The 186,448-nt window shown below is 64.4% G+C and carries 178 protein-coding genes, 3 tRNA genes and 1 pseudogene; 71 read left to right on the forward strand and 111 right to left on the reverse strand.

What is annotated here, in order from left to right:
• The coding region (locus BN2503_RS00005) for a transposase (RefSeq protein WP_148639729.1) at positions 1 to 388 on the forward strand (388 nt) is incomplete at its 5' end.
• Positions 389 to 675: 287 nt separating this feature from the next.
• On the opposite strand, the gene BN2503_RS00010 is transcribed toward BN2503_RS00005, so the two are convergent.
• Entirely contained in the window at positions 676 to 1,659 is a 984-nt protein-coding gene (locus tag BN2503_RS00010) for an IS5 family transposase (protein ID WP_054254593.1), read from the reverse strand.
• Between the two features lie 155 nt (positions 1,660 to 1,814).
• On the opposite strand from BN2503_RS00010, the gene BN2503_RS00015 reads away from it, so the two are divergent.
• Positions 1,815 to 3,143 (forward strand): IS4 family transposase, encoded by a 1,329-nt coding sequence (locus BN2503_RS00015; RefSeq protein ID WP_054254594.1) that lies wholly within the window; start codon positions 1,815 to 1,817, stop codon positions 3,141 to 3,143.
• A gap of 377 nt (positions 3,144 to 3,520) precedes the next feature.
• Here BN2503_RS00015 and BN2503_RS00020 read toward each other — a convergent pair whose 3' ends face one another.
• Both BN2503_RS00020 and BN2503_RS00025 read right to left on the reverse strand, forming a co-directional pair.
• The gene (locus BN2503_RS00020; RefSeq protein WP_054254595.1) at positions 3,521 to 4,210 is read right to left on the reverse strand and encodes a YitT family protein; all 690 of its coding nucleotides are present in this window, start codon (positions 4,208 to 4,210) and stop codon (positions 3,521 to 3,523) included.
• Between the two features lie 177 nt (positions 4,211 to 4,387).
• Positions 4,388 to 4,888, reverse strand: coding sequence for a hypothetical protein (locus BN2503_RS00025; RefSeq protein ID WP_054254596.1), 501 nt, complete (start codon positions 4,886 to 4,888; stop codon positions 4,388 to 4,390).
• A 43-nt stretch (positions 4,889 to 4,931) separates the two neighbouring features.
• Between BN2503_RS00025 and BN2503_RS00030 the strand changes: the two genes are divergently transcribed.
• The 3 genes from BN2503_RS00030 to nadB are packed head-to-tail and all read left to right on the forward strand — an operon-like array spanning position 4,932 to position 7,668.
• A complete protein-coding gene (locus BN2503_RS00030) occupies positions 4,932 to 5,150 on the forward strand; it encodes a DUF3460 family protein (RefSeq protein WP_054254597.1) in 219 nt (72 codons plus the stop codon).
• Positions 5,151 to 5,189: 39 nt separating this feature from the next.
• Positions 5,190 to 6,050, forward strand: coding sequence for a segregation and condensation protein A (locus BN2503_RS00035; RefSeq protein ID WP_074930064.1), 861 nt, complete (start codon positions 5,190 to 5,192; stop codon positions 6,048 to 6,050).
• A 25-nt stretch (positions 6,051 to 6,075) separates the two neighbouring features.
• Positions 6,076 to 7,668, forward strand: coding sequence for an L-aspartate oxidase (gene nadB / locus BN2503_RS00040; RefSeq protein ID WP_054254599.1), 1,593 nt, complete (start codon positions 6,076 to 6,078; stop codon positions 7,666 to 7,668).
• A 4-nt stretch (positions 7,669 to 7,672) separates the two neighbouring features.
• Here the strand turns inward: nadB and BN2503_RS00045 are convergent, their stop codons facing one another.
• Both BN2503_RS00045 and BN2503_RS00050 read right to left on the reverse strand, forming a co-directional pair.
• Entirely contained in the window at positions 7,673 to 8,179 is a 507-nt protein-coding gene (locus tag BN2503_RS00045) for a DUF2165 family protein (protein WP_199445231.1), read from the reverse strand.
• A 356-nt stretch (positions 8,180 to 8,535) separates the two neighbouring features.
• Positions 8,536 to 9,564 carry a porin gene (locus BN2503_RS00050; protein WP_054254600.1) on the reverse strand — a complete coding sequence of 343 codons (1,029 nt, stop codon included), beginning with the start codon at positions 9,562 to 9,564 and terminating at the stop codon, positions 8,536 to 8,538.
• A gap of 202 nt (positions 9,565 to 9,766) precedes the next feature.
• Here BN2503_RS00050 and panD point away from each other — a divergent pair, with 202 nt between their 5' ends.
• The 3 genes and pseudogenes from panD to BN2503_RS00065 form a co-directional block, all read left to right on the forward strand.
• Positions 9,767 to 10,147 carry an aspartate 1-decarboxylase gene (gene panD / locus BN2503_RS00055; RefSeq protein ID WP_054254601.1) on the forward strand — a complete coding sequence of 127 codons (381 nt, stop codon included), beginning with the start codon at positions 9,767 to 9,769 and terminating at the stop codon, positions 10,145 to 10,147.
• Positions 10,148 to 10,168: 21 nt separating this feature from the next.
• Positions 10,169 to 10,528 carry a 5-carboxymethyl-2-hydroxymuconate Delta-isomerase gene (locus tag BN2503_RS00060; RefSeq protein ID WP_054254602.1) on the forward strand — a complete coding sequence of 120 codons (360 nt, stop codon included), beginning with the start codon at positions 10,169 to 10,171 and terminating at the stop codon, positions 10,526 to 10,528.
• Between the two features lie 5 nt (positions 10,529 to 10,533).
• A pseudogene (locus tag BN2503_RS00065) lies at positions 10,534 to 11,181 on the forward strand (tRNA-uridine aminocarboxypropyltransferase); the annotation flags it as partial.
• Between the two features lie 8 nt (positions 11,182 to 11,189).
• On the opposite strand, the gene BN2503_RS00070 reads toward BN2503_RS00065, so the two are convergent.
• The gene (locus BN2503_RS00070) at positions 11,190 to 11,717 is read right to left on the reverse strand and encodes a DUF4124 domain-containing protein (protein ID WP_054254604.1); all 528 of its coding nucleotides are present in this window, start codon (positions 11,715 to 11,717) and stop codon (positions 11,190 to 11,192) included.
• 102 nt (positions 11,718 to 11,819) lie between these two features.
• On the reverse strand, positions 11,820 to 12,467 hold the full coding sequence (locus tag BN2503_RS00075; protein ID WP_139235323.1) for a hypothetical protein: 648 nt from the start codon (positions 12,465 to 12,467) through the stop codon (positions 11,820 to 11,822).
• A gap of 161 nt (positions 12,468 to 12,628) precedes the next feature.
• Here BN2503_RS00075 and BN2503_RS00080 point away from each other — a divergent pair, with 161 nt between their 5' ends.
• From BN2503_RS00080 to hrcA, 3 genes are all read left to right on the forward strand, one after another.
• Entirely contained in the window at positions 12,629 to 12,982 is a 354-nt protein-coding gene (locus BN2503_RS00080) for a hypothetical protein (RefSeq protein ID WP_054254606.1), read from the forward strand.
• 22 nt (positions 12,983 to 13,004) lie between these two features.
• Complete coding sequence (locus BN2503_RS00085) at positions 13,005 to 13,577, forward strand: hypothetical protein (RefSeq protein ID WP_139235322.1); 573 nt, start codon at positions 13,005 to 13,007, stop codon at positions 13,575 to 13,577.
• 118 nt (positions 13,578 to 13,695) lie between these two features.
• Positions 13,696 to 14,700: a heat-inducible transcriptional repressor HrcA gene (hrcA, locus tag BN2503_RS00090; protein WP_054254608.1), complete on the forward strand. Its 1,005-nt coding sequence runs from the start codon at positions 13,696 to 13,698 to the stop codon at positions 14,698 to 14,700.
• Between the two features lie 449 nt (positions 14,701 to 15,149).
• Here hrcA and BN2503_RS00095 read toward each other — a convergent pair whose 3' ends face one another.
• Entirely contained in the window at positions 15,150 to 15,629 is a 480-nt protein-coding gene (locus BN2503_RS00095; protein ID WP_054254609.1) for a YqaA family protein, read from the reverse strand.
• Positions 15,630 to 15,707: 78 nt separating this feature from the next.
• Here BN2503_RS00095 and BN2503_RS00100 point away from each other — a divergent pair, with 78 nt between their 5' ends.
• The 7 genes from BN2503_RS00100 (at position 15,708) to rapZ (ending at position 23,103) form a co-directional block, all read left to right on the forward strand.
• Positions 15,708 to 16,448, forward strand: a complete 741-nt coding sequence (locus tag BN2503_RS00100) for a M15 family metallopeptidase (protein WP_199445232.1) — start codon at positions 15,708 to 15,710, stop codon at positions 16,446 to 16,448.
• Positions 16,449 to 16,557: 109 nt separating this feature from the next.
• Positions 16,558 to 17,601, forward strand: a complete 1,044-nt coding sequence (gene dusB / locus BN2503_RS00105) for a tRNA dihydrouridine synthase DusB (RefSeq protein WP_054254753.1) — start codon at positions 16,558 to 16,560, stop codon at positions 17,599 to 17,601.
• Entirely contained in the window at positions 17,598 to 17,837 is a 240-nt protein-coding gene (locus BN2503_RS00110) for a helix-turn-helix domain-containing protein (protein ID WP_054254610.1), read from the forward strand. The genes dusB and BN2503_RS00110 overlap by 4 nt, the downstream gene beginning before the upstream one ends.
• Before the next feature lie 82 nt (positions 17,838 to 17,919).
• Positions 17,920 to 19,518 carry a bifunctional phosphoribosylaminoimidazolecarboxamide formyltransferase/IMP cyclohydrolase gene (purH, locus tag BN2503_RS00115; protein ID WP_054254611.1) on the forward strand — a complete coding sequence of 533 codons (1,599 nt, stop codon included), beginning with the start codon at positions 17,920 to 17,922 and terminating at the stop codon, positions 19,516 to 19,518.
• A gap of 161 nt (positions 19,519 to 19,679) precedes the next feature.
• Complete coding sequence (locus tag BN2503_RS00120) at positions 19,680 to 20,573, forward strand: NAD kinase (protein ID WP_054254612.1); 894 nt, start codon at positions 19,680 to 19,682, stop codon at positions 20,571 to 20,573.
• Positions 20,574 to 20,575: 2 nt separating this feature from the next.
• Positions 20,576 to 22,240 (forward strand): DNA repair protein RecN, encoded by a 1,665-nt coding sequence (gene recN / locus BN2503_RS00125; RefSeq protein ID WP_054254613.1) that lies wholly within the window; start codon positions 20,576 to 20,578, stop codon positions 22,238 to 22,240.
• 5 nt (positions 22,241 to 22,245) lie between these two features.
• Positions 22,246 to 23,103 carry an RNase adapter RapZ gene (rapZ, locus tag BN2503_RS00130; protein ID WP_054254754.1) on the forward strand — a complete coding sequence of 286 codons (858 nt, stop codon included), beginning with the start codon at positions 22,246 to 22,248 and terminating at the stop codon, positions 23,101 to 23,103.
• Positions 23,104 to 23,178: 75 nt separating this feature from the next.
• Here rapZ and mutY read toward each other — a convergent pair whose 3' ends face one another.
• The 3 genes from mutY to mutM all read right to left on the reverse strand — a co-directional run bounded on the left by mutY (position 23,179) and on the right by mutM (position 27,052).
• A complete protein-coding gene (mutY, locus tag BN2503_RS00135; protein WP_054254614.1) occupies positions 23,179 to 24,210 on the reverse strand; it encodes an A/G-specific adenine glycosylase in 1,032 nt (343 codons plus the stop codon).
• Positions 24,210 to 26,156, reverse strand: a complete 1,947-nt coding sequence (locus BN2503_RS00140) for a dynamin family protein (RefSeq protein ID WP_054254615.1) — start codon at positions 26,154 to 26,156, stop codon at positions 24,210 to 24,212. Before BN2503_RS00140 ends, mutY begins: the two co-directional genes overlap by 1 nt.
• Before the next feature lie 80 nt (positions 26,157 to 26,236).
• Positions 26,237 to 27,052, reverse strand: a complete 816-nt coding sequence (gene mutM, locus BN2503_RS00145) for a bifunctional DNA-formamidopyrimidine glycosylase/DNA-(apurinic or apyrimidinic site) lyase (RefSeq protein ID WP_054254616.1) — start codon at positions 27,050 to 27,052, stop codon at positions 26,237 to 26,239.
• 48 nt (positions 27,053 to 27,100) lie between these two features.
• Here mutM and BN2503_RS00150 point away from each other — a divergent pair, with 48 nt between their 5' ends.
• The 7 genes from BN2503_RS00150 to pth all read left to right on the forward strand — a co-directional run bounded on the left by BN2503_RS00150 (position 27,101) and on the right by pth (position 32,767).
• Positions 27,101 to 28,852: a tetratricopeptide repeat protein gene (locus BN2503_RS00150; protein WP_233494966.1), complete on the forward strand. Its 1,752-nt coding sequence runs from the start codon at positions 27,101 to 27,103 to the stop codon at positions 28,850 to 28,852.
• Positions 28,849 to 29,325 carry an outer membrane lipoprotein LolB gene (locus BN2503_RS00155; protein ID WP_054254618.1) on the forward strand — a complete coding sequence of 159 codons (477 nt, stop codon included), beginning with the start codon at positions 28,849 to 28,851 and terminating at the stop codon, positions 29,323 to 29,325. Before BN2503_RS00150 ends, BN2503_RS00155 begins: the two co-directional genes overlap by 4 nt.
• Before the next feature lie 4 nt (positions 29,326 to 29,329).
• Positions 29,330 to 30,187: a 4-(cytidine 5'-diphospho)-2-C-methyl-D-erythritol kinase gene (gene ispE / locus BN2503_RS00160; RefSeq protein ID WP_054254619.1), complete on the forward strand. Its 858-nt coding sequence runs from the start codon at positions 29,330 to 29,332 to the stop codon at positions 30,185 to 30,187.
• Positions 30,188 to 30,226: 39 nt separating this feature from the next.
• Positions 30,227 to 30,303 (forward strand) — tRNA-Gln (locus BN2503_RS00165).
• 48 nt (positions 30,304 to 30,351) lie between these two features.
• On the forward strand, positions 30,352 to 31,311 hold the full coding sequence (locus BN2503_RS00170) for a ribose-phosphate pyrophosphokinase (RefSeq protein WP_054254755.1): 960 nt from the start codon (positions 30,352 to 30,354) through the stop codon (positions 31,309 to 31,311).
• Positions 31,312 to 31,429: 118 nt separating this feature from the next.
• Positions 31,430 to 32,056: a 50S ribosomal protein L25/general stress protein Ctc gene (locus tag BN2503_RS00175; protein WP_054254620.1), complete on the forward strand. Its 627-nt coding sequence runs from the start codon at positions 31,430 to 31,432 to the stop codon at positions 32,054 to 32,056.
• A 99-nt stretch (positions 32,057 to 32,155) separates the two neighbouring features.
• A complete protein-coding gene (gene pth, locus BN2503_RS00180; RefSeq protein ID WP_054254621.1) occupies positions 32,156 to 32,767 on the forward strand; it encodes an aminoacyl-tRNA hydrolase in 612 nt (203 codons plus the stop codon).
• Between the two features lie 63 nt (positions 32,768 to 32,830).
• Here the strand turns inward: pth and BN2503_RS00185 are convergent, their stop codons facing one another.
• The gene (locus BN2503_RS00185; protein WP_054254622.1) at positions 32,831 to 33,085 is read right to left on the reverse strand and encodes a YfhL family 4Fe-4S dicluster ferredoxin; all 255 of its coding nucleotides are present in this window, start codon (positions 33,083 to 33,085) and stop codon (positions 32,831 to 32,833) included.
• 127 nt (positions 33,086 to 33,212) lie between these two features.
• On the opposite strand from BN2503_RS00185, the gene BN2503_RS00190 reads away from it, so the two are divergent.
• The 3 genes from BN2503_RS00190 (at position 33,213) to BN2503_RS00200 (ending at position 36,588) form a co-directional block, all read left to right on the forward strand.
• Positions 33,213 to 34,175: an ABC transporter permease gene (locus BN2503_RS00190; protein WP_054254623.1), complete on the forward strand. Its 963-nt coding sequence runs from the start codon at positions 33,213 to 33,215 to the stop codon at positions 34,173 to 34,175.
• Positions 34,168 to 35,016: an ABC transporter permease gene (locus BN2503_RS00195; protein ID WP_054254624.1), complete on the forward strand. Its 849-nt coding sequence runs from the start codon at positions 34,168 to 34,170 to the stop codon at positions 35,014 to 35,016. The genes BN2503_RS00190 and BN2503_RS00195 overlap by 8 nt, the downstream gene beginning before the upstream one ends.
• A 69-nt stretch (positions 35,017 to 35,085) precedes the next feature.
• On the forward strand, positions 35,086 to 36,588 hold the full coding sequence (locus tag BN2503_RS00200; RefSeq protein ID WP_054254625.1) for an ABC transporter substrate-binding protein: 1,503 nt from the start codon (positions 35,086 to 35,088) through the stop codon (positions 36,586 to 36,588).
• 133 nt (positions 36,589 to 36,721) lie between these two features.
• Here BN2503_RS00200 and BN2503_RS00205 read toward each other — a convergent pair whose 3' ends face one another.
• From BN2503_RS00205 to folE, 9 genes are all read right to left on the reverse strand, one after another.
• Positions 36,722 to 37,360 (reverse strand): LysE family translocator, encoded by a 639-nt coding sequence (locus tag BN2503_RS00205; protein ID WP_054254626.1) that lies wholly within the window; start codon positions 37,358 to 37,360, stop codon positions 36,722 to 36,724.
• Between the two features lie 38 nt (positions 37,361 to 37,398).
• Positions 37,399 to 37,647, reverse strand: a complete 249-nt coding sequence (locus tag BN2503_RS00210; protein ID WP_054254627.1) for a hypothetical protein — start codon at positions 37,645 to 37,647, stop codon at positions 37,399 to 37,401.
• Positions 37,644 to 38,573: an alpha/beta hydrolase fold domain-containing protein gene (locus BN2503_RS00215; RefSeq protein ID WP_082366450.1), complete on the reverse strand. Its 930-nt coding sequence runs from the start codon at positions 38,571 to 38,573 to the stop codon at positions 37,644 to 37,646. Before BN2503_RS00215 ends, BN2503_RS00210 begins: the two co-directional genes overlap by 4 nt.
• A 178-nt stretch (positions 38,574 to 38,751) precedes the next feature.
• Positions 38,752 to 39,606, reverse strand: coding sequence for an ABC transporter permease subunit (locus tag BN2503_RS00220; RefSeq protein WP_054254628.1), 855 nt, complete (start codon positions 39,604 to 39,606; stop codon positions 38,752 to 38,754).
• Positions 39,607 to 39,679: 73 nt separating this feature from the next.
• Entirely contained in the window at positions 39,680 to 40,501 is an 822-nt protein-coding gene (locus BN2503_RS00225; protein ID WP_054254629.1) for a taurine ABC transporter ATP-binding protein, read from the reverse strand.
• Positions 40,485 to 41,525 carry a taurine ABC transporter substrate-binding protein gene (gene tauA / locus BN2503_RS00230; protein ID WP_054254757.1) on the reverse strand — a complete coding sequence of 347 codons (1,041 nt, stop codon included), beginning with the start codon at positions 41,523 to 41,525 and terminating at the stop codon, positions 40,485 to 40,487. Before tauA ends, BN2503_RS00225 begins: the two co-directional genes overlap by 17 nt.
• A gap of 228 nt (positions 41,526 to 41,753) precedes the next feature.
• The gene (locus BN2503_RS00235; protein WP_054254630.1) at positions 41,754 to 42,635 is read right to left on the reverse strand and encodes an EamA family transporter; all 882 of its coding nucleotides are present in this window, start codon (positions 42,633 to 42,635) and stop codon (positions 41,754 to 41,756) included.
• Between the two features lie 77 nt (positions 42,636 to 42,712).
• Positions 42,713 to 43,135 carry a BLUF domain-containing protein gene (locus BN2503_RS00240; RefSeq protein WP_054254631.1) on the reverse strand — a complete coding sequence of 141 codons (423 nt, stop codon included), beginning with the start codon at positions 43,133 to 43,135 and terminating at the stop codon, positions 42,713 to 42,715.
• Positions 43,136 to 43,140: 5 nt separating this feature from the next.
• Positions 43,141 to 43,854, reverse strand: a complete 714-nt coding sequence (folE, locus tag BN2503_RS00245) for a GTP cyclohydrolase I (protein WP_054254632.1) — start codon at positions 43,852 to 43,854, stop codon at positions 43,141 to 43,143.
• A 178-nt stretch (positions 43,855 to 44,032) separates the two neighbouring features.
• Here folE and BN2503_RS00250 point away from each other — a divergent pair, with 178 nt between their 5' ends.
• Positions 44,033 to 46,075: a hypothetical protein gene (locus BN2503_RS00250; protein WP_074930059.1), complete on the forward strand. Its 2,043-nt coding sequence runs from the start codon at positions 44,033 to 44,035 to the stop codon at positions 46,073 to 46,075.
• Positions 46,076 to 46,153: 78 nt separating this feature from the next.
• On the opposite strand, the gene clsB is transcribed toward BN2503_RS00250, so the two are convergent.
• The 17 genes from clsB to serA form a co-directional block, all read right to left on the reverse strand.
• Positions 46,154 to 47,365: a cardiolipin synthase ClsB gene (clsB, locus tag BN2503_RS00255; protein WP_054254634.1), complete on the reverse strand. Its 1,212-nt coding sequence runs from the start codon at positions 47,363 to 47,365 to the stop codon at positions 46,154 to 46,156.
• A 10-nt stretch (positions 47,366 to 47,375) separates the two neighbouring features.
• Positions 47,376 to 48,140, reverse strand: a complete 765-nt coding sequence (locus tag BN2503_RS00260; protein WP_054254635.1) for an endonuclease/exonuclease/phosphatase family protein — start codon at positions 48,138 to 48,140, stop codon at positions 47,376 to 47,378.
• Positions 48,137 to 48,589 (reverse strand): dihydroneopterin triphosphate diphosphatase, encoded by a 453-nt coding sequence (nudB, locus tag BN2503_RS00265; RefSeq protein WP_054254636.1) that lies wholly within the window; start codon positions 48,587 to 48,589, stop codon positions 48,137 to 48,139. Before nudB ends, BN2503_RS00260 begins: the two co-directional genes overlap by 4 nt.
• 19 nt (positions 48,590 to 48,608) lie before the next feature.
• Positions 48,609 to 49,373 (reverse strand): CsgG/HfaB family protein, encoded by a 765-nt coding sequence (locus BN2503_RS00270; RefSeq protein WP_434799876.1) that lies wholly within the window; start codon positions 49,371 to 49,373, stop codon positions 48,609 to 48,611.
• 67 nt (positions 49,374 to 49,440) lie between these two features.
• Positions 49,441 to 50,358, reverse strand: a complete 918-nt coding sequence (locus BN2503_RS00275) for a restriction endonuclease (RefSeq protein ID WP_054254638.1) — start codon at positions 50,356 to 50,358, stop codon at positions 49,441 to 49,443.
• A gap of 67 nt (positions 50,359 to 50,425) precedes the next feature.
• Entirely contained in the window at positions 50,426 to 52,222 is a 1,797-nt protein-coding gene (gene aspS, locus BN2503_RS00280; protein ID WP_054254639.1) for an aspartate--tRNA ligase, read from the reverse strand.
• A gap of 38 nt (positions 52,223 to 52,260) precedes the next feature.
• A complete protein-coding gene (locus BN2503_RS00285) occupies positions 52,261 to 52,884 on the reverse strand; it encodes a DUF502 domain-containing protein (RefSeq protein WP_054254640.1) in 624 nt (207 codons plus the stop codon).
• A gap of 17 nt (positions 52,885 to 52,901) precedes the next feature.
• Positions 52,902 to 53,195, reverse strand: a complete 294-nt coding sequence (locus BN2503_RS00290) for an FmdB family zinc ribbon protein (RefSeq protein ID WP_054254641.1) — start codon at positions 53,193 to 53,195, stop codon at positions 52,902 to 52,904.
• Positions 53,196 to 53,267: 72 nt separating this feature from the next.
• Entirely contained in the window at positions 53,268 to 54,719 is a 1,452-nt protein-coding gene (locus tag BN2503_RS00295) for a high affinity choline transporter 1 (protein WP_054254642.1), read from the reverse strand.
• Positions 54,720 to 54,770: 51 nt separating this feature from the next.
• Positions 54,771 to 56,342 (reverse strand): ubiquinone biosynthesis regulatory protein kinase UbiB, encoded by a 1,572-nt coding sequence (ubiB, locus tag BN2503_RS00300; RefSeq protein ID WP_054254643.1) that lies wholly within the window; start codon positions 56,340 to 56,342, stop codon positions 54,771 to 54,773.
• A complete protein-coding gene (locus BN2503_RS00305; RefSeq protein WP_054254644.1) occupies positions 56,339 to 56,902 on the reverse strand; it encodes a hypothetical protein in 564 nt (187 codons plus the stop codon). Before BN2503_RS00305 ends, ubiB begins: the two co-directional genes overlap by 4 nt.
• A 52-nt stretch (positions 56,903 to 56,954) precedes the next feature.
• Positions 56,955 to 57,968: a Tim44 domain-containing protein gene (locus tag BN2503_RS00310; RefSeq protein ID WP_054254645.1), complete on the reverse strand. Its 1,014-nt coding sequence runs from the start codon at positions 57,966 to 57,968 to the stop codon at positions 56,955 to 56,957.
• A 44-nt stretch (positions 57,969 to 58,012) separates the two neighbouring features.
• Entirely contained in the window at positions 58,013 to 58,744 is a 732-nt protein-coding gene (ubiE, locus tag BN2503_RS00315) for a bifunctional demethylmenaquinone methyltransferase/2-methoxy-6-polyprenyl-1,4-benzoquinol methylase UbiE (RefSeq protein WP_054254646.1), read from the reverse strand.
• A gap of 102 nt (positions 58,745 to 58,846) precedes the next feature.
• The gene (locus tag BN2503_RS00320) at positions 58,847 to 59,260 is read right to left on the reverse strand and encodes a gamma-butyrobetaine hydroxylase family protein (RefSeq protein ID WP_054254647.1); all 414 of its coding nucleotides are present in this window, start codon (positions 59,258 to 59,260) and stop codon (positions 58,847 to 58,849) included.
• Positions 59,261 to 59,323: 63 nt separating this feature from the next.
• Positions 59,324 to 59,746: an HIT family protein gene (locus BN2503_RS00325; protein ID WP_054254648.1), complete on the reverse strand. Its 423-nt coding sequence runs from the start codon at positions 59,744 to 59,746 to the stop codon at positions 59,324 to 59,326.
• On the reverse strand, positions 59,743 to 63,669 hold the full coding sequence (locus tag BN2503_RS00330) for a DUF3683 domain-containing protein (protein WP_054254649.1): 3,927 nt from the start codon (positions 63,667 to 63,669) through the stop codon (positions 59,743 to 59,745). The genes BN2503_RS00325 and BN2503_RS00330 overlap by 4 nt, the downstream gene beginning before the upstream one ends.
• A 99-nt stretch (positions 63,670 to 63,768) precedes the next feature.
• The gene (serA, locus tag BN2503_RS00335; protein WP_082366455.1) at positions 63,769 to 64,998 is read right to left on the reverse strand and encodes a phosphoglycerate dehydrogenase; all 1,230 of its coding nucleotides are present in this window, start codon (positions 64,996 to 64,998) and stop codon (positions 63,769 to 63,771) included.
• A 248-nt stretch (positions 64,999 to 65,246) separates the two neighbouring features.
• On the opposite strand from serA, the gene ugpB reads away from it, so the two are divergent.
• The 5 genes from ugpB (at position 65,247) to ugpQ (ending at position 70,206) form a co-directional block, all read left to right on the forward strand.
• Positions 65,247 to 66,563, forward strand: a complete 1,317-nt coding sequence (gene ugpB / locus BN2503_RS00340; protein WP_054254651.1) for a sn-glycerol-3-phosphate ABC transporter substrate-binding protein UgpB — start codon at positions 65,247 to 65,249, stop codon at positions 66,561 to 66,563.
• 69 nt (positions 66,564 to 66,632) lie between these two features.
• Entirely contained in the window at positions 66,633 to 67,514 is an 882-nt protein-coding gene (gene ugpA, locus BN2503_RS00345; RefSeq protein ID WP_054254652.1) for a sn-glycerol-3-phosphate ABC transporter permease UgpA, read from the forward strand.
• A gap of 2 nt (positions 67,515 to 67,516) precedes the next feature.
• Positions 67,517 to 68,368: a sn-glycerol-3-phosphate ABC transporter permease UgpE gene (gene ugpE / locus BN2503_RS00350; RefSeq protein ID WP_054254653.1), complete on the forward strand. Its 852-nt coding sequence runs from the start codon at positions 67,517 to 67,519 to the stop codon at positions 68,366 to 68,368.
• Positions 68,369 to 68,431: 63 nt separating this feature from the next.
• On the forward strand, positions 68,432 to 69,454 hold the full coding sequence (locus BN2503_RS00355; RefSeq protein WP_054254654.1) for a sn-glycerol-3-phosphate import ATP-binding protein UgpC: 1,023 nt from the start codon (positions 68,432 to 68,434) through the stop codon (positions 69,452 to 69,454).
• On the forward strand, positions 69,451 to 70,206 hold the full coding sequence (gene ugpQ / locus BN2503_RS00360; protein WP_054254655.1) for a glycerophosphodiester phosphodiesterase: 756 nt from the start codon (positions 69,451 to 69,453) through the stop codon (positions 70,204 to 70,206). Before BN2503_RS00355 ends, ugpQ begins: the two co-directional genes overlap by 4 nt.
• A 6-nt stretch (positions 70,207 to 70,212) precedes the next feature.
• On the opposite strand, the gene BN2503_RS00365 is transcribed toward ugpQ, so the two are convergent.
• Positions 70,213 to 70,506, reverse strand: a complete 294-nt coding sequence (locus BN2503_RS00365; RefSeq protein WP_411914285.1) for a hypothetical protein — start codon at positions 70,504 to 70,506, stop codon at positions 70,213 to 70,215.
• Between the two features lie 64 nt (positions 70,507 to 70,570).
• On the opposite strand from BN2503_RS00365, the gene hemA reads away from it, so the two are divergent.
• The 5 genes from hemA to paeA all read left to right on the forward strand — a co-directional run bounded on the left by hemA (position 70,571) and on the right by paeA (position 75,864).
• Positions 70,571 to 71,890 (forward strand): glutamyl-tRNA reductase, encoded by a 1,320-nt coding sequence (hemA, locus tag BN2503_RS00370; RefSeq protein WP_054254656.1) that lies wholly within the window; start codon positions 70,571 to 70,573, stop codon positions 71,888 to 71,890.
• Positions 71,891 to 71,999: 109 nt separating this feature from the next.
• Positions 72,000 to 73,082 (forward strand): peptide chain release factor 1, encoded by a 1,083-nt coding sequence (prfA, locus tag BN2503_RS00375; protein WP_054254657.1) that lies wholly within the window; start codon positions 72,000 to 72,002, stop codon positions 73,080 to 73,082.
• Between the two features lie 55 nt (positions 73,083 to 73,137).
• Entirely contained in the window at positions 73,138 to 73,965 is an 828-nt protein-coding gene (gene prmC, locus BN2503_RS00380; protein ID WP_411914284.1) for a peptide chain release factor N(5)-glutamine methyltransferase, read from the forward strand.
• A gap of 124 nt (positions 73,966 to 74,089) precedes the next feature.
• Positions 74,090 to 74,416 (forward strand): Grx4 family monothiol glutaredoxin, encoded by a 327-nt coding sequence (gene grxD / locus BN2503_RS00385; protein ID WP_054254658.1) that lies wholly within the window; start codon positions 74,090 to 74,092, stop codon positions 74,414 to 74,416.
• Between the two features lie 134 nt (positions 74,417 to 74,550).
• Entirely contained in the window at positions 74,551 to 75,864 is a 1,314-nt protein-coding gene (gene paeA, locus BN2503_RS00390) for a polyamine export protein PaeA (protein WP_054254659.1), read from the forward strand.
• Between the two features lie 106 nt (positions 75,865 to 75,970).
• Here the strand turns inward: paeA and BN2503_RS00395 are convergent, their stop codons facing one another.
• Positions 75,971 to 76,645, reverse strand: coding sequence for a lytic transglycosylase domain-containing protein (locus tag BN2503_RS00395; RefSeq protein WP_054254760.1), 675 nt, complete (start codon positions 76,643 to 76,645; stop codon positions 75,971 to 75,973).
• Positions 76,646 to 76,653: 8 nt separating this feature from the next.
• Complete coding sequence (locus tag BN2503_RS00400; RefSeq protein WP_054254660.1) at positions 76,654 to 78,399, reverse strand: proline--tRNA ligase; 1,746 nt, start codon at positions 78,397 to 78,399, stop codon at positions 76,654 to 76,656.
• Positions 78,400 to 78,489: 90 nt separating this feature from the next.
• On the opposite strand from BN2503_RS00400, the gene BN2503_RS00405 reads away from it, so the two are divergent.
• Positions 78,490 to 79,149 carry an RNA pyrophosphohydrolase gene (locus BN2503_RS00405; RefSeq protein WP_054254661.1) on the forward strand — a complete coding sequence of 220 codons (660 nt, stop codon included), beginning with the start codon at positions 78,490 to 78,492 and terminating at the stop codon, positions 79,147 to 79,149.
• Between the two features lie 35 nt (positions 79,150 to 79,184).
• Here the strand turns inward: BN2503_RS00405 and proB are convergent, their stop codons facing one another.
• The 4 genes from proB to rplU form a co-directional block, all read right to left on the reverse strand.
• Complete coding sequence (gene proB, locus BN2503_RS00410) at positions 79,185 to 80,324, reverse strand: glutamate 5-kinase (RefSeq protein ID WP_054254662.1); 1,140 nt, start codon at positions 80,322 to 80,324, stop codon at positions 79,185 to 79,187.
• Between the two features lie 66 nt (positions 80,325 to 80,390).
• The gene (cgtA, locus tag BN2503_RS00415) at positions 80,391 to 81,461 is read right to left on the reverse strand and encodes an Obg family GTPase CgtA (RefSeq protein ID WP_054254663.1); all 1,071 of its coding nucleotides are present in this window, start codon (positions 81,459 to 81,461) and stop codon (positions 80,391 to 80,393) included.
• 91 nt (positions 81,462 to 81,552) lie between these two features.
• Positions 81,553 to 81,813 carry a 50S ribosomal protein L27 gene (rpmA, locus tag BN2503_RS00420; RefSeq protein WP_054254664.1) on the reverse strand — a complete coding sequence of 87 codons (261 nt, stop codon included), beginning with the start codon at positions 81,811 to 81,813 and terminating at the stop codon, positions 81,553 to 81,555.
• A 14-nt stretch (positions 81,814 to 81,827) separates the two neighbouring features.
• The gene (rplU, locus tag BN2503_RS00425) at positions 81,828 to 82,139 is read right to left on the reverse strand and encodes a 50S ribosomal protein L21 (RefSeq protein WP_054254665.1); all 312 of its coding nucleotides are present in this window, start codon (positions 82,137 to 82,139) and stop codon (positions 81,828 to 81,830) included.
• 216 nt (positions 82,140 to 82,355) lie between these two features.
• On the opposite strand from rplU, the gene BN2503_RS00430 reads away from it, so the two are divergent.
• The 5 genes from BN2503_RS00430 (at position 82,356) to BN2503_RS00445 (ending at position 86,450) form a co-directional block, all read left to right on the forward strand.
• Positions 82,356 to 83,285, forward strand: a complete 930-nt coding sequence (locus BN2503_RS00430) for a polyprenyl synthetase family protein (protein WP_054254761.1) — start codon at positions 82,356 to 82,358, stop codon at positions 83,283 to 83,285.
• A 21-nt stretch (positions 83,286 to 83,306) separates the two neighbouring features.
• A tRNA-Pro gene (locus BN2503_RS00435) sits at positions 83,307 to 83,383 on the forward strand.
• 636 nt (positions 83,384 to 84,019) lie between these two features.
• Positions 84,020 to 84,481: a hypothetical protein gene (locus BN2503_RS20655; protein WP_199445233.1), complete on the forward strand. Its 462-nt coding sequence runs from the start codon at positions 84,020 to 84,022 to the stop codon at positions 84,479 to 84,481.
• Positions 84,478 to 85,404 (forward strand): replication protein RepA, encoded by a 927-nt coding sequence (locus BN2503_RS19205; RefSeq protein WP_074930052.1) that lies wholly within the window; start codon positions 84,478 to 84,480, stop codon positions 85,402 to 85,404. The genes BN2503_RS20655 and BN2503_RS19205 overlap by 4 nt, the downstream gene beginning before the upstream one ends.
• Complete coding sequence (locus BN2503_RS00445) at positions 85,401 to 86,450, forward strand: site-specific integrase (protein ID WP_054254667.1); 1,050 nt, start codon at positions 85,401 to 85,403, stop codon at positions 86,448 to 86,450. The genes BN2503_RS19205 and BN2503_RS00445 overlap by 4 nt, the downstream gene beginning before the upstream one ends.
• A 133-nt stretch (positions 86,451 to 86,583) precedes the next feature.
• Here the strand turns inward: BN2503_RS00445 and mads8 are convergent, their stop codons facing one another.
• The 12 genes from mads8 to BN2503_RS20785 form a co-directional block, all read right to left on the reverse strand.
• The gene (mads8, locus tag BN2503_RS00450) at positions 86,584 to 92,136 is read right to left on the reverse strand and encodes a methylation-associated defense system ATP-binding protein MAD8 (protein ID WP_054254668.1); all 5,553 of its coding nucleotides are present in this window, start codon (positions 92,134 to 92,136) and stop codon (positions 86,584 to 86,586) included.
• The gene (gene mads7, locus BN2503_RS00455) at positions 92,133 to 93,806 is read right to left on the reverse strand and encodes a methylation-associated defense system protein MAD7 (protein WP_054254669.1); all 1,674 of its coding nucleotides are present in this window, start codon (positions 93,804 to 93,806) and stop codon (positions 92,133 to 92,135) included. The genes mads8 and mads7 overlap by 4 nt, the downstream gene beginning before the upstream one ends.
• Entirely contained in the window at positions 93,806 to 97,984 is a 4,179-nt protein-coding gene (gene mads6, locus BN2503_RS00460) for a methylation-associated defense system protein kinase MAD6 (RefSeq protein ID WP_054254670.1), read from the reverse strand. The genes mads7 and mads6 overlap by 1 nt, the downstream gene beginning before the upstream one ends.
• Entirely contained in the window at positions 97,984 to 99,357 is a 1,374-nt protein-coding gene (gene mads5 / locus BN2503_RS00465; RefSeq protein ID WP_054254671.1) for a methylation-associated defense system restriction endonuclease subunit S MAD5, read from the reverse strand. Before mads5 ends, mads6 begins: the two co-directional genes overlap by 1 nt.
• Entirely contained in the window at positions 99,354 to 100,007 is a 654-nt protein-coding gene (gene mads4, locus BN2503_RS00470; RefSeq protein ID WP_139235318.1) for a methylation-associated defense system protein MAD4, read from the reverse strand. Before mads4 ends, mads5 begins: the two co-directional genes overlap by 4 nt.
• Positions 100,007 to 101,341 (reverse strand): methylation-associated defense system AAA family ATPase MAD3, encoded by a 1,335-nt coding sequence (mads3, locus tag BN2503_RS00475; RefSeq protein ID WP_054254673.1) that lies wholly within the window; start codon positions 101,339 to 101,341, stop codon positions 100,007 to 100,009. Before mads3 ends, mads4 begins: the two co-directional genes overlap by 1 nt.
• Entirely contained in the window at positions 101,338 to 103,380 is a 2,043-nt protein-coding gene (gene mads2 / locus BN2503_RS00480; RefSeq protein ID WP_139235317.1) for a methylation-associated defense system DNA methyltransferase MAD2, read from the reverse strand. The genes mads3 and mads2 overlap by 4 nt, the downstream gene beginning before the upstream one ends.
• Positions 103,373 to 103,588, reverse strand: coding sequence for a methylation-associated defense system helix-turn-helix domain-containing protein MAD1 (gene mads1, locus BN2503_RS00485; protein WP_054254674.1), 216 nt, complete (start codon positions 103,586 to 103,588; stop codon positions 103,373 to 103,375). Before mads1 ends, mads2 begins: the two co-directional genes overlap by 8 nt.
• 769 nt (positions 103,589 to 104,357) lie before the next feature.
• Positions 104,358 to 104,840, reverse strand: a complete 483-nt coding sequence (locus BN2503_RS00490; protein WP_353611887.1) for a HipA domain-containing protein — start codon at positions 104,838 to 104,840, stop codon at positions 104,358 to 104,360.
• The gene (locus tag BN2503_RS00495) at positions 104,822 to 105,622 is read right to left on the reverse strand and encodes a HipA N-terminal domain-containing protein (protein WP_054254676.1); all 801 of its coding nucleotides are present in this window, start codon (positions 105,620 to 105,622) and stop codon (positions 104,822 to 104,824) included. Before BN2503_RS00495 ends, BN2503_RS00490 begins: the two co-directional genes overlap by 19 nt.
• A 5-nt stretch (positions 105,623 to 105,627) precedes the next feature.
• The gene (locus tag BN2503_RS00500) at positions 105,628 to 106,338 is read right to left on the reverse strand and encodes a metallophosphoesterase family protein (protein ID WP_054254677.1); all 711 of its coding nucleotides are present in this window, start codon (positions 106,336 to 106,338) and stop codon (positions 105,628 to 105,630) included.
• Positions 106,335 to 107,219 carry a hypothetical protein gene (locus BN2503_RS20785; RefSeq protein ID WP_233494968.1) on the reverse strand — a complete coding sequence of 295 codons (885 nt, stop codon included), beginning with the start codon at positions 107,217 to 107,219 and terminating at the stop codon, positions 106,335 to 106,337. The genes BN2503_RS00500 and BN2503_RS20785 overlap by 4 nt, the downstream gene beginning before the upstream one ends.
• Positions 107,220 to 107,318: 99 nt before the next feature.
• Here BN2503_RS20785 and BN2503_RS00510 point away from each other — a divergent pair, with 99 nt between their 5' ends.
• Genes BN2503_RS00510 through BN2503_RS00525 form a run of 4 tightly spaced genes read left to right on the forward strand, consistent with a single transcriptional unit; the run spans position 107,319 to position 109,654 of the window.
• Complete coding sequence (locus BN2503_RS00510; RefSeq protein WP_139235316.1) at positions 107,319 to 108,308, forward strand: hypothetical protein; 990 nt, start codon at positions 107,319 to 107,321, stop codon at positions 108,306 to 108,308.
• Positions 108,305 to 108,595, forward strand: a complete 291-nt coding sequence (locus tag BN2503_RS00515) for a hypothetical protein (protein WP_054254679.1) — start codon at positions 108,305 to 108,307, stop codon at positions 108,593 to 108,595. The genes BN2503_RS00510 and BN2503_RS00515 overlap by 4 nt, the downstream gene beginning before the upstream one ends.
• A complete protein-coding gene (locus tag BN2503_RS00520; protein WP_054254680.1) occupies positions 108,592 to 109,140 on the forward strand; it encodes a hypothetical protein in 549 nt (182 codons plus the stop codon). Before BN2503_RS00515 ends, BN2503_RS00520 begins: the two co-directional genes overlap by 4 nt.
• Positions 109,141 to 109,180: 40 nt before the next feature.
• Positions 109,181 to 109,654 (forward strand): hypothetical protein, encoded by a 474-nt coding sequence (locus BN2503_RS00525; RefSeq protein ID WP_054254681.1) that lies wholly within the window; start codon positions 109,181 to 109,183, stop codon positions 109,652 to 109,654.
• Between the two features lie 32 nt (positions 109,655 to 109,686).
• On the opposite strand, the gene BN2503_RS00530 is transcribed toward BN2503_RS00525, so the two are convergent.
• The 9 genes from BN2503_RS00530 to BN2503_RS00575 form a co-directional block, all read right to left on the reverse strand.
• A complete protein-coding gene (locus BN2503_RS00530; RefSeq protein WP_054254682.1) occupies positions 109,687 to 111,483 on the reverse strand; it encodes a phospholipase D-like domain-containing protein in 1,797 nt (598 codons plus the stop codon).
• Positions 111,480 to 115,154: an AAA domain-containing protein gene (locus tag BN2503_RS00535; protein ID WP_074930049.1), complete on the reverse strand. Its 3,675-nt coding sequence runs from the start codon at positions 115,152 to 115,154 to the stop codon at positions 111,480 to 111,482. The genes BN2503_RS00530 and BN2503_RS00535 overlap by 4 nt, the downstream gene beginning before the upstream one ends.
• A 139-nt stretch (positions 115,155 to 115,293) precedes the next feature.
• The gene (locus tag BN2503_RS00540) at positions 115,294 to 115,554 is read right to left on the reverse strand and encodes a hypothetical protein (RefSeq protein WP_054254684.1); all 261 of its coding nucleotides are present in this window, start codon (positions 115,552 to 115,554) and stop codon (positions 115,294 to 115,296) included.
• A 101-nt stretch (positions 115,555 to 115,655) separates the two neighbouring features.
• A complete protein-coding gene (locus BN2503_RS00545; protein WP_139235315.1) occupies positions 115,656 to 117,371 on the reverse strand; it encodes a hypothetical protein in 1,716 nt (571 codons plus the stop codon).
• A 417-nt stretch (positions 117,372 to 117,788) separates the two neighbouring features.
• Positions 117,789 to 118,322 (reverse strand): DUF6036 family nucleotidyltransferase, encoded by a 534-nt coding sequence (locus tag BN2503_RS00555; protein ID WP_054254687.1) that lies wholly within the window; start codon positions 118,320 to 118,322, stop codon positions 117,789 to 117,791.
• Positions 118,319 to 119,005, reverse strand: a complete 687-nt coding sequence (locus BN2503_RS00560) for a helix-turn-helix transcriptional regulator (RefSeq protein WP_054254688.1) — start codon at positions 119,003 to 119,005, stop codon at positions 118,319 to 118,321. Before BN2503_RS00560 ends, BN2503_RS00555 begins: the two co-directional genes overlap by 4 nt.
• 151 nt (positions 119,006 to 119,156) lie before the next feature.
• Positions 119,157 to 119,813, reverse strand: a complete 657-nt coding sequence (locus tag BN2503_RS00565; protein ID WP_054254689.1) for a nucleotidyl transferase AbiEii/AbiGii toxin family protein — start codon at positions 119,811 to 119,813, stop codon at positions 119,157 to 119,159.
• The gene (locus BN2503_RS00570; protein WP_054254690.1) at positions 119,810 to 120,301 is read right to left on the reverse strand and encodes a helix-turn-helix domain-containing protein; all 492 of its coding nucleotides are present in this window, start codon (positions 120,299 to 120,301) and stop codon (positions 119,810 to 119,812) included. Before BN2503_RS00570 ends, BN2503_RS00565 begins: the two co-directional genes overlap by 4 nt.
• 320 nt (positions 120,302 to 120,621) lie before the next feature.
• Positions 120,622 to 121,713, reverse strand: a complete 1,092-nt coding sequence (locus tag BN2503_RS00575) for a site-specific integrase (RefSeq protein WP_054254691.1) — start codon at positions 121,711 to 121,713, stop codon at positions 120,622 to 120,624.
• 310 nt (positions 121,714 to 122,023) lie between these two features.
• On the opposite strand from BN2503_RS00575, the gene pilB reads away from it, so the two are divergent.
• From pilB to BN2503_RS00605, 6 genes are read left to right on the forward strand one after another with little or no spacing between them, the layout of a single operon-like run.
• Positions 122,024 to 123,760: a type IV-A pilus assembly ATPase PilB gene (gene pilB / locus BN2503_RS00580; RefSeq protein WP_054254692.1), complete on the forward strand. Its 1,737-nt coding sequence runs from the start codon at positions 122,024 to 122,026 to the stop codon at positions 123,758 to 123,760.
• 38 nt (positions 123,761 to 123,798) lie between these two features.
• Positions 123,799 to 125,016, forward strand: coding sequence for a type II secretion system F family protein (locus BN2503_RS00585; protein WP_054254693.1), 1,218 nt, complete (start codon positions 123,799 to 123,801; stop codon positions 125,014 to 125,016).
• Positions 125,016 to 125,882 carry a prepilin peptidase gene (locus BN2503_RS00590; RefSeq protein WP_054254694.1) on the forward strand — a complete coding sequence of 289 codons (867 nt, stop codon included), beginning with the start codon at positions 125,016 to 125,018 and terminating at the stop codon, positions 125,880 to 125,882. Before BN2503_RS00585 ends, BN2503_RS00590 begins: the two co-directional genes overlap by 1 nt.
• Positions 125,883 to 125,896: 14 nt before the next feature.
• Positions 125,897 to 126,496 carry a dephospho-CoA kinase gene (coaE, locus tag BN2503_RS00595; protein ID WP_082366453.1) on the forward strand — a complete coding sequence of 200 codons (600 nt, stop codon included), beginning with the start codon at positions 125,897 to 125,899 and terminating at the stop codon, positions 126,494 to 126,496.
• Positions 126,497 to 126,530: 34 nt separating this feature from the next.
• Positions 126,531 to 127,286, forward strand: coding sequence for a cell division protein ZapD (zapD, locus tag BN2503_RS00600; protein WP_054254695.1), 756 nt, complete (start codon positions 126,531 to 126,533; stop codon positions 127,284 to 127,286).
• A 31-nt stretch (positions 127,287 to 127,317) separates the two neighbouring features.
• Entirely contained in the window at positions 127,318 to 127,524 is a 207-nt protein-coding gene (locus BN2503_RS00605) for a DNA gyrase inhibitor YacG (protein WP_054254696.1), read from the forward strand.
• Positions 127,525 to 127,574: 50 nt separating this feature from the next.
• Here the strand turns inward: BN2503_RS00605 and BN2503_RS00610 are convergent, their stop codons facing one another.
• The 4 genes from BN2503_RS00610 to secA all read right to left on the reverse strand — a co-directional run bounded on the left by BN2503_RS00610 (position 127,575) and on the right by secA (position 133,007).
• Complete coding sequence (locus BN2503_RS00610) at positions 127,575 to 128,009, reverse strand: NUDIX domain-containing protein (protein WP_054254697.1); 435 nt, start codon at positions 128,007 to 128,009, stop codon at positions 127,575 to 127,577.
• A complete protein-coding gene (locus BN2503_RS00615) occupies positions 128,006 to 128,878 on the reverse strand; it encodes an ATP-binding protein (RefSeq protein WP_054254698.1) in 873 nt (290 codons plus the stop codon). Before BN2503_RS00615 ends, BN2503_RS00610 begins: the two co-directional genes overlap by 4 nt.
• 65 nt (positions 128,879 to 128,943) lie before the next feature.
• Positions 128,944 to 130,173, reverse strand: a complete 1,230-nt coding sequence (argJ, locus tag BN2503_RS00620) for a bifunctional glutamate N-acetyltransferase/amino-acid acetyltransferase ArgJ (RefSeq protein WP_054254699.1) — start codon at positions 130,171 to 130,173, stop codon at positions 128,944 to 128,946.
• Between the two features lie 80 nt (positions 130,174 to 130,253).
• Positions 130,254 to 133,007, reverse strand: coding sequence for a preprotein translocase subunit SecA (secA, locus tag BN2503_RS00625; protein ID WP_054254700.1), 2,754 nt, complete (start codon positions 133,005 to 133,007; stop codon positions 130,254 to 130,256).
• Between the two features lie 222 nt (positions 133,008 to 133,229).
• Here secA and BN2503_RS00630 point away from each other — a divergent pair, with 222 nt between their 5' ends.
• Positions 133,230 to 133,526 carry a hypothetical protein gene (locus BN2503_RS00630; protein ID WP_054254701.1) on the forward strand — a complete coding sequence of 99 codons (297 nt, stop codon included), beginning with the start codon at positions 133,230 to 133,232 and terminating at the stop codon, positions 133,524 to 133,526.
• Positions 133,527 to 133,564: 38 nt separating this feature from the next.
• On the opposite strand, the gene BN2503_RS00635 is transcribed toward BN2503_RS00630, so the two are convergent.
• The 6 genes from BN2503_RS00635 to petA form a co-directional block, all read right to left on the reverse strand.
• Positions 133,565 to 133,640 (reverse strand) — tRNA-Thr (locus BN2503_RS00635).
• A 72-nt stretch (positions 133,641 to 133,712) separates the two neighbouring features.
• Positions 133,713 to 134,216, reverse strand: a complete 504-nt coding sequence (locus BN2503_RS00640) for a ClpXP protease specificity-enhancing factor (RefSeq protein ID WP_054254702.1) — start codon at positions 134,214 to 134,216, stop codon at positions 133,713 to 133,715.
• A 34-nt stretch (positions 134,217 to 134,250) separates the two neighbouring features.
• On the reverse strand, positions 134,251 to 134,862 hold the full coding sequence (locus BN2503_RS00645) for a glutathione S-transferase N-terminal domain-containing protein (protein ID WP_054254703.1): 612 nt from the start codon (positions 134,860 to 134,862) through the stop codon (positions 134,251 to 134,253).
• A gap of 105 nt (positions 134,863 to 134,967) precedes the next feature.
• Entirely contained in the window at positions 134,968 to 135,723 is a 756-nt protein-coding gene (locus BN2503_RS00650; RefSeq protein WP_054254704.1) for a cytochrome c1, read from the reverse strand.
• A gap of 14 nt (positions 135,724 to 135,737) precedes the next feature.
• A complete protein-coding gene (locus BN2503_RS00655) occupies positions 135,738 to 137,159 on the reverse strand; it encodes a cytochrome b (protein ID WP_054254705.1) in 1,422 nt (473 codons plus the stop codon).
• 14 nt (positions 137,160 to 137,173) lie between these two features.
• On the reverse strand, positions 137,174 to 137,773 hold the full coding sequence (petA, locus tag BN2503_RS00660; protein ID WP_054254706.1) for a ubiquinol-cytochrome c reductase iron-sulfur subunit: 600 nt from the start codon (positions 137,771 to 137,773) through the stop codon (positions 137,174 to 137,176).
• 152 nt (positions 137,774 to 137,925) lie between these two features.
• Here petA and mscL point away from each other — a divergent pair, with 152 nt between their 5' ends.
• A complete protein-coding gene (gene mscL / locus BN2503_RS00665; RefSeq protein WP_054254707.1) occupies positions 137,926 to 138,357 on the forward strand; it encodes a large conductance mechanosensitive channel protein MscL in 432 nt (143 codons plus the stop codon).
• A 57-nt stretch (positions 138,358 to 138,414) separates the two neighbouring features.
• Here the strand turns inward: mscL and pdxA are convergent, their stop codons facing one another.
• Positions 138,415 to 139,461 carry a 4-hydroxythreonine-4-phosphate dehydrogenase PdxA gene (pdxA, locus tag BN2503_RS00670; RefSeq protein WP_054254708.1) on the reverse strand — a complete coding sequence of 349 codons (1,047 nt, stop codon included), beginning with the start codon at positions 139,459 to 139,461 and terminating at the stop codon, positions 138,415 to 138,417.
• Between the two features lie 67 nt (positions 139,462 to 139,528).
• On the reverse strand, positions 139,529 to 140,281 hold the full coding sequence (locus BN2503_RS00675; protein WP_054254709.1) for a Nif3-like dinuclear metal center hexameric protein: 753 nt from the start codon (positions 140,279 to 140,281) through the stop codon (positions 139,529 to 139,531).
• 79 nt (positions 140,282 to 140,360) lie between these two features.
• Between BN2503_RS00675 and BN2503_RS00680 the strand changes: the two genes are divergently transcribed.
• Positions 140,361 to 141,503 carry a trypsin-like peptidase domain-containing protein gene (locus BN2503_RS00680; RefSeq protein WP_054254764.1) on the forward strand — a complete coding sequence of 381 codons (1,143 nt, stop codon included), beginning with the start codon at positions 140,361 to 140,363 and terminating at the stop codon, positions 141,501 to 141,503.
• A 74-nt stretch (positions 141,504 to 141,577) separates the two neighbouring features.
• On the opposite strand, the gene tatC is transcribed toward BN2503_RS00680, so the two are convergent.
• The 10 genes from tatC to galE all read right to left on the reverse strand — a co-directional run bounded on the left by tatC (position 141,578) and on the right by galE (position 147,828).
• On the reverse strand, positions 141,578 to 142,360 hold the full coding sequence (gene tatC, locus BN2503_RS00685) for a twin-arginine translocase subunit TatC (protein WP_054254710.1): 783 nt from the start codon (positions 142,358 to 142,360) through the stop codon (positions 141,578 to 141,580).
• Positions 142,361 to 142,429: 69 nt separating this feature from the next.
• The gene (tatB, locus tag BN2503_RS00690) at positions 142,430 to 142,906 is read right to left on the reverse strand and encodes a Sec-independent protein translocase protein TatB (RefSeq protein ID WP_054254711.1); all 477 of its coding nucleotides are present in this window, start codon (positions 142,904 to 142,906) and stop codon (positions 142,430 to 142,432) included.
• 8 nt (positions 142,907 to 142,914) lie between these two features.
• Complete coding sequence (gene tatA, locus BN2503_RS00695) at positions 142,915 to 143,154, reverse strand: Sec-independent protein translocase subunit TatA (protein WP_054254712.1); 240 nt, start codon at positions 143,152 to 143,154, stop codon at positions 142,915 to 142,917.
• 90 nt (positions 143,155 to 143,244) lie between these two features.
• A complete protein-coding gene (locus tag BN2503_RS00700) occupies positions 143,245 to 143,601 on the reverse strand; it encodes a histidine triad nucleotide-binding protein (protein WP_054254713.1) in 357 nt (118 codons plus the stop codon).
• Positions 143,602 to 143,613: 12 nt separating this feature from the next.
• Entirely contained in the window at positions 143,614 to 144,654 is a 1,041-nt protein-coding gene (locus tag BN2503_RS00705) for a patatin-like phospholipase family protein (protein ID WP_054254714.1), read from the reverse strand.
• Positions 144,647 to 145,033 carry a DUF4870 family protein gene (locus BN2503_RS00710; protein WP_054254715.1) on the reverse strand — a complete coding sequence of 129 codons (387 nt, stop codon included), beginning with the start codon at positions 145,031 to 145,033 and terminating at the stop codon, positions 144,647 to 144,649. The genes BN2503_RS00705 and BN2503_RS00710 overlap by 8 nt, the downstream gene beginning before the upstream one ends.
• Positions 145,030 to 145,419: a phosphoribosyl-ATP diphosphatase gene (locus BN2503_RS00715; protein WP_054254716.1), complete on the reverse strand. Its 390-nt coding sequence runs from the start codon at positions 145,417 to 145,419 to the stop codon at positions 145,030 to 145,032. The genes BN2503_RS00710 and BN2503_RS00715 overlap by 4 nt, the downstream gene beginning before the upstream one ends.
• A 5-nt stretch (positions 145,420 to 145,424) precedes the next feature.
• Entirely contained in the window at positions 145,425 to 145,814 is a 390-nt protein-coding gene (hisI, locus tag BN2503_RS00720; RefSeq protein WP_054254717.1) for a phosphoribosyl-AMP cyclohydrolase, read from the reverse strand.
• Positions 145,815 to 145,871: 57 nt separating this feature from the next.
• Positions 145,872 to 146,651, reverse strand: a complete 780-nt coding sequence (gene hisF / locus BN2503_RS00725) for an imidazole glycerol phosphate synthase subunit HisF (protein WP_054254718.1) — start codon at positions 146,649 to 146,651, stop codon at positions 145,872 to 145,874.
• A gap of 157 nt (positions 146,652 to 146,808) precedes the next feature.
• Complete coding sequence (gene galE / locus BN2503_RS00730) at positions 146,809 to 147,828, reverse strand: UDP-glucose 4-epimerase GalE (protein ID WP_054254719.1); 1,020 nt, start codon at positions 147,826 to 147,828, stop codon at positions 146,809 to 146,811.
• A 158-nt stretch (positions 147,829 to 147,986) separates the two neighbouring features.
• Here galE and BN2503_RS00735 point away from each other — a divergent pair, with 158 nt between their 5' ends.
• The 8 genes from BN2503_RS00735 to BN2503_RS00770 all read left to right on the forward strand — a co-directional run bounded on the left by BN2503_RS00735 (position 147,987) and on the right by BN2503_RS00770 (position 162,129).
• Positions 147,987 to 150,821, forward strand: a complete 2,835-nt coding sequence (locus BN2503_RS00735) for a bifunctional glycoside hydrolase/polysaccharide deacetylase family protein (protein ID WP_233494970.1) — start codon at positions 147,987 to 147,989, stop codon at positions 150,819 to 150,821.
• Positions 150,781 to 154,701: a tetratricopeptide repeat protein gene (locus BN2503_RS00740; protein WP_082366456.1), complete on the forward strand. Its 3,921-nt coding sequence runs from the start codon at positions 150,781 to 150,783 to the stop codon at positions 154,699 to 154,701. Before BN2503_RS00735 ends, BN2503_RS00740 begins: the two co-directional genes overlap by 41 nt.
• A gap of 123 nt (positions 154,702 to 154,824) precedes the next feature.
• Positions 154,825 to 155,376 (forward strand): penicillin-binding protein activator LpoB, encoded by a 552-nt coding sequence (locus BN2503_RS00745; RefSeq protein ID WP_054254720.1) that lies wholly within the window; start codon positions 154,825 to 154,827, stop codon positions 155,374 to 155,376.
• A gap of 11 nt (positions 155,377 to 155,387) precedes the next feature.
• Positions 155,388 to 156,800, forward strand: a complete 1,413-nt coding sequence (locus BN2503_RS00750; protein ID WP_054254767.1) for a PelD GGDEF domain-containing protein — start codon at positions 155,388 to 155,390, stop codon at positions 156,798 to 156,800.
• Positions 156,793 to 157,800 (forward strand): hypothetical protein, encoded by a 1,008-nt coding sequence (locus BN2503_RS00755; protein WP_054254721.1) that lies wholly within the window; start codon positions 156,793 to 156,795, stop codon positions 157,798 to 157,800. Before BN2503_RS00750 ends, BN2503_RS00755 begins: the two co-directional genes overlap by 8 nt.
• A gap of 139 nt (positions 157,801 to 157,939) precedes the next feature.
• On the forward strand, positions 157,940 to 159,514 hold the full coding sequence (gene pelF, locus BN2503_RS00760) for a GT4 family glycosyltransferase PelF (RefSeq protein WP_054254722.1): 1,575 nt from the start codon (positions 157,940 to 157,942) through the stop codon (positions 159,512 to 159,514).
• Positions 159,502 to 160,875 (forward strand): exopolysaccharide Pel transporter PelG, encoded by a 1,374-nt coding sequence (gene pelG / locus BN2503_RS00765; protein ID WP_054254723.1) that lies wholly within the window; start codon positions 159,502 to 159,504, stop codon positions 160,873 to 160,875. Before pelF ends, pelG begins: the two co-directional genes overlap by 13 nt.
• A 57-nt stretch (positions 160,876 to 160,932) precedes the next feature.
• The gene (locus BN2503_RS00770; RefSeq protein ID WP_054254724.1) at positions 160,933 to 162,129 is read left to right on the forward strand and encodes a spherulation-specific family 4 protein; all 1,197 of its coding nucleotides are present in this window, start codon (positions 160,933 to 160,935) and stop codon (positions 162,127 to 162,129) included.
• A gap of 94 nt (positions 162,130 to 162,223) precedes the next feature.
• On the opposite strand, the gene hisA is transcribed toward BN2503_RS00770, so the two are convergent.
• From hisA to BN2503_RS00800, 6 genes are all read right to left on the reverse strand, one after another.
• Complete coding sequence (hisA, locus tag BN2503_RS00775) at positions 162,224 to 162,964, reverse strand: 1-(5-phosphoribosyl)-5-[(5-phosphoribosylamino)methylideneamino]imidazole-4-carboxamide isomerase (RefSeq protein WP_054254725.1); 741 nt, start codon at positions 162,962 to 162,964, stop codon at positions 162,224 to 162,226.
• 61 nt (positions 162,965 to 163,025) lie between these two features.
• Positions 163,026 to 163,694 carry an imidazole glycerol phosphate synthase subunit HisH gene (gene hisH, locus BN2503_RS00780; protein ID WP_175537912.1) on the reverse strand — a complete coding sequence of 223 codons (669 nt, stop codon included), beginning with the start codon at positions 163,692 to 163,694 and terminating at the stop codon, positions 163,026 to 163,028.
• A gap of 50 nt (positions 163,695 to 163,744) precedes the next feature.
• On the reverse strand, positions 163,745 to 164,368 hold the full coding sequence (hisB, locus tag BN2503_RS00785) for an imidazoleglycerol-phosphate dehydratase HisB (protein WP_054254727.1): 624 nt from the start codon (positions 164,366 to 164,368) through the stop codon (positions 163,745 to 163,747).
• Positions 164,365 to 165,468: a pyridoxal phosphate-dependent aminotransferase gene (locus BN2503_RS00790; RefSeq protein ID WP_054254728.1), complete on the reverse strand. Its 1,104-nt coding sequence runs from the start codon at positions 165,466 to 165,468 to the stop codon at positions 164,365 to 164,367. Before BN2503_RS00790 ends, hisB begins: the two co-directional genes overlap by 4 nt.
• Positions 165,465 to 165,911, reverse strand: a complete 447-nt coding sequence (locus tag BN2503_RS00795) for a PIN domain-containing protein (protein WP_054254729.1) — start codon at positions 165,909 to 165,911, stop codon at positions 165,465 to 165,467. Before BN2503_RS00795 ends, BN2503_RS00790 begins: the two co-directional genes overlap by 4 nt.
• Positions 165,908 to 166,159 carry a hypothetical protein gene (locus BN2503_RS00800; RefSeq protein WP_054254730.1) on the reverse strand — a complete coding sequence of 84 codons (252 nt, stop codon included), beginning with the start codon at positions 166,157 to 166,159 and terminating at the stop codon, positions 165,908 to 165,910. Before BN2503_RS00800 ends, BN2503_RS00795 begins: the two co-directional genes overlap by 4 nt.
• A 118-nt stretch (positions 166,160 to 166,277) precedes the next feature.
• Between BN2503_RS00800 and BN2503_RS00805 the strand changes: the two genes are divergently transcribed.
• The gene (locus tag BN2503_RS00805; protein ID WP_054254731.1) at positions 166,278 to 167,801 is read left to right on the forward strand and encodes a serine hydrolase; all 1,524 of its coding nucleotides are present in this window, start codon (positions 166,278 to 166,280) and stop codon (positions 167,799 to 167,801) included.
• A gap of 64 nt (positions 167,802 to 167,865) precedes the next feature.
• Here BN2503_RS00805 and BN2503_RS00810 read toward each other — a convergent pair whose 3' ends face one another.
• Positions 167,866 to 169,299, reverse strand: a complete 1,434-nt coding sequence (locus tag BN2503_RS00810) for an aminotransferase-like domain-containing protein (RefSeq protein WP_054254732.1) — start codon at positions 169,297 to 169,299, stop codon at positions 167,866 to 167,868.
• A 215-nt stretch (positions 169,300 to 169,514) separates the two neighbouring features.
• Here BN2503_RS00810 and BN2503_RS00815 point away from each other — a divergent pair, with 215 nt between their 5' ends.
• Positions 169,515 to 169,736, forward strand: coding sequence for a DUF2917 domain-containing protein (locus tag BN2503_RS00815; RefSeq protein WP_054254768.1), 222 nt, complete (start codon positions 169,515 to 169,517; stop codon positions 169,734 to 169,736).
• Here BN2503_RS00815 and hisD read toward each other — a convergent pair.
• The 16 genes from hisD to BN2503_RS00895 form a co-directional block, all read right to left on the reverse strand.
• The gene (hisD, locus tag BN2503_RS00820; protein ID WP_054254733.1) at positions 169,733 to 171,058 is read right to left on the reverse strand and encodes a histidinol dehydrogenase; all 1,326 of its coding nucleotides are present in this window, start codon (positions 171,056 to 171,058) and stop codon (positions 169,733 to 169,735) included. The two genes, BN2503_RS00815 and hisD, sit on opposite strands and share 4 nt — an antisense overlap.
• Before the next feature lie 5 nt (positions 171,059 to 171,063).
• Entirely contained in the window at positions 171,064 to 171,705 is a 642-nt protein-coding gene (gene hisG / locus BN2503_RS00825) for an ATP phosphoribosyltransferase (RefSeq protein ID WP_054254734.1), read from the reverse strand.
• On the reverse strand, positions 171,702 to 172,979 hold the full coding sequence (murA, locus tag BN2503_RS00830; RefSeq protein WP_054254735.1) for a UDP-N-acetylglucosamine 1-carboxyvinyltransferase: 1,278 nt from the start codon (positions 172,977 to 172,979) through the stop codon (positions 171,702 to 171,704). Before murA ends, hisG begins: the two co-directional genes overlap by 4 nt.
• A gap of 70 nt (positions 172,980 to 173,049) precedes the next feature.
• Positions 173,050 to 173,295 (reverse strand): BolA family protein, encoded by a 246-nt coding sequence (locus BN2503_RS00835; protein WP_054254736.1) that lies wholly within the window; start codon positions 173,293 to 173,295, stop codon positions 173,050 to 173,052.
• Between the two features lie 169 nt (positions 173,296 to 173,464).
• The gene (locus BN2503_RS00840; RefSeq protein WP_054254737.1) at positions 173,465 to 174,220 is read right to left on the reverse strand and encodes an ABC transporter permease; all 756 of its coding nucleotides are present in this window, start codon (positions 174,218 to 174,220) and stop codon (positions 173,465 to 173,467) included.
• The gene (locus BN2503_RS00845; protein WP_054254738.1) at positions 174,217 to 175,143 is read right to left on the reverse strand and encodes an ABC transporter ATP-binding protein; all 927 of its coding nucleotides are present in this window, start codon (positions 175,141 to 175,143) and stop codon (positions 174,217 to 174,219) included. The genes BN2503_RS00840 and BN2503_RS00845 overlap by 4 nt, the downstream gene beginning before the upstream one ends.
• 48 nt (positions 175,144 to 175,191) lie before the next feature.
• On the reverse strand, positions 175,192 to 175,464 hold the full coding sequence (locus BN2503_RS00850; protein WP_054254739.1) for an STAS domain-containing protein: 273 nt from the start codon (positions 175,462 to 175,464) through the stop codon (positions 175,192 to 175,194).
• 9 nt (positions 175,465 to 175,473) lie between these two features.
• Positions 175,474 to 176,112 (reverse strand): MlaC/ttg2D family ABC transporter substrate-binding protein, encoded by a 639-nt coding sequence (locus BN2503_RS00855; RefSeq protein WP_054254740.1) that lies wholly within the window; start codon positions 176,110 to 176,112, stop codon positions 175,474 to 175,476.
• A 29-nt stretch (positions 176,113 to 176,141) separates the two neighbouring features.
• Positions 176,142 to 176,897: an MlaA family lipoprotein gene (locus tag BN2503_RS00860; protein WP_054254741.1), complete on the reverse strand. Its 756-nt coding sequence runs from the start codon at positions 176,895 to 176,897 to the stop codon at positions 176,142 to 176,144.
• Positions 176,894 to 177,382 (reverse strand): outer membrane lipid asymmetry maintenance protein MlaD, encoded by a 489-nt coding sequence (gene mlaD / locus BN2503_RS00865; protein ID WP_054254742.1) that lies wholly within the window; start codon positions 177,380 to 177,382, stop codon positions 176,894 to 176,896. Before mlaD ends, BN2503_RS00860 begins: the two co-directional genes overlap by 4 nt.
• A gap of 14 nt (positions 177,383 to 177,396) precedes the next feature.
• Positions 177,397 to 178,179, reverse strand: a complete 783-nt coding sequence (gene mlaE / locus BN2503_RS00870) for a lipid asymmetry maintenance ABC transporter permease subunit MlaE (RefSeq protein WP_054254743.1) — start codon at positions 178,177 to 178,179, stop codon at positions 177,397 to 177,399.
• Positions 178,176 to 179,006, reverse strand: a complete 831-nt coding sequence (locus BN2503_RS00875) for an ABC transporter ATP-binding protein (RefSeq protein ID WP_054254744.1) — start codon at positions 179,004 to 179,006, stop codon at positions 178,176 to 178,178. The genes mlaE and BN2503_RS00875 overlap by 4 nt, the downstream gene beginning before the upstream one ends.
• 103 nt (positions 179,007 to 179,109) lie before the next feature.
• Positions 179,110 to 179,889, reverse strand: a complete 780-nt coding sequence (locus BN2503_RS00880; protein WP_054254745.1) for an amino acid ABC transporter ATP-binding protein — start codon at positions 179,887 to 179,889, stop codon at positions 179,110 to 179,112.
• Complete coding sequence (locus tag BN2503_RS00885; RefSeq protein ID WP_054254746.1) at positions 179,870 to 180,523, reverse strand: amino acid ABC transporter permease; 654 nt, start codon at positions 180,521 to 180,523, stop codon at positions 179,870 to 179,872. Before BN2503_RS00885 ends, BN2503_RS00880 begins: the two co-directional genes overlap by 20 nt.
• Positions 180,524 to 180,607: 84 nt before the next feature.
• Positions 180,608 to 181,408 carry an amino acid ABC transporter substrate-binding protein gene (locus BN2503_RS00890; protein ID WP_054254747.1) on the reverse strand — a complete coding sequence of 267 codons (801 nt, stop codon included), beginning with the start codon at positions 181,406 to 181,408 and terminating at the stop codon, positions 180,608 to 180,610.
• Between the two features lie 100 nt (positions 181,409 to 181,508).
• Positions 181,509 to 182,435, reverse strand: a complete 927-nt coding sequence (locus BN2503_RS00895) for a LysR family transcriptional regulator (RefSeq protein WP_054254748.1) — start codon at positions 182,433 to 182,435, stop codon at positions 181,509 to 181,511.
• Between the two features lie 135 nt (positions 182,436 to 182,570).
• Between BN2503_RS00895 and BN2503_RS00900 the strand changes: the two genes are divergently transcribed.
• The 3 genes from BN2503_RS00900 to BN2503_RS00910 all read left to right on the forward strand — a co-directional run bounded on the left by BN2503_RS00900 (position 182,571) and on the right by BN2503_RS00910 (position 186,447).
• Positions 182,571 to 183,782: an ABC transporter substrate-binding protein gene (locus BN2503_RS00900; RefSeq protein WP_054254749.1), complete on the forward strand. Its 1,212-nt coding sequence runs from the start codon at positions 182,571 to 182,573 to the stop codon at positions 183,780 to 183,782.
• 17 nt (positions 183,783 to 183,799) lie between these two features.
• Complete coding sequence (locus BN2503_RS00905) at positions 183,800 to 185,302, forward strand: CoA-acylating methylmalonate-semialdehyde dehydrogenase (RefSeq protein ID WP_054254750.1); 1,503 nt, start codon at positions 183,800 to 183,802, stop codon at positions 185,300 to 185,302.
• Between the two features lie 182 nt (positions 185,303 to 185,484).
• Entirely contained in the window at positions 185,485 to 186,447 is a 963-nt protein-coding gene (locus BN2503_RS00910) for an IS1595 family transposase (protein ID WP_054254769.1), read from the forward strand.
• The last annotated feature ends 1 nt before the right edge of the window (position 186,448 follow it).

The raw sequence follows: 186,448 nt of genomic DNA on the forward strand, positions 1-186,448 counted from the left end.
GGCCGCCAATGTCAACGACGTGACCCAGGCCGGCCAGCTGTTGCATGGCGAGGAGACCGATGCCTGGGGCGATGCGGGCTACCAGGGCGTGGACAAGCGCGAGGAGTTCAAGGACAGCAAGGTGCGCTGGGAAGTCGCCATGCGGCCGGGTAAGCGCCGCGCCCTTGATCCCGAGCGCGAGTTGCATCAGTTGCTGGAGAAGGCGGAGAAGCTCAAGGCCAGCATCCGTGCCAAGGTCGAGCACCCGTTCCGCCTCGTCAAACAGCAGTTTGGCTACGCCAAGGTCCGGTATCGCGGGCTGGTCAAGAACACCGCGCGACTGACGATGCTGTTCGCGCTGGGCAATTTGTGGATGGCGCGCCGACAGTTGATGGAAGCGCAGGGATAAGTGCGTCCGCAGGGCGTCAAATGGGCGTGCCGCTGGCTCATAACGCCGGAATTTGCCGGCGAATCGAGCTGCCATCGTCGCTTCGATCCGCATCGCGAAACTCAACGTGCCTCAGTCAGCTCGGACACGCAGGCGGACTGGGTTTTGCAGACCTTCCCTAAGGAAGGTCTGCACGAATCACTTGGAAGTGAGCTACGTCCGTGCGTGAGATAAAGCCTGCTTGGGCAAGGCGCCCAAACGCTGTCCAAGCACCTCCTGGGACAAGCAATTGCCCGATTTCGTGGGCATTACGCCCCTGGCGCACGCACCTGCCCCATGGCCAGCAACTTGTGCCTGACCATCCACAGGTTGGACAGGGCAAACAGCGTCACGATCTGCGCCGTGTTTTTCTTCAAACCACGGTAGCGCACCTTCACATAACCAAACTGCTGCTTGAGCACCCTGAACGGGTGTTCCACCTTGGCCCGGATCCTCGCCTTGGTGCGCTCCAGTTGCTCGATTAAGTCGTCAAGGGGCTTGTCCTTGTCCAGAGCCCGGCGCAGGCCTGGGCGCATGGCCACGTGCCAGCGCGTGGTTTGCTTGGCATCTGGCCGCTTGTCCACCCCTTGGTAGCCTGCATCGCCAAAGGCGTCTGTCTCCTGCCCATGCAGCAGGCTATTGGCTTCGACCACATCCGAGACGTTACCAGCCGTGCCTCGCACTGTGTGCACCAGGCCCGAGTCTGCATCCACCCCGATGTGGGCCTTCATCCCGAAGTACCACTGGTTGCCCTTCTTGCTTTGGTGCATCTCGGGGTCTCGCGCCTTGCCTTCGTTCTTGGTGGAGGTGGGCGCCGCAATCAGCGTGGCATCCACCACCGTGCCCGCCTTCAACTGCAAGCCCTTGGCTTGCAGCAGTGCGTTGACAGTGGCCAGGATTTGTTCGGCCAGCTTGTGGCGCTCCAGCAGATGGCGAAAGCGCAAGATGCTCGATTCGCTGGGAATGTGTTCGTCCCAGTGGGACAGGCCTGCGAAGTCACGAAAGGCTGGCACATCATGCAGGGCTTCTTCCATGGCCGGGTCGCTGAGCTTGAACCACTGCTGCATGAAGTGGATGCGCAGCAGTGTCTGCACTGCAAACGGTTGCTGACCTCGCCTGCCGCTGTCGGGCGCGTAGGGCTCTATCAAAGCCACCAACTCAGCCCAGGGAACCACCAATTCCATGGCATCCAGAAATTCGCGCTTGCGCGTGCGCTTGACTGTGTTGCTCAGGCCCAGACTGCTTTGCTTCATGCCTGTATTGTCCGGGCGTCAAACCCTTGCAAGAACATCAGCGTGGATTCGTGCAGAGGATCCCTAAGTTAAGCAAAGGCCCCTCGGGGCCTTTGTTGTTTGTAAAGTAGGGGCCATATGAACTGAGCTGGCCCGTGTCGGCCAGTGGATGGCCGATGCTGCTGCAAGAGTACCTGAGCGATACCCATGAGTTTGCGAGCCCCGAGCAATGGGGCGTCGTTCAAAGCAACATCCCTCAGCAGTGGATCGAGCAGGCCTTGCAGATGACGGGTGTAGCGACACTGCGCAAGCGGCGCTTGCCCATGGAGCAAGCCCTGTGGCTGGTACTGGGCGTGGCCTTGCTCAGGGATCGCTCCATTGTGAATGTGGCTGAGGTACTGGAATTGGCCTTGCCTGGACAGGGCAATGAAGGCATCAGCTCCAGCGCGCTGAGCCAGGCCCGTCAGCGCCTGGGCAGTGAGCCCCTGCAATGGCTGTTTCGACACACCGCTGCCCACTGGGCACACCAGGAGGCCAGGCGCCATCGCTGGCAAGGTTTGTCGCTGTATGCCCTGGATGGCGTCGTCTGGCGCACCCCGGACACGCAAGAGAACCGGCAGCACTTTGGCTGCCAGCGCAACCATGCCAAGCATCAAAGCCCATTCCCGCTGGTACGCATGGCCTGCCTGCTGGATGCCAGAGCGCGTTTGCTGGTGGACGCCAGCATGGATGCCTACGACACCAGCGAATACACCTTGGCTGAGCGCTTGTGGCCACAACTGCCAGCCGACTCGCTGGTGATCGTGGACAAAGGCTTTTACTCAGCGGGCCTGTTGTGGCCGCTGCAGCACCGCCAGGGACGCCAGTGGCTGATCCCCGCGCGCGCAGGGCTCAAAGGTGAAGTGATGCAAACACACGGCCCGGGCGATGTGAGGCTGCGCATGAAGGTCTCGCCCCAGGCGCGCAAGAAAGACCCAGGCCTGCCGCTCACGTGGGAAGTGCGAGCCATCACACGCGAACTCGATGGCAAGCCTAGAACCTTGTTCACATCCCTGATGGATCCCGCACGCTACAAGGCCGATGAGGTGTTCGCGCTGTACCACGAGCGCTGGGAGATCGAACTGGCCTACGGGGAGATGAAGACGGACATGCTGCGCCAGACCATGACACTGCGCAGCCAGCAGCCACAGGGGGTCAAGCAGGAGCTGTGGGCCACCTTGCTGATGTACAACCTGATCCGTCTGGAGATCACGCGCATTGCGGATGAGGCCAAGGTGCAGCCTTGTCGCATCAGCTTCATGACGGCCTTGCGCTACATCGTCGATGAGTGGCTGTGGAGTTCAAGCTCGCGCACCCCAGGGGCCATCCCGGGCAAGCTCAAGGCCATGCGCCAGAACATCCGCCGCTTAGTGCTGCCGCCTCGCAGATCCGAAAGACGGTATCCGCGTGAGGTTCGCATGACAAAGACCCACTACCCCATCAAGAAAAATGCCGCTCAGGCTTAACTGAGCGGCATAGCCGCAGTGCGGGGCCTTTTTTTGCAATCATTTTCAGCCCCCAGAGCCTGTTTACGATCTTTTCATAGTGCCCGTTGCCCCGCAAAAGTGGCAGGTGTAAGGCGCCAAGCGCAGCCGGGCTGGTGGCCCGGCGAGCATTTGCAACGCCGCAGATGCCACTTTTGCGGGGCAACCCTTCGGGCAAGGCAGCAAAAAGCCGCTACTGCGTCGTTGCGCACCTTGCCCAGGCCGCCAGCATGGCCTGCGGCGCGCGCCTAGAGTGCGCCTTTTTGCTGCCTTGCGGGCACTATGAAAAGATCGTAAACAGGCTCTCAGGGCTTATGCAGCCTGCGCGGGCAGCTCTCTTTTTTGTATCCGTTGTGGCATCAGCCAGCTTGGTAGCGCCCGGGGCGGTGGCTCACGGCCAGGAACACGCCCATCACCACTGCCGCCAACACCGACCAGGCCACACGCGGCCAGGGCACTACCCACAGCGCCAGCAGCACGACGCTGCAGTCAATGGCCATCTGCACCTTGCCCGCACGGATGCCGTAGCAGTCCTGCAGGTACAGCGACACGATGGTGGCCCCGCCCAGGCTGGATTTGTGGCGCGCCATGAACAGCACCCCCGTACCCATCAGCAGCCCCCCCGCCACTGCGGCAAACGCCGGGTGCAGGTAGTCAATATGGATCAGGCGCGGCCCCAGTTCGGCGATCAGCGAGAGGACACCCACGCTGACAAAGGTCTTGACCGTGAACGCCCGCCCGATGCGCTGCCAGGCAAACCAGTAAAACGGCAGGTTGAGGGCGAAGAAAATGGCACCGAACGGCCAGCCCGTGGCGTAGTGCAGCACAAAGGCCAGCCCGGCCGTACTGCCGGTGAGCAGCCCTGCCTGGGCAAACATCATCATGGTCAGCCCCACGAACAGCGAGCCGGTGAAGAGCGCCTGCGCGTCTTCAAACAGGCCGTGGCGCGGCGCGGCCAAGGCCCCGGCAGGGGACGCGGCAAGAGACTGGGGCGCGGTGGCGCCGGGCAAAGGGAGGGTCGTTTGCGGTAGGACGGTGCGGCTGGCCATGGTGAGGTTCCTGGGCATCGTAGGGACCGGCACGGGTAGCGCCGGCGCGCGATCATCGCATGCAAAAATTACGCCCGGTTCACACTAGGGTTTACCCTTTATCTTGCACCCGGTGGATGGGCGCAGGGCCGCCCGCCCGCCTCCTGCCCCTCACCAGGGGAACGGGTTGGCGCAGGGTCAGTTACCGTCGCGCAGTTTTTCCACGCTGGCGGCGCGCAGCACGCGCCCGTCGGCGCCGAAGGTCACGGTGAAGACCATTTCGCGGCTCGGCGGGTCGATCCAGTTCCAGTCCCAATCGGTTTCCTGCTTGAGCACAAAGGCCATCTGCTTGGCGGGCTTGCCCAGCAGGCGGCGCACGGCCTCCTTGTCCATGCCCGGCTGCACCTTGGCAAACTGGTGCGGCGCCAGCACCTGGCGCAGCGCCGTCATCTTGCCGCCGGGCCCGATGGTGATCATGTAGTTCTGGTGGCCCATGGGCTGGCGGTTGTACTCCAGCGTGTGGCCGCCGTCGCTCTCCTGCCAAATGCCGTCGGGCTCGCCGAAGCGCTCGCGCACGTCGGCCTCGGTGGAGACGTCTTCCTCCAGTTCACGGATGCGCTGGGCGTCGCAGCCCACCAGGGCGAGCAAGGCCAGGGCGCCGGCGCCCAGCGAGCGGATGATGCGGTTCAGGGGCTTCATGGGTGTGTCGCTAAAATCGAGGGTTCTGAGAGGTTCACCGTCCATGTCTATTTTCCGCCGTCCCGACTACCAATCCGAAGCCACGCAGTTCATCAACCAGATGAAAACGCAAAAGCCCGAGCTGGACGCCCAGCAGCAGGCCGGCCGCGCGCTGCTGTGGGACAAAAACGTGGACCGCACGCTGTGGGAAGACTACCGCGCCGGCCGCGTGGCGCAAAAGTCTTACGTGTACTACGCCTACAGCCCGGCCAATCAGCAGTAAAAACAGCCTCCAGGCCAATACTGGCAAGCGCTGGCAGCTATGCAAGCAGTAGCAGGCGTGGACTCCGGAAGCGACGCCGATACGCCGCTGCCGCCCGCCGCCATGCCCGAAGTGGTGGACCAGGTGGCGCTGGCGCGCCTGTACGGCGAGCCGCTGTTCGCGCTGCCGCAGGACCTGTACATCCCGCCCGATGCGCTGGAGGTGTTCCTCGAAGCCTTCGAGGGCCCGCTGGACCTGCTGCTGTACCTGATTCGCAAGCAGAACTTCAACATCCTCGACATTCCGATGGTCGGCGTCACGCGCCAGTACCTGGCTTACGTCGATGAAATCCGCAGCCGCAACCTGGAGCTGGCGGCAGAGTACCTGCTGATGGCCGCCATGCTCATCGAGATCAAGTCGCGCATGCTGCTGCCGCCCAAGAAGCAGGAGGGCGCCGAGGAGGCCGAGGACCCACGCGCCGAACTGGTGCGCCGCCTGCTCGAATACGAGCAGATGAAGCTCGCCGCCCAGCAGCTGGGCAACCTGCCGCAGTACGGACGCGACTTCCTCAAGGCGCAGGTGACCATCGAGCAGAGCCTGGCGCCACGCTTTCCCGACGTGCAGCTGAGCGACCTGCAGGACGCCTGGCGCGACATCCTGAAACGCGCCAAGCTGGTGCAGCACCACCGCATCACGCGCGAGGAGCTCTCGGTGCGCGAGTACATGGGCATGGTGCTGCGCGCGCTGCAGGGGCGGCGCTTCGTCGAGTTCGAGGACCTGTTCCAGCCCGAGAAAGGCAGCACCGTGATGGTGGTGACCTTCATCGCGCTGCTGGAGCTGGCCAAGGAAACGCTGATCGAAATCACCCAGGCCGAAGCCTTTGCGCCCATCTACGTGCGGCTGGCCTATACCCCGGCTTGAGAGCCGCACCTTTCGCCTTCCCGCCATGACAACCCAAGACTTCGACGTGCTCATCGTCGGCAGTGGCCTCGCCGGGCTCACTGCAGCGCTGCGCCTCGCCCCCACCCACCGCGTGGCCGTACTGACCAAACGCCAGGTGCACGACGGCGCCAGCGGCTGGGCCCAGGGCGGCATTGCGGCCGTGCTGGCCGAGGGCGACAGTTTCGACGCGCACGTGCAAGACACGCTGGTGGCCGGCGCCGGCCTGTGCGACCTGGCAGCCACCCGCTTCGTGGTGGAGAACGCGCCTGACGCCATCCACTGGCTTCAGGGCCTGGGCGTGCCGTTCTCGCAGGAAGAGGGCACGCTGCACCTCACACGCGAGGGCGGCCACAGCGCGCGGCGCATCGTGCACGCCACCGACGCCACGGGCGCCGCCGTGCAGCGCACGCTGATCGATGTGGTGCGCGAAACCCCTGGCATCACCCTGTTCGAGCACCACACGCTGGTGGACCTGATCACCTCGCGCAAGCTGGGGCTGCCGGGCACGCCGCGCTGCCTGGGGCTGTACGCGCTGGACGAGGCCGCCGATGCCGTCGTCACCTTCCGCGCACCACAGACCATCCTGGCCACGGGCGGTGCCGGCAAGGTCTACCTCTACACCACCAACCCGGACACTGCCACGGGCGACGGCATTGCCGCCGCGTGGCGCGCGGGCTGCCGGGTGGCGAACCTGGAATTCATCCAATTCCACCCGACCTGCCTGTACCACCCGCACGTCAAGAGCTTCCTCATCACCGAGGCCGTGCGCGGCGAGGGCGGACTGCTCAAGCTGCCCGCCAGCAAGGGGGGCACGCGCTTCATGCCGCAGCACGATGCACGCGCCGAGCTGGCGCCGCGCGACGTGGTGGCACGCGCCATCGACTTTGAGATGAAGAAGCACGGACTGGATTGCGTGCACCTGGACATCTCGCACCAGAGCCCGCGCTTCCTGCAACTGCACTTTCCCAACATCCTGGCGCGCTGCGCCGAGCTCGGGCTGGACATCACGCGCGAGCCCATTCCCGTGGTGCCGGCCGCCCACTACACCTGCGGCGGCGTGCTCACCGACCTGGCCGGGCGCACCGACCTGCAGGGCCTGTTCGCCATTGGGGAAACTGCCTGTACCGGCCTGCACGGCGCCAACCGCCTGGCCAGCAACTCGCTGGTGGAGTGCATGGTGTACGCGCGTGCAGCGGCACAGGCCATTGCCGAAGTGCCGCGCGCCCCTCTGCCTGCCGTCCCCGCCTGGGACGACAGCCGCGTGACGGACGCCGACGAATGCGTGGTCATCTCGCACAACTGGGACGAACTGCGCCGCTTCATGTGGGATTACGTGGGCATCGTGCGCACCGACAAGCGCCTGGAGCGTGCGGCGCACCGCATCGCGCTGCTCACGGACGAGATTCACGAGTTCTATTCGCATTTCCACGTCAGCCGCGACCTGCTGGAGCTGCGCAACCTGGTGCAGGTGGCCGAGCTGATCGTGCGCAGCGCACAGATGCGCCACGAAAGCCGTGGCCTGCACTACAGCCGCGACTGGCCGGCACTCGCCGCGCCGGCGGCACCCACCATCCTCGTGCCCACGCTGCGGCGCTGACGCGTTATTCCTGTGCGCTGTCGTCCGTGTCTGGCTGGTTGACGAAGATCGCCACCGCCAGCAGGGTGATGCAGAAGCGGAAGGCGCTCTCCTGGCCGTTCCACTGGCTCGACTGCCACATCAGGAACCACTCGGCGCCCACCACCATGAAGCCCAGGAACCAGACGCAAAAACCCGCCAGCACCCCGGCCAGCGCCCACTGCTTGGCCTGGTTGAAAACGCGCGCACTGCGCCGGCGCGCACGCCACAGGGCCCACGCGCCCCGCGCCAGTAGCACGGCCGTCACGCCCTCGCCCAGGATGATGAGTGCATAGGCCAAGTGCCACAGCAACGGCAGGTCGATGGCACGCCAGCGCAAAGGGCTGCCGGGAAACACCGTGTCCATGCGCAGCACATGCTGTACGAAGGCGAAGTTGGCACCGTAGTCCAGCAGGTTGTTGCAGGTCACCAGCGCAGCGAAGAGCGCCAGGCAGGCCACCATGGCGGTTTTGGCGAAGCGGGTCATGGGCATGGGTGGGCCTTGTCAGTCATTCGGCGGGGCTTTGTCAACTTTAGGACGTGTTCTCAGGGGCCGGTCATGCCGGGTGGCACTGGCCCGCACGCCGCGGGCATCCACCCAATCCAGCCCGTGCGGGAGCGTGGCGGACGGCCCGTTTGACTGTATCGCGGGCCCTTGGAACGTGCACGCGAAGTATGGTCGATGGAATGCTGGCGTGAACTCCGTCTGGTTGGCTGAGCGCAGAACCATACCGGACACGCCAGCAAAAAGCCCCGCAAGCATGGCTTGCGGGGCTGACAAGGCTGGACGCCCGCCCGGGCGGCTGGCTTCCCCATCCGAAGGCTGAGGCCCGGCGGCGCCGGCTGGCCTTAGAAGTTGTGGCGCAGACCGATTTCGTAGCCGGTGAGGCTGTTGCCCACGCCAGGCGTCGGGCTCAGGGACGAGCCCAGCTTGCGCGCGGCCTTGTCGTCGTTGCTCAGGCGCGCCACGGCAGCGTAGAGTTCCGTGCGCTTGGACAACTGGTAGCCATAACCGATGGCGAAACGCTTGGAATCGTTGTTGTCCATCTTCTTGTCTTTGTACAAAGAGAAGGCGGCACGCAGCTCGCCAGGGCCCACGGGGGCCTTCACGCCGAAGCTGTACAGGTCCACGCGCTTGTCATTGCCGCGCTCGGAGGCGATCAACACCATGGGGGTGACCACGCCGAAGTCGTACGAGGCGCCCAAGTTGAAGTTCTTGTAGTCCACGGTGCTGGCAGCCGTGCCACCCTTGACGACGCCGTAGGCTGCGGCCACGTTCAGCGGACCATTGGCATAGCCCACGCGCAGGCCGATCGTGCTGGAGAGGCTGGTGCTGCCGGCCTGCTCGCCGAAGCCGTAGGTCACCTGGCCGTACACGCCGCCGAGCTTGGGCAGCAGGTAGCTCACGCCGTTGGAGACGCGCTTGGGATTCGAGCCCTCGGGCGTGCCGGTGGCCGAGCCACTGATCAGGTTGTGGCCGTTGACAGCACCCATGCCGGTGTCGCCGAACGCATGGAAGGTTTCCAGGTTCTGGTATGAGGGCGTCTTGTCACGGCCCAGGCGCACTTCGCCAAAGTTGCCCATTACGCTGACGGTGGAGCGGCGATCGAACTTAAAGCCAGAGCCACCGTCATCGACGTTCAGGCCACCTTCAAGCCAGAAGCCTGCCTTCAGACCGTTCCCCAGGTCTTCCACGCCACGAAAGCCCAGGCGGCTGCTGGAGTTGCCGCCGTTGGCCAGGCCGGAAACGCTCTTGTCGGTGGTGGAGATGTGGGCTACGGAAACGTCGGCCACGCCGAAAAGGGTCACGTTAGAGCTTTGGGCCGAAGCGCCTGCGGCGGTGGCCAGTGCGGCCAGGGCAAGAAGGGTTCGTTTCATGGTGTTCAACTGTGGTTATGTGAATGGGAAAAGCCCGAGGGCTGCGTGCATTACACGAACCACCTGTGAAACCCTCGTGAAAACCCGTAGTACTGCGTCACATTGGCGGAAAAACCACAACCGTGCCGACAGCCCTGTCGGCCACGCGGCCCGGGGGGTTGTATAGACTCACGGGTTTTCATCCGTATTCCCCCTGCGCCCCATGCTCCGCACCCTGCTCAAATCCAAGATCCACCGCGTCAAGACGACGCACTGCGAGCTGCACTACGAGGGCTCGTGCGCCATTGACGAGGATCTGCTCGACGCGGCCAACATCTGCGAGAACGAGCAGGTGCACATCTGGAACGTGGACAACGGCGAGCGCTTTGTCACCTACGCCATCAAAGGCCAGCGCGGCAGCGGCATGATCTCGGTGAACGGCTCTGCCGCCCGCCGCGCCTGCGTGGGCGACCTGCTCATCATCGCAGCCTTCGCCCAGGTGCCTGAGAAGGACGTACTCACCCACCAGCCCCAGTTGGTGTTCGTGGACAGTGCCAACCGCCAGGTGGAACTGCGCCACCACGTGCCCACACAACAGCTCTGACCCCGTTACCGAAAGCCCCCCATGCCCCACCTCACCGTCGAATACACCGACAACCTGGCTGGCCTGCCCGGCCAGCAGCTGCTGGCTGAACTCAATGCCGTGGTCTGCGGCCACACCACAGTGCAGGATGAAGCCGACGTCAAGGCCCGCCTCCTGCCGCTGTCCTGCTTCGAGATTGGCACCGCGCCGGCACAGCGCGGCTTCGTCCACGTGCAGTTGCGCCTGCTCTCGGGCCGCAGCGATGCGGTGAAGAAGGAGTTGTCGGACGCCATGGCCGCGGTGCTGCATCGCCTCACGCCACAGCCACCCGGCATGCTGGTGCAGCTCAGCGTCGAGATCGCCGACATGGACCGGGCCAGCTACTACAAGGGTCGCCTGTAAACCCCGCGACCGTCCCACGCGCGCGCTGCGCGCAATGCCTGCGCCCGGCACGCACATGCCTGTGCGCGTTGGCACGGCCGACGCACAGCCCCGTACAGTTGCTGGTACTACAGCACCCTGCGGAAGTGCTGGAGGCCAAGGGCACGGCGCGCCTGCTGCACTTGTGCCTGCAGGGCAGCCGGCTGGAAGTGGGTGAACGGTTCGACCCCGTACAGTTGAAGGACTGGCTGCACGCGCCATGGCACGCGAACGATGTGCCGCGCCACAGCGTTCTGCTGTACCCGCCGACACCCCACGGTGGCCCTCTGGGCCTGGCAGCCAGCGCGCCTTGGCCGTGCCCTACGCCCGCACCGGGCGCGCTGCGGCTCGTCGTGCTTGATGGCACATGGCGTAAAAGCCGCAAGATGCTGTACGCCAACCCAGCGCTGCAAACGCTGCCGCGCTTGGCGTTGACGCACCTGCCGCCCTCGCGCTATGGCGCTCTGCGCAAGGCCCAGGCCGCACACCAGCGCAGCACCCTGGAAGCGACGGCCTGCGCGCTGGCACAGCTGGCCCCCGCCGATCCGGCTCCGCACGCACTGTGGCAAGCCTTTGAGGGCCTGCTGGCACAGCAGGCCGCACTGCGGCCAAGCTCGGCCCGAGATACCGCCTGATCGGTGCATCAAGGCTTTTGCTGTAACCCGTTCAGCTCTTCTTCCAGCTTGCGCAGTTCGGCCTCCAGCGCCTTAATGCGTGCGTTGCAGGCTTCCTCGGCCTCTTCCATTTCCTGGGCAACCTCCTGCGCCTGCAGCCTGCCCACCACCGTGCGCCGCTGCTCGGCCAGCGTCTGGCGCTCGGCCAAGGCTGCGCGTTCGCGCGCGCACTGGGCGCGCTGCTCCTCCAGGTCGGCCTGCGCGTTGGCCAGGCCGCTGGTTTCGAGCGTGGCGCGGCGCTGCCAGCGTTCACCGAAAACCCCCTCCTTCTTCGCCGCAGGCGCGGGTGCAGGCGCGCGCTTGACGGGGGCGGAGGCAGGCACGGCGGGTCCCGTGGGGAGCTTGACCTCGATCTCCTCCCCCTGGCCCGGACAAGACGCATCTTGGAAAGTGACCTTTCCATCAGGACCCAGGCATTTGTAGATGGCCCACACCGGCGTGGCCGGGAGCAGCATGGCGGTCGCCATAACGGCCATGGCCCATGTCATCTTGCGCATCGACTTCCTTTCCTGAGAGCGTCTTCAAGCTGATTGAAAGCACTCTGACAATGGCGCAGGCGATCCAAAGGCAACACTTTCAGCCAAGCCTTAGGCTGCCCACTATTTCTTGATCGTGTCTGTCACTGACGTCGCGATCGTGATGACCACACCGCGCCCCAACTTGCTGCCAAACGAATCCGGCTGGGCTTGCTCCACGCCATCCAGCGGGCCAATACGATCCTCAAACACCTCTCGGATTTGCTCGCGATCCACATCCAGCAGCGACTGGTTGATTCGCAGAGACTTCTCACGGACGGAACCATCCTGTTGGACTTGGCGGTAAGTCACTTTGAAGTATGCAGACCGGGCATCCGCTTTGTCCGGCGTCAGCTTATCTTTCACCGAAGTAATGTTGGCCCAGGCAATCGGTTTGGTGGGCTTTTTACTCTCAGAGTAGATCACGCCGTGGTCATCTAATACAAGTACGTAGCCCCGGCGCACCAGCCCCAGCAGCAGCGAGACACTGAACCCCAGCAGCGGCAAACTTAGTAGCAGTATCAGCAATACCCCAGGCCACCGGGTGCCCGTCAGCTCATTGACCACGCCACCCAGAATTATCAAGATGAACGGCAACACCGTGACCGACATCAATACAGTCACCAAGACGCTTGCAGTGCGGTAATCGGCATGCAGTCTCTTGCCCGCGCAGTGCTCGGGTCGAAACGGCCGAAGGCAAGGTGAGTCGGTGCCTGCGGTCGTCGGTGACATGGTGGCTCTCTATACTGGGGCTTGAAAGTATGGCACGCGACGCGAACCCTGCGGCATGGGTTGCCGTTGAACTTCCATCGAGCTCTCGCAGATGTGCGAAATACCATCCAACATTGGGCCGTCTTATGGCACGTAAACCATGGTTCTGGCTCCCCCGGCGGATGGCCGAACTCGACATCGTGACGGAGGCCACGGCAAATGTCACTCCACAGCCCCCGATGAGCAGCAAACGGACAGCCGTCTACCTGCTGCTGCATTTCACATGGGCCATTCTCTTTGCCATCGGATCGGTGGCGTATCTGTCGGCCGCACCGTCGAACGCCGACATCAATGTCTGGAGTGTCCGGGTTCTTTCGCTAATGGCATTGGGACTGGCTGGGTCGCTGCTGATTCATCGGTTATGGTGGGGCCGAAAGCAGTGGGCTTCCGCTTGGTTCTGGCTCAGCTGGTGGGGGGTGCTCCTCGTAGGCATCCTGCTTGGCGTGTCCATCGCCCTTAAAGTGGTTCCTATTTGAAACCTCGTTCATCCCCTACGCTATGCCCCCGATCATTTCAAGAATCGTGTTGACGGCTTTTCTAACCGTCAGTTTCGTGACGCAAGCACAAACGCCCCAAGGTGCGCCTGCCCTTTCTCCCACCGCGATGCTGGTTCAGTCTATGGGTTTTGCCGCCGAGTTCAAGGCCCAGGTGCAGCGGATGCAGGCGCTACCCAATCACGCCGAAAAAACCGCCCCCCGCCTGCTGGCGCTTGAGAAAAAAATGATCAACCTGTCCGAGGTTGAGCTAGGTGGTGCCATTGCACGCGCCCTGGATACAAGTTTGTCGGCATCAGACAGCATTCTTATCGCGGAGCATTACAACTCCAGTCTCGGCAAGAAGCTGGCCCGTCTCACCGAGCAGGCGCAGGCCGCTGCGGCCAAGGACAAAACCGCCTCGTTCACCGTCCATCTGGCCAACCTGCTGCAAACGCTGAGCCCTGACGAACGACGGGGGCTGGACACCTTTGCTGCCACGGGAGCAACAGACCGGCTGGTGAAGCTGCTGGACAGCGAGGCTTTTAACCAGGCTCTCCTGCGGGAACTCGAGGCCTTGCCGGTCGCCGCGCGGTAAGAGCGCTTTCAAAACCCTCGATCAGTGCCGAACCTTCCAGAACCAATGCTCTGCGCATCTCGATTTCCTCAATACGGATCAGCGCCACACCATGGAACCACATCACTAAAATCATTGCATGCTGGATGATCGCGCCAAATTGTTGCTCAAAGCGCTTGTGGAACGCTACATCGCCGATGGGCAGCCGGTTGGCTCTCGTACGTTGTCCAAGGCGTCGGGACTGGAACTGTCGCCCGCCACCATCCGCAATGTGATGGCGGACCTGGAGGACTTAGGGCTGATCGTCAGCCCCCATACCTCGGCCGGGCGTGTCCCAACGGCCCGGGGGTACCGGCTTTTCGTGGACACCATGCTGACCGTGCAGCGCAACCAGCTGGTCGCACCCGAACTGGCCCCCGAGCAACCCCAGAAAGTGATCGCCAATGCGGCGCAACTGCTGTCGAATCTCTCGCAGTTCGTGGGCGTGGTCATGGCGCCCCGGCGCACGTCAGTCTTCCGGCACATTGAGTTCCTGCGGCTATCCGAACGACGCCTGCTGGTCATCATCGTCTCCCCCGAGGGTGACGTGCAGAACCGCGTCATCTTCACCGATGTGGACTACGCACCCGACCAACTGGTGGAAGCCGCCAACGTCCTGAACGCGCACTATGCCGGGCTGGCGATGGAGCAGGTGCGCGAGCGCCTCAAGACGGAGGTCGAACGCCTGCGCGGCGAAGTGGCGGCGCTCATGCAGGCCGCTGTCAGCGTGGGCTCCGAGGCCCTGTCGCAAGCGCAGGACGAGGTGGTGATCTCGGGTGAGCGCAACCTGCTGTCGGTGAGCGATTTCGCGGGTGACATGCATAACCTGCGGCGCGCGTTCGACCTGTTCGAGCAAAAGACGCAGTTGCTGCGGCTGCTGGATGTGTCGAGCCAGGCTGAGGGCGTGCGCATTTTCATCGGCGGCGAAAGCCAGGTGGTTCCGTTCGAAGATCTCTCGGTCGTCAGCGCACCCTACGAGGTGGATGGCCAGGTCGTCGGCACGCTGGGCGTCATCGGGCCCACGCGCATGCCGTACGACCGGATGATCGAGATCGTCGACATCACCTCCAAGCTCGTCACCAATGCCCTGAGCCACAGGCGCTAGCACGTACAATCAGCGGTTCTGGTATGAATGGGCCGTTAGCTCAGTTGGTTAGAGCAGAGGACTCATCAAAATGGTGACCATGGGGCGAGAGCCCCATCGGAAAACCGGGTGAACTCAAGGAACCCTACAGCGCAAGCCATGGCAACCTTGAGCCAAGCCCGCCGAAAGGCAGGTCGCAAGACCGGTAGGCGGGAAGGTGCAGAGACTAGGACGTGAGGAGCCCATCCGATAAGCGTCCCACGAGCGCCCGGCGCCCCAACAGTTCGGCTGTGGGCGATGAGATAGTCCGAGGAGCGGGGAAACCCGCACAAACTTGAATCCTTTGGTCGCTGGTTCGAGCCCAGCACGGCCTACCATTCATCCACCATCCGACGGCTGCAGTGGCCGCGCCTTTGTGGTCAAAAAGGGCTCCAGCCCTTGTGGGACAAGCGCTGGCAGCTATCAATTTGCTACGCCGCCGCACCAGGCCACGCATACAGCAGCGCCGTCGTCATTACCAGATAGCGCAGGAACTTCCCCACAGCCATGTAGGCCATGCAGGGCCAGAAGGGCAGCCTGAGCCAGCCGGCGACAGCGCACAGCGGATCGCCCACGATGGGCAGCCAGCTCAGCAGGCAGGCCCTGGGGCCGAAGCGGCGCAGCCAGGCCAGGGCACGCAGCTCCGTGGGATGCCCCGCGGCGCGGTCCACGGCCTTGTGCGTGCCCAGCCCCATCCACCAGCTCACGGCACCGCCCAGCGTGTTGCCCGCGGTGGCCACCAGAATGGCCGGCCAGAACAGCCCGGGGTTGAGCTTGATGAGCCCAAACACGGCGGGCTCGGAACCCAGCGGCAGCAGCGTGGCCGAAATGAACGACACCACGAACACCGTGCTCAGTCCGAATTGCGGCAGGGCCAGCCAGTGCAGCAGTTGGTGCATCCACAGTTCCATGGGGCGCGAGTGTAGAGGTGCGGCGGCGTTTCTTCTTGTATGGTGCGCACTGGCATCTCAACACACAGGAGGCAAACCATGCGCAATCCCCCCTTTGTCACCCGGGCCCTGCCGCGCGCCGCAGCCGCCATGCTGGCGCTGGCCTTGGCGGGCTGCGCGACGCGCGGGGTCGAGGCGCCCGATCTGGTGCCACTCGCCGCCGTAGCGCCGGGAGTACAGCAGGACATGCGCTACCACGGGGCTGACAACTTCATGGGCCGCCCCGTGGCCGGCTACGCGGCGCCCACCTGCTGGCTCTCGCGGCCCGCTGCGCAGGCCTTGCGATCCGCGCAGCAGGAGCTGGAGCCCCTGGGGCTGCGGCTCAAGGTATTCGACTGCTACCGCCCGCAGCAGGCCGTGGACGATTTCGTGCGCTGGGGCAACGATCTGGCCGACCAGCGCACCAAGCCCAGCTACTACCCGTGCGTGCCCAAGGAGGCGCTGTTCCAGCGCGGCTACATCGCCGCGCGGTCGGGGCACAGCCGAGGCAGCACGGTGGACTTGACGCTGGTGGTCACCGACGGTCTGCGCGCGCGCCAGGTGCTGTTCGGCCCCTTGGCCGATGGCGCCGAGGTCGACATGGGTACGCCGTTCGACCTGTTCGACGCGCACTCACACACCGAAGACGCCGACCAGTCCCCCGATGTGCAGCGCAACCGCCGCTGGCTGCGCGCCCTGATGGAGCGCCATGGCTGGCGCAATCTGCCCGAGGAGTGGTGGCACTTCACGCTGCGCAACGAGCCCTACCCCGACCGCTATTTCGATCTGCCCGTGCGGTAAAGCGCCCGCGCGCGCGGCGCTGGCGGCCTGCGGCACGCCGATTTCGGTTGCTGAAATTTTGGGCAGGTACAATCCCGCCTCCCCTGCCTGCCTGCCCCACATGCCCGCCCTGCACATTGGCCATATTCCGTTGGCGAACCGCCTGTTCGTCGCCCCCATGGCGGGCGTCACGGATCGGCCGTTCCGCCAGTTGTGCAAGCAGCTCGGTGCGGGCTACGCGGTCAGCGAGATGGTCACCTCGCGCAAGGACTTGTGGGCCAGCCTCAAGACATCGCGCCGCGCCAACCACGAGGGCGAGAGCGGCCCGATCGCCGTGCAGATCGCCGGCACCGGCGCGGCCATGATGGCCGAGGCCGCGCTCTACAACGTGGACCGCGGCGCCGAGATCATCGACATCAACATGGGCTGCCCGGCCAAGAAGGTCTGCAACAAATGGGCCGGCTCGGCGCTGATGCAGAACGAGGCCCTGGCGGTGCAGATTGCCGAGGCCGTGGTCGCCGCCTGCGCGCCGCGCGACGTGCCCGTCACGCTGAAGATGCGCACCGGCTGGTGCCAGCAGCACAAGAACGCCGTGCCACTGGCACGCCGCTTCGAGGCTGCGGGCATCCAGATGCTCACCGTGCATGGCCGCACGCGCGAGCAAGGCTACAAGGGCGAGGCCGAGTACGACACCATCGCCGCCGTCAAGGCCGCTGTGCGCGTGCCGGTGGTGGCCAACGGCGACATCACCAGCCCGGAAAAGGCCCGCGCGGTGCTGGCCGCCACCGGGGCCGATGCGCTGATGGTCGGCCGCGCCGCGCAGGGGCGGCCCTGGATCTTCCGCGAGATCGGCCACTACCTGGCCACCGGCGAGCACCTGGCGCCGCCGCTGGTGGCCGAGGTGCAGCGCCTGCTGCTCGACCACCTGCAGGACCACTACCAGCTCTACGGCGAGGCCACAGGCGTGCGCAGCGCGCGCAAGCACATTGCCTGGTACGTGCGCGCCCTGCCGGGCGGGGAGGCCCTGCGCCAACACATCAACACCATCGAAGACTGCAGCGCCCAATGGCAGGCCGTCCAGACCTACTTTGCGGCGCTGGGCCAGCGCATGGACCGGCTGCCGGCGACGGTGGCTGCAACGCTTCACGAAGAACAAGAGGGATTCTGCGCATGAGCGCCAACCACAGCAACGTCGAAGAATGCGTGCGCGAGAGCTTGCTGCGCTACTTCCAGGACCTGGACGGCGAGACGCCCGATGGCATGTACGACATGCTGGTGCGCCTGGTCGAGAAACCGCTGCTTGAAGTGGTGATGCGCCAGGCCGACAACAACCAGTCCCGCGCGGCCGAATGGCTGGGCCTGAACCGCAACACGCTGCGCAAGAAGCTGACGCTGCACAACCTGCTTTAAAGCTATATTTTTTATAGCTGCTAGCGCTTACCAGATAAGCGCTAGAGGCCGATTTTATTTGAAACCAGAAGCCACCACCGCCATGAATGCACTGATCTCCGTCTCTGACAAAACCGGCATCGTCGAGTTCGCTCGCGCGCTGCACGCCCTGGGTATCCGCTTGCTGTCCACGGGCGGCACCGCCCAGCTGCTGGCCAAGGAGGGCTTGCCCGTCACGGAGGTGGCCGAGGTCACGCAGTTCCCCGAAATGCTCGATGGCCGCGTGAAAACGCTGCACCCCAAAGTGCATGGCGGCCTGCTGGCGCGCCGTGATGTGCCCGCACACATGGCCGCGCTGGCCGAGCACGGCATCGACACCATCGACCTGCTGGTGGTGAACCTCTACCCGTTCGAGGCCACCGTCGCCAAGGCCGGCTGCACGCTGGCCGACGCCATCGAGAACATCGACATCGGCGGCCCCGCCATGGTGCGCAGCGCCGCCAAGAACTGGAAGGACGTGGGCGTGATCACCTCGGCCGACCAGTACGAAGGCGTGCTGGGCGAGCTCAAGGCGAACGGCAAGCTCTCCGACAAGCTGCGCTTTGCGCTGTCGGTGGCGGCGTTCAACCGCATTGCGCAGTACGACGGCGCCATCAGCGACTACCTGTCGTCCATCCAGTTCGAGGCCGAGAAGCTGTCCGAAACCTACGTGCCCACGCGCAACCTGTTTCCCGAGCAAAGCAACGGCATCTTCACCAAGATCCAGGATCTGCGCTACGGCGAGAACAGCCACCAGCAGGCCGCCCTGTACCGCGACCTCTACCCGGCGCCCGGCTCCATCGTCACTGGCGTGCAGCTGCAGGGTAAGGAACTGAGCTACAACAACATCGCCGACGCCGATGCGGCCTGGGAATGCGTCAAGAGCTTCAAGCTGCCGGCCTGCGTGATCGTCAAACACGCCAACCCCTGTGGTGTGGCTGTGGGCACGAATGCGCTGGAGGCCTACAGCAAGGCGTTCCAGACCGACCCGACCAGCGCCTTCGGCGGCATCATCGCGCTGAACCGCGCGGTGGACGGCCCGGCGGCCCAGCAGATCGCCAAACAGTTCGTCGAGGTGCTGATGGCGCCCGACTTCACGCCCGAGGCACTGGAGGTGTTCAAGGCCAAGGCCAACGTACGCCTCATGAAGATTGCCCTGCCGCCCGGCGGTGACACGCCCTGGCAGCAAGGCCGCAACGCCATGGACGCCAAGCGTGTCGGCTCGGGCCTGCTGCTGCAGACGGCGGACAACTACGAGCTGCAGCTGCCCGACGTGAAGGTGGTCACCGTCAAGCAGCCCACCCAGGAAGAGATGCAGGACCTGATGTTCGCCTGGAAGGTGGCCAAGTACGTCAAGAGCAACGCCATCGTGTTCTGCAAGGGCGGCATGACCATGGGCGTGGGCGCGGGCCAGATGAGCCGCCTCGACTCCGCGCGCATCGCCAGCATCAAGGCCCAGGCCGCGGGCCTGAGCCTGCAGAACACCGTGGTGGCGAGCGACGCCTTCTTCCCGTTCCGCGACGGGCTGGACGTGGTGGTGGACGCAGGCGCCACCTGCGTGGCCCAGCCTGGCGGCTCCATGCGCGACCAGGAAGTCATCGACGCCGCCAACGAGCGTGGCGTGGCCATGGTGTTCACAGGCGTGCGCCACTTCCGCCACTGACCCACGCGCAACCGGCGCAGCCATGGCGGCGGCTGCCGGCTCCGTCAAAAGCGCACCGCGGACACCTTCATGCAAGGGCCGCGCCTGCGCCGTATGCGGGGAAACTCGTGCCTACGGTTCGTGGAGCGGGCTATAGTCTGAAGTCTATGGTTCTACCCTCCATGCCCCGCTTCCACCATGTTGCCCTGATTGGGAAATACCAGACCACCGTATCTGGCACCACAGCCAGCAGCTCGCGCGAGGTGATGGAGGAAATCGCCCATTTCCTGGAACGCCAGGGCTGCGAGGTTTCGTTGGAAGCGGAGACCGCCGCCAACACCGGCATGACCCACTACAACGTGCTGGATGCAGACGCGATTGGCGCCCGCTGCGATCTGGGCCTGGTCGTCGGCGGAGACGGCACCATGCTGGGCATCGGCCGCCGCCTGGCACGGCATGGCACACCGCTGATCGGGATCAACCAGGGCCGCCTGGGCTTCGTCACCGACATCCCGCTGGGCGACTACCAGGCCACCCTCACCCCCATGCTGCAGGGCCAGTACGAGGAAGATTCGCGCCCGCTGATGCAAGCGCGCGTGATGCGCGACGGCGAGTGCGTGTTCGAGGCCCTGGCCATGAACGACGTAGTGGTGGCCCGTGGCGCAACGGCCTCCATGGTGGAGCTGCGCGTCGAGGTCGATGGCCATTTCGTCGCCAACCAGCGCGCCGACGGCCTGATCGTGGCCTCGCCGACCGGCTCGACGGCCTACTCCCTCTCGGCAGGCGGGCCCATGCTGCACCCCTCCGTGGGCGGCTGGGTGCTGGTGCCAATCGCGCCGCACACGCTGTCGAACCGCCCCATCGTGCTGCCCGACAGCACGGAGATCGCCATCGAGCTGGTGGGGGGCCGCGACATCAGCGCCAACTTCGACATGCAGTCGCTGACCTCGCTGCTGCACGGCGACCGCATCCTCGTGCGGCGCTCGGCGCACTGCGTGCGCTTCCTCCATCCGCGGGGATGGAATTACTTCGCAACCCTGCGCAAGAAGCTGCGCTGGAACGAAGGGGGATCCTGACCATGGCCCTGCGGCGGATTGCGTTGCGCGACTTCGTGATCGTGCAGGCGCTGGACATCGACCTGCACCTAGGTTTCACGGTGCTGACCGGCGAAACGGGCGCGGGCAAGTCGATCTTGATCGACGCGCTGCAACTGGCTCTGGGGGCCCGTGCCGATACGGGCGTAGTGCGCGAGGGCGCGCGCCAGGCCGACATCTGCGCTGAATTCGACACCCCCGGCCACCTGACGGCATGGCTCGAAGAAGGCGGCTACGAACAGGGCGACACACTCCTGCTGCGCCGCGTGATCGACACCCAGGGCAAGAGCCGCGCGTGGATCAATGGCAGCCCGGCCACCGCCACGCAGTTGCGCGCCCTGGGCGAACACCTGCTCGACATCCATGGGCAGCACGCCTGGCAAAGCCTGACACGCCCTGAATCCGTGCGCGCGCTGCTGGACGCCTACGCGGGTGCCGGCACCCAGAAGATTCGCCAATGCTGGTCTGCCTGGCGCACGGCGCAGCAGGCCCTGGCGCAGGCACGCGCCCAACAAGGCACGCTGCAGCGCGAACGCGAGCGCCTGCAGTGGCAGATCGGCGAAGTCGAGAAACTGGCCCCAGGCCTCCATGAATGGGAGGAGCTCAACACCCGGCACACGCGACTGTCGCACGCGCGCGCGCTGGCCGACGCCGCGCAGGAGACCCTGACCGTGCTGGAGAACGACCACATCGGCGTGCTCGGCAACCTGGGCCGGGCACACCACCTGATGGCGCAGCATGCGCACATCGATCCGCAATTCCAGGGCATCGCCGAAACGCTCGCCTCCAGCCTGGCCCAGGTCGAGGACGCGCGCCATTCCCTGCACGGCTACACGCGCCGCACCGAACTGGACCCGCGGCAGCTGGAAGAATTGGACACCCGACTCGCCCAGTGGCTGGGGCTGGCGCGACGCTATAAGCGGCCCCCACAGGAGCTGCCCCTGCTGCTGCAGGGCTGGAAGCAGGAGCTGCAGCAACTGGACACGGCGGCCGACCTGGAGCAGCTCGAAGCGGCGGAGCAAGCCCACGCGCAGGCCTACGACGCCGAAGCCCGGCGCCTCTCCCAATGCCGCGCCAAGGCCGCGCCCTTGCTCTCGCGCGCCATCACGCAGGCCATGCAGGGCCTGGGCATGGCTGGCGGCGTCTTCGCAGTGCAGGTGGAGCGCGCGGCGGAGCCCGCGCCCCACGGCCATGACCAGGTGGGCTTCCTCGTTGCCGGGCACCCCGGCATGACGCCCCGCCCCATCGGCAAGGTCGCCTCGGGCGGTGAACTGTCGCGTATTTCGCTGGCAATTGCTGTCACCACCAGCCAGTTGGGCGAAGCGCCGACGTTGATCTTCGACGAAGTGGACTCCGGCGTGGGCGGGGCCGTGGCCGAAACCGTGGGCCGGCTCATGCAGCAGCTCGGCAAGGACCGGCAGGTGTTGGCGGTAACGCATTTGCCGCAGGTGGCTGCCTGTGCGGACCACCACCTGGTCGTCGCCAAACAGCGCAGCGCGGCAGGCAGCGCCAGTACCGTCACCCCGGTGGAACAGGAAAACCGTATCCGCGAGGTGGCGCGCATGCTGGGCGGCGAGCGGCTGTCGGACACCACCCTGGCACATGCGCGCGAAATGCTCCTGTCTTCCAACACCAACCCGTCGAGGTGATTGCCATGGCGCTTGAAATCGTCCTTCTCACCGGCATGTCGGGCTCGGGCAAATCGGTGGCGCTGCACGCCCTTGAAGATGCCGGCTACTACTGCGTGGACAACCTGCCGCCGGAGCTGCTCTCGCCCTTCGTCGCACTTGAACACCAGCACCATGGCAACCGCGTTGCCATCGCCATCGACGCGCGCAGCGCCACGGGCCTGCCGCAGCTGCCGCAGCAGATTGCCCAATTGCGCAGCCAGGGCGTGGTCATCACGCCCCTGTTTCTCGATGCCTCCACCGGCACCCTGGTGCGGCGCTTTTCGGAAACCCGGCGGCGCCACCCCCTGACGCGGGACCACGCGCAGTCGGAACGCAAGGCCCTGGTGCAGACCATCGAACTCGAGCGTGAACTGCTGGCCGGCCTGCGCGAGCAAGCGCACGTCATCGACACCAGCACGCTGCGCGCCTCGCAGCTTCAGAGCACCATCAAGCACCTGGTGGCAACGCAGGCCGGGCAGCTCACCCTGGTGTTCCAGTCCTTCGCGTTCAAGCGCGGGACTCCCATGGATGCAGACTATGTGTTCGACGTGCGGATGCTGCCGAACCCGCACTACGAAGCAGCCTTGCGCGCGCTGACAGGGCGGGACGCGCCCGTGGCCGACTTCCTGCGGCAGCAGCCCGAGGTGTTGCGCATGCAGGAAGACATTGCGCTGTTCCTTGACCGCTGGCTCGACGCGCTGGCGCAGAACCACCGCAGCTACGTCACGGTGGCCATCGGCTGCACGGGCGGCCAGCACCGCTCGGTGTACTTGGTCGAACAGCTGGCGCAGCGCTTCGGGCCGCAATGGACGACACTGCGCAGGCACCGCGAACTGGACTGAGTCGAATAGGAAGCAAATGAGGCTCCAGCGCTTATTCAGCGAGCGCTAGCAGCTATCAAAAAAGAAGCTAAAACCTCACAACCCTTCGAGCAGCTTGCGCACCGGTGCGGGCAAGCCCAGCGCCGGCCAGTCTGAAGGACCGTACCACCTGCCTTGCGCAGGCAGCATGTCCGCGTCACCGGGCACCAGCACGGGGTGCAGGTGCAGGTCCATGTGCGTCAACACGTGCTGAAATGCGGGCAGATGGCGCACCCCCGATACACCCTCGGCCCACGCCAGCGCTGCGGCGCTGTCGAACACCGGCGGGCAGTACAGGCCCGCCCAAATGCCGTTCATGGGGCGGCGCTCCAGCCAGACGGCGCCTGCGGCGTTGCGGCGCAGCAGCAGCCACCACGACTGCGCACTGCGCCGCAGCTTGCGCGTGCGTACGGGATACTTCTCCGGGTCACCAGCGCGCCGCGCCGCGCACACCTCGCCCAAGGGGCAAAGATCGCAGCGCGGCTTGCGCGGCAGGCACCAGCCCGCGCCCAGGTCCATCAGCCCCTGCGTGTAGCGCGGCATGGCGTCGTCCAGATCGTCCACCGGCAGCAGATCGTGCGCATGCGCCCACAGCTGGCGCTCGTTGCGTACCGCCGCGAGGTCTTCGCCAAAAGCCAGCACGCGCGTGAGTACCCGGCGCACGTTGGCATCCAGGATCGGCACACGCTGCGAGAAACAGAACGCCGCGATGGCACCCGCCGTCGAACGCCCGATGCCCGGCAGCGTCGCCAGCACCTCGGCCGTCGCCGGAAACACCCCGCCATGCACCGCCACGACCTGCTGCGCACAGCGGTGCAGGTTGCGCGCGCGGCTGTAGTAGCCCAGCCCGCTCCACAGTGCCAGAACGTCGTCCAGGGGCGCGGCAGCCAGGGCCGCCACATCGGGAAAGCGCTGCAGGAAGCGCGGGTAGTAATCCAGCACCGTGCTCACCTGCGTCTGCTGCAGCATGATCTCGGACAACCACACCCGGTAGGGATCGCGCGTTTGCTGCCAGGGCAGGTGGTGGCGCCCATGGGCCGCCTGCCACCGCACCACGCGCGTGGCGATGTCCATGGCGGCGCCCGCCATCAGACGGCAGGCTCTTGCGCGCTCACCGCAGGCACCGCCAACAGGCGCTGGGTGAATTCCGCCAGACGCTGCTCTAGCAGGAGCAATTCTTCTTCGGACGCTTCGATCTCACCCAGGCGCTCGTCCAGGCCGCTGGCGGCATGCTGGATACGGTCCACGGCCTCAATGCGCCGCGCGAAGCTGCGCTTGCGCTCGCGCAGTTGGGCGTCCAGCTGCGCCGTAGCCGACTTGCTCCACAGCTCCAAGTCGTTGGCAACGGACTCGAACACCGTGCGCAGGCGCATGGACAGGGCACGCACCAGGCGCTGGGAGAACTCTGGCTGCGCCAGCTTCAGCGCGTTGCTCATGCCCAGGTACTGCAAATGGCCCTGTTCGATCTTGGCGATGTCCTTCAAGAAACCGTCCAGCGCTGGCACGTCTGCCACCTGCAAGGAAAAGCCGAACTCGGCATTGAGCTGGCGGAACGTGCCATCAAGCATGGCATGAATCTCCGCGCCCGACGCCTGCGCCGTGTCGATGATCGCGCGCAGGCGTGCGAAGGTTTCCTCGTACACCTTGCGCACGCCCAGCTTGATGCCGCGCTGCTGCAGCGCCTGCGCCAGATCGGCCAACTCGGCCTTCAACGCGCGGGCACCCAGTTGGTGAAACAGGTCGCGCAGCAGCTTGAGGTGCACCGCGCGCACCGCCTGAATCTTGGCCGCGCTGGCGTCGAATTCATGCTGTTCCTGCTCGATGCGGCCACGCATAGCCTCGATCACCGAGGCGTTCTTGCCGCGCAGGCTGCGCAGCTCCAGCATCTGCTCGTCCAGGTCGCGCCGGCGCACGTTGATCACGCGCTCCGTCTCCGCACGCAGCCCGGCCACCCCAGTGGCCACGGCTGAACGCAGGATCGCCTGCCGCTGGCCCATGATGCCCTGGGCCAGCGCCTCTTCCAGCACGGGCAATCCGCTGGATTCGAGCAGCAGATCGTTGCAGGTCACCTTGGCCACCAGGCCCTTTTGCGCCGAAATGGGCACCACCCGCTCGCGCGGCATGGCCAACATTTCCGCCACCGTGGCGCACTGGCGCTCAAGCTGGACCTGCACCTGCTCGGCAGAGTTCAGCGCGTCCCACAGGGTATCGATCTTGTTGAGCACAACCCAGCGGCCTTCGGCCTGCCCTTCCGGCGCGGCCAGGTGCTCGCGCCATATCGACAGGTCGGAACGGGTCACGCCGGTGTCGGCCGCCAGGATGAACACCACGGCATGCGCCTGCGGAATCAGGCTCACCGTCAGTTCCGGCTCGGCCCCGACCGCGTTGAGCCCCGGCGTATCGAGGATAACCAGCCCCTGCTTGAGCAAGGGGTGGGGCATGTTGATCAGCGCATGGCGCCACATCGGCACCTCGACCATGCCCTGCGCATCGGCCATGGGGTTTTCCTCTGGCAGCTCGTCGTGCCAGAACCCGAGGGCGCGGGCCTCCTCCTGGCTCACCCGGCGTACTTCAGAGACCTTCTCAAGCGCCTTGCTCACCTGGTCGGCGTCGTTCACGTCGAGCGCCAGTTGCACCCAGTGCTCGGGGCGCAGACGCCATTCCGCCAAACCCTGCGGCTGCAGGCGCGTTTCGATCGGCAGCAGGCGCAGGCAGGGGGCGATCTCGGGGTCGTAGCCCAGCTCCGTCGGGCACATGGTGGTGCGCCCTGCACTGGCCGGCATGATGCGCCTGCCGTAGTCGGCGAAGAAGATGGCGTTGATCAATTCGGACTTGCCGCGCGAGAACTCCGCAACGAAGGCCACCATCACCTTGTCGCTGCGCACCTGGGCTTCCAGGCGCTGCAGCCGCTCCTCCACGGCGGCATCCATCAGGCCGTTGGCATGCATCCATTCAGACAGCTGCTTGAGCTGCTGCGCAAATGCACGCCGCCACGCGCCGTGCTGATCGAATTGCTCGTTGAATGAGGGTCCCACTGTATTCCTGGAGTTAGACGTCCAGGCCAAGGCTGGAGCCACCAAAATATAGCATCGCCCATAGGCTGCTGGCGAGGCGACTATGGACGTTGGCAGCGAGGACAAAAAAAGCTACTGCGCTGCCCCTGCTTCAGGCATTGGATGGTGCTGCCGCAAGCCAGGCACGGCGCTCCGGCCCGCCCGTACACCCGCGCTGCCAGCTGAAAATGCCCCGGATTGCCAGCAGCGCTCGAAAAATTCCGCAGCGTCGAGCCGCCCCGCTCCACCGCCAATGCCAGCACATCACTGATCGCCTGGTGGAGCCGACGCATACGCACATCGCCAATCGCTGCCGCAGCCACCGTCGGCCGTATGCCCGCGAGGAACAGCACCTCCGACGCATAGATGTTGCCCACGCCGACAACCACCTTGCCGCCCAGCAGCACCTGCTTGATGGGCGCGCGGCTGGCGCGCAGCCCGGCGCGCAGGGCCTCGAAAGTGAATGCGTCGGACAGCGGCTCCAACCCCAGACCACCGAGCAGCTTTTGCGCCACGGCAGCGTCCTGCGACTCGGCAAACACCACGGCGCCAAAGCGGCGCGGGTCATTCAAGCGCAGGACACCCTGGCTGGTGACCAGATCGAAATGGTCATGCATGCCCGCGGGCGGCAGACTGGGCGCGAACCGCAGGCTTCCCGACATGCCCAGGTGCACCAGCAGCAGCCCCGCACTCAGGTCGACCAGCAAGTACTTGCCACGGCGGCGCACGCCCTGCACTCGCTGCCCCACGAGACGCGCTGGACTGCAACCCAAAGGCCAGCGCAGCGGCTTTCCCGGCACGGCCGCGAGGATTTGCGCACCGGTGATTTCCGAGGCGAAACTGCGGCGCGTCACTTCGACTTCAGGCAACTCGGGCATGGCGATGGCTTAGGGAAAATGCGACGGGGCTTGGATTATTATGGGTTGATGCTGCATTTTCTTCGCATCCGGCATCTGTCCTGGGCTCTGGCCCTCCTTCCGCTGGCCAGCTGGGCACAGCCCGCCAGCCGCCCGCCAGCCAGGGCGGCGGCGCTCCCGCAGGCGATCACTGAGGCCCTGAACGCTGAACTGTTCTACGAAGTGCTGCTGAGCGAACTTTCGACGAGTGCCGGCGACCCCGGCACCGGGTACGCGCTCATGCTCGACGCTGCCCGCCGCAGCGACGACAGCGCCCTGTACCGCCGCGCAGTGGAAATCGCGCTGCAGGCACGCTCTGGAGACTCGGCCCTGGCAGCAGTACGCACCTGGAAAAACGCCCAGCCCCAGTCGCGCGACGCCAATCGCTTCCTGCTGCAGATCCTGGTAGCCCTCAACCGCACCGGCGACACGGCAGAGCCGCTGCGCCAGGAATTGGCGTACACGGCTGCACCGAACAAAGCGGCCGCACTGCAGGCGATACCGCAGCTCTACGCCAGAACCAGCGACAAGGCGCTGGCGGCCTCGGTCGTGGAACAAGCCCTGCAAGACGCGCTGAACGATCCGGCGCTGAGCGCCATCGCCTGGAGTACCGTCGGCCGCATGCGCCTGGCTGCCAACGACCCCATGGGAGCACTTGCCGCTGCGCAGACCGCGCAAACGCTGTCCCCCTCGGCCGACAATCTGGCCCTGCTGGCGCTGGAGCTGGTGGCTGAAGGCGTTAGCGCCGCGGAACCCATCGTGACCCGCTACTTCGAGGGCCACACTACGCCAGACATGCGCCTGGCCTATGCACGATCCTTGGTGGGCCAGCAACGCTACGCAGAGGCCGCTGTGCAACTGGACATCCTGACCAAGGAGAAACCGGATCTACCCGACCCCTGGCTACTGCAAGCCACCCTGCAGGTACAAGACAACCGTCTGGACGCGGCGCAAGCCTCCTTGCAGCGTTTCACCGCCCTGGCCGAACAGCTGCCGCAGGAAGAGGCGCGCAAGGCCGGCCTCACCCAGGCCTACCTGCTGCACGCCCAGATCGCTGAGAAGCGCCAGCGCTTCGACGAAGCCGAGGCCTGGCTGGCACGCATCGACAACAGCGACGAACTCTTCGGCGCCCAAGTGCGGCGCGCCTCGCTGCTGGCTCGGCAAGGGCGCCTGTCCCATGCTCGGGCGCTGATCCAGAGCCTGCCGGCCGCGACACCCGAGGACGAGCGCATGAAGCTCTCGGCCGAGGTGCAGTTGCTGCGCAACGCCCAGCAGTACCAGGACGCCTACGAGCTGCAAGGTCGTCTGGTCGCCCTGGCACCGCAGGACAACGATCTGCTCTATGACCAAGCCATGCTGGCCGAAAAGGCCGGCCACCAGGAAGTGATGGAACAGCTGCTGCGAAAGATCATCGCCCGCCAGCCTGACTACCACCACGCCTACAACGCGCTGGGCTACGTCCTGGCAGATCGCGGCGTGCAACTGGAGGAAGCCCGGCAGCTGATCGAGAAAGCCCTGGAATACGCCCCTGGCGACCCCTACATCACCGACAGCCTCGGATGGGTGCAATTCCGCCTGGGCAACCTGTCTCGGGCCCTGGAACTTCTGGAGAGCGCCTACAAGAAGCGGCCAGACGCGGAAATCGCCGCCCATCTGGGTGAAGTGCTGTGGACCCTGCAACAGCAGGACGCTGCGCGCAACATCTGGCGTGAAGGACTGCGCCAGAGCCCCGACAACGAGGTGCTGCAAGGCACGCTCCGGCGCCTCGGGGTCCAGCCTTGAAATGGCTCGCATGCTGGGCCGTGGCGCTGCTGTTGCTGGCTGGCTGTGCCCAGCCGCCCCGGCCGGCTGCCAGCACCCCAGAAGCATGGAGTGGCCGCCTCGCGCTGCAGGTGGACGATCCGTCCGCGCAGTCCTTTAGCGCCGGCTTCGACCTGCGCGGCAGCCCCGAAGCCGGCGAACTCTCTCTCTACAGCCCTTTCGGGTCGGTACTCGCACGCCTGGCGTGGACGCGCGACATGGCCCGACTGGAGCAGGACGGCGCAGTGCGCCAATCCCCCTCGCTGGAGGACTTGCTGCAGGAAATCACCGGCAGCCATCTGCCCGTAGCGGCATTGTTTGACTGGCTGCACGGGCGTTCCGCTGCCGCCGAAGGCTGGCAGGCCGACCTCGGCGCAGCGCGCCAGGGGCGGATCGTGGCCCAACGGTTGCAGCCCCTGCCGCGGGCCACGCTGCGCATCCTTCTCGACCGTTGACCCTATGCAAGCGCTCTACGACCTGCCAGCCCCGGCAAAGCTCAACCTGTTCCTGCACATTACGGGGCGGCGCGCCGACGGCTACCACCTGATGCAATCGGTCTTCATGCTCATTGACTGGTGCGACACGCTGCACGTTGAGCACCGTGCCGATGGCCGCATCACCCGCGAAGACCTGGGCGAAGGCCCTGCCCTGCCGGCGGAGGATTTGATCGTACGCGCAGCACGCGCCTTACAGGCCGCCACGGGGTGCCAAGCGGGCGCCCACATCGGCGTGGTCAAGCGCATCCCAGCGCAGGCCGGCATGGGCGGCGGCTCGTCCGATGCAGCCACCACCTTGCTGGCCCTGAACAAACTCTGGAACCTGCGGCTCAGCACCGCCGAGCTGCAGGCCATCGGCGTCCAGCTCGGCGCCGATGTGCCGTTCTTCTTGTGCGGCACCAACGCCTGGGTCGAGGGAATCGGTGACATAATCTCGCCGCTCGAAACGCCGTATGGGCTGCCGTCCACGACGTTTCTTGTGGTCAAGCCCCAGGCGGGCCTGGATACGAAAACCATTTTTTCGCATCCGGATCTGAAACGCAATTCAGATAGTGCTACAATAACGAGCTTTGCTGCAGACCACTTTGGCTTTGGCCAAAATAACTTGCAGACCGTAGCACAAGCCCTGTGCCCAGAAGTCAACCACGCTATCGCATGGCTTTCTTCGAAAGGATTGCAGGGCAAAATGACCGGATCTGGAAGCGCAGTGTTTGCACAAATGCCGCATGCGGTAAATTTGTCAGGAGCAGATAGCAAATGGCAAATAAAAGTATGCAATAATCTGCAGCTTCATCCTTTGGCAGGATGGGCGTCAGGTTGATAGTTTTCGGTGGGTCGTCGCCAGACGATCAACCAGTGTAGGGGAGTCGCCAAGTTGGTTAAGGCACCGGATTTTGATTCCGGCATGCGAGGGTTCGAGTCCTTCCTCCCCTGCCAAATACCTTTGCGGTCACGCAACATCTCAACGGCGCAGACGAGACGCTCATGCAAGCCACCAATCCCGATTTTCTGGTTTTTACCGGCAACGCAAATCCTGGCTTGGCGGCCGACATCGCTGCCTATCTTGGTTCCTCGTTGGGTGCTGCGGACGTAGGCCGCTTCTCCGACGGCGAAGTCACCGTCGAAATCAAGCAGAACGTGCGCACGCGCGACGTCTTCGTCGTCCAGTCCACCTGCGCGCCGACCAACGACAACCTGATGGAACTGCTGATCATGGTCGATGCGCTCAAGCGCGCCTCGGCCGAACGCATCAGCGCCGTGATTCCCTATTTCGGTTATGCCCGCCAAGACCGTCGCCCGCGTTCCACGCGCGTGCCGATTTCGGCCAAGGTGGTGGCCAACATGCTGCAGGCCGTCGGCGTGAACCGCGTGCTGACCATGGATCTGCACGCAGACCAAATCCAGGGCTTCTTCGACATTCCCGTCGACAACATCTACGCCTCGCCCGTGCTGCTGCGCGACCTGGCGCAGAAAAACTACGAAGACCTGATCGTCGTCAGCCCTGACGTTGGCGGTGTGGTGCGTGCACGCGCGCTGGCCAAGCAGCTCGGTTGCGACCTGGCCATCATCGACAAGCGCCGCCCCAAGGCCAACGTGTCCGAGGTCATGCACGTCATCGGTGACATCGAGGGCCGTAACTGCGTCATCATGGACGACATGATCGACACCGCAGGCACGCTGGTGAAGGCCGCTGAAGTGCTCAAGCAGCGCGGCGCCAAGAAGGTCTACGCCTACTGCACGCACCCCATCTTCTCGGGCCCGGCCATTGAGCGCATCGCGCAGGGCTCTGCACTCGACGAGGTTGTCGTCACCAACACGATTCCGCTGTCCGAGACAGCCAAGGGCTGCGGCAAGATCCGCCAACTGTCCGTGGCTCCGCTCATCGGTGAGACGATCCAGCGCATCGCCTCGGGCGAATCGGTCATGAGTTTGTTCTCGGAATAAGCGTCCCTCCAGACGCTGTTGCGGGTTCACCGCCCGGGCTTGCTGCTGTGAAGGCGGCAGGCCCTTTTTGTCAAACGGGGATCGGCTGGTCGCGGCCGCCCCAACCAGGAGTTACACCATGAAATTCGTCGCTTTTGAGCGCACCAAGCAGGGTACGGGTGCGAGCCGCCGTCTGCGCAACGCCGGCAAGACCACCGGTATCGTCTACGGCGGCACCGCCGAGCCCCAAGCCATCGAGCTGGACCACAACGCCCTGTGGCACGCCCTGAAGAAGGAAGCCTTCCACTCCAGCATCCTGGAAATGGAACTGGCCGGCCAAACCAGCAAGGTCGTGCTGCGCGACGTGCAGTACCACCCCTTCAAGCAGCTGGTGCTGCACGTTGACTTCCAGCGCGTGGACGACAAGACCAAGATCCACCTGAAGGTGCCACTGCACTTCGAAGGCGCTGAAAACTCGCAGGCCGTCAAGGTCGAAGGCTGCACGGTCACGCCGCTGCTGCACGAACTGGACGTGGTGTGCATGCCCTCGCAACTGCCCGAGTTCATCAAGGTGGACCTGAGCCAGCTGAACTCCAAGTCCACCCTGGGTGTGCAGTCGATCAAGCTGCCCAGCGGCGTGAAGGCCGTGCTGCGTGGTTCCAACAAGAACCCCGCACTGATCTCGATCAAGCTGCCCGAGGTGGTGGTCGACGCCGCTGCGGCTGCGGCTCCTGCTGCAGCACCCGCCAAGAAGGGCAAGAAGTAATCTCTTCCCCCCGCGGCTGCCAGCCAGCACGGCCTGGCAGCCCGCACCCGCCAGCGGCCCACCTTGTGTGGGCCGTTTGCTTTGGGACAATGCCACACCATGATCAAACTGTTTGTCGGACTGGGCAATCCGGGCCCCGAGTACGAGGCCACGCGCCACAACGCAGGCTTCTGGTGGATCGACGCGCTGGCGCGCGAGCTGGGCGCCACTCTGGTGCCCGAGCGCAGCTACTGGGGCCTGGTGGCACGCACCAACGTGCAGGGCGAAAGCCGCTGGCTGCTACAGCCGCAGACGTTCATGAACCTCTCGGGCAAATCGGTGGCGGCCCTGGCGCGCTTCTTCAAGATCCAGCCACACGAGATCCTGGTGGCGCATGACGAACTGGACTTCGCCCCCGGCCAGGTCAAGCTCAAGCGTGGCGGCAGCCACGGCGGGCACAACGGCCTGCGCGACATCCATGCCCAGCTCGGCTCGCCCGACTACTGGCGCCTGCGCATCGGCATCGGCCACCCGGGCGCGAAGGCCGAAGTGGTGCACTGGGTGCTGAAGAAGCCGGCCCCCGACCAGCGCGTGCTGATCGAAGACAGCATTGCCCACGCCCTGCAGGCCAAAGATGCGCTGCTGGCGGGTGACATGGAAAAGGCCACGCTGCAAATCCACACCACCAAGCCACCGCGGCCTAAGCCGCCGCGCCCCACCGGGCCGGATTGAACTATTCTTTTAATAGCTGCTAGCGCTTACCCTGTAAGGGCTAGAGGCCAAAAAGGCGCCCAATCACCCCGCCACACGCTGCAGCCGATGGAACTTCTGCCACAGCGTCTCACGGCTTTCCGTGTGCTGCGGATCGACGGGAATGCAGGCCACGGGGCAAATCTGCACGCACTGCGGCTCGTCGAAATGGCCGACGCATTCGGTGCATTTGTGCGGGTCGATGTCGTAGTGCAGCTCGCCCAGGGAGATGGCGTCGTTCGGGCACTCCGGCTCGCACACATCGCAGTTGATGCATTCGTCGGTAATCATCAGCGCCATGGCGTCTCCTGGCACGGGCTCTCAGGCTTCATAGGGGCGTCATTATCCCGCCGCGCAGCCGCCACCGGCCCGCGAATGGTTTTGCCGCTATCCTCGGGCCGCGCCACCCGCCCGCCCTGCCCGCCCTATGTCCCAGTTCTTCCTGCAACGCCTCGCCACCCTCATCGCCACGCTGGCCGTTGCCTCGCTGGTGGTCTTCGGGGTGCTGGAAGTGCTGCCCGGCAATGCCGCGCAAACGCTGCTCGGCCCCGATGCCGACCCCGAGGCCGTGGCAGCGCTGGCCGCCCAGCTGGGGCTTGACCAGCCGGCCTGGCAGCGCTACCTGCAGTGGGTGCACGGCCTGCTCACCGGCGCGCTGGGCGACAGCCACGCTTACGGCAGCCCGGTGGCGGAGCTGATTCTGGAGCGCCTGCAGCTCACCATACCGCTGGCGGTGCTGGCCATGCTGCTGGCGGCCGCGCTGGCGCTGGGCGCGGGCGTATACGCTGCGGCGCACCACCAGCGCCCCGGCGACTGGGGGCTGATGGGCCTGGCGCAGATCGGCATCGCCCTGCCCAACTTCTGGTTCGCCATCCTGCTCATCCTGCTGTTCGCGGTGCAGCTGCAGTGGTTCCCGGCGGGCGGCTTTCCCGGCTGGCGCGCCGAGGATGGCGGTGGCCTGTGGCCGGGGCTACACGCACTGGTGCTGCCCGCGCTCTCCCTGGCCGTGGTGCAGGGCGCGATCCTGGCGCGTGTCACACGCTCGGCCGTGCTCGACGTACTGCGCGAGGACTTCGTACGCACGGCACGCGCCAAAGGCCTGTCGCCGCGCGCCACCCTGTGGCGCCATGTGCTACGCAACGCGCTGGTGCCCGTGGTCACCGTCATGGGGCTGCAGTTCGCCAACCTGCTGGCGGGCACCATCGTGGTGGAGAACGTGTTCTACCTGCCCGGCCTGGGCCGTCTGGTCTTCCAGTCCATCGCCAACCGCGACCTGGCGGTGGTGCGCAACTGCGTCATGCTGTTGGCCGCGCTGGTGGTGGCGGTCAATTTCATCGTCGATGTGCTGACCGCGCTCATCGACCCGCGCATCGCTGAACGACATGACTGAGCGCCCCCTCCCCGCCCGCTGGCTGCGGCGCCTGCGTGGCCAGCCTTCGCTGCTGCTCGGCGGCCTGCTCACCCTGGTGCTGCTGGCCACGGCCACCGTGTCGCTGCTGTGGACGCCACCCGGCGCCTACGCCATCGCCATGGACGCGGCGCTCCAGCCCCCCTCGGCGGCCCACTGGCTGGGCACCGACGCCTATGGGCGCGACGTGGCGGCGCTGCTGCTGGCCGGCGCACGCAGCACGCTCACCGTCGGGGTGGTGGCCGTGGGCATCGGCCTGGGGGCAGGCATGGTGCTGGGGCTGCTGGCCGCCGCCCTGCGCGGCTGGGTGGACGAGCTGGTGATGCGGCTCGCCGACTTCACCTTCGCCTTTCCCGCCATCCTCTCGGCCATCATGCTGACGGCGGTGGCCGGGCCGGGCATGGTGAACGCCATCATCGCCATTGGCATCTTCAACATCCCGACCTTCGCGCGCGTCACACGCGCTGCGGCGCAGGGCGTGTGGGCACGCGACTACGTGCGCGCCGCACGCGCCTGCGGCAAGGGCCGCTGGCGCATCACCTGGGACCATGTGCTGCCCAACATCGCCCCGCTGCTGATCGTGCAGGCCACCATCCAGTTCGCCCTCGCCATCCTGGCCGAGGCAGCGCTGTCGTACCTGGGCCTGGGCACGCAGCCGCCAGAGCCCTCATGGGGCCGCATGCTGAGCGAGGCGCAGACGCTGATGTACCAGGCACCGCTGCTGGCCGTGTGGCCCGGCGCGGCCATTGCCCTGGCCGTGCTCGGACTGAACCTGCTGGGCGACGGCCTGCGCGACCTGCTCGATCCGCGCCTGGAGCGCTGACGCATGGTGTAAAAAGGCGGCCCGGCGCCGCGCACGGCGCCCTCCGAGCCCCCGCAGAAAGAACAACGCATGAAGTGGAACCGCCGATGCCTCCTGGCTGGCAGCACCCTGGCCGCCGCCGCTGCTACCACGGGCCTTGCGCCACTGGGCGCCTGGGCCCAGGGCAAGAAAGACACGCTGACGCTGGCCCTGGTGCTGGAGCCGCCCGGGCTGGACCCGACGGCGAGCGCGGCCTCGTCCATCGGCGAGGTGGTGCTCTACAACGTGTTCGAGACGCTCACCAAGATCAACCCCGACGGCAGCGTCTCGCCCCTGCTGGCCGAGAGCTGGGAGGTCTCGCCCGACCTCAAGACCTACACCTTCCGGCTGCGCCGCGGCGTGGCCTTCCACAACGGTGCGCCGTGCAACGCCGCCGCCGTGAAGTTCTCCTTAGAGCGCGCCGGCGGCGACAAGAGCACCAACAAAGACAAGCGCACCTTCGCCAACCTGCGCGTGCAGGTGGTCGATGAACACACCGTGGTGCTCATCAACCAGGACATCGAGCCCGACCTGCTGTTCCTGCTCGGCCAGGCCACCGCCATCATCGTCGAGCCCAAGAGCGCCGCCACCAACGCCACCAAGCCCGTGGGCACCGGCCCCTACCGGCTCGACCACTGGGCCAAGGGCGCCGCGCTCACGCTGGCACGCTGGGACGGCCACCGCAACGCGGGCAGCGCGCGCATTCGCCGTGCCACCTTCCGTTTCATTCCCGACCCGGCGGCGCAGGTCGCCGCGCTGCTGGCGGGCGACGTGGACGCCTTCCCGCGCGTGACGCCGCGCGGCGTCGAGCAGTTCAAGGCCAACCCGCGCTTCCAGGTCATCGTCAGCGGCTCGCGCGCCAAGACCATCCTGGCCATGAACAACGCGCGCAAGCCCCTGCAGGACGTGCGCGTGCGCCGCGCCATCGCCGCCGCCATCGACCGCAAGACCGTCATCCAGGCAGCGGCCGACGGCCTGGGCGTGCCCATCGGCAGCCACTACGTGCCGGGCGCCTTCGGCTACGTGGACACCACCGGCATCAACCCCTACGACCTGGACAAAGCGAAAAAGCTGATCGCCGAGGCCGGCGTCAAAACCCCGCTGCACCTCACCATGACGCTGCCGCCCGCGCCCTACGCACGCCAGGGCGGCGAGGTCATCGCCGCCGAGCTGGCCAAAATCGGCGTCACCGTGAAGCTGCAGAACGTGGAATGGGCACAGTGGCTCAGCGGCACCTACGGCGCGAAGAACTACGACCTGACGCTGATCTCGCACGTCGAGCCGTTCGACCTGGGCAACTTCGCCAAGCCGGGCTACTACTGGGGCTACCAGTCGGAGCGCTTCAACGCGCTGTTCGAGAAGATCCAGAACACCGCGCGCCCGGCTGACCGCGCCCGCCTGCTGGGCGACGCCCAGCGCCTGCTGGCCGAGGACTGCGTGCACGCCTTCCTGTACCAGCCGCAATGGGTCACCGTCGCGGCCAAGAACCTGCGCGGGCTGTGGAAAGACATGCCGGTGTTCGTGAACGACCTGTCGGCGCTGTCATGGGGGTGAGGCGCAGCGCTGGTCTGCTCTCTTTTCAATAGCTTCCAGCGCTTGTCACGCCTTGGTTTACGAGTAAAAATTTTCGCAACCCAAGGTATGCAAAGCGCCAGCAGCTATCAACCCTATAGCACCGCTAGCACCATTAGCGCTGCACTGTCGCCAGCCGCACCGCCAACCCCAGGAACACCAGCCCGGCCAGTCGGTTGAGCACCCACTGCGCGCGCGCCGAGCGCTGCAGCAGTGTGCCGAAGACGCCCGAAAAGCAGGCGATGGCGCCAAACACCAGCAGCGTGGCGAGCATGAACACGCAGCCCAGCACCATGATCTGCGCGGCCACGCCACCGCGCGCCGGGTCGGCGAACTGCGGCAGGAAGGCCAGGAAGAACACCAGCACCTTGGGGTTCGTCAGGTTCATCACCACGCCGCGCCCCACCATGCGCCAGGCGCTGTAGCCCGTCCCGCCCGCAGCCGGGGCGGCCGCGCCACCGCTGCCCACCGGAGCGCGCAGCGCACCCCAGGCCAGCCAGGCCAGGTAGGCCGCACCCACGAACTTGAGCAGCGTGAACGCCAGCGCCGACGCGGCGAACACCGCCGCCAGCCCCAGCGCCACCGCCGTGGTGTGCACCACCAGGCCACCGCACAGGCCCAGCACCACGCACATGCCGGCGCGCCAGCCACGCTGTGCGGACTGCATGAGCACGAAGAGGTTGTCCGGCCCAGGCGAGAGGCCCAGCAGGACAGAGACACCGAAAAACGCAACCAGGGTTTCGATCGAAGGCATGGGGAGCGGCAAACAGGCAACAGGGCAAAGCGGCATTGTCACCGCATGGGAATCACGTACACCCGCTTGCGTGGCTGGCACCCGGGGCCGTCGAAGGGGCCGCTGTCGCGCTCCCAGCCCTCGCCCGGCGAGACCTGGGCGCAGGTGCGCGCGCCGTCAATCTTGCTGCGCCACCAGTACCAGGGCGCGGGCGCGGCCTGCGCCGTGCCCCAGGCCATGAGGGCCAGCAGCGCCAGCGCGCGGGCCCGGGCAAAGCAGCGGCGCGAGGAAGCGGGAACAGGCGTCATGGCAGCATCTTCGCATCGACCGAGCGCAGGAAGGCCTCCACCGCCTCGGTGTAGGGGCCCTCACGCCCCAGGCTGGCGTTGATCTCACCGTGCGTGAGATCCTGCCCCAGCACCTGCACACGCATGCCCAGGCTGCGGGCCTGCGCCACAAAGCCCTCGGCCTGGGCGCACGCCGCGCGGCGCCGCGTGGAGCACACGGCCAGCAGCGGCGCGCCTGCCTGGCGCAGCTGCTGCACGGGCGACACGGGCGCCCACTGCGCCGGGTCGCTGCCAAAGGCGGCGTCGTACAGGCGCAGGTGGGGCCGGCGCATGGTCTCGGCCACGTCGTACACGGCGCTGTCCAGCGCCACCGTGGCGCGCACGGGCACGGCACCCTGGGCCTGCCACAGCGCGGGCGCGGCGGCGAGCAGCGCCACCAGGTGTGCCCCGGCCGAATGCCCCATGGCCACGAAGCGCCCGGGCACCGCACCCCATTGCGGCGCCAGGCGCTGCGCCTGGGCCAGGGCACGCGCCACATCGCGCGCCTGCTCCAGCGGCGCGGCCTCGGGCAGCAGGCGGTAGTTGACCGACACCAGCACCACGCCCTGCGGCACCCAGCGGGCCACCTTGTTGTGCACCACGTTGGCGTGGGCCTTGTCGCCCATACGCCAGGCCCCTCCGTGCACCATGAACAGCACGGGCGCATCGTGCGCATGCGGCGGCAGGTACACGTCCATGCGCTGGCGCGGATGCGGGCCGTAGGGCTGGTCGCGCAGCACGCGCACCGACGCGGGCAGGGGCGCGGACGCCACGGCCGCGTCCATGCCATCGTCGTCGTCCAGGGCCGCGCGCAGCGGCCCCGCGTGCGCCGCCAGGCCTGCGCCGCAGGCCGCCACAAGCAGGGCCCGAGCGGCCGCCCTGCGGATCAGAAATGAAATGAATGCCATACCCGTGCAGTGGATTCAGAAGACCCACGCATTGTGCGACGCGCCGATGGCCCCCGTGCGCCCGGGCAACGCTCTCAAAAAAGGAGCTGCCAGCGCTTTACCGGCATTGCTTTATCAGCAATTTATTCACCAATGCCATACCAGAAAAGCGCTGGCAGCTCTCATTTTGAAAGCACACTCAGCGCCCATGCCATGGCAGCAGCCAGCGCTCCAGGCGGCGCAGCAGGGCGTCGAGCAGCAGCGCAATGGTGCCGATGACGAAGATGCCCATGACCACGATGTCGGTGCGCAGAAAGTTGGAGGCGTTGAGCACCATCTGCCCCAGACCCTGCGTGGCGGCCACCATCTCGGCAGCGACCAGCGTGGTCCAGGCAAAGCCCATGGCAATGCGCAGGCCCACCAGGATGTCGGGCAGCGCCGCCGGCACGATGGCGTGGCGCAGCAGCTGCCAGCGCGTGGCGCCGAGCGAGCGCAGCGCGTTCACCTGCTCGGCGCTGGCGTTGCGCGTGCCGGCGCGCGCTGCCAGCGCCATGGGGGCGAAGCAGGCCAGGTAGATGAGCAGCCACTTCGCCGCCTCGTCGATACCCAGCCAGATCACCACCAGCGGCAGGTAGGCCAGCGGCGGCAGCGGGCGGTAGAACTCCAGCAGCGGGTCGAACACGGCCTGCGCCCAGCGGTTCACGCCCATGGCAATGCCCACCGGCACCGCCGTGAGTACCGCCAGCGCGAACGCGCCGAACACACGCAGGCAGCTCCACTGCGCATGCACCCACAGCGCGTCGCCGCCCTGGATGTCGCCGCGCCAGGCCTGAGCCAAGGCGTTCAGCGCCGCCTCGGGCGCGGGCAGAAACAGCGGTGGCACCCACTGCAGCGCGGTGGCCAGCCACCACAGCGCCAGCCAGCCGGCCACGCACAGCAGGCTCCACAGGCGCGGCGTGCGCGGGCGGTGTGCGCGGAAAGGCGCCACGACCGGCAGCGCCGCGGGGGGTGGCGCAGCCTCCGGCGGGCACGCGTCGGGAAGGGCCACATCCATGGCAAACAATGGCTCTCTGGCCCTGAGGGGATAAGTGCTGGCAGCTCTCATTGCGATCGTCGGTGATGCTGGCTCACGCGGGAACCAGCGAGGCTTCGGAGATGGCGGCCATGAGCTGCTCGCGCATGGCGATGAAGTCGGGCAGCGACTTGACGGCGCGCGCCGGCGCGCCGGCCAGGTAGCGGCGCCCGAAATCGACCACCAGGCTTTCGGTGATGCGCCCGGGGCGTGGGCTCATGACGATGATGCGCGAGGCCAGGAACAGCGCTTCCTCCACGTCGTGGGTGATGAAAAACACCGTGCGCTGCACGGCGCGCGGCGCGGCCCACAGTCGCAGCACCAGTTCCTGCAGCGCCTCGCGCGTGAACACGTCGAGCGCGCCCATGGGCTCGTCCATCAGCAGCAGGTCGGCATCGCCCGCCAGTGCACGCGCAATGCCCACGCGCTGCTGCATGCCGCCCGAGAGCTGCCACGGGTAGGCCTGGGCCCGCTCGGCCAGGCCCACGCGGGCGAGCTGCTCCAGCGCAATGCGCTGGCGCTCGGCGCGCCCCAGGCCGCGCAGGCGCAGGCCCAGGGCCACGTTGTCCAGCACGTTGAGCCAGGGCATGAGGGCGTGCTTTTGGAACACCACGCCGCGCTCGGCGCCCGCATCACGCACGGGCGCGCCGTTCCAGGCGATCTGCCCGGCCGACGGTGCGGTGAAGCCGGCGATGGTGTTCAGCAGCGTGGTCTTGCCGCAGCCCGAGGCGCCCACGGCGACGACGAACTCGCCCGGGGCGATGTCCAGATCCACGCCATGCAGCGCCAGGGCGCGGGGGTCGGCCGGCGCGCCTTCGTAGCGCACCGACAGGCCGCGCACCACCAGCCCCTGCGCACCCTCATTGGCCAGCGGCATGGCGCACCCAGGTGTCGTTCACGCCCACCGCGTAGTCGGGCAGCACCTGCTGCACCGCGCCCTGCGCCTGCAGGAACTGCGCCGTGGCCGCGAGCGACTGTGCTACCACCGACTGCTTGCCGCCGCCCAGCCAGCGCACGCTGGCCTGCTCGGCCGGGGGAATGAAGGCGTAGAGCTTGAGGCTGTCGGGTACGCTGGCGGCCTCGGCGCCCGACCACTTGGCGATGGCCTTGACTTCGGCGGAGTCGGCAGTCCAGGCAGCGGGGTTGCGCGTGTAGCGCTGGTCGGCCTCGGCCAGCACCTTGACGAAGCGTGTGAGGAACTCGCCGTGCGCCTGCGCGAAATCGGTGCGCACGGCCAGCGCGTCAAACGTGGCCTTGCCGGTCTGCGCGGCGATCTCGCCCGAGGTGGTCAGCACCTGGCCGCTTTGCTTGATCTTGGCCAGCACCGGGTCCCAGACAAAGGCGGCGTCGATGTCGCCACGCTCCCAGGCGGCCAGGATTTCTGGCGGGCGCAGGTTGAGAATCTTCACGTCCTTGGCCTGCACGCCTGCAGCCTGCAGTGCCACCAGGGCATGGAAGTGGCTGGTAGAGACGTAGGGGATGCCGATTTTCTTGCCCTTCAGGTCGGCCAGTTGCCGCGCCCCGCTGCCGTTGCGCGCCACCAGCGCCTCGGCGTGGTGGATGTTGTCGGCCACCCAGAACACCTGGATCGGCACGCCCTGCGACAGCGCTGCGGCAAACGGCGCCGAGCCCGCCTCGCCGATCTGGATGGCACCACTGGCCAGCGCGCGCGTCACCTCGGCGCCACTGCCGAGCTTGCGGTAGCTCACCTTGTAGCCGGTGGCTTTTTCCACCGCCTGGGTCTCTTGCGCATAGCGCCAGGGCAGCACCATGTCCTGGTAGCCGATGACCACTTCCTTGGGCGCACCTTGCGCCTGGGCCAGCGGCAAGCCGGCGCCCCACACGGTGGCAGCGGCAGCCAGTGCCAGGGTGAAGCGGCGGGAGCGGCGGGAGCGGGAAATGCGGCGAAGGGTTTGCATGGTTCTTCTGAAAGCAAGGGAAAGAGGCTTTCAGTCTAGAAACAAGCGCGCGCTTTGCATGCGCCCGATTCGCATGAGCACATGCGCAAAACGCGCAACGCGGAAGCACGCGCGGCGATGCGGCAGCTGGAATCACCTGAAAAATAAGCCAAAAAGGCGTTTTACCCTGACCCAGAAAGCGCTAACAGCTATCAATTCAGAAGCAAACGCCTACCCCAGTGCCAGCGCCACCACCCCTGCGGCGATGAGCACCGCCCCCGCCAGCCGCGCCAGGCGGTCACCCTCGTTCAGCAAATGCCCGCCAAGCAACGCCGCGAACAGCATCGACACCTCGCGCGCAGGCGCCACATGCGACATGGGCGCCTCGCGCATGGCGAACAGCACCAGGACGTAGGCCACGGGGCTCACCACCGCCACCAGCAAGGCAAAGCGCCACTGCACCACCCACAGGCTGCGCGCCGTGGGCAGGTCGCGCAGCACGGTGGGCGCCAGCACCGCCACGCGCACGAAGTTGCCCATGTAGTCCACCAGGATGGGTGACATCAACAGCACCTTGACGGCGTAGCCGTCCACCACGGTGTAGGCAGCGATGAAGGCGCCGGTGAGCAGGCCGTAGCCCATGCCAGCGTGCACCCGGGCACGCGCGGCCGGATCGTGCGTGGCGCGCAGCAGCGCTGGCCCGCCCGCGATCAGAAACACGCCCCCCACCACGCCGGCAATGCCCAGCGCGCCGAGCCAGGACAGCTGCTCGCCCAGCAGCGTGATGGCGACGAACGACGACAGCAGCGGCCCCGAGCCGCGCGCCAGCGGGTAGACCACGGTGAGGTCGGCGCGGCGGTAGCCGCGCAGCAGGATCACGTAGTACAGCACGTGCAGCAGGCCGCTGGCGACGATGAAGGCCCACTCGCGCGCGCCCCACAGCGGCACGGCATCGCGCCCCAACCACCAACCCAGGGGCGCCCACACCACCATCATCAGCACCGCGGTGAAGAAGGCAAAGCGCGCATCGCCCCCCGCCTTCTTGGCGGCAATGTTCCAGCCAGCATGGATGAGGCCGGCCAGGATGATGAGGGCGAAGGCGTCAAGGGCCATGGCAAAAAGCAAAGGCCGCAGCGGCGCGGGGCCGGCTGCGGCTGCAGGGCGTGTTCAGCGAAGGGGACGCAGGGAAATCAGGCCCGGCCGATGACGCTGGCGGTGGCCATGAGCTCCTCGAGCAGCGCAAACGACACCTTGCCGGAGGCGGCGTAGGGGTCGAATTCGGGGCGCTCGGAGTACTTGAGCACGATGGAGTGGTTGAGCTTGGCCAGGTTGACCTGGCCCATGGTCCAGCCGCCGAAGCGGCGCTCGCAGATTTCCTCGAAGGCGAGCAGTTCCACGTCCTTGTGGCGCGCGTCGCGCTGGATGTGGCCGTACAGCGCGCTCACGGCCGATCGGCCGCCTTCGATGGCCTGCAGGAAGATGCCGCCGCCGTAGCACAGCACGCCAGTGATGCCACTGGCCGGGTTGTGCAGGCGCGACTGGGTGAGGATGGCTTCGATGGCGGCAGGCGACGTATCGACGGCGCGGCTGACGTAAAGCAGGCGAACCAGCATGGCTTTCAGGTCCTTCCGGGAATGAGCGACAGGAACTCGCGGCGCAGTGTCGGGTTGGTGAGAAACACGCCACGCATCACGGAATTGATCATCTTGCTGTCCATCTCGCGCACGCCGCGCCAGGACATGCAGAAGTGGCTGGCCTCCATGACCACGGCCAGGCCGTCGGGCTGGGTTTTCTCCATGATGAGGTCGGCCAGCTGCACCACCGCTTCCTCCTGGATCTGCGGACGGCCCATGACCCAATCCACCAGGCGCGCGTACTTGGACAGGCCAATGACGTTGGTGTGCTCGTTGGGCATCACACCGATCCAGATCTTGCCGATGACGGGGCAGAAATGGTGGCTGCAGGCGCTGCGCACGGTGATCGGGCCGACGATCATCAGCTCGTTGAGGTGCTCGGCGTTGGGGAACTCGGTGATCGTCGGGGCGTTGACGTAGCGGCCCTTGAACACCTCGCCCAGGTACATCTTGGCCACGCGCCGTGCCGTGCTCTGCGTGTTGTGGTCGCCCTCGGTATCGATGACCAGGCTGTCGAGCACGCCTTGCATCTTGGCCTCGACCTCGTCGAGCAACGCCTCCAGCTCACCGGGGTTGATGAACTCGGCAATGTTGTCGTTGGCGTGAAAGCGCTTGCGCGCCGCCTGCAGGCGCTCGCGGATCTTGACGGAGACGGGAACGCCTTCGTCCGGCGCCGGGGAGGGAGGATCAAAAGACATGGCGGCATGGTACCAGCGAATGCCAGACTTGGCTTTTTAGGCGTTTTAGGGCACTAACGCCCATGGAGCAAGCGCTACAAGCTACAAAATAAGGAGCAAAACAGACCCATCCGACGCCTGCGCAGCGCCCCTGTGTATGCTGTGCCTCCCCAACAATAACCACGAAAGAGGGCGGGCCATGCGCAACCCAGAGGGAGAGACCGCCACCAATGCACCCAACCACCGTTTCTGGCAATCGCTAGGGGCAGGCTTGCTGCTGCTGGCCTGTCTCTGCGTGGGCCTCGCCCTGTGGAGCAGCCAGCGCCAGGCGGCCATCCAAGGCCCGTGGGGCTTGGCCGTATTGCCGGGAAACCACGTCTGGCTGAGTGTGAACGACGCGCTTTGGCGGCTTGACGCACAAGGGCAGCGCCAGCAGGTCGTTCCTGCGGCACAGGCAGGGCTTGCGGGCAGCGCAGGCATTCTGGCGGCGCACCCCGAGGGGCACCTGGTGGCCTGGTCACGGCACAGTCCTGTGCTGCATGTGCTGTCCGCCACCGATGCGCGCCCCCTGCACACCCTCACGCCCGCCTGGCCCGCAGCGCTGCAGCGCCATGGGGACAACGCCATCCGCTTCGCATTCGCGCCCGATGGCCGCGTGGCCATTGCCACCGGTGGCGGCCATGCCGTGGCCTTGTTCGGCCCGCAAGGCCAGCACCTGGGCACCACGCCCGAGGACACGTACCGCTTCACCAACGGGCTGTGGTGGGAGGACGGCCACTGGTGGACCACGGATACCAACCGTCCCGCCCTGGTGCGCCTGGACGACGCGCACCTGGCGCCCGTGCAGCGCATAGAGCTGTTGCAGCAACAAGGGCGCTGGCGTTTCGTGGAAGATGCCATTGCGCCCTACCGCCCGCCAGGCGCCACCGCGACACCCGCCGGCACCCTGGTGCGGCTCGATGGCGGCATGCAAGCGGGCCATGTCGTCGATGTCTGGCCTGACGGCCGGCAAACCCCCTACCCCCTGCCACCCGGGTCATCGGCCCTGGAGCCGCGCGCGTTGGCACGCCTGAACGCCGACTTGCTGGTCGTTGATGGCGCCAGCTTCCGCATCTTGCGGTACGGACCCGATCGCCAATGGCTGGGCGAATGGGGCGATGACGGCGTGCGCGCCACGCTGCAGGCACAGCAGGCGGCCATTGGCTGGTGGCGGGCCGGGTACTACGCCAGCCTGGCAGGCGCCGTGCTGTGGTTTGTGCTCGGACTGGCCTGTGCGCTGCGCGCCCAGAAGATCCAGGCCCAGGCCCAACTGCGCGCGCACCGGCCTGATCTGGCACAGCGCCCCTGCGACACCCTGGGCATTGCGGGCCAGGCGCTCCCCACCCCTTGGCAGCAGGCACGCCTGCTGCTGCGGCTGAATCTGCCCTTCCTGCCCTGGATATTGCTTGCCTTGCTCCTGCCACGCGCCTTGCGCGACCTGCTCCCCCTGCTGCTGGCGAGCCAACCGGGGCGTATCGCACTGGCCGTGCTACTGCCGGTGCTGATGCTCCCGATCCTGGTGTGGCTGCTGCGTGACGCTTCACGGCGCAGCCAGACAGACCCTGCGTTCGAGCCCCTGGTCAACCTGCGCGCCCTGCGTCTGCTGGCCCGGCCCGGGCTTTTCTGGCCCCATAGCCAGGCTGGCGAGATGCCACGCGAGACGTTGGTCCTGGGGCTGCGCTGGGTGGTGCTGACGAACCAGCGCCTGCTGGTTTTCAAGGCCAATGCACGCGATGCGCGGCTGAACCTGGCCTGCCCGCGCGGCACCATCCGCAAGGCCCGCGCTGTCGCGCTGCGGCACGGGCCACGCTGGTACCACCGGGTCCAGGGATGGCTTGTGCCTGGCGCGGTGTACCTGCGGCTGGTACTCGCCGATGGCCGCACGGTCGAGGGAACGGCATCCTGCGCCCAGACAGCACACCGCATCGTCGCCCTGGTGCGCAATGTGCCCGCACCCGCAGCCCCATCCGGCACGCAGCCCACCACGCCAGCAGACCGGCGGCGTGCACTCCGGGACGCCCTGGTGTCCTTCGTTGTGCCAGGCGTGGGGCAATACCTCCAGCGCCGGCGCGGCACAGCGCTGGTGGTTTTCACCATCTGGGGGGCACTGCTGCTGCCTGGCGCCTATGTGGCATGGGCGGCCTGGTGGCCTGCGAAGGACGTGTCTTTGCCTTGCGCCTGCAGCTGGCGCTCACGCTGCTGACCATCCACCTGCTGGCGGCGTGGGATGCGTGGCGGCTGGCGCCTGCGCCGAAAAGCGGCCCATAGCAGTCAATAGCAGTCAATAGCGGTTGCCCGTCACCCACAGCGCCGCCCGCATGAGCGCATGGGCCACCTGGTCGAGCACGCGCTCGCGCCAGGGGCGCTGCTCGAACTGCTGCGCCCCTACCCGCCGCCCCGCCGTGTGCATGGCATGGCGCAGGCGCTGGCGCAACTCGCTGGCGAAGTCCTTGTCGCGCACCACCACGTTGGCCTCGCGGGCCAGCAGCAGCGACAGCGGGTCCAGGTTGCTGGACCCTACCGTGGCCCAGGGGCGGCGCCCGTGGGCGTCAATCACGGCCACCTTGGCGTGCAGGAAGCTGGGCTCGTACTCGTGGATCTCAACCCCTGCGCGCAGCAGCGCGCCGTACACAGGGCGCGCCGCGTGGTACTGCATGAAGTATTCATAGCGCCCTTGCAGCAGCAGCTGCACGCGTACACCGCGCCGCGCCGCCAGCACCAACGCGCGGCGCAGCTTGCCACCGGGCAGGAAGTAGGCGTTGGCGATGATGATCTCGTGCTGCGCGCTGGCGATGGCGCGGCGGTAGGCCTGCTCGATGCGGCTGCGGTTGCGCAGGTTGTCACGCAGCAGCAGCGCGGCGCGCATGCCCAGGCCACGCTGCCGCGGGGGGGAACCAACGCCTGCCTCGCGCAGCGCGTGCACGGCTTCGGGCAGGTGGTACTGGCGCACATCACGCACCGCCTGGATGCGCCACCACAGCTGCTCCATGGTGGCCTGCGCCTGCGCCACCAGGGCGCCTTCGGCGCGCACGGCAAAGTCAAAGCGTGGGGCTTGCAGCGTGCCGAAGTTCGGGTCGTGGTAGTCGTCCAGCACGTTGATGCCGCCGCAGAACAGCACCTGTCCGTCGACCACGCACAGCTTGCGGTGCAGGCGCCGCCAGCGCATGGGCAGCAGCAGCCCCAGCGGCCCCAGCGGCGAGTACACGCGCACGTGCACGCCAGCCGTGCGCAAGCGCTCGTACCACGGCGCAGGCAAACGCCCCGTCCCCACGCCATCGACCACCAGCTGTGTGCGCACACCGCGCTGCGCAGCGCGCATCAGGGCTTCGGCCACCTCCGCGCCAGCGCCGGTGGTGTCGAAGATGTAGGTCTCGAACAGCACTGTGTGGCGGGCGCCGTCCATGGCCTGGGCCAGCGCCGGGAACAGCTCCGCCGCGCCTTGCAGCAACTGGACGCGGTGGCCGGCTCGGAACTGGGGGGTGGTGCGCTTCACACAGGAAAGCTTACCAACGGAATTCGGCAATCAGCGGCAGGTGATCGGACATGCGCCACCAGATGCGCCCGCGTGGCGCGTACAGGCCCAGCGGCGTCAGGCCGCGCACGTAAACGTGGTCGAGCTGGGTGATGGGCAGCCGCGCGGGGTAGGTGAACGCACGGTGCTCTTCATACTCGTGCAGGCCGAAGCCGCGCAGCATGCGCTGGATGCGCGAGCCCCAGTCGTTGAAGTCGCCCGCCACCACCAGCGGTGCGCGCACTGGCACTTCGCGCTCGATGAAGCGCTGCAGCTGGTGGATCTGGCGCACGCGGCTGCCAGGCACCAGCCCCAGGTGGACCACGATGACGTGCACCGGGCGGCCCTGGAACATCACTTCAACGTGCAGCAGGCCACGCTGTTCGAAGCGGTGGTCTGAGATGTCCTCGTGCTGGTGCCCGAGCACGGGCCAGCGCGTGAGCAGCGCGTTGCCATGCTCACCGTGGCGCGTGTAGGCGTTGGTGCGGTACACCGCCTCGTAGCCCTCGGGGGCCAGGTACTCGGCTTGGGGTACGGCGGGCCAGCGGTCGAAGTAATGCTGCTCCTTGCGGTTGAGGCGGCGCACTTCCTGCAGGCAGACGATATCGGCATCGAGTTGTTCCACCGCCAGCCCCAGGTTGTGGATCTCCAGCCGCCGCGCCGGCCCCAGTCCCTGCACCCCCTTGTGGATGTTGTAGGTGGCCACGCGCAGGATGTCGGAGGATTCGGGGCGCTGGAGCGTGAGTGCAGGGGTCATGGGGTGATCATTCGTGGCAACAACAAAATCGCCTCGGCGTTGGAGGGCGAGGTGCAGCAGTCAGCCGCCTCGCGCCAACCCATCCAAGCATATGCCGTGTGTTCGCGGGGATTCAAGGCCACGGCCTGCGGTGCGGGCACTTGCAGGCCGAACACCCGCTCGGTGTTGTGCCACACCCCGGGGGCGTAACGGTGCTGCCAATGGGGGTAGATGGTGTAGACGTTCTCCAGCCCCCAATCGCGCAGCACGCAGCCCGGGGCGTGCGGGTCAAGGCCGGTTTCTTCGCGCACCTCACGCACCGCCGTGACGGCATAGGGCTCGTGCAGTGCATCCTTGCTGCCGGTGACCGACTGCCAGAACGGCTCGACCGAATCGGCACGGCGGATCAGCAGCACGTCGAGCCCGGGGGTATGCACCACCACCAGCACCGATTCCGGGATCTTGTACATGGCGGGATGTCCGGGTGCGTCAACGGCTGGCAGCGTGGGCAGGCACGGGCGGCGGCAGCGCCTTGGCCTGCAGCGCGCGCGCCTGCACCACCAGCTGGTTGTGCGCGTCCAGGAAGGCGGCGGCGATCACCTTGCCCTCGTTGGTGTTGCTCCACCCCGCTCCGGCACCTCCCCCCAGGCGCCCCAGCACCAGCCCGCCTACGCCCAGGTCGGTGGTGCGCGCGGCGCCCGTGGCAGCGGCCACCTGCTCGGTGGTTTCGTTGTCGGACAGCAGCAGTGCGGTCTGCGCTTCCTTGAACTTGACTTGCTCAACCAGGCCCGCCAGTCCGGCGATGTCGCGCAGCACGGGAACCATGGCGATCACACCGGCCAGGCCGCGCCCGGCATCCTGCTCGCTGAAAGTAAGACTGGGCGTGAGGGTGTACTGTGCCTCGTAACCCTTGCCCTTGGCCACGGTGGACTGCGGACGCAGGACGCCCGCATCCTTCAGGTCCTGCTCCTGCACGGTGCCGCGCAGGCCCGCGCCCCGGTCCACCACGCGAAAGCAGCCGCTTTGCTGCGCCAGCAGCTTGATCAGCGGCACCGGCGAAGCGGGCAAATGGTAACTACCGCCCATGGTGTAGCCGTTCGGGTTCTCCGCCAGCGCCACCGTGGCCACGGGGGCATCGCAGCGCTGCAGTTCACGGGCCGCATTCCGGGCCCCCTCGGGCCCCGCCGAGCCGGTAACAACAGAACCGCCCTGGCCCAGCTCGGTTTTCTTTTCGCCGCAAGCGGGTAGCAGCACAGCGATGATCAGACAGACACTCACCAAGCCAAGGGGGACGGGTAGACGGTTTAGAGTCTTCAATCATTCACTCCTCGGCGAAGAAGTCGGAATCGATGCGTTTGAGCTGGTAGGTCGCGGCCACGGAGACGCCCAGATCGTGTTCGATCATCAGGTCTGCCAGGCGCTCCCCATCGATAAGCACGACTTTGTAGTTGCTGTTGCTGGCGGCGTAATCACGTGCTTCCTGACTGAAGCGCGAAGTGGTGATGAACACGCCTTTGCTGGCTCGTTGGCCAGCCAAGGCGCCAACAAACTGCTGGATTTCCGGGCGACCGACCACGTTGATCCAGCGCTTGGCCTGCAGGTAGATGGCATCTAAGCCCAATCGGTCTTCGTTGATGACGCCATCGATGCCGCCGTCACCGCTGCGCCCGACGGCCCGACCAGCCTCCTCACGGCTGCCACCGTAGCCCATTTTGATCATGAGTTGAACAATCAACAGTTCGAAAAACGTGGGGCTGCACTTGAGAAGTGACGCGCGCAGCTCGGTCGACAATTCGTGGCGCAGCGCCTGGTGCGCTCGCTCCATCGCCTCTTCAGGAGGAATGCCCGCTTGCACCTCGACAGAATCTGCAGGTGTGGCCTCGGACTCCGAGGCACTGCCCCTTCGCGCCTGTTGGTACTGCGGTATTTGCTGCAGCAGCTTGAGATCGATCCGATCGGGGCACCGCGCCAAGAGCTGCTGCCCCTGGGGAGTGATGCGAAACACGCCGCGACGAGGTGCGTCGACCAGCCCAGCCATTATCAGATGCTGCTTGGCCCAAGCCAGGCGGTTGTAAAACAGGGGCGCCCGCCCACTAGGCAGAAGCTGTTGGCGATCCTCCGGTGTCAATCGAAAGCTAGCTGCCAGCACTTCGACCGCATCGCGAAATGCATGTTCATTCCCATCACCTGCATGAGTCAGCAAAGGGAGCATCAAGGTCTGAAAATCAGGAATGGCCATGGGCTACACCGTAAAAAAGGGCACCCATAGGCGCCCTCGATTCAACCTTGCAAGCCAAGGGCCAGCATCAGCCCACCGCCACCGGATTGCGCAGGCGGATATGCAGTTCGCGCAACTGCTTCTCGTCCACGGGCGAAGGGGCTTGCGTGAGCAAGTCTTGCGCGCGCTGCGTCTTGGGGAAGGCGATCACGTCGCGAATCGACTCGGCGCCGGTCATCAGCGTGATGAGGCGATCCAGGCCAAAGGCCAGACCGCCGTGCGGGGGCGCGCCGTACTGCAGCGCATCGAGCAGGTAGCCGAACTTAGCGCGCTGGTCTTCCGGGCCGATGTTCAGGGCTGCAAAAACCTTGGCCTGCACGTCGGCGCGGTGGATACGCACCGAGCCACCGCCCAGTTCCCAGCCATTGAGCACCATGTCGTAGGCCTTGGCGATGCACTTGCCCGGATCGGTGTCCATGAGGTCTTCGTGGCCGTCCTTGGGCGACGTGAAGGGGTGGTGCACAGCCACCCAGCGGTCTTCTTCCTCGTCATGTTCGAACATGGGGAAGTCGACCACCCACAGCGGCGCCCAGCGGTTCTCGAACAGGCCGTTCTTCTTGCCGAATTCGCTGTGGCCGATCTTCAGGCGCAGCGCGCCGATGGAGTCGTTGACGATCTTTTCCTTGTCAGCGCCGAAGAAGAGCAGGTCGCCGTCCTGCGCGCCGGTGCGCTTCAGGATCTCGGCAATGGCCGCGTCATGCAGGTTCTTGACGATGGGCGACTGCAGGCCGTCACGGCCCTTGGCGGCTTCGTTGACCTTGATCCATGCCAGTCCCTTGGCGCCGTAGATCTTGACGAACTCGGTGTACTGGTCGATCTCGCCACGGCTGATGGCGCCACCGCCCGGCACGCGCAGGGCCACCACACGGCCGCCCTTGGTAGTGGCCGGAGCGGAAAAGACCTTGAAGTCCACGTCCTTCATCACCTCGGTCAGCTCGGTGAATTCGAGCTTCACGCGCAGGTCGGGCTTGTCGGAGCCGAAGCGGAACGCCGCCTCTTGGTAGGTCATGATGGGGAATTCGCCCAGATCCACGTCCAGCTGCTGCTTGAACACTTCGGTGATCATGCGCTGGAAGATGGCGCGGATTTCCTCTTCGTTCAGGAACGAGGTCTCGCAGTCGATCTGCGTGAACTCGGGCTGGCGGTCGGCGCGCAGGTCTTCATCGCGGAAGCACTTGGTGATCTGGTAGTAGCGGTCATAGCCGGCCACCATCAGCATCTGCTTGTAGAGCTGGGGCGACTGGGGCAGCGCAAAGAACTGGCCGTCGTGCACGCGGCTGGGCACGAGGTAGTCGCGCGCGCCTTCGGGCGTGCTCTTGCCCAGCATGGGCGTTTCGATGTCGATGAAACCTTCCTTGTCGAGGAAATTGCGCACCTGGATCGCTGTCTTGTAGCGCAGCATCATGTTGCGCTGCATGTGCGGGCGACGCAAATCCATCACGCGGTGCGTGAGGCGCGTGGTTTCCGACAGGTTTTCATCATCCATCTGGAACGGTGGGGTGACCGAGGCGTTGAGCACGACCAGTTCGTGGCACAGCACTTCGATCTGGCCGCTCTTGAGCTTGTCGTTGGTGGTGCCGGCAGGACGGGCGCGCACCAGGCCCTTGACCTGCACACAAAACTCGTTGCGCACTTCTTCAGCCACCTTGAACATTTCAGGGCGGTCCGGGTCGCACACGACCTGCACGTAGCCCTCGCGGTCACGCAGGTCGATGAAGATGACGCCACCGTGGTCGCGGCGGCGGTTCACCCAGCCGCACAGGGTAACGGTTTGGCCCATCAGGGCTTCGGTCACGAGACCGCAATATTGGGAGCGCATGGCCATGGGGAGTCTTCCTGCGCCCCGGAAGGGCGCGACGTTTGTTATCTGGAGTGGGCGAGTGCAGCAGGCTCTGGCGGAGCCACCACACCCATGGAGACTATGTATTTGAGCGCGGCATCGATGCTCATGTCGAGCTCGATGCAATCGCTCTTGCGCAGGATCACAAAATAGCCACCGGTGGGGTTGGGCGTAGTGGGTACGTACACGCTCACGTACTCGTCGCGCAGGTAAGCCGCGACTTCACCCGAGGGCGAGCCGGTGATGAAGGCGACGGTCCACACGCCCTCACGCGGCCACTGCACCAGCACCGCCGTACGGAAAGCGTTACCGCTCTCCGAGAACAGCGTGTCGGACACCTGCTTGACGCTGGAGTAGATCGAGCGCACCACAGGGATGCGGCTTACCAGCCCATCGCCCCACGCCACCAGCTTGCGCCCGGCGAAATTGCTGGCCAGCGCGCCCACCGAAAGCAGGATGAGCAGCGTCAGCAGCACGCCGAAGCCAGGTATGTGGAAGCCCAGCAGCTTATCTGGATGCCAGGCCTCCGGCAGGATGGCTAGCGTCTGGTCAAGCGTGCCGACAATCCAGTTCAGCACCCAGGCGGTAATAACGCCGGGCACGATGACCAGCAAACCGGTGAACAACCACTTGCGCAGGGCAGCCATGCCTATCCTTCAGGGGGTCAGTCTGCCTTCGAGGCAGCAGGGCAAGATGCGCAGGCTGCCGGGGCAGCCGCGGGCGCAGCCGCCTCTTCGCTCTTGGTACCCGTCGCCGGGGCGCTGCTACCGCTGCCGCCGCCACGGAAGTCCGTGACATACCAGCCCGAGCCCTTGAGCTGGAAGCCGGCAGCCGTGATCTGCTTGGAAAACGCCTCGGCGCCACAGGCAGGGCACTGTGTCAGCGGGGCATCGGAGATTTTTTGCAGCACATCCTTGGCATGGCCACAGGCGCCGCATTTGTAGGCATAGATAGGCATACGGGAGGAAACGGTGCTTGGGAAAAACCCTCGATTATAGGATGCGCCTCGTTTTCTGCAGGGGGCGCGCCATCACTCCACGCCTGCGATGGCATGGTGGCTGGCAGGCCGGTGGTGCACCCATTGCGGCACCAGCGATCCTGCCACCATGCCCACCACCGCGGCAAGAACGCCCGCCAGTTGCTGCGGAAAGGCTTCATGCAGTGCGGGCGTAGCCATGAACAGCACCCACACGCCAATGCCGAGCACCGTGGCACAAAGCGCGCCCTGCGTGGTGGCGCGCTTCCAGTACAGGCCGAAGACCAAGGGCACGAACGCCCCGACCAGCGGCACCTGGTAAGCGCCGGAAACGAGCTCAAAAATAGGGGTACCTTCCATCTTGATGGAGTAAACCAGTACCGCGATGGCGAACACCAGCACGCTGATGCGCATGATGCGCAGGTTTTCCAGGTCGCTGATGTACTCAGGGCGGAACTGGCGCCAGATGTTCTCGGTGAACGTGACGCTGGGCGCCAGCAGCGTGGCCGACGCGCATGACTTGATGGCAGACAGCAGCGCACCGAAGAACAGCACCTGCATGACCACGGGCATCTTGTCCATCACCAGCGTCGGGAGGACTTTCTGGGGATCATCCTCCAGCAGCGCAGCGGTCTGCTCCGGCATGATGAGCAATGCGCTAGCCACCAGGAACATGGGAACAAAAGCAAACAGGATATAGGCCGTGCCGCCGATCACTGTGCCATGCGTGGCTGCCTTTTCCGTATTCGCCGACATCACGCGTTGAAACACGTCCTGCTGCGGAATGGAGCCCAGCATCATGGTGATGGCGGCGCCAAAGAAGAAAATCATTTCGTGCCAGGTGGGTTCGGGCCAGAAGCGGAACATGTCGCGGCTCACCGCCAGGTCGATCACCTTGCCAGCGCCGCCCGCCATGTCGGCGGCGAAGACGGCCAGCACCACCAGCCCGACCACCAGGATGATCATCTGGATGAAATCGGTCACCGCCACCGACCACATACCGCCCCAAAGCGTGTAAACCAAGATCGAGAGCACGCCGATCGTCATGCCCCAGGGAATGCTGATCACCCCGCCCGACAGCAGGTTGAACACCAGCCCCAGCGCGGTGACCTGGGCCGAGACCCAACCCAGGTAGCTGAGCATGATGATGAGCGAGCAGATCACCTCGACCGCGCGGCCATAGCGTTCGCGGTAGTAGTCGCTGATGGTCAGCAGCGTCATCCGGTAGAGCTTGGCGGCAAAAAATACGCCCACCAGCACCAGACACATGCCTGCACCGAACGGATCCTCGACCACCGCGTTCAGCCCCCCCTTGATGAACTTCGCCGGCACCCCGAGCACGATCTCCGAGCCGAACCACGTGGCGAACGTGGTGGTGATGATCATGTACATCGGCAGATGGCGGCCGGCGATGGCAAAGTCGGCCGAGTTCTGTACCCTTCTGGCGGCCCACAGGCCAATGCCGATGGTGACAAACAGGTAGGCAATCACCATGATGAGCAGCACGCTGGTACTCCTTGCGAGGTCAGGATGGAGGTTGTGAAATAGAGGCCGCGCTCAGAACACGTAGAAGCGCAGGTAGAGCTGCAGCCCCAGCAGCCCGAGCACAAAGCCCACGCCGCCATACATCAGGGCCTGGAGCAGGCGGTTGGTGCGCTGCTGCGCCTGCAGCAGCTCGCGCAGCAATTGCGGCTGCGTCTGCGTCTGGGGCTCCTGGCGCAAGTAGCTGTGCAGCAAGCGCGGCAGCTCGGGCAGCAGCTTGGCGTAATGCGGTGCCTGGTCACGCAGCTCACGCAGCAGGCGCTGAGGGCCAAGCTGGTCGAGCATCCACTTTTCCAGGAACGGCTTGGCCGTGCTCCACAAATCCAGGTCTGGATCGAGCTGGCGGCCCAGGCCCTCGATGTTGAGCAGGGTCTTCTGCAACAGCACCAACTGCGGCTGGATCTCCACGTTGAAGCGGCGCGACGTCTGGAACAGGCGCATCAGCACCATACCGAGAGAAATCTCCTTGAGCGGTCGGTCGAAATACGGCTCGCACACCGTACGCACCGCTGCTTCCAGCTCGTTGACGCGCGTCTCGGGCGGCACCCAGCCACTCTCGATGTGCAGCTCAGCCACGCGCTTGTAGTCGCGGCGGAAGAAGGCCGTGAAGTTCTGCGCCAGGTATTCCTTGTCGACCTCGGTCAGCGTGCCGACGATGCCGAAGTCGAGCGAGATGTAGCGGCCGAACGTCATGGCGTCGAGGCTGACCTGGATGTTGCCCGGGTGCATGTCGGCATGGAAGAAACCATCACGAAAGACCTGGGTGAAGAAAATGGTGACGCCATCGCGCGCCAGCTTGGGAATGTCCACGCCAGCCTCGCGCAAGCGCTCGACCTGGCTGATCGGCACGCCGCGCATGCGCTCCATCACCATGACCTCGGTGTGGCAGAAGTCCCAGAACACCTCGGGCACCAGCACCAGATCCAGCCCTTCCATGTTGCGGCGCAGTTGCGCGGCATTGGCAGCTTCGCGCATCAGGTCAAGTTCGTCGTGCAGGTAGGTGTCGAACTCGGCAACGACCTCGCGCGGCTTCAGGCGCTTGCCGTCGGCCGAGAGACTCTCGAGCCAGCCCGCCATCATGCGCATCAGCGCCAGGTCTTTTTCGATCACCGGCAGCATGCCGGGGCGCAGCACCTTCACGGCGACATCGCGCTGCACGCCGTCGCGGTCGCGGATGACGGCGAAATGCACCTGCGCAATCGACGCACTGGCCACAGGCTCACGCTCGAACGAGATGAACACCTCGCCCAACGGCTTGCGAAAGGCACGCTCAATCGTCGCTACGGAAATTTGCGAATCAAACGGCGGCACGCGGTCCTGCAACAGCGCCAGCTCGTCGGCGATGTCCGGCGGCATCAGGTCGCGCCGGGTGGACAGCACCTGGCCGAATTTGACAAAGATAGGGCCCAGCCGCTCCAAAGCCTCGCGCAGGCGCTGGCCACGTGGTGCCTCCAGGTTGCGACCAATCGACACCAAACGCGCCAGCAAGCGCAGCCAGGGATGCTCGAAGCTGGACAGCACCAGCTCATCCAGTCCATAACGCAGCACCACCCAAACAATGGTGGCGCCACGGAAAACACGGCTCATGACGGCGCCCGGTCAGGAGGCTGCGAACCTGCACGCCCGCCCGCGAATCGGGCAACGAAGGCGCCCAGCGCCTGGGTCACTCGGCGTGCGCCTTGGGCGATGGCGTGGGCAGGCGCATCCCCCACGATCCGCGCCAGGTCTTCCTCCAGATCCCAGCGCACATGGTCTACGAGCCAGTTGATCTCGCCCGCCAGTTGCACGTCGCCCTGGATGCTGATGGTGGGCTTGTCGCCGCGCAACGCCGTTTGCGCCAGGGCCAGGGGAGAGGTTTCGGTCACAACGATCTGCAGATCGGGCTGCGCGCCCGGCGCCGCCACGTTGAACAGCCCGGCGGGCGTGACCTGCAGGGCCATCGAAAACTGGCGCCATTGCACACGCGCGACACGGCCAGACTGGCCAAGAAGCCGGCCCATGGCCTCGCGCTCCTGCATCAAGACATGATTCAACAGCAACACGACGCGCTGCTGCACCTCATGCACCATCCACTGCGGCGGCTGCGGCCCCGCCACGATGCGTTGGGCGAGGTTTTCCAGAAATGAAAAAGGGGACTGTGTTGCCATAGCCCCCGATTATTCCCCAGGACGGTACCGCCTGGTTTTTGTGGCACCCGTGTTACTGCAGTGCCTGCAGGCCCGCCACCAGCCAGCCGCTGTTGCCGCTCTTGGGCTTGGTCATGTTCCAGACTTCACGGAAGGGGCTCAGGCCAGCGCCCTGCTCTTCACGGATCATGCCGGAAAACTCAACGCTGGCCATGTAGTCGCTGCCGAGATCCTCAATGCCCAGGAGCTGTGCATCGATCACGTCGACATCCGTACGGTTCGGCGCATCGCCACGGTGCTGATCGCGCTCGGCGAGCTGGGCGCGCACTTCGCTCAGCAGCTCGTCCGTCATCATGGAGCGCAAGGTGGACAGGTCGCCACGGTCCCAGGCGCTTTGCAGCGTGACGAAATTGCGCTTGGCCGCGGCGAGAAAGCCCTCGGTATCGAAGCCCTCCGGAATACCCCAGTTCTGCGAACCGGTGAGCGCAGAGCCGATAACGACACCACCCGCCACAGCACCGCCTGCCATCTGCGGACGTGCAGCTTCGAACGCCGCGCCCTGGCTCTCCCAGGGGCGCGCCGAGGCGTCGTTGCCGACCTTCTCGGGGTTGTACTGGCGCGCCACGGGCGCATCCACCGGCGCACCCGCGCCCTGGAATGCGAAGGGAGCACCACCTGCGGCTGCGGGTTTGCGCGAGCGCATGATCATGCCAATCACGGCGAATGCCGCCAGGGCCAGCAAGGCGATCAGCAAGATATTGCCGAACGCTGCACCCAGGCCGAGCGAGTGGGCCAGCCATGCCAGGCCCAGGCCAGCAGCCAAGCCGCCGAGCATGGCACCCCAAGGCTTCTTGGGCGCCGCAGCGGGTGCCGGGTTGGCAGCGGGTGTGGCGGGTTTGGCCGCATTTTGCGCAGTCGCGTTTTGTGTGGGGGCAGCAGGCGTCGAGGGAGGCGTGCTGGCCTCGCGCTGGGTGACATTACTGGACTGCTTGCCCATGGACTTGCCGCCGCCCATGCGGCGGGCATCGGCATCCATATGGGCCATTGCCAGCATGGCGACCAGAACCACAGACCACAAGTTTTTCATGTCAATTTCCGCTTTCTATAAAGAGTCGAGGGGGATTCAGCCGTTCAGCACTTGATGCCCACATGCAGGGCGACAACGCCGCCCGTCATGTTGTGGTAATCCACGTGCCCAAAACCATTGTGTTGCATGAGCGTCTTTAGTTCCTCCTGGCCCGGGTGCATGCGGATGGATTCCGCCAGATAGCGGTAACTGGCATCGTCGCCCGCCACCAGCTTGCCCAGCCGGGGCAGTACGTTGAAGGAATACCAGTCGTAGGCCTTTTCCAGCGGCTTCGCCACCTTCGAGAACTCCAGCACCAGCAGGCGCCCGCCGGGTTTGAGCACACGGCACATCTCGGCGATGGCGAGATCCTTGTGCGTCATGTTGCGCAGGCCGAAGGCAACGCTGACCAGGTCGAAGTGGCCCGTGGGAAAAGGCAGCTTCTCGGCATCGCACACCAGGGTGGGCAACACCACGCCCTTGTCGATCAGACGGTCGCGGCCTACGCGCAGCATGGCCTCGTTGATATCGGTATGCACCACGCGGCCGGTGGCGCCAACCTTCTTGGCGAACGCCAGCGACAGGTCGCCCGTTCCGCCCGCAATGTCGAGCACCTGGTCGCCATCACGCAGGTTGGCCACCATGACGGTGTAGGCCTTCCAGGCGCGGTGCAGGCCGCCGGACATCAGGTCGTTCATCACGTCATACTTGGACGCGACGGAGTCGAACACGCCGCGCACACGGCGTGCCTTGTCCTGTTCATCGACGGTTTCAAAACCGAAATGCGTGCTGCTCATGGGAAGAATCCTAGGGGCGTACCGGCCCCGCGTACAGCGACAACCCCGCACCTTCATGGGGCATCGTCGCCAAAATGGAGAAAAAACGGCGCTTGGCGGCCCTCAATGGCTGCCGCAGCCCCCGCCCTTGTGCGGCCGGGGGGCCATGGGGGCATCGCGGTCGGCGCCCACATCCTGCAGGCGCTGCAGGTAGCGCTGCCAAAGTTGCTCCTGGTCGCGCCCGAGTTCATGCAAGTAAGCCCAGGTGAAGATGCCGCTGTCGTGGCCGTCGGAGAACACGGGCTTGACGGCATAGTGGCCCACGGGCTCCAGGGCCAGCAGCGTGACGTCGCGCTTGCCGGTCTGCAGGACTTCCTGCCCCGGGCCGTGGCCCTGGACCTCGGCCGAGGGCGAATACACGCGCAGCAGCTCGAACGGAATACGGTAGACCTCGCCACCGGCAAAGACAACCTCGAGCACACGCGACTGGGCGTGCACGGTCAGCGCTTCAGGTACGGGCGCACTGGAATCGGCCATGGTGTCACCTCGAAAATTGCAAGTAAAAACAGGCTCTAGCGCTTACCCAGCAAGCGCTAGCAGCTATGAATTGGATAGTGCATGACGCAGCGCGGCGTCCAGCGCAGGCAAGCGCGCGGCCAGGGCCGCCTCCTGCGCTGCGTCGCGCGCGCGCTGCGGCGGCGCCCAGACGGGCGCGGGAAAGTGGCTGTCCCAGGCGAAGCGCGCAATCACGTGCCAGTGCAGGTGCGGCACCATGTTGCCCAGCGCTGCCAGATTGACCTTGGCGGGCGACAGCTGGGTGCGCAGCACCTGCTCCACGCGCGCCACGACGTCCATGCAGTGGGTACGCTCGGCAGGCGACAGATCGGAGAACTCCGCCACATGCGCGTTCCACACCACGCGGTAGAAGGCGGGAAAACCGGCTTCATCGGCGCGGATCAGGCGCAGCTGGTCGCCGCGCCAGACCAGCGTGCCGCCGTCTGTTTCGCACAGCGCACAGGTCATACCAGGACCCGCTCAATGCCGCCGGCGTTGGCACGCTGCACGTACTCGGGCAACCAGTTGGCGCCCAGAATCTGGCGTGCCATCTCGATCACGATGTAGTCGGCTTCAAGCAGGCCGGTGGACAGGTCATCCTGGTAGCGCGAGATGCCCTGCAGGCAGCTCGGGCAGCTGGTCAGGATCTTGATGTTGTCCTGCGCGCCCACGGCGCCGCTGCTGCGCAGCTGCGCTTCGCCCTTGCGAATTTCCTCGGTCTTGCGAAAGCGCACCTGCGTGGAGATGTCCGGCCGCGTCACGCCCAGCGTGCCCGACTCGCCGCAGCAGCGCTCGCTCTTGAGCACCTTGTCGCCCACCAGTGCGCGCACGGTCTTCATCGAGTCGCCCTGCTTCATCGGGTTGTGGCACGGCTCGTGGTACAGGTAGCCGCCCTGGCCCTCGGGCAGCTTGATGCCCTTTTCCAGCAGGAATTCGTGGATATCGACAATGCGGCTGCCCGGGAAGATCTTGTCAAACTCATAGCCCTGCAACTGGTCGAAGCAGGTGCCGCAGCTCACCACCACCGTCTTGATGTCCAGATAGTTCAGCGTGGTGGCCACGCGGTGGAACAGCACGCGGTTGTCGGTGATCATTTTCTCGGCCTTGTCCTGCAGGCCGCTGCCGCGCTGCGGGTAGCCACAGCACAGGTAGCCCGGCGGCAGCACGGTCTGCACGCCGGCGTGCCACAGCATGGCCTGGGTGGCCAGGCCCACCTGGCTGAACAGGCGCTCGGAGCCGCAGCCCGGGAAGTAGAACACCGCCTCGCTGTCGGCCGTGGTGGCGGCCGGGTCGCGGATGATGGGTACGTAGTCCTTGTTTTCGATGTCGAGCAACGCGCGTGCCGTCTTGGTGGGCAGGCCACCGGGCAGCTTCTTGTTGACGAAGTGGATCACCTGCTCCTTGATCGGCGCCGTGCCCACGGTGGCGGGCGGGCGCGCGGTCTGCGGGCGGCTCAGGCTGCGCAGCGCGTCCACGGCCATGCGCTGCGCTTTGAAGCCGACGTTGACCATGCCCGCGCGCAGCAGGTTGATGGTGTCGGGGTTGGTGGCATTGAGCATGGCCATGGCCAGCTTGTTGCCGGGGCGCAGGCTCTTCTTGCCCATCTTCACCAGCAGGCTGCGCATGGCCATGGTGACGTCGCCGAAGTCGATCTTCACCGGGCACGGCGTGTAGCACTTGTGGCACACGGTGCAGTGGTCCGACACGTCCTCGAACTCCTGCCAGTGCTGGATGGACACGCCCCGGCGCGTCTGCTCCTCGTACAAGAATGCCTCGGCCAGCAGCGAGGTGGCCAAAATCTTGTTGCGCGGCGAGTACAGCAGGTTGGCACGCGGCACGTGCGTAGAGCACACCGGCTTGCACTTGCCGCAGCGCAGGCAGTCCTTGACGCTGGCAACGATGTCGCCAATGTCGCTCTGGCGCATGATCAGCGACTCGTAGCCCATCAGGCCGAAGCTCGGCGTGTAGGCGTTGGTCAGGTCGGCAAAGCGCAGCGAGCGGCGTGCAGGAATTTTGGCCAAATCGGCCTCCAACGCCCGCCCATCGTGCGCTGACAGCTCCTGATTGCGTAGCAGCTTGCCATCGTTGAAGCGCCCTTGCGGGTCAATCCGGCGCTTGTATTCGGCAAACGGCGCCAGCTCCTCGTCGGTGAGGAACTCCAGCTTGGTGATGCCAATGCCGTGCTCGCCCGAGATCACACCGCCCAGGCTGCGCGCCAGCACCATGATGCGCGCCACCGCTTCGTGCGCGGTTTGCAGCATGTCGTAGTTGTCGCTGTGCACGGGGATGTTGGTGTGCACGTTGCCGTCACCGGCATGCATGTGCAGCGCCACCCACACGCGGCCCTTGAGCACGCGCTGCTGCACCTCGCCCAGCGCACGCATCAGCGGCTCGAAGTCGCTGCCGGTGAAGATGTTGCGCAGCGGGTCGCGGATTTGCGCCTTCCAGCTGGCGCGCAGGCTGTGGTCTTGCAGCTGCGGGAACAGTTCCTCCACGCGCTGCAGCCAGTCTTGCCACAGCGCACGTGTTTCGCGCACTTGGGCCAGCGCCAGGGCCAGCTTTTCTTCCAGCAGCTCGGGCGAAGGGGGCTCGCCGCCCGCCTCGGGCTTGCCCAGCGGCAGCTCGCCACGTGTGAAGAACGCCTCAATCGCATCGGCCAGCTCAATTTTGTTGCGCAGGCTCAGTTCGATGTTGATGCGCTCGATGCCGTCGGTGTACTCCGCCATGCGCGGCAGCGGAATCACCACGTCTTCGTTGATCTTGAAGGCGTTGGTGTGGCGGCTGATGGCGGCGGTTTTCTTGCGGTCGGCCCAGAATTTCTTGCGCGCTTCGGCGCTCACCGCCGTAAAGCCCTCACCCGAGCGCGAGTTGGCGATGCGCACCACCTCGGCGGCGGCACGCGCCACGGCGTCGGGGTCGTCGCCCACAATGTCGCCCACCAGCAGCATCTTGGGCAGGCCACCGCGCTTGCTCTTGGTGGTGTAGCCCACGGCACGCAGGTAGCGGTCGTCCAGGTGTTCCAGCCCGGCCAGCAGCACGCCCGAGCGCTTTTGCTCGGCAAACATGAAGTCTTTGATCTCGACGATGCTGGGCACCGCTTCCTTGGCAGAGCCAAAGAACTCCAGGCACACAGTGCGCGTGTGCTCCGGCATGCGGTGCACGATCCAGCGCGCACTGGTAATCAAGCCGTCGGTGCCCTCTTTCTGCACGCCGGGCAGGCCCGAGAGGAACTTGTCCGTCACGTCCTTGCCCAGGCCCTCCTTGCGGAAGGTTTTACCCGGAATGTCCAAGCGCTCCGTGCGCACCGGCGTCTTGCCGTCGGCCTCGAAGTACTGCAGCTCAAAGCTGGCAACTTCGGCGTCGTGAATCTTGCCCAGGTTGTGGTTGATACGCGTGACTTCCAGCCACTGCGCATCAGGCGTGACCATGCGCCAGCTCGCCAGGTTGTCCAGCGCCGTGCCCCACAGCACGGCTTTCTTGCCGCCCGCGTTCATGGCAATGTTGCCGCCAATGCAGCTGGCCTCGGCGCTGGTCGGGTCCACCGCAAAGACAAAGCCTGCGCTCTCCGCCGCATCGGACACGCGCTGCGTGACCACGCCGGCCTCGGTCCACACCGTCGCCACCTCCTGCTCGACACCGGGCAGGCGGCGCATTTCCACGCCGCTCATGGCTTCGAGTTTTTCGGTGTTGATGACGGCGCTGCGCCACGTCAGCGGAATGGCCCCGCCCGTGTAGCCGGTACCGCCGCCACGCGGAATGATGGTCAGCTCCATCTCGATGCAGGCCTTGACGAGCTGCGCCATCTCGGCCTCGGTGTCGGGCGTGAGCACGACAAACGGGAACTCGACGCGCCAGTCGGTGGCGTCGGTCACGTGGCTGACGCGCGACAGGCCGTCAAACTTGATGTTGTCCTTGGCCGTGTGGCGCCCCAGTCGGCGCGCGACGCGCTTGCGCATTTCGCCCACCTCGGCCAGCGTGGCGTCGAATTCGGCGATGGCGCGGCGCGCGGCATCCACCAGCAGGCCGACGCGGCGGTCGCGCTCGGGGTCTTCCTGCGGCAGGCGGCGCTTCTCGATCTCGGCGATGCGGTGGCGCATGGCGTCCACCAGCAGCTTGCGCCGCGCGGGGGTGTGGATCAGGTCGTCCTGCAGGTACGGATTGCGCTGGACAGCCCAGATGTCGCCCAGCACTTCGTACAGCATGCGCGCCGAGCGGCCGGTGCGGCGCTCACGGCGCAACTGGTCGAGTACGTCCCAGGCCGAAGCACCCAGGAGGCGAATCACGATTTCCCGGTCGGAAAACGAGGTGTAGTTGTACGGAATCTCGCGCAAGCGCACGGGCTCAGCGCCCTGTGCCTGCTGCAAGGCAGCCAGCTCTATCGGAACATTCATGGGGTCAACCTGGGATGGACGCGCGACGCGCCCTCGTGCCTCGGGGGTGCGATTTTAAGGGCGCGGCCTGCTACGCCGCTGGCGCATAGGGCCACACGTCTAGAACAGCACGCGGCAGCGGATGGTGCCTGCCACCTGCGAGAGTTTTTCCAGCGCCAGTTCGGAGGACTGCGCATCCAGGTCGATGACCACGTAGCCCAGTTTGTCGTCGGTCTGCAGGTACTGGCCGGCAATGTTGACGTGCAGTGCCGCGAACACCTGGTTGATGGCCGAGAGCACGCCCGGCTGGTTGTGGTGCACGTGCAGGATGCGGTGCTTGCCCGGGTGCGCGGGCAGCGCCACCTCGGGGAAGTTGACCGAGGTGATGCTGGTGCCGTTGTCGCTGTACTTGACCAGTTTTTCCGCCACCTCCAGGCCAATGTTGGCCTGCGCCTCCTGCGTGGAGCCACCGATGTGCGGCGTCAGGATCACGTTGTCCAGCCCGCGCAGCGGCGAGGTGAATTCGTCCTTGTTGCTCTTGGGCTCGACCGGGAACACGTCCACCGCCGCACCCGCCAGGTGGCCTTCGCGCAGCGCCTGGGCCAGCGCGTCGATCTCGACCACGGTGCCGCGCGAGGCATTGATGAGGATGGCACCGGGCTTCATGGCGGCGATTTCGGCGGCGCCAATCATCCACTGCGTGGAAGGCACCTCGGGCACGTGCAGGCTCACGATGTCGCTTTGCGCCAGCAGCGCGTGCAGCCCAGCCGCCTGGCGCGCGTTGCCCAGCGGCAGCTTGCCCACCACGTCATGAAACACAACCTGCATGCCCAGCGCTTCAGCCAGCACCGACAACTGCGAGCCAATCGCGCCATAGCCGATGATGCCCAGCGTTTTGCCCCGGGCTTCGTAGGCGTTGTCGGCGCTCTTGAGCCAGCCGCCGCGGTGCGCCGCCGCGTTGCGCGCGGGCACGCCGCGCAGCAGCAGGATGGCCTCGGCCAACACCAGTTCGGCCACCGAGCGGGTGTTGGAGTACGGCGCATTGAACACTGCGATGCCGCGCTCGCGCGCGGCCTGCAGGTCCACCTGGTTGGTGCCGATGCAAAAGCACCCAATGGCCACCAGCTTGTGCGCATGCGCCAGCACCTCGGCCGTTAGCTGGGTACGCGAGCGCACGCCGATAAAGTGCGCATCGGCGATCTTGCGCTGCAGCGCCTCGCCCTCCAGTGCGCCAGGCAAGGCCTCGATCTGGGAATAACCTGCCGCACGCAGCACCTCCTGGGCACTGGGGTGGATGCCTTCGAGCAGCAGGAAACGGATCTTGCTCTTGTCCAGGGATGTCTTGTGCAACATGGGAGGGCCTTTGGCGGAAAGTGACGGGAAACAAGCATGCTGCATCGCACAAAACCTTAGCGAATGCACCGCTATTGGGCAGACGCCCTGCCATTCGTCACAATGCGCCCCTGACGACAGGCTGACGACGGGTTTCCCCCGGTTGTGACACGGGCGCGGCTTGTGCGACAACGACACCGTTCTGTCACCAACGCCCCCTACCCTGGGCCGTTTGGTAGCCCTTGCCATCCCAACAGGAGTCTTTCATGCAATTCAAACAACTGGCCATGGCCGCGGCCATCGCCGCCACTGCGGCTGCGACGCACGCGCAAACTGAAATTCAGTGGTGGCACTCCATGACCGCCGTGAACAACGAGTGGGTCAACGACCTGGCCAAGCAGTTCAACGAAAGCCAGAAGGACTACAAGGTGGTGCCCACATTCAAGGGCTCCTACCCCGAGAGCATGACGGCGGCCATCGCCTCGTTCCGCGCCGGCAACTCGCCACACATCCTGCAGGTGTTTGAAGTGGGCACCGCCACCATGATGGCCAGCAAAGGCGCCACCGTGCCCGTGGGCAAGGTGATGCAGGACGCGGGTCTGGCGTTCGACCCCAGCGCCTACATTCCGGCCGTGGCGGGGTACTACACGGCCCCCAACGGCCAGATGCTGAGCTTTCCGTTCAACAGCTCCACCACCATCTTTTATTACAACAAAGACGCTTTCAAAAAGGCCGGCCTGAACCCCGACAAGGCCCCGGCCACCTGGCCCGAGGTGTTTGAAGCTGCCAAGAAGCTCAAGGCCAGCGGCCATAGCTGCCCGATGACGCTGGCTTGGCAAGGCTGGACGCAGCTCGAATCGTTCTCGGCCTGGCACAACGTGGAATTTGCCACGCACCAGAACGGCCTGGCCAAGGACGGCTATGCCGCACGCCTGAAGATCAACTCGCCGCTGCACGTGCGCCACATCAACAACCTGGCCCAGGCCGCCAAGGCGGGCGAGTTTGTCTACAAGGGCCGCAACTCCGACGCCCAGGGTTCATTCACCTCGGGTGAGTGCGCCATGATCCAGACCTCGTCGGGCTACTACGGCGATGTGGCCAAGAACGCCAAGTTCGCCTACGGCTTGGCCCCCCTGCCCTACTACCCTGACGTCAAGGGCGCACCGCAGAACACCGTGATCGGCGGTGCTTCGCTGTGGGTGATGGCCGGCAAGAAGCCCGAGGAATACAAGGGCGTGGCCAAGTTCTTCGACTTCCTGTCGCAGACCAAGGTGCAGGCCGCCAGCCACCAGCGCACGGGCTACCTGCCGATCACCATGGGCGCCTATGAGCTGACCGACAAATCCGGCTTCTACCAGCAGCGCCCTGGCACCGATGTCGCCGTGACGCAGATGATCCGCAAGGTCACCGACAAGTCGCGCGGCATCCGCCTGGGCAACTACCTGCAGATCCGCACCATCGAGGACGAGGAGCTGGAACTGGTCTGGGCCGGCAAGAAAACCGCCCAGGAAGCGCTGGATACCATCGTCAAGCGCGGCAATGAGCTGCTCGCGCGCTTCGAGCAGGCCAACAAGGGCAAGTAAGCGGCCTTCCGCATCGGCCTCCGCCGCCCACGGGCGCGGAGGCTTTTTGCCGTTTCTGGAACGACCTTCATGGAAAAACGCGTACTTTTCCGTTCGCGCTGGCTGCCCTGGGTGCTGCTGCTGCCCCAGTTGGCCATCGTGGGCGTGTTCTTTTTCTGGCCCGCCAGCCAGGCCATCCTGCAATCGGTGCAGATGGAGGATGCCTTTGGTATGAGCCGCGAATTCGTCGGGCTGGAGAACTTCGAGCGCCTGTGGAACGACAGCTCGTACCTGGCCTCGTTCCAGGTCACTGCCCTGTTCTCGGTGCTGGTGGCCGGCATCGGCATCGTGCTGGCGCTGGTGCTGGCGGTGTTTGCCGACCGCATCACGCGCGGCGCGCTGGTCTACCGCACGCTGCTCATCATGCCCTACGCCGTGGCGCCGGTCATTGCGGGGGTGCTGTGGATGTTCATCTTCTCGCCCTCCATCGGTGTGCTGGCCTACGGTCTGGAGAAGATGGGCTACACCTGGAACCACCTGATGAACGACAACCAGGCCATGGCGCTGGTCGTCATCGCCTCGGTGTGGAAGCAGATCTCGTACAACTTCCTGTTCTTCCTGGCGGGCCTGCAGTCCATCCCCAAGTCGCTGATCGAAGCGGCCGCCATCGACGGTGCGGGCCCCTGGCGGCGCTTTTGGAGCATCCAGCTGCCGCTGCTGTCGCCCACCACCTTCTTCCTGCTGGTGATCAACATCGTCTACGCTTTTTTTGACACCTTCGGCATCATCGATGCCACCACGCACGGCGGGCCCGGGCAATCCACGTCCATCCTGGTCTACAAGGTGTACCTGGACGGCTTCAAGGCGCTCGACCTCGGCGGCTCGGCGGCGCAGTCGGTGGTGCTGATGGTGATGGTCATCGCCCTGACGGTGGTGCAGTTCCGCTACGTGGAAAAGAAAGTGCAGTACTGACCATGATCGACCGCAGCCCTTGGCTCAACTTCCTGTCGCACGCCGTGATGGTGCTGGGCGTGGCCGTGGTGGCCTTCCCCCTGTACCTGGCGTTCGTCGCCTCCACCCACACCCCCGACACCATCGTCCAGACCCCCATGCCGCTGCTGCCCGGCGGCCACATGTGGGAGAGCTACAAGGCCGCGCTGTTTGGCGCGGGCAAGCTGGGCTCCAACACCACCGCGGCCCACATGATGTGGGTGAGCTTTGTGGTGGCCATGGTCATCACCGTGGGCAAGATCGCCATCTCTTTGCTGTCGGCCTTTGCCATCGTGTACTTCCGCTTTCCGCTGAAGATGCTGTGCTTCTGGGCCATCTTCCTCACGCTGATGCTGCCGGTGGAAGTGCGCATCCTGCCCACCTACAAGGTGGTGGCCGACCTGGGCCTGCTCAACAGCTACGCCGGCCTGACGCTGCCGCTCATCGCCTCGGCCACGGCCACCTTCTTGTTCCGCCAGTTCTTCCTGACGGTGCCCGACGAACTGGTCGAGGCGGCGCGCATCGACGGCGCGGGGCCCATGCGCTTCTTTCTCGACATCCTGGTGCCGCTGTCGCGCACTTCGATCGCCGCGCTGTTCGTGATCCAGTTCATCTACGGCTGGAACCAGTACCTGTGGCCGCTGCTCATGACCACCACCGAAGACATGTACCCCATCGTCATCGGCATCAAGAGCATGGTGGCCACGGGCGGCGAGGCTGCCATCGACTGGAACGTCGCCATGGCCACCGCCATCCTGGCCATGCTGCCGCCCACCGCCGTGGTGGTGCTGATGCAAAAGTGGTTCGTCAAGGGCCTGGTCGACACCGAGAAGTAAGCATAAAAACTGGCTCTAGCCCTTACCCAACAAGCGCTAGCAGCTATCAAACTGAGTGCAATCATGGCATCTATTTCCCTGCGCAACATCGTCAAGCGCTACGGCCACGGCCCCAAAGCCCACCAGGTGATCCACGGTGTGAACGCCGAAATACAGAACGGCGAATTCATCGTGCTGGTCGGCCCCTCGGGCTGTGGCAAATCCACCTTGCTGCGCATGATCGCCGGGCTGGAGGAGATCACCGGCGGCGAGCTGTGGATCGGCAACCGCATGGTGAACACCCTGGAGCCCGCCAAGCGCAACATCGCCATGGTGTTCCAGAACTACGCGCTGTACCCGCACATGAGCAACTTCGAGAACATGGCCTACGGCCTGAAGATCGCGAAGGTGCCCGCCGACGAAATCCGCCGCCGCGTGGACAAGGCCGCCAAGATTCTGGAGCTGTCGCACCTGCTCGAGCGCAAGCCGCGCGAGCTCTCGGGCGGCCAGCGCCAGCGCGTGGCCATGGGGCGCGCCATCGTGCGCGAGCCCCAGGTGTTTCTGTTTGACGAGCCGCTGTCCAACCTCGACGCCAAGCTGCGCGGCCAGACACGCATCGAAATCCAGAAGCTGCACGCCGAGCTGGGCATCACCAGCCTGTTCGTCACGCACGACCAGGTCGAGGCCATGACGCTGGCGCAGCGCATGATCGTCATGAACGCCGGTAACGTCGAGCAATTCGGCACGCCCGAGGAGGTCTACCACCAGCCCGCCTCCACCTTCGTCGCCAGCTTCATCGGTTCGCCCCCCATGAACCTGCTCCACCATGCGCCCGGCGGCCAAACCGGGCGCATTCTGGGCGTGCGGCCCGAGCACATCGACCTGGTGCCGGGCAACGGCAGCGGCGGCTGGGAATTCACCGTCGAGACCGTCGAGCTGCTCGGCGCCGAGCGCCTGCTCTACGGCAAGGTGGGCGGCGAGGACGTGACCGTGCGCGTCGAAGAAGGGCGCCCCTACCCCAAACCCGGAGAAACTACGCGCATCGCCGCGCGCGCCGACCGGCTGCACTGGTTCGACCAGACAACAGGCCAAAGGATCACCGCATGAGCACCCCGCTCCCCTCCTGGCCCTATCCCCGCTGGATCGCCCACCGCGGCGCCGGCAAGCTCGCCCCCGAGAACACCCTGGCCGCCTTCCGCCTGGGCGCGCGGCACGGCTGGCGCATGTTCGAGTGCGACGCCAAGCTCAGCAGCGACGGCGTACCCTTTCTGCTGCACGACGCCACGCTGGAGCGCACCACCAACGGCCAAGGCACCGCCGGCGACCTGCCCTGGGGCGCGCTGGCCCGGCTCGACGCGGGCGCCTGGCATTCGCGCGCCTACGCAGGCGAAGCCCTACCCACGCTGGAGAACGTGGTGCGCTGGTGCCTCGCCAACGGCCTGGACCTGAACGTCGAGATCAAGCCCACCCCGGGCACCGAAGACGCCACGGGCCGCGCCGTGGCCTCGCTGCTGGCGCGGCTGTGGCCCGCCGGCCGCACGGCGCCACTGCTGACCTCATTCCAGCCCGCGGCACTGGAAGGCGCGCGCGCCGCCGCGCCAGCGCTGCCCCGCGGCCTGCTGGCCGACCGGCTGGCGCCTGGCGGCGACGATGTGCAGACCGCCCTGGCCCTGGGCTGCCAGGCCCTGGTGCTGAACCACGCGCTGTGGGACGCCGCGCTGGTCGCCCATGTGCACGGCGCTGGCCTGCGCTGCCTGAGCTACACGGTGAACGACGAGGCGGCGGCGCAGCGCCTGATCGGCCTGGGCACCGACGGCATCATCACCGACCGGGTGGATTTCTTCTGCCCGGCGGGCTGAACGCCTTCAGCGCCAGCCGCGCAGCAGCAGCCACTGGCTGCTCGCGCACGCCAGCACCAGTGCGGCATAGGTGAGCATCCGGCCGTCGCGCCCCAGCCACCACAGACCCGCCAGCAGCACGGCACAACCCACTACGCTATTGATAGCTGCTTGCGCGTACCAGGTAAGGCTTGAGGCCCCTTTGGGCCCCACAAAACGCCCGCCCAACGCCAGCAGCAGCGCCAGGAACAGCGCAGGCGCGGCAAAGTTGAACAGGTGGCCAAGAAGGGCGAAGAAGTCCACGAGCGTGACGTAAATCAAGACATATGCAGTACCTATTTCCCAAGGTACCGCAAGGGCAGCGGCGAATTTTATAATCCGCCCCATGGCAGTCTGGGCCCTCGGCATCAACCATACGACCGCGCCGCTTGATCTGCGCGGCCGTTTTGCGTTCGCGCTGGATCAGATAGCGCCCACGCTGCAGGGCTTGCGCCAGGCCCTGACCGAAGGCACGCGCCACCCGGCGGTCGAGACCGCCATCATTTCCACCTGCAACCGCACCGAGATTTACTGCGCTGCCACGCAGCCCGCGCTGGACCACACCCTGGACTGGCTGGCGCACACGGGCGGCGTGAATGCGTCGGTGTTGCGCTCCCATTCCTACACCCTGCAAGACGGCTTGGCCGCGCGCCACGCCTTCCGCGTGGCCAGCGGGCTCGACTCCATGGTGCTGGGCGAAGCGCAGATCCTCGGCCAGATGAAGAACGCCGTGCGCGCCGCCGAAGGCGCGGGCGCACTCGGGACCACGCTGAACCAGCTGTTCCAGCGCAGCTTCGCCGTGGCCAAGGAGGTGCGCACCAGCACCGACATCGGCGCGCACAGCATCAGCATGGCCGCTGCCGCCGTGCGCCTGGCGGGCCAGCTGTTTGAAGACCTGGGCGAGATCCGCGTACTCTTCGTCGGCGCGGGCGAGATGATTGAGCTGTGCGCCACGCACTTCGCGGCCAAGACGCCCAAGCACATCGCCATTGCCAACCGCACGCTGGAGCGCGGCGAGAAACTGGCCACGCGCTTCGGCGGCGAGGCCATGCGCATGGCCGACCTGCCCGAGCGCCTGCACGAATTCGACGCCGTGGTGAGCTGCACCGCCAGCAGCCTGCCCATCATCGGCCTGGGCGCCGTGGAGCGTGCGCTGAAGAAACGCCGCCACCGCCCCATCTTCATGGTCGACCTGGCCGTGCCGCGCGACATCGAACCCGAAGTGCAGCAGCTTGAGGACGTGTACCTGTACACCGTGGACGACCTGGCCAGCGTGGTGCAGAAAGCGCACGCCAACCGCCAGGCCGCCGTGGCTCAGGCCGAGGCCATCATTGACGCTGGCGTGCAGAGCTTTCTGCACTGGGTCGAGTTGCGCAGCCCGGCCCACGGCGACGCCAGTGGCACGGGCGGCGTGGTGCCGCTGATCCAGCAGCTCAACGCCCAGACCGACGAATGGCGCGCACTCGAAATCGCACGCGCAAAAAAGCGCCTGGCCAAGGGCGAGGACATCGACAGCGTGCTCGAAGCCCTTTCGCGCGGCCTCACGCAGAAGATGCTGCATGGCACCATGGCCGAACTGCGCGCGGGCGACGCGCAGACGCGCACCCAGACGGCGCAAACCGTCTCGCGCCTGTTCTTGCGCTCGCAAAGCAAGAGCAGCCTGTAGCGGCGCTGCACGCGCCCGCCTTTCGCTTTTCCAAGCGTTTTATGCCCCTGGCGCTTGCCTGGCAAGCGCCACCAGCTACCAAAGTGGTAGCAAAACCCCTCCAAACCCGATGAAACCCTTTCTCCGCAGCCAGTTGGAACGCTACGCGCAGCGCCTCGAAGAGCTGGACTTCCTGCTCTCGCGCGAAGACATCATGGCCGACATGGCGCAGTACCGCACCATCTCGCGCGAACATGCCGACGTGACTGCCGTGGCCGGGCGCTACGCGCGCTACCGCCAGCGCGAGGCCGACCTCGTGGGCGCGCGCGACATGCTGGACGACCCCGACATGGCCGAAATGGCGCAGGAGGAAATCGCCGCTGCCGAGGCCGAGCTGCTGCAACTGGAAGACGAGCTGCAGCGCCTGCTGTTGCCGAAAGACCCCGACGACGCGCGCAACGCCTTCGTTGAAATCCGCGCTGGCACGGGCGGCGACGAATCCGCCCTGTTCGCCGGGGACCTGGCGCGCATGTACACACGCTACGCCGCCACGCAGGGCTGGAAAGTGGAGGTCATGAGCGCCAACGAGAGCGAGATCGGCGGCTACAAGGAAGTGGTACTGCGCGTGGAAGGCGACCACGTGTACGGCGCGCTGCGCTTCGAGTCCGGCGGCCACCGCGTGCAGCGCGTGCCCGCTACTGAGACACAGGGCCGCATCCACACCAGCGCCTGCACCGTGGCCGTGATGCCCGAGCCCGACGAGCAGCAGGCCATCACGCTCAACCCCGCCGACCTGCGCATCGACACCTTCCGCGCCAGCGGCGCGGGCGGCCAGCACATCAACAAGACCGACTCCGCCGTGCGCGTGGTGCACATTCCCACCGGCATCGTCGCTGAATGTCAGGACGGGCGCAGCCAGCACAGCAACAAGGCCAAAGCGCTGCAGGTGCTGCAGGCGCGCATTCAAGAAAAAGAGCGCAGCGAACGTGCTGCCAAGGAAGCCGCGCTGCGCAAGGGCCTCATCGGCTCGGGCGACCGCAGCGACCGCATCCGCACCTACAACTTTCCGCAGGGGCGGCTGACCGACCACCGCATCAACCTCACGCTGTACAAGCTGCTGGCCATCATGGAAGGTGATCTGGGCGAAGTACTGCAGGCCCTGCAGCATGCGCGCGAAGCCGAGCTGTTGGCCGAGCTGGAAACCTCGATTTAAAGGAAAAAGGCCTCCAGCCCTTGCCAGTCAAGCGCCAGAAGCTCTCAAAACCATAGTGAACATCCCTCTGCGCAATGCCTTGCAGCAAGCCCAGCACCTGGGCCTGGCGCGCCTCGACGCACAAATGCTGCTACTGCACAGCCTGGGCCGCGACCCGAACGACCGCGCCTGGCTGCTGGCGCACGACGACGATGCGCTGCCTACCGATACCCTGGCCGCCTACCTGGCCCTGTGCCAGCGCCGCGCCGCAGGCGAGCCGGTGGCTTACCTGACAGGGTGCAAGTCGTTCTACGGGCTGCCGCTGGCCGTGGATGCGCGCGTGCTCGACCCGCGCCCCGACACCGAGACCCTGGTGGACTGGGCGCTGGAGCTGCTTGCACCCTGCGTTGCGCCGCGCATCGCCGACCTGGGCACCGGCAGCGGTGCCATCGCCCTGGCCCTGCAAAGCCAGCGCCCTGACGCCCAGGTGCTGGCCGTGGACGCCAGCGCGGATGCGCTGGATGTGGCGCAAGCCAACGCCGTGCGGCTGGGCCTGCCCGTGCGCTTCGTGCGCAGCCACTGGCTTGATGGCGTGGCCGGGCCGTTCGACGCCATCGTCTCCAACCCGCCCTACATACGGGCGGACGACCCCCACCTGGCCGCGCTCACGCACGAGCCGCTGTCGGCCCTGGCCAGCGGTGCGGACGGGCTGGACGACATTCGGACCATCACCGCCCAAGCGCCTGCGCGCTTGGCGCCGGGCGGCTGGCTGCTGCTGGAACATGGCTGGGACCAGGCCGATGCAGTGCAAACACTGCTGCGCGCGGCGGGCTTCAGCGACGTGGGCAGCCGCCACGACCTGGCGGGCATTGCCCGCTGCACCGGCGGACGCTGGGACGGCTAAGGCGTGTTGCTGCGGTGCACGCCAAAGCCCTTTGGCGCGAAAGATGCACCAAGGGTGAAATAATCGCCCCCACCGCCGCGCGCAACCCCACGTCCCCGCGTGCGGCCCGTTTTCAGGAGTATCCATGGACAACGCTACCCGCGAACGCATCGACCAACTGGTCAAAACCAACGACATCCTGCTGTTCATGAAGGGAAGCGCCAGCTTCCCCATGTGCGGCTTCTCGGGCCGTGCGGTACAGATCCTCAAGGCCTGCGGCGTCGATGCCAAAAACATCGGCACCGTGAACGTGCTGGAGGACGACGCCATTCGCCAGGGCATCAAGGATTACAGCAACTGGCCCACGATCCCGCAGCTCTACGTGAAGGGCGAGTTCATCGGCGGCTCGGACATCATGATGGAGATGTACGAATCGGGCGAACTGCAGCAGCTGCTGGGCACCCAAGGCTGACTTCGTAGCCACGCCGTCCTGCTGGGCCGCCTTCGGGCGGCTTTTTTGCGCCCCCCGCCGGTGCTCTGGACCGTACGCGCCGCTGCGCAGGATCTGTCCCACGCCGGCAGCAGGCCCTGGCTACACTGTTGTGCATGAGTCTGCTCGAAAGCCTTCTGACCATCGTCCTGCTGATCGCTGCCAGTTCATTCTTCTCGATCGCCGAGATTTCCCTGGCCGCATCACGCAAGCTGCGGCTGCGCCAGATGGTGGACGAGGGCGATGCGCGCGCCGGGCTGGTGATACGCACGCAGGAGCAGCCGGGCGAGTATTTCACCGTGGTGCAGATCGGCGTGAACGCCGTGGCCATTCTGGGCGGCGTGGTGGGCGAAGGCGCGCTCACGCCGTATTTCTCCGGCTGGCTCACACCCTGGCTGGCACCCGAGACGGCGGCCACGGTGGGCTTTCTCGCCTCCTTCGTCCTCATCACCTCGCTGTTCATCCTGCTGGCCGACCTGCTGCCCAAGCGCCTCTCGATGGCCGAACCGGAGCGGCTGGCGGTATTGGTGAGCCGCCCCATGCAGTGGCTCACAGCGCTGTTCAAGCCGCTGGTGTGGTTGTTCAACTGGCTGGCCAACCGCCTTGCGGCCCTGCTGGGCCTGCCCACGGTGCGCGACGACCGCGTCACGTCCGACGACATCCTGGCCCTGATGGAGGCAGGCGCCCGTGCTGGCGTGCTGGCCGCGCGCGAGCAGCAGGTCATCACCAACGTGTTCGAGCTGGATTCGCGCACGGTGGCATCGGCCATGACGCAGCGCGACCGCATCGCCTACTTTCTGCGTGACGATCCGGACACGGTGATCCGCGCGCGCATCGCCGCTGAGCCGTTTTCCACCTACCCGGTGTGCGACGGCGATATCGACCACGTGGTGGGCTATGTGGATGCCAAGGACCTGTTCCAGCGCGTGCTGAACAACCAGGCGCTCTCGCTGGCCGACGACGCCCTGCTGCGCAAGGTGTTGATCGTGCCCGACCGGCTCACGCTGGCCGAGGTGCTGGAGCAGTTCCGGCTGGTGCACGAGGATTTCGCCGTGATCGTGAACGAATACAGCCTGGTGGTGGGGGTGGTCACGCTCAATGACGTGATGAGCACGGTAATGGGTGGCCTGGTGGGCCCCACGGATGAAGAGCAGATCGTGCGCCGCGACGAGAACTCGTGGTTGATCGACGGCGTGACACCGATCGAGGACGTGCTGCACGCGCTGCAACTCGATGCGCTGCCGCACGCCGAGGAGTACGAAACACTGGCGGGCTTTCTGATGGTGATGCTGCGCCGCGTGCCCCGGCGCACCGACAGCGTGACCTTCGGGGGCTACAAGTTCGAGGTGCTCGACGTGGACAGCTACCGCATCGACCAGGTCATGGTGTCGCGCCTGCCCCAGGAGGCCACGACTCCTCAGACGGTGTAAATGCATCCGGCGTGCCCGCGCAGGCGGCACAAACGTGCGCCATCTAGGCGCAAAGCACAGCCATAGCGCGGGCTATGGCGGGCATGTCGGATTCGTTCACACCGTCTCAGCCGTTTGAGCGCAGTTCTGCCGTCTGCAACGGCGGCGGAAAGACCCAGTTGCGCTGGGCACCGAACACCGCGTCCGGGTAGGGTGACTTGCCCCGGCTGCCGTTGTAGCGCCCCAGGGCCATGAACAGGTCGCCGCGTTCGCGCTCGATGTAGTGGCGCAGGATGACGCAGCCGAAACGCAGGTTGGTCTGCATGTGGAACAGTTTGCCTGGGTCGCCATCGCCAATCACGCGCGTCCAGAACGGCATCACCTGCATGTAGCCACGTGCACCCACGCTGGAGACGGCGTACTTGCGGAACGCGCTTTCCACCTGGATCAGCCCGAGCACCAGCGACACATCGAGCCCGGCGCGCTTGGCTTCGTACCACACGGTCTGCAGGAAGTCGCGGCGCACCTCCCAGTCGGGCTTACGGCGGCGCAGACGGTCGCTCATGGTGCCGAGCCAGCGCAGGTAATGCAGACGCGCCTCGGTCGTGAAGAACTCGGGCTCTGGCGGTGCTTGGTTGGCAACGGCGGAACTGAGCGCAGTGCGCACCGAATCCACCAGCGGCTCCTCCAGCTGCCCTCCAGCGTGGGCCGTGCCCGGCAGCGCCAGCCACGAGGCGGGGCCGGCCACACCCAAGGCAGCGCAACGCACCAGGCAATGACGGCGGGATACAGAGGTGCTCATGGCCACGTTCATGCCGACAGGCGGCTCCTCACATAGGTGGCGATGTCACCTACCGCCACCTTGGTGGCGGCAGCGTCGCGCCGGTGCTGGTACTCGACCACACCGTCCTTCAAGCTCTTGTCGCCGATGGTGACGCGGTGGGGCACGCCGATCAGCTCCCAGTCGGCAAACATGGCGCCGGGGCGCTCGCCGCGGTCGTCCAGGATCACGTCGATGCCCGCCGCAAGCAGATCGGCATAGAGCTGCTCCGCTGTGGCTTTCACGGCATCGCTGCGGTCCATGCCCACCGGGCAGACGACCACGGTAAAGGGAGCGATGGCGTCAGGCCAGATGATGCCGCGCTCATCATGGTTTTGTTCGATGGCGGCGGCCGGCAGACGGGTGATACCGATGCCGTAGCAGCCCATCTCAAAGAACGCCGGCTTGCCATCCTCGCCCAGGAACGTGGCGTTCATGGCCTTGGAGTACTTGGTGCCAAGATAGAACACGTGGCCTACCTCGATGCCGCGTTCGATGGCCAGTTCACCCGCACCGTCGGGCGACTTGTCGCCGGCCACGACGTTGCGCAGGTCGGCCACAGCGTCGGGCTCGGCCAGGTCACGCGCCCAGTTCACGCCGGTGATGTGGTAGTCCACCTCGTTAGCGCCGCAGATCCAATCCGCCATCACGGCCACTTCGCGGTCGGCAATCACCTTCACCGGCTTCTTCAGCCCAACGGGGCCCAGGTAGCCAGGCTTGCAGCCGAAATGGTCTTCGATCTCGGCAAGGGTGGCGAAACGAAAGCCCTTGTCCAGCCCCGGCACCTTGGAAACCTTGATCTCGTTCATGTCATGGTCGCCGCGCAGCAGCAGCAGCCACACTTGCGAGCCCACGATGTCACCGGCATCGTTCAACGTATCGGTGGCCAACACCAGCGACTTCACGGTGGTGGACAGCGGCACGCCAAGCAACTGCGCCACGTCGGCACAGGTGGCCTTGCCGGGGGTGGGTGTCTTGGTCATGGCCTGCGCAGCTGCAGGGCGCGGTTGCACGGGCGCCAGTGCCTCGGCCTTCTCCATGTTGGCGGCGTAGTCGCTTTGCGGGCAGTAGACGATGGCATCCTCGCCGGTTGCAGCGATCACCTGGAATTCCTCGCTCAGGTCGCCACCAATGGCGCCACTGTCGGCAGCCACAGCACGGTAGCGCAGGCCGAAACGGTCAAAAATGCGGCGGTAAGCCGCTGCCATCACCTGGTAGCTGGCCTTGGCGCTGACCATGTCGCGGTCAAAGGAATAGGCGTCCTTCATGATGAACTCGCGCCCGCGCATCAGGCCAAAGCGCGGACGGCGCTCGTCGCGGAACTTGGTTTGAATCTGGTACAGATTCTTGGGCAACTGCTTGTAGCTGCGCAGCTCCTGGCGGGCGATGTCGGTGACCACTTCTTCGCTGGTTGGCTGGATCACGAAATCGCGGTCATGGCGGTCCTTGATGCGCAGCAGCTCGGGGCCCATCTTCTCGAAGCGCCCCGTCTCTTGCCACAGCTCGGCCGGCTGCACCACGGGCATGGCGCACTCCACCGCACCCGCCCGGTTCATCTCTTCACGCACGATGGCCTCGACCTTGCGGATGACACGCAGCCCCATCGGCATGTAGTTATAAATTCCGGCCCCCAGCTTCTTGATCAGCCCGGCCCGCATCATGAGCTTGTGGCTGACCACTTCGGCGTCCGCCGGAGCTTCCTTGAGGGTCGAAATGAAGAATTGGGAGGCTTTCATGGATGGGCAATCAGGCTATTCGGGCAAGTACCCTTGGCAGGTACAGGGCAGCATGCATAATGGCTGCAGTTTAAAAATTGGGGTTAGATTATGCTTGACCGGGACGGCTTCAGGCCCAACGTCGGCATCATCCTGCTCAACCACAGGAACCAGGTGTTCTGGGGCAAGCGCATACGCACCCACAGCTGGCAGTTTCCGCAGGGCGGTATTGACCGGGGCGAATCTCCCGAGCAGGCCATGTTCCGCGAGCTGCATGAGGAGGTGGGGCTCCATCCCCACCATGTGCGCGTGGTGGCCCGCACCCGGGATTGGTTGCGCTACGAGGTGCCTGACCGGTATATCCGCCGCGACGCGCGCGGCCACTACAAAGGCCAGAAACAAATCTGGTATCTGCTGCAGCTGTTGGGGCACGACTGGGATTTGAACCTGCGCGCCACCGACCACCCCGAATTTGATGCGTGGCGCTGGAACGACTACTGGGTGCCGCTGGACGTGGTGGTCGAGTTCAAGCGTGGTGTGTACGAGATGGCGTTGACCGAACTGGCGCGCTTCCTGCCACGCCAGGATCAGCGCAACCGGTATCTGCGCAGCGGCATGCGCACCAGGGAGCAGCAAGCAATCCACGCGCCCAATGCTCCGCGCAGCCTGCAACGCCCCTCCGGCATGGAACTGCCGCCGGGAGCAAGCTTCGATCCCGATCCCCAGGGGGCCAGCGACGCGCCCACAGACGCTTCCCCGCCCGCCAATTAAGAAAAGCCCGCGACTGCGGGCTTTTTCATACCGGGTCAGCGCCCCACCAACACCAGGTTGTCGCGGTGCACCATTTCAGGCTCAGCCGCATAGCCCAGCAGTTGCTCGAATGCACCCGAAGGCTTGCGGCACAGCAGGCGCGCCTCGGCGCTGGCATAGTTGGCCAAGCCCCGGGCAATTTCCCGCCCGTCAGCGTCCCGGATGGCGATGACATCGCCACGCGAGAACTCACCTTCTACTTGGGTCATGCCAATGGGCAGCAGGCTCTTGCCTTCTCCGCACAGCTTGGCGGCAGCACCGGCATCCACAACGACGGCACCGCGCAGCTGCAGATGGTCCACCATCCATTGCTTGCGCGCCTGTGTCTTGGCGGTTTGCGCCACCAACAACGTACCAATGGCCTCGCCCTGTGCCAGACGCACCAGGACGTCGGGCTCGCGCCCCCAGGCAATCACCGTGGAAGCACCCGAGCCGGCAGCACGCTTGGCGGCCAGGATTTTGGTGATCATGCCCCCCTTGCCGATGCTAGAGCCCGCTCCACCCGCCATGGCCTCCAGCGCGGGATCGCCCGCACGCGCCTCATGCACAAACTGCGCGGACGGATCTTTGCGCGGATCGGCGGTGTAGAGGCCTTTTTGGTCGGTAAGGATCACGAGTACGTCGGCCTCGACCAGATTGGCCACCAGGGCTCCCAGGGTGTCGTTGTCGCCGAACTTGATTTCGTCGTTGACAACGGTGTCGTTCTCATTGATGACCGGTAGCACCCCCAGCTGCAGCAGCGTCAGCAGAGTGGAGCGCGCGTTGAGGTAACGCTCGCGGTCCGCCAGGTCAGCATGGGTAAGTAGCACCTGCGCGCTGCGCAACCCCTGCTCGCGCAGCTTGGTCTCGTACATCTGCGCCAGGCCCATCTGCCCCACTGCGGCGGCAGCCTGCAGCTCATGCACCTCGCTGGGCCGGGCGCTCCAGCCCAGACGCTTCATGCCCTCGGCGATGGCCCCGCTGGACACCATGATGACCTCGCGCCGGCCCGCGTCGTCGCCTTGCACCAGCGCTGCCAGCTGGTGGCACCACTGGGCAATGGCCGATTCGTCGAGCCCCCGGCCTTCATTGGTCACCAGACTGGACCCGACCTTCACCACGATGCGGCGGGCATCGCGCAACACACTGGAATTCATTTTGGGTCTTTTCGGGCTCTAGCGCTTAGCAGGCAAGCGCTAGAAGCTATCAAATAATGAGCAAAATCACTGTGGTGCATCGTCCACAAAGCGGGGATCCACCTCTACCACGCCATGCTCGGCCTGCTGCAGGTCGTGCACATGCTGGTAGATTGCCTTGATCAAGGGCTCGCAGCCTTCGCGCGTGAGGGCGGAGATCTCGAACACTGGCCCTTTCCACTTGAAGCGCTTAACGAAGTCCTTGACTTTCGCTGCGCGCTCCTCCGCTGGCACCATGTCAAGCTTGTTGAGCACCAGCCAGCGCGGCTTGTCATAGAGCTGGGCATCGTACTTCTTCAACTCGCCCACGATGGCCTTGGCCTGTGCCACCGGATCCACCGCCTCGTCAAAAGGCGCCAGATCGACGATATGCAGCAGCAGACGCGTGCGCTGCAGGTGGCGCAGGAACTGGTGTCCAAGCCCCGCCCCCTCGGAGGCCCCCTCGATCAGACCCGGGATATCGGCCACCACGAAGCTCTGCTCCGGCCCCACGCGCACCACCCCCAGGTTTGGGTGCAGGGTCGTGAACGGGTAGTCGGCAATCTTTGGCCGCGCGTTCGATACAGCGGCAATAAAGGTGGACTTGCCTGCATTCGGCATGCCCAGCAACCCAACATCGGCCAAAACCTTGAGCTCCAGCTTCAGGCTCTTGCGCTCACCCGGCCAGCCCGGCGTCTTCTGACGCGGCGCCCGGTTGATGGCGCTCTTGAAACGCAGATTGCCGAAACCGCCATCCCCGCCCTTGGCAATCGTGATGCACTCGCCGGGGGTCAACAGCTCGTAGAGCACCTGGCCCGTCTGCGCATCGGTGATGATGGTGCCCACGGGCATCTTCAGGGTGATGTCGTCACCTGCAGCGCCGAACATATCGGAGCCCATGCCATGCTCGCCACGCTTGGCCTCATGGCGACGCGAATAGCGGTAGTCCACCAGCGTGTTCAGATTGGGATCGGCCACCGCGAAGACATGGCCGCCGCGCCCACCGTCACCGCCATTGGGGCCGCCGAACTCCTTGTACTTTTCATGCCGGAACGACACGCAGCCGTTGCCACCATCGCCAGCGGCAATGTCAATATAGGCTTCATCGACGAATTTCATGGGGTATCCAGTTTAGACAAAACAGGCCCTGCCCTGAAAAGCACAAAGCCCCGCAAGGCGGGGCTTCGCAACAGCTCAAAGTGACGGGACCTCAGGCGGCCGGGGTCACGTTCACCGTATGCTTGCTCAGCGCACCCTTGGTGCCGAACGACACATGGCCGTCCACCAGCGCAAACAGGGTGTGATCCTTGCCCACGCCCACGTTGGAGCCGGGGTGGAACTTGGTGCCGCGCTGGCGCACGATGATCGAGCCTGCGCTGATCAGCTCACCGCCGAAAGCTTTCACGCCGAGCATCTTGGGCTTGGAATCGCGCCCGTTTCGCGTAGAGCCGCCGCCTTTTTTCTGTGCCATGACTCAAACTCCGATTAAGCAGTGATCGCACCGATTTGCAGCTCGGTGAACTGCTGGCGGTGGCCTTGGCGTTTCTGATAATGCTTACGGCGACGCATCTTGAAAATGCGCACCTTGTCGTGCTTGCCGTGGGCCACGACGGTGGCTTTCACGGTGGCGCCGGACACCAGGGGCGTGCCCACCTTCAGTTCTGCGCCGTTGCCGACTGCCAGAACCTGGTCGATCACGATCTCCTGGCCAACGTCCGCAGCAATCTGTTCTACCTTAATTTTTTCGCCGGAAGCAACGCGATACTGCTTGCCGCCGGTTTTTATGACCGCGTACATGGATAACCTCTTGGATTGGAGAGTTCTGCAGACGGATTTCCGCAGAGCCGAGCATTGTAGCACGGACGCCAATTTGCGCCCGCACCCACCCTTTGCACGAGCGCCCTTCCTATAATCCCGTGCACACCGCATGCCTCCATCTTCCTGCGAGCGCTTCCCATCTTGACCTCAACCCCCAATCCCGCCATCTCGCCCCTCGCACTCATCGCCGACGACATGCGCGCGGTCGATCGCGTCATTGCCCAGCGCCTTACCACCAGCGTGCCGCTGATTGGGCAGATATCGCACTACATCATTGCAGCCGGCGGCAAGCGCTTACGACCCGCATTGCTGCTGTTGGTGTGCGGCGCACTGGGCTATGAAGGGGCGCAACGCTTCAATCTTGCCGCCGTCGTGGAGCTGATCCACACCGCCACCCTTCTGCACGATGATGTGGTAGATGAATCCACGATGCGACGCGGTCGCGCCACCGCCAACGAAAGCTTCGGCAACCCCGCCAGCGTTCTGGTGGGCGACTTTCTGCATACGCGCTCGTTCCAGATGATGGTCGAAGCAGGCAGCATGCGCATCATGGAAATCTTGTCGGAGGCGACCAACGTGATCGCCGAAGGGGAAGTCCAGCAGCTCATCAACATGCACGACGCATCCCTGGATGAAGCAGGCTACCTGCGCGTCATTCGATCCAAGACCGCCAAGCTGTTTGAAGCCAGCGCTCAGCTGGGCGCCATTCTGGCAGGCAGCCCACCCGCCATCGAAGCCGCCTGCGCCACGTACGGACAAGCGCTAGGCACCGCTTTCCAGATCATTGACGATGTACTCGACTACGACGGTGATACCGCAGAGATGGGCAAGAACATCGGCGACGATCTACGCGAAGGCAAATCCACCCTTCCACTGATCGCCGCAATGCAGCGCGGCACCCCAGAGCAAGCCGCTACCGTGCGCCACGCGATTGAACAAGGCTCCACAGAGTCTCTGGAGAAAATTGTTGCCATCGTCAAAGAAACGGGCGCGCTTGAGGTAGCCCGCGCGGCTGCCCACGCGGAAGCTCAGCGCGCCATCACCGCGCTGGCTTGCATTCCAAGCAATATGTACTCCGCGAGTTTGCTACAATTAGCGGCTCAGCTGTTGGCTCGCCGAACTTGAAGCACAACAGAGGAACACCATCGGGGTGTAGCTTAGCCTGGTAGAGCGCTACGTTCGGGACGTAGAGGCCGGAGGTTCGAATCCTCTCACCCCGACCAGGACACCACAGAAAAAGCCCAAGTGAATCAACCACTTGGGCTTTTTGCTTTGAATCGTCATTCATGCCGATTGAGAGTAAATTTGTCCCGTCGTTGTCCCAAATTTGTCCCAAAACTCTGTATGTTTGTGACTACGAAGGTCGTTTTTCAGCGGTCGGAGGCACTTGACGGGCAGCGAGTGTGCCCTTACCGTACTGTCATTCATAGTCGCTGATAGCAGCATCCACGTGAAACTACACCTCAAACAGCCGCGCATCATTGAGGCCGCCGGATTTCGGTTGGTCGGGATGGCCTGTGTGGTTGGTTTGTTGAGTCTTTTCGTTGCTTTTGCGGCTGAGCACATCCAAGCACTATCTTGGCTCAATCCAGTCGCTGGGAAGTTGTTGACAGTTGCGTTGATCTGCGCGCTGCTAACGTTCGTGGGGTCACCTTTTTGCGCGTTCCCGTGGCTCGTGCGTCGCATCATCTCGTGCGTTGAGTTCTTTCTCCCGCTGCCACCTGCAGGCAGCCTCACCGATTACAAGCCGAGCAACGACACTCCACCTCCTCGGCATCACCTTCACTGAGTTCCCACGTGCCGCGCGCAACGCGCGGTGTTCGGCGGCAAAGCCGCTGATGTTCAGTGAATGGTGACCAATGACCAAAAAATCTCACACGGCTGCAGAAAACCAGTCGCATTGCATCCTATTTGTAGAGCAGCTATCCGAGCAAATCGGGAAAACAGCGAACACGATTCGCACCTGCGCGACCAACAAAAAATATCAGCACCTGATCCCCCGTCCTTTCAAGTTGCCTAACAGCCGTCGCCTGTGCTGGTACGAGCACGACGTGCTGGCTTGGATCAACTCGACTCGCCCGGCCGAGCCGCCACCGCCCAAACGCCCGCGAGGACGGCCCACCAAAGTGGAGCAGCTTGCCCGCGCTCGCTGGCAGGAGCTGAATGCTTCCATCCAACACCAGAGACGGACGGCAGAGCCCGCCGAGCCGCATCCGCCCGCACGACCGCAAGAACGGCTCACTAAGGCAGAGCGGCCTGCGTACGCGCGCCGGGACGGGCAAAACCCAACAGTCCAGCAGCGCGCAGGGGGCAAAAAATGAAGTCCCAGAAGTTGCTCGATAAGCTGTTGGCGGATGGTGAACTGATCCGTGCTACCGCGCCTGCCGGTGACGACCTGGCCTTTCACCATTCACTCTTGTGCTCGCTTGGCCTTCCGCGACGCCCTACTGTGGCCCGAGAATTTATGCGGCAATCAGGCGAGGGATGGTTGTATGTTCAAGCTGGAGCCATTGACCTTGGCAATGGCCCCATTCTTCAGCCTGTTCCTCACGGCGCTGTACCGCGCCTCGCGTTGATCTGGATATCGACTCTTGCCAGACGCTCACGCCACCCTGAAATTTTCATTGGCCGCAGCGCCTCGGAGTTCCTCCAGATGCTGGGGTATGACGGACAGGGACACTGGTATTCCACGTTGCGAGACCAGCTGCATGCGTTAGCCGCGTCCCGACTACAGATGGGTTATTGCGGGCGCACCGTCAACGAGACCGCCATCAAGCGCATTGACGCATGGCTTCCGGCCGATCACACACGACGCACAACTTGGCCTGGAACGCTCATGTTGGATCCCAGTTTTTTTGATGAGCTGGTCCAACACTCAGTCCCTCTCGACGCTCGTGCCTTGCACGCGCTTCGCGGATCAGCGCTGGCACTGGATGTTTACGTCTGGCTCGCGCATCGCCTTCACCGCATCAACCACTGGCCACTGTGGCTTCCTTGGCGGACGCTCAAATGCCAGTTCGGCCAAGAATATCGAGGCACGCACGGACACGGGGACTTCAGTACCAGTTTCAAGCTCGCCTTGAAGAAGGTATTGATCGTTTACCCAGCAGCGCGGGTGGCCGTCCAACGCGGTGGAATCGAGTTGCGTCAATCAGCTCCGCCCGTGCCACCCAGAACCTGGTTTTCGGTCAACGCACCACTGCAAGCTGCACACAGCGCATCAGTCAATCGGGAGGCGGCATGAACGAACTAACCCTCAGAATTCAGGAGTTGGCAAACCGCTGCCAGGCAATCCTGGATGCCATGCGATCCCCAGATGTTCAAGAACAGCGCAGCACCTCGCACAAGACGAAGATTGAATACGAGCGACAAGCGCAGCAACTTCTTCAACGTGCGCGACACGTTGAAGGTGGCTTGTTTGCGGTCGTTCAATCAACAAGGTGTGTGACCACATTTCGAAAACGCCTGATAGCACTGGAACACTTCCTTTTCTCACAGCAGGAGCAACTGACGCGACAGTTGAACGCTCCAGCAGTACAAGCCGCAGAAATTCTTCACCTGCGATTTTTTCTGCAACTGAAACACCTGCAAGCGCTACAACGCCTGCGGCAGCAAGGCATGACAGGTGAGCGTGCCAAACGCCGCAGCAAGCGTCAGTCACTGGCCGGGCTACCGGCCAATTGGCGCATTGACCTGTGCAAGCGCGCTGTAGGTGGCCGGTACCTGTTCTCGCTCATTGTGCTGGCCCTGACCGGGTGCCGCCCGAGTGAGCTGGTGCATGGCATTGACATCTGGCGCGGGAAAGACGAAGTCACAGGCAAATTGCTGATCCATCTCCGCATCCGGGGCGCAAAGGTTAAAGACTCGCAAGGCCAACCGCTTCGCACGATCTCCTATGACACCAATGACCCCCACCCCTTAGTCGTTGTCGTCAACGAGTTGCTGGATACCCAGTCGGAGCCGCGGGTGTTCGCGCAGGTCAGAAGCGCCGTCAATTTGACAGTGGAGATACGCCGCCTAGCACGCAGCTTGTGGCCCAAGCACAAGCAACCGATCACGGCCTACTGCTTCCGCCACCAGTTTGCCGCCGATCTGAAGGCCAACGGCGATGACGAAGCCACAAGCCGTGGACTGGGGCACATCAGCGCCGAAACCCGGCGCTTGTATGGCACCGCCGGCCAGGCCAGCAAAGGGCACCGCCTTCGTCCTCTGCGGGTTGAAGTCGAACGCCCTGTGAAGCCTCGCAGTCGTGGGCCATGCACGAAGTGGCGTATCGAGCCAGCGTCATAAAACCTGTGTGTCGGATTGTCATGCTCACTTATCCACGACAGTCCGACACCACATCGCCGTATGAAGCATAGTCACCGTAATAGCGGACCGAGGGGCTGAGCACACAGAATCACTCGCCTCGCCAAAGTTTCCTTCAATCCTTGACTGCCACCCGCGTAGCGCCGCCGTGCTGAGTTACCCGAGGCCTGCAACGCAGCTTCACGGCCCCTTTGGAAAACGAGTCATCAGTCGCTTTGCTCGACCACACATAGGCCTCTCCCGATTTCAGAAGCGCCATGCGTTCTGGCGTCAAATTGCTCAATGCTGCATTCGCCTTCTGGATGTGCTTCAACCAGGCGGGTGAATTGAACTTGTGCATGATGATCTGGCTGGATAGCTCGATCAGGCTCACTGGTACCGACGGCGGGTCTTGGCTCGCCACCATGATGCTCACACCCTTGTGCCGCATCTCACGAACGACCTCGATCAGTCCGGCTACCAGGTCAGGGCTTTCGATGTACTTGTGAGCCTCATCGAAGACCACCAGTTTGTTGAAACTGCGGCCGTTGATTCGCGCGTCAGCAAACATCTGCAAGAGCACAACGAATAGGCCCAAAGCTTCGTCCTTTTCGATGAACTCATCCCGCAAATCCACGATGATCAGCCGCCCCGGTCGAACGACATCACTCAATGAGGTCGTATCGTTGATGTACTCTGCAGCCAAGTCCAGGCGCATCCTGGCCATTTCCTTGAGGTGATCGGGAACAGACGATGCGTCAATACCAGCGCGCAACCCATCCAACGTAATGTCGTCGCGCATGGACTTCATGATGCGCATGATCTGCCGGATGTAAGTCGCCTGATTTCCCACGGCTCCCATCAGGAATTTCCAATGCGACGCTTTTAGCTCCGACGCTGAGAACTGAAGAGGCAAAACCTCAACATCCGGATACTCAGCACGCCGCTCCTCGATCTTGTCTGCCGGCACTAGCAACACAACGTCCCTCAGAGCCCTGGGCGAGGCCCCATACGTGTCCCTCAGCGCCTTGACTTGATCCTCCACACTGTTGGCCCCAACCATCGATGTGAACTCCGGCTTGTAATCCATCGTCGGGCTGTAATGGAAAATCACCGTAGCCAGAGGCTCCGGCAAGCAGTTGATACCGGGGATTGCCATCGAGGCCATCTCCGCCACACTGCCTAGTGTGTAGCTTTTCCCCCCTCCCTGGACCCCAAACAGGCTGATCGTGTGGGTCTGGTTCAGATCGAGCGCCACTTTGCGCCCGGAGACCTCCCCCAACAAACCAAACTGGGGTGTCGGCCCTGTTGCGCCCAACATGATGTCGTAGGCTGCATGGCTATGGGCGATTGGTGCTTCGGCTGAAAGCAGCCTAGGCTCTTCGCCCCTCATTCTTTCCACTTGTGCATCGGCACGCGGTTCCATGGGGTGCTGCGTCACCGCACGCTCAGGGGTAGAGGTAGGTGTTTTTGAGGTCACACTGGCAGACGGCGACAAGAACAGCTTCGGCTCAGGCTCACTCACCTGGGTAGTAACTGCCGGTCGAGAATCCGAGTACGACATTCGCGGACTTTCGTCCCACGACAGTGTGCGGTCACGAGGCGGACTCAGGAATGCGGCTGTCTCGAAGGTAGGCACGGCAGGCGCCAGCGTCCTGCGACGAAGCAACTCTTGCGTCACCTCGCGACTCATGTCGGCCGATGACCGTGCAGTCTGCACGCTGGCCAGCGTCTCGGTATCTATCACCGCAGCCTCAACCAATTGCCGAATCAAGTTACTCCCGATGCGGTAGAACTCAATGCCGTTTTCATGCTCCGCAGGCTCCGTGCCGGGTTTGCTGAAATCAAATACAACGGCACTGCGAGTGAACTGCAGGGTGTAGGGCATTTCGTCAAGACGGCGCAGAAAAAAGCGTGCCTCCTGCGCAGCCTCGGGTAACACCACCCCATAGCGTTCGGAACGATCCAAATAGAACCCCAGCAATGCAGCCAGATCACGGTTCTTGATAGCGCGATCGGGACGCTCCGCGTCACCCAGCTTGGGGTCAAAGTGATGTGCGAGTACGTGTTCCGTCTGCTCAATCTGTTCAGCAATCGAGGCCTTCAATTGCTCATAGGCAGACAGATCACCGACTTGAGAATAGCACTTCACTTCCACCAGTCGGCAGGTGATCACCCTGTTCGCGGGGTCTGGGTCAAGATCAAACAAGGCAAGGTCAGTGCGACGGAAGTTCACCCCATCCCCGAGTTCTTCCGCGTTCTGACGCAGCGCTTTGTACAGTTCCAAATGAGCGTCCAATGGCACCACAATCTGATTCTGAAACACGCCTTGGTGCTCCAGGAACAATCGCGACAGAGCAAGCCCCATCGCCTCCGCACGCTGTGACGGTGAAGACAACAACTTCAATGCCAGCCGCCCCGACAACGAACGCAGTTGATCCAACAGCACCAACGCATGACGTTCAGAGGATGGCAAGTCATAGTCACGCAAAATCGGGGACAGCAGTGCCTCCAACTCTGCAACTGAGCGTGAGGTGATCACCAGCCGATGACTCATAGCATTTGCCATGTCCGGCGAGTGATCGATCAAATAGTCGGGGCGAGTGGCATGACGCCGATGATCGAAAAACTCAATGCCTAGGTTACGGTCAATGGTCATCACCCAGTCACTGACTTCATGAACCTGGTGCAGCATGGCGCGTTCATCGGCCGACAAGTTCAAGGCGACTACCGGGCGTGCATGAGGCAAATACTGACTGCGCGCCAAAGTCGCGACGGCGACCGATACCGAGCGAGAAAGTCCCCCAATCAGGTCAGATACGGCCTCGGCCCCTTCGATCGGTTGGGGCACGCCGTGCAGCGGGCGGCGCAACCAGGTAATCGACTGTTCGTCCTCCAGGTAGTCCACCTCAAAGGGCTGGACAAGGCCATGAACGAACGAGGCATCGTCTGAATCCTGAACATCAACCGCGCGAATTTCCTCAGCAGGAAACAGATCGAACAGGAAAGACAAGTGTGCGGCATGAGCCTGAGGGTCGTCGCGGAACTCACGGATCGCTCGAATCGCCAGCCGCAACTTCGGATGCAGGTGGCTGTCGGTCGGTGTCGAGAAAGCATCCGCTTCCTTCGCATTGGTACCCAAGTCAGGCGCGAGGAGTTCGAGCAAGGCCTCACCTGTTGCTGGTGCAGCAGGGTCAAGCGCGAACAAGCGGATGTCATAGCGCAGGTCGGCGAACTCGGGGCGTCTTTGCAGACCGAGCAGCACCTCGGCCAAGACTGCCGCACGACCGGCGTTGAATGCATTAATGGTCAACGTTTCCACATACGGATGCTGAATCAAGTAACGTTGCACTCGCGCACCCAGATAAGCGCTGTCGATTGCCGCACCGCCAATCGCAGGTTCGGGTAAGCCCAGTGCCGAACACACCTCGCCCACCAAGCCACGGGGGTCTTCCTCGTCGGTCGCCGCGTACAGCGACCAGAAGGGATTGATGTTGTCCACGGCCAAGGCGCTCCGGCCCAACTCTTCTCCGAAAGGCATCACAGGAGGGAAAGCAACCGGCGCCAACTGTTTGAGCACGGCATCCCGCACCGGGACTACGAACTCACGGCTGCTTTCGCGACTGCGCTCCAACCACCGCTGGCCCAGTTGGCTCCAAGCCACATGCCAACTGGCTCGCAGCGGATGGGTCGGACTCAACAACACGGCGTCCCGTCGCCGACCTTGATAGTCTTCCAATACCAGGCTCACCGAGTCAATGGTGAGCGCACAACGCAGTTCTTCGAACGCCTGCCGGAACATCGGCGTGTCCGAGGATGAGCCGCATCGTGCAAGCACTGCGTCGATCCAGGCGAGATAGGCGGCCGCGTAGTTCTGTACTGGATCAAGCAGGCCCAGCATGTCGCACGCTTGCATGATCAGACGTCGATCGCCCTGCAAAAGCGTGGCAAAAAATGTGGCGCGCGCTTCCTGGAATTTTTGTGCCTCCTCGGAAGCGGGCCACTTGAAAGAAACCGATGAATGGGTGCAGCTACCGGCAGCGTTGATCGACAGCCTGACCCGATTCACCCCTGTTGGGTCTTCCAAGAATGCGCGTTCCAGATTTGCCAAAACGCCCGACACCAGGACGTTCGCCTTGCCCTCCTTCCCAAGGCGAACCTCCAGTGTTTCAGCGCTGCTGGCGAGCTTGCTGCTGCGCTCCAGCCAGGCAGCACCTGTGACCGAGACCGCAGCAGGATCGCGATCCTGAACCACCGCCGCAAAACGCGCTCGCAGCAATGCGTGCATCAGGCTGGGCTCACGCGGGACAGCGCGCTGCGGTGGCTCGACCTCTACCTCATCATCGGTGACAACATAGAAAAGATCACTCTCGTGTGACAACGCGTGACCTTCTCCTGAACCCCCTCCATAACGAATCGAGTTGCCCTGATCATCAGCCAGCGGAATACGTTCGCCGTTCTCCGTTTCGGCATAGACGCGAACGAAATGCCAACCTTCTTCCCAATCAATCTTGCCGATGGAGGTGAATGAGATCAGTCCCGCGTCTGTGTTCTTGCTCCATGCGGCCTTGCGGCGACGTAGCCCAGTCGGGCCGTTGTCGCGCGAAACGACCTCCGCCACAAACCGCGCCAGGCCTTCTACCTTTGACGGAACAGGATCTACCCTGAAGGACACGCTGAACTTCTTCAACCCGGTCTTTGAGATCGGCAACACGCGATGGCCAATCAACTCCGAGAGCCTTGGGTCTTCTTCATCCTCCTTGATCACCGGCAGGTCAGGCAAATCGACATCTCCGATGAACACGGCATCGGGGTTGACTCCCCCATCCTCGAATAGCCATTTGTTGAACGCCAATGGCCAGTTGGCACGATCACGAACGATCAGCCGTGTCCATTCCTTTGGATTGGCAACACCGGTGCGTGCGAAAAACTCTCCCAGTTGCTTGCAGAACACCGGGTCGAGCAAACCCAGCTCCAAAGCACGTACACGCTCTGTTTTGGTGGACCAGGTAATGCACTCCACACATTCCCGATTGCGTGCCAATCGTGCAGGCGCACGCTCTGGCAGTTGTAGCCACTCGAAATCGGGAACCAGCGCCAGCTCAAACAGTGCCGCCCCCATCGCATCCAGATCGAAATCGTTGATCTGGCAGGTGATCAGGTAGCGGGCTATGGCCGCATCGTCAGCATAGGGCCAGAACGCGTCATGACGCCGCAGCTCGCGCAAACCAGCATCGACCGCCAGCCGCAGCGGCACCGGAACCTCCATCAGCAACTGGGCATTCAGATCCGCATAAACACCGTCGACCGAGAGCGCTTCAAATGTGGCCACGCCAAACGAGTCCTCAGCCGACGCCCGCAAGTCGTTGGGCACGAAAACCAACAGAGCTGGTCGCAACTCGTCGTTGGGCAGCGGATTGCGCAGTTCCACCAGCTTCGTACTTGAGACAGCCAATTCGGGAGCCTGGGCGCGCAGCGCCTCATCGGCCAAGACCACCACATTGGCTGACGGCACTCTGGCTCGCAGCCCACCAGCCAGACGGATCATCAGATCGCGATCCAGGTCGGTAACTCGCATGCAATGCCCAAGCCCACGCGCGGCCAAGACGTCGGCCAGCCTTGGCAGCAGCACCGACTCCAGCGCCGCATTCAACTCGTGGCTGGTCAGTTCGCGCAGCCCTTGACTCATGTGCGCGCTCCTTCTAATTTTTCTGCAATGGTGTAGCGCGGCACAACGGTCTGGGTCACATAGGCATCGGACAAATCGCGGTAAAACCCGATTTCGCGCAGCCGCGCAGTGAATGCCTGAACATTGCTGCGCAAGGCTTTGCGCTCGTCAATGGTGGGTGCTGCGAAGCCTTCCCCCGGCGGTAGCTGATCGATATACAAGCCATAGCGCTCGCGCAAGAAGGCCAGGAGATCGTCGATCCGCATCTCTCCGGTGAAGTAGCCCTTGTCGCCACCAGGGCGCAACACCGCGATTTGCAGCAACACCTCCAGCAAGCGGCTATCCAAAGTGAAACGGCGTGGGGCGTTGCGTGCACGGGTTTGCGCCAGCAGGGCACCAGGCCTGTTCTTGAGCATCGTCGAGTCCAACGACTCAATGATGTACTTCCGATGGAAGGCCCCACGCAGCGCCACGAGAATTTCAATGTAGGTCTCGAAATCCGACAATCCCATCTTGGTGATGGCCTCGACTTCCGAGTCCAGACCCGCGTCGCCTTCGGACAGTGATTCCAAAAGACCTGCCAGGCGCTCCCCGAAGAACTTGTCGCGTTCCTCCGCAAAAGGTTCGCCCTGCAAACCATACAGCTCACCCACTGAGAACACCGAATTCAACGGGCGAATCACTTTGCCACGTCGAACCAGATGCTCGGAAAACTCGTCCAGCTTTTTGGCCACGAAGTAGGCGCGCACGAAACCCGGAATACGCCGGTAGTACCCGTCCGCACTGCGTTCGGCCAATGCAACAGTATCGGATTCGGCGTTCCCTGACAGATCGACGAACAGGCCCAGCTTGTACGGACAGTCGCCCTGCGGTTGATGGGGTTCACGCGGCTTTACAGGGCATGTCGCCTCGGCGCATAGCGCATTTGCACCTCCCAGCTTTTGCCAGGCCGGCAAGAGCTTGAGCAGACGCAGATGGTAGAGGGCCAGATGGAAGGCCAGCAGCACCTTCAGGTACTCCACCATCACCGATCGCGGCATGAAAGACTTGTAGAACAGTAAGCGCTGAATGTCCTCGGCCATCAAATCTGCAGCGCCGATGCACACCGGTGCAAAACGATCACCGCCTGCCCGTGTGTCCGCCGTGTCTTTGCGCTGCGAGAGAAAGTGCAAGAGCGTGCCCGTCTCGATGTCGGTCAAAGCCTTGTCGTTCAGCTCGCGCGTGAGCTTGTCGAAGCCATCAAAGAAAAAACTCTTCAGGTGCTCGATGGCGTTGTGCCCCGACCTTTGTCGTGCGTGATACAGCATCTGGTACAGATGCTGCGCAGCGCCGTAGTCGCGCGAATGCTTGGGGTTGCGAAAGCGGTAGGTGTAGCCGTGCAAAGGGCGGGGGCCAGCCACTGCGGCGTTCTTCCTCCCTCGGTTAACGATGTCCATCAAATGGGTTTCGACCCAGCGCGTGACGATGTCGCGGTGCTGTGAAAATCCCAAAAAACGGTCATTCGCCTCAAGAATGTCCGCAACAAACTTCTCCACCGTCAGTTCACGCTTGTCACGAAAAACACTCGGGTAGCCACCGTGCTCCAACCGCTCGAACAAACCCGTGAGGACACGATCCATCTCGATGGTCTTGAAGTCAAGGTAGCTGATCTTGGGAAGACGGAACTCCCGGTCTTTCTTCTGCAAGGCCATCACTGCCCCTCCATGTCTTGTACGAGGGCCTGCCCCTTATGCCCCTCTGCCGCCCCTTGCAACAAGCGCATCTCTACACGTCCATCGTCATGGCGCGCCAGCCGGTAGAAATCGTGTCCGGTGGTGGTCAGCAAAATTTCGCTGTAGGGCTGCGCATTAAGGCTGTTCTTGAACACACCCAGGCAAAGATAAAAGCCTTGCATCTCTTCCACGCTGGGGCGGTAGCCCTCATTCAGGCGCATCAGCATCTCGAACACATCAAGGTTGATGCTCAGCTCACTGACCGTGGCGCCCGCACCCTGGCCCTGGAAACGCAGCAACAAACCGGTGGGCAGGTGCTCAACGAACCGCGCCTTGGCCGCGAAGTCCTGGACCTGCAGGTCAAACCCCTCCACGGGGAAAAGGCGGTAGCTGCGAATGGTGCCGTGATCCACCTGCCGCAATTGCAGTGCCAGACTTTGCCCGAGACGCTCCGGCCGTTGCAGCCCCTCTCCCCGGTTAATGGCATACAGGATTTCACCCGTCAGTGCGTCCAGCGATGCCTTGCCACGCACGATCTCCACCATCCGCTTCGCAGAACGGTAAGGCAGCATCGTTTCCCAGCTGGCATCACGCCGTTCGAAGAAGTGCTTGCGGCGGGCCATCGCCACATACGCGCGGTGCCTGCGGGCACGCTGCCTAACCGTGCTTTCAGACACGCCACGCGGCAACTCAGCAAACAGGCGTTTGAATACCTCGAAGTCAAAGCGCCCACGCCGTTCAAAGCGGAACAACGCACGGTCGTCTGGCTGCACGAAATCCAGGCCCCGGTCAAAACGCGGGTCTTCCTGCCTGCCCACATCCAGCTCACCAAGCAGCGCGAGAAGGCGATCCGATGTCGGTCGGCCACCTCCCATCCAGCTATTGAAGTAATAGCTGTTGGCGACCTCGTCATAACGGCCAGCAGCATAAACCGCATGAATTTCGGCGCAGTCACGGTTGCCTATCAGCATGAAGGACAGGGCCGAGCGCAGATCGCGCATGGTGATGTGCAAGCGGCCGCGCAAGTGCGCCATCGTGTACAGCGTCTTGAGCCTCTCCCGCAGGCGAAGGCCGGCAATTTCGTCCTGGAAGCTGCGGGCGTTGTGCAAGGCATAGCAACTGTCCTTGAGGTCGCAGCGCTCGCAGGCTGACCAGTGGCTTGGCTGCACCATGGTGTTCAGCGTCCGCTCCAGAATTGAGCCGCCTTCGGCTTCTGCCACCACACTGCGCAGGTTCAGGTTCACCAGCGCCACGCCAGACTCGGCCTCGCCACTGGCAAACGCGCGCCGAACCAAGGCTGTCAACGCCGCAAAGTCCCGCTCATGCGTAGTCAGAAAATCCACCAACCGACCTTCGTTGATCGCAATCAGGCGGATTTCCTGTGGCGTCCAAGCCTTGGCATCTTCGCCCCTGAAGGGCGCCAGAAAGTCCAACAACACCTGGTTGTTGTCCTTGTTGCCTTCGTCTTGGCTGCCGTCGTAGTTGATCAGGAAGCGCTGGCCCGCCAGGCTCAGCTCGCTGCCATTGGGCAGGCCGCGATGCGCTGCACCGCCGCGTGCCTCCACCTCTTTTTCCAGGCGCTGCAAAAACGCTGTCTTGCCATCACCTGCGTTGCCCGAGATCAGCACCAGGCGAAACTCGCCCTGCAAAACCGCTGGCAACAGCTTGCGATCCAGTTCCGTCTCCACGTAGGCGGCATGGCCCAAGGCATCCATGCCACGTGTGCCGGCATTGCTGCGGCTGCTCTGGCTGTAGAGCGTGAGCAAATGCGAGACGAAGGCATTGCTGTTTGGCGCTGACTCCACCAAAACGGCTTGGCCACTGCGAACAGCCGCCGACATGGCCGCCACGCTGACGGCTTGAATGCGGCGCGCATGGCGCACCTCGGCCAGCGCATCGCGGAAATCAACGGCGGTGTGATATCGCTCAGCCCGGCGCGGGGCAATGGCTTTGAGCACCACGCTCACCAGCTCGGGGGCCAGATCGGCGAAACCCGAAAACTCGCGCGGGTCGGGCGCAGGTTTGTTGATGGGGGGCTCCGCCGTATCCCAGGGGTAGCGCCAAGTCAGCGCCTCATACAGCGTCAACCCCAGCGCGTACAAGTCACGATCGGCGCGCTCGCCGTTGTGCGGGATCACCTCCGGGTCAAAGTCCGGCGGCAGGTAGCGGCGCGAGCCACCCCCACGCGACTCCTTGTCGTCGGCACGCACCGACACATTGAAGTCAATGATCTTCGCGCCCTTCTGCGTCCACAACAGATTGCGCGGCTTGATGTCGCAATGGTGAAATCCCTGGGCATGCAGGTGCACCAAACCATCAATCGCCTGCTTGCCAAGCTCCAGCGCATCTTCGGGCGACAGCATGTGATCGCGGATCATGTCGCCCACATCCGCGCCTTCCACGTACTCGAACACCAGAAAGGGGATGCCGCGATCCGGAATCACATCGGCGTCCAGCACGCGCACCACATGCGGGTGCTCGGGGATTTGCACCAGATGGCGGTATTCCTTTTTCAAGCGCTCCAGCGTGGAATGCCGGTCGCTGACGATGAGTTTGACCGTGCGGGCCACATCGCCCAGCGTGTCGATGACCTTGTAAACCACGCCAAAACTGCCGCGTCCCAGCTTCTTCTCGACAATGAATTTGTGTGTGAGCCGATGGCCAGCCGACAGGTTCAGGTAGTCGATGGGTTCCGGTGCAGTGGTTTCCGGCTCCCGCTCCGGCTTGGCAGGCTCGCTGGGCCTGGCCTGGGGTTGGTCGGCAGCTACCGGCACCGGTTGCAGCAAGGTCTGCAAGCTGGCCAAGGCTGCTGCAGCACCTGGCCGCTGGGCCGCATCGAAGGCGCACAGGCTTTGCAACCAGACATCAAACGCGGCGTTCAGCTCGGGCCGCAGCGCCGACGGCTTGTGCAGAAACTCCCCCTCCCGGTCCCACACCGTGGTGAGCTCGCCCGCAAAAGGCTTCTCGCCGGTAAACAGCTCGTAGAGGATGACCCCCGCCGAGAAGATGTCCGACGCGGCAGTGGCTGCCCCTGGTTCGCGAAAGGCTTCTGGTGCCACATAGGCCTTGTCCACCAGCTCCACAATGTCTGCCGCAATCGTCTGGCTGCGGTTCACGCTGGGTTTGGCAAAGTCGAAGTCCGTCAGCCGGGTGGTGCCATCCTGCCCAACCAGCACCGCGCTCGGCGTCAGGTTGCGGTGCACCACCGCGTGTTGGTGGGCGTGCACCAGCGCGGCCAGCAGGTCTTTGGCCACGCGCCACTTCTGATCCAGCGTCAGCGCCAATTGCGGGCGCGCCATATGCACGGTGAGCGCTTGGCCCGGCACATCGTCCAGAATCAGGATGAACGACTTGTCGTCATCGGAGGGGAAGAAATCCCGCGCCGCGACGATATTGGGGTGCAGCGACAGCTTGGACAGCGCCCGGTAGGCATTGGCAATGCGCAGGGTTTGCGCCTGGCGCTCGGCGTCCGGAAGATAAGGGTCGGCCTGGTACACCCGCAAGCGGGCCGAGCCACCGGCAAAGGCGTTTTCGGCGCGGTATTCGGTGTAAGTGGCAGCGGCACCCAGCTTTTCCTTGACCACCCAGTGGCCAAAGCGCGGCACGCTGGACGCGGGCTTCACCACCTTCAAGGCATGCAGTATCAAGCCCTGCTGCTGCAGAATGCTCCGGGAAAAGCGCGGCGGAATTCGCGTGGCATCCTTGAAGTAGCGCTCGGCGTCCTTGAGCTTCACCACCCGGTCTGCATCGAGCTGTTCGCGGTCGCTCAGATGGGCGTCCGGCGCGGTCAGCAAAATGGCTGCATCCACATAAATGTCATCCAGCTCGTGCCGCCCCGGATGCGCCTGGGTGATCAAGCCCTTCACGGTACGCGCGTGCCCGCGCAGCTTGGCCAGGGGCGACGGAAACGGCGCCCGCCCCTCGGGGTACCACTTGCTGCCATACACGTCGATGCTGCCGCGCGTGCCCTTCACGTCGATCAGGTACAGGGCATGGGGTGTGAGCAACGCCAGGTCAATCTCAAAGCGCTCGCCCTGGCGCTCGATCTCGAAGTTGTGCAGCAGGGTGTAGCTGTCGGGCAAGCGATCCCGCAGGTGGGCGATCGCGGCGCGTTCGGCGTCGTTGACCGGTTGGCCTACGGGGATCACTTTAGCCATCAGCTTCCCTTCCTAATTTTTTCTTCTAGCAACTCAACCGCTGCTGCTTCTAGTTCGTTGCCCTTGTTCTGCGCTGCCACCGCTTTACTAGCAAGCGTGGCAATTTCTTGCCGATCTGCCTCGGACAGCCATGGAACCATCAGTTCGCTGATCAAAGAGGAATCGAGACTCGGGATCGACGATCCGAACGCCGTACCGATCAGTGCCCAGTACCCTGGCTCAGATGCCAGTACAGCCCACAGGTAGGCTGCATCTGATGGCGAATGACACCTCACCCGAACCAAGTGCTCACTCCCAGCTTGGCCTACGTTCATCGGTAGAGGCAACACCGCACGGCCAATGATCCCGCCAAGCTGACCGCTTCGAGGCAGCAGTACATCGCAGTCGGAAAGCAGCAGTCCTTCAAGATGTGGCGTCAGCGATCGCGACACCAGATACTCCGCGCTGGGGTTCAATTCGAATACTGAAGAAGACGAAAGGAAGGGCACACCAAATGCAGGGTCTGTGACCTTCAACCGCGACCCTCGATTGGGCTCAAAGACTCGTTCAACCTGATCGCCCAGCCGGACGCTGCGATGGGACGACAGCGCAGATCGACCCGCCTCCACGCGTGGCGAGTAGTGAAATGCGTCCATTCTGCCCAGCAAAGACGAAGCCATCGGAGCAATTGCAATGGGCCTAGGCTGATCACTCCAGTCAATCTTGGCTTCTAACAGCTCAATCGCCGCGCGACGATGCTGAGATGCCGCAACACGCTCAACAGCAGCCGCTTCGACCGCCTGCGCTACTTTCTGTTCGAAGTTGGACTCGAATCGCGGTACCGGCAAATCCGCAATGTGCTCCGGCTCAATGTGCTGAATGATGGCGCCATAGGTGCCCGAAACCACCAAGGGCACGCCGTATCGGCTGGACAAGAAGGCGTATAGGTAGCCCGGTGGAATGCGATCTGGTTTGGGGACAACGCGAAGCACATGCTCTGAACAAGCCATACCGGCCATGTCTGGCCGAACGTAGGCCATACGACCAATCGTGCCTGAGCGCGTGATCAGAGTCCACGCCTCTCCCAGCTTGAAAAGCGGGTTGCGCTCAACCTGCTTCTTAGAGATCAAAGGTAGGGTTGATAGGTCTGCCGAGAGAATATCCGAGCTACCCATAAACGGGATGCCATACCGAGGGTCATCCACCCATGTGCGCCCTTCGCGGCCAGCATGAAAAATTCGCTCCGTAACGTCCGAAAGTATTTCCGTCTTCGATAGGCGCCTCAGCGCATCCCGCGCCTCCAGCGCACCCGACATATACGGGTTGCAGTCCAGCCGACGCCCACCTTCCTCCAGCCAGGCCGCGCGCACGGCCTTCCACTTCGGGCCGCTCATGCCGTCCCCTCCGGCGCGAACCAGGCTTGCAGGGTGGCGTGCAGTTCGCCAAAGGCCGCATCGGTGCAGCCCCTGGTCGAAACCTGCGCGGCCAACTGCTGGTAGATCGCCGAAGAGCGGGGCTGGCGGGTTTGCCTCAGCACCCATTGGGCGGCCTCTTTGGGGCGTGGTGGTTTGGCTGCGTCCAGCGGCCACAAACCTCTGTCAGCCAGCAGTTGCCGCAGCGGCGGCTGGCCCTTGTAGCGCAGGGCCTGGGCCACCTGCGGCTTGTCTTGCCATAGCCAATTTTCAAGCTCCGGGTCGATGGCGATCACCTTGACCGCACCGTCGGCCCAGCCACTGGCCACCAACTGCTCGGTGATATGGGCCTCGATGGCGGCCTTGCCCGGCGAGCCGTCCCATTCGCAATCGAGCACGACGATGGCGTGCTGGTGGCTGGACTGGTAGGGGCGCAGCAACTCATGCCCCTTGGTATAGACGCCAGGGTCGTTGCCGCCCTCGTCCACGATCAGGTCAGCGCCGACTTGGGTGTTGATCTCGAACGGTGCGCAACCCAGGCTCAGATGCCACCCTTCGCGCTGAAAAAAGCCACGAAAGGCGGCGGCCATGTTGCTGTCGGCCACCAAGATGACGCAGGGGCGCTTGTGCATCATCCCAGCACCCCCGCCGCGAACAAGCTGCCCAGGTCGATGCCGCCGCGCCATTCCTGCAGGCGCGGGTGCTCGGTGCCCGGCACCATTTCCACGCCGCCTTCGCTGGCAAGGCGTGCGCACAGCAACTGGTCTAGCTTGGCGCGGGCAAGCACCACGGGCGAATGCGAAGACACCCAAACCTGGCTGTCGTACAGGGACGAGAGCGATTGCAATACTGCCTCGATGGCGCGGGGGTGGATGCCGTTTTCCGGCTCTTCCGTCACCAGAATGGCGGGCTGCTTGCTCAGGTACGGCAACAGCGTCAGCGTGAGGATGCGCAACGTGCCCTCGGACAACCCTGCTGACGGCACCTTGAAATCGCCCCGGTAGCTGACCATAAAGTAGGCGTGGTGATCGTCTTCACGCTCACGCACGTCGATGTCCACGATCTGCGGCAGCGCCGTTTGCACGTGCGCGATCCAGTCGGCATAGCGTTCGCTGCGGTAGGCAGCCGGAGCGTCTTTGCTGGCGCCCTCGCGCTTCAAGTCCAGCGCCAGCCACGGGATGTTGCGGCCATTGGCGGTAATGACCTTGGGCTGCCCTGGCGGGCTGGCCTGGCGCATGGCGGCCCAATCGGGATCAAGGAATACCGCGTCCGCAGTCAGCAGGCCGAGCAACCAGCGAGCTGCCGGGTATCCGGCCTCGGCCTCGAACAGCACGCGCGGCATGGCCAGCAGGGTGTCTGGCAGGCCGACTTGGGCATTCTTGGCCTGGGGAGTTTCGGGGTTGAATTCGGCCTGATAGCCAAATTCGCGTTTCAAGATCAAGTGCCAATTCTTTTGGTCTTCTGCAGCCACGCCATGGAGCCCGGCCAGACGCCGGTCGGGCTGATGCGCTTCGGGGAACAGAAACAGGTATTCGGCAACCACCTGAAGATTGCGTTCTTCACCGATGCGCAGGCCCAGCTCGTAGCGGATATGAGTAGGCCATCGCGCGCTGTCGTTCTGAAGCGCTTGGCGCGCACGCTCATTGCGGCGTTCAAACATGCCGCCCAGCACTTTGCTCTGAATGTCGTCGGGCAGGCGCGCCTCGACCGCCAGAGAAAAGTCGTTGCCCCGGCCTGCAAACACCAGCTCGCTCAAGCTACCAGCGCGCGGCGCAAGATCGGCCCGTCGCTCCAAAAAGGGGATCGCCACGTTGTTCGTGCGCAGCAGCTCGCCCAGCAGCACGGGTAAGTCGAGCAAGGTGGTCTTGCCCGAGCCATTGGCCCCGACCAAGACCCTGAAGTCGCCGACATCGATGCCCAGGCGCTCGAAACAGCGGTAGCGGGTGGCTTCCAGCCGGGTGATCATGGGCCTGGCTCCAGGTTATTGGCGCGAAACTCGGCGTAAGCCTTGGCGATTTCGGGCAGGTCGTCGTCAAGAATGCGCTCCTTGCGATGCAAGATGCGGGTTTCAAGCTTGCCTCCCCTGCGCACCTTTTCTTCTACCGTGACATCGATGAGGATTTCCTCGCCATCGGGGTGGCGCTTGTAGAGGGTGTTGCCACGGCGGTCGAAACCCACCTTCTCCGCCACGGCCATGAAGACGGGGTAGTCCTGCTTTTGCCCCAAATCTTCGGCCTGGATGACCTCCTCGGGCTTGCGCTTGAGGAAAAGCAGGCTGGTGAGGATGTTGACGTTGGCTTCGACGATGAAGGACTCCACCGGTAAGTCGATGCTGGCCAGCACCCAGCAGTGGCGCAGAATCCAGTAGCGGATGAATTCGTCACCGGGGTTGCCGAGGATGCCATCGGGCAGGACGATGCCCATGCGGCCACCGGGCTTGAGCCACTTGACGCAGCGCTCAATGAACAACACTTCGGGTGATACCGCAGGCTTGATGGCGTTGCCCATCACAAAACCGTCGCCTTGCCGCTCCCAGCGGCGGGCCAGCTCGTACTGCTCCAGAATGGTCTTTTCGGTGACCGGGATGTCGGAGCCAAACGGCGGGTTGGTCATCAGCACATCGATGGAGCCAAGTGGCATGTGGTCTCTGGCGGGCTGAACGCCCGGCAGATCGCCGCGTGGAAACTCCAGCGAGTTCATGTGATAGAGGTGGCCCAGCGAGTTGCTGGCCATCATCACGTTCATCTGCGCGGCACGTACCAGGAAGGGGTCAAAATCAGCGCCGAAGAGCTTATTGGCGGTGTAGCTGGCCAGCCGCTCGCGAATGGACAGAAATTCATCGGTGTTCTCTTCGCCGGCCTTGACGCGTTTCTCTTCCTGGAACTGCTTGTTGAGGTAGTTCAGGGTTTCAACCAGGAAGCCGCCCGTGCCGCACGATGAATCCAGCACGCGCTCGTGTTCCTTGGGGGCGAGCATTTGCACTACGAGGCGAATGGCGCCACGGGGGGTGAAGTATTGGCCACGATCCCCACGCAGGTTGGTGCCCACGATTTCCTGGTAGGCCGTGCCCTTGGCATCGACATCGGTGCGGCCAAAGTCATAGCGTGCCAGCTCGGAAACGATGAAGGCGAGCGCCCGGTCGGACAGGGTGATTTCTTCGTTACCCTTGAACAGGCCGTGGTACTTCTTCTTGACCGCCTCGAAAAGCGGCTTGATGCGCTTGCGGATTTGTTCACGGCCAGCAGGGTCAAAGGGCTCGAACGCGCCTACCCAGAACTGCCGCGCTTCGTTGGGCTGCTGTTCGTCATACATCTTGCAGAAGATGAGATACAGAAACTGCCAGAACGCAGCGTCCTTGGGCATGCCTTCATTGCCGTGGATGTAGTTGTGGCAGCGCCGGAAGGCGATGCGCAGCATTTCCGGCTCGGCACGGCGCAAGCGCCCCATGGAACGGCCTTCGACGCTGAAGGTGTCATCACCCAGGGGCCAGTCACCGATGGGCTTGAACTTGGTGTCGAAGCGGGTGACTTCCTTCTTGAAGAAGAAAAATTCCAGGCCATTAGTCCACAGGCCGTAGTCGCAGCTATCGACTTCGGCCATCACGGTTTCGAGCAGCTCAAACTCTTTGCGCGCCTCTTCCGGGTCACGCATGCGGTAAGCGCCCTTGGTGCCGATCTTGGGCTCTTTCTCGACCACAACGGCGCGGTAGAGGTTGTCTTCGGTGTGAGGTTGCCCTGGCTTGAAGATGGCAATATCAATCTTGCGGTTCTTGCCGTGCAGCTTGACCTTGAAGTCCGGCTCCATGTCTTCGGCGGCAATGCCGTATTCATGAATGATGGCGCGGGCAATGCGTTGACGCACCCGCTCCTTGTCGGTTTCTTTGACTTGCTTGCCAGTGATGTAGTCAAAGACCTTACCCTCTTCGAGCGCACTCTCGGGCGCTTGGGCTTCTAGATCGAGGTCACTCATATCGCTGTTGTCCTGTGTGGGGCGCTGCTTAGGCATTGCGCGGCTCCTTGTCGTCAAAGTCGTCGCTGCCAGAGGCGGCACCGCCTTCCCGCACCCAGGCGTCCACGTCTTCTTTCTTGAACTTCCAGAAGCGCCCGACCTTGTGCCCCGGCATGCCTTTGGAGGTGACCCAGGAGTAAATGGTGTCCCTGGCAACGCCAAGATAGTCAGCGATTTCATCCACGGAAAGCCAGCGGTCGTCCATATCAATATCCATGCACATGTGAACGGAAACGTACCGTGACAACGGCGACAGTTGAACACAGTGTAAGCCAGCCTGACGAGGCTGAAGCCGGTTTGACCAGGTTTGAGCCGAATGAGACCGTTTGAACCTGCGGTGGAATCATCATCGACTTGGTTGACTGACCACTCCAGCACCATGGTGACACCAAACTGCTCCTTCGCAGCACGCAATTGACACCGCGATGAACCAACTCGCCCCCTTGGTGGCACCCACACGGCACGCTCACGGCACCGTGACGACACACAAGTCGCAAATGGCACGGGGCACGGCAGCACCACGAGAGCACCCAACGAGCACACATACGGCTCCGTCATGGCTCCTTGACGACACGCTGCCAGAGACAGGCCTCGCTTTCTGCACTCCAGCACCATGGAGGCTCTCTCCCAACACCACTGCGGCACGCTGGCAGCGCCTATGTGGCACCTTTGTAGCACCGCACCTGGGCGCAAAAGCCACAAAGAACACCTGTCCCCAGCGCCAATCGCCCCCATTCTTTGTGCTGGTCGATGAAGCACAAAGAATGGGGCCGCTGGGTCAGATTGCGGGAGAAATCGGGCACGGCGGCATCTTGGGGACAAAACCGCTCGCTCCTGCGTCCAAGGCGACGACTCCATTTGCGGCCACTTGCCGTGTTGCCGCCACTCGCGGTCTTGTGGCCTGCAGCGATGGCGTGACCTTGGTGCCATCCAAGCCATCCCGGCTCACAAATCCTTGAGATCGGAAGGATTGTCTATGAACATGCCCATGCCGTCCGTGCCACGACCTGGCCTGTGCAACGGCGTATCTCTGCCGCCACCAAATCAATCATGGCCAGCCCTTCAGGGTGTGTCACCTGCGCACGCAACGCACCGGCCACCTTGGGCAGCTCCCGTTCAATGCGCAAGCAAATGTCCAGCCGGATTGTGCGCAGCAGCTGCGGTTTGACTGCCAGCTCGACAGCCAGGCGATCCCAGTGCCTGCCCATGATCCAGCCGGGGCGGCTTTCGCCGCCGATCTTGAAGGCAAAACGCCTGCTCAGATGCTCATAGACGGTCGTGCAGACCAGGTCGTAGAAGGGCGCCAGTCGAGTGTGCCCACCCGTAGCCAGCAGGGACAGGTTTTTGGCGTGACTGTCCATGTTGCCAACCGCCACGTTGAATACCGCCCATTCCAGCATCCGCTTCTTGTCCAGGGCCGGTTTGCTGCTGTGCTGCATCACTGCAGCGCAACACATGGGCAGCGTCGGCCCTCCCTCGGATTCGTGCTTCCGCCCAGGCTCAATACCCAAGGTTTGGCACAGGTCGTTCTGGTGCAGGCGTTGCAGATGGCCACCCACTGCCGGTCATATCGTGCAATCACGGCGGCATCCAGCTCGGGGGCATACCGCACCGGCGCAACGTCGAGTCCAATGGCAGCGGCAAGACCCATCACCAGCGCCTCATTGATGGCTGTTTGCGGCAGATGGGCGCGGTGGTCCATCGACGGCTTGACGATGTGGCTCGATGGAGCGTCGCCCAAAGGGATTGCCATTGCACCCGTCGGCGCAATGAACACCGCCATCTTGTCTTGCGCTCCAGCCAGTGCGATGCGGGCCTCGCCACCAGCCAGGTTGATCGGAATGCCTCGTGATGAGGCAAAGCATTTGTGAACGGCCTCATGGGTCATCGGCAGATAGCGCGGTTTGGGCGAGGGCAATTGCCCCTGCGGCAGCAGCGCCAAGGCGCCCGCCGTATCGCCGCCAAAGCGCTCCAGCAAAGCAAAGACGTTGCCGGGCGAAACGTGCAAGGCTCTGGCCGCAAAGTCACGCACGCCACCCTCGGGCAGCAGGTTGTCAAAGTAGGCCGCGACGAATTCCCCCGCGTGCCACTGCTCATCCAGTGGCAGATTGGGCGCCAAGGGGATGGCATCAGTACGCGCCAGCCAGAGGCGGCTGTAGCCAAAAGCCATCACGCCGCCATCATCTTCACGCAAATGGCCGATCAGCTCGCCGGTCATGAAAACATCCAGCTGTTTCATTTCGCCTACCGAATGCGCCCAGCCCGAACATGATCAAATTTTCCGGCCTGAATGCAACGGCCATTCACGTCCGTCACCCCGCAAAACCCCACGCCAAAGGCCGCGAACCCCAGCCGCACCTGATCGCGGCTGTAGTCCAGGCAGTCATGGTGGTGGCCATGGAACGCCTTGCCGACACGCAGGCTGCGCGCCAGTTCATCAATCGCCTCAAAGCCATGCGGGTGGGCGCTGGGCGCCTCGTGCGTCACCAGAATATCGGCACGTTGCGAGACCAGGCGAAAGTAGTCCTCCGGAAAGATGGAACTGCGGTGTTTGCGCGGCAGCCCGTCGCGCCAGCGATTGCCCCTGCCGCAGCGCGCAGTAAATTCTTTGGCTGATTCGTACAACCAGTCCACCGGCGGCGTCCACACCTGCCCTCGGAACACGCCACCCAGCCCGGCAATGCGCACGCCATCGACCACGGCAACGCGCCCATGCAGGTTCCTGTCCGCCAACGCCGAGCCAAACAGGTGATCGTAGTCAGCGTCCGAATCCGTGTCGTGGTTACCATGGATGAACCAGACTTCGGTCATCCCCAGGATGGATTCCAGCTCCACTTCCAGCGGGCGCTGCGCCTGCAGATCACCCAAAAAGACCATGGCTGCAGGGCGATCCCTGGAGACGATCTCCAGCACATGCCGGAAGTGGCCGTGGGTGTCGCCAAAGAAGTAAATCATTGCGCCCTCGCCATTCGCAATTTGTGTTCCAGACGATCGCGCAAGCGCGGCAAAGTGGCAACCCAGCCGAGCCTGACGACCTCTGCGGATTCAACCTCTTCGCCGGGGTGCACCTCGAAATACCTCACTGCTGCCTCCATAAGCCGTTTTTTTGATTTCGGAAAGCTGCTGCCGATGACCATAGCCGCCACACGCATGACATTGGCCTGCTGCGCCGAGCAAGGCATTGCACGGACGCCTTGGGCAACCTCCAGGCAGCTCATCAGCATGACTTCTTCAGCCTCGCGTGGATTCGTCGGCACAACCACGCCCAATTGCTGCATGAAGGCCCGCTCGTTCTCCGACACCTCGTACTGCGCCAACGCCGAACCAGCAGCCTCATAGAGGTAGCGGCAAGCCCGACCATCAAGCTTGGTGGCTTGAGTGCGCGTTGCGGCAAGAACTGACAGCGCCGGATAGTCGGCAAGACGGTGAAGTGCCCGCATCACTGCTGGGTCACTGAACGCCTGGCTGCACACCCAACCCTCCCAGTCCCAGGCGTAGGCAGCACGCTCCACCCCCTCGACGATGGGACGCCCGCAGCCATGAAGCGCCGCCCAAAACTCCTCCTGCCATGGCTGCGGGATGTCGGCCAGATCGACATAGTTGCGCCCGCCTTCCGCCTTGCGGATGAGCACGCTGGCGAGCAATTCCTGCCTGGTCAATGCCCGTGGCAGGGCCTGGCCCGCCTGCAGTAGCAGAGCGACGATTTCATCCTGGCGCGCCATTTTTTGCACTGGCGCCCATTGGCTGGCGTAGCCCATCTTGAGCAGCAACGCCCACTCACGCCGAAGGGCGTCGGCCTGCTTCTGGCTCATGGACTGTGCACTGTTGGCAGTCATGTTCATCTCCCGCGAGGGATTGTTGTCACAAGCATGGGCTTGCGTGAAACGGCGATTTCATGGATAGTTAGTTTAACTAGTGTTGTTAATTAAACAAGCATGTCACGTCCACGAACCGGAAGGCAGACCTCCGCCGAGTACCAACGCCGCTACCGAGAACGCAAGAAGGCCCAGGGCGCCATGGCGCAAACCAACTGGATGCTGGACGTGCGCCTGACGGATGCAATCCGGCACGAGGCGAAGGCCCGAGGCCTGCGCGAATCCGAGCTCGCCACGGACATCCTGGGCGACTGGTACGAAGCGCGGTTTGGCGGGCGGCTGCCACCGGCACAGCCCGAACCGCCCTCGAACACCGCTGCGCCCCTTCCGCCGCCGACGCCCATCAATGCCACGGTCGAGCTGCTGCTGGGCAAGCTGGAGGAACTGGGTTTCATCATTCCGCTGCAGGGCATGGCCACGCAATGCCTGCATGGGGACGAACGCAATGGCCTGTGGGCCACGGTCACCCTCAATGGGCTGGACGCCATCGAGTTCGGCCTGGTCGAGCGCATAGACGGCCTGGCGCAGAACATCCTGCATTGCGTGGTGGACACGGTGGCGCGCCATGCCTGGCTGACCAGCGATGCCTATGGCGAGCTGAACCAGGACAGGGACATCGGCACGAAGATCAACACGAAAGGCCTGCAGGCACTTGACGATGCCTTTGCACGGCTGCGCGAGTTCATCATGGCCAAGCGCAAGCCGCTGCACTATGCAGAGACGCTGGCCGCCCTGCCGAACTACCTTGACCAGGAACCGTCACGCTCGCTGCTGGCACTGGCGTTTCAGCGCATGGGGCTGGAGCTGGTGCATGTGGCGCCCACCGATCTGGTGATTTCTGCCGAAGAGACCCCGGAAAACGTTGCGCTGCATGACCTGGAAGCCCTGGCGCAGTACGTGCGACAAGAATTCCTGCGCATGGGGAAAACGGTCTGCACCTTTCCGCTGTGGGATGGCGGAGAACTCATCGCCTTCGCTCCCGAGGAACGGGCTGTCGTATATGCCGGGCTGCGGATGCAATCACCCGATCCCGAGAGGGGCAATCCATGAACACCGTCGATGCCGCCGAGCTGGCTGCCGAGCTGCGCAAGGCAGCGCAAGACCTGCTGCTGTGTGTGAACGTCATCGTGGGCCAGGAGCAGTCCCTGGCTGCTGATCTGTTGAGGCATTTTCCGGGGCGGCTGGAGTTGCTGGCCTTGCGTGTGGCGCCGCACCCCGAGCCCGACCTGCCGCCCGAGTGGCCGCAGTGGAATGCGCCCGGTGAAACCCATTTTCAAGCCCTGCTGGAACGCCAGCAGTGGAGGTTGCATCGTCGTTCGGAAAGGAACTCGTCATGAATCGGAATTTGCGCGCTCTGCGTCGGTGGATTGCTTGCGGCCTGGCCGTGTCTGGCGTCGGCCTGGCGTGGGCACAAATGCCTGTGCCGTTGCTCGATGCCGCTGCACCAGCAGCCACGTCAACAGCCGCTGCACAACAGCTCGAAGCCTTGCTGCAATGCAAGGCCGGTACGGTATTCAAGACCGATGAAGTGGAATCCAAGCTCCAGGCCATCGGCTTGGCCAAAGGTGCCGATGGTTTCTTTCTGCCCATGCAGAAGGGGCAACGACCATCACTGTTCGGAGACGAAGTGGTGGCTGCGTTGGTCACCGCCGTCGATGGCGAGAACAAGGCGACCGTATATCTGAAGCGCCAAACAGGCAAGCAGTTGGCCAAACGGCTGGGCGTCAGTCGAATCGACGAACACGCCAACACCGACGAGCCGTCCTACTTCAAGCAGCCCAGCAAGAAAAACACTTTGCTGGTTGGCGCGGCAGCTGAAGTGTTTGTGGGTAACGACAGCATCAAGTACCAGTCAGCGGTGGCTTGTCAGCAAATCAGGTGAGCGGGCCATTGATCAAATTCATTTCACCACGGAGAAGAAGATGAAGAAGAACCTCTTTCAGGCCGCCGCTCTCGCAGCCTCGATCTCGATGCTCGCCGGCTGCGCGGGCTACGATCAATGGGCAGAAAGCACCAACCGCAAGATGAACACCGGTTGGACGGAGATGCTGTACGGCAAGCAAACGGTGGACGCATCGGCGCTGCCCAAAGACATGACGGTCAATCTCTCTTACGGCAAGGGCGAAGGCAGCGGCATCCCCGGCCCCGCCGCATCGAAGTTCTACGACAAACTGCTTGGTGACGTGACTTACGCCAAGAGCTGCAAGAACATGCTGATGTTCAACGCGGGCATGTTCAACGATGCCGGTGGTCTGATCCGCACCGAGCCCATCGTGGTCGGCCCCTACACGGCAGGCACGAAGGCGTTCATCAGCAAAGACGTGATCGCCGACCCGCAGATGCAGAAGTCCAATCAGGTAACCCGGCTGGTGCTTTCGGGGGCGCGGTGCACGTAAAAGTCTTCGCCAGCAGGCAGCGGTCGCACTGGTCAACTTGCTGACAAAGTTGCAAGGCGGGAGAAGCTCGAACCATCGCCAGAATGCATCTTCGCCACTTCGAACGCATCCCACAGCGTGTCCGCAGTAGCTTTACTTTGCAGCATTACGCCGATTTGCCGCTTGTCCTGTGTCGTGGAGAGGAAGTTGTAACTTGACACAACAACCACATCGTCATAGACCAACACACGGGCATGTGTGCCTTCACCAAGGCTCATAGAGCCGCCAACGACGCCGACCAATTCCTCTAGCCGGTTTTGATCCTCCGAAGTCCAGCTATCTCCCTTGGGTTTCCTGCCGGAGACGAGGGCAAACCGAAGTCCATCGTTTCGCTCTCTGCGGGCCAGCCACTCCAATTTTCCGCCACCGTCATTAGGGTCTCCCGTAGCGCTGCGGTTGAGCTTGTGGCTTGTCACCAGCAGTCGTTGATCAGCGTTCATCAGCCCCTCGCGGAGCATTTGGGCGTGCCCCTCGTCAAAGATCACGCGCGCCCTGCTTACCGGTGTGTCTTGCTCGACGCTGGGTGGCTCTTGTTGCGCCAAATGCAAACCAATCTGACGCCAGCGTAGTGGAATACCGCTTGATTGCTGCCCGCCGTCATCAAGCCACCCTGCCAGGGTGGAGCAAATGCTCCCCACTAGACGCGGATCGTAGATGCGGACACTGGCCTCTGAGCCACGGCGTTCGGCAACAGAGCCGACCAGCCCGTAGAGCCAGTTGTAGCTGCCAACAATGGCTTGGTATGAACCATCTTGCGTATCCCAAATCAAAACCTTGCCATCCGAATTGAGAGGTTCCGCATTGACGGCCAAGTTATCGCCCGAACCGCTGGAAGACTTGCGTATAGCCTGTGACCAACTCTTGGTCGTTTTTGCGTGAGGCTCGCCGCCCTCATCAAGGGAAGGTAAACCCCAAAGCACATCCACACGCACACCGCGAAGCATCGCCGCTGTGATGTCGGCTTGGAGCGTATTCAGCATCTTTTCCGAAACATGAGCAGACACAATCAGCAGATGGCTGTGGGCTTGCTTGATAGCATCAAGCAGCGTGGATTCATGGCTTGATGCTGTAAGTAGCAGGTCGCTTTCGCGCAGATTGATTTCGCACCATGCCAAGTCCTCAATCGGTTCATCGTGCTTCGACACGCCCACATAGCTGACACCCCGTTTTTTAGCTTCCGCAACGAGTAGCGGCTGCAGATGCCCCCATTGCCTCGGCAGCCCGGAGATGCGCTCCTCGTCCACAGTCACCTTGAAACTGATGCCATCACGCACGGGGATGATGGATTCCACCGAGTGCAAATGCATGCCCTGATAGTCTTTGTTTGCCTTGAGTTCCTGGAGAAGAAGTCGCTCCATCTCTCCAAACGAGCTATTTCCCAGCGCCGTTCCCGGCGGGATCTCACCTTTTTCACGCGCATACCAAACAATGCGTCTCGGGCCGATACGGCCTGTCAAATCCTCGCGGAGAAAAATCAACTCCTCGGCATCGCCCAGTCGCTCGCCGAAGGTTGTCAGGCGTTGTTCCAGGCTCCGGGTTCCAAACTCGGTCAGGCGAAATCCGCTTCCGCCAATGTCCAGCGCAAGTAAGGCCATATCCATCAAATCAATCAAACACTCGACCAGCAATCGTTCCGGAAGTTGGAAAATAGGCGCTAGATCACTGACCGAGCTTGCACCAGTGGCGATTGCTTGCATGACCAAACGGTCCAGCTCCGTGATGGGACGACGGCTCCCGGCTCGAAACTTGACACGAATCTCGGTCAGAGGTATGCGCAATTCTGTACTCATTGCAATACCTCTTGCGCGGTGATTTTCAAAGCCCGACCGTCCTTGCACATAGCATTGAGTTCCTCAATTGTTTTTTTGAAAGGCCCGTAATCGGGATCGATGTAGTTCCCGTCAGCATCCGTGGCAGACGAAACATCGGCCACACAGGCTGAGAGAAAATCCCAGCAGCCAACGATGATCAGCAGGCGTTTGGGCCTGGACAGCATCACATTCAGGCGATCAGGTTGGGCAATAAACTCGATGTCGCTCGCTGACAGCGTTTCTTGTGCTCGCGTCGGTTTATTACGCACAAGGCTCACAATGATGACGTCCGCCTCGTCACCTTGGAAGGAATCCACCGAATACGCTTTGGCTTTGCTCTCACCGATCTCGCGGTTCTGTGCGCTGCCGAATTGGCAACCAGAAGGGGGGGTGATGACTGCATCTCGATTGATGGCAATCTTCTGCATGTTGTAGGGAGTAAGGATGGCCACAGTGTTTGGCCGCCCAGTTGTCTGAGTATCCGAAATCGCCATCTGCTGCAAAAGATGCTGGATGACCTGCTGCTCACTACGGTTGGCATAGCCGGTTTTCTTGAACTCCTTGTGTTCCTGAGTCCAAGGAATGTCCACCCAGACCAAGGATTTGCCAGCAAGCCAGACTGGCGCAACAAAGGGATTGCGATGGCCCTCGTCTGGACCACCTTCCGCATCAGCGGTTGCATTGCTCACCTCACCCTTGTAAAAAACTGTAGAGTTGAGGTCGCCAACCACAGGTGGCATCCGATACTGTTTTGTCAGCAAGCCTGCGGAAGCGCCAATGGACTGATTTTGAGTAATGCCCCTGAGCTTCCTGCGCCCTTCAAAGATACTTTCAAAGCTGGCGAGCCAGCGTTGTGCGTAATTCGGAAAGGACTTGGCCCAGTTCGCATCGGCATCAAGTTTTTCCTTGAGCCACTCGATGTCAATGAGCCGAGCATTGCCCGGCTTTTGACCGAGTTCATCAAGGATGCCGATCACGCCTCCCGTTCCGCCCTCTCCTCTGAGTTGATTGAAACAAGCCGCGAACTCGTCATAGAGAAAGGGGCGCAACTGTTTGTGGTCACCAAGCAGCAGCCAGCGGTGACCGGCCTGAAGCGGCAGCGCCAGGTCAAATCCATGGGTTTTGCCGGCCTCTTCGACGATAGACCAGTCGAACGAGTGTGCCCCTTTAGCCAATTCTTCAAGGTCGCCGGAACTGGTGGTGCAGTAGGTAATGCTTGCGCCGCGCCGCACCAAATCAACGAGCGCATTTGACAGCACTTGAGCAGATTCACTCTGGCCATCACTATTCCATGTCTGGAGAAGGGCGCGCCAATCACGCTGTACGTCCGCATAAGCAGTCGTGCTTTGCAAGGTGTTCTTGCTGATTGCATCAAGTGCAGTCTTCATCAATTCCTGAGCTTGCTCCTTGGCATGGTCATTCCCGTCGCGGCGATTCAGCCGAATGGCCAGAGGGAGTTGCTCCTTTGAGGAACCTTCGTATGCTTGCCGCATGACTTTGTCGAGCAGCACATCCACAGCGGCATGATCCTTGGCTGTGACCAGGATTTGCGCCATTGGATCGTCTTCGAGTATTTGCCGCAAAAGATGGGCGACCAGCGTACTCTTGCCAGTGCCGGGCGGGCCTTGCAGCGCATATTTCGGGCGCATCCTGAGGATGTCCTTGATGGACGCAAGCTTGTTTTCATCAACCGCTCCACCCTCCTCGATCTGAGGCCAAGGAAATTCACTTTCACTGGCATCAATGCTGGTAAAACCCGGCGTTGCAAGTGTTCGCAACAAAAAGGCGTGCGAAGACAAGCGGTCAATGGATTGTTTGCGCCGTTCGATCAGTCGAATCTGACCGTAATGGCCGAGTGTGCGCAAATGCCCCTCCTGTGGCGGCAGAGCAATACCCTGCGCGTTTTGCCGAAACAGCGTGAGGGTTTCGTTCTCTTGGTCAATGTCTTTGACCGCCCACTGCTCCCTGTCCACATCAAATGGCGCACTGGTTACGCTCACACCGGCACGTTTGAGAAACAAGGAATCCGAATCGGTCAGCAAGACTTTGTCGCAGTCCCGCTGTCCAGATTCCATTACCTGCTGGATGAAATCAACCATCCTCTTGTTGGCCTTGAAAAATTGCCGCGAAGGGCGGTTTTCATCAACGGGGGCAATGGTGATTTCCGTGTTGCCCTGCTTCTCTGCCGAATGGACAATCTTGTATTTGAACAACTCGGCATCGCGGAGCAAAACCTCAAACTGGTTGGATACATGGAGAAACTGCTGCAGGTTCTCAGAATCCGGCCCCAATCCTTGGGTATTTTCTTGTTTGGGGGCGAAGCTATCCCACGGAATGAATCCTGAGCCTGGGCCAATTTTCTTGTTGACTTCATGAAGCATGAACTCAACCTCGATGCGAACATCGTCAAATCCACTGGCTGGCACTGGCTCCGGCAAGCGCGATGTGTTGCTGAGGTTGGCCTTCGCAGCTTTCCAAGATTGTTCCCTGCTGCTCCGGTCCATCCACTTATTGCCTCGAATGAAAAGACTTCCACCCTTCAGTTCAAACCAGGCACCACCACGACTCCAACTCAATTTTGAGTTACGCAGTTGTCTGACGATGAACTCCTTCAGACGGACAATATGCTCGGACTCAGTAGGCTTAAACTCGTCGAAAGGGGCATCCGGATTGGCCACAAAGCCCGCCCTTCTTGCCGAATCAGTGGTTTCCGGATTCTTGGGATCGAGATGCAGCAAAACTCGGCGGCCACCCCCTTTGCCTAAATGGCCAAAATCGAGAGATTCGATGATCTTCTCGATGCACCCCAGAATTTCCGTGGCGCGTTGCAGGCGATCCAGACGATTGGGAGCGGCGATGGCTTTGATGAAATCTTTCTCTAGCAGCTCAAGGCTACAGGGATTTTCTCTAGAAATGGCCGAGATTAAGCCTTCTGCAAATGCAGGATTTTTATTACTGAGATGCTCAACTTTATGGAAACACCTGGCGACTGTAGTGCCAAAGCCATACCAGTCGGAAGCAAATGAATAGCCCACTTGCTGAAGTTCTGGGGGCGTGGCCCACGAGCTACGATCATGGATATTGGCTACATGCCCGATGCGAGCACTCCAGTCAAAACCGCTCAAGCGCAGTGATTCTGATCCTCCACCTTGGTGGCCCCAGATTGCCTCTGGGGTGACATTGCGATGTATCAAATTCTGGTCGTGGAGCGATTTCAGCCCCTTGGCCAGTTGCAGCAGGGCGCGCCACAGCTCCCTTCGGGAGTGACGTTCTTTCAGGCTCTTGAAGGAAAGCCAATCGGTCGCCTCACGGTTCTTCAGTATTTGGGCAAAGGTGATGTGTTGCCATCCTTCATAGACTAGGATCATCACGCGCGTGTCGGCATCAATGCCAGCGTCTTTCATGACCACGAGTTGCCTGTCGGCCCCTGCGCTGCTGCTGAGGCGATACATCACCCGCAGGTCGTTGTCCCACAAGCGGCGAATTTCGGGCGGCGGCTTTGTGCCAGTGTAGGGTGTGATTTTCAGCGTGTAGGTGTTGCCATCGCTGTCCGTTGCCTCCCAAAGCTCGGACGACTGAATGCTGGGCATGGCGACGACACGCTCTGTCAGCGTGTATCGGCCATTGAGTACGGTATCGTTTTCGTTCATCTACAATCCCCTCCTTAAGGCATCACTCCGGCAAGAACTGTGCTTGCCGGAGTGACCCCATTCCTCAGTTCCTGTTCTCAGAAATCACGATGTTCAGCATAGCAGCGGTGAACATCAGCCACGACATGGGCGCGCCCTCTCAGTCGAACAGACTGCGCACAAGCGCGATGCCGCCAGCCAGCAATGCCACTGGTGCAATCACAGGAGCTGCCACCGTTGCCGCCGCCGTGAGGCCAACGGCCTCCAAACCGATGGCAGCGCCAGATGCCACAAGATAACCGAGGCCAGCACCAGAGCCAGTAGCGATGGCCGAGCGCCCGACAGAGACCTCACTGGTGCCGGTGATGGTGCGGGAGAGTTTTTCGCCGGCCAGTCCGGCGGGAAGTGCTTTGTCGATCATGGTCGATCCTTTCGTCTTGGTTGCCGACGCGGGAGTGCGTTTGGTGAATCGAACTTTAGGTGTCCGTGCATCATTGTTAGCGGAGAACTACCGGAGCACCGTCACGGCAGCGAGGTACCGGAGAGTCTTTTCAGCCCTTCGACCAAGCTTGTGACGTTACCTTTGGTACTCCACAGCCGACGCAGTCCAACGCTCCTTACCCCACCACCGAACTGTTCACGCAGCGATCTTTCCCAGTCCCCAGCAGGTTCGTCACCTTTTTCGAGTTCCCGCAGCACGGCCACGGTGTTCCCATTGATGTTTCGCTCGTAGGCATTTCCCTCCAGTCTTCCCCAAGGCGTTCCAAGTTCAAGGCGCGCAAGCCCGAACACTCCCCCCGTGGTGTTGCTGCCCTGGATCTGGTAACGGAAAAGATCTGCAGGGAAAAGCAGAGCGTCAGGCGCAACGCTTATCGACACATAGCGATCCTCCCGAATTTCCACTAGGCCGGGCAAGATTGGCTGGATTCTTTCGTGCAGGCTGCGAGCGAGGGACACAACGCCTGGCGCATCAATCCAGCCATTGCCTAGCAAGCGAACTCCGGCGTCGGCGTTTAGCCGCATCTGGAAGTCCCGCATGTGCCATCCCAACAGCATTAGAAGTTGCCATTCGGCTTCTCCCAGCCGGTTGATCGGGCGCACAGATTTTTCCTTGCCCGGCTTGCCAAGTTGAAACGCCGCGTCGGGCGTTCCAGGCAAGTCCAGCATCATGGACTCACCCGTGAAAGTCGGCTTGCTAGCCTTTGAATCGGAAGCAGTGGATAGGTTTTTTTCCAGGTCTTTGCCCCACGCTTGATGCAATGCATCCACGTATGCGGCAGCGCCGTCCGCGCGCTGCGGGGCCGCGATTTCGGCTGCGATAAACCATGTCAGCCGTTCGTCCTCAGCTATCCTGGAAAGCAAATGTGTTTCGCCCGCTGAAGTGAGTTTGACTTGAAAGAGATGAAATTTGTAGGCGCTGTAAGCGTGCCGGTTGCCCGCGCCGTTGACTGCCTTGTAGGCCGGTAGTGGTCGCCCGAAGGGCTCGTAGGAGTAGTGTTTGTCCTTGAACATTCCCGTTTCTTCTTCCAGCTCCCGCTCCAAGGTGGCGGTGATGTGCTGAGCGACGACTGTGGAGTCCAGTTTGAAAGTCTCTTGAAGAATGTCCGTCTGTGACTGGATGGCGGGCGGCAGATCGCTCAGATTGAAGCGGCCGCCCACCATGCCGTAGCCCTTTTCACCCTGTCTGCTTTTATCTTCCCGGCGATGCAGCAGGAACTTGTTACCCCAGCGAATGAGCGCCCACGCGACATAGACGACGCGGATAGGCTGCGCTTCAGGGTTACGCCGGGCACGTTCGGTTTCGATTCTGTGCAGAAGCACCCGCTGCTCTTCCTTGACGTCATCGGGGCGATGATCACCTTGCTCCCAATAGTCGGACGGCAGCAAAGTTTGGTCTGGCGTTGCTAGGGTGGTAAGCCATGAACGGCCAAGCAAAGAAGCGGGGAAGGACACAAAAGTCCAACGCCCCTTTTGCAACTCCACTGGGTCAAGCAGGGCCAGCGCCGCGAATTGTCGGCGCAAGGCATAAATCAATGCGGATGCAGTGTCTTTCGGAATGCCTTGCGCGGCGACTACGCTCACCAATTCGCACTCGGCAACAATTTCTCGTCGCCTATCTTCTTCCGCATGCAGAGGCAGTTTCGAAAGAACCGCTTTCATTGCCGTATCAGCAACATTTGGGTTGTGGTAGCTAGGCTGCGGGAGGCGGTTTTCTTGCTGGCGCGGCATCGGTTTCAAGATCGGACTGGAGGGCTTCAGTCTATCGGTCAATTTTTGACTTGAACACGAAACATTTGGTTTTCCCATCGAACCTTTACCGATGGCATCCTCGGGCCGGGGTACTGAGCCTAGGATGGATCGGCTGTCGGACTGCGCAAGGCCGCGCAAGACCTGCAGATGTGTGTCAACGCCATCACTGGACAGGAGCGTTCAAAACCGATGAAGTGAAATCTAGGCACTAGGGGGTCAGCCTGTGCAAAGAGCGACGGATTCTTCCGGCCCCTCCAGAAAGGGTAACGACCATCGCTATTCGGGGACGAAGTGGTTGCAGCGCTGGTCACTGCCGCGTATGGCCAGAAAAAGGCGACCGTCTGGCTCGGCTCATGGGTGCTGATCCGGCCAGCAGGCGGGAGTGACCTGCCCCATTCAGTCGATTCAGACCGCATTTTTTGCCCACCGACGCATCGTCGCCCGCAACGTCTGCTGCGCCTTGACATCCAGGGGCATGTCGCCCACGAGCGCCAGGGCGACTTCCAGGCTCACGTAGCCGTACTGCAGCAGCGCGATGCAGAACTCCCGATCCTTCTCCCGCGCAGCCACAGCCTTGGCGAGGAACAGGTCGAGAACGTCCAGACAGTACCCGATGCGATCCTGGGTATTGCGGTTCTGGATGCGATGCACCCGCTGCATCCAGTCTGCTGGCAGGCAAGCCGTTTCCGGGCCGACGCCCTGCGCGTAGTAGCCGTAGGTTTCGTGGAACTGCGAGCCTTCGCCGATGGCGCCATCGATCTTGTCGGCCTGCTCCGGTGCCTGCAGGGGATAGATGTCCGCCTCCATGGACACCGTGAACACATCCTCGGGCCGGGGCACCGCGCCCAGGATGGACTGGCTGCCAACGATGACAAACTCGTACTGGTCGGTGATGTCACCGCTGGCACGGATGATGTGTTCCAGCTCCTCTCGGGTCATGGCTGATCCTCGGGTGCATCTCCCATCTCGTCGCCCATCGTCACACCCCTCTTGAGTTCACCCACCTGTTGCAGGATGGACTGGCGGGTCTCGGGCGGCAGGATCGTGACCAGTGGCGATGCCTGGCGCAGCTGCTGCGCACGGCGAGTACGGGCCAATACCTTGCGCCAGGCGCCCGCCTTCAGGATGTCCTCCCACTCACGCCACAAGGCTGCAGAGCGAACATCTCCAGTAGCCAGCCAGCGCTGGAGCGTGTCCTTTGCCTGCTGAACCTGAGCAGGGTCGGCCTTGGCCAGCCGCACGGCTTCTTCATGCAGGGCCAGGCTTTGCAAGTCCTGCAGCTGATGCCTGGTTGGGTCGGCGCGCACGCGCACATGCACCACGGGCGCGGGATGCCGCGAACGCGCTGCGGCGGAACCCGCAGGCGCCGGTTGCAAGACATCGCCCGCCAGCAACGCCAAATCACCACCAACGCCCAGGATGGACATGACGCGCAGGTAGGTGCCGATGGATGGCGCAGGATCGCCCGACTCGATCGCGCGCAGGGTGTTGCGCGTCATGCCCGCACGCGCAGCAAGCTCTACCGTGCCCAGGCGCTGGGCCTTGCGCAGGCGCTTGAGGCGGTCGCCCAGCTGCAAGAGCAGTTGGCGTTCAAGGAGGGCGTGTGATTGGACACCAATCATTTGGTCATTATTTTAATCAATTTAGCCATATTGGTCAAATTATTGATCATTTTTCCAGTCGAACTTACTCGACGAACCTCTCCTGCCACCCTACAAACGTTTTCCACTGCCACGGCAAGATCAGTTTGGTTGGGTTGCACCGCCTCAACCGCTACAAGCCGTCCAAGAATCCGCAAGCCACGGCCACGCAGTGGTCGAAGTTCGGCGTGTATTCCAGCGTGGCGATCGCGTCGAACGCTGCCTGCAGGCTGGGATGCGGCTGCCGAATCTGAGCCAGAAAAGCACTACGGTGGCGCAGCAAAAATGGCTTCGCAGCCAGAAGCTGCAGAGGTTCGCGCTCGATCACCAGCGCCAAATCAAACAGGTCGCGCGCCGTGACGCGGTCGCCACGGTGATACATCTTCTTGGCGATGATCTCGGCAGCCGTTTCCACTTTGACGGCGCGGCCTTGGATATCCCAGATTTCCCAGGCGTCATCCAGCAGATTGGGGGCGGATACGAAGTCCACCTCACCCTCTTCGAACTGGAGCTTGACGAACATGCCTGACTGCTCTGTGTAGTCCTCGGTCAAATCCGCCGCCGTGTCGCTCAGCCGTGGAGTGACAAAGCCCAGGTACTGCGGATCAGGCACAAAAATGTCGATGTCCTTGCTGAGCCGGTGGCGGTAGCGGAACATCAACACGGTTCCACCGCCCAAGGTCCAGAACGGGTTTGCTATGCCGCCGTACTTGCTGATCTCGTCGATCAACGCCAACGCACGCGGAAACAGGCTCTCCCAAGCCCCGCCGGGCAATGAATCGGCTTTCATGCCCACAGTGCCCGGCGGTGGACGGATAGCGACTGCGCGAGCTTTGCCACGTTGCGCCAGACCTGCCGAGGCGGCAGGTGCGCATGCGCAGCTGCCTCCTCCACCGCCATCACGACGGTGGGCACGGGAGCCTCATCCAGCAGATGGGTCAGGTGTGGGGCGAATGAAGGCGGCACATCGCCACTGGCCAGGGCCTGCTCCAATACCTCGGGGGCCAGTTCATGCGCATAGCTGACACTGGCCGTCTTGGCCGCCATCCACAAGCCGCGCTTTTTGCGCCGCGCCTGGATGTCCGGCTTGGCGCTATCCAGTCCCAGCACTGCCATGACCTGTCCAACACGGTTGACACCCAGATCACTCAAGTTGCCGTTTTCCAGGCCCACCAGAGTCTGACGCGACAGACCACTCAGGTGCGCCAGTTGCACCTGGGTCAGGCCCAGCTCGGCGCGCCGGGCGCCCACGACATGGCCGATTTCGATCAGGTTCATGGTTGGTGGCGCATTTGATAATGTCTAAAATATTTTACATTTTAGTTCGTCGCACGCTTTCAGGCAATGGAGCCTGACCTGCCCCAGCCAAGCGGCAGACTTTTCCACCGAAACTGCAAGCGCTACCAGCAAGAACTATAGGAAAGCTATAGGAACACCCTATAGGTATAGACAAGGGGTGATCTATCGAACCGACGAGGGGCGATCTAACGAACCCGCCCCAGAACACAATCAGGGGCGATGTATCGAGCCATCAAGGGGCGATATAACGAGGACAACCCGAGCAGAACACAGTCTTGTCCACAGCCCAGGTGGCCCAGCTACCCCAGCTTCTTCGCCAGGTCTTCGGCACGCGGATGGTAGTAACGCTTGAGCATCCGCAAGTCCTTGTGACCGGTCACGGCGGACAGCTCCAGGACGTTGCTCAGCTTTTCCGACAAGCGCGATGCAGCTTCGTGGCGGGTGTCATGGAAATGGACATCCTCCAGAAAGCCACGAACAGGGCGTTTACTGGCTGCTCGGCAGTCTTCCTTGTACTGCTGCTGGGCACGTTCCAGGGCGCGCTTGAATCCTTTGCGCAGCGCCATTGCTGTCGTCTGGAACACCGGCCCCTCATGGGCATTGTTTGCACCAGCCAAGCCCTGTAACTCCTGCAGGATCGCCACAGCCTTGCGCGACAAGGGCACCATACGCGAATCGCCATTCTTGGTGTCGGGCAGGAAGGCCGTCTGCCTGTCCAGATTCACACACTCCCAACGCAATGACAACAGCTCCCCTCGGCGCATGGCCGTCTCCACAGCCAACTCCACCAAGGGCTGCAGCCAGGGGTTACGTGCACCCTTACTGAACGTGCCATCGGTCAGACGTTCACCGCCCGTCAAAGCGGCGAGCAGGTACACCATCTCCTCATCCGAAAAGCGCCTATCCCTGGCTTTGGCCTTCTCCGGTCGCCGCACCAAGGGGATGGGATTTTCGATGTGAATACCCCACTCACGCCGCGCGTGATTGATTGCCGCCGACAGAATGTCGATCTCACGGTTGACCGTCGCCCCGCTGACCTGCTTGAGGCGACGGTCACGCCAGGCGGCAACAATCGAACTACTCAAGGCCGAAGTCTTGATCTGGGTAAGGGCAGCATCCTTGAGCAAGACCTTGATCTTGGTGGCCTCCATCGCTGCAGATTTCTTCTGCGGCGTGACCTCCTGCTCATACCGCAAGAGGATGTCGGCCAAGGTGTTGCGCTCGGCCTCCCGGCGGTCGATAAAACCGGTCGTCTCCAGCTCGCGCTCCATCGCGCGAACCCAGCGTTCAGCGTCCTCTTTGTAGGAGAAGGTTCGTGATTGCGCAGGGAAGCCACGGCGTCTGACCTTGGCCTGCCACTGCAACTCTCCGCGTTTTGTAATAGTGCCCACCGGCCCGTGTCCCCGAAGTGTCCCAAATAATGGATTTCATCGTACAACACGTTGATTTCATTGACAATGATCAGGCGTTCGGGACGTAGAGGCCGGAGGTTCGAATCCTCTCACCCCGACCAAATATCTAAAGCCCAGCCGCCTTTAAAGCGGCTGGGCTTTTTGCATTGCACAAACAAAAGCACAACCCTTCCACAAAACCGCAACAGCTACAAGTTATGTAGCAATTCCACGCATTTCCAGGCTGTACATACACCCACGCTATCGGCGATGATAGGATCGTTTGTCACCTCAAAACGTTTTCGGTTACATGGCAGCTGTTGATACCGCACAAAAAGACGCTCCGGCCGTCGCCCTCCCCGGCTTGGGGCGGGCCTTGATGTCTGCGGGCAAATTGACGCAAAAAGCCGCCGAGGAAATTTACAAAAAATCACAGACCAGCAAAACAAGCTTTATTGCCGAGGTTACAGGCTCCGGTGCCGTCTCGGCAGCGGACGTTGCATACACCATGGCCACCATGTTTGGTGCCCCGTTGCTGGATCTGGCAGCATTTGACCCTGCGCGGCTGCCCAAGGATTTGCTGGACGCCAAAATCTGCCAAGCCTATCGGGTGCTGCCGCTGAGCAAGCGCAACAACCGCCTGATCGTGGCGACAGCAGACCCAACCGACCAGGAGGCTGCAGAAAAGATCAAGTTCACCACGCAAATGGGTGTGGACTGGATCATTGCCGAATACGACAAACTCACCAAACTCGTAGAGGCGGCCTCGAAGAGTGTGAGTGAATCGATGGAGTCGCTGACCAGTGGTGGCGACTTCGAATTCGGCGACATCAACGTCGAGGAGTCCACGGAATCCAACGAGGCAGAAACCTCGGACGTGGAAGATGCACCAGTCGTCAAGTTCTTGCACAAGATGCTGATTGATGCGTTCAACATGCGCGCATCGGACTTGCACTTTGAGCCTTACGAACACACCTATCGCGTGCGCTTTCGCGTTGATGGCGAATTGCGGGAGATCGCCTCCCCCCCCATCGCCATCAAGGACAAGCTTGCCTCCCGCATCAAGGTGATCTCACGCCTGGACATCTCGGAAAAGCGCATTCCCCAAGATGGCCGCATGAAGCTCAAGGTCGGCCCCGATCGGGTGATTGATTTCCGCGTTAGTACCCTGCCGACATTGTTCGGCGAGAAGATCGTGATCCGTATCCTGGATCCGAGCAGTGCCAAGTTGGGAATCGATGCGCTGGGCTACGAGCCTGAGGAGAAAGCACGCCTGCTGCATGCGATTGGGCGGCCCTACGGCATGATTCTGGTTACCGGCCCCACGGGTTCGGGCAAAACGGTGTCGCTTTACACCTGCCTGAATCTGTTGAACAAGCCAGGGGTGAACATCGCGACGGCGGAAGACCCCTCGGAAATCAACATGCCTGGCGTCAACCAGGTCAACGTCAATGAAAAGGCCGGCCTGACCTTTGCTGCGGCACTGAAGTCATTTCTGCGCCAGGATCCCGACATCATCATGGTCGGCGAAATCCGTGACCTTGAAACTGCGGACATCGCGATAAAGGCGGCACAAACCGGTCACTTGGTGTTGTCAACGCTGCACACGAACGATGCGCCCACCACGCTCACCCGTATGCGGAATATGGGCATCGCCCCCTTCAACATTGCCTCCAGCGTGATCCTGATCACTGCGCAGCGCCTTGCCCGTCGGCTGTGCGCCCAGTGCAAAGCACCAGCGGATATTCCCCATGAAGCCCTGATTGAGGCGGGATACAGCGACAGCGAAATCGACGGCAGTTGGGTTACCTACCGGCCTGTAGGCTGTTCCGCCTGCAACAATGGCTACAAAGGGCGGGTCGGCATCTACCAGGTCATGCCGATTTCCGAGGAGATGCAGCGCATCATCTTGCAGGACGGCAGTGCGCTCGAAATTGCCGAGCAGGCCAAACGCGAAGGGGTGCGCTCCTTGCGCGAATCCGGACTGCACAAGGCCAAGATGGGGCTGACCTCACTTGAAGAGGTGCTGGCTGTCACCAACGAATAACAAGTAGCAGCAACCACAGGGAACTACGAGGGAGCACCATGGCAACCGCAGCATCCAAGGACATCAAGGATTTCGTCTTCGAATGGGAAGGCAAGGATCGCCACGGCAAGATCGTACGGGGAGAAATACGCGCCGTTGGCGAAAACCAAGTCCAGGCCACTTTGCGACGCCAAGGGGTTTTGCCCACCAAAATAAAGAAACGGCGCATGCGCGCGGGCAAAAAAATCAAGCCCAAGGATATCGCGCTGTTCACCCGCCAGATGGCTACGATGATGAAGGCGGGTGTGCCCTTGCTGCAAGCTTTCGATATTGTGGGGCGCGGGAACGCCAATGCCAGCGTAACCAAGTTGCTCAACGATATCCGTTCGGATGTCGAAACTGGAACCTCGCTGAACGCCGCCTTTCGTAAATACCCAATGTATTTCAACAGTCTCTACTGCAACCTGGTTGAGGCTGGTGAGGCTGCCGGTATTCTTGAAACCCTGCTTGACCGGCTGGCGGCCTACATGGAGAAAACGGAAGCCATCAAAGCCAAGATCAAATCGGCACTGATGTATCCGATCTCAGTGATCATCGTGGCTTTCGTCGTGGTCACCGTCATCATGATCTTCGTGATTCCGGCATTCAAGGAAGTGTTCACCTCATTTGGAGCCGACCTGCCAGCACCCACGCTTTTCGTGATGGGTATGAGCGAAATTTTCGTGAAATGGTGGTGGCTGATCTTCGGCATCATCGGCGGCGGTGGCTATTTCTTCATGCAAGCCTGGAAGCGCAGCGAGAAAATGCAGATCGCCATGGACCGATGGCTGCTGCGCATTCCCATCTTTGGCGCATTGATCGACAAAGCCGCAGTAGCGCGCTGGACACGTACGCTCTCCACGATGTTCGCCGCCGGGGTGCCTCTCGTCGAAGCACTCGATTCCGTTGGCGGTGCTGCCGGCAACGCGGTATATGCCATGGCCACGGACAAGATCCAACAGGAAGTCTCCACAGGTACCAGCCTAACCGCAGCCATGGGCAACGCCAACGTCTTCCCCACCATGGTGCTGCAAATGTGCGCCATCGGTGAAGAGTCAGGCTCCATCGACCACATGCTCGGTAAAGCAGCGGATTTCTACGAAGAAGAAGTCGATGACATGGTGGCCGGCCTGTCGAGCCTGCTAGAGCCCATCATCATCGTTTTCCTGGGCGGTCTGATCGGCGGCATCGTGGTGTCCATGTACCTGCCCATCTTCAAACTCGGTCAAGTGGTCTGATGGTGTTCGATCCTTGGGCCAGCGCTGCCTTGGCTGGTATTTTCGGTCTGCTCATCGGCAGTTTCCTCAACGTCGTTATCCACCGCCTGCCCAAAATGCTGGAACAGCAATGGGCCGCCGAATATGCCCACTACGCTGCCGAAGGCGCTGAAGCATCCGAGGCGCAGGCGCCTGCCATCAGCCTGTCGCACCCCCGCTCAGCCTGCCCGAACTGCGGCCACGCAATCCGCTGGTACCAGAACATCCCCGTCCTCAGCTACCTGGCTTTGCGTGGGCGCTGCGCGGGCTGCGCCAAACGCATTAGCCTGCGCTACCCGCTGGTCGAACTGATCACGGCGGCACTGTTCGCTTTTTGCGCATGGCGCTGGGGCGTCACGCCCACGGGGGCGGCGTGGTGCCTGTTCTGTGCAGTCATCGTGGCCTTGGCGGCGATCGACTGGGACACGACCTTGCTGCCGGACGACCTCACCCTCCCATTGCTTTGGGCCGGGCTGCTGGCTGCGGCGCTGCAGTGGACCGACGTACCGCTTTTTTCGGCGGTCATGGGTGCTGCGGCCGGTTATCTGTCCCTCTGGTCGGTGTATTGGGGGTTCAAGCTGGCCACTGGCAAGGAGGGCATGGGGTATGGCGACTTCAAGCTTTTCGCCGCACTGGGGGCCTGGTTCGGCTGGCAGGCCCTGGTACCTATCATTCTGATGGCCTCTGTCATCGGCGCCATCGTCGGCATCGCCATGAAGTTGACCAGCGGGCTGCGCGAGGGCGGCTACGTTCCCTTCGGCCCCTTCCTGGCTGGAGCCGGGCTCACCGCCCTGGTTTTCGGGCCACAGGCCGTGATGCAGCAATTTCTGGGCTGGCTGGGACTGTGACGCCCCCTCCCTCCATGGTGCGACTGGGCGTGACGGGTGGCATTGGCAGCGGCAAGAGCACGCTGGCGAGCATGCTTGCGCAACGTGGTGCGGCCTGGATTGATGCCGACCAGATTGCCCGTAGCGTAACGGCCCCCAGGGGCGCAGCCATCGCCGCCATCCGGCAGACCTTCGGCGATGCGCTGATCGACACCCACGGCGCGCTGGACCGTGCCGGCATGCGCGCACTGGTCTTTGCCCACCCGGCTGCACGCCAGCAGCTCGAAGCCATCGTCCATCCCTTGGTCGGCCAGCAGACTGCCGAGCAGGCTGCTGCGGCGGCCGCACGGGGCCACCGCTTGGCGGTGTTCGACATCCCCCTGCTCGCGGAGTCTGGCCACTGGCCGGCGCGCCTCGACGCCGTGGCCGTGGTCGATTGCACGCCAGAGACCCAGTTGCTGCGCACCATGGCACGCAGCGGACTGGACCGCGCTACGGTGCAAGGCATCATGGCCTCGCAGGCCTCGCGTGCACAACGCCGTGCCGTCGCCGATATCGTGGTCTGTAACGAAACGCAATCGCTGCAAGAACTGCAAGCCCAAGCAGACCGGATCGCCGCGTGGTTCGGGCTATGATTCTTTTCTTGAGTGCCTCCAGGAATCCGGCAGCGTGATCCTTTACGAATATCCTTTCAACGAACGGCTGCGAACCTACTTGCGCCTGGAGCAGCTGTTTCGCCGCCTGGGCGAACTGGTCTCCCGCACGCACCCGCTCGACCACCACTTCGCGCTGGTCACCCTGTTCGAAATCATGGACGTTGCGGCGCGTGCCGACCTGAAAGCCGACGTGCTCAAGGACTTGGAGCGCCAAAAGCACCTGCTCGACAGCTACCGGGGCAACCCATCCATTTCAGAATCGGCGCTCAACGCCATCATTGCCCAGCTCGACCGCTGCTTTACCGCGCTGAGCAACCAAAGTGGCAAAGCCGGCCAGGCACTGACCGACAATGAATGGCTGATGGGCATTCGCAGCCGCCTGGGCATTCCCGGGGGCACCTGTGGCTTCGATTTGCCGGGCTACCACGCCTGGCAGCACAGCGACCCGACCTACCGCCAGCGCGCCCTGGAAACCTGGGCCAGCACCATGGCACCGCTGGCCGAATCGATCTACCTGCTGCTGAAAATGCTGCGCGACGCCGGCGTGCCGCAACGCGTGGCGGCCGAGCGTGGCCAGTTCCAGCAAAGCCTGCCACAAGGCCGCACCTTCCAGTTGCTGCGCCTGCGCATCGACCCGTCCCTGGGGCTGGTGCCCGAGATCAGCGGCAACCGGCTGCTCGTCTCGGTGCGCTTGATGCGTGTGGACGGCGATGGCCGGCTGCAGCCTTGCCAGGACGATGCAGCCTTTGAATTGACGCTGTGCGCCTAAGCCTAACAACCTAGCCCGCCTCTCTAGTTGCATGGACAACACGCCCGCCCGCACCGTGCCCTGTCCCACCTGCGGTGGTGACAGCGTTTTCAGCCCGGCCAACCGCTTCCGGCCCTTTTGCAGTGCGCGCTGCAAACAGATTGACCTGGGCGCTTGGGCCACTGAGGAGTTTCGCGTCCCCTCGGAAGCACCTCCCGAAGACGCTGCGTACGGCGACCCCAGGCGCGAAGACGGCTAATTTTGAGGGAAATCAGCCTCTAGCGCGCACGCAGCAAGCGCAAGAAGCTCTTAATTCGATAGCACTTCGGGATCAAAGACCTGGCCCCGCTCCTCGGCCAGCCAGCGCAGCACATCGTACGCACCAGGCAGTACGGGCCGCACATCCAGCGGAAACTGCTGCCACGCCATCTGCTGCCCCTCACGCATCTCGAAATCACCGTCCCACGCCTGCACCTTGCACCAGTGCAAGCGCACCAGCGCGTGGGGGTAGTCGTACTCGGTGACCTTCCAGTGCTGCACTGCGCCGATGGTGACGCCCAGCTCCTCGATCAGCTCGCGGCGCAGCGCCTGCTCCACGTTCTCACCGGGCTCGATCTTGCCGCCAGGAAACTCCCAGTAGCCAGCGTATGCCTTGCCCGGTGGGCGCGTGGAAAGCAGCATGGCCCCGTCACTGCGCAGCAGGATGCCGACAGCCACCTCGGTGTGCTTGCGTGCCTGCGTCATGCGTCCAGCCGTCCTGCGAAGTCGCGCGCGAACTGGTAGGCCACGCGGCCGCTGCGCGAGCCGCGCTCCAGCGCCCAGACCAGCGCCTCGGGCCGCGCTGCGGCAATGGCCGATTCCGCCACGCCCAGCGCTGCGAGCCATTGCGCCACGATGGCCAGGTACTCCTCCTGGCTGAACGGGTAGAAACTCACCCACAGGCCGAAGCGCTCGGACAGCGAGATCTTCTCCTCCACCACTTCGCCGGGGTGAATCTCGCCATCGGCCGAGGTGGTGTAGCTCAGGTTGTCCTTCATCTGCTCGGGCAGCAGGTGGCGGCGGTTGCTGGTGGCATAGACCAGCACATTCGGCGTGCTTGCGGCCACCGTGCCATCAAGGATGGACTTGAGTGCCTTGTAGCCGCCCTCCCCTTCCTCGAAGCTCAGATCGTCGCAGTAGACGATGAATTTCTCGGGCCGCCCACCCACCACCTCGACGATGTCGGGCAAATCCGTCAGGTCGGCCTTGTCCACCTCGATCAGGCGCAGGCCCTGCGGCGCGTACGCGTGCAGACAGGCACGGATCAGCGAGGACTTGCCCGTGCCGCGTGCGCCCGTCAGCAGCATGTTGTTGGCCGTGCGGCCCTGCACGAACTGCGCGGTGTTGCGCTGGACTTTTTCCTTTTGCGCGTCGATTTCCTTGAGGTCTTCCAGGCGCATCGGCGCCACCTGGCGCACCGGCTCCAGCACGCCGTGGCCGCTGCTGCGCTTGCGGTAGCGCCAGGCTACGGCGGCCGACCAGTCGGGAGCGCCCAGGGGCTGCGGCAGCACCGATTCGATGCGCGCCATCAACTGCTCGGCGCGGGTGACCAGTCGTTCAAATTTTTCGTTCATTTTGGCCCTTAGCCCTTACCAGTCAAGCGCAAGCAGCTATCAAAAACAAAGCATAACGGTACGCATCAAGACCGATAGTCTGCGTTGATGCTGACGTAGTCATGGCTCAAGTCGCAGGTCCACACGGTGTCATGTGCCTCGCCCCGGCCCAGTCCAACACGCACCGTGATCTCGCTTTGCTGCATCACGCGCTGGCCATCTTCCTCACGGTAAGCGGGGTTGCGCCCGCCTTGCGTGGCGACATGCACGTCGTCCAAGTGCAGTTCGATGCGCGTCTGGTCCAGGTCCTCGATGCCCGCGTAGCCCACCGCCGCCAGGATGCGGCCCAGGTTCGGGTCGCTGGCATAGAACGCCGTCTTGACCAGGGGCGAATGCGCGATGGCGTAGGCCACCTGGCGACATTCGGCGGTGGTCTTGCCGCCTTCCACACGCACGGTAATGAACTTGGTCGCGCCCTCGCCGTCGCGCACGATGGCCTGGGCAAGCTTCTGGGCTACGCCGAGCAGTGCGGCCTGCAGCGCGCGGCCTTCGCTGCTGTCCAGCGACGTGATGGGCGCATGCCCCGCCTGGTGCGTGGCCATGAGTACGAAGGAGTCGTTGGTGGAGGTGTCGCCGTCGATGGTCACGCGATTGAAGGACCCGTCGGCCAATGACCGCACCAGCGGCTGCAGGAGTTCAGGGGCAATGACCGCGTCGGTGGCCAGAAAGCCCAGCATGGTCGCCATGTTCGGGCGGATCATGCCCGCGCCTTTGCTGATGCCGGTGATGCGCACCGTGGCGCCGCCGATCACCACCTGCGTGCTGAAGGCCTTGGGCAGCGTGTCGGTGGTCATGATGCCCTCAGCGGCGCGCGCCCAGTGGCCGGGCTGGGCGTCGGCGATGGCGGCGGGCAAGCCCGCCTCGATGCGCTCCACGGGCAGCGGCTCCATGATGACGCCAGTGGAGAACGGCAGCACCTGCTGCGGCGCCAGGCCCAGGCGGCCCGCCAGCGCCACGCAGGTGGCGCGCGCGCGCGCCAGGCCGTCGGCGCCCGTTCCCGCGTTGGCGTTGCCGGTGTTGACCACCATGGCGCGGATGCCCTGGCCCGCCGCCAGATGCTCGCGGCAAACCTGTACCGGTGCGGCGCAGAAACGGTTCTGCGTGAACACGCCGGCCACGCTCGTGCCCTCGTCCAGCAGGAAGACTGTCAGGTCTTTGCGATGGGCCTTGCGCACGCCGGCTTCGGCAACGCCAATGCGTACGCCGGGCACGGCATGCAGGTCTGCGGCTTGGGGGCTGGAGAGGTTCACGGGCATGGGTGTGTTCCTGGAAAGGATAAAAAAGAGGGCACCAAAGCAAACACGGGCCGCAGCCCGTGTCGTGCAACGTTATGGCATCAGGTCAATTTGCCGTGGCATTGCTTGTACTTCTTGCCACTACCGCAGGGGCAGGGGTCGTTACGGCCGACTCGCACCCCCGCAGGCACAACGGAGGCCAAGGTGCTGGGATCGACGGTGGACTCGACCTCGCCGCTCTCGGTCGGTGCGGTGTAGGTGACGTTGGTGATGGCCTCGGCGCGGCTCCCGAAGGCTTCGGTGGCCTGGTCGATCTGTGCGGGCGACTGCACCTGCACGGTAAGCAGGATGCGCGTGACCTCGTTCTTCACCTGGTCCAGCAGTTGGCGGAACAGCTCGAAGGCCTCGCGCTTGTATTCCTGCTTGGGCTGCTTCTGCGCGTAGCCACGCAGGTGGATGCCCTGGCGCAGGTAGTCAAGCGCGGACAGGTGGTCACGCCAGTTGCTGTCAAAGCTCTGCAGCAGCACCGCGCGCTCAAACTGCATGAAATTCTCGCGCCCCACCAGCTCGACCTTGGCGTCGAACTGGGCCTTGGCGGTCTGCAGCACCTTCTCGAGAATTTCCTCGTCCGTGATGCTCTCGGAGCCCGCCACCTCCTGCTGCAGGGCCAGCTCGATCTGCCACTCGCCGGCCAGGGCCTTCTCCAGGCCGGGCAGGTCCCACTGCTCCTCGACGGAATCGGCGGGCACGTACTGGCGCACCACATCGGCCAGGCAATCGTCGCGCATGGCGTCAATCATCTCGGCCAAGTCGCTGGCGTCGAGAATCTCGTTGCGCTGCTGGTAGATGACCTTGCGCTGGTCGTTGGCCACGTCATCGTATTCCAGCAATTGCTTGCGAATGTCGAAGTTGCGCGCCTCCACCTTGCGCTGCGCGCTCTCAATGCTGCGCGTGACAATGCCGGCCTCGATGGCCTCGCCGTCGGGCATCTTCAGGCGATCCATGATGGCGCGTACGCGGTCACCCGCGAAGATGCGCATCAGCTGGTCGTCCAGGCTCAGGTAGAAGCGTGAGGAGCCGGGGTCACCCTGGCGGCCCGAGCGGCCACGCAACTGGTTGTCGATGCGACGCGACTCGTGGCGCTCGGTAGCGATGATGCGCAGCCCCCCCAGGGCCATGACCTTCTCGTTATCAAGCTTCCACTGCGCGCGCATCTGCTCGATGCGCGTCGCGCGTTCGGTGTCAGACAGCGACTCGTCCGCCTCAATCGCTGCCACGGCTTTCTCGATGTTGCCGCCCAGCACGATGTCGGTGCCGCGGCCTGCCATGTTGGTGGCGATGGTGATCATGCCAGGCCGACCGGCCTGGGCCACGATGTCCGCCTCGCGCGCATGCTGCTTGGCATTCAGCACCTGGTGCGGCAGGCCGGCCTTGTTCAGCAGCTCGTCGATGATCTCCGAATTCTCGATGGAGGTGGTGCCCACCAGTACCGGCTGCCCACGCTCGTGGCACTCGCGGATATCGGCGATGGCGGCTTCATACTTCTCACGCGTGGTCTTGTACACGCGGTCCAGCTGGTCGTCGCGCTTGCTGGGGCGATTGGGCGGGATGATGACGGTTTCCAGGCCGTAGATTTCCTGGAATTCGTAGGCCTCCGTGTCCGCCGTGCCGGTCATGCCACCCAGCTTGGCGTAGAGGCGGAAGTAGTTCTGGAAAGTGATCGACGCCAGCGTCTGGTTCTCGGCCTGGATGTTCACCCCTTCCTTGGCCTCGACAGCCTGGTGCAGGCCCTCGCTCCAGCGGCGGCCAGCCATCAAGCGGCCAGTGAACTCATCGACGATGACAATTTCGCCGTTCTGCACCACATAGTGCTGGTCGCGGTGGTACAGGTGGTGTGCGCGCAGCGCTGCGTACAGGTGGTGCACCAACGTGATGTTGGCGGGGTCGTAGAGTGACGCCCCCTCGGCGATCAAGCCGGCCTGGGCCAGGATGCGCTCGGCGTTCTCATGGCCTTGCTCGGTGAGGAAAACCTGGTGCGATTTTTCGTCGAGCGTAAAGTCGCCGGGCTTGGTGACGCCCTCGCCGGTGCGTGGATCGGCCTCGCCCTCCTGGCGTGTGAGCAGAGGCACGACTTTGTTGATAGCCAAATACATGGCCGTGTGGTCTTCGGCCTGTCCGCTGATGATCAGCGGGGTACGCGCCTCGTCGATCAGGATGGAATCCACCTCATCAACGATGGCGTAGTTCAGGCCGCGCTGCACGCGGTCACGTACCTCGTAGACCATGTTGTCACGCAGGTAGTCGAAGCCGTATTCGTTGTTCGTGCCGTAGGTGATGTCAGCACCGTAAGCGGCCTGCTTTTCCTCGCGCGGCATCTGCGGCAGGTTGATACCCACCGTGAGGCCGAGGAAGTTGTACAGACGTCCCATCCACTGCGCATCACGGCCCGCCAGGTAGTCGTTCACGGTAACCACGTGCACGCCCTTGCCCGACAGGGCATTGAGGTACACCGGCAGCGTGGCCGTCAGGGTTTTGCCCTCGCCCGTACGCATTTCAGCGATCTTGCCGTAGTGCAGCGCCATACCGCCGATGAGCTGCACATCGAAGTGGCGCATCTTCATCACGCGCTTGGAGCCCTCGCGCACTACGGAGAATGCCTCGGGCAGCAGCGCGTCCAAGGACTCTCCCTTGGCCACGCGCTCCTTGAACTCCTGGGTCTTGGCCCGCAACTGGTCGTCGCTCAGCTTCTCATACTCAGGCTCCATGGCATTGATACGCGCCACCGTCTTGCGGTATTGCTTGAGAAGCCGGTCGTTGCGGCTGCCGAAAATTTTGGTGAGAAAGTTGGTGGCCATGCGAGCAAGAGCCGCCGCCCCCGCATCGCGCCGGAACAACGACCCAAAATCCCTAAAAAATGTGGAATTCAGTTGGGGCCGCTGCCCGGCAATGCAAGCCTGCCCATCTGGCAACGGGACCCAAATCAGGAATTCTACTGTGCGCCCCATGCCCGTCTCTCAGCAGCGTGCCAGGGGCTGGTCAAGGTTCGCGATAATTCGCCGGCACCAACCTTCACTGCCATGCACCGACGCCACCACGCCATCACACTGCAACAAGCCAGTGAAGAATCACCCACACTGGCCCAACTGATGTCGCTTACGCGCGAGTCCAGCGCACGCCTGCAGGCCATCCAGCCGCTGCTGCCGCCTGCGCTGCGCAGTGCCATCCAGGCCGGGCCGATCGAAGGACCGAGCTGGTGCCTGCTGGTCAAAGGCAATGCCGCAGCCGCCAAGCTGCGCCAGCTGGCGCCAGCGCTGGCCGCGCATTTACGCAGCAAGGGCTGGGATGTACAGGGAATTCGCCTCAAGGTTCAATAACTGAACGCAGGCCCTGCAGGGCCACGGCGGGAAAAAGATGGTGCCGGTTGTCGGATTCGAACTGACGACCTACCGCTTACAAGGCGGGTGCTCTACCAACTGAGCTAAACCGGCGAAAACGTTTATTTTATACCGACCACGCAGCAAAAAAGAAACACGCCATGAGAATCATCGGCCAGTTTGCGCTCACTTGACACGTTTAAGCGCGGGCCGCCCACCGCCACCCGCAGGCGGCACCGGGCGCGGCTCCTCAGCATCACTATCCGCCGTATCCGCCACAGTCAACTGCACCACCCGCTCCTGCGCAGGCGCAGCCCCGGAAGACTCAAGCGGCTGCGACAAGGCCGGTGCGCTCTCGACCACAACATCCTCGGGGGGAGGAAAGGCCATGCCCTGGCCATTTTCACGCGCATAGATGGCCACGACGTGATCGACAGGCACGATGATTTCCCGCGGCTGCCCACCGAAACGCGCCTTGAACTCGATGTAGTCGTTACCCAGCTGCAGTGCACTCGTGGCGTCATAGCTGACGTTCAGCACAATCTCGCCGTCCTTGACATACTCCCGCGGCACCTGCACGGAAGCATCCACGCGCACCACGACATAGGGGGTAAACCCATTTTCAGTGCACCACTCATAGAGGGCGCGGATCAGATACGGGCGCGTCGAAGTGGTGTCGTTGCTTTGCATAGCGTGAAGAGTCGAGGACAGGACAAGAAAGCAATTACTTACGCATGACCTTTTCGGACGGTGTCAGCGCCTCGATGTAGGCTGGGCGGGAGAAGATGCGTTCAGCATACTTGAGCAATGGCGCGGCGTTCTTCGACAACTCAATGCCGTAGTAATCCAGGCGCCACAGCAGCGGCGCGATGGCCACATCGAGCATCGAGAAATTCTCGCCCAGCATGTACTTGTTCTTGAGGAACACGGGCGCCAACTGCGTAAGGCGGTCTCGAATATGGGCACGCGCCTTCTCAAGCGCCTTTTCGTTGCCCTTGGTCGCGCGCGACTCCAGGGCGCTCACGTGCACGAACAGTTCCTTCTCGAAGTTGAGCAGGAACAGGCGCACGCGCGCACGATCCACCGGATCGCCGGGCATCAGCTGCGGATGCGGGAAGCGCTCGTCGATGTATTCGTTGATGATGTTCGACTCGTACAGGATCAGGTCGCGCTCGACCAAGATCGGAACCTGGCCGTAAGGATTCATCACGCTGATGTCTTCCGGCTTGTTGTACAGATCGACGTCGCGGATCTCGAAGTCCATGCCCTTCTCGAACAGCACGAAGCGGCAGCGGTGGGAGAAGGGGCAAGTCGTTCCCGAATAAAGCACCATCATGGTGAAAGGCTCCTAAAAATCAAAAAGAGTGGGATGCGCGAAGCACCCACTCTGCAAAGATGACGCCCCGGCGCGCGCCTGCGAACCGGGGTACGCCCTATCGTGTTATTTGACGTCTTTCCAGAAAGCCGCGTTGAGTCGCCACGCAATGACCGTGAAGAGCGCCAGGTATAGCAGCACCCACACGCCCAGGCTCTTGCGCTTGTCCTGCGCGGGTTCGCCCATCCACTGCAGGTAGTTCACCAAGTCACCAACGGCCTGGTCGTACTGCTGCTGCGTCATGGCGCCAGGGGTCAGTTGCTCCCAGCCCTTGAAGACATGCTCCTTCTGGCCGTGGCTCTCAACCTCTTCAAAAATAGCGCGACGCTCACCCTGCAGCTGCCACAACGCATGCGGCATGCCAACGCTGGGGAAAACGAGGTTGTTCCAGCCCGTGGCCTTGGTCTCGTCGCGGTAGAAAGTACGCAAGAAGGTGTACAGGTAGTCGGCACCCGTGCCGTTGTGACCGGCACGCGAGCGCGCGATCACCGTCAGGTCTGGCGGGTTGGCACCGAACCACTCGGAAGCCTGCTTGGGATCAATGGCGGCCTTCATGGTCTCACCGATCTTGTCGGTGGTGAACAGAAGGTTGTCTTTGATCTCCTGATCGGTCAGGCCGATGTCCTTCAGGCGGTTGTAACGCATGAACGCTGCGGAGTGGCAGCTCAGGCAATAGTTGACAAACAGCTTGGCGCCGTTTTGCAGCGAAGCCTTGTCAGTGGTGTTGACAGGCGCCTTGTCCCAGGCCATGCCGCCGCCGGCGGCGTGTGCGCCGGTAGCGATACCGAGGGCTGCGATCAGCGAAAAAAGCACTTTTTTCATTGTTGTTCTCCGGCTCAGTGAGGCTTGAAGGTCACGCGGTCAGGCACAGGCTTGGGTGTGCCCAGACGGGTCCACCAGGGCATCAGCAGGAAGAAGCCGAAGTAGAACAACGTACCGACCTGCGAGACACGCTCACCCACCGGCGACGGCGGCTGCACGCCCAGATAGGCCAGGATCACGAACACAACCACGAACACGGCATACAGCCACGTGTGCCAGCCCGGACGGTAGCGGATCGAGCGCGCCGGGCTCTGGTCGAGCCAGGGCAGGAAGAACAGGATGATGACGGCACCACCCATCACGACCACGCCCCAGAACTTGGCGTCGATCGACAGCATCAGCGCGATGACCACAGCGGCAGCGACCACGATGCCGCCCTTGATGAAGCCGGGCAGCTTGGCCTTGAGCACGCCGAAGCCGGCGCCCAGCACCACGCAGGCGATCAGGGCATACATCATCTCGCTGGTGATGGCACGCAGCATGGAATAGAACGGCGTGAAGTACCACACCGGAGCGATGTGGTTGGGCGTCTTCAGCGGGTCGGCCGGGATGAAGTTGTTGTACTCCAGGAAGTAGCCACCCAGCTCGGGGGCGAAGAACACCACGGCCGAGAAGATGAACAGGAACACGCCGACGCCGAAGATGTCATGCACCGTGTAGTACGGATGGAAGGGGATGCCGTCCAGCGGATGGCCCTTGGCGTCCACCGGCTTGCCGGGGCCCTTGATCTCGATGCCGTCGGGGTTGTTCGAGCCCACGTCGTGCAGCGCCAGCAAGTGGGCCACGACCAGGCCGATCAGCACCAGCGGCACGGCGATCACGTGGAAGCTGAAGAAGCGGTTCAGCGTCGCGTCGCCCACCACGTAGTCGCCGCGGATCAGCAGCGCCAGGTCAGGACCGACGAAGGGGATGGCCGAGAACAGGTTCACGATCACCTGTGCGCCCCAGTACGACATCTGGCCCCAGGGCAGCAGGTAGCCCATGAAAGCTTCGGCCATGAGCGCCAGGAAGATGGCGCAGCCGAAGATCCACACCAGTTCGCGCGGCTTGCGGTACGAGCCGTAGAGCAGGCCGCGGAACATGTGCAGGTACACGACCACGAAGAACGCCGAAGCACCCGTGGAGTGCATGTAGCGGATCAGCCAGCCCCAGGGCACATCGCGCATGATGTACTCGACCGACTCGAACGCCTTGGCGGCATCGGGCTTGTAGTGCATCACAAGGAAGATGCCGGTGACGATCTGGATAACCAGCACCAGCAATGCCAGCGAGCCGAAGATGTACCAGAAGTTGAAGTTCTTCGGAGCGTAGTACTCCGACATGTGCACCTTGTAGGCGTCGAAGGCCGTCGGGAAACGGTTCTCGAACCAGTTGGTGAGTTTCGCGCCCGCCGAGGCGTTGGGCGAGAGTTCCTTGAATTCGCGGTAAGCAGCCATGTGTACTGTCTCCCTCAGGCCTTCTTGTCTTCACCGATCAGGAGCTTCGTCTCCGACAGGTACATGTGCGGCGGCACTTCGAGGTTATCGGGCGCAGGCTTGTTCTTGAACACGCGACCGGCCATGTCGAAGGTGGAACCGTGGCAGGGGCACAGAAAGCCACCCTTCCAATCGTCGGGCAGCGAGGGCTGCGGGCCGGCGACAAATTTATCCGAGGGCGAGCAGCCCAGGTGGGAACAAATGCCCACAGCCACCAGCACCTCGGGCTTGATGGAGCGCCACTCGTTGCGCGCGTACTCGGGCGTGAGCTCAGCCGGGTTGCGCTTGGATGCTGGATCGGCCAGCTGGCCATCAAGCTTCGGCAGCTCCGCCAGTTGCTCTGGCGTACGCTTGACGATCCACACGGGCTTGCCGCGCCACTCCACGGTGATCTTTTCGCCGGGCTTGAGGCTGGAGATATCGACCTCGACGGCCGCGCCGGCCGCCTTGGCCTTCTCGGAAGGCTGGAACGTACTCACAAAGGGGACGGCAGCAGCCACGCCGCCCACCGCGCCAGCGCAGCCGGACGCGATCAGCCACGTCCGTTTGCCGGAGTCGATCGGAGTTTCACTCATGGGGGGATCCTCGGTATGCAACGCTATTAGGGTCAACCACAAATTGTAGCGGAGTGATAATCGTGGCCGGAGGGCTGTCGCGTGCCAAGGCGCTGCCCTATATCAAGCAATAGGGCGGTTTTTCAAGCCCACCACCACCGGAGTGCGTTGAAATGAGCATGTTGAAAGAATTCAGAGAGTTCGCCGTCAAGGGCAACGTCATCGACCTCGCCGTGGGCGTGATCATTGGCGGGGCGTTTGGCAAGATCGTTGACTCCGTCGTTGCCGACCTGATCATGCCGGTGGTCGGCCTGGTTTTTGGCAAGCTCGATTTTTCCAACCTCTTCATCGTGCTGGGCACGGTACCCGAAGGCACGGCGCGCACGCTGGATGCGCTCAAGAAGGCCGGCGTGCCGGTGTTCGCTTACGGCAGCTTCATCACCGTGGCCGTCAATTTCCTGATCCTGGCCTTCATCATTTTCATGATGATCAAGCAGATCAACCGCCTCAAGCGCGAGGCGCCGGCCGCCGAACCCGCGCCCGCGCCGGCAACACCGGAAGACATCGTGCTGCTGCGCGAGATTCGCGACAGCCTCAAGCGCTGAAAGACGCCTGCCCATCCAACGCCCGTGGCCTCTGCGCCACGGGCGTTTTGTTTTGCGTCAAGCGGCCAGCGCGCGCGCCATGCGCACCGCCTCGATCAAGCTGGCTGCGTCGGCCACGCCCTGCCCCGCAATGTCAAAGGCCGTGCCATGGTCCGGGCTGGTACGCACCAGCGGCAGGCCCAGGGTGACGTTCACGCCCTTGTCCACGCCCAGGTACTTGACCGGAATCAACCCCTGGTCGTGGTACATCGCCACCACCACATCGAACTCGCCCGGGCGCGCACGGGTGGCGCGCGCGCGCATGAACACCGTATCCGGGGCGTAGGGGCCGCGCACGTCGAGCCCCTCGGCACGCGCCTGCGCCATGGCAGGCGCGATGACCTCGATCTCCTCGCGACCGAAAAGCCCTCCCTCGCCCGCATGCGGGTTCAGCCCGGCCACCGCAATGCGCGGCGCGCGGCCCAGGCTACGCGCCAGCGCGGCATGGGTGATGCGCAGCGTTTGCAGCACGTTGCCAAAGGTCACGGCCGCCAAGGCATCACGCAGTGACACGTGGATGCTGACCAGCACGGTGCGCAGCTCGTCGTTGGCCAGCATCATGCGCACCGGCATGTCGGCCAGCGGCACGCCCGCGTGCCTGGCCGCCTCGGCCTGCAGCAGCTCGGTATGGCCGGGAAAATCCACGCCTGCCGCCGCCAGCGCCTCCTTATGCAGCGGCGCCGTCACCAGCGCCGCCAGTTCGCCACCCAGCGCCGCGCGCGCCGCCCATTGCACGCAGTGCGCAGCGGCACGCCCTGCCTCGGCGCTGACCTGGCCCCAAGGCTGCGGCCCGGGCAGGCCGGGCAACGCCAGCACCGGCAGGCAGCGCGGCGGCATGTCCCATGCCTCCTGCGCATGCGCCAGCCGTGCCACGGGCAAGGACGGGTGGCCCGGCCCCTCGATGCACGCGGCGGCGCGGCGCAGCGTGGCCAGCTCACCCACCACAAAACAGCCGCGCAGCAGTTCCGGCGCATCACGAAACGCCTGGGCGATGGTTTCCGGGCCGATGCCGGCACTGTCGCCCTGGGTGATGGCGATGGGCTTCTTTGTGTGCGTGGAGTTCATGGTCAAAAATGGCTCTAGCGCTCGCCAATCAAGCGCTAGCAGCTATGAAATAAGAAGTACAAAACGCTCAGGCTGGATTCGCAATGTCGATGAACTGGTGCTCCAGACCGTACTGCGCCGCCATGTGCGCCGCCACGGCGGGAGCGCCATAACGCTCGGTAGCGTGGTGCCCGGCAGCGATGAAAGCGACACCGGTCTCACGCGCCAGGTGGGCCTGCGGCTCAGAAATTTCGCCGGTGATGAAGGCGTCAGCCCCGGCGGCGATGGCGGCTTCAAAAAACCCCTGCGCGCCCCCCGTGCACCAGGCCACGCGGCGAATGGCCCGCGCGCTGTCCCCCGGCACCAGCGTGGCGTCGCGCCCGAGCACGCGCTCCACATGGGCGGCCAGCGCCTGGGCATCGGCGAACGCCGCCGGGGCCACGCAGCCCAGCTCCTGGTCGCCAAAGCGCTGGTCGGCCTGCCAGCCGAGCACGCGCCCGAGCTGCGCGTTGTTGCCCAGTTCCGGGTGGGCGTCGAGCGGCAGGTGGTAGGCGAACAGGCTGATGTCGTGCGCCAGCAGCAGGCGCAGGCGCTCCTTCATCCAGCCCACGATTCGCCCGTCCTGGCCACGCCAGAACAGGCCGTGGTGCACGAACAGGGCATCGGCGCGCGCGGCAATGGCGGCCTCGATCAAGGCGCGGCTGGCCGTCACGCCGCTGACAATGCGCTGGATACTGTCCTTGCCCTCGACCTGCAAACCATTCGGGCCGTAGTCCTTGAAGCGCTCGGGCTGCAGCAGCCCGTCCAGGCCACGCAGCAGTTCGTTACGGGAAATGCTCATGCGCCGATTGTCTCAGCCTGCGCCGGACGCGGGGATGCCGCACAATGCCGGTTTCACTGCCCCCACTGAAATCCAATCCATGAAGCGCTTCTGGCTGCTGTTCTCGCAGGCCGTGACCGTGCTGGTCGCGGCCTATTTCGTCGTCGCCACGCTGCAGCCCGACTGGCTGCGGCGCGGCCAGCGCATGTCCAGCGCCGGCATCACGCTCTTAGAGGCCGCGCCGCAGCCGGAGGGCGCAATCGCACCGGGCAGCTTCAGCACCGCCGCGCGCAAGGCGGCCCCGGCGGTGGTGAGCATCAACACCAGCAAGGCCGTGCGCCACCCGCGCAGCAACGACCCGTGGTTCCAATTCTTCTTCGGCGACCCCGGACCGCAGGCCCAGGTGGGCCTGGGCAGCGGCGTGATTGTCAGCCCCGACGGCTACATCTTGACCAACAACCACGTGGTCGAGGGCGCTGACGAAATCGAGGTTACGCTCACCGACAGCCGCCGAGCCCAGGCGCGCGTGATCGGCACCGATCCAGAGACGGATCTGGCCATCCTGAAGATCGAACTCGACAAGTTGCCCGTGATCGTGCTGGGCAACTCCGACCAGCTCGCCGTGGGCGACCAGGTGCTGGCCATCGGCAACCCCTTCGGCGTCGGCCAGACGGTGACCAGCGGCATCGTCTCGGCCCTTGGGCGCAGCCAGCTCGGCATCAACACCTTCGAGAACTTCATCCAGACCGACGCAGCCATCAACCCCGGCAACTCCGGCGGCGCGCTGGTCGACGTGCTGGGCAACCTGCAAGGCATCAACACGGCCATCTATTCGCGCTCGGGCGGCAGCATGGGCATTGGCTTCGCCATTCCCGTGTCCACGGCGCGCATGGTGCTGGACGGCATCGTGCGCGACGGCCATGTCACACGCGGCTGGATCGGCGTGGAACCCAACGAGCTCTCGCCCGAGCTGGCCGAAACCTTCGGTGTGAAGGCTTCCGAGGGCGTCATCATCACCGGCGTGCTGCAGGGCGGCCCCGCTGCCGAGGCGGGCCTGCGGCCGGGCGACGTGATCGTGCAAGTGGCAGGCCACCCGGTGCGCAACGTGTCGGAGCTGCTCACCGCAGTGGCGGCGCTCAAGCCCGGCCAGCCGGCCCCCTTCGTCTTGCAACGCGGCGACGGCGCGGTGGAACTGCAGGTGTCGCCCGGCGTGCGTCCGGCCCAGCGGACAGCGCGGCGTTAATCGCGCCAGACGCTATAAAAAAAGAAGCTCCCAGCGCTTGCCACACAAGCGCTGGGAGCTTCTTTTATGCTTAATCAGGCTTCCTCGCTGTCTTCCGGCGCCTTGGATACCCTGAGGAACCAGCCCGCACCAAGAATGCCCACCTCGTACAGCACGCACATCGGTATCGCCAGCGCGAGCTGCGAAATCACGTCCGGCGGCGTGACCACGGCGGCAATGACGAAGGCGACGACGATGAAATAGCCACGGAAGGCCTTGAGCTTGTCGATCTCGACGATGCCAAAGCGCACCAGCAGCATCACGACAATGGGCACCTGGAACGCCATGCCGAACGCCAGGTACAGCGACAGGATGGATTCAACGTAGGAGGCAATGTCCGGCGTGGCGGCCACGCTGGTCGGCGTGAAGCCCTGGATGAAGCCGAACATCTTGTCGAGCACGAAGAACTGCACGAAGGCGATGCCCACGTAGGCCAGCAGGCTGCCGAACAGGATCAGCGGCAGTGCGAACTTCTTCTCGTGGCTGTACAGGCCAGGCGCGACGAAGGCCCAGAGCTGGTAGATGATCCACGGCAGCACGGCCAGCACGGCCACCAGCATCAGCACCTTGAGCGGCACGAAGAACGGCGTGAACACGCCCACGGCGATCAGCTTGGCATCGGGCGGCATGTGCGCGCGGATGGGCTGGGCAATGAAGTCGATCAGCCCGTTCGGGCCGGGCCAGATGGCAAGGACGATCAGCGCCACGGCCACGCCATAGATGCAGTACAGCAGGCGGTCACGCAGCTCCATGAGGTGCTGCACGAAGGGCTGCTCAGTGCCCGCGAGCTCGTCGTCTTGGGAAGGGGTCTCGGACATGGGAGGGGTGTTTTCAGGGGCGGGCGCAGCCAGGCTGCTGCTGCCGCTCCGGGCCGCGCGGCGGCCCGATCAATGGAATTTTTTGGGCCGGTAGCGTGCCACGCGCGCCGCGCCCGAGAGAACCTTGGTGCGCACGCCAGCGCGTGCCTTGTACCACTGCGGCATGGCGCCGCGCTTGAGGCGCCAGTTCTTGCCAGGATGCTTGTAGGCCGGTGCGGGCGGCGTGTCCTCAAACGCGGACGCAGCGCCGTCAGCAGAAGACAGGGCGCCTGTGGCCTCGTTCCAGTCCTTCTCGAACGCACGCGCCTCGGTCTGGATCGACTGCTCGACGTCGCGCGCCGCACCCTCGACCTGCTCCTTCATTTTGCGCAGCTCGTCCAGCTCCATGCTGCGGTTGACCTCGGCCTTGACGTCGGCCACGTAGCGCTGCGCCTTGCCCAGCAAGGTGCCCACGGTGCGCGCCACACGCGGCAGTTTCTCCGGGCCGATGACGATCAGCGCCACGGCGCCAACCAGCGCCATCTTGGACAGGCCAATGTCGATCATGGCGTGGGTCAGCTCTTTTGTTTGGCTTCCACGTCGATGGTGGCCTTGTCAGCTGCCTGGTTGTTGGCCACTTGCCCGGCGGGCTTGCTGGCAGCCTCCTCTGCGGAGCTGCCGTCCTTCATGCCATCCTTGAAGCCCTTGACCGCACCGCCCAGGTCGGAGCCGATGTTCTTGAGCTTCTTGGTGCCAAACACCATGACGACGATCAGCAGCACGATCAGCCAGTGCCAGATGGAAAACGAGCCCATGAAATTCTCCTAACGAATCCGTTCATTGTAGAGGGCGGATATGACACCACCCGCACATACCCGGACGGGCGTCCGGGGCGTGGAACCCCGTCACCCCTTGAGCCAGGGGCGGGGGCCACCCATCACATGGATGTGCAGGTGATGGATCTCCTGGCCGCCCTCGTCGCCGGTGTTCACCACGATGCGAAAGCCGCCCTGCGGGTAGGGGCCGCAGCCCTGCTCCAGCGCCAGCTTGGGTGCCAGGGCCATCATGCGGCCCAACAGCGCCTCGTGCCCAGCGTCCACCTGGGCCATGGAGGGCACGTGGCGCTTGGGCACCATGAGGAAGTGAACCGGCGCCCAGGGGTGGATATCGTGGAACGCAAAGACGTCGTCGTCCTCGTAGACTTTTTTCGACGGAATCTGGCCGGCGATGATCTTGCAGAAGATGCAGTTCGGATCGTGCATGGTGAAGTCGGGTCAGGGAATGTCGGCAAGGTTGATGGTCGGACGCAGGCCCACATCGGCGGCATGCGCGCGCAGCCAACGCTCGCCCTCGGCGCGGCCCAGCGCGAACAGCTGGCGCACAAAGGCCAGGTCGGCGCGCGCCTTGCTGGCAGCGCCAAAGCCCTGCAGCAGCGCGCCGCCGTCAATGCGGTGCAGGCGCACGTCCTTGTAGCGCCGGGGGTCGAGCCGGCCTTCGGCCAGCAGCCGGCGCACGAACTCGATGGCGCGCATCTCTGCCAGCAGGCTGGCGTTGAACGTCACCTCGTTGGTGCGTTCCATGATGTCCTGCGCCGTCTCCGGCAACGTGTGGTGCTCGATCGGGTTGATCTGCACGAGCAGGATGTCGGCACATTCCGTGTGGTAGATCAGCGGGTGCAGGGCCGGGTTGCCTGAGTAGCCCCCGTCCCAGTAGTGCTCGCCGTCGATTTGCACCGCCTTGAACAACAGCGGCAGGCAGGCCGAGGCCATGACGGCGTCGGCCGACAGGCGCGGCCCCGAGAAAATCTCGCCGCGCCCCGTGCGCACGTTGGTAGCGCACACGAACACCCGGGGGCCGCGTGCGCCGCGCACGTGGCACAGCGCGTCGAAATCCACCTCGCGCTCCAACAGGCGGCGCAGCGGATTGATATCGAGCGGGTTGGTCTGGTACGGCGACAGCCACTGCGCCATGAGGCCGAGCACCGGATTGCCCTGCAGCGGCACACCCCACAGCAAGCTGCCCAGCGTGCCCACGCCCTCCCACAGCCGCGCCAGGGTCTGGCGCGCCAGCGCGCAGCCCGCAGCGTGCGCGTCGCGCGTGTCCTGGTGCTGCAGCGCGGCCTGGGCGAAGCCATGGGCCACGGCCACGGCGTTCATGGCACCAGCACTGGTGCCACTGATGCCCTCGAACGCAAAGCGCCCGTCCTCCAGCAGTGCATCCAACACGCCCCAGGTCAGTGCGCCGTGCGAGCCCCCGCCCTGCAGCGCCAGGTTCAGGGGAGCCAGCGGGGCCGCGCGGGTGGTGTCTTCAGGCATGAACCGGGCGGTTCTGGTTCATGGCCACCATGCCGCGCACGATGCGGTACAGGAACCAGATGGAGATCAGCCCCCAGGCGATCCAGCCCGGGGCGAGGAACAGCAGCCACAGCGGTGCCGTGACCAGGTACAACACCCCGGCCCACAGCACGGTGCGGATGCGCCAGGAGAAGTGCGAACCCTGCCAGGTGCCCTCGGCGTCGCCGCGCTTCACCAGATCGAGCACCAGCGCGATGATGAGCAGCGCCGCGCTGGGCTGCGCGCCGGGCACGACGGCGGCCACAGCGACGATGAGGTGCAGCACATAGCTCACCCAGCCCCAGGCCTTCAGGCCCTCGGCTTTTTCTTCGCTGGTCTGCACGTCGATGATGTCACTCATGGAGAGCCCTCCTCGGTGGCCCGCGCAAGCGCCTTGCGCAGGGCTTTTTCCTCGATGCCGCTGGTGCCTTCACGGCGCTCCAGCTCGGCAATCACATCCGCGGGCGCGAGGCCGTAGTGGGCCAGCGCCACCATGGAGTGGAACCACAGGTCGGCCACCTCGTACAGCAGCTTGGACTTGTCCGCGCCATGGTCAACATCCTTGGCGGCCATGACAACCTCGGTCGCCTCCTCGCCGATCTTCTTGAGGAAGGCGTCCGGCCCCTTGTGCAGCAGGCGCGCAACGTAGCTTTTGTCGGGGTCGCCGGCCTTGCGGCTTTCGATGACGGCGGCAAGACGCGCGAGCGCGTCTTGCGACGCGGGGGCCAGGGAATCGTTGGAACGCATAGCTCTTACTTGTAGATGGATTCAGGGTCTTTCAAGACCGGATCGACAGCCTGCCACACGCCGTCCTTGAGTACGCTGAAGAAACAGCTATGGCGCCCCGTGTGGCAGGCAATGCCAGGCGCGTGGCCCAGCTGCGTCACCTTGAGCAACACCACGTCGCTGTCGCAGTCGATGCGGATCTCGTGCACGGTCTGCACATGGCCGGACTCCTCGCCCTTGAACCAGAGCTTGCCGCGCGAGCGGCTGAAGTACACGGCGCGGCCCAGCTCGGCCGTCTTGGCCAAGGCCTCGCGGTTCATCCAGGCGAACATCAGCACGTCGCCCGTGCCCTGCTCCTGCGCGATCACGGGCACGAGGCCCTGCGCATCCCATTTGACTTGATCCAACCAGTTCATGCTCTTGAATATGTAGCTGCTTGCGCGCTCTGGACAAGCGCTAGAGGCAAATTTGGCTTAAAGCCGCACCGGAATGCCACGCTCGGCCATGCGCTGCTTGGCCTGGGCCACGGTGTATTCGCCGTAGTGGAAGATGCTGGCGGCCAGCACCGCGTCGGCGCCGCCTTGCTGCACACCGTCGGCCAGATCGTCCAGGGTGCCCACGCCACCCGAGGCGATCACGGGCACGCTGATGGCATCGCTCACGGCGCGCGTCAGCTTCAGGTCGAACCCGCTCTTGGTGCCGTCGCGGTCCATGCTGGTGAGCAGGATTTCGCCCGCGCCGCGGCGCGCCATCTCCATGGCCCACTGCACGGCGTCCAGGCCGGTGTTCTTGCGGCCGCCGTGGCTGTACACGTCCCAGCCCTCGCCGCGCTGGGCCAGGTCGTCGCCCTGGCGGCGCTTGGCGTCGATGGCCACGACGATGCACTGGGCGCCGTACTTGTCCGAAGCTTGGTTGATGACGTCGGGGTTGGCAATGGCGGCGGAGTTGAAGCTGGTCTTGTCGGCACCGGCGTTGAGCAGGCGGCGCACGTCTTCCACGGTGCGCACGCCACCGCCCACCGTGAGCGGAATGAACACCTGGCTGGCCACCGCCTCGATGATGTGCAGGATCAGGTCGCGCCCGTCGCTGGTGGCGGTGATGTCGAGGAAGGTGAGCTCGTCGGCGCCTTGCGCGTTGTAGCGCGCGGCAATCTCCACGGGGTCGCCCGCGTCGCGCAGTTCAACGAAATTAACACCCTTGACGACGCGGCCGCCGGTCACGTCAAGGCAGGGAATGATGCGTTTGGCAAGCATGCGCCGGCACTCTGAAGGTTGGGAACAAGGTGTGCAAGATACCACGGGCGGGCCCGCCGTGCGCTACTAAAAAAATAGCTGGTTGCGCTTGGCATTCCTTGATTTCCATAGTGATTGATAGAAAAAACAAGGCCTAACAAGCGCTACCAGCTATCAATCAAGGAGCATTGGCGAGCCTGCGCGCCTCGCCGTCCTGCCAGCGCCAGGCATCGCGGCACATGGCCTCGACGCCACGGCGCGCACGCCAGCCCAGCAGGCGCTCGGCCAGCGCGGGGTCGGCCCAGCAAGCGGCCACGTCGCCGGGGCGGCGCGCCACGATGCGGTAGGGCACCGGGCGCCCGCTGGCCTGCTCGAAGCCGCGCACCATCTCCAGCACCGACACCGGCTGGCCCGTGCCCAGGTTCACCGTCAGCAGACCCGGGTGCTGGCGCAGGTAGCGCAGCGCCGCCACATGGCCCTCGGCCAGATCGCAGACATGGATGTAGTCGCGCACCCCCGTGCCGTCCACGGTGGGGTAGTCGTTGCCGTACACGCTCAACGCCTCGCGTTGCCCCGCGGCCACCTGCGCCACGTAGGGCAGGAGGTTGTTGGGAATGCCCCGCGGGTCCTCACCGATGAGGCCGCTCTCGTGCGCGCCCACCGGATTGAAGTAGCGCAGCCGCGCGATGCGCCACAGGCCCGGCTCGGCCGCCGCCACGTCGGCCAGCACCTGCTCCATCATCAGCTTGCTCCAGCCGTAGGGGTTGGTGGCCGAGAGCGGAAAGTCCTCGCGGATCGGCAGGCTGGCCGGGTCGCCGTAGACCGTGGCAGAGGAGGAGAACACCATGCTGCGCACGCCCGCGTCGCGCATGGCCTGCAGCAGCGCCACCGTGCCGGCCACGTTGTTGCCGTAGTACATCAGCGGTTCGCGCACCGACTCGCCCACGGCCTTGAACGCCGCCAGGTGCACCACCGCCGAGATGGCGTGGCGCGCAAACAGCTGTTGCAGCAGGGCGACATCGCGCACGTCACCCTCGACAAAGGCGGGCGCCTGGCCCGTAATGCGCGCCACCCGCTCCAACACCGAGGGCCGGCTGTTGCTGAAGTTGTCCACCACCAGGTACGGCTCACCCGCCTGGGCCAGGGCCACGCAGAGGTGCGAGCCGATATAGCCACAGCCACCCGTCACAAGAATCACACGGCACCTCTTTCTTCTGCACCACCGTGACAAACCACAGCAGAAAATTCAACTATTGTTAACAAATGAATGATTTGCAAAATCTATTTGCATCTTAATAGAATCGCCCGAACTCCCGCCTCCAGGATCTCTTTTTGCCCGCCACTGAATCTATCGCAATGACGACGCTCGCCATGGCGCGGCACCTCGGACTGCGCCTGGGGCGAGGCCTTGTGCGCCTGCTGGCCTGCGGGCTGCTGCCCACTGCCTTGCATGCGGCCACGCCGGCCGTCGCGCTGTACTACGGTAATGCGCTGCCGCTGTCTGACTTCCGCGCGTTCGACATCGTGGTCGTCGAACCGGACCACGCCGCCCACCCCACCGGCAACGCCCGTGCGCAACTCGCGCCCACGCGCTTTTACGCCTACGTCTCGGTGACCGAAGTGCTGCCTGCGCGCGCGCACTACGCCGAGATTCCGCCGGCCTGGAAGTTCGCGCGCAACAAGGACTGGCAGTCCGACGTGATCGACCAGAGCGTGGCCGACTGGCCCGACTTCTTTGCCAGCCGGGTGGTGGCCCCGCTGTGGGAGCGCGGCTACCGGGGCTTCTTTCTCGACACCATGGATTCCTACCGCCTGGCGGCGCAGTTCGACGAACAGGCCCAGCAAGACGGCCTGGTGCGTGTGATAGAGACCCTGCACCAGCGCTTTCCCGGCATCCGGCTCATCCTGAACCGTGGCTTTGACATCGTGCCGCGCGTGCGCGACAAGATCGAGATGGTGGCGGCCGAGTCGCTGTACCGCGGCTGGAACGCCCGCACCCAGCGCTACGAGGACGTCACCCCCCAGGACCGCGCATGGCTGCAGGCACAGCTGCGTACCATCCAGCAGCGCGACGGCCTGCCCGTGCTGGCCATCGACTACGCGCCGCCGCACGACCGGGCGCTGGCGCGCGCCACGGCCGCGCGCATCGCCGCCGACGGGTTCATCCCCTGGGTCAGCGACGCGGCCTTGTCCACCATCGGCATCGGCAGCATCGAGCCCGTGCCACGCCGCGTGCTGGTGGTCTACAACGGCGCCGAGACGCCCTCGCTCAACTATTCGCTGGCGCACCGCTTCCTGCAGATGCCGCTGAACCACCTCGGCTATGTGGTGGATTTCGCCGACATCCGCGAGGGCGCGCCGCCCGCCGTCGGCCGGGACCGCTACGCCGGGGTAGTGACCTGGTTCACCGGCTATGTGCCGGAGGACCGCGTGGCGCCCCTGGCGCGCTGGCTGCAGGCGCGGCTGGACGAGCAAATGCCCTTGCTCGTGCTGGGCGACTTTGGCTTTCTGCTCACGCAGTCGCTGTCGGAACGGCTGGGTATTCAGCCCGTGCGGGCCAACGGGCCGCAACGCATCGTGCACACCAGCCCGCTGCTCGGTTTCGAGGCCGACCCCGAGCCGCTCGACGGCCCCCGCTTTGTCTGGAACGCCCCGCAAGCGCCTTCGGATGGTGCGCAGCCGCTGGTCGAGCTACGCAACGAACGCGACCAGGCGTTCCTTGGCGGCGCCCTCATGCCCTGGGGCGGCTTCCTGGCCAACCCGTTCGTGACCGCCGAGGTGCCCGGCACCGAGTTCTCGCACTGGGTGGCCGATCCTTTCGCGTTGCTGCAGCGCAGCCTGCGCCTGCCCGCGCTGCCCGTGCCCGACGCCACCACCGAGAACGGGCGCCGCATGCTGTTCGCCCACGTGGACGGCGACGGCTTCGCCTCGCGCGCCGAACTGGCCGGCAGCCCGCTGGCCGCCGACGTGATGCGGCGCGAGATCATTGAGAAGTACCGCATTCCCCACGCCATCTCGGTCATCGAGGCGGAAACCGCGCCACACGGCCTGTACCCGGAACTGAGCCCACAGCTCGAAGAGGTGGCACGCAAGATCTTCCAGCTGCCGCATGTGGAAATCGCCAGCCACACGTTCTCGCACCCGTTCCTGTGGGACACCAAGGTGCGCCACGGCGTCTTCGGCGACAAGTCGGAGGCGGCCGAGGGCCTGCACGTGCCGGGCTACACCATGGACCTGCGGCGCGAGATCGTCGGGTCGAGCCAGTACATCAACGAGCGGCTGGCGCCGCCGGACAAGAAAGTGCGCATCCTGCTGTGGTCGGGCGATACCGCGCCCAATGCCGAAGCACTGGAGATCACCGAGCGCGCCGGCCTGCTGAACATGAACGGCGGGGACACCTCCATCACCGACAACGTGCCCACGCTGACCGAGGTCGGCCCCCTGGGCATCACGAAGAACGGCTTCCTGCAGGTGTACGCCCCGATCACCAACGAAAACATCTACACCTCCCTGTGGAAAGGGCCGTTCTATGGCTACCAACGGGTGCTGCAAACTTTTGCACTGACCGAATCGCCGCGCCGCCTCAAGCCCGTTGATATTTATTACCACACGTACTCGGCCAGCAAACGCGCCGGCCTGAACGCATTGCACAAGGTCTACAGCTGGGCCGTGGCGCAGCCGCTGCACCCGGTTTTCCCTTCGGAGTACATCTACAAGGTGCAGGACTGGCATGGCATGGCCATCGCACGCGATGGCGCAGGTTGGCGCATCCGCGGCAATGGCGCATTGCGCACCGTACGCCTTCCCGCAGCCCTCGGTACACCGCTGCCTGCCACGAGCCAGGGCGTGGCCGGCTGGCGCGAAGGCCCCGAAGGCAGTTACGTGCACCTCACGGGCGGCGACGCCTGGCTGCGCAGCGGCACAGCCGCCCAGCCCGCCGCACGCCCTTCGCTGTACGAGGCCAATGCGCGCCTGACTGCCTGGCAGGCCGAGGGCACGTCGGTACGCTTCTCGCTGCAAGGCCATGCGCCTCTGGAGTTCAGCCTGCGCGACGCTGGCGCCTGCCAGGTGCGCGCCGATGGCCGTGCGCTCAGCCCCCTTTCTTCATCCCGTGCCTCCGGCCCTGCCGCGCGCGCCTACCGGCTCTCCCATGCTGCAGCAGACATCCAGGTTCAATGCCCAGCCCGCTGAGCGGCCAGTCCTGGCCCCAGCCTGGCTGATCGTGCTCCTGGCCGGTCTGATCGGCGGTGCGCTCTGGCTGCTCTATCCGCGGCAGGATCTGGAGCGGCGCCTGGCCACGGCCACGGCCGACACCGACATCGCGCTGTCGGTGGTGTACCTGGAGAACCTGCTGCGCAGCGACCCGGCCAACATGCAACTGCACCTGCTGCTGGCGCGCCAGCACCTGCTGCTGGGGGAACTGCCCGAGGCGCGCGAGGAGCTGCAACGCGTGCGCGGCAGTTCCGACCCGCAGATTCAGCGCGAGCTGGCATGGCTGGACTGGGAGCTCGACTACGCCGGGTACATCGCCCTCGCTGCGGATAGCGAGGAGCGCGCCCGCCTGCGCCCGGTGATGAAGCAGAAGCTGCAGGCACTGCGCCGCTACGACTGGCCCGCCGACCGGCTGGCGCGCCTGGGCCAGTGGGGCGCACAGTTCCACGACCCGGCCTTCGCGCAACAGAGCGCGCGTGAACTGGCCGCACGGCAGGCCGACCCCGAAGAAGCCGCCCGCCTGTACGAACAGGCCGCGCGCGAGGCCCTGGGCGTTTCCGACTACGAAACCTGCGCCCAGCTCTACATCCTGGCGCGGCGCACCACCACCGATCCGCAGCACGCCAAGGCCTACTTCCTCGCTGCCCTGGACGCACTGCAGTCCGGCAACCGGCTGGCCGACGCGGTGGCCCTGGGCGAGCGGGAGATCGGCGTACTCATCGATGACCCCCAGGTGCTGCTGCGCATGACCGAGCTGGCCCGCGCCGCTGCGCGACCGGACGTGGCCGACCGCTACGTGCGCAAGCTCCTGCGCATGGCCCTACTGCGGCCCGCCGAGGACGCACCGGCCCCACTGCAGGTGGCAGCCCGTCCGTTCATGCAGCCCGCCGCGCTGCGCGCGCAGGCACCGCGCCAAGCGCCCGTGTTCGACGACGGCGCGCACTGGCTGCTGCCCCCAGGCAGCACCACCAGCCCGGCGCTTGGCCCTTGGCGCATGGTGCGCGCAGCCGAAGGCAAAGCGGCAGCGCAGCCCCACGCACCTGGCCTGCCCTTCGACGACAAGGTCTACAGCCTGGCCTACGAGGTTTTCCTGGAAAACCGCAAGCAGGACGACGCCTGGGCCATTGCGCGCGCCGCCGTGCGCCAGCGGCCGCAGGACATCGCCTGGCGCGAGCGCCTGGCGCGGGTGTCGGAATGGACGGAGCGCGCCGACGTGGCCTTGGAGAACTGGCTCGCCATCGCGCAGCAGACGCAGCGCCCCGATGCCTGGCAGGCGGTCCTGCGCATCGCCCCCGGACAGTTCGACGACGCCGCGCTGGCCCAGGCCCTGCTGTACCAGCTGCGCAGCCGCCCGTCCGACATGCGCCTGGTGCGCGAACTGGTGGCTGCCTACGAACGCCTGGGCGAGCCCCAGCACGCCATCGACTACCTGCAGGCGCACGGCCAAGGCGTCGAGGCCCAGGAACTGCTCGCCCAGTTGGCCGAGCGGGCCGGACAACCCGAACTGGCGCTGCAGCAGTGGCGCAAGCTCTTCGCCCAGCCCGACACCCTGACACCCCAGCGCGCCATGCAGGCCGCCGTGCTGGCCCTGCTGCTGCGCCAACCACAGCTCGGACTGCCCTGGCTGGAAGCCGCACGCCACGGCGATGTGCCCCAGGCACAGGCCCAAGACTACTGGCGCCTCACCGGCCAGCTGGCCGACAGCCGCCAGCGCCAGGCCCTGGCCGTGGAGGCCTACCGCAAGCTCATCACGCTGCCCGAGGCCGAGCCCTCCGACTTCGAGGCGCTGGTGCGCCTGCTGCGCAGCGACTACCCGCTGGAAGCGGCGCGCATCAGCGAAATGGCGTGGCAGCGCTACGCCCAACCGGAATACCTGGTGGACGCGCTCACCTTCCACGTCAGCCGCAGCCGCTGGGCCGACACCGCCCGCCTGGTGCACGACGTGGACGCCCCGACGTCCGCACAGCGGCAGGCCGCCGCCGCGCTGCTCGCCACGCCCGAGTACCTGCGCCTGGCGGGCACCTACTACCAGAACACCGGCGCCACTGGCCGCGCGCGCGCCTACTTCGAGAACGGCCTGCGCGCCGCCCCCAGCTCCACCGACATGCGCAGCGCCCTGCTCTGGCTGTTCATCGACAGCAACGACGCTGCAGCGCTGCGCCAGTTGCTCGCCACCCACGAGGTGCGCTGGAGCGCGGACCCGGAGCTGCACGACTCCCTGGCCTCTGCCTACCAGGCCCTCTCCCTGCCGCAGACGGCGCTGGACCGCTACCTGACGCCGCAGCTGCACGCGCACCAGAGCGACTTCCTGTGGCTCATGAACTATGCCGACGCGCTGGACCAAAACCAGCAGGCCGACCAGGCCTGGCGCCTGCGCCGCCACCTTTTGGCGCAGCAGCGCCAGCAGATGCATGCGGCCTCGGCCGCCGAGGCACGCCAGCGCTGGCTGACCGAGGAGGGGCTGGACACCACGCGGCGCATCGCACGCGCGCGCCTGCTGATGACGCAGCGGCCCGGCGATCCAGCCCTGGCCATCCTGCGCGAGCTGCTGCGCCTCGACCAGGACGCGGAAGACAGCCTGTCGAACGCGGCGGCAGAAACCGCCATCGGCTGGTTGCAAGACGCGGGCGAATACACCGCCGAGCGCGGCTACCTGTGGCACCAGTACGCGCGCGCCCACGGCCTGCGCGCCAACCGCCCGCTGTGGGCTGACATCACCGTGGCCCTGGCCGAGGACGACAAGGCCGCCACGGGCCAGCTGCTGCAGGAATTCGACGAGCGCCTGCCGCGCTACGACCGCGTGAACGCAGCCGCTGCCGTGCATGACGTGCGACTGGCCCAGAGCGCCGCTTTCGAGACCCAGCACGACCAGCACGACGATGCCCCGTTGCACCTGCAGCTCACCGAGAACCTGCTGGCTTTCAGCGACCAGGCAGGCGCCAGCACGCAGTACAGCCAGCTCGGCGGCATGGACGAGGTGCGCAACGCCGCGCTGCTGCACCTGGCGGTCAGCCCCCGGCTGTCGCTCGACATGGAGCTCACCAGCATCCGCCGCCTGCGCACGGCGCCGAACCTGCTGCGCAACGTGCCCGACGAGGAAGTGGCGCAGGTGCTGGTGCGCTGGCGCCATACCGACGGCGAGACCCAGCTGCGCGCCGCCGCACGGCACGGCTACGCCACCACCTACCCGCGGCTGCTGGCCCATGAGCAGCGCCTGGACAACCGGCTGACCCTGGGCGGCGAAGTCGGCACCCAGCAGCCCAGCGAGGAAAGCCTGGCGCTGCGCATCGGCGGCATGAAGGACCGCGCCGCGGCAAACCTGCGCTACCAGGCCACACGCCAGGACCAGTTCACGCTCACGCACTGGGCCGAGCGCTACATGCTGCAGACCGGCGCCGTGGTGGGCACTGGGCGCCACAGTTCGCTCCAGTACAGCCACACCTACCGGCAGGAAGCGCCCGGGCTGGCGTTCGGAGCGTTCTGGTCCCGCCATGCGTTCGAGCGCCGCGACCCCGGCAACTTCCTCGGCCCGCAGGGCCAGCAGTTCCAGACCCTGCTGCCGCCCGGCACGGCCATGGGGCCGGACCTCTTCCTGCCCGAGAGCTTTCGCTTCTACGGCGTCGAACTGTCCAGCAACCTGCGCTACGCGCAGGAATACACGCGCGCCATGCGCCCCTACGCCAGCGTGAGCCGCACCTGGCACAGCAGCCTGGGCCCTGGCTACGGGCTGCGCCTGGGGGTGTCGGGCAGCGTGTTCGGCCCGGACCACCTGAACCTGGACTGGAGCCTGACCAAGTCCGGCGTGCAATCGCTGGGCCTGACGCGTTCCCTGCAACTGTCGTACCGGCTCCATTTTTGAGTTTGAATGAAAATGGCCTCTAACCCTTACCGGAAAAGCGCTAGCAGCTATCAAAACAAGAGTCACCCCGATACTGCCCGCCCCCGCCCCGCCTCTTTCTAGTGCTTCCCAAGGAGAAACCACATGCTCCCTCGCCCATCGCTCACCCGCCGCCTGCGCATGCTGGCCACTGCTGGCGCGTTCCTGCTGCTGGCGGCCTGCTCCACCATCGACCGCGGCACACCGCCAGCGCTGGAACGGCAGTCCAGCTGGGTCGTGCTGCCCTTCGCCAACCACACCGAAACGCCGCTGGCCGGCAACCGCGCCGAGGCCATCGCCCAGGCCCTGCTGCACGCCCAGGACGTGGGCGCGGTGCGGCGCGCGCCCAGCACCACGCAGCAGGAAGCCCTGTTCAACGCCGGCGACAGCGCCCGCATGAACGACGCCCTGAACTGGGCACGCGAGCAAAAGATCCGCTACGCCCTGGCGGGCACCGTGGAGGAGTGGCGCTACAAGGTCGGCGTGGACGGCGAGCCCGCCGCTGGCGTCACGCTGCAGATTCTTGACGTGGCCACGGGCGACATCCTGTGGAGCGGCTCTGGCGGCCAAAGCGGCTGGAGCCGTGAGGCGCTCTCCGCCGTCGCGCAGAAGCTGATCCGCAAGCTGCTGCAATCGGGCCTCTCGGGTGCCCGTTGATCGGCCGTACCATGGCCGCTGACCCTACCGCTTCCCCCACCCCCAGCACCACGCGGCGCCAGATAGCGCACCAGGCCGATGGCCCGCTGGCAGGCAATGGCAAGGCGCTGCACCTGCCCGTGCACCTGCTGGGCAAGCTCGCCACCGCCAGCACCCGCCCCACCGTCATGGCGGGCGAGACCCTGGCGCTGCCGCTGATCGCGCTGGCGCTGGGCCTGCTCTGGGCGCCCGAGGACCCGCTGCAGGCACGGGGCGCCTTTCCCTGGCCGTGGCTGGCACCCGTGGTGCTGGCGCTGCGCTACGGCCCCATGGCCGGACTGGGTGGTGCCTGCGTGCTGCTGGCAGGATGGCTGGCGCTCAACCTGGGCCACTTCGACGCCTTCCCCCAGATGTACTTCCTGGGCGGCCTGATCCTGGTGCTGCTGGTCGGCGAGTTCTCCAGCCTGTGGCACGCACGCACGCGGCGCGCGGAAACCCTGCAGTTGTACCTGGACCAGCGCCTGGAACACCTGGTGCGCCAGCACTACCTGCTGCGCCTGTCGCACGACCGGCTGGAGCAGGAGCTCATCGGCCGCCCCATGTCGATGCGCGACGCACTCTCCACCTTGCGCGAGGTCGGCCGCAGCGACCGTGCCGAGGCAGAAGGCCCGGCCACCCTGCTGCGCCTGCTGGCGCAGTACTGCCAGCTCGAATCCGCCGCGGTGTACCCGGTCGCGGGCGACCAGCCCGTGCCGCAGGCACTGGCCAGCATCGGCACAGCCACCGCCCTGCAGGTGGACGACCCGCTGGTGCAGCAAGCGCTGCAAACGCGCAAGTTGTGCCACATCAGCCAAACCCTGGCCGCCCAGCGCGAATCGCGCTACCTCGTCGTGGCGCCGTTGCTGGACCTGGCGGGCGAGCTGTACGGCCTGCTCGTGGTCGAAGAGCTGCCTTTCTTCGCGCTGCAGGCAGAAAACCTGCAGACCATCCACCTGCTGCTGGGCTACTACACCGACGGACTGTCGGTGCAAACGCTGGCCCGGCCCATCGTGCAGGAGTTTCCCGGCTGCCCGGCGCTGTTCGCCTTCGAGGTACAGCGCCTGGCACACATCCACGCCAGCACCGGCGTGCCCAGCATCCTCGTGGCGCTGGAGTTCCACGCGCGCGCCGTCTCGCAGGGCATCCCGCAGCAGATCCAGCGCCTCAAGCGCGAGCTGGACGAGATCTGGCGCATCGAAGCACCGCAGCGCGAGGTGCTGGCGGTGCTGATGCCCCTGGGCGACGCCGCCACGGCCGAGGGCTACATCGCACGGCTGGAGAGCTGGATGCACCAGAAGAACGACCAGTCGCTGGCCGAGGCCGGCGTCTTCGCCCACGTGGTCGCGCTCGACAGCAACGCACCCATCGAAACGGTGCGCCACATCCACGGCATCGCCCATGCTTAACCTCAAGCTCGGCCTGTCGGCGCTGGGGCTGGAGCTCAGCGCCTGGAGCACGCTGATCCTGCTGCAGGAGCGCTCTGACGGCGCACTGCTCAGCTATCTGCTGCTGCACGCGGCGGCCAGCGTGGCCCTGTCGCTGACGCTGCTGCCGCTGCTGCCCAAGCGCCTGGCCAGCCCGCGCTGGGCCGCCCTGCTGCTGATGGTGGCCTGCAGCTACGCGGTGCCCGTGGCCGGCTTCCTGGGCGTCGTGGCCGCGTTCGTCGTGCTGCGCCTGTACCGCCAGGGCCAAACGCAGCAGGATTTCGAGTCCCTGCAAATGCCGGAGTTCGACCAGCACCAGCGCCGCCAGGGGAGTTTTCGCCACGTCGGCCTGCGCTCGTTCCTGGGCAACACCCAGGCGCCGCTGCAGGCGCGCATGCGCGCCATGGCGGCGCTGCAGTACGTCTCGGGGCGCACGGCCTCGCCGCTGCTGCGCTCGGTCCTGAGCGACCCGAGCGAAGACCTGCGCCTGCTTGCCTACGGCATGCTGGACAACCTGGAAAAGCGCATCAACCGCGCCATCGACAGCGAGCTCGATGCCCTGAGCGCCGCGCAGGCCGAGGACGCCACCGGCGCCCGTGCGCTGGAGTCGGCGCGGCGCCTGTCGGACCTTTACTGGGAGCTGATCTACCAAGAGCTGGTGCAGGGCGACCTGCGCGAGCATGCCATCAAGGAATCGCTGCGCTACTGCGAGCAGGTGCTGCAGACCCAGGGCGACAACGCGCCACTGATCCTGCGCAAGGGGCGGCTGCTGCACGCCCAGGGGCATGCCGACGCAGCGCAGGCCGCCTATGCGCAGGCCCGCGCGCTCGGCCTGCCGGCCACCCGGGTCCTGCCCTACCAGGCTGAGCTGTGTTTCGAGCGCGGCGACTTCGCCCAGACGCGCGCGCTCATGCAGGAGCTGGGGCAGTGGGGCGCCCTGCCACGGCTGCGCCCCGTGATCGACTACTGGAACCAGCCATGAACCATCCTAAGAACGTGTTGACGGCTTTTTCATGGAGCCCGCAAAAGTGGCATCTGCGGCGTTGCAAAGGCTCGCCGGGCCGCCAGCCCGGCTGTGCTTTGCGTCTGGCACCCGCCACTTTTGCGGGGCAACCGGCTCCATGAAAAAGCCGTCAACACATCCTGAAGCGCAGTCAGCCGACATCGCCCTGCTGCTTGAGGGCACGTTTCCCTACGTCAGCGGTGGTGTGTCGAGCTGGATCAACCAGATCATCCGGGCCTACCCGGAATACCGCTTCGCCATCGTTTTCCTGGGCAGCCGGCGCGAAGACTACGGCGAATTCCGCTACCCCCTGCCCGACAACGTGGTGCACTTCGAGGAGCACTACCTCTACGCGCCCATCCACTGGCACCAGCAGCCTGCGCCGCGCAAGGGCAGCGAACGTGGCGAAGCCCTGGCGCTGCGCCTGATCGACGCCTTCAGCGAGGGCATGGACAGCCCCCGCGCCATGGACGCATTCCGCGAAGCCGCGCTGGAGCTGCTGCCCGGCGGTGCCCTGCGGCTGGAGGACTTTCTCTACAGCCAGAGCGCTTGGAACATCATCTGCGACATCTACCGCAAGCACTGCGCCGACCCGTCGTTCGTGGACTTCTTCTGGACCGTGCGCATCATGTACCAGCCCTTGTGGATGCTGGCGCGGGTGGCGCACGAGCTCATTCCGGTGCGCGCGGTGCACTGCGCCTCCACGGGCTACGCCGGTTTCCTGGGCGGCCTGATGGCGCAAACGCGCGGCACGCCGCTGATCCTGTCGGAGCACGGCATTTACACCAAGGAACGCAAGATCGACCTGTTCAAAAGCGAGTGGATCCGCGACAACCGCAACATCTTCCAGCGCGACCCGACCGAGCTGTCGTACTTCCGCCAGATGTGGATTCAGTTCTTCGAGTGGATAGGCCGCTACTGCTACCACTGCGCCGACCCGATCATCGCGCTGTACGAAGCCAACCGGCTGCGCCAGGTGCTCGATGGCGCACCGGCTGAGCGCACTTTCAACATTCCCAACGGCATCCAGTTGGCACGTTTCGCGCCGCTGCGCACGCAGCGCCCCGAGGCGCCGCCGCCCGTGCTGTGCCTGATTGGCCGCGTGGTGCCCATCAAGGACATCAAAACCTTCATCCGCGCCATGCGCCGCGTGGTCAACCAGCGCCCCGACGCGCAGGGCTGGATCGCCGGGCCCGAGGACGAGGACCCGGCCTACGCCACCGAGTGCCACAACCTGGTGCGCAGCCTGGGGCTGCAGGAGCACATCCGCTTCCTAGGCTTCCAACGCGTCGAGGCCCTGATGCCGCAGATCGGCCTGGTGGTGCTGTCTTCCATCAGTGAGGCCCTGCCGCTGGTGCTGCTCGAAGGCTACGCAGCCGGGGTGCCCACAGTGACGACCGACGTCGGCTCATGCCGCCAGCTGGTGGAAGGGCTGGACGACGAGGACCGCGCGCTGGGCCATTCCGGCATGGTGGTACCGATCGCCGACCCGCAGCGCCTGGCCGACGCGGCGCTGGCCTTGCTCGGCGACACCGCTGCCTGGCAGGCGGCGAGCCAGGCAGCCATTGCCCGCGTGGAGCGCTACTACACCGACACGCTGATGTTCGCGCGCTACCGCAAGGTCTATGAAACCGCGCTAGAGCGCACACCCCCAGCACCCCACGCCCCCGGAGACCCCGCATGGCAGGCATAGGATTCGAGCTGCGCCACATGCTGCGCAAAAACACCCTGCTGGGGCTGGTGCAGGCCTACGCCTACGCCGGTGTCATTGGCTCCGGGCCCTGGGTGCTGTCCATCGTCGGCATCCTGCTCATCGGCATTTTCAGTGCCAGCGTGGTGGTGCCCGGCCACCTGGTGACGCAGTTCCAGACCTCGGTCACCTACCTCGTTGCCTGCAGCCTGATCTACACCGGACTGGTGCAACTGGCGTTCACCCGCTTCATCTCGGACCGGCTGTTCGAAAAGCAAAGGCAGCTCGTCCTGCCCAACCTGCACGGCCTGATGGTGTTCGTGCTGATCGGCGCAGGCCTGCTCGGCTCGCTGGCGCTGTTCGTGCTGCTGCCCGGGCAAAGCCTGCTGTACCGGTTGCTGATGTTGGCCGGCTTCACGCTGCTGTGCGGCGTTTGGGTGCTCACGGTGCTGCTGTCGGGCATGAAGCGCTACAAGGCCATCGTCGCGCTGTTTGGCCTGTCGTATGGGCTGATTGTGGCGGCCTCCCTGTGGATGCGTGCCTGGGGGCTGGAAGGGCTGCTGGGTGGCTTCGTGCTGGGCCACTACGTGCTGCTGGCAGGCATGTGGCTGCTGGTGGTGAAGGAATTCAGCCCCGCCAGGCGCCTGGTGGCGTTCGATTTCCTGCAGCGCGACAAGCTCTACCCCTCGCTGATCGCCATCGGCTTTCTCTACAACCTGGGCATCTGGGCCGACAAGTTCATGTTCTGGTTCTTTCCGCCCACCTCGGACGAGATCATCGGCAGCCTGCGCGCGTCGCTCATCTACGACCTGCCGGTGTTTCTGTCCTACCTGTCGATCATTCCCGGCATGGCGGTTTTCCTGGTACGCATCGAGACCGACTTCGTCGAGTACTACGACAAGTTCTACGACGCCGTGCGCAGCGGCGGCTCGCTGGAATACATCGAGTCGATGCGCGACGAGATGGTGTACTCCATCCAGCAGGGCCTGGGCGAGATCGCCAAGATCCAGAGCCTGGCCGTGCTGACCACCTTCGTGGCCGGCCCGGCGCTGCTCGACGCCCTGGGCATCTCGCGCCTGTACCTGCCACTGCTGCATGTGCAGGTGGTTGGCGCGGGCCTGCAGGTCGGGCTGATGGCGGTGCTCAACGTCTTCTTCTACCTCGACCAGCGGCGCACCGTGCTGCTGCTGTGCGCCCAGTTCGTGCTGCTCAACGTGCTGCTCACCGGCTACACGCTGCTGTACGGCGCGGCCCTGTACGGCTACGGCTTCGCGCTGGCCACGCTGCTGACGCTGGGCACCGGCCTGGCCCTGCTGACGCGCCGCCTGAACCAGCTCGAATACCAGACTTTCATGCTGCAATAGAGGCCCGCGAGCCGTCACAATCGCGGCATTCCCGCCAACTCCCTGGAATCCCTCCCCATGCACCACACACCACGCGCACCCTATCGCCTCGCGGCCTCCCTGCTGGCCCTGACCGCCGCACTGGCGGGCTGCGGGGGCGGCGGGTCGAGCGACTCAGGCGGCAGCACGCCGACTCCCACGCCGACGCAGCAGATCAACGTGGCCTTCACAAGCCCCTCCGCTGCAAACAATGTCCACGACATCAACACCCCCGTGTACCTTGAAGTGCGCGTGGACGTGAACGACAACCCCGCAGCCAACAACACCCCCGTGATCTTCAACGGCGCTGCCGCCAGCTTCGCGCCGGTACAGGCCATGACCATCGGTGGCAAAGCGACCACCACGTTCCAGGGCAACCAGGTCGGTCCGCTGCAGGTGCAGGCCACGACCACCGTGTCCAACCAGTCAAAGAGCGAGAGCCGCACGCTGTACATCCGCCCCAAGCGCGAGCCGCTGGAAGTGCTGGTGCCGGCCTACTTCAGCCCCGGCAAGAACTCCCCCTGGGACACCCTGATCAGCGGCGCCAAGAGCTACCCCGACGTGCGCATCACCGCCATCCTGAACCCGAACGACGGCATCTTCACCAAGGAAGACACCAAGTTCACCGAGGCCATCACGGCCTTCAAGGCCCAGGGTGGCAAGGTGATCGGCTACGTCTCCACCGCCTTCGGCAACGGCAAGCGCTCGGTGGCCGACGTCAAGGCCAACATTGATGCCTACCGCACGTACTACCCGACCATCGATGGCATCTTCCTCGACGAGATGGCCTCCAGCGCCAACCGGCTCGACTTCTACCGCGACATCTACAGCTACATCAAGGGCCTCGACGCAACCCTGCACGTGGTCGGCAACCCTGGCACCTTCCCCTCGGCGGCGTATGCCGGGGTGGCCAATGCGCTGGTCACATTCGAGGACAAGGAAGAAGATTACCGCGGCATCGACCCGCAGCAGCTCGGCAACACCTGGGTCTACGACCGGGCAAACAGCGCGCAGGTCATGCTGGCGCACAACGCCGGCACCTGCACCGCCATGCAGAACGCGGTGAAGACCGCCAACCTGGCCCGTACGAACGCCGGCGTCGTCTACGTCACCGACCTGGAATACGACTCTGCCACCAATACCGGCAATCCCTGGGCAACGCTGCCCACGTACTGGACCCAACTGCTGGGCACGGTGGACGCGATCAACAAGAGCCGCGCCCTGCCGTCCTGCTGAAACGGCGAGGCCCTCTGCCGCTTGCGCGGCAGAGGGCCTCGAAAATGATAGCTGCCCGCGCTTGCTGCAAGCGCCCTGGCAGCCAAAAAGACGCTTAAACCGTCAGTTCGTCGGCGCGCTCCTGCGCGGCGGCGAAGTCCAGGTCGCCCGAATAGATGGCGCGGCCGCAGATCACGCCCTCCACACCCTCGGACTCCACGGCGCACAGCTGTTCGATGTCGGCCATGCCTGCCAGGCCGCCCGAGGCGATCACCGGAATGCTCAGCGCCTGCGCCAGCCGGACCGTGGCTTCGATGTTGATGCCCGAGAGCATGCCGTCGCGGCCGATGTCGGTGTAGATGATGGACTCGACGCCCCAGTCCTCAAACTTCTTCGCCAGGTCCACCACCTCGTGGCCGGTGAGCTTGCTCCAGCCGTCGGTGGCCACCTTGCCATCCTTGGCGTCGAGGCCGACGATGATGTGGCCGCCGAAGGCGCTGCAGGCGTCCTTGAGGAAGCCAGGGTTCTTCACCGCAGCGGTGCCGATGATGACGTAGCGCATGCCGCCGTCGATGTACTTCTCGATGGTGTCGAGGTCACGGATGCCGCCACCGAGCTGCACCGGGATTTCGCCGCCCACCTCCTTGAGGATGGACTTGATGGCCCCGTGGTTCTTGGGCTGGCCGGCGAAGGCGCCGTTCAGGTCCACCAGATGCAGGCGGCGCGCGCCGGCAGCGACCCACTTGCGCGCCATGGCGGCCGGGTCTTCACCGAACGTGGTCGATTGGTCCATATCGCCCTGCTTGAGGCGAACGCAGTGGCCGTCCTTGAGGTCGATGGCGGGAATGAGCAGCATGGTCGTGCAGGTGGGTGGAAAGAAGAAAAAACGGGCGCCTTCGTCGCCCAGGGCGGAGGAGTCAGGGATTCCAGTGCAAGAAGTTGCGGTACAGCCGCAGGCCATGGTCGGCGCTTTTCTCGGGGTGGAATTGCGTGGCGAAAATATTACCGCGCGCCACGGCCGCCGCAAAGCGCCCGCCGTAGTCGGTCTCGCCCGCACAGTGCGCGGCATCCAGCGGCTGGGCATAGAAGCTGTGCACGAAATAGAAGTACGCGCCGTCGGGAATCCCGTCCCACACCGGGTGCAACACGCCGTTGTGCGGCACCGGGTGCACGCGGTTCCAACCCATTTGCGGCACCTTGTAGCGGCTGCCGTCGGGCTGCAGGTGCCCGGCAAGGTCGAAGCGGCGCACCTGGCCAGGAATCAGGCCCAGACCGTCCACGTTGCCCTCCTCGCTGTGGTCGAGCAGCATCTGCATGCCCACGCACACGCCGAACAGCGGCTTGGTGGCGGCCGCCTCCAGCACCGGCTGCAGCAGGCCCGATTCGCGCAGCTCGCGCATGCAGTCGGGCATGGCGCCCTGGCCCGGCAGCACCACGCGCTGGGCAGCGCGCACAGCGTCGGGCCGGGCGGTCACGACGACCTGCCAGCCCGTGCCCTCGGCGGCAGCCTGCACGGCCTGCGAGACCGAACGCAGGTTGCCCATGCCATAGTCCACTACCGCAACGGTTTTTGCTTCCATTTTTATAGCTGCCAGCGCTTACCAGGTAAGCGTTAGAGGCACTTTAAACAATATTTTTACAACGAACCCTTGGTCGAGGGGACGACACCCGCGCTGCGCGGGTCGAGTTCCAGCGCGGCGCGCAGCGCGCGCGCGAAGGCCTTGAACACCGTCTCGCACTGGTGGTGCGCGTTGATGCCCTTAAGGTTGTCGATGTGCAGCGTCACACCCGCGTGGTTCACAAAGCCCTGGAAGAATTCGTAGGTGAGCTGGGTGTCGAAGCCACCGATGCTCGCTGCCGTGAACGGAATGTGCAGATGCAGCCCTGGGCGGCCCGAAAAATCGACCACCACGCGCGACAGCGCTTCATCGAGCGGCACGTAGGCATGGCCGTAGCGGCGGATGCCCTTCTTGTCGCCCACGGCACGCGCGAAGGCCTGGCCCAGGGTGATGCCGACGTCTTCCACGGTGTGGTGGCCGTCGATATGCAGGTCACCGTCGCAGCGCACTTCCAGATCGATCAAGCCATGGCGCGCGATCTGGTCGAGCATGTGGTCGAAAAAGCCGATGCCGGTGTTGAGACGGGCTTCGCCGCTGCCGTCGAGATTGACGCGCACATGGATACGGGTTTCGGCCGTGGTGCGGCTGACTTCGGCCGTGCGGGCCGTGGCGGCGGAGGGAACGAGTGCGGAAGAGGTCATAGGGAGGCCTGGAGCGCGGCGAGCATCTGGGCGTTGTCGGCGGCTCTGCCAACCGTCAGGCGCAGGCAGCCCGCCAGCAATGGATGCATTGTAGAAACGTTCTTGACGAGGACCTTGCGGTTTTTCATGCCCTCGAAGGTGCGCGCCGCATCGGGCACACGCAGCAGCACCATGTTGGCTTCGCTGTCCCACACTTTCAGCACGCCTGGCAACGCGCGCAGTTGCGCCACCAGCAGGTCGCGCCCAGCGCGCAGCTCGGCGGCCTGGGCGGCAAACACGTCGGCATGTTCCAGTGCGAACAGCGCGGCTTCGCTGTTGAGCACGCTCACGTTGTAGGGCGGACGCACCTTGTCGATCTCGTGCACCAGGGCCGCCGGGCCCATCAGGTAGCCCAGGCGCACGCCGGCCAGGCCGAACTTGGAGAGCGTGCGCATCAGCAGCACATGGCCGTGACGCGCTGGCTCGGCACGCATGCGGTCGAGCCAGGTGCGGCTAGCGAAGGGCTGGTAGGCCTCGTCGATGACGACGATGCCGCCCTGGGCACCCGCCGCATCGATGGTGCGCAGCACCGCCGTGTCGTCCCAGAGCGTGGCCGTCGGGTTGTTCGGGTAGGCGACGTAGGTAATGGCCGGGCGGTGCTGGGCGATGGCGGCCTCCATGGCCGCGGCGTCGAGTTCAAAGTCGGGCGTGAGCGCCACGCCGGTAAAGCCCAGTCCCTGCAACTGCGCGCTCATGCCGTACATGACAAAGCCCGGCAACGGCGCCAGCACCTGCGCGCCAGGCCGCGCACAGGCCAGGGCCACCAGGCTGATGAGCTCATCCGAGCCGTTGCCCAGCATCAGCGCGCAGCCCTCGGGCATGCCGGCGTGCCGCGCCAGCGCGTCGCGCAGCACCTCGGTGCGCGGGCCCGGGTAGCGGTTCAGCGCCAGCGCACCGAGGCGCTGGCCCAGCGCGGCCTGCAGCGCGGGCGGCAGGCCGAAGGGGTTCTCCATGGCGTCCATCTTCAGCAGGCCGTCGGCGGCCTGCACGGTGTAGGCGTGCATGGCGCGCACGTCAGCACGGATGCGGGACAAGGCGGTTTCGGTCAGGGAGGCGTTCATGGTTGCGTGGCCTCTCCACTGGGGGCCTGTAATGCGGGATGCACGACCTGCACGCCACCGAACGCCGCACCGTGCGCCAGCGTGGTGGACAGCAGCAGCGCACAGCCGCTGTGCTGGGCAGCCGCCAGCGCCAGGCAGTCGCCAAAGGCCAGCTGGTGGCGCGCCTCGATGGCCCAGGCCGTCTCCAACGTGGCGGCGTCGGTCTGCCAGGGCGTCCAGGCGTGGTAGCGCCGGATGGCGGCACGCGCATCGCCCTGGGGCATGGCGCCCTCGGGGCGGGTGGTCACGTTGTCGTAAAACTCGGCCAGGGCCTGCATGCTGGTGCAGCCGCTGCGCGTGCGCCACAGGTGGTCAAGCCAGTCGCAGAGGGCATTTTGCAGGTCCGGATCGGCGCCATCTTCGGCCGCGATCAGCGCCGAGGTATCGACGAATACAGCGCTCATGCCGACGCCTTGCGCGACAGCGCCGCACTGCGCGGGCCACCACGGCCCGGCGCCCGCGCCGCGCTGGAGCGCCAGGTGCGCTCGTCGGTGCGCCAGGCAAGGTAGGCGCGCTCATAGGCATCCTCGCGGCGCTGCATATCGGCCATGAAATCCCCCACCATGCGCGACACGCTGGTGCCGCGGCGCGCGGCCTCGATGCGCGCCCACTCCAGCACGCCATCGTCCACGGTGATGGTGAGGTTCTTCATGCCGGCCAGTTTACACGAAGTTCGTGCAACACGAAATTCGTGTCATGGCAATATCCCGGATTCCCCCGCCCCCGGCCGGGCCCGATACTGGCGGTCCCTTTGGACGCAGGAGGTTTCCATGCCCGCTTCGCTCACACGCCGCCAGGCGCTCGCCCACGCCCTGGCCCTGGGCGGCAGCCTGGCGCTGCCCTCGGCACATGCCGCCGAGGCGCCCGACCGCGTCCTGCGCGCCGCGCGCCAGTTGCCCGCGCTGGCGCGGCAGTTGCAGCGCGCCACCGGCGTTCCGGGCCTAGCCTGGGCCGTGGTGCATGGTGGCCAGACGATTGCCGCCCAAGGCCTGGGCGTGCGCCGCCTGGGCCACCCTGGCAGCGTGGATGCCGACACGGTGTTCCAGCTTGCGTCCCTGTCCAAGCCACTGGGCGCCACGGTGGTGGCACGCCAGGTGAGCCTGGGGCGGGTCGACTGGGACAGCCGCATGCACGATTTGCTGCCCTGGTTCGCCCTGTCGGACGCGCAGGCCACGCAGCGCCTCACCGTGGGCGACCTCTACGCCCACCGCAGCGGCCTGCCCGACCATGCCGGCGACAAGCTGCAGGAGCTGGGCTACAGCGCCTTCGAGGTGATGCGGCGGCTGTACCTGCTGCGCACGGCGCCGCTGGGAAGCACCTACGCCTACACCAACATGGGCCTGACGGCCGCCGCCCAGGGCGTGGCGCAGGCCGCCGGGCAGGACTGGGCCAGCCTGTCACGCACCAGCCTGTATGCGCCCCTGGGCATGGCGCGCACCACCTCGGTCTATGAGGAATTCACTGCGCAGCACAACCGCGCCTGGGGCCACGTGCGCACACCGGACGGCGGCTGGGCAGAGGGCCTGCCCTTCAACGCCAATGCGCAATCACCCGCCGGTGGTGCCAGCTCCAGCGTGCGCGACATGGCGCGCTGGCTCGCCCTGCTGCTGGCGCGGGGCCGCTGGCAGGGCCGCAACCTGATTGCCACGACGGCGCTGCAGCCCCTGTGGGAGCCACAGGCCCCGGGCGGGCACTACGGCTACGGCTTCAACCTCGGTGCCACCGAGGCAGGGCTGGAGTTCACCGGCCATTCCGGCGCCTTCATGCTGGGCGCGGCCACCGCCTTCACGCTGGTGCCGGCGCTGAACGCGGCCATCGTGGTGCTGACCAACGGCATCCCCCTCGGCGTGCCGGAGACGCTGTGCCGCCAGTTCGTGGACCTGGCGGCCGAGGGCCGCGTTACGCAGGACTGGTGGCTGCGCTACAGCCAGGCCATCGCCCCGCTGATGGCGCCCGAGGGCCGCCTGCTGGGCCAGCAGCCCCCGGCCCTGCCCGCACCCGCCGGGGCGCTGACGCGCTACACGGGCCGCTACCACAACGCCTACTATGGCACGCTGGAGGTGGAACAGGCGCAGGACGGGCTGCAGCTCACCCTGGGCCCGGTGCGCCAACGCTACCGGCTGCGCCATTGGGACGGCCCGCGGTTCAGCTTCGCCCCGGCGCTGGAAAGCGCGCCACCCGGCAGCCTGTCGCAAGCCACCTTCACGCTGGCGCCCGACGGCACGGCCCCGGCGCAGCGCCTGTGGCTGGAGTACTACGACGACGAGGGCTGGGGCACCTTCGAGCGGATTTAGGCAACAAATTGGCCTCCAGCCCTTTCCTGAAAAGCGCTAGAAGCTATCAAAAATAGAGCGCGATTCAGCCCTGCGCGGCCAACTCGCCCACGCGGCGCAGCGCTTCCAGGTGCTGCGCCGTCCAGTCGCCGCCCAGCCCCAGGCGCAGGCCGTTGCGAAAGCGCCCGGTGGTACTGAACACCGTGCCCGGCGCCACCAGGATGCCCTCGGCCAGGCAGGCCTCGTGCAGCTGCACGGCATCGCGCCCGCGCGGCAGCTCCAGCCACAGCAGCAGGCCGCCGGGCGGGTCGCTCACGCGCGTGCCCGGCGGAAAGTGCCGCGCAATGACGCCACGCGCCGCCTCAATGCGCGCGCCCGCCTGCGCGCGCAACTGGCGCATCGCCGCCGCGTGCCCGGCCTGGGTGATGAGGTCGGCCAGCGCCAGCTCCAGCACGGCCGACTGGCCGCCCGACTGCGCGTCCTTGATGCCGTGCACCGCCTGCGTCCAGCGCCCGGCCTCGACCCAGCCCAGGCGCAGGCCCGGCGCCAGCGTCTTGGAAAACGAATGGCACAGCATGACGTGGCCGCTGGCGTCGAAAGACTTGACGCTGCGGCGCAGTTCGTCGGGCCCGGCCAGGTCGTTGTAGATCGCGTCCTCGATCACCGCCAGGCCGTGGCGCTGCGCCATCTGCGCCAGGCGCCGGCGCTCGGGCAGCGGCATGCTGGCGCCGAGCGGGTTGCTCAGCGTGGGCACCACCAGCAGCGCCTTGACGGGCTGGGTGTCCAGCGCCAGCTGCAGCGCGTCGAGCGACAGGCCATGGCGCGGGTGCGTGGGAATCTCCAGCGCGCGCAGGTGCAGGCTTTGCAGCACCTCCAAGAACGAAAAATGCGTGGGCGACTCCAGCGCCACCACGTCACCCGGCTGCGTCACGGCGCGCAGGCACAGGGCCACGCTGTCCATGCAGCCGCTGGTGACGATGACGTTGGCCGGGTCCAGCGTGCAGCCCAGCCCGACGGCATAGCGCGCAATGGCGCGGCGCGTTTCCTCCTGCCCGGTGAACGAGGGGTAGGTGCACAGCAGGTGGCGGTGGCGCTGCACGGCGCGGGTGACGGCGCGGCGCACACGGTCGGGGTTGAGCATCTCAGGCCCGGGCGTACCGCTGCTGAACGACACCAGACCGGGCGGCTGCGCGTGCCCCAGAATGCGCTGGCCCAGCCAGTCCACCGACACCGCGCGCGGACGCTGGCGCGGGCGCGATGCCGCCGGTTCCGTGGGCTCAGGCAGCGCCGCCGCGCGCGGCGCCACGAAGAAGCCTGAACGCGGCCGCGCCACCGCCAGGCGCGCGTCCTCCAGCCAGTGGAAGGCCTGCACGACCGTGCTCTGTGCCACGCCGTGCTGGCGCGCCAACGCGCGCACCGAGGGCAGTTTCTCGCCGCGCGCCAGGGTGCCGTTGCGCACGAGTTCAGCCAGCTGGCCGGCAATCTGCTGGTACAGGGGCGGGGCTTCGTCAATGGGCATGCGCGCATTCTGTATTGCTCCGCCACCACACAGGCCGTACAGACAGGTGCCATGCCAGCCAGTACAGCCCCTGCGCACACCGTGGCTGTACGGCCCCAGGTTGCACGTACCTGCGGCTGGTACGCATGCCGTGGCACCCGCACAGTGCAAGCCATGGCACACACAACACTTCTCCTCCCCCCACAGCCGCCCGCTCCACGCCCTGGCAGCAGACCGTGCTGGCGCCCCGCCAGCCCGTGCAAACGCAGGCCGTGCGCCGGGGTGAAACCGCCCTGATCGAGGCCACGCAGGGCCGCGTCTGGCTGACCCGAGACGGCCAGCCGCAAGACCACATCCTGGAGGCTGGGCAGCACCTGGCATTCGCTGGCCCGGCGCGGCTGCGCGTCAGCGCGGAAGGCGGCGGCGCGCAGCTACGCTGGGCCAGGGTGCGGGCTTAGCCCTCCTGCTGGAGCCGCATCTCGGCCGCGCGGGCGTGGCCCTGCAGGCCCTCGCCGTGCGCCAGCACGCTGGCGATCTGGCCCAGCGCCTGCGCGCCCTGGGCGCTCACCTCGATAAGGCTGCTGCGCTTTTGGAAGTCGTACACGCCCAGCGGGGAGCTGAAGCGCGCCGTGCCGCTGGTGGGCAGCACGTGGTTGGGGCCTGCGCAGTAGTCGCCCAGGCTTTCGCTGGTGTAGGCGCCGAGGAAGATGGCGCCTGCGTGCTTGAGCAGCGGCTCCCAGCGGTGCGGGTCGTTGCTGCTCACCTCCAGGTGCTCGGGGGCGATGCGGTTGGAGATTTCGCAAGCCTCTTCCATGCTGCGCGTGTGGATCAGCGCGCCGCGCCCGGTCAGGCTCTTGGCGATGATCTCGGCGCGCGGCATCTCGGGCAGCAGGCGGTCGATGGCGGCTTGCACGGCGTCGATGTAGGCGGCGTCGGGGCACAGCAGGATGCTTTGCGCCAGTTCGTCGTGCTCGGCCTGGCTGAACAGGTCCATGGCCACCCAGTCGGGCGGCGTGCTGCCGTCAGCCAGCACCAAAATTTCTGAGGGGCCGGCAATCATGTCGATGCCCACCAGGCCAAACACATGCTTCTTGGCGCTGGCCACGTAGGCATTGCCGGGGCCGGTGATCTTGTCCACCTTCGGCACCGTGGCCGTGCCGTAGGCCAGCGCGGCCACGGCCTGCGCGCCGCCGATGGTGAAGGCGCGCGTGACGCCCGCCACGTAGGCGGCGGCCAGCACCAGCGGGTTTTTCTCGCCCTTGGGCGTGGGCACCACCATGATGATCTCGCCCACCCCGGCCACATGCGCGGGGATGGCGTTCATCAGCACGCTGCTGGGGTAGGCCGCCTTGCCACCGGGCACGTAGATGCCGACGCGGTCCAGCGGCGTGACTTTCTGGCCGAGCAGGGTGCCGTCGGCGTCGCGGTAGCTCCAGCTCTCGCCGTTGGCCTTCTTCTGCGCTTCATGGTACTGGCGCACCCGGGCTGCGGCAGCGGCCAGCGCATTGCGCTGGACGGCGGGCAGGCTGTCATAGGCGACCTTCAGCTCCGCCTGGGTCAGCTCCAACGCCGCAATGGTGGCCGCCTGCAAGCCGTCGAAGCGCGCGGTGTAGTCGAGCACCGCCGCGTCGCCACGCTGGCGCACGTCGGCCAGGATGTCGGCCACACGCTGCTCAATGGCGGCGTCGGTGTCGGCCGACCAGTGCAGGCGCTGGGCAAAATCTTGCTCAAAAGTGGCGCTAGACGTTGACAGGCGAGCGGGAGCAGCTACAAAAGTCATAGTCTTCAATCCTGTTGAATGGCCTGCGCAAAGACGTCGATGATGCGTTTGAGCGGCGCTTGCTTGAGCTTGAGCGCGGCCTGGTTGACCACCAGGTGCGAGCTGATATCCATGATGCGCTCGACCTCGACCAGGTGGTTGGCCTTGAGCGTGTTGCCGGTGGACACCAGGTCGACGATGGCGTCGGCCAGGCCGGTGAGCGGTGCCAGCTCCATGGAGCCGTAGAGCTTGATCATGTCCACGTGCACGCCCTTGGTGGCGAAGAAGTCGCGCGCGATGCTGGTGTACTTGGTGGCCACGCGCAGGCGCGCGCCCTGGCGCACGGCCTGCTGGTAGTCGAAGTCGTTGCGCACGGCCACGCTGACGCGGCACTTGGCAATCTGCAGGTCCAGCGGCTGGTACAGGCCCTGGGCGCCGTGCTCGATCAGCGTGTCCTTGCCGGTCACGCCCAGGTCGGCGCCGCCGTACTGCACGTAGGTGGGCACGTCGGTGGCGCGCACCAGCACCACGCGCACGTCGGGCTGGTTGGTGGGCAGGATGAGCTTGCGCGACTTTTCCGGGTCTTCCAGCACCTCGATGCCAGCGGCGGCCAGCAGCGGCAGGGTTTCGTCAAAGATGCGGCCTTTGGAGAGAGCAAGGGTGATCATGCGGAGATTCTTTCGATGTCTGCGCCCAGGCCGCGCAGCTTGGCTTCCATGGCGTCGTAGCCGCGGTCAAGGTGGTAAATGCGGTCCACCACGGTATCGCCGCGCGCCACCAGCCCGGCAATGACCAGGCTGGCCGAGGCACGCAGGTCGGTGGCCATGACCGTGGCGCCCGAGAGCTGGGCCCCGCCCGTGACGGTGGCCACGCGCCCATCGATGGAGATGCGCGCGCCCAGACGCGCCAGCTCGTTGACGTGCATGAAGCGGTTTTCAAAGATGGTTTCGGCCACCGTTGCCGTGCCCTGGGCCACCACGTTCAGCGCCATGAACTGCGCTTGCATGTCGGTAGGGAAACCCGGGTACTCGGTGGTGCGAAAGCCCTGCGCCTTGAGCTGGGCCGCGCCGGGGCTGTGGATGCGCAGGCCATCCGCCACCGCCTGCACGGCCACGCCGGCGTCGCGCAGCTTGTCGATCACGGCATCAAGGTGGTCGGCGCGGGCGTGGCGCAGCAGCGCCTCACCGCCCGTGGCCGCCACGGCGCACAGGAAAGTGCCGGCCTCGATGCGGTCGGCCACCACCTGGTGCGTGCAGCCGTGCAGCGTGGCCACGCCCTGGATGCGGATGCGGCTGGTGCCGTGGCCTTCGATCTGCGCGCCCATCTTGATGAGCATCTCGGCCAAGTCGGTCACCTCGGGTTCCTGGGCGGCGTTTTCCAGCACGGTTTCGCCTTCGGCCAGGGTGGCGGCCATGAGCAGGTTCTCGGTGCCGGTGACGGTGACCATGTCGGTGGTGATGCGCGCGCCCTGCAGGCGCTGGCGCCCAGCGGGCAGCGCCGCGACCATGTAGCCATGCTCCACCACGATTTCGGCGCCCATGGCCTGCAGGCCCTTGATGTGCTGGTCCACCGGGCGCGAGCCAATGGCGCAGCCGCCTGGCAGCGACACGCGTGCGCGGCCAAAGCGCGCCAGCAGCGGGCCCAGGGCGAGCACCGAGGCGCGCATGGTCTTGACCAGCTCGTAGGGCGCCTCGGGGTTCAGGCTGTCGGGCGCCACAAAGCTCATGCCGCCGCGCTCGCCGTGGGTCTCGGTGGCCACACCCATGTTGTCGAGCAATTTGCGCATGGTGCGCACATCGTGCAGGCGCGGCACGTTCACCAAGTGCACGGGCTCAGCGGTGAGCAGCGCGGCGCACATCTCGGGCAACGCCGCGTTCTTGGCGCCGGAAATGGTCACCTCGCCTTGCAGGGAGCGGCCGCCGCGTACCAGTAGTTTGTCCATGATTTTTAAGCCAAATAGGGCTCCAGCCCTTGTGTGGCAAGCGCCAGCAGCTATGAAAGAAGGAGTAGTCTCAGGCCGTTTGCGCGGCAGTCCACTCGGCGGGCGTGAAGGTCTTCATCGACAGCGCATGCACCTCGTCGCGCTGCATCTTGTCGCCCAGCGTGGCGTACACGCGCTGGTGGCGCTGGATGGCACGCTTGCCTTCGAACTCGGCCGAGACGATGGTTGCGTACCAGTGGCGGCCGTCGCCTTCAAGCGTAAGGTGCTCGCAGGGCAGGCCTGCGCTGATGATGTCCTTGAGTTGGTCTGCGGTCATTTCATGTTCCATGTGGCTATGTGTCGCCCACGCCCTGCGGCCTGTCGCGGCCCAGGCCAGCAGACGCCGCGCAAGGGCCGCCCCGCCGCGCTGGCGGCGTCCCCCCTCCCGCAAAGCGCAGCTTTGCCAGAGAAGGGGGAAGGAGCGAAGCGACACAGGGGGTTGCTCATTAATTGCGGATTTTGTAACCCGTGCGCAGCAGGTGCACGGCGAGTGCACTCACGGCCAGCCAGGCCGTGCCGACGATGGCCAGGCTGAGCCAGGGAGAGGCGTCGCTCTGCCCGAAGAAGCCGTAGCGGAAGCCGTCGATCATGTAGAAGAACGGGTTGAGGTGACTGACCTTTTGCCAGAACGGCGGCAGCGACTGGATGGAATAGAACACGCCCGAAAGGAAAGTCATCGGCACGATGATGAAGTTCTGAAAAGCCGCCATCTGGTCGAACTTGTCCGCCCACAGCCCGGCAATGATGCCCAGCGTGCCCAGCAGCGCAGCGCCCAGCAACGCGAACACCACAATCCACGGGGGCGCGGCGAACTCGGGCCGCGCGAAGGCCAGCGTGACGATGAACACGCCCAGCCCGACCAACAGCCCGCGCAGCACCGACGATCCGACATAGGCCATGAACCAGGCCCAGTGCGACAGCGGCGTGAGAAGCACAAACACCAGGCTGCCCATGATCTTGCTCTGGATCAGGCTGGACGAGCTGTTGGCAAAGGCGTTTTGCAGCAGGCTCATCATCACCAGCCCGGGCACGAGGAAGGCGGTGTAGCTCAGGCGGTCGTACACCTTGACGTGGTCTTCCAGCACATGGCCGAAGATCAGCAGGTACAGCACAGCGGTGAGCACGGGGGCGGCCACGGTCTGGAAGGAGACCTTCCAAAAGCGCAGCACTTCCTTGTAGAACAGGGTACGCCAGCCGGTCATGCAGCCTCCGCCGGGGGGGTGTTGGCGCCCATCACCTGCAGGAACACGTCCTCGAGATCGGCGCGGCGAATCTCCACGTCCTCCGGAGTGATGCCAGCCTGGCGCAGCGCGGCCAAGTGGTGTTCGATCTCGGCGGCGTCAGAGGCGGGCAACTGCACGATGCGCCCGGTCACGCGCGCCTGCGCGGCCATGGCGGGCGGCAGCGCCACATCGGTTTTGAAGAGCAGCACGTTGGAGGTGGCCGTCTTGAGCAGGTCGGACGTGCGGGACAGGGCCACCATGCGTCCGTTCTTCAGCATGGCAATGCGCTGGCACAGGGCCTCGGCCTCTTCGAGGTAATGCGTGGTCAACAGCACCGTGTGGCCCTGCTTGTTGAGCTTGGCGATGAAGTGCCACAGCGTCTGGCGCAGCTCCACATCGACACCGGCCGTGGGCTCGTCGAGCACGATGATGGGCGGCTTGTGCACCAGCGCCTGGGCCACCAGCACGCGGCGCTTCATGCCGCCCGAGAGCTGGCGCATGTTGGCCGTGGCTTTATCGGACAGACCCAGGCTTTCGAGCAGCTCGTCGATCCATGCGTCGTTGTTCTTCACGCCGAAGTAGCCGGACTGGATGCGCAGGGTCTCGCGCACGTTGAAGAACGGGTCGAACACCAGCTCCTGCGGTACCACCCCCAACTGGTGGCGCGCGTTGGCGTAATCGGCTTGCACATCGTGCCCACGCACCAGCACACGCCCCTGGCTGGCGCGCGCCAGCCCCGCGAGGATGCTGATGAGGGTGGTCTTGCCCGCCCCGTTGGGGCCAAGCAGGCCGAAGAATTCGCCCTCTTCAATGTCCAGGCTGACCTGGTGCAGTGCCTGAAAAGGGCCCTTGGGCGTGGCGTAGGTCTTGGAGACCGATTGGAAGGAGACGGCGGCGGGCATGGGAACCTGCCATTTTACGGTTTCAACCGAGGCCCTGCTGCTGCAGGGTCAGGCTGCGACGGGCAGCAAGCCGTCGACGCCATACAGATCCGCCATGCTCGCCAGGCCGGCGGGCAGGCCTTTGACGGCAAAGTCCTTGCCCCGGTTCAGGGCCTCGCGGCGGCATTCGAGTAGCACGGCCAGCGCGGAACTGTCGAATACCGCCAGGGGCCCCGCGTCGACGACGAGGCGCGGCCCCTGCAGTGCCTGCAGCCCCTGCAGCAGCAGACGCAGGCAGGCGCTGGCCTGGCGGTGGGTCAGCTCGGGCGGCAGGATCAGCATGGCAGCGGCTTACTTGCTTTCGCCCGTAGCGTTGCGCTGGGCCAGGGTCGCGATCAGGCCGTCGACGCCCTTGGCGTTGATCTCCTGCGCGAACTGGTTGCGGTAGGTTTCGACCAGCCACACGCCCATGACGTTGAGGTTGTAGATCTTCCAGCCGGCACCCTCGCCCGGCGTCTTTTCCAAGCGGTAGTCGAGCTGCACCGGGTCGCCGCGGCCACGCACCTCGGTACGCACCAGCACGTCGGTGTCGCCGGGCTTGGCACGCATCGGCTTGACAGTGACGCTCTCGTCCTTGACCTGGGCCAGCGCACCCGCATAGGTACGCACCAGCAGGGTCTTGAACTCTTGCTGCAGGCGCGCCTGCTGGTCGGGCGTGGCCTTGCGCCAACCCGGGCCGACAGCCGAGGCCGTCATGCGGCGAAAGTCCACATGGGGCATGACCACCTTGTCCACCAGTGCGACGATTTTGGGCAGGTCGCCGTTCTGGAACGACTTGTCGGTGCGCAGGGTCTGCAAGGCATCGGCCGACACGCGCTGGATCAGCGCATCCGGGGCTTCATCGGCAGCCCAGGTGGGCAGGGCCAGCGCCAGCAAGGCGCTGGCGCCCAGGCCCAAAGCCTGGCGGTGGAGAGATCGACGGTTCATCATGGTTGGCATCCTTTCGTCCTGCGCGGCGTTCAGTCTTCGCGCGGCAGGCGTCCCGCGTCACCGCCTTCATCATTGAGCGGCAACGGCTGCCCCGCCTGTTGGGCGCGCAGCTGCAGGTAGGCATCACGGGTAAAGCTGTATTTGTCCAGAGCAGCCTGGTCGAGGAACGAGGTCACCCCCAGCAGGTTGGCCCGCTGGTTGACCGCGCGCAGCACGTACAGGGAGTTGCGCACGGGCACATCGTGCACTTCGCCCACCAAGCCCCCTTGGGTGTCCACTACAAAGCCTGCGGTGTCGCGCACCGTCGAGGGACCGAGCAACGGCAGCACCAGGTACGGGCCGCTGGGCACGCCCCAGCGCGCCATGGTCAGGCCAAAGTCCTGCTTGTGGCGCTCAATCCCGGCTTCAGAGGCGATATCAAACACCCCCCCAAAGCCCAGCACCGTGTTCACGCTGAAGCGCACGGCGCTGTTGAACGACCCCTCCAGGCGCAGCTGCAGCAGGTTGTTGACGAACGACCAGGCATCGGTCAGGTTGGCAAACACATTGGTCACCCCCTGGCGGGCCAGGCCGGGCACAGCGTCCTTGTACGCAGTGGCCACGGGCTTCATGACGGCCTTGTCCAGGTCGTCGTTAAAGCGTGTCATGCCCCGGTTGTAGCCTTCGAACGGGTCGGCAGGGTTGGCCTGCGGCCCCGTGGCACAGCCGGCCAGCAAGGAGGCACCCAGCACCAGGGCCGCAGCAGCGGTGGTGCGCAAAGGAGAGAAAGAGGTCGTGGTGGTCATTTTTTGTTGGCGTTGGCGTTGGCTGAGCCACCGTCTTCGGCCTTCCCATAGAGGAACTGGCCGATGAGGTTTTCCAGGACCACGGCCGACTGGGTGGAAGTCACCTTGTCGCCGTTGGCGAGGTTCTTGTCGTCTGCCCCGGGCTCAATACCGATGTACTGGTCTCCCAGCAGGCCACTGGTCAGAATCTTGAGAGAGCTGTCGCGGGGAAATTTATAGCCATCCTGCAGCGACAGCGTCACTTGTGCCTGGAAGGTGGTGTCATCGAAGGTGATCGACTCCACGCGCCCCACCACCACGCCCGCGCTGCGCACCGCCGCTTTGGGCTTGAGCCCACCGATGTTGTCAAACAGCGCCGTGACGCGGTAGCCCGACTGGAAGCTGATATGGAGCAGGTTGGCCGACTGCAACGCCAGAAAGACCAGCGCGGCGGCGCCGATCATGACGAACAGACCAACCCAGACATCGTTCTTGGAATGCTGCATGGTTCTCGAATCTTTCAAATGCTGAACATCAGGGCCGTCAGGACAAAGTCCAGACCCAGTACGGCCAGCGATGCCATGACCACCGTGCGCGTCGTCGCGCGCGAAACGCCCTCGGGCGTGGGCTTGGCGGTGTAGCCCTGCAGCAGCGCCACAAACGTCACGGTGAGGCCGAACACGAAGCTCTTGAGCACACCGTTGCCCAAATCCTGCCAGACATCGACGCCGCTTTGCATCTGGCCCCAAAAGGCCCCACCATCGACCCCGATCATCAACACGCCAACGACCCAGCCGCCAATCACGCCAACCGCGCTGAACACAGCCGCGAGCAAGGGCATCACGATCACACCGGCCCAAAAGCGCGGCGCCAAAATGCGGCTGACCGGGTCCACGGCCATCATCTCCATGGCACTGAGCTGCTCGCCGGCCTTCATCAGGCCGATCTCGGCCGTGAGCGAAGTGCCCGCGCGTCCCGCAAACAGCAGTGCCGTGACCACAGGCCCAAGCTCACGCACCAGCGACAGCGCCACCAGCAGGCCCAGCGCCTCGGCCGAGCCGTAGCGCTGCAGCGTGTAGTAGCCCTGCAGCCCCAGCACGAAGCCCACGAACAGGCCCGACACGGCAATGATGGACAGCGAGTAATTGCCCAAAAAATGAATCTGATCGCCCACCAGCTGCGGGCGGCGCAGCGCGGCCCCCAGCAAGCGCAGCAACTGCACGAACAGGCGTGCGCCCTGGCCGACATCCGCCAGCTTGCTGCGCACGGCGTAGCCCACATGGGCGGGATGCCACCAGCTCATCGGCCACCTCCGCCGTACGACGTACCGGCCGGGCCGAAATCCTGCGCCACGTCCGGGCCGGGGTAGTGAAAGGGCACCGGCCCCGTGGGCAGCGCATTGACGAACTGGTGCACCAGCGGGTCCTGGCTGGCGCGCACTTCTTCGGGCGTGCCTTGGGCAGCCACGCAGCCGGGGCCCAGAATAATGACGTGATCGGCCACGCGGAAGGTCTCGGCAAGATCGTGCGATACGAGAATGGTCGTCAACCCCATGGCGTCGTTCAGACGGCGAATGAGCTGGGCTGCCGTGCCCAGGGAAATCGGGTCGAGCCCGGCGAAAGGCTCGTCGTACATGACCAGCTCCGGGTCCAGGACGATGGCCCGCGCCAGCGCCACGCGCCGCGCCATGCCGCCGGAAATCTGGCTGGGCATCAGATCGCGCGCGCCGCGCAACCCGACGGCGTGCAACTTCATCAGCACGATGTCGCGCACCAGCTCATCCGGCAGGTCGGTGTGCTCGCGCAGCGGAAAAGCCACGTTCTCGAACACGCTCATGTCGGTAAACAGGGCGCCAAACTGGAACAGCATGCCCATGCGGCGGCGCACGGCGAAGAGTTGCTCGCGCGCCATGGCACCGACGTCCTGCCCATCGAACAGCACCTGGCCCTGCTGCGCACGCTGCTGGCCACCGATCAGGCGCAGCACCGTGGTCTTGCCGCCACCCGAAGCCCCCATCAGCGCGGTGACCTTGCCGCGCGGCACCTGCAGCGAGACGTCGCGCAGGATCACGCGCTCGCCATACGAGAACGTGACGTTGCGCAGTTCCACCAAAAGAGCAGGTTCAGCCATGCTGCAGAAGAAAGGGAGGTGTGAGAGTGGAGGGGATTGTCAGGGCAAACCCGCAAATTGTGATGGTAACAGAACATACATTCATGTATGTTTGTGAATTACCTCACAACATGCTTTGCAAAAATGCCCGTGTGCGCGCGTGGCGCGGCTGGGCAAAGAACTCGGCGGCAGGTGCCTGCTCGATGAGCTCGCCACCGTCCATGAATGCCACGCGGTGCGCCACTTCGCGGGCGAAGCCCATCTCGTGCGTGACCACCAGCATCGTCATGTGCTCCTGCGCCAGCTCGCGCATCGTGCGCAGCACTTCCCCGGTGAGCTCGGGATCGAGTGCCGAGGTGGGTTCGTCAAACAGCATGATGTCGGGCTCCATGCACAGGGCCCGGGCAATGGCCACGCGCTGCTTCTGGCCGCCAGACAGGCGCGCCGGATAGTTGTCGCGCTTGGCCGACAGGCCGACCTTGTCCAGCAGCTTCTCCGCCCGCGCTACGGCCACGTCGCGCGCTACGCCCTGAACCACCAGCGGCGCCTCGATGAGGTTTTCCAGCACCGTCAGGTGCGGGAACAGGTTGAAATGCTGGAACACCATGCCCGTCTTAGCGCAGATGCGGCGCACCTGCGCCTCGGCCGGGTAGCGGCAGTGGCCCTGGGCGTCGGTGCTGGCCAGCACCTCGCCCTCGATGGTGATCTGCCCGCCATCGATGGTCTCCAGGTGGTTCAAGCAGCGCAGGAAGGTACTCTTGCCCGAACCCGAGGGGCCAATCACCGCCACCACCTCACCACGCGCCACCGAGAGCGACACGCCGCGCAGCACCTCATGGTGACCAAAGCGCTTGCGCAGATCGCGCGCGTCAATCATCGGGGCCTCACTGGTCGAATTTGGCATAGCGTTGCTCCAGGCGCTGGAAGGCCCAGGTGAGCACCAGGGTCATCACAAGATAGAAAGCCGCGGCCACGATGAACGGCGTGGTCGTGAAGTCGCGCTGCACGATGCCGCGCGCGGCGCGCAGCAGGTCGTTCAGTGCCAGCACGTAGATCAGCGAGGTATCTTTGACCAGCGTGATGGTCTCGTTGCTCATGGGCGGCAAGATGTTGCGCACCATCTGCGGCAGCACCACGCGGCGCATGGTCTGCCCATAGTTCATGCCCAGCACCTTGGCGGCCTCGTACTGGCCACGGTCCACCGATTGGATACCGGCACGGAAAATCTCGGCAAAGTACGCCGCGTAGTTCAGGGCGAACGCCGCCACGGCGGCCGGAAAGTCCGGCAGGCGCACGCCGATCACCGGAACAAACGGCAGCGCGAAGTAGATGAAGAGCATCTGCAGCATGAGCGGCGTGCCGCGCATGAGCCAGATATAGCCATTGACGCCCGCCGACAGCAGCTTGAGGCGCGACAGCCGCGCCAGCGCCAGCACCAGCCCCAGGGGTACTGCGAGTACCAGGGTGATGACGAACAGCTTCAGGGTGACCAGAGCGCCTTGCCCCAGCGGCCCCAGAAGAGAGAGTGCGTAGTCCATGCACGTAGCCCCATGAACACAACGAAAACACCGGCAGGCCGATGCAAGGCACTGCCGGTGTCGGCGAATCCAGAACGGGGCTGGTTACTTGATGATGTTTTTACCGAACCACTGCTCGGCGATCTTCGCGGCGCTGCCATCGGCCTTCATGTCAGCCAGGGCCTTGTCGATCTTGCCGTGCAGCTCGGTGTCGTCCTTGCGCAGGCCCACGCCGTACTCTTCAGTGCCGAAGTTGTCCTCCAGCACAGCGTACTGGTCAGGCTTCTTGGCCACGTAGTAGCGGCCCACCACTTCGTCCACCACCACGGCTTCGAGGCGGCCAGTGGTCAGATCCATCAGCGCAGTCACGTTGTCGCCGAAGGTCTTGAGTTCCTTGAACGACTTGTAGACGGCCTCTTCCTTCTTGATGGCGTCCACGGCGCTGGAGCCCTCCTGGGCACCCACCACCTTGCCAGCCAGGTCTGCCTTGGCCTTGATGGCGGAGCCTGCGGGCACCACGATGATCTGGTGGTTTTCCATGTAGGGCGCGGTGAACAGGATGTTCTGCTTGCGCTCCTCGGTGATGGTCAGGCCGTTCCACAGCGCGTCCACGCGCTTGCCGGAGAGTTCAGCTTCCTTGGCGCTCCAGTCGATGGGCTTGAACTCGACTTCCAGGCCCAGGCGCTTGGCGGCTTCCTTGGCCATGTCGATGTCAAAGCCGACGAGCTCGTTCTTCTCGTCGCGGAAGCCCATGGGCGGGAAGTTGTCGTCCAGACCCACAACGATCTTGGTCACCGCGGCAGGGGCGGGTGCGGGTGCGGCAGCGGGCGCTGCGGGCTCCTGCTTGGAACAACCGGCGAGCACAGCGCCCAGGGTGAGCAGGGCTACGGTAGCAAACTTCTTCATGGCGTGGCGATCCTTGAAAAGAACGGACAAGGGGAAATCCCCGAACAAAACCCTGCATTGTCCCACCGAAGCCGCTGCGCAGGGCCCATGCCCTGCAAAGTCACTCGCCCGGCCCCGCCGCGCACCCTTCCATCAGCAAGCCCTGGTGGCGCGCAACCACGTCGCGCAAAAAATCCCACAGCGCGCGCACGCGCGCCAGATCGCGGCGGTTGGCGGGGGCGGCGATCCAGAAGGTGCGCTGCACGTCGATCACCTCGGGCAGCACCGGCACCAGTTGCGGGCTGTGCGCCGCCATGAAGCACGGCAACACCGCCAGCCCACGCCCGGCACACGCCACGTTGTACTGCGCCACCACGCTGGTGCTGCGCAGGGGCGTGTGCGCCTGCGGCACAACGGAGGCCAGGTAGCGCAGTTCGTCGCTGAACACGAGTTCCTCGACGTAGCCCACGAAGCGGTGCCCACGCAAATCACGCGGATGGGTGATGGGTGCATGGCGCGCCAGGTAGTCCCGGCTGGCGTACAGGCGCAGGCGGTAGTCGCTCAGCTTGCTGCACACCTGGCCGCTGCTTTGCGGGCGCTCCACATTCACCGCCAGATCGGCCTCGCGCTGCGAGAGGTTGATGAAGCGCGGCACGATGAGCAGCTCGACCTGGATGCCAGGATGCCGCTCGGTGAAATGGCTCAGCTGCTCGGCCAGGAAGAAGCTGCCGAACCCCTCGGTGGCCCCCAGGCACACGTGGCCGGTCAGCGCGTGGCGCTCGCCGCCAATGTCCTCGCCCACGCGCACCATCGAATTCTCCATCTGCTCCACATGCTCCAGCAGGCGATGCCCTGCAATCGTCAGGACATGGCCGGCAGGGGTGCGCTCGAACAGCTGCGCCCCCAGCTCCTTCTCCAGCCGGTGCAGCCGGCGCGTGATGGTGGAGTGGTCCACCTCCAGGCGGCGCGCGGCCTCCTGTGCGGACTGGGCGCGCACCACGGCGAGAAACAGACGCAGGTTGTCCCAGTTGGTGTGTTCGATGGCCATAGTGCTGCGCGAAGGTGGTGCAAATTTGCAATGAGGATATGCCCAAAAACCGTATCCATATGCAGAAGTGCCAATTAAAGTGCCCGTGGGCATGGCATGCGCCATCAGGCCCGCACAACACCAAGGAGACATTTCATGCGATTCATCCGACATTCGTTGGCCCTGGCGGTGCTCGCGCTCGGCGCCACGGCCCAGGCCCAGATTTCCGGCGACATGGTCAAGATCGGCGTGCTGACCGACATGGCCGGCCCCTACTCCGGCATGGGGGGCGCGGGCTCGGTGGTGGCTGCGAAGATGGCCATGGAAGACTGCCTGCAGGCTGAGTGCAAGGGCATGAAGATCGAGGTGGTGAGCGCCGACCACCAGAACAAGGCCGACATTGCCGCGACCAAAGCGCGCGAATGGCTGGACCGCGACGGCGTCGATGCCATTGCCGACATCACCAACTCCGCCGCCGCGCTGGCCGTGCAGAAGCTGGTGCGCGAAAAAGGCGGCATCGCCATGCACAGCGGCCCGGCCACCACGCGCCTGACCGACGACGAATGCGCGGAAAACGGCTTCCACTGGATGTTCGACACCTACTCCTCGGCCTCCGGCGCCGCGGCCGCACTGACCAAGAACGGCGACAAGAGCTGGTTCTTCGTCACCGTGGACTATGCCTTTGGCCACTCGCTGGAAAAAGACGCCGCCGAAATGGTGCAGGCCAATGGCGGCACGGTGCTGGGCAGCGTGCGCCACCCGCTCAACGCCAGCGACTTCTCCTCGTTCATCCTGCAGGCGCAAAACTCCAAGGCCCAGGTCATCGGCCTGGCCAACGGCGCGCAAGACACGGTGAACGCCATCAAGGCGGCGCGCGAGTTTGGCATTGGCGGCAAGGGCCAAAAGGTGGCGTCGCTGCTCATGTTCCTGACCGACGTGCACTCGCTCGGCCTGCGCCAGGCACAAGGGCTGATGTTCTCCGAGGGCTTCTACTGGGACATGGATGAAAAGACCCGCGCCTTCGCCACCCGCTTCGAGAAGCTGCACAAGGGCTACAAGCCCACCATGGTGCAGGCGGGCGTGTACTCCAGCGTGCTGCATTACCTGAAGTCGGTGGCTGCCGCCAAAACCGACGACTCCAAGGTCGTGGCCAAGAAGATGCGCGAATTGCCCATCAGCGACCCGGTGATGCGCAACGCCAGCATCCGCCCCGATGGCCGCGTGATCCATGACATGTACCTGTTCCAAGTGAAAGCCCCGAACGAATCCAAGGGCCCCTGGGACTACTACAAGACCGTCAGCACCATCCCCGCCAACGTCGCGTTCAAGCCCCTGTCGCAGTCGAGCTGCCCGCTGGTGAAGAAGTGAACCCCGGAGCCCCCACCATGACCACCCCCACCACCATCCACCACTTCATCGGCGGCAAGCCCTATCCGTCCCAAACCGCCGAGTGGCGCGATGTCACCAACCCCGCCACCCAGGAGGTCGTCGCCCGCGTGCCGTTTGCCACGCGCGACGAAGTCAACCTGGCTGTGGCCAACGCGCAGGAAGCCTTCCAGACCTGGCGCAGCACCTCGCTGGGCGCGCGCATGCGCATCATGCTGAAGCTGCAGCAGCTGATCCGTGAGCACACCAGCGAACTGGCACAGCTCATCACCCGCGAGCATGGCAAGACGCTGCCCGACGCCGAAGGCGAAGTGGCGCGCGGCCTGGAGGTGGTGGAGCACGCCTGCTCCATCACCACGCTGCAGCTGGGCGAGATTGCCGAGAACGCCGCCACCGGCGTGGACGTGTACAACCTGCTGCAGCCCCTGGGCGTGGGCGCAGGCATCACCGCGTTCAACTTCCCGGTGATGCTGCCGTGCTTCATGTTCCCCATGGCCATTGCCTGCGGCAACACCTTCGTGCTCAAGCCGTCCGAGCAAGACCCCAGTTCCACCATGCGCCTGGTGGAGCTGGCACACGAGGCCGGTGTGCCGCCGGGCGTGCTCAACGTCATCCATGGCGGCCCCGAAGTGGCCGACATGCTGTGCGACCACCCCGACATCAAGGCCCTGTCGTTCATCGGCTCCACCCACGTGGGCACGCACATCTACCGCCGCGCCAGCGAGGCCGGCAAGCGCGTGCAGTCGATGATGGGCGCCAAGAACCACTGCGTGGTGATGCCCGATGCGCCCAAGGAGCACGCGCTGAACAACCTGCTGGGCTCGGCCTTCGGCGCGGCAGGCCAGCGTTGCATGGCCAACTCGGTGGCCGTGTTCGTGGGCGCCGCACGCGACTGGCTGCCCGAGCTGGTGGAGAAGTCCAAAACCATGAAGGTCGGCCCCGGCACCGACCGCAGCGCCGACCTGGGCCCGCTGGTCAACCCGCGCGCCAAGCAGCGCGTGGTGGGGCTGATCGACTCCGGCGTCGCCCAAGGCGCCACGCTGCTGCTGGACGGCCGGGACTGCGTGGTGCCCGGCTATGAGCAGGGCAACTTCGTCGGCCCCACGGTGTTTGCCGATGTGACCGACGCCATGGACATCTACCAGCAGGAAATCTTCGGCCCGGTGCTCAACGTGGTGTGCGTGGACACGCTGGAAGACGCCATCGCCTTCATCAACCGCAACCCCAACGGCAACGGCACCTCCATCTTCACCAGCAGCGGCTGGGCGGCGCGCAAGTACCAGCACGACATCAACGTGGGCCAGGTGGGCATCAACGTGCCCATTCCGGTGCCCGTGGCCTACTTCAGCTTCACCGGCTCGCGCGCGTCCAAGCTGGGTGACCTGGGCCCCAACGGCAAACAGGCCGTGCAGTTCTGGACGCAAACCAAGACCGTCACCGCCCGCTGGTACGAGGAAGGCAGCCGCTCGGATGGTGTGAACACCACCATCTCCATGAAGTAAGCCCTCCCACGCCCCCCGGCCAGCGCTGGCCGCCATGCGTTTCATGGCAGCCAGCGCTTTTTATTGGTGTCTTAAGTACAGATAAAAATACCTGATTAGCGACATATCTCAGACTGAGCAGAACCAACGCCAGCTAGAGGACTCCAAAGGACATGCCGAGCCTGGGCGCCAAGGAGCAAGCGATGTCCATCAACGCGATCCAGTTCCAACGCGGCCTGTCACTGCCCCAGTTTCAAGCCCTGTACGGCAGCGAGCAGCAGTGCGAGCGCGCTCTTGTCGCTGCCCGCTGGCCCCATGGCTGGCAGTGCGCGCACTGCGGCTGCAAGCGCTTTTTTCACACCCGCAATGGCACGGGCCGACTGCTGTGGGAGTGCTTCATCTGTGGCTACCAAAGCTCCTGCATTGTGGGCACCGTGATGGAGCACACCCACCTGTCCCTGAGGCTGTGGTTCCTGGCCATGTACCTGCTGACACAAAACAAGAACGCCATCAGCGCCCTGGCGCTCAAGCGCCAATTGGGCGTGTCCTACAAAACGGCGTGGCTCATGAAGCACAAGCTGATGCAGGCCATGGCGCAGCGCGATGAGCGCTACCGTCTGCAAGGGCGTGTGGAGATCGACGATGCCTACCTCGGCGGGGAGCGCGCGGGCCATATCAACGGCGGGCGTCGCGCAGCCAACAAGACGGCCTTCGTCGCTGCGGTGCAGACCAGCGCCGATGGCCGCCCCCTGTACATGCGCCTGACGCCTGTGGCGGACTTCACCAACGAGCACATGCGGCAATGGGCCAGTCGCCACCTGACTGCGGGCTGCCACGTGGTCAGCGATGGCACGCGTGCCTTTGCCCAGGTGCAGCATGCCCAGGCCACGCATGAGCGCTACGTGACGGGAGGTGGGCGCCAGGGGGCGCAGACGCCTCAGCTGCGTTGGGTGAATACCTTGCTGGGCAACCTTAAGACCAGCATGGCGGGGACCTATCACTCGTTTGACCACGCCAGGTATGCCCAGCGCTACTTGGCCGAGTTTTGCTGGCGATTCAACCGTCGGTTTGATCTGCCTGCCATGCTGCCTAGGCTGTTGAAGGCTTTGGTGACTACTGGGCCGCTGCCTTTGACGCTGCTGCGCGTTTCTGAGGTAAGTAGCTAAT

It is taken from the genome of Paenacidovorax caeni, assembly GCF_001298675.1.
Taxonomy (GTDB): Bacteria; Pseudomonadota; Gammaproteobacteria; order Burkholderiales; family Burkholderiaceae_C; genus Paenacidovorax; species Paenacidovorax caeni.

Excerpts from the sequence above, each read along its gene's own strand:
- BN2503_RS00025 (WP_054254596.1), bottom strand. The coding sequence starts at position 4,888 with ATGAAGCCCCTGAACCGCATCATCCGCTCGCTGGGCGCCGGCGCCCTG.
- mlaD (WP_054254742.1), bottom strand. The coding sequence starts at position 177,382 with ATGCAGCATTCCAAGAACGATGTCTGGGTTGGTCTGTTCGTCATGATC.
- mads8 (WP_054254668.1), bottom strand. The coding sequence starts at position 92,136 with ATGAGTCAAGGGCTGCGCGAACTGACCAGCCACGAGTTGAATGCGGCG.
- BN2503_RS00355 (WP_054254654.1), top strand. The coding sequence starts at position 68,432 with ATGGCATCTATTTCCCTGCGCAACATCGTCAAGCGCTACGGCCACGGC.
- BN2503_RS00175 (WP_054254620.1), top strand. The coding sequence starts at position 31,430 with ATGAAATTCGTCGCTTTTGAGCGCACCAAGCAGGGTACGGGTGCGAGC.
- BN2503_RS00100 (WP_199445232.1), top strand. The coding sequence starts at position 15,708 with ATGCGCAATCCCCCCTTTGTCACCCGGGCCCTGCCGCGCGCCGCAGCC.
- BN2503_RS00750 (WP_054254767.1), top strand. The coding sequence starts at position 155,388 with ATGGCCGCTGACCCTACCGCTTCCCCCACCCCCAGCACCACGCGGCGC.
- hisD (WP_054254733.1), bottom strand. The coding sequence starts at position 171,058 with ATGACTTTTGTAGCTGCTCCCGCTCGCCTGTCAACGTCTAGCGCCACT.
- BN2503_RS00405 (WP_054254661.1), top strand. The coding sequence starts at position 78,490 with ATGCTTGACCGGGACGGCTTCAGGCCCAACGTCGGCATCATCCTGCTC.
- BN2503_RS00805 (WP_054254731.1), top strand. The coding sequence starts at position 166,278 with ATGCCCGCTTCGCTCACACGCCGCCAGGCGCTCGCCCACGCCCTGGCC.
- BN2503_RS00275 (WP_054254638.1), bottom strand. The coding sequence starts at position 50,358 with ATGGCCATTCCTGATTTTCAGACCTTGATGCTCCCTTTGCTGACTCAT.
- ubiE (WP_054254646.1), bottom strand. The coding sequence starts at position 58,744 with ATGAGCAGCACGCATTTCGGTTTTGAAACCGTCGATGAACAGGACAAG.
- BN2503_RS00905 (WP_054254750.1), top strand. The coding sequence starts at position 183,800 with ATGACCACCCCCACCACCATCCACCACTTCATCGGCGGCAAGCCCTAT.
- BN2503_RS00260 (WP_054254635.1), bottom strand. The coding sequence starts at position 48,140 with ATGACCCCTGCACTCACGCTCCAGCGCCCCGAATCCTCCGACATCCTG.
- BN2503_RS20785 (WP_233494968.1), bottom strand. The coding sequence starts at position 107,219 with ATGACTGCCAACAGTGCACAGTCCATGAGCCAGAAGCAGGCCGACGCC.
- ugpQ (WP_054254655.1), top strand. The coding sequence starts at position 69,451 with ATGAGCACCCCGCTCCCCTCCTGGCCCTATCCCCGCTGGATCGCCCAC.
- BN2503_RS00095 (WP_054254609.1), bottom strand. The coding sequence starts at position 15,629 with ATGGAACTGTGGATGCACCAACTGCTGCACTGGCTGGCCCTGCCGCAA.
- BN2503_RS00770 (WP_054254724.1), top strand. The coding sequence starts at position 160,933 with ATGCACCACACACCACGCGCACCCTATCGCCTCGCGGCCTCCCTGCTG.
- rapZ (WP_054254754.1), top strand. The coding sequence starts at position 22,246 with ATGGCGCTTGAAATCGTCCTTCTCACCGGCATGTCGGGCTCGGGCAAA.
- BN2503_RS00240 (WP_054254631.1), bottom strand. The coding sequence starts at position 43,135 with ATGCTGGTTCGCCTGCTTTACGTCAGCCGCGCCGTCGATACGTCGCCT.
- ugpA (WP_054254652.1), top strand. The coding sequence starts at position 66,633 with ATGGAAAAACGCGTACTTTTCCGTTCGCGCTGGCTGCCCTGGGTGCTG.
- petA (WP_054254706.1), bottom strand. The coding sequence starts at position 137,773 with ATGAGTGAAACTCCGATCGACTCCGGCAAACGGACGTGGCTGATCGCG.
- pilB (WP_054254692.1), top strand. The coding sequence starts at position 122,024 with ATGGCAGCTGTTGATACCGCACAAAAAGACGCTCCGGCCGTCGCCCTC.
- BN2503_RS00325 (WP_054254648.1), bottom strand. The coding sequence starts at position 59,746 with ATGACCTGTGCGCTGTGCGAAACAGACGGCGGCACGCTGGTCTGGCGC.
- pdxA (WP_054254708.1), bottom strand. The coding sequence starts at position 139,461 with ATGAACTCCACGCACACAAAGAAGCCCATCGCCATCACCCAGGGCGAC.
- BN2503_RS00170 (WP_054254755.1), top strand. The coding sequence starts at position 30,352 with ATGCAAGCCACCAATCCCGATTTTCTGGTTTTTACCGGCAACGCAAAT.
- BN2503_RS00305 (WP_054254644.1), bottom strand. The coding sequence starts at position 56,902 with ATGGCAACACAGTCCCCTTTTTCATTTCTGGAAAACCTCGCCCAACGC.
- ubiB (WP_054254643.1), bottom strand. The coding sequence starts at position 56,342 with ATGAGCCGTGTTTTCCGTGGCGCCACCATTGTTTGGGTGGTGCTGCGT.
- BN2503_RS00500 (WP_054254677.1), bottom strand. The coding sequence starts at position 106,338 with ATGATTTACTTCTTTGGCGACACCCACGGCCACTTCCGGCATGTGCTG.
- BN2503_RS00790 (WP_054254728.1), bottom strand. The coding sequence starts at position 165,468 with ATGAACGCCTCCCTGACCGAAACCGCCTTGTCCCGCATCCGTGCTGAC.
- recN (WP_054254613.1), top strand. The coding sequence starts at position 20,576 with ATGGCCCTGCGGCGGATTGCGTTGCGCGACTTCGTGATCGTGCAGGCG.
- BN2503_RS00715 (WP_054254716.1), bottom strand. The coding sequence starts at position 145,419 with ATGCGTTCCAACGATTCCCTGGCCCCCGCGTCGCAAGACGCGCTCGCG.
- BN2503_RS00060 (WP_054254602.1), top strand. The coding sequence starts at position 10,169 with ATGCCCCACCTCACCGTCGAATACACCGACAACCTGGCTGGCCTGCCC.
- hisI (WP_054254717.1), bottom strand. The coding sequence starts at position 145,814 with ATGAACTGGTTGGATCAAGTCAAATGGGATGCGCAGGGCCTCGTGCCC.
- panD (WP_054254601.1), top strand. The coding sequence starts at position 9,767 with ATGCTCCGCACCCTGCTCAAATCCAAGATCCACCGCGTCAAGACGACG.
- pelG (WP_054254723.1), top strand. The coding sequence starts at position 159,502 with ATGGCAGGCATAGGATTCGAGCTGCGCCACATGCTGCGCAAAAACACC.
- BN2503_RS00330 (WP_054254649.1), bottom strand. The coding sequence starts at position 63,669 with ATGAATGTTCCGATAGAGCTGGCTGCCTTGCAGCAGGCACAGGGCGCT.
- BN2503_RS00700 (WP_054254713.1), bottom strand. The coding sequence starts at position 143,601 with ATGCACGATCCGAACTGCATCTTCTGCAAGATCATCGCCGGCCAGATT.
- mads1 (WP_054254674.1), bottom strand. The coding sequence starts at position 103,588 with ATGGACGACCGCTGGCTTTCCGTGGATGAAATCGCTGACTATCTTGGC.
- BN2503_RS00880 (WP_054254745.1), bottom strand. The coding sequence starts at position 179,889 with ATGCCAAATTCGACCAGTGAGGCCCCGATGATTGACGCGCGCGATCTG.
- paeA (WP_054254659.1), top strand. The coding sequence starts at position 74,551 with ATGAGTCTGCTCGAAAGCCTTCTGACCATCGTCCTGCTGATCGCTGCC.
- BN2503_RS00490 (WP_353611887.1), bottom strand. The coding sequence starts at position 104,840 with ATGTGTTGCGCTGCAGTGATGCAGCACAGCAGCAAACCGGCCCTGGAC.
- BN2503_RS00630 (WP_054254701.1), top strand. The coding sequence starts at position 133,230 with ATGCACCGACGCCACCACGCCATCACACTGCAACAAGCCAGTGAAGAA.
- cgtA (WP_054254663.1), bottom strand. The coding sequence starts at position 81,461 with ATGAAATTCGTCGATGAAGCCTATATTGACATTGCCGCTGGCGATGGT.
- BN2503_RS00655 (WP_054254705.1), bottom strand. The coding sequence starts at position 137,159 with ATGGCTGCTTACCGCGAATTCAAGGAACTCTCGCCCAACGCCTCGGCG.
- BN2503_RS00795 (WP_054254729.1), bottom strand. The coding sequence starts at position 165,911 with ATGAGCGCTGTATTCGTCGATACCTCGGCGCTGATCGCGGCCGAAGAT.
- BN2503_RS00210 (WP_054254627.1), bottom strand. The coding sequence starts at position 37,647 with ATGACGCCTGTTCCCGCTTCCTCGCGCCGCTGCTTTGCCCGGGCCCGC.
- tatB (WP_054254711.1), bottom strand. The coding sequence starts at position 142,906 with ATGATCGACATTGGCCTGTCCAAGATGGCGCTGGTTGGCGCCGTGGCG.
- BN2503_RS00710 (WP_054254715.1), bottom strand. The coding sequence starts at position 145,033 with ATGAGTGACATCATCGACGTGCAGACCAGCGAAGAAAAAGCCGAGGGC.
- BN2503_RS00080 (WP_054254606.1), top strand. The coding sequence starts at position 12,629 with ATGGCCGAACTCGACATCGTGACGGAGGCCACGGCAAATGTCACTCCA.
- pelF (WP_054254722.1), top strand. The coding sequence starts at position 157,940 with ATGAAAAAGCCGTCAACACATCCTGAAGCGCAGTCAGCCGACATCGCC.
- BN2503_RS00195 (WP_054254624.1), top strand. The coding sequence starts at position 34,168 with ATGACTGAGCGCCCCCTCCCCGCCCGCTGGCTGCGGCGCCTGCGTGGC.
- BN2503_RS00640 (WP_054254702.1), bottom strand. The coding sequence starts at position 134,216 with ATGCAAAGCAACGACACCACTTCGACGCGCCCGTATCTGATCCGCGCC.
- hisB (WP_054254727.1), bottom strand. The coding sequence starts at position 164,368 with ATGACCTCTTCCGCACTCGTTCCCTCCGCCGCCACGGCCCGCACGGCC.
- BN2503_RS00755 (WP_054254721.1), top strand. The coding sequence starts at position 156,793 with ATGCTTAACCTCAAGCTCGGCCTGTCGGCGCTGGGGCTGGAGCTCAGC.
- BN2503_RS00520 (WP_054254680.1), top strand. The coding sequence starts at position 108,592 with ATGAATCGGAATTTGCGCGCTCTGCGTCGGTGGATTGCTTGCGGCCTG.
- BN2503_RS00810 (WP_054254732.1), bottom strand. The coding sequence starts at position 169,299 with ATGCCCATTGACGAAGCCCCGCCCCTGTACCAGCAGATTGCCGGCCAG.
- BN2503_RS00015 (WP_054254594.1), top strand. The coding sequence starts at position 1,815 with ATGCTGCTGCAAGAGTACCTGAGCGATACCCATGAGTTTGCGAGCCCC.
- BN2503_RS00185 (WP_054254622.1), bottom strand. The coding sequence starts at position 33,085 with ATGGCGCTGATGATTACCGACGAATGCATCAACTGCGATGTGTGCGAG.
- hisG (WP_054254734.1), bottom strand. The coding sequence starts at position 171,705 with ATGATCACCCTTGCTCTCTCCAAAGGCCGCATCTTTGACGAAACCCTG.
- BN2503_RS00085 (WP_139235322.1), top strand. The coding sequence starts at position 13,005 with ATGCCCCCGATCATTTCAAGAATCGTGTTGACGGCTTTTCTAACCGTC.
- BN2503_RS00510 (WP_139235316.1), top strand. The coding sequence starts at position 107,319 with ATGTCACGTCCACGAACCGGAAGGCAGACCTCCGCCGAGTACCAACGC.
- BN2503_RS00875 (WP_054254744.1), bottom strand. The coding sequence starts at position 179,006 with ATGGCTGAACCTGCTCTTTTGGTGGAACTGCGCAACGTCACGTTCTCG.
- mutM (WP_054254616.1), bottom strand. The coding sequence starts at position 27,052 with ATGCCCGAGTTGCCTGAAGTCGAAGTGACGCGCCGCAGTTTCGCCTCG.
- aspS (WP_054254639.1), bottom strand. The coding sequence starts at position 52,222 with ATGGCCATGCGCTCCCAATATTGCGGTCTCGTGACCGAAGCCCTGATG.
- BN2503_RS00050 (WP_054254600.1), bottom strand. The coding sequence starts at position 9,564 with ATGAAACGAACCCTTCTTGCCCTGGCCGCACTGGCCACCGCCGCAGGC.
- BN2503_RS00445 (WP_054254667.1), top strand. The coding sequence starts at position 85,401 with ATGAACGAACTAACCCTCAGAATTCAGGAGTTGGCAAACCGCTGCCAG.
- BN2503_RS00705 (WP_054254714.1), bottom strand. The coding sequence starts at position 144,654 with ATGCCTGAAGACACCACCCGCGCGGCCCCGCTGGCTCCCCTGAACCTG.
- BN2503_RS00250 (WP_074930059.1), top strand. The coding sequence starts at position 44,033 with ATGCGCAACCCAGAGGGAGAGACCGCCACCAATGCACCCAACCACCGT.
- BN2503_RS00430 (WP_054254761.1), top strand. The coding sequence starts at position 82,356 with ATGCGCGCGGTCGATCGCGTCATTGCCCAGCGCCTTACCACCAGCGTG.
- BN2503_RS00605 (WP_054254696.1), top strand. The coding sequence starts at position 127,318 with ATGGACAACACGCCCGCCCGCACCGTGCCCTGTCCCACCTGCGGTGGT.
- BN2503_RS00010 (WP_054254593.1), bottom strand. The coding sequence starts at position 1,659 with ATGAAGCAAAGCAGTCTGGGCCTGAGCAACACAGTCAAGCGCACGCGC.
- mutY (WP_054254614.1), bottom strand. The coding sequence starts at position 24,210 with ATGGCGGGCGCCGCCATGGACATCGCCACGCGCGTGGTGCGGTGGCAG.
- BN2503_RS00235 (WP_054254630.1), bottom strand. The coding sequence starts at position 42,635 with ATGGCCCTTGACGCCTTCGCCCTCATCATCCTGGCCGGCCTCATCCAT.
- BN2503_RS00075 (WP_139235323.1), bottom strand. The coding sequence starts at position 12,467 with ATGTCACCGACGACCGCAGGCACCGACTCACCTTGCCTTCGGCCGTTT.
- ugpB (WP_054254651.1), top strand. The coding sequence starts at position 65,247 with ATGCAATTCAAACAACTGGCCATGGCCGCGGCCATCGCCGCCACTGCG.
- BN2503_RS00890 (WP_054254747.1), bottom strand. The coding sequence starts at position 181,408 with ATGAAGAAGTTTGCTACCGTAGCCCTGCTCACCCTGGGCGCTGTGCTC.
- proB (WP_054254662.1), bottom strand. The coding sequence starts at position 80,324 with ATGAATTCCAGTGTGTTGCGCGATGCCCGCCGCATCGTGGTGAAGGTC.
- BN2503_RS00525 (WP_054254681.1), top strand. The coding sequence starts at position 109,181 with ATGAAGAAGAACCTCTTTCAGGCCGCCGCTCTCGCAGCCTCGATCTCG.
- BN2503_RS00320 (WP_054254647.1), bottom strand. The coding sequence starts at position 59,260 with ATGGCCGATTCCAGTGCGCCCGTACCTGAAGCGCTGACCGTGCACGCC.
- murA (WP_054254735.1), bottom strand. The coding sequence starts at position 172,979 with ATGGACAAACTACTGGTACGCGGCGGCCGCTCCCTGCAAGGCGAGGTG.
- BN2503_RS00190 (WP_054254623.1), top strand. The coding sequence starts at position 33,213 with ATGTCCCAGTTCTTCCTGCAACGCCTCGCCACCCTCATCGCCACGCTG.
- mscL (WP_054254707.1), top strand. The coding sequence starts at position 137,926 with ATGAGCATGTTGAAAGAATTCAGAGAGTTCGCCGTCAAGGGCAACGTC.
- BN2503_RS00540 (WP_054254684.1), bottom strand. The coding sequence starts at position 115,554 with ATGATCGACAAAGCACTTCCCGCCGGACTGGCCGGCGAAAAACTCTCC.
- pth (WP_054254621.1), top strand. The coding sequence starts at position 32,156 with ATGATCAAACTGTTTGTCGGACTGGGCAATCCGGGCCCCGAGTACGAG.
- BN2503_RS00855 (WP_054254740.1), bottom strand. The coding sequence starts at position 176,112 with ATGATGAACCGTCGATCTCTCCACCGCCAGGCTTTGGGCCTGGGCGCC.
- argJ (WP_054254699.1), bottom strand. The coding sequence starts at position 130,173 with ATGCCCGTGAACCTCTCCAGCCCCCAAGCCGCAGACCTGCATGCCGTG.
- hisF (WP_054254718.1), bottom strand. The coding sequence starts at position 146,651 with ATGCTTGCCAAACGCATCATTCCCTGCCTTGACGTGACCGGCGGCCGC.
- BN2503_RS00560 (WP_054254688.1), bottom strand. The coding sequence starts at position 119,005 with ATGATTGGTGTCCAATCACACGCCCTCCTTGAACGCCAACTGCTCTTG.
- BN2503_RS00745 (WP_054254720.1), top strand. The coding sequence starts at position 154,825 with ATGCTCCCTCGCCCATCGCTCACCCGCCGCCTGCGCATGCTGGCCACT.
- BN2503_RS00610 (WP_054254697.1), bottom strand. The coding sequence starts at position 128,009 with ATGACGCAGGCACGCAAGCACACCGAGGTGGCTGTCGGCATCCTGCTG.
- BN2503_RS00205 (WP_054254626.1), bottom strand. The coding sequence starts at position 37,360 with ATGCCTTCGATCGAAACCCTGGTTGCGTTTTTCGGTGTCTCTGTCCTG.
- BN2503_RS00860 (WP_054254741.1), bottom strand. The coding sequence starts at position 176,897 with ATGACCACCACGACCTCTTTCTCTCCTTTGCGCACCACCGCTGCTGCG.
- BN2503_RS00740 (WP_082366456.1), top strand. The coding sequence starts at position 150,781 with ATGCTGCAGCAGACATCCAGGTTCAATGCCCAGCCCGCTGAGCGGCCA.
- prfA (WP_054254657.1), top strand. The coding sequence starts at position 72,000 with ATGAAACCCTTTCTCCGCAGCCAGTTGGAACGCTACGCGCAGCGCCTC.
- BN2503_RS00220 (WP_054254628.1), bottom strand. The coding sequence starts at position 39,606 with ATGGATGTGGCCCTTCCCGACGCGTGCCCGCCGGAGGCTGCGCCACCC.
- BN2503_RS00800 (WP_054254730.1), bottom strand. The coding sequence starts at position 166,159 with ATGAAGAACCTCACCATCACCGTGGACGATGGCGTGCTGGAGTGGGCG.
- BN2503_RS00585 (WP_054254693.1), top strand. The coding sequence starts at position 123,799 with ATGGCAACCGCAGCATCCAAGGACATCAAGGATTTCGTCTTCGAATGG.
- ispE (WP_054254619.1), top strand. The coding sequence starts at position 29,330 with ATGCAAGCGCTCTACGACCTGCCAGCCCCGGCAAAGCTCAACCTGTTC.
- rplU (WP_054254665.1), bottom strand. The coding sequence starts at position 82,139 with ATGTACGCGGTCATAAAAACCGGCGGCAAGCAGTATCGCGTTGCTTCC.
- mlaE (WP_054254743.1), bottom strand. The coding sequence starts at position 178,179 with ATGAGCTGGTGGCATCCCGCCCATGTGGGCTACGCCGTGCGCAGCAAG.
- BN2503_RS00650 (WP_054254704.1), bottom strand. The coding sequence starts at position 135,723 with ATGAAAAAAGTGCTTTTTTCGCTGATCGCAGCCCTCGGTATCGCTACC.
- BN2503_RS00150 (WP_233494966.1), top strand. The coding sequence starts at position 27,101 with ATGCTGCATTTTCTTCGCATCCGGCATCTGTCCTGGGCTCTGGCCCTC.
- folE (WP_054254632.1), bottom strand. The coding sequence starts at position 43,854 with ATGTCTTTTGATCCTCCCTCCCCGGCGCCGGACGAAGGCGTTCCCGTC.
- BN2503_RS00680 (WP_054254764.1), top strand. The coding sequence starts at position 140,361 with ATGAAGCGCTTCTGGCTGCTGTTCTCGCAGGCCGTGACCGTGCTGGTC.
- BN2503_RS00395 (WP_054254760.1), bottom strand. The coding sequence starts at position 76,645 with ATGAGCACCTCTGTATCCCGCCGTCATTGCCTGGTGCGTTGCGCTGCC.
- mads5 (WP_054254671.1), bottom strand. The coding sequence starts at position 99,357 with ATGAGCGGCCCGAAGTGGAAGGCCGTGCGCGCGGCCTGGCTGGAGGAA.
- tatA (WP_054254712.1), bottom strand. The coding sequence starts at position 143,154 with ATGGGCTCGTTTTCCATCTGGCACTGGCTGATCGTGCTGCTGATCGTC.
- BN2503_RS00225 (WP_054254629.1), bottom strand. The coding sequence starts at position 40,501 with ATGCCGCTGGCCAATGAGGGTGCGCAGGGGCTGGTGGTGCGCGGCCTG.
- mads3 (WP_054254673.1), bottom strand. The coding sequence starts at position 101,341 with ATGATCACCCGGCTGGAAGCCACCCGCTACCGCTGTTTCGAGCGCCTG.
- BN2503_RS00845 (WP_054254738.1), bottom strand. The coding sequence starts at position 175,143 with ATGCCCGCCGCCGTCTCCTTCCAATCGGTCTCCAAGACCTACGCCACG.
- hemA (WP_054254656.1), top strand. The coding sequence starts at position 70,571 with ATGGCAGTCTGGGCCCTCGGCATCAACCATACGACCGCGCCGCTTGAT.
- mads4 (WP_139235318.1), bottom strand. The coding sequence starts at position 100,007 with ATGCACAAGCGCCCCTGCGTCATCTTGGTGGCCGACAGCAACATGGCC.
- nudB (WP_054254636.1), bottom strand. The coding sequence starts at position 48,589 with ATGTACAAGATCCCGGAATCGGTGCTGGTGGTGGTGCATACCCCCGGG.
- BN2503_RS00215 (WP_082366450.1), bottom strand. The coding sequence starts at position 38,573 with ATGGCATTCATTTCATTTCTGATCCGCAGGGCGGCCGCTCGGGCCCTG.
- secA (WP_054254700.1), bottom strand. The coding sequence starts at position 133,007 with ATGGCCACCAACTTTCTCACCAAAATTTTCGGCAGCCGCAACGACCGG.
- BN2503_RS00565 (WP_054254689.1), bottom strand. The coding sequence starts at position 119,813 with ATGAAAGCCGATTCATTGCCCGGCGGGGCTTGGGAGAGCCTGTTTCCG.
- BN2503_RS00675 (WP_054254709.1), bottom strand. The coding sequence starts at position 140,281 with ATGAGCATTTCCCGTAACGAACTGCTGCGTGGCCTGGACGGGCTGCTG.
- BN2503_RS00615 (WP_054254698.1), bottom strand. The coding sequence starts at position 128,878 with ATGAACGAAAAATTTGAACGACTGGTCACCCGCGCCGAGCAGTTGATG.
- BN2503_RS00530 (WP_054254682.1), bottom strand. The coding sequence starts at position 111,483 with ATGAGTACAGAATTGCGCATACCTCTGACCGAGATTCGTGTCAAGTTT.
- BN2503_RS00895 (WP_054254748.1), bottom strand. The coding sequence starts at position 182,435 with ATGGCCATCGAACACACCAACTGGGACAACCTGCGTCTGTTTCTCGCC.
- coaE (WP_082366453.1), top strand. The coding sequence starts at position 125,897 with ATGGTGCGACTGGGCGTGACGGGTGGCATTGGCAGCGGCAAGAGCACG.
- BN2503_RS00835 (WP_054254736.1), bottom strand. The coding sequence starts at position 173,295 with ATGACCGCAGACCAACTCAAGGACATCATCAGCGCAGGCCTGCCCTGC.
- BN2503_RS00570 (WP_054254690.1), bottom strand. The coding sequence starts at position 120,301 with ATGAACCTGATCGAAATCGGCCATGTCGTGGGCGCCCGGCGCGCCGAG.
- grxD (WP_054254658.1), top strand. The coding sequence starts at position 74,090 with ATGGACAACGCTACCCGCGAACGCATCGACCAACTGGTCAAAACCAAC.
- BN2503_RS00120 (WP_054254612.1), top strand. The coding sequence starts at position 19,680 with ATGCCCCGCTTCCACCATGTTGCCCTGATTGGGAAATACCAGACCACC.
- BN2503_RS20655 (WP_199445233.1), top strand. The coding sequence starts at position 84,020 with ATGACCAAAAAATCTCACACGGCTGCAGAAAACCAGTCGCATTGCATC.
- BN2503_RS00045 (WP_199445231.1), bottom strand. The coding sequence starts at position 8,179 with ATGCCCATGACCCGCTTCGCCAAAACCGCCATGGTGGCCTGCCTGGCG.
- BN2503_RS00290 (WP_054254641.1), bottom strand. The coding sequence starts at position 53,195 with ATGCCTATCTATGCCTACAAATGCGGCGCCTGTGGCCATGCCAAGGAT.
- BN2503_RS00555 (WP_054254687.1), bottom strand. The coding sequence starts at position 118,322 with ATGACCCGAGAGGAGCTGGAACACATCATCCGTGCCAGCGGTGACATC.
- BN2503_RS00310 (WP_054254645.1), bottom strand. The coding sequence starts at position 57,968 with ATGAAAAACTTGTGGTCTGTGGTTCTGGTCGCCATGCTGGCAATGGCC.
- BN2503_RS00030 (WP_054254597.1), top strand. The coding sequence starts at position 4,932 with ATGTCTATTTTCCGCCGTCCCGACTACCAATCCGAAGCCACGCAGTTC.
- BN2503_RS00070 (WP_054254604.1), bottom strand. The coding sequence starts at position 11,717 with ATGCGCAAGATGACATGGGCCATGGCCGTTATGGCGACCGCCATGCTG.
- hrcA (WP_054254608.1), top strand. The coding sequence starts at position 13,696 with ATGCTGGATGATCGCGCCAAATTGTTGCTCAAAGCGCTTGTGGAACGC.
- BN2503_RS00645 (WP_054254703.1), bottom strand. The coding sequence starts at position 134,862 with ATGATGGTGCTTTATTCGGGAACGACTTGCCCCTTCTCCCACCGCTGC.
- BN2503_RS00020 (WP_054254595.1), bottom strand. The coding sequence starts at position 4,210 with ATGGCCAGCCGCACCGTCCTACCGCAAACGACCCTCCCTTTGCCCGGC.
- BN2503_RS00400 (WP_054254660.1), bottom strand. The coding sequence starts at position 78,399 with ATGAAAGCCTCCCAATTCTTCATTTCGACCCTCAAGGAAGCTCCGGCG.
- BN2503_RS00885 (WP_054254746.1), bottom strand. The coding sequence starts at position 180,523 with ATGGACTACGCACTCTCTCTTCTGGGGCCGCTGGGGCAAGGCGCTCTG.
- BN2503_RS19205 (WP_074930052.1), top strand. The coding sequence starts at position 84,478 with ATGAAGTCCCAGAAGTTGCTCGATAAGCTGTTGGCGGATGGTGAACTG.
- rpmA (WP_054254664.1), bottom strand. The coding sequence starts at position 81,813 with ATGGCACAGAAAAAAGGCGGCGGCTCTACGCGAAACGGGCGCGATTCC.
- tatC (WP_054254710.1), bottom strand. The coding sequence starts at position 142,360 with ATGTCCGAGACCCCTTCCCAAGACGACGAGCTCGCGGGCACTGAGCAG.
- BN2503_RS00110 (WP_054254610.1), top strand. The coding sequence starts at position 17,598 with ATGAGCGCCAACCACAGCAACGTCGAAGAATGCGTGCGCGAGAGCTTG.
- mads7 (WP_054254669.1), bottom strand. The coding sequence starts at position 93,806 with ATGGCCTTGCAGAAGAAAGACCGGGAGTTCCGTCTTCCCAAGATCAGC.
- purH (WP_054254611.1), top strand. The coding sequence starts at position 17,920 with ATGAATGCACTGATCTCCGTCTCTGACAAAACCGGCATCGTCGAGTTC.
- ugpE (WP_054254653.1), top strand. The coding sequence starts at position 67,517 with ATGATCGACCGCAGCCCTTGGCTCAACTTCCTGTCGCACGCCGTGATG.
- BN2503_RS00900 (WP_054254749.1), top strand. The coding sequence starts at position 182,571 with ATGCGATTCATCCGACATTCGTTGGCCCTGGCGGTGCTCGCGCTCGGC.
- BN2503_RS00840 (WP_054254737.1), bottom strand. The coding sequence starts at position 174,220 with ATGACCGGCTGGCGTACCCTGTTCTACAAGGAAGTGCTGCGCTTTTGG.
- BN2503_RS00035 (WP_074930064.1), top strand. The coding sequence starts at position 5,190 with ATGCAAGCAGTAGCAGGCGTGGACTCCGGAAGCGACGCCGATACGCCG.
- nadB (WP_054254599.1), top strand. The coding sequence starts at position 6,076 with ATGACAACCCAAGACTTCGACGTGCTCATCGTCGGCAGTGGCCTCGCC.
- BN2503_RS00495 (WP_054254676.1), bottom strand. The coding sequence starts at position 105,622 with ATGAAACAGCTGGATGTTTTCATGACCGGCGAGCTGATCGGCCATTTG.
- BN2503_RS00515 (WP_054254679.1), top strand. The coding sequence starts at position 108,305 with ATGAACACCGTCGATGCCGCCGAGCTGGCTGCCGAGCTGCGCAAGGCA.
- BN2503_RS00285 (WP_054254640.1), bottom strand. The coding sequence starts at position 52,884 with ATGGCTGCCCTGCGCAAGTGGTTGTTCACCGGTTTGCTGGTCATCGTG.
- BN2503_RS00910 (WP_054254769.1), top strand. The coding sequence starts at position 185,485 with ATGTCCATCAACGCGATCCAGTTCCAACGCGGCCTGTCACTGCCCCAG.
- mads6 (WP_054254670.1), bottom strand. The coding sequence starts at position 97,984 with ATGGCTAAAGTGATCCCCGTAGGCCAACCGGTCAACGACGCCGAACGC.
- mads2 (WP_139235317.1), bottom strand. The coding sequence starts at position 103,380 with ATGCCTAAGCAGCGCCCCACACAGGACAACAGCGATATGAGTGACCTC.
- BN2503_RS00850 (WP_054254739.1), bottom strand. The coding sequence starts at position 175,464 with ATGCTGATCCTGCCGCCCGAGCTGACCCACCGCCAGGCCAGCGCCTGC.
- BN2503_RS00200 (WP_054254625.1), top strand. The coding sequence starts at position 35,086 with ATGAAGTGGAACCGCCGATGCCTCCTGGCTGGCAGCACCCTGGCCGCC.
- BN2503_RS00535 (WP_074930049.1), bottom strand. The coding sequence starts at position 115,154 with ATGAACGAAAACGATACCGTACTCAATGGCCGATACACGCTGACAGAG.
- BN2503_RS00590 (WP_054254694.1), top strand. The coding sequence starts at position 125,016 with ATGGTGTTCGATCCTTGGGCCAGCGCTGCCTTGGCTGGTATTTTCGGT.
- BN2503_RS00735 (WP_233494970.1), top strand. The coding sequence starts at position 147,987 with ATGACGACGCTCGCCATGGCGCGGCACCTCGGACTGCGCCTGGGGCGA.
- hisA (WP_054254725.1), bottom strand. The coding sequence starts at position 162,964 with ATGCTGCTCATTCCCGCCATCGACCTCAAGGACGGCCACTGCGTTCGC.